Here is a 225,337-nt window from a genome sequence, read left to right as displayed (position 1 = left end):
CGCTGACCAAGGACCTGACCTCGCAGGCGCTGCGCACCGCGCTGGACCCGAGCGGATCGTGGATCCCGTCGGTGCTCGCGGCCGCCGACAAGCGCCTGACCGAGGTACGCCGCCACGTCCCCGACGCGGGTGGGCTGGTCATCGCGACCGACCAGGACTCGGCACGCTCCTACGCCAAGACGATCAAGTCGATCACCGGGGAGTCGGCCACCGTCGTCCTCTCCGACGAGAAGGCCGGCTCGAAGAAGATCGCCAAGTTCTCCGAGTCCGACGACCGCTGGATGGTCGCGGTCCGGATGGTCTCCGAGGGCGTCGACGTACCCCGGCTCGCGGTCGGGGTCTACGCGACCACCACCTCGACGCCGCTCTTCTTCGCGCAGGCGGTGGGGCGTTTCGTACGTGCACGGACGAGGGGTGAGACCGCCTCGGTCTTCCTGCCCTCCGTCCCGAACCTGCTCGGCTTCGCCTCCGAGCTGGAGCTGCAGCGCGACCACGTGCTGGGCAAGAAGGTCACCAGCGAGGACGACATCTTCGCCGCCGAGGACGCCCTGATGGCCGCGGCCAACGCCGAGGAGGGCGCCTCCGAGGAGGAGCTCGGTGCCTGGGAGGCCATGGGCTCGGAGGCCCGCTTCGACCGGGTGCTCTTCGACGGTGGCGAGTTCGGCCACTCGGGCGAGGTGCACGTCGGCTCGGAGGAGGAGATGGACTTCCTCGGCATCCCCGGGCTCCTCGACGCCGACCAGATGAAGACCCTGCTCCAGCAGCGGCAGAGCGACCGGGCGCGCAAGCAGAAGTCGGCCTCGGCGCCGGTCGCTGCCGACGAGCCCGCCGCCGCGGTCGCCGCCCACGAGCAGCTCGCCGTGCTCCGCCGCGAGCTCAACGGCCTGGTCGCCGCCTGGCACCACCGCACCAAGACACCCCACGGCGTCACCCACAACCGGCTCCGCAAGGAGTGCGGCGGCCCGCCCGCCGCGGTCGCCAACGCCGACCAGCTCAAGGCCCGCATCGACACCCTGCGTGACTGGGCGGCGCGAGGCTCCGCCTGATTCCTGTCGAGTCGGCCCGCCCTGACCGAAATTCCTGTCGAGTCGGCTCGTCAAGACGAGCCGACTCGGCGGGAGGGATTCGGGCAGACTGTCTGCCGTGAGGACGCGATGACAGCACTCGAGATCGCGGTGACGTCGGTGGCCGGCGCGCTCGCGGCGCGTGCGGGCGGGGCGACGCGGGTCGAGCTCTGCTCCGCCCTCGAGGTCGGCGGCGTCACTCCGTCGCAGGGACTGGTCGAGGGAGTCCTCGACGAAGTCGGCGGCGTCGATGCCGCCGACGGCTGGCAGGGTGTCCACGTGCTGGTCCGGCCGCGGCCGGGCGGGTTCGAGTACTCCCTCGAGGAGCGCCGCCTCCTGCGGCGCGAGGCCGAGACGGTCCTGGAGGCCGGAGCCGACGGGATCGTGATCGGCGCGCTCACCCCGCACGGGGAGCCCGACGTGGAGCTGGTCCGGGCGCTGGCGGATGCTGCCGCTGCGTACGAGGCGACGGTGACGTTCCACCGGGCCATCGACCTCAGTGCGGACCCGGTCGCGACGATCCGGGCGCTGGACGGCGTGGTCGACCGGGTGCTGACCTCAGGCGGCGCGCCGGCCGCCGCGGCAGGGTCTGCGACGATCGCCGAGATGGTCGCGGTCGGCGGGCCGGACGTGCTGGCCGGCGGTGGCGTGAGCGTCGAGGCGATCGGGGCGCTCGCGGCGCTCGGCGTCGAGGGCGTGCATCTCTCCGCCAAGCGATGGGTCGTCACGGACGGCCGCGTTGCGCTGGGAGTCGCCGACGACGGTGGGCACTGGGTGACCGATCCCGACCTGGTCGCGGCAGCGGCCGCCGCCTTGGCCTAGGCGGGGGAGTCGCCCTCGACCAGGTCGCGGAGCACAGCGACGGCGGCCTCCAGATCGGCCTGGGTGCGTTGACGCGACTCCAGCCGCTCGGCGATGAGGTGGGAGATGCGCTCACGTACGTCGGCCAGGTCGGCACGGCCGGCGTCGGTGAGGGTCACCAGGCTCGCCCGCGCGTCGGCGGGGTTGGGCTCCTTGCTGACCAGGCCGGTCTCCACCAGCTGGGCGATCTGGGCCGACATGGTCGGCTGCGAGCAGCCGTCGGCCCGGGCAAGGTCGGTGATGCCGAGCGGGCCGATGGCGTCGAGGATCGTGAGGACCCGGACGCTGGCCGGAAGGTCGAGCGCGCGGCGGACCAGGCGCATGAGCCGCGCCGCGTAGACGACGAGGTCGCTGGAGAGGTCCAGGGTCTCGGCCGAAGCGGTCGAGGTCGCCGAGGCGGAGCCCGACGCGGTCGGGGCTTCCGAGGGAAGCAGCTGCTGTGAAGGCATCGATCGGAATCCAGAGTTGGGGGTTGCGGCGCGGTGAACGGGTGGAGACTATCTGAGAATGACTACGGAACGGCACACCTGGATCGCGTTCCTGCGCGCCATCAACCTCGGCGCGAACCGGAAGTTCCCGAAGCAGGCTATCTCCGCCGCCGTGGTGAGGGCGGGCGGAACCGACGTCGAGACCTACATCAACACCGGCAACGTACGCTTCGACCACCCGGTCGGCGACCGGGCCGAGATGGAGGCGATCCTGGAGGAGGCCTTCGCGGCCGACCGCTTCTTCGAGGTGCCGACGATCTGTGTGACACCCGCGGAGCTGAAGGTGATCGCCAACGACGCCGCGGCGGTCGGGATGGGGCACGAGGGCAAGCAGTACGTGTTCCTGTGCAAGGAGCTCAGCGACTCCGGTTCCCGGGAGGCGCTGGTGGCTCGGGCGGGGGAGGGCGAGCGGGTCTATGTCATCGGTCGCGCCGTGCACCTGCTCACCGAGGAGGGCTTCCAGCAGACGAAGATCACCAACGCCGTCGTCGAGCGCCACATCGCCACGAGCACCAACCGCAACCTCAACGTGATCCGCACGCTCGCCGACAGGTGGGGATGAGACCTACTGCGCCTCGATGCGGTCGAGGTAGGTCCGGCGTACGTCCGGGTCGACGCGGGTGATCGCGGCATCGTCGTGGACTGCGCGGCGGATCAGCCGCATCACCCGCTCGGGGACGAGCGGGGCGCCCTTGGCGGCGAGGCCGACGTAGGACGGGACGGCGATCTCGGCCGCCCGGCTGCGCACCGATCTCACCACCGCGGCCGCGATGTCCTCGGGGTCCACGGCCGGGAGGATTCCGAGGTCGATGCCGGAGGAGAGCTCGGTGCGTACGGCACTCGACAGCACGGTGGTGAGCGAGACGCCGGTGCCCTCGAGCTCGAGCCGGGTGGCGGCGCCGAGACCGACGACGGCGTACTTGCTGGCGTTGTAGACCGCCAGGCCCTTGAGCGGGAACTTGCCTGCCAGCGAGGCGACGTTGACGACGTGGCCGTGGCCGCGCGCGATCATCGCGGGCAGCGCGAGCCGCATGCCGTGGATGACGCCGTAGACGTTGACGTCCATGGTCAGCCGGTCGATCCGGTCCTCCTGGTCGAGGAAGGGGCCGTTGGGCATCACACCGGCGTTGTTGACCAGGACATCGACGTCTCTGCCGTGCGCCTCCTGCGCGGCGGCGAGGAAGTCGGCGTAGGACTGCTTGTCGGTGACGTCGAGCCGGTGGCCGCTGGCGCCCTCGCCGAGGCCTTTCGCCGCCTCAAGTGCCAGCGCGCCGTCGAGGTCGCCGAGGGCGACCCGCGCTCCGGCGGCGACGAACTCCTTCGCTGTGGCGAGGCCGATGCCGCGGGCGGCGCCGGTGATGACGACGAGGGTGCCGTCGAGGTCGATCTCGGGGTAGCTGGTCATGCGGAAACCTCCACGGTCTCGTCTGATGTGATCTGGAAGTCGGCGGGCTCGAAGTGGCTGATCCGGCGGACCAGCTCACCGGTGGACCATGGCCACGAGAAGCTGTTGCGACCGTTGGCGTCGACGAAGTAGCTGTGGCAGGACGCGCCGCTGTAGGCGGTGCCGGCGAGTGCGGCCTGCACGTCCTCGACGTACGCGGCCTGGGCGTGCGGGCTGACGTCGAGCGAGGCCCAGCCGCGCGCGCGGGCGGTCGTGATGGCCTCGGTGATCATCGCCACCTGCGACTCGGCGACGGCGAAGGCCGAGCCGTGACCGGTGCCGAGGCTCGGGCCGAGCACCACGAACGCGTTGGGGAAGCCGGCGACCGAGGTGCCCTGGTAGGCCTCGGGGGAGCCGGCCCAGTGCTCGGCGAGGGTGCGGCCGTCGGCGCCACGGATCAGGTCGGCGACCGGCATGTCGAGGATGTGGAAGCCGGTGCCGAGGATGATCGCGTCGACCTCCGCCGTGCTGCCGTCGGAGCCGATCACGGTCGCACCCTCGACCCGCTCGACGCCGGTCGCGTGCACCTCCACGTTGGGCTTCGTCAGCGACTGGAGGTAGCTGTTGGAGAAGAGGATCCGCTTGCAGCCGAGAAGGTAGCCGGGCGTCAGCTTCGCGCGTAGCTCCTTGTCCCGGACCACGGCGCGAAGGTAGGCCCGGCCGACCTGCTGCAGGCCCTGCATCAGCGGCTTCGGGCGGCGGAAGGCGACACCGACGGCCTCCATGGCGGCGTACTCGACCGCTCCGAGCGCCTTCTCGAAGAAGGGCACGTGGTGCTTGACCCACTTCTCGGCGTCCGGCACGGGATGGTCGACCTTGGGCAGCACCCAGTGCGCGGTGCGCTGGAAGAGGTGCAGGTCGGAGACCACTTTCTGGACCTCGGGAACGAACTGGACCGCCGAGGCCCCGGTGCCGATCACGGCGACCCGCTTGCCGTCGAGGTCGACGTCGTGGTTCCACCGGGCCGAGTGCCAGACCTCACCGGGGAAGTCGGCCAGGCCGGGCAGGTCCGGGATCTTCGGCTCGTTCCACGGCCCGGCGGCGGCGACCAGGAAGCGGCTGGTGATCTGACCGTCGCTGGTGTCCAGGCGCCAGCCGGCGGTCTCCGCGTTCCAGGCCGCTCCGCGGACCTCGACCCCGAACCGGGTGATGTCCTCGAGGCCGCGATCTCGCGCGACGCTGTCGATGTAGGCGAGGATCTCCGGCTGGTTGCCGTAGACCCGTGACCAGTCGCTGTTGGGCGCGAACGAGAACGAGTAGAGGTTGGACGGTACGTCGCACGCGCAGCCCGGATAGGTGTTGGCCCGCCAGGTGCCGCCGTAGGTGTCGGCCTTCTCGAGGATGACGACGTCCTCGACGCCCGCCTCGCGCAGCTTGATCGCGGCCGCGATGCCGGAGATGCCGGCGCCGATGACGACGACCTCGTGGTGGGTGCTCATGCAGCTGCTCCTTCGAGTGCGGCCGCGACGCGGCCGGGGACGTGTCGGCGGGCCGCGGCGAGGGTGGCCTCGCGGCGGCCGAGGTCCATGAAGTTGGGGCCCATCGCGGCCAGTTCCTCGGCGCCGGGCTCGACCCGGATCACCCGCGTCCCGGCCTCCTCGAGCCGCGCGACCTCGCGGTCGAGCACCGCGGTCATCTGGGAGCGCAGCAGGCGTTCGAGCCGGTCGAGGCCACGCGCGGGAACGCCGCCCTTCGTGGTCATCGGGGCGACCACGACGACCTCGTCGACCGCCCGGGGGAGGAGGTCGGCCGAGACGGAGGAGACCGCACCTCCGTCGACGTGGCGACGGCCGGCGATCTCGACCGGCGGGAACCAGCCGGGGATGGCCCAGGAGGCTGCGATCGCCGCGCCGAGGGTGGTCGCGGGGGCGTTCTCGGAGCCGAACGCCACCCTCTCGCCCGTGGTCGCGTCCGCCGCGACCAGCCAGGTCGCCGGGTGGCCGACCCAGCCGTCGGGTCCGGCCAGGGCATCGCCGTACGCCTTCAGCCAGCTCGCGTCCCCGCGGCCGCGGGGGAGCAGCCCGGCCAGCGCGCTGTAGGGCGAGCGGCGCGCGAGCCCGGGCCGGACCAGGCCGAGCGCGGGCAGCGCGGGCGCCGGCAGCGGCGGCATCGTGCCGGGGTGGGTGGCGACGTGGGCCGCCAGGACGGGGTCTGCGCCCGGTGCGCCGTCGAGAGCGTCGAGCAGGTCCTGCGGCGTACGGCCGGACCCGAGGGCCGCGACGATCTCTGCGCCCGCCGAGGTGCCGACGAGGACATCGGCCGTGCGGACGTCCCAGTCCAGCGCCTCCTCGAGGACGCGGAGGGCGACGGCCGTCCAGGCGAAGCCGAGGGTGCCACCGCAGCCGATGGCGAGTGCACGTCGTGGAGTCATATTCCGGATACTAACGGTATTTGAATACCAGTGGTACCCCGAACTGGTAAGATCTGGCTCGTGAGCCGGATCACCCGCAAGGAGTCGCACGCACAGACGCGGGAGCGTCTCGTCGCGACCGCGCACCAGCTGTTCCTCTCGGACGGCTACAACGCGACCTCCCTCGACAAGGTCGCCGCCACGGCGGGCTTCTCGAAGGGCGCGGTCTACTCGAACTTCGCCACCAAGCACGAGCTCGGTCTCGCCGTGCTCGACGTGATCCACCGGGAGCGGGCGCTGTCCCTGGCGGACGCCGTCAGCGGCGTCGACACGGTCGAGGGCCGCATCGACGCCTTCGCGGCCTGGGCCGAGGCCAACATCGGCGACGTCGGCTGGACCGCGCTCGAGGTCGAGTTCGCGACCAGCACCCGCCGCGTCCCCGGGGTGAGCGAACAGCTCGCCGGCCGGCGCCGCGAGCTCACCGCGGCCGTCGCCGGCCTCATCGAGCAGCAGGCCGCCGACCTCGGTCTCACCCTGGCCTCACCGGCCGAGGACGCCGCCGTCCAGCTGCTCTCGCTCGGCATCGGGCTCGGCGTCCAGCGCGCGTTCGACCCCGATCTCTCGGTCACCAGCCTGGTCGACCTGCTGCGCTCACTGCTGGAGAGCGCGACGCCGGCGTCCTAGAGCCCTAGTGCGCCGGTGCGCCGTTGCGCTCGGGGGCCGGGAAGGTGACCCGGTTCAGGCGGCGTACCGCCGGGCTCAGCAGCGTGGCGAGGGAGATCACCACATAGGCGATGCCGGCGATGGCGAGCATGTTCTCGATCCCGTACGCAGCGGCCAGCGGCCCCATCGCCAGCTGCCCGACGGGGATGGCGACGTAGGTGCCGAGCTGGTCGTAGGAGGACGCGCGGGAGAGCAGGTCGCTGGGGACGTTCTCCTGCATCGAGAGCTGCCAGCCGAGGCTGAAGACCTGGATGCCGGCACCGGAGAGGGCGGCCGCGGGCAGCAGCACGGCGAGGTCGGTGGAGAAGCCGAGAGCGGCGATCGGCAGTCCGAACAGGGCCATGCCGATCATGCCGTAGAACAGGGGCCGCTCGAGCCGGACCTTCATCAGCACGAGCGTCGCGGCGAGCACGCCGATCCCCTGGAAGGTCAGGATCAGGCCCCAGCCGCCCGCGCCCAGCTCCGAGCCCTCGGCCCGCTGCGGGCCGAGGGTGAGCAGCCCGCCCTCGTAGAGGGCGTTGAGCATGGTGGCGGCGCCGACGCAGATCCACAGCCAGGTCGTCGAGCGGAAGTAGTCCCATCCGGTGCGCAGATCGCCGATGACCGAGGCCTTGGCGACCGTACCGCTGAGCTTGACCGGCAGCAACAGCAGCGCCGCGACGATCCAGGTGACGGCGTCGAGCGCGAGCGCCCAGCCCGCGCCGACGCTGAGGACGAGCAGGCCGGCGGTGCCGGGACCGGCGACCGCGACGACCGCCCGGGTCAGCGACATCAGCACGTTGGCCTCCTGCAGCATGGTGCGAGGCACCACGAGCGGGATGATCCCCTGCTGGGCGGGCAGGCCGGCGGCGGAGACGATGCCGTTGAGCGCGGCGAGCGCGATCAGGTGCCACAGCTCGGCGACACCGGTGATGACGAGGACGGCGACGACCGCCTGGCTCAGCCCCGAGACCAGGTTGGAGGCGAACAGGATCCGGGCTCGGCCCATCCGGTCGGCGAGCACGCCGCCGATGAGCATGAAGATGATCATCGGGATGGTGCGGGCCGCGAGGACGGCACCGATCGCGATCGGAGCGTCACTCACCTCCAGGACCGCGAAGGCCAGCGCGACGGGCGCCATGAAGTTGCCGACCAGGTTGACCGATCGGGACGCGAAGAACCAGCGGAAGTGGGGTTCGCGAAGTGGGGCTGTCGCCGAGATCCGAGCCATTCGAGAGAGAATAGACCGTCAGCTGATTTCTATCTGCTGAAAATTCCCAATTCTGTCACGAGACCGTTATCCCGGCCGAGCGCATCTCCGCGATGGCGGCCGAGGTGGACTCCGCAGCCACGCCTGCGGCCAGATCGGCGAGAAGCGTGGTGTGGAAACCGGAGGCGCGGGCGTCGAGCGCGGTGGCCCGCACGCAGTAGTCCGTGGCGAGCCCGCACACGTCGACCTCCTCGACGCCGTGCGCCCGGAGCCAGTCGGTCAGGGTGGTGCCGCTTGTCGCCGCGCCCTCGAAGCCGGAGTAGGCCGCTGCGTACTCACCCTTGCGGAAGATCTCGTCGAAGGTGACCGGGTCGAGGTTGGGGTGGAAGGCCTCGCCGTCGGTGCCGACCACGCAGTGCGCCGGCCAGGAGCTGACGTAGTCCGGCGGGTTGCCGAAGTGGTCGCCCGGGTCGATGTGGTGGTCCTTGGTCGCCACGACCAGCCCGTACGTCTGCTCCGGCTCCTTGCTCGCCGCCCGCTCCCGCAGCAGCTGACCGATGTCGTAGGCCACCCGGGCCCCGCCGTCGACCGGCAGGGACCCGCCCTCGCAGAAGTCGTTCTGTACGTCGACCACGATCAGTGCACGCGTCATGCTCGCCAGAGTAGACGGTGACGGTTCGTCTAGGTATGCAGCTGAACCGTCACATCCCTAGCGGAGTTCCACGTGGGCTGTGAGGGTTGGTCTGCATACCTAGACGAACATCCGGCCGGACGGCGTGCGATCAGATGAACTGGGTGGGGATCGCCGGATCGCCCTTCAGGAGCGAGTGGGCGATGACGGGGAGCTCGGCGACGGAGGCGTGGTGGCGGTCGCGAGCCGCGTCGAGGGGCTCGCGGCCGACGATCTCGCCGCCCTTGACCAGCTGGGTGAGCAGCGGCCGGTCGTTGTTGTCGCCCTGAGGAGCGGTGCCGATGCCGATCACCTCGGCGTCGGCGACGTCTTTGCGGTTGCGGCGGCGCAGGGCGTACTTCCGGCCGCCGATCGAGGTCTTGGCGGCACTCTTCTTGGCGACCGGCTCGAGGTCGCCGGAGGCACCTTCGCGGGCGACCAGCTTGTAGACGAAGCCGGCCGTCGGGTGGCCGGAGCCGGTGACCAGCTGGGTGCCGACGCCGTAGCCGTCGACGGGGGCGGCCGCCAGGCCGGCGATGGCGTACTCGTCCAGGTCGCTGGTGACGATGATCTTCGTCTCGGTGGCGCCGAGGTCGTCGAGCTGACGGCGTACGTCATGGGCGAGCAGCCCCAGGTCGCCGGAGTCGATCCGCACCGCACCGAGCTCGGGACCGGCGATCTCGACCGCCGTGGCCACCGCCTCGGCGATGTCGTAGGTGTCCACCAGCAGCGTGGTGCCCTTGCCGAGGGAGGCGACCTGGGCCTGGAAGGCCTGCTCCTCGGTGTCGTGCAGGAGGGTGAAGGCGTGCGCGGAGGTGCCGGTCGTGGGGACGCCGAAGCGGGCGCGGGCGGCCAGGTTGGAGGTGGCGGTGAAGCCGGCGACGTAGGCCGCGCGGGCGGCGGCGATCGCGGCCGCCTCGTGGGTGCGGCGCGAGCCCATCTCGATGCACGGGCGCTCGCCGGCCGCCATCGTCATCCGGGAGGCCGCGGTGGCGATGGCCGAGTCGTGGTTGTAGATCGAGAGGAGCACCGTCTCCAGGACGACCGCCTCGGCGAAGCTGGCCTCGACCACGAGCAGCGGCGACTGCGGGAAGAAGGTCTCGCCCTCGGCGTACCCCCAGATGTCGCCGGTGAAGCGGTAGCCGGCCAGCCATTCCAGGGTCGGGCCGTCGACGACGCCCTCCAGGATCGCCAGCTGCTCGGAGCCGAAGCGGAACGCCTCCAGGGCGTCGAGGGCTCGCCCGACCCCCGCCACCACGCCGTAGCGACGCCCGCCGGCCAGGCGCCGGGGGAACAGCTCGAAGACGGCACGGCGCTCCGCGGTGCCCGCCTTCAGGGCGGCCTGGAGCATGGTCAGCTCGTAGTGATCTGTCAGGAGCGCGGTCGAGTCCGCTGTCGAGTCCACGAGCACATCGTGGCACGATGGATGCCATGAGCGCGCCAAGCCCTGTGGAGCTCGACGAGCCCGAGATCGATGATCTCGTCGCGCCCGCGACCCCGTGGGTCACCATCGTCTGGAACGACCCGGTCAACCTGATGTCGTACGTCACCTTCGTCTTCCAGAAGTACTTCGGCTACTCCAAGAAGAAGTCGGAGAAGCTGATGATGGAGGTGCACAACGACGGCAAGTCGGCCGTCTCCACCGGGTCGCGCGAGGAGATGGAGCGCGACGTGCAGGCGATGCACGAGTACGGCCTGTGGGCGACGCTGGAGAAGCAGGATTGATGGGCGGGTTCAGCTACCACCGCCGCGGCAAGCAGATCATCGCCACCTTCTCCGGGTTCGAGGCCGACCTGCTCCGCTCGCTGGCCTCCCAGCTCGTCGAGCTGTTGCGCAACGAGGTCGCCGCCCCGGCCGAGAGCGACGACCCGCTCGAGGCGCTGCTCGACTTCTCGGGGCCGACCACGGAGCCCGAGGACCCGGTCCTGAAGCGGCTCTTCCCCTCGGCCTACGGTGACGACGCCGAGGCCGCCGGGGAGTTCCGGCGGTTCACCGAGGGCGGGCTGCGCGACGGCAAGGCGCGGGCCGCCTCCACGATCATCGACTCGCTCGAGGAGGCCGGGCTCCCGCCCGAGCTCGACGAGGACGGGCTGGTCATCGACGTCGAGCTCCCGATCCCCGACGCCGAGGCCTGGATGCGCTCCTTCACCGACATCCGGCTCGCGCTCGCGACCCGGCTCGGGGTCGAGGAGGGCGACGAGGACTTCTGGGACTCGCTGCCCGACGACGACCCCGCCGGCCAGGTCTACGGGATCTACCAGTGGGTCGGGATCCTGCAGGAGACCATCGTCGAGGCGCTGTGGTCAGCGGAGTGAGTCGTCGGTCAGCCTGACCAGGATCGTGCGCAGGCTCTCCCGGTCGCTGTCGGGAAGGACTGCCAGGAACTCGTCGGCCGCCTCCTGACGGGCCCTGTCGATCGTCCGGCCCAGACGTACGCCCTCCTCGGTCGCCACCACGCAGACCGCCCGGCGGTCGGCCGGGTCGGGCTGCCGCGCGACCAGGCCGTGGCCCTCGAGGCCGTCGACGACCTCGGTGGCCGACCTGGGCACGATGTGGAGCCGCTCGGCCAGTGCCGAGAGCCGGATGGGCTCGTCGGCGGCGAGCACGATGCGCAGCGCTCGGCCCTGCGAGGGGGTGATCCCCCAGCGGGCGGTGGCGGCGCCGAAGTGTCGTCGGAGGGTGCGTGCTGCCGCCATCAGCAGGTCGGCGGTCTCGTCCACGGGAATAACTCTAACCCATCATGGGTTAGCCTCATTGTGAGTCAACCTCAGTAATCAGGATCGAGGTGTTCGGATGAGTGACCCGCACCCGTACAAGTCTTCGGGCGAGCCCGGCCGCTCCGGCCGCGACCCCCGCAACAAGCGCGCCGACCGCGCCCAGCTGGAGGCCCAGCCGGTCTCGCTGCGCCGGATCGCGCGTCTCTTCGCGCCCTACCGAGGGCGCCTGCTTCTCGTCGTGGCGCTGATCGTGATCAGCTCGGTGATCGGGCTGGCGCAGCCGTTCCTCGTCAAGCACGTCATCGACACCGCCCTGCCCGAGGGTGACACCTCGCTGCTGATGCTCTGCGTCGCCGCGATGGTGCTCGTCGCGATCGCCTCGGCCGCCCTCGGGGTCGCCCAGACGCTGATCTCCACCGAGGTCGGCCAGCGGGTCATGCACCGGCTGCGTACGGACCTCTTCGGGCACCTGCAGCGCCAGTCGCTCGACTTCTTCACCCGGACGCGCGGTGGGGAGGTCCAGTCGCGGATGGTCAACGACATCGGCTCGATGCAGTCGGTGGTCACCTCCACCGCGACCTCGATCGCGGCCAACGTCACCGTCGTGGCCGGCACCGTGGTCGCGATGATGGCGCTCAACTGGCGCCTCGCGCTGATCTCCCTGGTGGTGCTGCCGCCCGCGGTGTGGACCACCCGCAAGGTGGCGCAGATGCGCTACGCCGTGACCACCCAGAGGCAGGCCAGGATGGCCGACCTGCACGTGCAGGTCGAGGAGGGGCTCTCGGTCAGCGGCATCCTGCTGACCAAGACCCTCGGGGCCGCGCCGGCACTGGCCTCCCGCTTCGAGCAGACCTCCGACGACCTCGTCGGTCTCGAGGTACGCAGCCAGCTCGCCGGCCGGTGGCGGATGGCGACCATGCAGGTGGTCTTCGCCGCGGTTCCCGCCGCGCTCTACCTCGCGGCCGGGTTCCCGGCGACCTCGGGCGCGCTGACGATCGGGACGCTGGTCGCCTTCGTCTCGCTGCAGGGCTCGCTCTTCCGGCCGCTGATGGGGCTGCTCAACGTCGGGGTCGACGTCACCTCCTCGCTGGCGCTCTTCTCCCGGATCTTCGAGTACCTCGACCTGCCGGTCGAGATCGACGACCCGGCCTCCCCGGTGCCTCTGGGTGAGGCTCGTGGCGATGTCGTCTTCGATGCCGTCGGGTTCACCTATGACGGCTCGCGCCCTGTCCTCGAGGACATCTCGCTGCGGGTGCCTGCGGGCGGCTCGCTGGCGCTGGTCGGGGCGACCGGATCGGGCAAGTCGACCCTGGCGGGGATGGTCGCGAGGCTGCACGACCCGACCTCCGGCCGGGTGATGATCGACGGGATCGACCTGCGCGACCTGGACCTGGCCGACCTGGCCGCCAACGTCGGCATGGTCACCCAGGAGACCTATCTGCTCCATGCGAGCGTCCGCGACAACCTGCGCCACGCCCGACCCGAGGCGAGCGACGCCGAGATCGAGGCGGCCGCCCGCGCGGCCCGGATCCACGACCTGATCGTCGAGCTGCCCGAGGGCTACGACACCCTGGTCGGCTCCCGCGGCCACCGCTTCTCGGGCGGCGAGCAGCAGCGGCTGGCGATCGCCCGCACCCTGCTGCGCGACCCCCGTGTGCTCGTGCTCGACGAGGCGACCTCCGCGCTCGACAACACCACCGAGCGGGAGGTGCAGGCGGCCCTGGACCGGCTGGCGCAGGGGCGTACGACGATCACCATCGCCCACCGGCTCTCCACCGTCCGCGACGCCGACCAGATCGCCGTGCTCGACCAGGGCCGGGTCGTCGAGGTCGGCACCCACGAGGAGCTGCTGCTGCGGGGCGGTGCCTATGCCGACCTCGTCCGCGGCGGTCTGTCCGTGGCCGCCTAGCACGGTTGACGGCGCGTGGCCGGGGCGAGTCCGAGGGCCGGTCACGTTCAGGAGCCGGACCAGGTCCGCCTAGGCTGATCCTGTGCTGACCATCGACCAGGCGACGTACGACGCGATCGTCGCCCACGCGAAGCGCGACCATCCCGACGAGGCGTGCGGGATCGTCGCGGGCCCTGAGGGGTCCGACCGGCCGGAGCGGTTCATCGAGATGATCAACGCCGCCGGCTCGCCGACCTTCTACGAGTTCGACTCGACCGATCTGCTCCAGCTCTACAAGGAGATGGACGCGAACGACGAGGAGCCGGTGATCGTCTACCACTCCCACACGGCGACCGAGGCCTACCCCTCGCGCACCGACATCGGGCTGGCGATGGAGCCGAACGCTCACTACGTGCTGGTCAGCACCCGCGAGCACGGAAATGACGCGGGTCCGGTCGAGTTCCGGTCGTACCGGATCGTCGACGGCACCGTCACCGAGGAAGAAATCAACATCGTCGCGACGTTGTCGTGACGCGCACCACCTACATCTAGGAGAACCAACCCATGGCCATCGAGGTCAAGATCCCGACCATCCTCCGCACCTACACCGCCGGTGAGAAGGCAGTCAGCGCCGAGGGCAAGACCCTGAGCGCGCTCATCGACGACCTCGAGGCGAAACACTCCGGCATCAAGGAGCGCCTCATCGACAACGGTGACCTGCGCCGCTTCGTCAACGTCTACATCAACGACGAGGACGTCCGCTTCATCGGCGGTCTCGACGCCGAGCTCAAGGACGGCGACCAGGTCGTCGTCCTCCCCGCCGTCGCAGGCGGCTGCTGAGCGGTGTGGATGCTCACCGAGGTAACTCGGTGAGCGCTCACTGCCCTCGCGGAGTTCCGCGAAGGAAGTGACTCCAGACCGAGGTATCTCGGTCTGCGGGCAACGCTCTCTCAGCCCAGAATGCCGCGGTCGTACGCTCGTGCGACCGCGGCTGCTCTGTCTGTGACCCCGAGCTTGTCGAAGATGTGACCCAGGTGGGTCTTGACCGTGGCCTCGCTGACGAAGAGCTGCGCGGCGATCGCGCGGTTGGTCGTCCCGCGGGCGACCAGGGTGAGCACCTCGCGCTCGCGCGGGCTCAGCTGGGCCGTCGGGCCGGGGGAGCGGAGCCGGGAGGCGAGCCGGGTCGCGACAGCGGGGGAGAGGACGGTCTCGCCGGCCGCGGTCGCGCGGACGGCCTGGACCAGGTCGGGCGTCGGGGCGTCCTTGAGCAGGTAGCCCGTCGCACCCGCCTCGATCGCGGCGACCACGTCGGAGTCGGTGTCGAACGTCGTCAGCACCAGTACGCCGGCCCGTGACTCGCGCGCCCGGAGCCGCTCGATCACCTCGACCCCTCCGGTGCCCGGCATCCGCAGGTCGAGGACGAGGACGTCGGGGTCGAGCTCCTCGACGAGGGCCAGGGCCTGCGCCCCGTCGCCCGCCTGGCCGACGACCTCGAAGCCCTGCGCGCGGAGCACGCCGACCACCCCGTCGCGTACGACGGGGTGGTCGTCGGCGACCACGATCCTGATCTGCGTCATGCGGGTCCTCGGGTGAGTGCGGGAATGCTGGTGGAGACGGCGGTGCCGGCGCCGGGGGCGGACTCGAGCGTGAAGGTGCCGGCCAGGCGCTGGGCCCGCTCCCGCATCACGCCCAGCCCGAACGAGGACGAACGGCGGGGAGCGGCGGGATCGAACCCGGAGCCGTCGTCGCGCACGTCGAGGATGACCTCGGCCTCGTCGAAGGTGAGGGTGACGCCGACCCGGGACGCGCCGGCGTGCTTGGCGACGTTGGCGAGGGCCTCCTGGGCGATCCGCAGCAGGGTCGCCTCGACCTCGGAGTGCAGTGCCGTGGCCTCGCCGACGACGACGAAGGAGGCCTCGACCCCGTGGTCGTCGCGCCAGCCGGCGACCAACGTCGAGAGGGCGTCGGCGAGGCCCGCGTCGGCCAGCTCGGCGGGGGTCAGGTCCTGCACGGAGCGCCGGGCCTCCACCAGTGCGGTGCGGGCCATCTCGGTGGCCCGGGCCACCCGGCCGCGTACGTCCTCGGCGTCGTCGGACCCCTGGGCGGCCTGGAGCTGCGCGACGACACCGGCGAGGGACTGGGCGATGGTGTCGTGGATCTCGCGGGCGAGGCGCTCGCGCTCGTCGCGCACGCCGGCGGAGCGGGACTGGGCCAGGAGCTCCTCCTGGAGCCGGGCGTTCTCGGCGAGGGCCTCCTCGAGGCGGCCGATGGTGTCGGCCCGTTCCTGGCTCACCGCCTCGAGGTGCTCGCTGTAGCGGCCCATCAGCGAGGCGAGCCCGAAGTTCACCACGAACAGCAGCGGCAGCAGGGCTGCTTGCCACGGGTTGTCGTACGGTGGCGGGCCCCCGGTCTGCCCGGTGGCCATGATCAGCGAGGTGACCGCCATCGCCCCCCAGCGCCAGCGGCCGCGGAAGGAGTCGAAGGCATCCAGGAACCCGACCCACGCGACGATGCAGAACAGCGGGTGCATCAGGGTGAGGACGGCGATCAGCAGAGTGCGTCCGATGTAGCCGACCGGGTGCGGGCCCCCGTGGACGTAGGTCCACCACCAGGACCACACCGCGACCGCCACCACCAGCCCGCCGAACGCCGCTCGGGCCTCGAGAGTGCTGGGGCCCAGCTCCGGCAGCGTCGCGATGCAGATGGTCGTGGCGAGCACGATCAGCGCCAAGGGCAGCACCTTGAGGTTGCGCACCCAGCGCTGATCGTGCTCGAGGACGGAGTCCATGCCCAGACCCTCTCACTGCCACTTGAACGCGCGCACGGCAATCACATAGAGCGCGATCGCCCAGCCGCCCATCACCGCGAGGTCCATCAGCTGCGGGAAGGTCCCGGCGCCGGCGTCGTTGAGGGCGTTCGAGGCTGCGCCGTAGGGAGTGAGCGAGATGACGTCACGCACGGTGCCGCCGAAGACCTCGACGGGGAAGTAGACCCCTGCGGTGAACATGCTGGGGACGAAGGCCACCATCGCGACCACCTGTCCGGTCTTGGCGTTGGGGGAGACCGCGGTGATCGCGGTCCCGATCCCGAGCGAGACGGCCAGCGCCAGCAGGTAGGCCGCCGCGTATCCCAGGAGTGATCCCGGCAGCGGCGTCTCGAACACCACCCGGCCGACCACGAGCACGATCACCGACGATGCCGCGACCGCGACCGCGTGCACCAGCACCTGGCCGAGCAGGATCGAGGACGGCCGCGCCGGGGTGGTCCCGAGCCGCCGCAGCACCCCGCTCTCGCGGTATCCGGTCAGCGTCGGCGGCATCGTCATGATCGCCGCCATGATCATCGAGAGCAGCACCGTGGTCGGGACGTAGAGGTCGATCAGCCGGCGGCCGCCGAAGTCCTCGTTGTACTCGCGGAAGGCGGGCACGACCCCGAGCACCACAAGCAGCAAGGTCGGGAACGCGAGGATCCAGAAGAGCGAGAGTCGCTCACGGGCGAAGAGCCGTGTCTCCGTACGGATCATGGCAACGGTCGGGCTTGTCATCGCAGTTCCTCCACGGCGGTGATGGTCTGGGTGAGGTCGAGGTAGGCGGCGTCGAGGCTCCCGGCGGCGACCCGGAGCCGCAGCGGCGCCACCCCCTGCGTACGCAGCGCCTCGATGACTGCGAGGGCGACCCCGTCGGCGCCCTCGACCGTGACGGTGCCGCTCTCGCTGCGCGCGGCGGTGACGCCGTCGAGGTCGCGCAGCGAGGCCAGGTCGATCGCGACCGTGGTCTCGAAGGTGGTGATGGTGGCCGCGGAGGCGGAGTCGATGAGCCCGGCCGGGGTGTCCAGCGCCCGGATCCGGCCGGCGTCGACGATGGCGATCCGGTCGCAGAGCGTCTGGGCCTCCTTCATCGAGTGGGTGACCAGCAGGACGGTCACGCCCCGGTCGCGTACGTCGCGCACCAGGTCCCACACCTCGCGGCGGGCCCGCGGGTCCAGGCCGGTGGTGAGCTCGTCGAGCACGACGACCCGCGGCCGGCCGATCAGCGCCAGCGCGATCGAGAGCCGCTGCTGCTGGCCGCCGGAGAGGTTCTCGAACCGCTGCCGCAGGTGGGTCCCGAGTCCGAGCCGTTCGGCAAGCGGCTCCCACGGCTCCGGGTCGTCATAGAACGCGCTCCACAGCTCCAGCGCCTCCCGGACCGTGATCTTCGGCTGCAGCTTCGCCTCCTGGAGCTGTACGCCGAGCACCTCCGTCACCGCCGCCCGGTCCGTCCAGGGATCGATGCCGTGAACCCGGATCCGGCCCCGGTCGCCGACCCGGAGCCCGGCGATCGACTCGACGGTCGTGCTCTTGCCGGCCCCGTTGGGCCCGAGGATGCCGAAGATCTCGCCCTCGTGGACGATCAGGCTGATCTCGTCGACCGCCACCTTCTCGCCATAGGTCTTGCGCAGGCCGTCCACGACGACCGCTGGTTCTCGCTCCTGATGCATATCTCCAGCCTGGTCGGTGACGCGGTCTCACGGATCGGGCGATCGGCGCGAGTGGGCATCAGACGATCGGTTGATGCGACGATGGACCCCATGCGCTACGACAACCTGCTGGCGTCGGTCGGGGGCACCCCGTTGGTGGGGCTGCCCCGCCTCTCGCCCTCTCCCGACGTACGTCTGTGGGCCAAGCTCGAGGACCGGAACCCCACCGGCTCGATCAAGGACCGCCCGGCTCTTCGCATGGTCGAGGAGGCCGAGAAGGACGGCAGGCTCCGCCCGGGCTGCACGATCCTGGAGCCGACCTCCGGCAACACCGGGATCTCGCTGGCCATGGCGGCCAAGCTCAAGGGCTACCGGATCGTGTGCGTGATGCCCGAGAACACCTCCGAGGAGCGGCGCCAGCTGCTGCGGATGTGGGGCGCCGAGATCGTCTCCTCGCCCGCCGCCGGCGGCTCCAACGAGGCCGTCCGGGTCGCCAAGCGTCTCGCCGCCGAGCACCCCGACTGGGAGATGCTCTACCAGTACGGCAACTCCGCCAACGCGCTCGCCCACGAGGAGGGCACCGGCCCCGAGCTCCTCGCCGACCTGCCCTCGATCACCCACTTCGTCGCTGGGCTCGGCACGACCGGGACGCTGATGGGCGTCGGTCGCTTCTTCCGCTCCGCCAAGCCGGACGTACGCATCGTGGCCGCCGAGCCGCGCTACGGCGAGCTCGTCTACGGCCTGCGTAACCTCGACGAGGGCTTCGTCCCCGAGCTCTACGACGCCTCGTTCATCGACGCCCGCTTCTCGGTCGGCCCCCGTGACGCCGTACGCCGCGTCCGCGAGCTCCTCGAGCTGGAGGGCATCTTCGCCGGCATCTCCACCGGCGCGATCCTCCACGCCGCCCTCGCCCAGGCCGCCAAGTCCCTCCAGGCCGGGGAGAAGGCCGACATCGCCTTCGTCGTCGCCGACGGCGGCTGGAAGTACCTCTCCACCGGGGCGTACGAAGGCACCATCGACGAGGCCGAGGAAGGTCTCGAGGGCCAGCTCTGGGCGTGAGGGTCGGTCAGCGGCAGAAGGCGTAGACGACGAGGCCGTGGTCCTCGCCGGAGAAGACCTGGTCGAGGGCCTTGCCGGTGAGGTGGGCGTCGACGTAGCGCGGGGCGGGGCCGGTGGCGACGATGGCGTGGGCGGGAAGCCTGCCGGTCATGTCGCGGGGGGCCTCGGTGCTCCAGCAGTCGTGCTGCTGGATGAGGGCGGCGGGGCTGCCGGGGGCGAGCGGGCGGTCGGCCTCGGGGGTGGAGCCGAGCTGGGCCAGCGCTACGGCGATGGCTGATGCGTACATCGCCCAGATGCCGAGCGCCATGAAGCCCTGGCGGCCGAGGAAGGCTCTCACACCTGGGCAACGCCGCAGCGGGCTCCGGGGTTACGGGAGGCCGGCGTCGTGGTCGTGGATCCAGGCCAGATGGCGGTCGTACGCATCGGGTGACCCGAGCCGCTTGTTGCGGGCCTGGGCGCGCGGACCGTCGGGGAGGTGGAGCACGTCGGCGGCTGCCAGCGAGGCGATCTGGATCCGGCGGGTGCGGTCGCGGCGGCGTACCTCGTAGGTCGCCAGGGCGCGGTCCGTGTCGTCGTCGGTGGCGAGGCAGTCGGCGAGGACGGTCGCATCCTCGATCGCCTGGGCGGCCCCTTGGCCGTGGTGGGGCGGCATCAGGTGGGCGGCGTCGCCGAGCAGCGTGACGCGGCCGCGTGACCAGGTGGCCAGGGGCGGCCGGTGGAAGAGACCCCAGTGCTCCGAGCACGGTGCCGCGGAGACCATCTGGACCACGGCCGGATGCCAGCCGGCACAGGCGTGCACGTGCGCGTCCGGGTCGTCCGGCCAGGACCACGAGTCCGGCGCCCAGGGGCCGGCCTGACGCTTGACCAGCCAGAACGCGTGGTCGCCGGTGCCGACCGGGTGATGCATCAGGTGGCCGCCGGCGCCCGTCCACAGCTGCACGCGACCGGGGTCGGGGAGCAGCGTGAGCTGCGAGCGCGGGACGATCCCGCGCCAGGCGATGCAGCCGGAGAACTGCGCGTCGTCGTAGCCGACGACGTGCTCGCGCAGCATCGATGCGGCGCCGTCGGCGCCGATGACCAGGTCGGCCTCGACCGTCTCGCCGCCGGCGAACTCCAGGCTCACAGGCCCCTCGCCGGGGTCGGTGAGCCCGACCAGGCGGTGGCCGAGGTGGAGACCGTCGGTGCCGAACGCCCGGCTCAGCAGCGCCTGCAGGGCGGCGCGATCGATGCCGTAGCAGGGCGCCCCGGCGCGGTCCGCGTACGCCGCGGCGGAGAGCACCCGTCCGATCGCGGCGCCGGTGTGGCCGTCGCGCCAGACCAGGCCGTCGACGGTCGCCGCCGCCTCGCCGAGGTCCGGCTCGAGCCCGATGCGCTCCAGGAGCCTGGTCGCGTTGGCGGGAAGCAGCACGGCGTCGCCGGCCGGGAGCGGATCGGTCGTGGCCTCGTACACCTCGACCTCGATGCCCCGGCGGCGCAGCCCGACGGCGAGGGTCAGGCCGCCGAGGCCGGCCCCGACGATCGCGACCCGCCGCACACGACGATCCCTGCGTAAAGCTGCCCGAGCCATCCGGCTGACCGACATCGCACGCTCCTTGGGGAGGTTACGTTCGAAACGTACCTCAGGGTCGTGTGTGCTCGTGGACGGTTACGGCAACGTCACTTGACGTCGAGCGTCTGCGACTTGCCGATGTCGCTGGTCTGGATGGGGCCGAGACCGAGGAGGTCCAGGGCCAGGTTGCCGAGGTCGGCGTTGCGTACGGGCTGAGGGCCCTCGTAGTCGGGGCGGCCCTTTCCGGGGTCGCGGTAGTCGTCGGAGTTGAGCTCGTAGAGGTCCGCGCCGGCGCCGGCGTCCGGGCCCCAGACGATGAACGGGATCCGATAGTTCTCGTAGACCTTCTCGGAGTGGTTGGTGATGCCCGGCTTGAAGCCGTGGTCGGCGGTGAGGATGACGTCGAGATCCTTCGTCAGCCCGGGATCGGCGTCGATGACGTCGAGGAACTCACCGACCTGGGCGTCGGACTCCTCCACCGCGTCGAGGTAGTCCGGCGACATCCCGCCGGAGGCGTGCCCGGCGACGTCGGGAAGCGAGAGATGTACGAAGGTGAGGTCGCGCTGCTCGTCGGCCAGGTCCTTCGCGGCCTCCGGGACCAGCTCGTCGTGGTCGTCCACGGCTTCGAAGACGTCGATGTCGTTCTTCCAGGCCCGCTCCCACAGCTCGAACTTCTGCTTGGTCACGAAGACGCCCGTGCTGAGCCCGGCCTCGTGGGCGACGGTGAAGACCGAGTCCTCGTCCGGGTCGATCGACTTCGACGGGTCGCCGACGTTCCAGGTGACCCCGTGGCCGCCGTCGTCGGCGTTGATCGGGTCGCTGGTGACCATGCCGGTGTGGTTGGGGAGGGTGATGTTCTTCTCGTAGGCCGTGCGGGCGTTGAGCGTCGAGGCGCCCTCGTCGATCAGCCGGTGGATGTGGGGCGTCTTCGCCGGCCCGAGCGTCGTCAGCGCATCCGGGTTGAGCCCGTCGATCGAGATCGCGAGCACCTTCCGGTCGACCTGGGTGGTCTCGCGCTCAGCAGCGTCGCGACCCACGCCGCCGCCACCGCCGCCGTCCCGGTCGGGCAGCGCGGTGAACGCCACGACGAGCACGACCGCGACGAAGATGCCGAGGGAGACGAGAGGGAAGAGGCGACGCACCGGCACACCCTAAGTGAACCCGATGGCACCTCGGGCGAACGCTCAGCGAATGTCTAGTGACTGAGTGGAGTTCAGCGTGCTGCCGGGGATCGGGCCCAGGCCGAGCAGGTCGAGCGCCAGGTTGCCGAGGTCGCCGTTGCGGATCGGCTGCTTGCCGGCGTACGTCGGCCGGGTCGTCCCCGGCGCGCGGTAGTCGGGGTTGAGCCGGTAGAGCGAGGCACCGCGGGCGGCCCCCGGGCCCCACACGACGAACGGGATCCGGTAGTTGGCGTAGAGGTGGGCGCTGTGGTCCCTGGCGGCGGCCTTGAAGCCGTGGTCGGCGGTGAGGATGACGTACGTCGACCGCTTGAGCGTCGCCGAGGAGTCGATCACCTTCAACAGCCTGCCGATGCGGGCGTCGGTGCGGATCACCGAGGCACGGTAGGCCGCGCTCATCCCGCCGTCGCGGTGGCCGTAGTGGTCGGGGGAGCCCAGGTGGACGAAGGTGAAGGCGCGCTTCTTGTCCGCCAGGTCGCGGGCCGCTCGGCCGACCAGGTCGGCGTCGCCGTCGACCACGAACCGGTCGATCGAGGGCCAGGAACGGTCGAAGAGGCCGAACTTCGACTTCGAGGCGAACAGGGCGCTGCTCCGGCCGGCCCGCTCGACCTGGCTGAAGACCGACGAGACCGGGTGCCCGGCAGCCTCCTGCACCGTCATCCACGACCGGTCCTCGTTCCAGATGACCCCGTGGCCGTGGGCGGACCGGGCGATCCGGCGGCTGGTGACCATCGAGGTGTGGTTGGGCAGGGTGACGTTCTGCTCGTACTCGCTGCGGGCCTCGCGGGTCGAGGCGCCGCCGCGCATCAGCCGGTAGATGTTGGGCAGGTTGCCGGGGCCGAGCTTCTCGATCGCGGTCACGCCGAGACCGTCGACCGAGATCGCCAGGACCCGCTTCGCGCTCGCCGCCTGCGCGGGCCGGCCGGGCAGCTCGACGACCGCGAGGATGACGACCATCAGGGCGATCAGGACCGTCAGCACCAGCGACCGCCGAGAAATCGTCATGACCAGACGTTAACAACACTGATCCGACCCGCTCATGAACGTGAGATGGATCTCGGGTATGTCTCGAGTGACCCCCAGCACTGCGAACGTGCGCTGTTTGGGCCTAGCCTTGACGATCGTGCAGTCCGTCTCATCCCTCGGCTCGACCTCGCCCGTCGGTGCAGCCCGGCCCGACCGCGACGCCCCGATCGGGATCTTCGACTCCGGTTTCGGCGGTCTCACCGTGGCGCGGTCGGTGATCGACCAGCTCGCCCACGAGTCGATCCTGTACGTCGGCGACACCGCCCGCGCACCCTACGGGCCCAAGCCGATCGCCGAGGTGCGCGAGTATGCCCTGGAGTGCCTCGACCATCTCGTCGCGCAGGGTGTGAAGGCGCTGGTCATCGCCTGCAACTCGGCCTCGGCCGCGATGCTGCGCGACGCCCGGGAACGCTACAAGCCGCTTCCCGTCGTCGAGGTCATCCTGCCGGCGACCCGGCGCGCCGTCGCGGCGTCCCGCACCGGCCGGATCGGAGTCATCTGCACCCATGCGACGGCCGAGTCGATGGCCTACGACGACGCCTTCGCCGCAGCTCCGCACGTCTCGCTGCACACCCGCGCGTGCCCCCGGTTCGTCCCGTTCGTCGAGGCCGGCATCACCGGCGGCGATGAGCTCCTGGCCGCCGCCCACGAGTATCTGGACCCGCTGACCAGCGCCGGGGTCGACACGCTGATCCTCGGGTGCACCCACTACCCGCTCCTGACTGGTGTGATCTCCTATGTGATGGGCGACAACGTGACGCTGGTCAGCAGTGCCGAGGAGTCGGCGAAGGACGTCTACCGCGTCCTTGCCGAGCACGACCTGATGCGCGAGAGCGGCGAGCCGACCTACACCTTCCTGACCACCGGCAACCCCGCCGAGTTCAAGGCGATCGGCGCCCGGTTCCTCGGACCCGAGCTCGCGGCCGCCCAGCAGTTCGCCGGAGGGCTCGGATGACCTCCGGGATGCGGCTGACCGTCATCGGGTGCTCGGGCTCCTACCCCGGGCCCGACAGCCCCGCCTCCTGCTACCTCGTCGAGGCCGACGACGAGGCCGGACGTACGTGGCGGATCGTGCTCGACATGGGCAACGGGGCGCTCGGGGTCCTGCAGCGCTACATCGACCCGCTGCTGATCGACGCCGTCCTGCTCTCGCACCTGCACGCCGACCACTGCGTCGACATGACCTCCTACTACGTGCTCCGCAAGTGGCACCCGACCGGCCCGCAGCCGCCCATCCCCGTCTACGGCCCCAAGGGCACCGGCCGCCGCCTGGCGAAGGCCTACGACCTGCCCAAGCGTCCCGGGATGCGCGAGGAGTTCGCGTTCTCGACCTACACCGGGCCGATCCATCTCGGCCCGTTCGTGATCACCCCGACGGCCGTGGAGCATCCGGTCGATGCGTACGGGCTCCGGATCGAGGCGCACGGCAAGGTCATCGCCTACAGCGGCGACACCGCCGAGACCGAGGCGCTGCTCGACATCGCCACCAACGCGGACCTGTTCGTGTGCGAGGCCGCCTTCCGCGACGGCGTCGACAACCCGCCCGGGGTCCACATCACCGGCGTCCACGCGGGGGAGTACGCCACCAAGGCGCATGTGAAGAAGCTGGTCGTCACCCACGTCCCGCCGTGGCACGACTCCGCCGACGCGCTCCGCGAGGCGCGCTCGACCTACGACGGCCCGACCGAGCTGGCGACCACGGGCGCTGTCTACGACGTCTGAGCCTGGGACCGCGCGAGGAACGAGCGCGGTCCCAACGCGAAGAGGTCGAGCGAGCGCAGCGGCTGAGCCGGCGAAGCCGCGAAGCGGGTCGAGACCCAGTCGTGATGCGTAACAGTCGAGCGTCGAGGGGACTGTGTTGGTCTCGACACGCCTCCGCCTAGCGGCTCCGGCGGCTCGACCGACGGGAGAGGTCAGACCAGGCCGGCGTCGTGGACGGTGATCGCGATCTGGACGCGGTTGGTGGCGCCGAGCTTGTCGAAGAGGCGCGAGACGTGCGCCTTGACGGTCGGGATCGAGAGGTAGAGCTCCTTGGCGATCTCGGCGTTGCTCAGCCCGCGCCCGACCGCGAGGGCGACCTCGTGCTCACGCTCGGTGAGGGCCTGGAGGCGGCGGTTGGCGGCGGCGGCGCGGTCGCCGGTCGGCTCGGCGCGGAGCCGGGTGATCAGGGTGCGGGTGGCCTTGGGGGAGAGGATCGGCTCGCCGGAGGCGACCGCGCGGATCGCCGCGACGATCTCGGGCGGCGGCGTGTCCTTGAGCAGGAATCCGTCGGCCCCGGCGGCGAGGGCGTCGACGACGTACTCATCGGCACCGAAGGTGGTCAGCACGATCACTCGCGGTGGTCGCTGCGGAGCGCGAGAGGATGCGGACGGCTGGGCCTCCGCCAGCACCCGGCGGGTGGCTTCGAGGCCGTTGATCTTGGGCATCCGGATGTCCATCAGCACCACATCGGGGGCGGAGGTACGCACCAGAGCCAGCGCCTCCTGGCCGTCGGTCGCCTCGCCGACGACCTCGATGTCGGCCTGACCGCCGAGCATCAGCCCGAGGGCAGAACGCACCAGCGGGTCGTCGTCGACGATCCCGACCTTGATCTTGATCGGAGTCTCTGGGCTGGTCCCTGGGCTGCTCACTGGCCCCACGGTAGCCATGCTTCGAGGATGAAGACATCCTTTTCCGTGCGGTGAGCGAGGCGTCCGCCCGCGAGGTCGACGCGCTCGGTGAGCCCGATGAGGCCCAGCCCGGCGCCGGGCGTGTTGGAGTCGAAGCCGAGCCGGTTGCGCAGGACCACGTCGATCCCGTGCTCCTCGGAGCCCTGCAGGGCGACCTGAAGGGCCGCCCCGGGCGCGTGCTTGCGGGCGTTGGTGATGCCCTCCTGCACGACCCGGTAGATCGACCGTCCCACGGCCTCCGGCGGCGAGCCCTCGACGTCGTCGGCGAAGGTGATGTTCATGCCGCCCGAGCGGGCCTCCTCGATGAGGCGCCCGATGTCGGCGTACGTCGGCTGGGGAGCGGTCTCGGGATCCTCGCCGTTGCCGCGCAGCACGCCGAGGACGGTGCGGAGGTCGTCGAGCGCTCGGTGGGCGCCGTCGCGGATGGTGCCGACCTCGCCCCGGACCTGGTCGGCGGAGAGGTCCTCACGGTAGGCGAGCGCGCCGGCCTGCATGGAGATGTGGGAGATGCGGTGGGCGAGCACGTCGTGCATCTCGCGGGCGATCCGCCGGCGCTCGGTCTCGCGGGCCTGGGAGACGCGCAGCGCCTGCTCCGCCTCGGCGGTCTCGGCGCGGAGCCGGAGCGTGGCGATCAGCTCGCGCCGGGAGCCGATGTACATGCCCCAGGCGACCATCGCGGCGACGATCACCACGTTGACGCCGAGGTTGAAGCCCCACAGCGGGATGCCGGGGATCTCCTCGGCCGTGGTGGTCTCCATCACCGCGAACCAGAACATGCCCGCGGCACAGCTGAGCAGGGAGATCGGGATGATCTCGCGCCAGCGGCGCCGGGTCGCCAGCGAGACCAGGGCGAGGCTGGAGGCCCCGGCGGAGAGGATCGAGAGCCCTCCGGCGGCGGTGGTGAAGGTGGCGATCGCCACCGGCCAGCGGCGGCGCCAGAAGACCAGGACCAAGGAGAGGACGCCGAGGCCGAGATCGAGCGCGAAGCGCCACTGCGGCCATCCGTCGGTGCTGGAGATCAACCCGACCGCGCTGATCGCCAGCGCAAGGAGGTACCGCCACACGTGCCCCCACAGGCTCAGGCGTGGCTGATAGTCCTCGGGCGACGGTTGCTGCACGGCGTACACGCTAGTCAACCGGGGTCGGGGACACAGGATCCCGCGGTCGTGCCCGGCCCCATACTTTTGTCGGGTTGCGGGTCATCCGTATGTCCGATGCAGTCCGAGCCGGAGGCACGGCAGGATGTACGCCATGATCAAAGTCGAAGGACTGACGAGGGTCTATGGGACCTTCACCGCGGTCGACGACGTGTCGTTCACCGCCGAGGCCGGCAAAGTCACCGGCTTCCTCGGCCCGAACGGCGCGGGCAAGTCGACCACCATGCGCATCATGGTCGGACTGACCAACCCCAGCAAGGGTCGGGCAACGATCAACGGCAGCCTCTATGCCGACCTCCCCAACCCGGGCCGCCACGTCGGCGTGCTGCTCGACGCCAGCGCCCAGCACGACGGCCGCACCGGCCGCGAGGTGCTGACGCTCGCCGCGATGACGATGGGCCTGCCCAAGTCGCGCGTCGACGAGATGCTCGAGCTGGTCTCGCTGACGCCGTCGGAGGCGAAGCGCCGGATCAAGAACTACTCCCTGGGCATGAAGCAGCGTCTCGGCATCGCGCACGCGCTGATCGGTGACCCGAAGGTGCTGATCCTGGACGAGCCGGCCAACGGCCTGGACCCGGCGGGTATCCGCTGGATGCGTGGCCTGCTGAAGGAGTACGCCGACCGCGGCGGCACCGTCCTGCTCTCCTCCCACCTGCTGCACGAGGTCGAGCAGATCGCCGACGAGCTGATCCTCATCGGGAACGGCCGCATCGTGGCCGAGGGCACCAAGGACGAGATCCTCTCCAGCCAGGGCACCGTCGGGCAGTCGCTGGTCACCTCCCTGGACAACGAGGCACTCACCGTCGCGCTCAAGGCCAAGGGCTACAGCGTCGAGCCGATCGGCACCGGCATGCGGGTCTCCGCCGCACCCGCCGAGGTGGGCAAGGCCGCTCTGGAGTCCAACGTCGTGCTCACCGACCTGCGTGACGGCGGCGCCGGTCTCGAGGATATCTTCCTCCAGCTCACCGCCGAGACGCAGCGCGAGAACGTCGCCCAGATCCACGCCGAAGGAGCCTCCGCATGAGCGCCGTATCCGTAGCGCCGTCGACCCCGTTGCCGACGGCCACCAAGGTTCCTTTCAGCCGTCTCGTGCTGGTCGAGTGGCGCAAGATGACCGACACCCGCGCGGGTCGGGTCATGCTGGTGATCACCGGCGGGCTGATCGCCCTGGTCGCCGGCATCATCCTGCTCGTCACGGCGCTGTCCGACATGTCCGCGCTGCCCGCATCGACCTGGATGAGCGCCCTCTCGTTCCCGGTGTCGCTGCTGGTGCCCGTGCTGGCGATCATGATCGTGACGCAGGAGTGGGGTCAGCGCACCCACATGGTCACCTTCACCCTCGAGCCCAGCCGGCTCAAGGTCGTCTTCGCCAAGCTCCTCGCCGTCTTCGTCCTCGGCATCGTGACGATGGCGATCGCGGTCGGCATCGGTGCGCTCGGCACGGTGCTCGGCGCCGCGATCGCGGGCTCGGACCCGAACTGGAACGTGACCGGTGAGGCGCTCGCGTGGACCCTGGCGACGCAGATCCTCTACCTGCTCATGGGCTTCGGCTTCGCGATGCTACTGCTCAACACCCCGGCGGCGCTGGTCATCTACTACGGCTACACGCTGATCCTGGAGGCGTCCGTCTTCAGTGCGCTCTACTTCATCTTCGACTGGGCGCAGAACGTCTTCCCGTGGATCTCGATGCAGGTCGCGATGATGCCGTTCGTCGCGGGGAACGAGATGCAGGCAGCCGGAGTCGCCGTCGAGGACGGGGCGCTCGGGATCGCCCGCCTGGCCACCTCGATCGCGCTGTGGGTCGGCCTGCCGCTGGTGCTCGGCACCATGCGGGTCCTCAAGTCCGAGCTGAAGTAGCTCGCTGCAGTAGTTCATCGGACTGTTCGCGACACGACACGCGGGGGTGGGTGCTTCGGCACCCACCCCCGTCACCGTTGTCGGACGTGGGCACCTACCTGCGTTACGCGGCGCTGGGCGACAGCGCCACCGTTGGGCTCGGCGACCCGGTCATCGGGGGTTGGCGAGGATGGGCCCGGCTGCTGGCCGAGGCTCTGGGACAGACGTACGACATCTCCTGCTGCAACACCGCGGTGATCGGTGCGACCTCGACCGTGGTGGTCGAGCAGCAGCTCGCCGACGCGGTGGCGCACCGGCCTGACGTGGCCTCGCTGATCGTCGGGGTCAACGACGTGATGCGCTCCGTCTGGGACGTCGCCAGGCTCCGGGACGATCTGATGACCTGCGCCGACGCGCTCGCGGGCCAGGGCGCGCTGCTGATGACCGCGCGTTTCCACGACCACTCGGTGATGTGGCCGATGCCGGGTTGGATGAAGCGGTCGATCCAGCGGCGGACGGCCGATCTCAACGCGATCTGGGACGAGGTGCATGCCACCTACGGGGGTCTGCGGCTCGATCTCGGCGCGGTTCCGGACCTGGCGGAGCGGAGGTTCTGGGCCGCCGACCGGCTCCATCCCTCCGAGCTCGGCCACCGGCGGATGGCTCGGGCGTTCGGCGAGCAGCTGGTGGCGTACGGCTTCTCCTTCGAGCCGCCCTCGCTGGAGCCGTCCGGCGGGCTGCCGACCGGCTGGCGGCAGGATCTGGCCTGGATGGCGGGCGAGGGAGTGCCGTGGATGGGGCGGCGGGCACGGGATCTGGGGCCGTGGGTGGTACGCCGGGCGTGGGAGACCGTTGCATAGGGTGGTCTCGTGACCACACGAGCTGACGGGCGCGCCGACGACGAGCTGCGCCCCATCAAGATCACCCGCAACTGGCTCGACCACGCGGCCGGTTCCGTCCTCATCGAGTTCGGCAAGACCCGTGTCCTGTGCGCCGCCTCGGCCTCCGAGGGCGTGCCGCGCTGGCGCAAGGGCTCCGGGCTGGGTTGGGTGACGGCGGAGTACGCCATGCTCCCCGCCGCCACCCACGAGCGCTCCTCGCGCGAGTCGGTGAAGGGCAGGATCGGCGGACGTACGCACGAGATCTCCCGCCTGGTCGGGCGCTCGCTGCGCGCCGTCATCGACTACAAGGCGCTCGGCGAGAACACCATCAACATCGACTGCGACGTGCTGCAGGCCGACGGTGGGACGCGCACGGCGGCGATCACCGGCGCCTACGTCGCGCTGGCCGACGCGGTCGCCTCGCTGGGTGTCTCGAAGGCGCTCACGGGCTCCGTCGCCGCGATCTCGGTCGGCATCATCGACGGCGTGCCGCGTCTCGACCTGCCCTACGAGGAGGACGTCCGCGCCGAGACCGACATGAACATCGTGATGACCGGCGAGGGCAAGTTCGTCGAGGTGCAGGGCACCGCCGAGGGCGTCGCCTTCGACCGCGCCGAGCTCGACGCCCTGCTGGCGCTGGGCGAGAAGGGCTGCGCCGACCTGACCAAGCTGCAGGAGGCCGCACTTGCCGGCTGAGCCGAAGGTCCACGTCGCCTCGCGCAACGCCAAGAAGCTGGGGGAGATGTTCCGGATCCTCTCTCCGCTGGTGCCGGGGATCTCGGTCGTCGGGCTCGATGACGTCACCCACTACGACGAGCCGGTCGAGGACGCGCCCGACTTCGAGGGCAACGCGCTGATCAAGGCCAGGACCGGCTTCAAGGCCACCGGCCTGCCGACCGTCGCCGACGACTCGGGCCTCTGCGTCGACGCGCTCAACGGCATGCCCGGGGTGCTCTCGGCTCGCTGGGGCGGACCCCCCAAGTCGGACTCCCGCAACAACGAGCTGTTGCTCGCTCAGCTCTCCGACGTCCCCGACGAGCGCCGCGGTGCCCACTTCGCCTGCGCCATCGCCTTCGTCTGGTCCGGCGGCGAGCTGGTGGTGGAGGGCCGCATGGACGGCCGGATCATCCGCGAGGTCCGCGGCGACGGCGGGTTCGGCTACGACGTCCTGTTCGTCGCGGCCGACACCGAGGACGGACGTACGTCGGCCGAGCTGTCGATCGAGGAGAAGGACGCGATCTCGCACCGCGGCCGTGCGCTGCGCGAGATCGCTCCGCAGATGGCCAAGCTGCTCGGCTGATCGTGGGCGCTCGACCGAGGGAGCTCGGTCGGGTGGGTGGATGCTCACCGAGGTGACTCGGTCAGCATCCGCACGCCCTCGCACCGCTGTTCATTAACCTCTGCGCGTGGCCACCTTCGATGAACAGCACCGCCAGCGCGCTCATCGGGTTCGGTTCGAGTGGGGTCCGGTGGGCGCCGAGGCGGTCGGGCCGGTGGACATCGCCGTCGTGGTGGACGTGCTCTCCTTCACCACGACGCTGACGGTCGCCGTCGAGCGCGGGATCGAGGTGTTTCCGTTCCGGTGGCGCGACGAGCGCGCGGAGGCGTACGCACGCGAGCACGACGCGGTTCTCGCGGTCCAGCGTCAGGACGCGGTCCCGGGCCGGCCCTCCCTCTCGCCCGCGTCCCTGCGCGAGGCCGACGGCGTCCGGCGCCTGGTCCTGCCCTCGCCCAACGGCTCGACGATCAGCACCCTGCTCGCGGAGGGCGGTGCCACGGTCGTCGGTGCCTCGCTCCGCAACCGCACCGCGGTCGCCGAATGGCTCGCTCCTCGCTGCGCCGACGGCGCGAGCGTCGCGCTCATCGCGTCGGGGGAGCGCTGGCCGGACGGCACGCTGCGCCCCGCGGTCGAGGACCTCTGGGGCGCCGGCGCGGTCCTGGATGCTCTGGGCCGCCCCGGCGATCTCTCGCCCGAGGCCGCGATGGCGCGCGACGCGTTCGGTGCGGCGGATCTTCCGGACGTACTCCATGCCTGCGCCGGTGGTCGGGAGCTGACCGCGCGGGGCTATGCCGCCGACGTGGTCCTGGCCGCCGAGATGGACGGCTCGTCGGTGGTGCCGCTCCTGCGCGACCGGTCGTTCCGAGCGGTCACCCCGCACTGAGCTGATCCTCCGCCACGATCAGACCGCCGACGAACCCGCCCCGACCTCCTCGCGAGCTCCGCTGCGCTCGCGGTGATCACTGGAGGGCGGCGGTGAGGCGCAGCACGTTGTCGACGTACGCCGCGACCTTCGGCCGCGCGAGCCACTCCTCGAGCAGCAGCTCGCGCGAGATGGCCCGGTAGCTGTCCTCGACCTTCCGCAGCTGTGCGACCGGGTCGCCGTCGAAGAGCATCAGCGAGATCTCGTAGTTGAGGGCGAAGGAGCGCATGTCCATGTTGCTCGAGCCGAGCACGGCGACCTCGTCGTCGATGCTGAAGTGCTTGGAGTGCAGGACAGCGGGCTTGGGGTAGAGGTAGATGCGGACCCCGGCCTCCAGCAGCGCCTCGTAGTAGGAGCGCTGGGCGTGGTAGACCATGAACTGGTCCTTGCCCTCGCTGACGAACAGCTCCACGCTCACTCCGCGCCGGGCGGCGGTCGTCACCGCGTAGAGGAGCGACTCGTCGGGCACGAAGTAGGGGCTGGTGATCGAGATCCGTTCCTTGGCCGCGTAGATCAGCGAGGTGAAGGCGCGCAAATTGTTCTCGGCGTCGACGCCCGGTCCGCTCGGCACGATCTGGCCGGTGACGTCGCCGGCCGCCGCCCCGGCGCGCCAGACCGACGAGGAGACGGCGAGCTCGGACCTGAGCAGCTCACCGGTCTCGGTGTTCCAGTCGCTGGCGAACACGACGTTGAGTGCCGAGACCAGCGGCCCCTCGATGCGGGCGTTGAGCTCGACCCACTCGCGGCCGGCCCGGTGGTTCTTCGGCTTGTCGTAGCCGGGCTCGATGAGGTTCTGCGAGCCGGTGAAGGCGACCTTGCCGTCGACGACGAGGAGCTTGCGGTGGTTGCGCAGGTCGGGGCGGCGGATCTGGCCACGCAGAGGGTTGATCGGCAGCAGGGGGTGCCACTCGATGTCGGAGGCGTCGAGCCGCTTGACGAGCTGGCGCCAGATCGGGATGCCCCGCGAGCCGAGGTGGTCGAGGAGGAGCCGGACGCTCACGCCGCGCGCCGCAGCCCGGTCGAGGGCGTCGAAGAACGGCTCGGTCACGTGGTCGCACGCGGTGATGTAGAACTGCACGTGCACGTGGTGCTCGGCCTGGTCCACCGCTGCGGTCATCGCCTCGACCGAGCCGTGGTAGTCGGCGATCAGGTCGATCCGGTTTCCCGGCGTGGCCGGCAGCGAGCCGAGCCGCTCGTTGAGCTCGATCGTGGTCGCGTCCACCGCCGAGATCGACTTCGGGTGCGCTGGTCTCGGCAGCCCGCTGACATAGCGGGTGACCTCCTCGTTGAGCGTCCGCTGTCGCTCGTGACGGCGCCGGTCGAGCCGCGTCTGGCCGAGCAGCAGGTAGCCGATGAGACCGACTCCCGGGATCAGGAAGATCGCCAGCAGCCACGCCATCGCGCTGCCCGGGCGCCGGTTCTTCGGCACGACGCCGAGCGCGATGACCTTGACGAGCAGGTCGATGATGTAGATCGAGGTCCCCACGACCCCAGCCGCTGTCATGCGCATCAGCATGCACCACCGCCACTCGTGTGGGAATCTTCTGACATGGTCCGTCTCTTCCCTGCCGCCCGCCGAGCCATCGCTGCCGAGGAGGCCTCGCCGCCGGTCTGGGAGGTCGACGTCGCGGCCCAGCGCGACGAGGCCCGCAAGCTGGCCGCGGCCGAGGCGAAGGAGGAGGTCGCGGAGGTCACCGGCATCGACGCCGACGGGGTGCCGTGCCGGCTCTACACCCCCGAGGACGTACGCGAGGGGCTGATCGTCCACCTCCACGGCGGGGGCTTCGTCTTCAACGACGTCGAGGTCCACGACGGCGCGTGCCGGAAGCTGGCCAACCGGAGCAGGCTGCGGGTGCTGTCGGTCGACTACCGGCGCCCGCCTGAGCACCCCTATCCCGCGGCCCCCGACGACGTCGACACGGTGCTCAAGTGGCTGGGCAACGACCCGCTGCTGGGTGCGCTGCCGGCGTACGTCCACGGCGACAGCGCCGGTGGCAACCTCGCCCTTGTCGCGGCGCTGCGCAACCCGGGGGTCTTCGGCGCGATGGTGCTCGTCTACCCGTTCCTCGACCCCTCGATGAGCACCCCGGGCTACACGATGGAGGACGGCTGGAAGGAGGAGGCGGCGTGGTACTGGAGGCAGTACGCCGCGACCGAGGCCGACCTCCGCAAACCTGACCTCGGCCCCTATCTCGCCTCGGACGAGGAGCTGCGCAGCCTGCCGCCGACGCTGATCGTCAGCGCCGAGGGCGACATCCTCACCGACGAGAACGAGGACTTCGCGCTCCGGCTGGCCGACCTCGGCGTCGAGGTGGTCGCCTTCCGAGCCGTCGGCCAGATCCACGGCTTCTGGCGCCACGGCCAGACCTTCCCGGCCGCGGAGTCGGTGATGGCGATGACGGGTGCCTTCTTGAGCGGGCGTTCGTGACGGAGCCCTACGACGTCACCGAGACCCGGGCTGCCTACGACACGGTCTCCAAGGCCTACGCCGAGATCGTCGACCCGACGATCACCGAGACCTCGTTCGACGCCGGCGTCCTGGACACGTTCGTCACCTACGTACGCAAGGACGGCGGCGGGCTCGTCGGCGACATCGGCTGCGGGCCCGGGCGGGTGACGGCCTACCTGGCCGAACGAGGTCTCGACGTCTTCGGGGTCGACCTGTCGACCGGCATGATCGAGCAGGCCAAGCACCGGCATCCGACGCTCCGGTTCGAGGTCGGCGACATGGCCCGTCTTCCGCTCCGCGACGGGGAGCTCGCGGGGGTGCTCGCCTGGTACTCCCTCATCCACACCCCGCCCTCGCGCCGTCCGGAGGTCGTCGCCGAGCTCGCCCGCGTGACCCGCCGCGGCGGCCGGTTCGTGACCGCGTTCCAGGTCGGGGACGAGCACGTACGCCACATCGGCGCCTACGGCCACGACGTCACCTTCGACGGTTATCGGCTCCCGGTCGAGGCGACCAGCGCACTGCTCGAGGAGGCGGGTTTCGAGGTCACCGCGACCGTGGTGCGCTCCGCGGAGAACTGGGAGCGGACACCGCAGGCGTATCTCGTCGCGCGCCGGCGGTGAGGCCGATAGGTTGCGCGCATGACGCAGCAGCCCTACCACGTCCCCCGCTTCTTCCTTCGCCAGAAGGTGACGCCCTTCACCAACAAGTACGTCGCCCAGGCCGCCAACACCGACGGCTCGGAGGGCCAGGTGCTCGCCTTCGCGCAACAGAAGCGGCTGGCGTTCAAGGAGCAGGTGACGTTCTACGCCGACGAGTCGAAGTCGCAGGCCGTCTTCGCGTTCAAGGCGCGGGCGGTGATGGACCTCAACGCCGGCTACGACGTCACCGACGCCGCCGGTGCGGCGCTGGGCTTCTTCCGTAAGGACTTCGGTAAGAGCCTGCTGCGCTCGACCTTCCAGGTCGAGGGCCCCGGTTACACCGGCACCGGCCAGGAGCGCAACCAGGTGGTGGCCATCCTGCGCCGCTTCACCGAGCTCGACTTCCTCCCGATCCACTTCGACTACGTGTCCTCCGAGGGCCGGCCGCTGATCTCGATCGAGCGCCGCTTCGCCTTCCGGGACAAGTACACGGTCACCGTCCACGACCCGCGCGTCGACTTCCGGGTCGCCGCTGCCCTCGCGGTGGCGATGGACGCGCTGATGCAGCGCTGAGAGGTCTCGGCTCAGGGTCCGTCGGCGGCTTCGAGGTGCGGGCGGACCAGGTCGAGCAGCTTGCGGTGGGTGGCCTCGTCGGCCGCGGCGATCATGCCGCGGCCGGTGTGGACCGGGTTGCCGTCGAGGTCGGTGACGACGCAGCCGGCCGCCTGGCACAGCGCGATGCCGGCGGTGAAGTGGACGCTTCCCTCGAGATGGCCGTCGGTGACGTACGCCGCCCGCCGGCCGGCCGCGAGCCAGGCGACCGCGAGGGTCGAGGACATCACGCGTGGGCCGAAGTGGGCGCGTAGGCGCGGGTCGGCGACGAGCTGCCCGCCGACGAACGGCCGGTCGAGCGGGCCGTCGCACTGGATGTCGACGAGCCGGGTCCGCGGGCTCGGGGTGAGGACCGTGTCGCCGCCGCCCTGGCGCAGCCGGGCGACGGTGCCGTCGGTCCAGAAGATCTCCTCGCTGATCGGGTCCGCCGAGACCGCCGCCTGGACGCCCTCGGGCGTCACCAGCGCGACGTTCACCGCGGCGAGCGGCGTCCGCGCGGCGTAGTTGAGGGTCCCGCAGAGCGGGTCGACCAGCCATCTCCGCTCGCTGTCGCCGCTGCGCCCGGACTCCTCGCCCTCGAAGGCGTCCTCGGGCCGGTACGTCGCGATCGTCTCCCGGATCGCCTTCTCCGAGGCGAGGTCCGCCTCGGTCGCGAAGTCGGTCGGGGACTTGTCGAAGTGGCTCAGATCGGTGCCGTACATCTCACGCACGACCACCGCCCCCGCCGTCGCCGCCGCGATCGCGACCGCATGGTCCGGGAACGCTGCCCGGAACGCGTCGATCGCGGGGTCTGGTCTTGTCTCCGGCTCGTCGCCGATGAAGACCGCCACCACCTCGGCCTTGGGATCCTCGGTCAGCGCCGGCAGCAGCCGCTCGCGCCAGCTCCGCACGTTGGGATGGTCATACTCGAGGTAAGCCTCCGCCGGGGAGAGCATCTCGATCGCCCGCTCGAGGTCCTCTCGGGAGAGCCTGTAGGCCGCAGTGCCGCTCGTGTGTCCTACGACCGTCGCGATCACTACCGCCGGGAGGCGGTGGCCGTACGCGTTGACCAGGGGAAAATGTTCTGGTTCGTAGGCGGTCGCCGTCGACGGCCGCAGACCTACGCCGTGGGCCTGTGGGGGAGTCCAGCCGTCGATGGCTGCTTCGAACCTTGATCGTGCCGCGAGGATCTCGTCCATCGTCTTCCACTGGTCCACGGTGGGGGAATCTATCGGTGGGGATGGTGTTCTCGGGAGTGGTTTTCGGCTCGGGGTGTTTCGGTGGTCGAGCTTGTCGAGACCACCCTGTCGCGTGACCGTTCTTCGTGGCTTAGGTGGGCCGCCGACCCGTTCTGGACGGTCTTCTCGACGGACCCCGGAGTCAAGGCGATGTATCGAGCTTTTCGAGATGACGCCCTGCGGGCGCCGGCTTCGCCGGCCGCTTCGCGGGTCTGTGTCGGGGACCGGTGATGCCCGGTGGTCGAGCTTGTCGAGACCACCCTGTGCGTGACCGTTCTTCGTGGCTGGTCTGGGCCGCCGACCCGTTCTTGAGGGTCTTCTCGATCTGGTCCGGCGTCAAGGACGCCCTTCGGGCGCCGGCTTCGCCGGCCGCCTGCGGCGGTCCTGGACTCCGGACCAGATCGAGAAAAGATTTGGCTGGCTATCGGGGCGGCGGCCCGGGTGTGGCGCAGCGCATTCATTCCTGCGACGGATGGTGTCGATGGGAGTGAAGGGGCGGCCCTTCAGGCCACTTACCATCCACAGGAACGACGCCTTTCACTCACCGCGAAAACCTGGTTTGAACAGGGAAAATAGATGGTAAAAAGAGCGGTTCAGGCGTAGAATCAGAGCCATCACAACACCCCTTAAAGGGAAGGAATGGCGATGAGTCTCGGGCGCGACATCGACCACTGGGGAACCAACCCTGGCGACGCGATCGACGCTGCCTTGCAGGCCATCGAGACCGCCCTCCAAGAGCTCCTGGCCACCGACCCTGCCTATTGGCGCACCAGTCAGAAGAAGGACCTGCTCGAACGCCTGGAGAAACTCCAGGCCCAACAGGCCGCACTGAAACTACGGGTCCTGGCATCTGCGGGTGACATTGCGGAGGAGACCGGTGCGAAAGACGTCTCGGGGTGGCTGCGGACCGAACTCCTGGTCGACAACGGGGTGGCCCGCTCGCAGATCAAACTCGCTGCTGGTGTCGCGAAGTACGACCTGGTGGCTGCCGGTCTGGCCGAGGGTGTGGTGTCCCAAGACAAGGCCTGGGTGATCACGAAGGCGCTTGATGCCGTCGAGGCCGACCCTGCCGCCAGTGGTGAGCACCTGGTGTCGGCGGAGAAGATGCTGGTCGACTATGCCGCCTGGATGACCGCCAACGAGCTCAAGAACGCCGGCCGACGGATCCTGGCCGAGATCGACCCCGCATGGTTCGAAGCCGCTGAGGCCAAAGCCCTGCAGCGGGAAGAAGAACACGCCGCCCGACGCACCTTCTACACCGCCCGCGACAACGGTGATGGCACCATCGACCTCCACGCGAGAGTCTCCCGCGCCGTCGGGATGAGGCTGCGCACGATCCTGGACTCGTTGGCGCAGCCGAGGAAGCTGTCGGCGGAGAACCGCGGCCGCAAGGCACCGTATGACCGGCTCCTGGGGCAGGCGTTCGCCCGGGTGATCGAGACCTACGACGTCGACCTGCTGCCGCGTCATGGTGGCCACGGGACCACGGTGTTCATCACGATGAGCGTGGAGGACCTCCGCAAGGACCTCGGCACCGCTGCGTTGGGGTTCGACGGCGAGAAGATCACCGCGGCTGAGGCCCGGCGGATGGCGTGCAACGCCGACCTGGTGCCGGTGGTGTTGGGCACTGACTCCGAGGTCCTGGACCTGGGCAGGACGGCCCGCCTGGCGCACCCGATTCAACACCGAGCATTGCGGTTACGAGATCAAGGTTGCCGGGCCGAGGACTGTGACGCCCCGGCGGCGTGGACCGAGGCTCATCATCTGAAACCGTGGTCCGAAGGTGGCCGAACCAGCCTGGCCAACATGGTGTTGTTGTGTCCAAGTGATCATCATCGGATCCACGACGCCAACTACACCTACGACCGGCTCCCCGACGGTCGGATCCGGTTCACTCGGCGCGCCCAAACCGGCTGATCGGGGCGTGCTGATCCGGCTGCGCTGATCCGGCTTGCTGCCGCGCACCTGCAACGGCCCCGGGCCGAGGCGCAATACTTGCTGTGCTGTGCCCCCGATCAGTGTCGCCCGCGGCTGGGTCCGTGCCTCTGGGCCGGAACACGGCCGCCCTCGGCCTTCTGGCCCCCAGTTGACGGCTGGCCCCCTTCCGTCCACTCGACTCGCCTGAGACAGCCTCTGATCAGCGATCACTCTGGCCAGCGCCGGAGGCCGCATCGTCAGGTACGCCCACGTCGTCGCGGCCCCTTCCCGACGGCCCTGCTTGTGAAGCCGTCACAAGGTGTCATCGTCTTGTAAAAGCACCGCAAACACGCCAGCCTCCAGGACCCATCAACCCAGGATCCCCAGGCCCGTGCCCAACCCAAGGGACTCTGCGCCAAACCCCGCCGCCGACCCGATCACCAGCCAAAATTCTCGACGGGTCCCGGTGTCCAGGACCGCGAAGCGGCCGGCGAAGCCGGCGACCGCAGGCCGTCCTTGACTCCGGGGGCCGGCGAGAACACCCTCCGTAACGGGTCGGCGGCCGCCAGCCCATGAGACACCCCGACTCCGAAAAACGCACGTCACCAACCCAGCGAACCGACTCTCCCGAATGCCCGCGAGAACACCCTCCCCAACCGGTCGGCGGCCACCGACCCACGAGGCATCAACCCACCGAATCCGAAGATGAGTCCAGGGTGAGAGAGGATGGAGGCATGCGCGTCCACATCGGCTGTGACCACGCCGGTCTCGAACTGAAGTCCCACCTGATCAACCGTCTGACGGAGCTCGGCTACGAGCCTGTCGACCATGGCCCGTTCGTCTACGACGCACTCGATGACTACCCGGTCTTCTGCATCCGGGCGGCCGAGGGGGTGGCCCGGGAGCGGGAGCAGGGGCTGGACAGCCTGGGTGTCGTGATCGGCGGGTCGGGCAACGGTGAGCAGATCGCGGCCAACAAGGTGACCGGCATCCGCTGTGCGCTCGCGTGGAGCGAGGAGACCGCCAAGCTCGCCCGTGACCACAATGATGCCCAGGTGGTCGCGGTGGGTGGCCGGATGCACAGCCTCGAGGACATGACGAAGTTCGTCGAGATCTTCCTGGCCGAGCCGTTCAGCGGGGACGAGCGGCACGTACGCCGCATCGACCAGCTCCACGCCTACGACGCGGAGGGCGTACGTCCGCCGCTTCCCGACTCGGCGAAGGGCCTGGGGCCCGCCGAGGACCAGGACTGATCCGGGGATGCCCGAGGGGCACACCCTCCACCGTCTCGCGCTCGACCTGAGCGACGCCTTCGCCGGCCAGCAGGTCCGGGTCAGCAGCCCGCAGGGCCGCTTCGCCGACTCGGCCGCGCTGCTCGACGGCCATGTCCTCACCGGCGCCGAGGCGTGGGGCAAGCAGCTGTTCCTCGAGTTCCCGGGGGAGCAGTACGTCCACATCCACCTCGGCCTCTACGGCAAGCTCGACCTGCGGCCGTACACGGCAGAGCCGCCGCTCCCTGTCGGGCAGGTCCGGCTCCGGCTCACCGGCATCGACACCTACGCCGACCTGCGCGGCGCCAACACCTGCAACCTCGTCACCGCGGCCCAGCGGGATGCGGTGGTCGCGAAGCTCGGCCCGGACCCGCTGCGGGACGACGCCGACCCGAGCCGGGCCTGGCTGCGGATCAGCCGGAGCCGTACGAGCATCGGCGCGCTGCTGATGGACCAGACCGTCCTGGCGGGCGTGGGGAACGTCTACCGGGCCGAGGTGCTCTTCCGGCACCGGATCGACCCGATGCGCCCGGGCAACACCCTGCGCAGACAGCAGTGGGACGCCATCTGGGACGACCTGGTCGAGCTCATGAAGCTCGGCGTCCAGCGAAACCGCATCGACACCGTCCGCGACGAGCACACCCCCGAGGCGATGGGTCGCCCGCCGCGCAAGGACGACCACGGCGGCGAGGTCTACGTCTACCGCCGCAACGGGCAGCCGTGCCTGGTGTGCGGCACGAGCGTACGCACCACCGAGCTGCAGCAGCGCAACCTGTTCTGGTGCCCGAAGTGCCAGCGCACCTACCGGCCCCGGACGACCGTAAAGAAGTAGCCCGCACTACTCTCCGGCCTGCGAGAACGACCACGCAGCCCCCACCTCGAGACCTAGAGTGAGGCCATGTCGAGCCATGCCTTCGCAGACCGCTTGCGGAGCAACGCGATCCGCCGCAGGTTCCGTGACCCGGAGCTGCGAGCGGTGCTGTGGCTCGGGCTGCTCACCATCGTCCTGACGGTCCTCGCAGCGGCTCAGACGGGCTGGCTGCAGGTGGTCCCGGTGGCGGTGCTGACCGTGCCGCTGCTGCTGGGCGCGGTGCTGCTGGGGCCGCGTACGCTCAGCTGGTTCGTCGTCTTCGTGATGGTGATGATCGTGGTCGCGGCCAGCCGGCTCACGCTCTCCGACCGGGATGCCGCCGCCATCGGTGTGCACTTCCTGCTCGGCGCGATCGTGCTGTTCGTCGCGATGCGCCGCACCTACCTCGGGGTGGGTGGGCTGAGCGACGAGCTGATGCTGCTCGACCTGACCCACAAGCTCGACCAGGGTGCGATCCCCCCGATGCCTCACGGCTGGCTCGCCGACTCGGCGGTCCTGCCGGCCGGCGGCACCCGGTTCGCCGGCGACTTCGTGGTGGCCGCGCGCGCGGACGACCGGCTCGAGATCGTCGTCGTCGACGTCTCCGGCAAGGGGGAGCGCGCGGGCACCAGAGCGCTCCAGCTGTCCGGTGCGTTCGGCGGCCTCCTCGGCGCGGTGTCGCCGGCCGAGTTCCTGCCCGCCGCCAACCGTTACCTGCTCCGCCAGGACTGGGCGGAGGGCTTCGCGACGGCCGTCTACCTCTCGATCGACCTCACCAACGGTGCGTACGAGATCCGTACGGCCGGCCACCCGCCCGCGCTGCTGCGCCGGGCCGCGACCGGCCGCTGGGAGGAGGCCGAGAGCAACGGCCCGGTGCTGGGGCTCATCGATGACGTCGAGTTCGACGCCTGCGAGGGAGTGCTCGGGGTGGGCGACATGGTGATGCTCTACACCGACGGCGTCGTGGAGGCGCGAGGCGTCGACCTCGAGCACGGCATCGGCAACCTGGTCGCCACCGCCGACCATCTCGCCGTCACCGGACGAGGTGGGGGAGCGCGCCGCCTGCTCGAGGGGCTGAGCGCCAGCTCCGACGATCGCGCGCTCGTCGCCGTCGGGAGACGCTGACCACCGGTCGAACCGGTCGGTAGGGGAGCCGGTTACAGGTGTGAGCCAGATCTATGGCAGGATTTCGCAGGTCGCACGAGGGCGCTGGCTCTCGCGTGCGCGGATGTAGCTCAATGGTAGAGCCTCAGTCTTCCAAACTGATTACGCGGGTTCGATTCCCGTCATCCGCTCCAAGTGCCATTCCCGCTGATTGGGGAGGGGCCCTTGACGGGGCGTAGCGTAGTGGCTAGCGCGCCTGCTTTGGGAGCAGGAGACCGCAGGTTCGAGTCCTGTCGCCCCGACATCTCCCCCGTAGTTCCAAAGCCCTGCACGCGACATCATTCTCAGAAACAAACGACAGGAGACACCCTGTGAAGAGCGCCGTCGAGACGTTGAGCCCGACCCGGGCCAAGCTGACCGTCGAGGTGCCCTTCGAGGAGCTCAAGCCGAGCCTCGACGCGGCGTACAAGCAGATCGCCAAGCAGATCAACGTCCCCGGCTTCCGCCGGGGCAAGGTCCCGCCCCAGGTGATCGACAAGCAGGTCGGCCGCGGTGCGGTGCTCTCCGAGGCGGTCAACAACGTCCTCCCGCAGATGTACTTCGACGCCCTCCAGGAGAACTCGCTCGAGCCGCTCGCGCAGCCCGAGATCGAGGTCACCAAGCTCGAGGACAACGAGACGCTGGAGTTCACCGCCGAGGTCGACGTCAAGCCCGAGATCACGCTGCCCGACTACGAGGGCATCGAGGCCAAGGTCGACGACATCGAGCTCACCGACGCTGACGTCGAGGAGCAGATCCAGGCGATGCGCGAGCGCTTCGGCACCCTCAAGGACGTCGAGCGCCCCGCCGCCGACGGTGACTTCGTCGTCATCGACCTGAAGGCGACCAAGGACGGCGAGGACGTCGAGGGCGCCGAGGCCGTCGGGATGAGCTATCAGGTCGGCAAGGGCGGCATGCTCGACGGTCTGGACGAGGCCATCACCGGTCTGTCGGCCGGCGAGTCCGCCGACTTCAAGAGCACCCTCGTCGGCGGTGAGCTGATCGGCCAGGAGGTCGACGTCAACGTCACCGTCAACCAGGTGCAGGAGCAGGAGCTCCCGGCTTACGACGACGACTTCGCCCAGCTCGCCAGCGAGTTCGACACCGTCAAGGAGCTCGAGGAGGACGTCCGCGGCCGCCTCGGCAACGGCAAGCGCCTCGAGCAGGCCGCCGCCGCCCGTGACGCCGTCCTCGAGGCGCTCCTGGAGCAGGTCGAGATCCCGCTGCCGGAGAGCATCGTCACCGACGAGCTCAACGCGCGCCGCGAGGGCATCGAGCAGCAGCTCGGCTTCGCCGGTCTCACCTTCGAGAAGTACCTCGAGGACGAGGAGCAGACGATCGAGGAGTTCGAGGCCGACCTCGAGCGCCGCGTTCGTGACGCCGTCGCCGCCCAGCTGATCCTCGACCAGATCGCCAAGGAGAAGGAGATCGGGGTCGAGCAGCAGGAGCTGACCGAGCACATGATGCGCCGTGCGCAGCAGTCCGGTCAGGACCCGCAGGAGTTCGTCAACCACATGCTCGAGCACAACCACGTGCCGGAGCTGGTCCAGGAGATCCTGCGCGGCAAGGCGCTCGCCCAGCTCGTCGAGGCCGCCAAGGTCACCGACGAGTCCGGCAACCACGTCGAGTTGAAGAACCTCCGCCCCGACGGCACCATCGGTGAGGACGAGGCCGAGGTCGAGGCCCCCGAGGAGAGCGAGAAGGCTGAGGCCTGATCACCCTCTGACGTACGTCACAGCGCCCCTGCCTCGCGGCGGGGGCGCTGTCGTTGTCGGGTGAGTCGGCGCTACTGGGCGTCGAAGTTGTCCGTCGGGTCGCCCGAGACCTCCAGGTGCTTGGCCGCACAGTCGGTCTTCGACAGGCCCTGCTCGACGCACCACTCCAGCGCGGGTGTGGAGGTGTCGCCGGGATAGGGCACCACGACGGCGTACATCCCCGGCTTCACGTACGAGCTCGGCCACTCGCCGGTGTCGAGGAGCAGCGCGTCGGGGTGGTCGGTCTTGATCTTCTGGTAGCGGGTCAGCGCCTGGTGCCAGTCGGCGTCACCGCCATCCCCGGCGCCGACCGCCGCCAGCTGCGGGATCCAGGTGCCGATGAGCTTGGTGGCCGCCTCGGTGTCGAGGCGGGAGATGCGGAGCAGCTGGTTCTCCGGCGGGGCGTCCGGGTCGATGGAGGGCTCGCTCGAGGATGCGTTCGCACCGGGGCTGGCCGAGGGCTCCGGCTCCGCCTCGGACTGCAGGGGACGGGTCCCGTCCTTGCCGAAGATGAACCCGAGCACGCCGGCGATGAGGACCAGCACCACGATCATCACCAGGATCGGGGCGGTGCGGCCCTTCCGGCGCGCCTGAGTTGGCGCAGCGGCGTCGTCGAAGAAGTACCCGCGCGTAGCGCGTGGGGTGGCCGCCTCGTCGCCGAGCTCGTCCACGAAGAGCGGCCGGTGTCGCTCCGGGGGAGCCAGGAGCGGGGTGCCGCAGCCGATGCAGTAGATGGCCCCGGGCAGCAGCGCATCGCCGCACGACAGACAGTGTGATTCCTTCTCGTCGCTCACGCGTGAACACCCCCTTCCCCATCCGACGGTAACCCGTGACGGGCGCTGTCGTCACGCAACATCAGTAACAACAGCATCACGGACACCATAAGTGTGAGTGAACGCAAACGTGCCGAATGTGGTCGTCGCGGTGTGATCTGAGACACAGACGGGCCGGACAGTGGTCGCGGGTGATCCGGTCGGCGCGGCGTAGGCCCTACGCTGCCAGCGTGACCCCCAGTCCTGAGACCGTCCGCGCCGTGGTCCTCAACGTCGAGGACGTCCCGGTGGACCCCGACGCCGAGGAGCAGCTCGACCGCGGTCAGGGCAAGGTGGCCGGCCTCGTCGGTCTGGCGAAGCTCGCCTGGCGCATCACCGCCTTCGCGCGCCGGCCGTTCGCGGCCCCGTTCGCCCTCGCGACGCCGATCATCCGCGGTGTCGTCAACACCGACTCCGGACCCGCCGTCGCGGTCCGGCACCAGGGCCGCACGGTCGCGCCGAAGGAGTGGGCCACCGTTCAGCGACAGACCGGGACGAGCCCGCGGATCCTGGTCCTGATCCCGCCTGCGGGCAAGGACGAGACCGTCTGGGACGAGGGCTCCCAGGCGACCGGCGCGACGTACGCCGACCGGCTTGCCGAGCTTCTCGGCTGGATGCCGCTGCACATGCACGTCTCGGCCGGCAGCAGGTCGGTGCCTGCCGCGGTGGCGCTCAGCAGCCGGATCCAGGAGTGCGTCGACGCCCTCGCCGCGGAGTCGGACATCGACGCTTCCGGATCGCCCCGCATCGTCCTGGTCGGCTACGCCGGTGGTGGTCTGATCGCCCGCAACGCGCTCGGGGTGGCCACCTCGGGGGCACGGCCGTGGACGACGTACGTCTCCGAGCTGATCGCCCTCGGCACGACGCCCTATGCGGTCACCTCCGCCCCGATGTCGGGTGGGGTCGGCAAGCAGCTCGACGAGCACCTCGCCGGGATCGCGGTCGTCGGGGCCGACGAGGCGATGCTCCCGCCGCGGCCGGACGTGGACTATCTGCTGGTCACCGACAAGGCGACCTCGCGCCCCAACCGGGTCGGGCGGCTCTTCGGGGAGATGCTGTGGTGGCGGCACAAGACGCCGCTGCGCTCGCGACGGGTGCGCGACCTGTTCCCGACGGCGGAGCGCTTCACGCTCTCGACCGCCGAGACGCCGCTGTCGAACCATCCGGCGGTGCACGACGCCCTGCTGCGCTGGCTGGCGTAGCCGCAGAAATCGTGGTGCCGCCCGGATTGCGTCGCCATCGCCAATAGTTCTGCCGTCGGCGAACAATGGCACACCAGCCGTGGAACAACTGGATGTGGCGGCTAGTGTCGATCCTGTGAACATCGACTCCAGCGCGGCTGACGCTCATGCCGGTGCCCCAGGGCTCTCCCCGAGCCTGGGCGGCAACGGCGGCGGTCTGAGCCTTCTCGACGACAACATCTACAACCGACTGCTGCGGGAGCGCATCGTCTTCCTCGGCTCCGAGGTCCGCGACCAGAACGCCAACGCGATCTGCGCGCAGCTCCTGCTGCTCTCCGCGGAGGACCCCGAGGCCGACATCTTCCTTCACATCAACTCGCCCGGTGGCTCGGTGGATGCCGGTATGGCCATCTACGACACGATGAACTACATCCCCAACGACGTGGCGACCGTCGGCATGGGCCTGGCCGCCTCGATGGGCCAGTTCCTGCTCTGCGCCGGTGCGAAGGGCAAGCGCTACGCGCTGCCGCACGCGCGGATCATGATGCACCAGCCCTCCTCGGGCATGGGCGGCTCGGCCTCCGACATCAAGATCCAGGCCCAGCAGTCCCTGCACATCAAGAAGGTGCTGCTGGAGCTGATCAGCGAGCACACCGGCCAGACCGTCGACCAGGTGACGGTCGACGCCGACCGCGACCGCTGGTTCACCGCTGCCGAGGCCCTCGACTACGGCCTGGTCGACCAGGTCATCAAGAGCGCCAAGGAAGCCTCCGACGAGGGCCGCCCCGCCCACAAGAAGGACTGAGGACATGAACTACTACATCCCGCAGTGGGAGGAGCGTACGTCTTACGGCGTCCGCCGGATCGACCCCTACGCCAAGCTGTTCGAGGACCGGATCATCTACCTCGGCACCCCGATCAGCGACGATGTCGCCAACGCGGTCATCGCTCAGCTGCTCTGCCTGCAGTCGATGAACCCGGACCAGGACATCTCGATCTACATCAACAGCCCCGGTGGCTCGTTCACGGCCTGCACCGCGATCTACGACACGATGCAGTTCATCAAGCCGGACGTCCAGACCGTCTGCATCGGTCAGGCTGCCTCGGCCGCCGCGATCCTGCTCGGCGCGGGTGCGCACGGCAAGCGGATGGCGCTGCCGAACAGCCGCATCCTGATCCACCAGCCCTACACCGAGGGCACCTTCGGCCAGACCTCCGACATCGAGATCCAGGCCAACGAGATCCTGCGGATGCGTGAGCTGCTCGAGAAGATGATCGCCGACCACAGCGGCAAGTCGATGGACGAGGTCAGCCACGACATCGAGCGCGACAAGATCCTCACCGCCGCCCAGGCGGTCGAGTACGGCCTGATCGACTCGGTGCTCGAGTCGCTCAAGACGCCGCAGCTCGTTTGACCCTCGGACCCCGCGCCGCTCCCACATCGAAGGCGCGGCGCGGGGTACCGTCAGTAACTATTCGGACCTAGCAGCACAAGTCGGGGAAGGAAGGCCACTCGTGGCACGCATCGGCGACGGAGGTGACCTGCTGAAGTGCTCCTTCTGCGGGAAGAGCCAGAAGCAGGTCAAGAAGCTCATCGCGGGTCCCGGCGTCTACATCTGCGACGAGTGCATCGACCTCTGCAACGAGATCATCGAGGAGGAGCTCAACGAGGGCTCCGAGGTGGAGATCGCCGACCTCCCCAAGCCGAAGGAGATCTTCGACTTCCTCAACTCCTACGTCATCGGCCAGGAGCAGGCGAAGAAGTCGCTCGCGGTGGCGGTCTACAACCACTACAAGCGCGTCCAGGCTGGCCTGCAGCCCGGCGGCCCGCAGGGCCCCGGCAAGCACGCCAAGGAGGAGCAGGTCGAGGTCGCCAAGTCCAACATCTTGGTGATCGGCCCGACCGGCTGCGGCAAGACCTACCTGGCGCAGACGCTGGCGCGGATGCTCAACGTGCCGTTCGCGATCGCGGACGCCACCGCGCTGACCGAGGCGGGCTACGTCGGTGAGGACGTCGAGAACATCCTCCTCAAGCTGATCCAGGCCGCCGACTACGACGTCAAGAAGGCCGAGACCGGCATCATCTACATCGACGAGATCGACAAGGTGGCCCGCAAGGCGGAGAACCCCTCGATCACGCGCGACGTCTCCGGCGAGGGTGTGCAGCAGGCGCTGCTGAAGATCATCGAGGGCACCACCGCCTCGGTGCCGCCGCAGGGTGGCCGCAAGCACCCGCACCAGGAGTTCATCCAGATCGACACCACCAACATCCTCTTCGTGGTGGGTGGCGCGTTCGCCGGTCTGGAGCACATCATCGAGCAGCGGGTCGGCAAGAAGACCCTTGGGTTCACCGCCGAGGTGCGCGGCAAGGCCGAGAAGGAGTCCGAGGACCTGCTCAAGCTGGTCCGCCCCGAGGACCTCACCAAGTTCGGGCTGATCCCGGAGTTCATCGGCCGGCTGCCGCTGATCGCGAGCGTCGAGAAGCTCGACCAGGCCGCACTGGTCAAGATCCTGACCGAGCCGCGCAACGCACTGGTGAAGCAGTACCAGAAGCTCTTCGACCTCGACGGCGTCGACCTCGAGTTCACCGAGGACGCCGTCACCGCCATCGCCGACAAGGCTCTCGAGCGGGGCACCGGTGCCCGTGGCCTCCGGGCGATCATCGAGGAGGTCCTCCTCTACGTGATGTACGACGTGCCCTCCCGTGGCGACGTCGGCAAGGTGATCGTGACCCGCGAGGTGGTCGACGACGGCGAGATGCCGACCCTCGTTCCTCGCGAGAAGGAAACCAAGAAGAAATCCGCGTAGTCCCTTTGGGTCATTTTCGCCGCCCGGGTCCGTATCGACCCGGGCGGTCCGACACAATACGCACTGATGATCATCTGTACCTTTCCAGCTCCGTCACTCGGTAGGGAAGTGGGCACGTGAGGTTCCAGAGGGGCCCGGTGATGGCCTACGCCGCCGTAGTGCTCATCGGCCTGCTCGTGGTCATCCAGACCCTCAGCCCGGACGTCTCCGCGCTGCACCGGGTGCCGCGTACGCTCTCGGGCCAGGCAGACTTCACCGTGATCCCTCCGGCGCCTTCTCCCGACGTCTCCGGGGTGTCGACGATTCCCAGCGCCACGCCCGACGCCGACCGGGGGAGCGACCGGGACGAGTCCTCCGAACCCGAGGGCCGGGAGGACGAGAAGCCGGACACGGCGCCGTCCGCACCCGCCGAGCAGCCCGAGGCGCCGCAGCCCTCCGAACAGCCGCCGGCGCCCGCCGACCCCGGTGAGGACGAGGGCCACGAGAAACCGCCGACGCTGGTCCCGTCCGTCGGACCGATCCCGGGCATCATGGCGCCCCTGCTGTGGCCGTTCGTGGCCGAGGAGGACGCCCGTCCCGTCGACGAGGCCGTGCCGATGTTCCTGCGGGAGCTGATCGCCGCAGACGCCGGCGTCCCGGTCGAGGATCTTCCGCTCGAAGAGCCGAAGAAGGACCAGGAGAAGGACCAGGCGCGCGAGGGGGCGAAGGAGCCCGACGCGGAGCCGACCAAGCAGGGTTCCGAGGCCGAGCAGGTCATCGAGGACGCCTGTGAGCTCACCGCCGCGATCGCCGAGGACGTGAAGACACTGCCGGGAGCGCACAACGATCCCGATCAGAAGGGCACGCCCGAGTGTGGTGAGGCGTGCGCTGAGTCGAAGACCCCGGTAGGGTCGTCGCCCGCAGCCGAACCCGAGGCCGCCACCGAATCCGCTGAGCCGTCCGACGAAGAGACGACGGAGGCACCGGAGCCGGAGGAGCCGAAGGACGGCAGCAAGGACGACCAGACGTGTGCCGAGAAGTCGGTGCAGTAGGGATCACTCCGATGGCGACCCGCACCACGCCAGAGTGACCGGCCGAGCGAGTCCCCCCGGACGCTTGGCCGGAGTGAGGGACGAAGCAGGCCCCGGACCGCATCGCGGTCCGGGGCCTGCTCCGTCGTTCGGGGTTCGGTCGAGCGAGGCTCAGGCCTCGTCGGAGACCTCTGCCAGCTCGGCGGTGACGGTGATCTCCGTGGCGTTCTCGTCGACGGTGAAGAAGAGATCGCCCACGATGTTGCCGACCCGCTTGAGGTCCGGCGCGGCAGCCTCGGCGTCCTTGACGAGCTTGGCCGGGCCGGTGACCTCGGCCTTGGCCAGCGGGTGACGCATCTTCACCTTCGCGGTCGACTTCGCGCCGCGGATCCCGGTCAGGGTCGCCGCGACGGCGTCGAGCGCCGCGGGGTCGGCGGCGGCAGCGGTGCCGAGCTCGAGCTCACGCGGCCACGAGGAGGTGTGGATGGATCCGGCCTGCCACCACGACCAGACCTCTTCGGTGACGTACGGCAGGAACGGGGCCAGCAGGCGCAGCTGGACGTGGAGAGCCGTGGCCAGCGTCGCGCGCGCGGACTCGGTCGCAAGACCGCCGTCCTCGTCGTAGGCGCGCTCCTTGACCAGCTCGAGGTAGTCGTCGCAGAACTCCCAGAAGAACTTCTCCGAGGTCTCCAGCGCCGTGGAGTAGTCGTAGGCCGCGAAGGCGTCGGTCGACTTGGTGATCGTCTCCTTGAGGCGGGCCATCAGCGCGCAGTCGACCGGCTGGGTGATCGCGACCGGGTTCAGCGTGGTCGCGCCGACGTTGCCGAGGACGAACTTGGAGGCGTTGAGGATCTTCATCGCCAGGCGGCGACCGACCTTCATCTGGGTCTCGTCGAACGGCGAGTCCATGCCCGGGCGGGTCAGCGCCGCACGCCAGCGGACCGCGTCGGCGCCGAACTTCTCGAGGATCTCGGTCGGGACGACGACGTTGCCCTTCGACTTCGACATCTTCTTGCGGTCGGGGTCGAGGATCCAGCCGGCGATCATCGCGTGGCTCCACGGGACGGTGCCGTCCTCGAGGTGGGCGCGGACGATACGGCCGAAGAGCCAGGTGCGGATGATCTCGTGGCTCTGGGTGCACAGGTCCATCGGGTAGACCCGGCTGAACAGGTCGGGGTCGGACTCCCAGCCGCCGGCGATCTGCGGGGTCAGCGACGAGGTCGCCCAGGTGTCCATGACGTCCGGGTCGCCCTGGAAGCCGCCGGGCTTGCCGCGCTGCGCCTCCTCGTAGCCGGCCGGAACATCGGTGGACGGGTCGATCGGGAGCTGGTCCTCGCTCGGCAGCAGCGGCTTGTCGTAGTCGGGGTTGCCCTCGGCGTCGAGTGCGTACCAGACCGGGAACGGGATGCCGAAGAAGCGCTGGCGGGAGATCAGCCAGTCGCCGTTGAGACCGCCGACCCAGTTGTCGTAGCGGTGGCGCATGTGCTCGGGCAGCCAGGTCACGTCGCCGCCGCGCGCCAGCAGCTGCTGACGCAGCTCGGGGTTGCGGCCACCGTTGGTGATGTACCACTGCCGGCTGGCGACGATCTCGAGCGGCTTGTCGCCACGCTCGTAGAAGTTGGCCATCCGCTGGGTCTTCTTCGGCTCGCCCTCGAGGTCGCCGGACTCGCGGATCATCGCGACGACGGCCTCGCGGGCCGAGTGGACGGTCTTGCCCTTCAGGTCCTCGTACGCCGCGACCCCCGCCTCGGTGGTGATCCACTCCGGGGTCTCGCGGGCGAAGCGGCCGTCGCGGCCGATCAGGGCGCGGGCGGGAAGGTTGAGCTCACGCCACCACTGGACGTCGGTGAGGTCACCCCAGGTGCAGCACATCGCGATGCCGGCGCCCTTGTCCATCTCGGCGGCCTCGTGAGGCAGGACGGGGATCTCGACACCGAAGATCGGGCTGGTGACGGTGCTGCCGAACAGGTCCTTGTAGCGGTCGTCGTCGGGGTGCGCGATCAGCGCGACGACGCTCGGGATCAGCTCGGGGCGGGTGGTCTCGATGTGGACCGGGGTGCCGTCAGGGCGGTGGAAGGCGACGCGGTGGAAGAAGCCGGGGTAGTCCTTGGCCTCGAGCTCGGCCTGGGCGACCGCGGTCTGGAAGGTGACGTCCCACAGGGTCGGCGCCTCCTGGAGGTAGGCCTCGCCGCGGGCCAGGTTGCGCAGGAACGCCTTCTGCGAGGCGGTCTGGGAGACCTTGCCGATGGTCGTGTACTGCTGGTCCCAGTCGAAGGAGAGACCCAGGGTGCGCCACAGGTCCTCGAAGACCTTCTCGTCCTCGACGACCAGCTGGTTGCACAGCTCGACGAAGTTGGGCCGGCTGATGGAGATCTGGCGCTTCGGGTCCGGCTTCTCCGGCGGCGTGAAGTCGGGGTCGTACGGCAGGCTCGGGTCGCAGCGGACGCCGAAGTAGTTCTGGACGCGGCGCTCGGTCGGCAGACCGTTGTCGTCCCAGCCGATCGGGTAGAAGACCGACTTGCCGTTCATCCGCTGGAAGCGGGCGATCAGGTCGGGGTGGGTGTAGGAGAAGACGTGGCCGACGTGCAGGCTGCCGGAGACGGTCGGCGGCGGGGTGTCGATCGAGTAGACGTTCTCGCGCGGCTGGGTGCGGTCGAAGGCGTAGGTCTTCTCGTTCTTCCACTGCTCGGCCCACTTGGCCTCCAGGCCCTCGAGGACCGGCTTGTCCGGTACGGCGACTACGCGCTGCTCAGCGGGCGTCGTCGTCTCCGGTGCGGTCTGCGTGGGCGTGGTCTCAGTCATGGGACCAAATCCTATGGGCGCGCGGTTGCTGGCGCGAAACCCGGTTGAGACCCGCGTTGCGCACTCGTCATGCTTCCGTCATGGGCACCATCGACTTCTTCACCGACCCGGCCGAGTTCCTCGCCGTCGCCAAGGACTATCTCGCGGGGGAGCCGGTGATCGCCAACGTGGTCGCCACCAACGCGGAGAAGGCGACCCGGACGGTGCAGCAGGGGCCGTATCGCTGGTTCGCCGTCGCCCGTGAGGGTGACCGGGTCGTGGGGGCGGCGATGCGGACGGCCGACTTCGAGCCGTACCCGCTCTACGTCTGCCCGATGCCCGAGCCGGCGGCGCTCGAGCTCGCGCGGGCGCTGCATGCCAAGGGCGAGTACGCCGGTGGGGCCAACGGCGCGCTCCCGGCAGCCCGGACGGTGGCCGAGGAGACCGCCCGGCTCGCGGGCGGGCGGGTGAGCGTCGCGATGGCGTCGCGGCTGCACGAGCTCGGCACGCTCGTGATGCCCTCCGGTGTGCCTGGGCGCGCCCGCCCGGCGACGTACGACGACCTCGAGCTGTGCCGGGAGTGGCTGGCCGACTTCGGGCATGCGGCCCGGGAGCAGTCCACCAACAAGGCCTACGCCCACGAGCACGCCGCCGTCGGCGAGGACGAGGTGCGGCGCCGGATCGAGGAGTTCCTGCTGCTGTGGGAGGTCGACGGCGAGGTCGTCTCCCTCCTCGGCGCGACCCTGCCCGCGCACGGCGTCGTCCGGATCGCGCCGGTCTACACGCCCAAGGAGCAGCGGGGTCACGGCTACGGCACCGCCGTCACCGCCGAGGCCTCGCGCCTCCTCGGCGCCGACGGCACCCGCCTGTGCCTGTTCACCGACGCCGACAACCCCGTCTCCAACCACGTCTACGCCAAGATCGGCTACCGCCCCGTCGTCGACATGGCCAACCACACGCTCGTCCCCTGACCCCCCCCGACTCGGCTCGTCTTGACGAGATCCCACGCCGAGTCGGCTCGTCTTGACGGGGTTCGGCGTCGAGTCGGCTCGTTATGACGAGCCGTCTTGACGCGGTTCTTGGTCAAGATGAGCCGACTCGGCGGGGGTTTTGGTCAAGATGAGCCGACTCGGCGGGTCAGTCGACGGTGAAGCGGCGACCGAGGTAGTGGTCGACGGCCGGCCAGATCTGGCCTTCCGACTCGGCAGCAGTGGTCCAGTGCAGGGACCAGCCGGTGCCGGTGGCGGTGGTGATGTCGGCGGAGCGGCGGCCGTTGCTGCTCTGCTTGAGGTGGAGGGCGCGGATCTGGTCCCAGGGGACGTAGACGGCGTTGGGCGCGGCCGCCAGCTCGGCGGGCGGCCTGTCCAGGGCGCGCTGGATCAGCTTGCGGCCGGGGGAGCCGGAGGTCACGGAGGCCAGGCCGGTGGCGAGGCGGTCGGTGCCGGAGGGTTTGAGCAGCATCAGGCCGGTGCCGGTCACCAGGAGCGTACGGAACCCGTCGCCGGAGATCGGGGCCAAGGCGCCGATGTAGCCGTCGGGTGTCGCCGGCGTCTCGGTGGCGGGGTGGGCCTGTGCCTCGGTATCGACCTGCGCGTCGAGCTGGTGCACCCAGGCGCGTAGCGCGGCGGCGTAGCCGGGGGAGCCGAGGGCCTCGTAGGCGAGGTCCTCGGGGTCGACCTCCTGGCCGGCGATGTCGACCAGTCGCCACGGGCCGGCCCAGCTGAGCTCGTAGCGTGCCTTGTCCTCGCCGACCAGCTCGTGGGCGATGGCCGCGCCGAGGAGCCGGGCGATGACCTTCCGCTTCGCCTCGGTGGTCTCGACCTCGACCAGGTCCAGGAGCGCGTCGAGGTTGCCGGAGGCGATCAGGTCGAGAGCGCCACGGACGGTGGCGGGCACGATCTGGTTCTCCTGCATCGCGTTCAGGAGCGTCTCGGCGTTGATCGCCGCGGCGCGGGCGCCGGCGACGGTGACGATCTCAGCCATCGGGGCCGGGGTCAGACCGGAGCCGGCGAACGTCTTGTCCTCGAGGGCGAGGAAGTTCTGAGACGGGTAGCGCAGGATGCTGGCGGCGTTGCCGGACTTGTCGGAGTGGTCGTCGGCCTCGTCGGCCGAGCCCATCGCCTCCAGCCGCTCGATCCGCTCGGACAGCGGCGGGTGCGAGTCGTACGCCGACGCCTTCACCTCAGGTGGTGCCGCGCTGATCCGGGCGAGCTCCTCGAGCCGGCTGGGGTCGCTCATCAGGTTGGTGAAGTTGTCGAAGAAGCGCGTGGGCCGCAGGCCGTAATGGGTGCCGGCCTCGACGTACTGCTCCAGGTAGATGTGCCAGGCGGCGTCGAGCGCGGGGAGGGTGCGCAGCGCGATGGCCGCGGTGTGCGGCCCGGCGACCCTCGCGCTGAGCCGGTCGGCCTCGATCTCGTGGGCGTGCGCGAGCGGGCGGGTGAGGGAGAAGAAGAGCCGGGCGTACGTCCGGAACGGCCGCTTCACCAGCGGGTTGGAGAGGCCGGCGGCCACCTCGGCGATCGCAAGCCGGCTCCGGTGGACGAGCGCGCCGAGCCGGTTGCGGGTGGTGCTGTGGTGGCCGAGCTCGTGGGCGAGCACCGCGTGGAGCTGGTTGCGGGAGAGGCCCTGGAGGAGAGGTACGCCGAGGAACATGCGCCGGGTCCCGGTCCGCAGGCCGAGCAGACTGGTCTCCTCGCTGACCGCCGCGTTGACCTCGGGCACCAGGCGGATCTCGTCGGGGGCGCGCGTCCCGGCCGTCGCGGCCAGCGCGCGGACCTCCGCCCACAGCCCGGGCTGGTCGTGCTCGGTGAGGACGAGCCCGCCGGGGTCGCTCGAGTTCCGGGGACGCTGCCGTGGGGCCATCTGCCGGCCGACCAGCACGAAGGCGGCCAGGAGGTAGGCAACGGCCAGGAACGCGACCGCGAGAGCGGCCCGGAGCGTACGCATGAATGGTGGACCTTGTGGGGGGATGGGGTTCAGTCCGAGATCAGTGGGAGGGTAGCCGGTCCGGCGATTCGCTGGGAAGCGACCACACCTTAGACTCGACCCGATGAGTGAGACTCCCGCGCCGCGTCTGGCGGCCACGATCGAGGAGGTCTGGGAAGCGCTGCAGTCGCGCTGGCCCGAGACCCGGCTCGAGCCCTCCCTGGACCGGATCCGTGCCCTGCTCGAGATCCTCGGTGATCCGCAGAACGCGTTCCGGATCATCCAGCTGACCGGCACCAACGGCAAGACCTCCACCTCCCGGATGATCGACACGCTGCTGCGGTCCCTCGACCTGCGCGTGGGGCGGTTCACCTCGCCGCACGTGGAGCGGATCAACGAGCGGATCTCGATCGATGGCGAGCCCCTGACCGACGACGAGTTCGTGGCCGCGTTCAACGACGTGGCCCACTACCTCGGCATGGTCGACGACGACCAGCCGCACCCGCTCTCGTTCTTCGAGTCCATGGTCGCGATGGCCTACGCCAAGTTCGCCGAGGCCCCGGTCGACGTGGCCGTGGTCGAGGTCGGGCTGGGCGGTGGCTGGGACGCGACCAACGTCGCGGATGCCGACGTCGCTGTGGTGACCCCGATCGCGGTCGACCACGCCAAGTACCTCGGTGACACGCCGGTCGCGATCGCCCGCGAGAAGGCCGGGATCATCAAGCCCGGTGCGGTCGCCGTGATCGCCGAGCAGTCCGTCGAGGTCGCCGCCGTGCTCGACGAGCGTGCCGCGGAGGTCGGCGCGCGGCTGCTGTGGGAGGGCACCGACTTCGCGGTGGTGTCCCGCACCCCGGCCGTGGGTGGACAGATCCTCACCCTGCGCGGGCTGCGCGGGACGTACGAGGATCTCTTCCTGCCCCTCTACGGCGCCCACCAGGCGCAGAACGCGGCGGCGGCCCTGGCCGCGGTCGAGGCGTTCCTCGGCGACACCGTGCTGGCTGACGAGCTCGTGCGTGACGCGTTCGCCAAGGTCGACTCGCCGGCGCGGCTGGAGATCGTGCGGTCCTCGCCGACGGTCCTGATCGACGCCGCCCACAACCCGGCCGGTGCCGAGGCGACGGTCGCGGCGCTCGAGGACTCCTTCTCGTTCTCCGGTGTCGTCGGTGTCATCGGGGTGATGGGGGACAAGGACGTCGAGGGCCTGGTCGCCGCCTTCGAGCCCCACCTGGAGCATCTCGTCGTCACCCAGAACTCCACCGAGCGCGCCCTTCCGGCCATCGAGCTCGCGAAGGTCGCCGTCGACCTCTACGGCGAGGACCGGGTCTCGGTGGTCCCGCGTCTGGCCGACGCCATCGACGCCGCGATCGGCCTCTCGGAGTCCGCCGGCAGCGGTTCGATCTCCGAGGGTGCGGTGCTCGTGACCGGCTCGGTGGTGACCGCCGGGGAGGCGCGTACGCTGCTGGGCTCCCGTGGCCCGGCCGCCGGGTCGGCCGCGACCGCGCGGGTCGTGCCGACCTCCGACCCCGAGCTCGAGGCCTACCTGGAGGCGGACGCCGATGGCGAGTGAGCGCGAGAAGTCGCCGCGGCGCGGCATGTGCGCCGCGATCGTGTCGATGGAAGGGCTCGCGGTCGCGCTGGCCACGCCCGTGATGATCTCGATCGGCGGGGTCTCCGCCGGGCTGGCCCTGCCGCTGGGCCTCGGGTTCTTCGTGGCCTGCATCGTGGTGGCCGGGCTGCTGCGCCGCCCCTGGGCCTACTGGCTCGGCTGGGCGCTGCAGGTCGTCGCCATCGCGATGGGGTTCCTGATCCCGATCATGTTCGTCGTCGGCGTGATCTTCGCGGTCCTGTGGGGCATGGCCGACATCCTCGGTCGCAAGATCGAGAGCGAGCGGGCCGCGGCCTTCGAGGCGTTCGACCGGATCGCCGCCGAGGAGGGTGCCGCCGAAGACGCTGAGGACGACGCCGTGGAAGTGGCCGGGGAAGAGGCCGAGCCCAGGTAGGTTGGCTGCCGTGGAGGAGCGCGACGAGCTGCAGATGGCGACGGACGAGACGCCGACCGACTGGGCGCTGTGCCCGGCGTGCGGGAACGCGCTGGTCCTGCGACGGCCGCGGACGCGCACGGCTCACTACGCGCACAAGGCCGGTGAGTCGTGCCGGCTCGTGGGCGCGCAGCTGCGGCGTACCAGCTCCGGGTGGGCCGTCGGCGGTGGCGAGGACGACCCGGACAGCCTGGAGAACCTCTTCGACCTGATCGAGGACGACGCGCCGGGTCGCTAGGTCCCGAGCGCGCCGTTGATCGCGGCGAGCGCCCGGTCGAGCTCTGCGTCGCTCACTCCGCCGAAACCGATCACCAGGCCGGTCAGTCCGCTCGTGCGGGCGTAGGTGGAGAGCAGGTTGATCTCGAAGCCGGCGGCCCTGCCGGCGTCGCGGGCTCTGCGTGCCTCCGGTTCGGGCAGCAGCCAGGTCGAGTACATGCCGGCCAGCGGACCGGCCAGCGTCGCGTGCGGCGCCATCGCCTCGGCCACCCTCGGGGCGCGCTCGGCATAGACCCGACGCGCTGATCGCACCGCCCTGTCCAGCCAGCCGTCGCGGAGCAGCGTCAGGAGCGCGCGCTGGGAGGGCCAGGCGGCGCCGGCGTGGGTGATGGTGCGGCGGTGCAGGATCAGCTCGTGCAGGTCGGGCGGCGCGACCAGCCAGCCCAGACGCAGCGTCGGGACCACCGACTTCGCCGCGGTGCCGAGATAGACCACCCGGCCGCGGTCCAGCGTCGCCATCGCGGGCACCGGCGCGACGTCGTAGCGGAACTCGGAGTCGTAGTCGTCCTCGATCACCACCGCGTCGGCCCTCCGGGCCGCCTCGAGGAGGCTCAGCCGGTCGGCGGCCGGCATGACCCGGCCCAGGGGGTGCTGGTGGGCCGGGGTGACGTACGCGGCCACCGCCGGCCCCAGGTCGGCGACCTGCTCCACGGCGGGAAGGTCGATGACCTCGCGTCCGTAGCTGAGGACCGTCTCGGCCGCGGCCCGATATCCCGGATCCTCTACCGCGACCGGCCCGGGGCGCAGCTCGGGAAGGAGCGCGCGGAGCCCGTCGGTGGTGCCCGCGGTCACGATGATCTCGTCCGGGTGGAGGTCCAGGCCGCGAGTACGTCCGAGTCGCGCCGCCAGTGCCTCGCGCAGCTCCGCCAGGCCCCGCGGGTCGTCGTAGCCGCGTGGGGGAGCGGCCACCGAGACCTCCCGCCACGCCCGCCGCCATCCCGGCTCCAGCCGTGGGTCGAAGAACGGCGTGCCCGTGTCCAGTCGAGACGTCGGCTGCGTCGGTCGAGACGGCGCCTGCGTCGGCCGAGACGTCGACTTCGTCGGCCGAGACGTCGCTCCTGTCGGGTGTGTCGTGGTGACGTACGTCCCGGACCCGCGCCGCGCCTCGAGCCAGCCCTCGGCGGCGAGCTGGTCGTAGGCCTGCTCGGTCACCGCGCGCGAGATGCCCAGGTCTGCCGCGAGCGCGCGGCTCGAGGGCAGCCGGTCGCCGGTCCCGAGGGTGCCGGAGAGCACCAGGGCGCGGACCTGGCCGGCGAGCTGGGCGGGTAGCGGCTCGCCGGAGCTGCGGTCGAGGGTCAGCGGGAGCATCGATCGAATGGCCTGTCAGAGTGGGTCAGAATTGGCCCGTGCAGGCAGGCCACTTTACTCCCAAGATGGTGCCATGAGCACGACGTTGTCACCCACCCCACGCACCCGGGTCAGCCGCGGGAAGAACCGCGCCGTCCCCGATCGCGAACGACTGAACACCTTCCTCGCCGAGGCACTCGTCGCCCACCTGGGCGTCACCGTCGGATCGGGCGAGGACGCCCACCCGGTCGTCCTACCCACGGCGTACGGCTTCGATCTCGACGGTCCGGACGCAGGCGGGTCGCTCTACCTGCACGGCTCGGTGGCCGCCGGGTGGCTCGCGCGAGCGCTTGAGCGCGACGTGTGCGTCACGATCACCGAGCTCGACGGCCTGGTCGCCGCGCGCAGCGGGTTCCACCACTCGATGAACTACCGCTCGGCGGTCGTCATCGGCCGCGCCCGTCTGGTCGAGGATCCTGACGAGCGCGAACGCGCGCTCGCGCTGGTTGTCGACCAGATGATCCCGGGTCGCTGGGCGACCCTGCGCCCGGCGACCCGCAAGGAGCTCGCCGCGACCGCCGTCCTCGCCCTACCGCTCGCCGAGGCGTCGATGAAGGCACGCGCCGAGGGCCCGGTCGACGACCCCGACGACATCGAGTCCGGGACGTGGGCGGGCGTGATCCCGATCCATCGTGTCGCCGGCGCCCCGGTCACCGCCGACGACACGACCGCGCCGGTTCCCGAGGACGTCGTACGTCGCGCCGCCGGGCTCGGGGCCGCGGAATGCTCACCGAGGTAACTCGGTGGGCGCACGCCTCCTTCGTGGAGTTCCACGAAGGAGGCGTCACTCCGCCGAGGTAGCTCGGTGAACGAACGGGCTCAGCGGACCTCGGCGCCGGTGAGCCTTCGCCAAGGAGGTGTCCTGAGCCTGTCGAAGGGTGGGGAGCCGAAGCCTCACATCCCGTGCGGAGGTCCGCCGGGGATGTGAGACTTGGCCTGCATCCCTTGACGAAGGAACCAGCAGACGCTCAGCTGAGCCCGGCGCGCCGCAGCGCGTCGGCCATGGCGCTGTTGGCCGGGGCGGAGGAGCCGCGGCCGCCGCCCTGGCCGCCACGGTTGCCGCCCGGTCGCCCACCGCTCTTGCCGCCACCATTGCCGCCACCGTTGCCGCCGCCCTTGGGGCCGCCCTTGCCCTGGCCGCGCTGGCCGCCGCCGGGGCGACCCGAGCGGTCGCCGGACTCGCCCTTCGCCGGCCCGGAGGGCGCGTCGTCGTTGAGCCGGAGCGTGAGCGAGATCCGCTTGCGGGCGTCGTCGACCTCCAGGACCTTGACGCGCACGACGTCACCGGAGCGGACCACGTCGCGCGGGTCCTCGACGAACTTGTCCGACATCGCGGAGATGTGGACCAGGCCGTCCTGGTGGACGCCGATGTCGACGAAGGCGCCGAAGGCGGCCACGTTGGTGACGGTGCCCTCCAGAACCATGCCGGGGCGCAGGTCGGCGATCACGTGCACCGACTCGGAGAAGGTCGCCGTGCGGAACTCAGGACGCGGGTCGCGGCCGGGCTTCTCGAGCTCGGCGAGGATGTCGGTGACCGTCGGCAGACCGAACTGCTCATCGACGAACGTGGACGCCTTGAGCGACTTGAGCACGCCCGAGTTGCCGATCAGCGACCCGATGTCGGTCGAGGTCGACTCCAGGATCCGGTTGACGACCGGGTAGGACTCCGGGTGCACGCCGGAGAGGTCGAGCGGGTCGTCGCCGCCGCGGATCCGGAGGAACCCGGCAGCCTGCTCGAACGCCTTCGGGCCGAGGCGCGCCACCTTGGTGAGCTCGCGGCGGGTCCGGAAGGGGCCGTTGGCGTCGCGGTGCGCGACGATCGCCGAGGCGAGCGACTCGGTGATCCCCGAGACCCGGCGCAGCAGCGGGGCCGAGGCGGTGTTGAGGTCGACGCCGACGCCGTTCACGCAGTCCTCGACGACCGCATCCAAGGACTTGGAGAGCCCGTACTCGGGCAGGTCGTGCTGGTACTGCCCGACGCCGATCGACTTCGGCTCGATCTTGACCAGCTCGGCCAGCGGGTCCTGAAGGCGGCGCGCGATCGAGACGGCGCCACGCAGCGACACGTCGAGCTCGGGGAGCTCGGAGGAGGCGTAGGCCGAGGCGGAGTAGACCGAGGCGCCCGCTTCGGAGACCATCACCTTGGTCATCTTCAGGTCCGGCAGCAGCTTGAGCAGGTCGGCGGCGAGCTTGTCGGTCTCGCGCGAGGCGGTGCCGTTGCCGATCGCGATCAGGTCGACCGAGTGCTTCTTCGCCAGCTTCGCCAGCGTGGCCAGCGAGCCGTCCCAGTCGCGCCGCGGCTCGTGCGGGTAGACCGTCGAGGTGTCGACCACCTTCCCGGTCGCGTCCACGACGGCCACCTTCACGCCCGTCCGGATGCCCGGGTCGAGGCCCATGGTCGCCCGCGTGCCGGCCGGTGCGGCCAGCAGCAGGTCGCGCAGGTTGTCGGCGAAGACCGCGATCGCGGCCTCCTCGGCAGCGGTGCGGATCCGGGTGCGCATGTCGAGCTCGAGGCGGAAGAGGATCCGCGTACGCCACGCCCACCGCACCGTCTCGGCCAGCCACTTGTCGGCGGGACGGCCGGAGTCGACGATCCCGAAACGCGCCGCGATCGAGCGCTCGTAGTCGGTCACCTCGCCCGGCTCCGGCTCCTCGGCGTAGGGCGACAGGGTGACGTCGAGCACCTCCTCCTTCTCCGCACGCAGGACGGCCAGGGTGCGGTGCGAGGGGAGCGACGCGTACGCCTCCGAGAACTCGAAGTAGTCGGAGAACTTCGCCGCGGCCGGGTCGTTCTCGCGACCCTCGCGGACCCGCGTCACCAGGCGGCCCTGCTTCCACATCCGCTCGCGCAGCGTGCCGATCAGGTCGGCGTCCTCGCCGAACCGCTCGACCAGGATCGCCCGGGCACCGTCCAGCGCGGCCTTGGCATCGGGGACCTGCTCCCCGAGGTACTTCGACGCCTCCACGGCCGGGTCCAGCGACGGGTCGGCCAGCAGCCCGTCGGCCAGCGGCTCGAGCCCGTTCTCGCGGGCGATCATCGCCTTGGTGCGCCGCTTCGGCTTGAACGGCAGGTAGATGTCCTCCAGCCGCGCCTTGGTGTCGGCGGCGAGGATCGAGGCCTGCAGCTCGGGGGTGAGCTTGTCCTGCTTGGCGATCTCGGCGAGCACGGCGGCACGCCGCTCCTCCAGGTCGCGCAGGTAGCCGAGGCGCTCCTCCAGCGTACGCAGCTGGGCGTCGTCGAGGCCGCCGGTCACCTCCTTGCGGTAGCGCGCGATGAACGGCACCGTCGAGCCCTCGTCGAGCAGGGCGACCGCGGCGGTCACCTGCGCCGGGCGCACCCCGAGATCTTCGGCGATGCGGGCCGGGATGGCGGCCATCGAGTCTGCGAGCGTCGGAGCTGATGGGGTTGTCGTCACGGAGCGCCATCCTGCCGCATCCCACCGACATGGTTTCAACAAGGCCGACAAGGCACAGCCGTGACCGGCCCGAACGTGCCGGGACCGGCCCTCCCCGATACGCTCGGCCCCATGACGCAGCGCACGTTCGTGATCCTGAAGCCCGACGCCGTCCGCCGGGGCCTGGTGGGAGAGATCCTGTCCCGCTACGAGGCCAAGGGCCTCTCGATCGTGAAACTGGAGCACCGCACCATCGACGCGGCCATGGCCGACGAGCACTACGCCGAGCACGTCGAGCAGCCGTGGTATCCGCCGCTGCGTGACTTCGTCACCTCCGGCCCGCTCGTCGCCGCCGTCCTCGAGGGCGACGAGGCGATCGAGGTCGTCCGCGCGCTCAACGGCGCCACCGACGGCCGCAAGGCCGCCCCGGGCACCATCCGCGGCGACTTCTCCCTCTCCAACCGGGAGAACCTCGTGCACGGCTCCGACTCGTCCGAGTCGGCCGACCGTGAGATCAAGCTCTGGTTCGGCGCCTGATCCACCTGCTCCTCCTGATCGCGCCGGTAGCCGCTGCTGCCGGCGCGATCTCTCATTTCGGGCCGGCAGGAGATCTGACCGAGGCGTTCGCGACCGATGCCGAGACCCGCGGACGCGACGTCGCGGCGCCTGGCCACGAAGGTTGCTACGGCGACTTTTCCGGCCTTCGGAAGCCGTTCGGCAAACCCCGGGGGACACGGGCATCCCGCGCTCACTCGCCGCGGACATACCCCGTATCGTTGCGGTTTCGGCGAGCCTCTTGGGAATGGGGCTCGTACCTTCGTAGCCTCGTCGGCAGGGCCCGCATCCTGCACCACGGATCCCCGACGCGGCGCCCCGGGAACGCGAGGACGTATGGCGAGCATCATTGGACGTGACATGGCGGTGGACCTCGGCACCGCAAACACACTCGTCTACGTCCGCGGCAAGGGTGTCCTTGTCGATGAGCCGAGTGTGGTCGCGCTCAACAAGAACACCGGCGAGATGGTCGCCGTCGGCCATGAGGCCAAGAAGATGCTGGGACGTACGCCCGACGACATCGTCGCGCTGCGGCCCCTGAAGGACGGCGTGATCGCCGACTTCGAGGCGACCGAGCAGATGCTTCGCTACTTCATCCAGCAGGTCCACCGCCGCCGCTACTTCGCCAAGCCGCGGATGGTCATCTGCGTCCCCTCCGGGATCACCGCGGTCGAGATCCGTGCGGTGAAGGAGGCCGGCTACCAGTCCGGTGCCCGGATGGTGAACATCATCGAGGAGCCGATGGCGGCCGCGATCGGCTCCGGGCTCCCGGTCCACCTGCCGACGGGCAACATGGTCGTCGACATCGGCGGCGGCACCACCGAGGTCGCGGTGATCAGCCTCGGCGGGATCGTGACGAGCCAGTCGATCCGGACCGCCGGCCACCAGCTCGACAACGCGATCATGACCTGGCTGAAGAAGGAGCACGCGCTGCTCCTGGGCGAGCGCACCGCCGAGGAGGTCAAGATGACCCTCGGCTCGGTCTGGCCACTCCCCAACGAGCCCGAGGCCGAGATCAGGGGACGCGACCTGGTCAGCGGCCTGCCGCGCACCGTGACCGTCTCGAGCGCCGAGGTGCGCAAGGCGATCGAGGAGCCGCTGCACGACATCTTCGACGCGGTCCGCTCCACGCTCGACCAGACGCCGCCCGAGCTGGCCGGAGACATCATGGACCGCGGCATCGTGCTCACCGGCGGCGGTGCGCTCCTGCGCGGGCTCGACGAGCGCCTGCGCCACGAGACCGGTATGCCCGTCCACGTCGCCGAGTCCCCGCTGACCTCGGTCGCGATGGGCGCCGGCCGCTGCGTCGAGGACTACGACGTGCTCCGCCCCGTCCTGGTGAACGAGAACAGGAGATGGTGACGTGTCGTTGCTGAGCCCCCGCCCCAGCGAACGTCTGCGCAAAGGGCTGGAACAACGCAAAGGCTCCAAACCGGTGGTCCGTACGCCGCGGGAGAGGCTCAACCGCCGCGGCAGCCTCGAGACCAAGGCCGGCGGCGGCGGTCCGAAGCGCTCCTGGCTGATCGCGCTCATCCTGTGCTGCGCGACGCTGGCCACGCTCGACCAGACGCCCGTCCTGGAGCCGGCGCGTGCCGCGGTCGGCGAGGTGATCTCCCCGCTCGAGACCGGCGCGGCCCTGGTGGCTCGTCCGTTCACCGGCATCCCGGAGTGGTTCGACACCCGCGACGACCTGCGCGACCGGGTCGCGAAGCTCGAGGCCGAGAACTCCACGCTGCGCCGCCAGGTCGAGGTCACCGACTACGGCCGGGCCAAGCTGGCCGAGTACGAGTCGATCACCCGCGCCGCCGAGGACCTCGGCTACGCCCTGGTGCCGGCGCGGGTCACCGCCTTCGGCCCCGCCCAGACCTTCAACCGCACCGTCACCATCGACGCCGGCAGCGCTGCCGGGATCAGGTCCGACATGTCGGTCGTGACCGGCGACGGCCTGGTCGGCCGGGTGCTGCGCGTGACCAAGACCAGCGCCACCGTCCTGCTGATCGTCGACGCCGCCTCGGTCGTCGGCGGCCGCGTCGGCGGTGCCGACCGCAGCGGCAAGAAGTCGGGTCAGGTCGGCATGGTCCGGGGCTCCGGCGTGGTCGCCGGAGGCGCCGACTCAGGTCTGCTGACCCTCGACCTCGTCGACCAGACCGCCGCCCCGCTCAAGGGCGACACGGTCATCACCTGGGGTGACGGCCGGGCCGCGCCCTACGTCTCCGGGCTGCCGATCGGCGAGGTGACCGACACCTTCGCGAGCGTGCGTGACTCCTCGCGCACGGTGCGGATCAAGCCGTACGTCGACTTCGGGTCGCTCGACGTCGTCGGTGTGGTCGTGCCGGGCGACACCATGAGCGACCGCGCCGTCGTCACGCCGGAAGGGGATCTGCGATGAGCGAGATGGATGGCCGTGCCTCGAGCGCCGCTCCGGTGCTGCGCAACGTCCTGGTCGGCATGCTGATCATCATCGCCGTCGTCCTCCAGCTGAGCGTCGCGCCTGCGTTCGCCATCCGCGGGATCACCCCCGACCTGGCGCTCCTGGTCGTGATCGCGGTCGCGCTCACCCGCGGCGGGCAGGCCGGTCTGGTGACCGGGTTCGCCGCCGGCGTACTCCTCGACCTGGCTCCTCCCGCCGACCACACCGCGGGCCGGTGGGCGCTCGCGCTGCTGATCGTGGGCTACGTCGCCGGACGCGTGCGCGAGGGCAGCATCGACGAGGGCCGCAGCCACGGTGGCCAGGGTCGCCCCAACGCGCTGACCGTGATGGCCACGGTGGCCACCTGCGCCTTCATCGGGGTCAGCATCTTCGCGGTCAGCGGCCTGATCCTCGGTGAGGCGCCGCTGACGCTGCTGCCGACCGTGGCGATCAGTGTGGGCTACGACCTCCTGCTCGCGCCGTTGCTGATCCCGGCGCTGCTGTGGCTGATCGGCAAAGGGGACCTCTAGTGCCGAGCCGACTCTCCACCGCGCAGGTCAGCCGGCTGCGGCTGATCGTGATCCAGGCTCTGGTCTTCTCGCTGCTGGCCACGCTCGGGGTCAGGCTCTTCTACCTCCAGGTACGCCACGGCGACGCCTATCAGGCGGCCGCGGCCTCGCAGTCCAAGCGCGAGATCGTGCGCCAGCCGGTGCGCGGCATCATCGTCGACGCCCAGGGCCGTCCGCTGGTGACCAACCGGTCGGCCTGGGTGGTCAGTCTCGACCAGGGTGTGCTCGACGGGCTCGACGACGAGGACAAGGTGACGCTGATGAAGCGCGTCGCCAAGGCCGTCGACGTGTCCCCGAAGAAGCAGAACGAGGCGATCGCCAACTGGTCCGGCACCCGCTACCAGCCGGTGCCGATCGCGACCGACGTCTCCGAGTCGACGGCGCTGCGGATCCTCGAGCAGCCCGAGGACTTCCCGGGCGTGGTCGCGGAGAAGCAGACGCTGCGCTCCTACCCGAGCCCCTACGGCATCAATGCCGCCGGTGTCCTCGGCTATCTCTCCCCGATCACCGAGGACGAGAACGACAACGCCAAGGAGCGCGGCGACGAGTCGCTCAACATCACCTCGATGGTCGGTCGCTCCGGCGTCGAGAAGGAGTACGACCAGTGGCTGCGCGGGATGCCCGGCTACGACACCGTCACCGTCGACTCGATCGGCCGAGAGATCGGGCGCGGCGACTCGGTCGCCTCCCAGCCCGGCGACACGCTGGTGACCAGCATCGACGCCAAGGTGCAGGGCCGTGCCGAGAAGCTGCTCGCCGAGTCGATCGAGACCGCGCGCAACACCTTCGACAAGATCTCCGGCCGCAACTTCGAGGCCGACTCCGGCTCGGTCGTGGTGATGGAGGCGCAGACCGGCCGGCTGGTCGCGATGGCCAACCAGCCGACGTACGACCCCGAGGAGTGGGTCGGCGGGATCACCCAGAAGCAGCTCGACCGGCTCTACTCCGAGAAGGCGGGCTACCCGCTGCTGCCGCGGGCGACGCAGGGTCAGTTCGCGCCGGGTTCGACGTGGAAGCCGTTCATGACGGTCGGCGCGCTCAACAACGGCTACAGCCGTGACACCCTGCTCAACTGTTCCAGCGGGCTCCAGGTGGGCAACCGGGTGTTCAAGAACTACGAGTCGGGCGCCTACGGGTTCATCGACTTCGCCAAGGCGCTCCAGGTCTCCTGCAACACGTTCTTCTACCAGGTCGGGGTCCACTACTGGCAGAAGTACGGCGCGAACCCCGCCGACGTCAACGCCAAGGACCCGCTGGTGGAGACCGCCAAGGCCTTCGGTTTCGGCAAGCGCACCGGCATCGACCTGCCGGGGGAGTCGGCGGGCCGGATCGCGGACCGGAAGTGGAAGGCCGAGTACTACCAGGCCATGAAGGGCTACTACTGCCGGATGGACGAGAAGAAGAACGCCCCCACCGACTTCCTGCAGCTCTTCGCCCACGAGTTCTGCATCGAGGGCAACTACTACCGCACCGGCGACGCGGTGAACTTCTCGATCGGCCAGGGCGACACGATGGTCACCCCGATCCAGCTCGCTCGGGCCTACGCGTCCCTGGCCAACGGCGGCACCCTCTACGAGCCCAGGATCGGGAAGGCGGTCGTCAGCGGCGACGGGACGGTGGTCGAGAAGATCGATCCCAAGGTCGCCAGCAAGGTGAAGATGTCGGCCAAGAGCATCGACTACGTCAACGAGGCGCTGCTCGGCACTCCCCAGTCGGGCTCCCTGGCCTGGAAGTTCGGCGGGTTCCCGCTCGACGAGGTGAAGGTGCGCGGCAAGACCGGCACCGCCGAGGTCACCGGCAAGCAGACGACCGGCTGGGTCGCGACGTACAACAAGAAGTACGTCGTGATCATGACCATCTCCCAGGGCGGCACCGGCTCCGGGGCCGTGGGCGACGCCGTCCGCAAGCTGTGGGAGACGCTCTACGGGATCGAGGAGGGCGGCGCCGAGGTGCGGCCCGACAAGGCCGCGATCAAGGGCATCGACCCGCCCCGCAACCTGCCGGCGTTCGGCGCCGACGGCTCGATCGTCGCTCCGAAGGACTGAGGGTGAGGGGCAGAGCATGAAGAACGACGTGATGGCCTTCGTACGCCGCATCGATCTGGTCCTCCTGGGCGCGGTGCTGGTCCTGGTGTCGCTGTCGGTGCTCCTGGTCTGGTCCGCGACCATCCACCGGGACGCGATCACGGGTGGTGACACCACCGCCTACCTGCGCAAACAGGCGATCAACGTCGCCGCCGGCCTGGTGCTGATGGTGGGCGTGGTCGCGACCAACCACCGCTGGGTCCGGCTCCTGACGCCCGTGGTCTACCTGGCTGCGGTGGTCGGGCTGGTGCTGGTGCTCGTGATGGGCTCGACGGTCAACGGGTCCAAGTCGTGGGTCAACCTCGGCCCGGTGCAGGTCCAGCCCTCGGAGCTGGCCAAGCTGGCCGTGGTCATCGCCATGGCGCTGGTCCTGGCCGAGCGCAGCGAAGGCCGCTGGCGGGCCCGCGTGTCGCTGGGCGACGTGGTCGCGATGATCCTGGTCGCAGCGGTGCCGATCGTCCTGGTCCTGCTCCAGCCCGACCTCGGCACCACGCTGGTGCTCGGCGTGACGGTCTTCTGCGTGCTCGCGGCGGCGGGGACGCCGAGGCGATGGCTGGCGCTGCTGGCGCTGACCGGTCTGGCGGGTGCCACCACGGTGGTCGCGACCGGGGTGCTGAAGCAGTACCAGATCAACCGGTTCATGGCTTTCACGGACCCGTCGCTGGATCCTCGCGGGGCCGGCTACAACGTCCAGCAGGCGCGGATCGCGATCGGCGACGGCGGCATCTTCGGGCAGGGGCTCTTCCAGGGCTCGCAGGCCCGCGCGGGCTTCGTCCCCGAGCAGCACACCGACTTCATCTTCACGGTCGTGGGGGAGGAGCTCGGGCTGGTCGGCTCGCTGGTGGTGATCGGGCTGATCGGTGTCGTGCTGTGGCGCGGACTGCGGATCGCGGCGCGCACCGACGACCTCTTCGGGCGGGTGGCGGCGGCCGGGATCGTGTGCTGGCTCGGCATCCAGAGCTTCCAGAACATCGGGATGTGCCTGGGCATCATGCCGGTCACCGGGGTGCCGCTCCCGCTGATCTCCTACGGCGGTTCCTCGATGATCGCGGCGCTGCTGGCGGTGGGTCTGTTGCTCGGCATCTCGGCCCGCTCGCGGCGCACCGGTCTGGACCGGTCCGGACCACTTCAGGACCTCCGCTCGCGCGACCGCCTGCAGGTTGCTGCAGTGCGAAAAGATGTCGCGTTTCATCGTCAGTAAACTCGATTACGTTCCGTCCCGGTTGCCCTACAGGGCATCTGTGACCCCTTGCAGCCCTCATCCCGAGGCTGCTTGACGACGGGAGCAGTAATCGTGAACCGACCCCACAGAATCCAGCGCCTCGGCGCACTGGCAGCAGCGACGGTCACCGCCGTCGGCGCCGCCGGCACCATCCTGGCCATGTCCGGTCCCGCCGGTGCGGTCGACTCTCCGGCACCGCTGATCGGTGTCGAGAAGTCGACGGCCATCGACAACTCCTACATCGTCGTGATGAAGGGCAACGGTGCGGCGGCCAAGGCCAACGCCGCCGAGGCCCGGGCGCTCGCCAAGGAGAAGGGCGGCTCGGTGAAGTACGCCTACGACAAGGCGGTCACCGGCTTCTCCGCCACGCTCGACGCCGACGCGCTCGACGCGCTCCGCAGCGACCCCGATGTCGACTACATCGAGGCCAACCAGGTCGTGAAGGCCAGCGGCGACCAGGCCAACCCCACCTGGGGGCTCAACCGGATCGACCAGCGCAACCTCCCGCTCAACTCGAACTACCACTACGACTACACCGGCTCGGGTGTGAAGGCGTACATCATCGACACCGGCATCCGCTCCGCACACTCGGAGTTCGGTGGCCGGGTGACCTCCGGCTACACCGCCATCGGGTCCAGCACCGAGGACGAGAACGGCCACGGCACCCACGTCGCCGGCACCGTCGGCGGGACGACGTACGGTGTCGCCAAGAGCGTCACGCTCGTGCCCGTCCGCGTGCTCGACGCCTCCGGGTCCGGCACGACCGCCGGCGTGATCGCGGGGGTGAACTGGGTGACCTCCAACCACACCTCCGGTCCGGCGGTCGCCAACATGTCGCTCGGTGGCGGGGTCTCCTCGACCCTCGACTCCGCGGTCTCCAGCTCGATCGCGGACGGCATCACCTACGCCGTCGCCGCGGGCAACGACTCCGGGGCCGACGCGTGCAACGGCTCGCCCGCCCGGGTGGCCGGGGCCCTGACCGTCGGGTCGACGACCAACACCGACGCCCGGTCGAGCTTCTCCAACATCGGCTCGTGCGTCGACCTGTTCGCCCCGGGCTCCTCGATCACCTCGGCGTGGTACACCTCCAACACAGCGACCAACACGATCTCCGGTACGTCGATGGCGACCCCGCACGTCGCCGGAGTGGCCGCGCTCTACCTGCAGGCGAACCCGACGGCCTCGGCCTCCGCCGTCGCCTCGGCGATCAACTCCAACGCCACCACCGGCGTGGTCACCTCGCCGGGAACCGGCTCGCCCAACCGCCTCCTCTACTCGCTGTGGAGCGGTGGCACCGACCCCACGGACCCGCCGACCACGGGCAACCTGCTGACCAACCCGGGCTTCGAGTCGGGCGCGACCGGCTGGAGCGCCTCCTCCGGCGTGATCGACAGCTCGAGCAGCGCCCCGGCCCGATCGGGCTCCTACAAGGCGTGGCTGAACGGCTACGGCTCGACCCACACCGACACGCTCTCCCAGTCGGTGACCCTGCCGACGACCGGCAAGACGCTGTCGTTCTACCTCCGGGTGATCACCAATGAGACGACCACCTCGACGGCCTACGACAAGCTGACCGTCAAGGTCGGCTCGACGACCCTGGCGACGTACTCCAACCTGAACGCGAGCTCGTCGTACTCGTTGAAGTCGTTCTCGCTCGGGTCCTTCGCCGGCAGCACCGTCACGCTGACGTTCACCGGCACCGAGGACTCCTCGCTCGGGACCAGCTTCCTGATCGACGACACCTCCATCGCCTGATCCGACCGTCATCGGCTCCACCGGGCCGCTCGCGTAACGCGGGCGGCCCGGTGTGCTGTTGAAGGGCCACCTTTCCCGCCCTGTTTATGGACTGTTTACAGGTGTTCACCTTCGCTGTCTGCACGTTGCTGCAATGCGAAGAGTTGGGTCGTTACGCGACCTACGTAACGTGATTACGTGGTTGGCCGAACGCTTCGGGCTGCGGCCACAGGGAGGGCGCAGGGCGTTCGTCGCGGTCCTACAGGGCCGTACGATGACGGGAGTCAGTTCGTGAACCGAACCATGAAGAACCGTGCCATCAAGGCGCCGGCGGTCATCTCCGCCGTCGCTGTCGGAGCAGCAGCATCGGCGATCGCCTTCACCGTCCCGGCGGGAGCCGCGGACAGTCCGGCACCGCTGCGCGGCGCCGACGCCTCGACCGCGATCGAGGGTCAGTACATCGTCGTGATGGAGAAGCAGGGCGGCAGCGACGTGGCCAGGTCCGAGGCCAAGTCGGTCCGCAGCGACGCCCGCGACGCCGGTGGTGACGTACGCGAGGTCTTCAACACGGCGTTCAACGGCTTCTCGGCCTCGCTCGACAAGGACGCGCTCGCCGAGGTCCGCAACAACCCGGACGTCGCCTACGTGCAGGCCAACCACCGCTACACCACCCAGGGCGACCAGGCCGACCCGACCTGGGGCCTGGACCGGGTCGACCAGGCAGCGCTGCCGCTCGACAAGAACTACCACTACGAGCAGACCGGTAAGGGCGTGACCGCCTACATCATCGACACCGGCGTCGCGACCGACCACTCGGAGTTCAGCGGCCGGATCGGTGAGGGCTTCGACGCGGTCGACGGCGACACCGACCCGACCGACGGCAACGGCCACGGCACCCACGTCGCGGGCACCGTCGCGGGCACCACCTACGGTCTGGCCAAGGAGGCCACGATCGTTCCGGTCCGTGTCCTCGACGACCAGGGCTCCGGCACCACCGAGGGTGTCGTCGCCGGCATCGAGTGGGTCACCGAGAACCACACCGACGGCCCGGCCGTCGCCAACATGTCGCTCGGTGGCGGCAACGACGCCGCTCTCGACGCGGCCGTCCAGGCCTCGATCGCCGACGGCGTGACCTACGCCGTCGCGGCCGGCAACGAGAGCTCCGACGCCTGCGGTTCCTCGCCGGCGGCTGTTCCGGAGGCGATCACCGTCGGTGCCACCGACGACACCGACGCCGCCGCGGACTTCTCCAACACCGGTGAGTGCCTCGACATCTTCGCTCCGGGCGTCGACATCACCTCGGCCTGGAACGACGGCTCGACCAACACCATCTCCGGTACGTCGATGGCGACTCCTCACGTCGCCGGTGCCGCCGCGCTCTTCCTCGAGGCGAACCCGACGGCCACCCCGGCCGACGTCGCCACGGGCCTGACCGGCGCCGCCACCCCCGACGTGGTCACCAACCCGGGCACCGGTTCCCCGAACCTGCTGCTCACCACGGTGTTCTGAGCTGACGCTCTGAGCTGATGTCGTTGGGGCCGTCCGGGAGGGGCGGCCCCAACGCCTGTCGCCACCCCGCTACGCCGGCTCGGTCCTGCTGCCTCGACGGCGCGAGGTTTGGTCGGGGAGTCGCGGGGCGGCGTACGCTTGGGGTTGATCGTTCCCGAGCTTTGAGGTGCCCATCGTGACCGTCGCCCAGAGCGACCTCGTTCCTGATTCTGTCTTCCCTCGGCTGGAGCCGCGCCTGGCGCTGGTGTCCAAGCCGATCCAGTACGTCGGTGGGGAGCTCAACTCGACCGTCAAGAAGTGGGACGAGGTCGAGGTGCGGTGGGCGCTGATGTACCCCGACGCCTACGAGGTCGGCCTGCCCAACCAGGGTGTGCAGATCCTCTACGAGGTGCTCAACGAGCGTGACTGGATCGCCGCCGAGCGCACCTACGCAGTCTGGCCCGACCTCGAGAAGATCATGCGCGAGGGCGACGAGCACGGGCCGATCCCGCAGTTCACCGTCGATGCCCACCGTCCGGTGAAGGCGTTCGACGTCTTTGGGCTCTCGTTCTCCACCGAGCTCGGCTACACCAACATGCTCAACGCGCTGTCGCTCGCGCAGATCCCGCTGCACGCGGTCGACCGTGGCGACGACGACCCGATCGTGCTCGCCGGCGGCCACGCCGCGTTCAACCCCGAGCCGATCGCCGACTTCCTCGACGCCGCCGTGCTCGGCGACGGTGAGGAGGTCGTGCTCAAGATCTCCGAGGTCGTGCGCGAGTGGAAGCAGGACGGTCGCCCCGGCGGCCGCGACGAGCTGCTGCGCCGCCTGGCTGTCTCCGGGGCCGTCTACGTCCCGAAGTTCTACGACGTCAACTACGCCGCCGACGGCCAGATCGAGGCCGTCGTCCCCAACCGTCCCGACATCCCGTGGCGGGTGCGCAAGCACACCCTGATGGACCTCGACGCCTGGCCCTACCCGCGCAATCCCCTGGTGCCCCTGGCCGAGACCGTCCACGAGCGGTTCTCGGTGGAGATCTTCCGGGGCTGCACCCGCGGCTGCCGCTTCTGCCAGGCGGGGATGATCACCCGCCCGGTGCGCGAGCGCTCCATCACCACCATCGGCGACATGGTCGAGAACGGCATCCGGAAGTCCGGTTTCGAGGAGGTCGGGCTGCTCTCGCTGTCCTCCGCCGACCACACCGAGATCGGCGACGTCGCGACCGGCCTGGCCGACCGCTACGAGGGCACCAACGTGTCCTTGTCCCTGCCGTCGACGCGCGTGGACGCCTTCAACATCACCCTGGCCAACGAGTTCTCCCGCAACGGCCGTCGCTCCGGGCTGACCTTCGCTCCCGAGGGCGGCTCCGAGCGGATGCGCAAGGTCATCAACAAGATGGTGACCGAGGAGGACCTGATCCGCACCGTCGGTGCCGCCTACTCCCACGGCTGGCGCCAGGTGAAGCTCTACTTCATGTGCGGTCTGCCGACCGAGACCGACGAGGACGTCCTCCAGATCGCCGAGCTGGCCAAGAAGGTCATCGCCAAGGGCCGCGAGGTCTCGGGCCGCAACGACATCCGCTGCACCGTCTCGATCGGTGGCTTCGTACCCAAGCCGCACACCCCCTTCCAGTGGGCCTCCCAGCTCGACCACGAGACCACCGACGAGCGGCTGCAGAAGCTGCGCGACGTGGTCCGCTCCGACAAGAAGTTCGGCCGCGCGATCGGCTTCCGCTACCACGACGGCAAGCCCGGCATCGTCGAGGGCCTGCTCTCTCGCGGCGACCGCCGCGTCGGCGCGATCATCGAGCAGGTCTGGCGCGACGGCGGCCGCTTCGACGGCTGGAGCGAGCACTTCTCCTACGACCGCTGGCTGACCGCCGCCGAGACCGGTCTCGCCGGCACCGGCGTCGACCTCGACTGGTACACCACCCGCGAGCGTGAGTACGACGAGATCCTCCCCTGGGACCACCTCGACTCCGGCCTCGACAAGGACTGGCTCTGGGCCGACTGGGAGGACGCCCTCGCCGCCGCGAACGGGGAGGACATCGAGGTCGAGGACTGCCGCTGGACCCCCTGCTACGACTGTGGCGTGTGTCCCGAGATGAACACCGAGATCCAGATCGGCCCGACCGGTCAGAAGCTGCTGCCGCTCTCGGTCGTGTAGGCGGCCTCCTGTCGGATCAGTCGCTGATCGAACCGCTGGAGGGGAAGACGTTGCCCGCTATGCAGGTCGCGTAGTGGTCGCCGGCGATCCATTCATCCTTCGTGGGCGCGAAGCTGTAGGTGGACAACGAGAGGCCATCGTCGTTGTCGGCCGTGAGGCGGATGAATGCCGCGCGGCACGACGCGTAGGTGCGGTCTTCGATGTCGCTGTACCCGGGCCAGCTCGTTCCCGGGATCGGGGCGAGCTGGTAGACCTCCCATTGGTGCTCCTGGGCACACGGGAGGACGTCGACGATGCCGAGCGCGCCTTTGACGCCGTCCGGCCCCGGGTCGTTGTAGCAGTCCCCGACCTGTAGATCCGTGACCCAACCGGTTCCGTTCGACGTCACCGCTCCGATGCTGTCGCGTTCGATGTTGGCGCCGGACGTGAACCACCAGGCACTGCTCACGAGCCCGACGATGAGGGCAAGGCCGGATGTTCCGATCGCGATTGCGGTGATCGCCTTCTTGGTGCCGTGGTTGCGGCCCCGGCGGGACATGACGAGCACCGCGATCGCGAGGCCGATCCCGACGATCGGAGCCAGCGGGAAGAAGATGAAGCAGCACAGGATGAGGGCGACGATCGCCATCGCCTGAGAGGGCCTCTCGGTTCCCGATGATGATGGCATCGCTGGGTCTGGGCCAGGCGCCGTGGGGTGCGCGTCGTTCGACATGGGCGGATGATGACATGCCCGTCAGGGCATGTGCAGGGTGCCCTGCCGCACCATCCCCGGTGCCGCCCCATGTCCATCGGGGCAGGGGATCGGCGGGTCACCGTCATAAGCCTGCAAGTGCGCGGAAGTGGCACCCGCAGGCACGATGTCAGCTGCCATTTCCCTGCACATGTGGGCTTGTGAATGCCAAGCCGGAACGGTTGGCACCTCGACGGGTTGTCGGCGACTGCTATCCCGCCGGATCGCCCGTCATGATGGCTCGATGGCGGCGGTGGCCTCGATCTCGATGAGCAGGTCGGGGCGGAAGAGGCCGGCGACCTGCACCAGCGAGCTGGCGGGCGGCTGCGTGACGTCGACGAACTTGTCGCGCACCGACCGGATCAGCGGCAGCTCGGTGGTGGAGACGACGAAGTAGGTCAGCTTCACGACGTCCGCCCAGGTCGCGCCGGCCGCGGTCAGGGCGATCCCGAGGTTGACGAAGGTCTGTCGGGTCTGCGCCTCCCAGCCGTCGGCGACGGTGCCGTCGGCGCTGATGCCGATCTGGCCGGAGGTCACGACGAGTCGGGCGCCGGGGTCGGTGATCACCGCGTGGCTGTAGCCGGCCGGTGCGGGAAGGTCTTCGGGGGTCAGGAACTCCACGCGCTGAAGGTAGACCCGACCGCCCGGATGCGCGAACGATTACCGAGTCATCCCGGTCAGGGTCGAGTGGTGCGCATCGTGCCGGTGATGGAGTCGTCGGAGACGGCCCAGCAGGCGACCCTGTGGGGCTCGTCCGCGGAGATCGACATGCTGTAGCGCCAGGCGGCCTCGTCCTCGGGGATGTCGAGGTATCGCGCTACGGCGCTGGTGCAGAGCGAGTCGGCGGCGGCTTCAGCGTCGTCGAACCAGCCGTGGTCGGGGAGGGTGTACGTGCCGGCGACCTCCACCTGATGGGGCTCGTCGCAGGAGGTGAGGGATGGTCGCTCGACGCTGAGCAGACAGTCACCCGTGACGGAATCTTGCGGAGGAACGGGCCACCCGGGGTCCTCCATCGCTTCGAGGGCATCGATCGCGGCGGGGTCATCGACGGCCTCGGTGGTCAGCGCGATGACCAGGCCGAGGGCGAGACTGACGGCCAGATGTGCCGCGGTGCCTGCCAGCGCGATCCACGCCAGCACCCGACCGTGGTCGATGCCGCGGCGTGAGCGTAGGAGCACGACGACCGCGAGGACCGCTCCGGCGACCGAGCACACCGCGCCCAGGACGGCATCCACGATGCCCACGAACAGACCGAGCGGAAGGACCCACACGAACGCGAGCAGAAGCGCGATCCAGGCCAAGGTCGACGACTTCTCTGCTTCTCGTCCGACGGCTGCCGGTGGGACCTTCATGGCGCACAGAGTAAAACCCGCAGGCGGGCTGCGGGCGCGATTCGGGGCGACGTCGCCGCTGCTGGGCTAGGTTCACGACCGTGAATGACGCATCCGACGTACGCCTGGCCGGCCCTCATGACACGCAGGTGCTGGCCCACCTTCGGCGGGCCTGGGTCGAGGAGATGGCGGAGCATCCGATCGACGATCCAGGGTTCGAGGAGCGTTTCGACGAGTGGATGCTGAAGGAGCACGAGCAGCGGGTGACCTGGCTGGGCCACGTCGACGGTGAGCCTGCCGGCATGGTGAACATGCTGGTCTTCACCCGGATGCCGAAGCCCGGGGCCGAACCGTCGCGGTGGGGCTACCTGGCCAACTTCTACGTCAGGCGCGAGCACCGCAGCAGCGGCCTCGGCACCGCGATGCTGACCGCCCTCACTAATCACGCCGATGCCGAAGGATTCGTACGCGTCGTGCTCAGCCCCAGTGACAGGTCGATCCCGTTCTACGAGCGCGGCGGGTTCCGGGAGGCGTACGACCTCATGATCCGGCCTCAGCCGACGGGGCGGACCCAGCGTCGCCACTCGGCCTGCGACTCGTAGCCCGAGCTCGTCCACAGCGACTGCCCCAGGTCGTTGCCCTCCAGGACCATCGCGTCGATCCGGCCGGCGCCCAGGGCCACGAGGCGGGTCTCGGCGTGGGACAGCAGGCGGCGAGCGAGCCCCTGGCGGCGTACGTCGGGGTGGACCGCCAGGCGGTAGAGGTGGGCGCGCCAGCCGTCCCAGCCGGAGATCAGGGAGCCGACGACCCGGCCCTCGGTAGTGACCGCGACGGTGCAGGCCTCAGGGTCGCGCGCGATCAGCGCCTCGACCTTCGCTGCCGAGTCCGTCGGCCGTGAGTCGTTCTCCGCGGCCACCTCCCACAGCTCCATCAGCGTAGGGACGTCAGCAAGAACGGCAGGGCGCAACTCGATCACGACCGGAAGTGTCCCACGCGGTCCACCGGCCCCCGATAGGTTGCGGCCATGACGGACAACAGTGCGTTGGGACGTAGATATCTCGAGCTCCTCGAGGCCAGGGACTGGAACACCTGGGTGACGCTGCTGGACAAGGACGTCGTCTACGACATGCCACAGACGCGCGAGCTGCTCATCGGCCGCGCGTCATTCCTCGAGTTCAACCAGACCTACCCCGGGGAGTGGCACCTCACCCCGAAGGTGGTCATCGCCGACGACGAGCGCGCAGTGGTCTGGTTCGACTGGCGCATGGGGGAGGAGTCGGGAGAGTCGCAGGCGTTCCTCGAGATCGCGGACGGGCGGATCACCCGGGTGACCGACTTCTGGCCGGAGGCGTACGAACCGCCGGAGCGCGCCGTGCCGGTCGAGCGCTACTGACTCAGCAGTCCGCGGCGCCACGCATGGCGAAGTCGATGCTGACCGCGTGGTGGTCGGAGAGGCCGGTCGGGGTGACGTGGCCGTCGCCGGCGGCGAGCCAGGAGTTGGGGAGCAGGTAGTCGACGCGACCGCCGCCGTCGTGGCTGGCGCCCAGCGCGGCACCGGCGTCGGACAACGTGGCCAGGGCGGTGCCGAGGACCCCGGAGCCGTCACCGGCGTTGAGGTCGCCGCCGAGGAGCTTGGCGCCGTCGTAGGCGTCGACCTTGGCCATGACCGCGCCGATCTGGGCCTGCCGCAGCGAGTCGGAGGTGTGGTCGAGGTGGGTGTTGAAGACGACCAGCCGCTGGCCCTCGACGATGATGTTGGCCCGCAGCACGCCGCGCTGCTCCTTGCCGTCACGGTTGGGCAGGTGGGTGTTGTCGTAGCCGTCGATCGGGAAGCGCGACAGGATCGCGGTGCCGTAGCCACCGCGGTCGGTGATGTAGTCGTTGGCCGCGAAGACGGACTGCATCCCCAGGTGCGAGGCGATGATCGCCGCCTGGTCCACGTTGCCGGAGCGGCGGCGGTTCTGGTCGACCTCCTGGAGGAGTACGACGTCCGCGCCGGAGGCCCTGATCACGCTCGCGATGCCGCCGAGCTCGCCGGGGGAGACCCGGCCGCCCTTGATGTTGAAGGTCATCACGGTGAGGTTGCGCGGGACCGCGCACGGGTCGATCTTCGGCTTCTTCGTGGCCTTGTCGATCGCCGGTGGCGCCTCGAGCGTCTTGAACTTCGGCAGCGGCTCCGACGGCGCCGAGGCGGAGGCGGAGGCCGACGGGCTGGTCGCGCCGGGTTCGGGGCTCGGCGAGGAGGAGGCGTCCGCGGAGGCCTGCCTGGAGTCGCTCAGCCGGGGCGCGAGGACGCTCAGGGCGGCGATGACGCCGACCGTGAGGACCACCGCGAAGATCGGCAGCAGCTCTTGGAGGCGTACCGAGAACTTCCTGCTTCTGTGGTGGCTCACCGCGCGAGTCTCCCATTTTTCGTTGGCAGGTCGTTACATTCCGTTGGCTTCCCCTTCGCCGGATGGGTCATCGTGCCCCCGGACCGACATAATCGACCTCGTGCGTCAACAGCCCGAACAGCAGGCCCCTCCGGTCCAGCGTCTTCGCATCCGTTATGCGAAGCGCGGCCGGCTCCGGTTCACCAGCCACCGCGACTTCAGCCGCGCCTTCGAGCGCGCGGTCGCGCGCGCCCGGATCCCGGTGGCCTACTCCTCGGGCTTCAACCCGCACCCGCGGATCTCGTACGCCGGTGCGGCGCCGACCGGCGCGGCGAGCGAGGCCGAGTACGTCGAGCTGGGGCTGCGCGAGACGGTCGACCCGGCCGCGACCAAGGCTGCCCTGGACGAGGTCATGCCCGACGGCCTCGACCTGATCGATGTGGTGGACACCGCCACCTCGCCCAAGGGTGCGCTGGCCGACCTGCTCACCGGCAGCGAGTGGATCATCGACCTCCCGACGGCGCCGGAGGAGGCCGCCGCGGCGGTCGAGGCGTTCCTCGGCGCCGAGGAGGTCATCGTGTCCCGGATGACCAAGAAGGGCCTGCGTGAGTTCGATGCCCGGGGCGCGGTCGTACGCCTCGCCTCGGCGCCCCGCGAGGGTGGCTCCCGGCTGGAGCTCCTGCTCAAGCACGGCACCCCGACCGTACGTCCCGACGACGTCGTCACCGGTCTGGAGCGCACCGGCGGCCTGAAGGTGGGCCCCGAGCACGGCGGGCTGCCGCTGCTGACCCGGCTCAGCCAGGGCATCTTCGACGAGGATTCCGGCACGATCGGCGACCCGCTCCACTAGCGTGCGAGGGATGAGGCTCTGCCGATGAGAACGGTCACCGATCGCGAGCGTCGGGCCAGGCTGGCCCGCAGGCATGGGCTCGCCTCCGCCCACAGGTACGCCGACGTGGCCGCCGCGACGCAGGCGATGACCGCCTGGCATGCGACCGAGGCCGCGACCGTCCACCTCGCGCTGCACGCGCGGGTCCACGACCTCCGGGTCGAGGACGTCGAACGGGCGCTCTACGAGGAGCGCTCGCTGGTCAAGCAGCTGGCGATGCGGCGCACGCTCTTCGCCTTCCCGCGCGAGCTGGTCCCGGCGGCCTGGGGCAGTGCCTCGGCCCGGGTGGCGGCGGGGGAGGAGAAGAACCTTCACAAGTGGCTGACCGCGGGTGGCATCGACGAGGACCAGGACGGCTGGATCGAGAAGGCGTTCACGGCGACGCTGGCGGCGCTCACCGACGGCGAGCCTCGGACGACGACGCAGCTGCGGGAGCTGGTGCCGGAGCTCGACGTCCGGTTCCGGATGGGCGCGCCGGACAAGAAGTGGGGCGGTGAGTTCGCGATCGGCCGCTGGGTGATCGGCACCCTCGCCGCGCAGGGACGCCTGATGCGGGCGACCAACCTCGGGCACTGGCGGCTGAACAAGCCGACCTGGACGCTCACCGAGTCGTGGCTCGGCGAGATGCCGACTCCGCTCCCTGCTGCGGAGGGGTACGCCGCCCTCGTCCGCCGCTGGCTGGGCACCTTCGGTCCGGGCACCGAGGCCGACCTGGTCTGGTGGCTCGGATCCACCAAGTCGGCGGTGCGCGCCGCGCTCGCCACGGTCGGTGCCGTGGAGGTCGGGCTCGAGAGCGGTGGCACCGGCTGGGTGCTCCCCGACGACCCGATCACCACCTCGCCGGAGCCCGAGATCGATCCCTGGGCCGCGCTGCTGCCCACCCTCGACCCCACCGTGATGGGCTGGAAGGAACGCGGGTTCTACCTGGACGCCGAGGACGTGGCGTACCTCTTCGACTCCAACGGCAACGCCGGCAACACCGCCTGGTGGGACGGCCGGATCGTGGGGGCCTGGGCGCAGGACGACGAGGGCCGGGTGCACCCGATCGTGCGCCATGACATCGGTGACGCCGGGCGGAAGGCCCTGGCGGAGGAGGCCGATCGGCTCACCGACTGGCTCGACGGAGTGGTGATCGTGAACGTCTACAAGTCGCGCCAGATGAAGGAAGCCACGCTTCCCTGAATCTCGTTGGTGTCCGGATATCGGTCTGTTGACAGGGTGTATGCGATACTCCGAGACGACTGCTCAAACAATCGGGCCCGGCCCGAGGAATGGACAGTCCGACGACGCCTCGCCGGCGTGGGTCCTTCGGGGCCGCACTCCGGCACACAGGAGGTAGGGCGTCACCAGACCGCGACGCAGGCCTAGCAGGTCAGTGAGAGCGACTCGCCCGGGAAGGTCCCGGACGGCCGAGCGACCGCGGCAGGTGACGAACCGCTGCCTGTGACGCACCGCTGCGGAGGATGCCGCCGCCCTGACAAGCTTTGCGCCGCGACGCGGCTGCTACGTGGAAAAAGTTCGATACTGCGCAGCGCCCGTTTCCCGGCACCTGACTATCCGGCACCTGTGAAGGTCCTGGATGAGGAGAACGGCATGGCCGACGAGACCACTGTCGAGAACACCGAGAACGGCGCTGAAACAGCGCAGGCTCCGGTGACCGACGCCCCCACCACCGACGCCCCCGCGACCGATGCGGAAGCGACCGTCGAGAGCACTCCCGCGAAGAAGACCGCGGCGAAGAAGACCACGCGCAAGCGCACCACCAAGAAGGCCGCCGCCGCGGCCCCGGCCGAGGCCGTCGAGGCCCCCGCCGACGAGACCGCCGAGGCTGCTGAGACCGCCGAGGCCCCCGCCAAGAAGACGGCGGCGAAGAAGACGACCCGGAAGCGTACGACCAAGAAGGCTGCCGCCGCGGCGCCGGCCGAGGTCGAGGGCGCCGAGGTCCCCGCGGCTGCCGAGGCGGCCGCACCTGAGGGCGAGACCCCCGAGACTCCCGCCGAGACCGTCGAGGCCCCGGCCAAGAAGACGGCGGCGAAGAAGACCGCCGCCAAGAGGACCACCGCGAAGAAGGCAGCGGCCAAGAAGGCAGCCGCTCCGGTGGAGCCCGTCGAGACCCCCGCCGAGGAGGTCACCGACGAGACCGACGAGGAGACCGAGGCCGAGCAGGCCGGTCCGGTGGCTCCCGCGGTGCTGTTCCAGGCGCCGACCAAGACCACCACCCGCCGGCGTACGCGCAAGACGGCCGAGCCGAAGCCCGTCGAGGCCGCTGTCGAGACGCCTGCCCAGGACGAGCCGCAGGCCGCCGAGCCCACCGTCGAGCCGACCGCCGAGCCCACCGATGAGCCCGCCGTCGAGGTGGCGAAGGAGGAGGCCCCGACCCGGACCCGCAGGCGCAACGCGCGCAGCGCCGCCCCGGTCGAGGAGAAGGCCGCCGACGAGGAGCAGCCCGAGGACACCACCACCGAGTCCGAGTCCGAGTCCGAGACCGAGTCCGGCAACGAGTCCGACGACAGCTCGGCCGACGACGGTGAGGGCGGCGGCAACGGCCGTCGCCGTCGCCGCCGTGGCGGCCGTCGCCGGCGCAAGGGTGCCAACGGCGAGGCCGACGGCTCCGAGGCGTCCGACGCCGACGACAAGTCGGAGGACAGCGAGACCGAGAGCGACGACGCCGGCAAGGACGCCGACGCCGAGCAGGGCGAGGGCGGCAGCTCCTCGCGCCGCCGCCGTCGCCGCCGCCGGGCGGGCGAGGCCTCCGGCGACGCCGGGGACGACCCGGAGAACACCGTCACCAAGGTCCGCCAGAGCCGCACCGGCGACGACCAGATCACCGCGCTGTCGGGCTCGACCCGCCTGGAGGCCAAGAAGCAGCGCCGCCGCGAGGGCCGCGAGGCGGGCCGTCGCCGGGCCCCGATCGTGAGCGAGGCCGAGTTCCTGGCCCGCCGCGAGTCGGTCGAGCGCGTCATGGTCATCCGCGAGCGTGAGGACCTCACCCAGATCGCCGTGCTCGAGGACAAGGTCCTCGTCGAGCACTACGTCGCCCGGGAGAGCCAGACCAGCCTGATCGGCAACGTCTACCTGGGCCGCGTCCAGAACGTGCTGCCGAGCATGGAGGCCGCGTTCATCGACATCGGCAAGGGCCGCAACGCGGTCCTCTACGCCGGTGAGGTCAACTGGGCCTCGCTCGGCTGGAAGGAGGGCCAGCCCCGCAAGATCGAGTCGGTGCTGACCTCCGGCCAGAAGGTGCTCGTCCAGGTGACGAAGGACCCGATCGGCCACAAGGGCGCCCGCCTGACCTCGCAGATCTCGCTGGCCGGCCGCTTCCTGGTCTACGTGCCCGACGGCACCACCTCCGGCATCTCCCGCAAGCTGCCCGACACCGAGCGCAACCGCCTCAAGACCCTCCTGAAGGAGATCGTCCCCGACACGGCCGGTGTGATCGTACGCACCGCTGCCGAGGGTGCCGCAGAGGACGAGCTCACGCGTGACGTCGAGCGGCTCAAGGCGCGCTGGGAGGACATCGAGAAGAAGGCCAACGGCAACGCCCCGCAGCTGCTCTACGGCGAGCCCGACCTGACCCTCAAGGTCGTCCGCGACCTGTTCACCGAGGACTTCGCCAAGCTGGTCATCTCCGGCGACTCGTCGTGGGAGACCGTCAAGGACTACGTCCAGTCGGTGGCCCCCGACCTGGAGGAGCGGGTGGAGAAGTACGACGGCGAGGCCGACGCCTTCGCCGCCTACCGCATCGACGAGCAGATCGCGAAGGGCCTGGACCGCAAGGTCTGGCTGCCCTCCGGTGGCTCGCTGATCATCGACCGCACCGAGGCGATGACCGTCGTCGACGTCAACACCGGCAAGTTCACCGGCTCCGGGGGCAACCTGGAGGAGACGGTCACCAAGAACAACCTCGAGGCGGCCGAGGAGATCGTGCGCCAGCTCCGGCTGCGCGACATCGGCGGCATCATCGTGGTCGACTTCATCGACATGGTCCTCGAGTCCAACCGTGACCTGGTGCTCCGTCGCCTGGTCGAGTGCCTGGGCCGCGACCGGACGCGTCACCAGGTCGCCGAGGTCACCTCGCTCGGCCTGGTGCAGATGACCCGTAAGCGGATCGGCACCGGCCTGCTCGAGGCCTTCTCCGAGACCTGCGACGCCTGTGGCGGCCGTGGTCTCGTGATCCACGACCACCCGGTCGAGGCCGGCAAGTCCTCCGGCGTCGCCCCCGACGAGCCGCGTTCGCGCCGTCGTGGTGGTCGCGGTGGCAAGGGCAAGGGCAAGGACGAGGTCGGCACCGAGCACCGCGCCGAGCCCGTCGAGGAGTCCGCCAAGACCCCCACGCCCGCCGAGTTCGCCGCCATGGCCGGACAGAGCGAGACGAGCGAGGCAGGGGCCGTCCGCGGCGCGGACCAGGCCGACGAGCAGGCTGCCCAGGTCGTCGAGCCCGTCGAGACGCCCGCCGAGCCCGCCGAGGCTCCGAAGGTCACCACCCGCACGCGTTCGCGTCGCTCCAAGGCGTCGGCACCGGTGGCCGAGCCGGTCGAGACCCCCGCCGAGCCCACGGTCACCGAGCCCACGGTCACCGAGCCCACGGTCGCTGAGCCCGTCGAGTCCGCCTCCGAGGCGGCGCCGGTCGAGGCTCCGAAGGTCACGACCCGCACCCGCTCGCGTCGGTCCAAGGCATCGAGCCCGGCCACGGAGCCGGTCGAGACGCCCGCCGAGACCCCGGCCCCGGCCGCCGAAGCGCCGGTCGCCGAGACCCCGGCCGTCCAGCCCCCGGCCGAGCCGGAGGCTCCGAAGGTCACCACGCGTACGCGCACCCGTCGGTCCGGCACCACCGGCCGCCCGGTCCTGGCCGCCGTCGTCGGCAGCTCGACCGAGTCGAAGCCGGCGCCGGCCGCGACCGAGCCGGCCGCGACCGAGCCGGCCGTCGCGGAGGAGCCCGCTCCCGTGGCCCCGGCCGTCGAGCCCGAGGTGACCGAGCCCGAGGTGCCGCAGGCGACCGAGCCGACCGTGGCCGAGCCGATCGTGGCCGAGCCGGTTGCGGCCGAGCCGGTCGACTCCAAGCCCAAGGTGGTCACCCGGCAGCGCCGCGGCGCCCGCCGCGAGGTCGTGAGCACCGGCGAGGGCGCGGTGATGACTGCGACCAAGTCCGAGGCGCCGACCGTCAGCAACGGCACCGCCTCGACCCCGGCACCGAAGGTCGTGACCCGCACCCGTGGTGGCGCCAGCCGCGACACCACGCCGTCGGGCGACAACTGACCGACGCCACGAAGCCTCGGCTACCGCACCAGCGGTAGCCGAGGCTTCGGCGTTTCCACGGCGCCCATGGCCTGGCCGATCATCATTGCTTGGCCTCGGTGCTGCACCTTGGCAGGTGCCCAGCGGCTATCCGCGCTGGATGGTCTGACGACCGAGGCGTTGGACGACTCGCTCGACCTGGCGACGTACGTAGTCAGGCCTCTGCATCACGTCCTCCCAGACGAAACGGAGGACGGTCCAGCCCAGCGCGACCAGATCGGTGTAGCGGCGGATGTCACGCCGGAACGGCTCCTCGCCGGAGTGGTAAGCCCAGGATTCGCACTCGATGAGAAGCTTCAGGCGCGTATCGACCAGGTCGCCGTACTGCTCCGCGCCCGCTTCGCTGAATCCCAGGTCGCCTTGGGGTTCGACGGAGAGACCCGCGATCGGGAGCACGATGGCCCTGGTCGTCGATTCGAACGCGTTCGCTGCTCGTCGGTCGGCGACGGCGAGCACATCGAGGGCGCGCCGACGCCCGGTGCGCGGTGAGGCCTCGGCTGCGGCGACCAGATCCTCACGGGCCAGCCCGGTGACCAGCCCGTCGCGAAGCGCTGAGTCGGCGATGCACAGCGCCTCGTCGAACGGAAGGTCGCGGGCGCAGTCGACCACGGTCTGCGCCCGCGAGGTGATGACGCCGGTCGGGTCCGCGCCGCCCGGTAGATCCCGACGGCGTACGACCACACCTGGTCGGGCCTTGCGCGAGCTGTTGCGCGGTACGGTCACCTCGATCGACGTGGGCTCGTGCTTCAGCGACCAGCCCCACACGCGCGCGGCGCTGAGCCCGGAGACCACGCCGCCGATTGCGAGGGCCGCCGACTTGTCATCGGGAAGACCGGGAAGTGCCACGCGAGCGCCGGTGAGCCCGACAGCTTTCCCGCTAGACAGAGCCGCGTCGAGTTCGTCGCGGAGCCCCAGGTCGAGCAGCTCTTTGCGGGTAGCCGCCCCGCCGTGTGCGCGGAGGACGGCTGTCAGAGCGGGTGCGGCGCACACAGTTCACCTCGAGGATCGACGTCTGGGCAGGTCGGCTGCCGGATTGGGATCAACCTGGTGCATCGATGCACACGGTTCAATCTCAATTCGGCGCCGACCCGCCCAGGCCGCACCAACTGTGTGTCAGGCCTTCCAGGACTCGAGAGTCTTCCGCGCCCCGACCGCGTGCAGCGACGCCAGCGCCTCGGCGTACGGCTCGGTGAACTCAGCAGAGTCGACGAGGTCGCCGAAGAGGTCAGGGTCGCGGAGGAAGGCGAGCGGGTCCTCGCGCTGCGCGAGAGCGCGTGCCGTCACGTCGGCCCGGCGCCGGTCGACGATGTCGATCGGCGCGCCCTGCTCGTCGACGCCCTCGGCGTAGCGGGCCCAGGAGGCGACGACGAGCGCCGATCGGCGTACCGAGCCCCCACGACCCAGCTGGGCGGTGATCACCGGCACCAGCCACTTGGGGATCCGGTCGGAGCTCTCCGCGCACAGCCGGGCGAGGGTGTCGCGGATGTAGGGGTTGGCGAACCGGGAGATCAGCTCCCGCTGGTAGCGCGGCAGATCCACGCCGGGGACCTGCGGCAGGGTCGGGGCGCCCTCCTGCGACATGTAGCCGAGCAGGAAGTCGACGAACAGCGGGTCCGTGCAGACCTCGTGGGCGTAGCGGTAGCCGGAGAGGTAGCCGAGGTAGCACAGCGCCTGGTGGCTGGCGTTGAGGAGCCGAAGCTTCATCAGCTCGTACGGCTCGACGTCGGGCACCATCTCGACCCCGGCCTGCTCGAACGGTGGCCGACCCTGAGGGAAGCGGTCCTCGAGCACCCACTGGGAGAACGGCTCGCTGACCACCGGCCAGGCATCGCCGATCCCGAACCGCCAGCCGACCTCCTCGACATCGGCGTCGGTGGTGGCCGGGGTGATCCGGTCGACCATCGAGCTCGGGAAGGCCACCTCGGAACCGATCCAGTCGCCCAGGGTGGGGTCGCGCAAAGACGCGAAGGAAGACAGCATCGCGCGGGCGACCTCCCCGTTGCCGGCGATGTTGTCGCACGACATGACCGTGAACGGTGCCACCCCGGCGGCTCGACGGCGAGCCAGTGCCTCCACGACGTAGCCGAACGCCGTCGAGGGCACCGCATCCGGCCGCAGGTCCTCCTGGATCGCGGGGTCGGAGGCGTCGAAGCCGCCGGTCGCCTGGTTGACGTGGTAGCCGCCCTCGGTGATGGTCAGCGACACGATCCGGATCCGCGGGTCGGTGAGCAGGTCCAGCACGTCGGTGGGGGAGTCGGGGGCGAAGAGGTAGTCGATGATGGAGCCGATCACCCGCCCCTGCACGCTCCCGTCCGGGGCCCGCTCGAGGAGCGTGTAGAGATGGTCCTGCGCGGCGAGAGCATCCCGCATGCGTACGTCCTGGGGCATCAGTCCCACCCCGACGATGCCCCAGCCGGTGATGCCGGTGGCGAGCAGATCGTCGACGTAGCGCGCCTGGTGGGCACGGTGGAAGCCGCCGACCCCGAGATGCACGATCCCGGGGGTGACGGCGGAGCGGTCGTAGGCGGGTACGGCGACGGACGCGGAGAGGTCGCCGAGCCGGGCCGTGGTGAGTCGTGGGTAGGTCATCGGTCGGCGCTCGCTCACTTGACCGCCCCGAGGGAGAGTCCCTGCACCAGCTTGTCCTGAGCGGCGAACCCGGCGATGAGCACGGGCAGCGAGATCAGCGTCGCTCCGGCGGCCAGCTCGGCCAGGTAGGCGTGCTCGGTCTGGATCAGGGTGTTCACGAAGACCGGTCCGGTCTGCGCGGCGACCGACGTCAGCACCTTGGCGTAGAGCTGCTCGTTCCACGCGAAGATGAAGCAGATCAGCGACGTGGCCGCGACGCCGGGCATCGAGATCGGCGCCACGATGCGGGTCAGGATCCTGAGCGTGGAAGCGCCGTCGATGGAGGCCGCCTCGATGATCGCGGGCGGCACCTCGGCCAGGAACGAGCGCATCATCCACACCGCGATCGGCAGGTTCATCGCGGTGTAGAGCAGGATCAGGACGATCACGTTGTCGGGCATGTTGATCACCTGGGTCGTGAACAGGTAGATCGGCAGGATCCCCGCGACCATCGGCAGCATCTTCGTGGAGAGGAAGAAGAACATCGCGTCGGACCACTTCTTCACCGGCTTGATCGCCAGGGCGTACGCCGCCGGGATGGCCAGGGCGAGCACGAGCAGGGTCGAGATCACGCTGGTGATCACGGAGTTGATCAGTGCCGGGGTGATCGGGTTCGCGGAGGTGAACAGGCCGCTGTAGTTCTCCAGCGTCAGCGGCGCGCCCCAGCTGGGCGGGTAGGTCTGGGCGTCCTGCGGCGCGTGCAGCGAGGTCAGGATCATGTAGAGGATCGGGATCACGAAGATGATGCCGACCAGCCACGCTGCGATCGGGATGACGATCTTCGCCACCCGTTGTCTGTTCCATGCGTTCATCGAGCAGCCTCCTCGTCGGTCAGCAGGGACGACACCACGCGGAGTGCGAAGGTCGCGATGATCAGTGAGCCGATGACCACGACGACGCCCAGCGCGGAGGCGACCCCGTAGTCCTTGGCCGAGTAGAACGTCTCGTAGACGGCGTAGGGGATGTTGGTGGAGTTCAGCCCACCGGTCATGCCCAGGACCGAGTCGAAGTTCTGGACGATGAAGATCGTGCCGAGCACGATGGAGAGCTCGAGATAGCGGCGTACGTGGGGGAGCGTCATGTGCACGAACGTCTGCCACCCGTTGCAGCCGTCGATGCTCGCCGCCTCCAGCACCTCGGGATCCTGCGACTGCAGGCCGGCGAGCAGGATCAGCATCATGAACGGCGTCCACTGCCAGATCAGCTCGATCTCGATGGCGAGCTTGGGATGGTCGGTGAGGAAGGCGATGTCCTGGGCCCCGGGCACCCCGAGCTGACCGAGCACACCGTCGACCAGGCCGAACCCGGTCATCAGGATGCCGTTCCCCCAGAAGACCGCGGCCGCGATCGGCACGATCAGGAACGGCGCGATCATCATCGTGCGCACCACGCCGCGGCCGATGAAGGCGTGGTTGAGCAGCAGCGCGATCCCGAGGGCGAGCACGGCGCTGACCCCGACGACGACCACGGTCATCTCGATCGTGTTCAGGACGGCCGTACGGTAGGCCGGCGTCGTGAACACGGTCTTGAAGTTGTCGAGGCCGGCGAAGCTGCGCTCGGGTGCGTCGGGCTGGGCGCTCCAGTTCATGAACGACATCACCAGCGTCGCCACGAACGGCAGCTGTGTCACCACGATCAGGAAGATCAGCGCGGGCAGCAGCGGCGCACGCAGCTTCCACGACTCCCGGCCCCATTTCTTGTACGCCGCGGGCGGCCGGGTCGCCGTCGACTCGATCGTCGCGCGCGGTGGTGCGGTCACGGAAGCCATCACTGCTTCTCCTTCTGGACGTCGCCGTACGCCTGGGCGAGCGACTGACAGCGGTCGAGTGCCGCGTCGGTGGTCTTCGAGCCCGAGATGGCGCTGCTGAGCTGCTTGGCGCACTCGGTGCCGAAGTCGGTGAAGCTCGGGACCCCGACGAACTGGATGCCGTTGTAGGGCCGCTTCTGGACGCCGGGGTTGTCGGCCTGGGCGTTCTTGATCGCGTTCATGGTCGGGGTCGCGAAGGAGCCGGCGACCTCGAGGTACTCGGGGTTCTCATAGGTCGAGGCGCGCTTGCCCGCGGGCACGTTGGTCGGCCCGCCGGTGTCGTGCTCGGTGTCGTCCATCACCAGCTGCTCGTACTCCTTGCTGGAGGCCCAGGCGACGAACTCCTTGGCGTCCTCCTGGTGCCGGGACGCCTTCTGGATCGCCCACGCCCAGGTGTAGAGCCAGCCGGCGTTCTCCGTCTGGTCGTGCGGGGCGGCGACGTAGCCGACCTTGCCCTTGACCGGCGACTCCTCGGCCTCGAGCGACCCGGCACCGGAGGTGGCGTCGTACCACATCGCGACCTTGCCCTGCTGCATGGCGTTGAGGCACTGCGGGAAGCTGAAGGTCGCGGCACCGGCCTCGCCGTGCTCGCGGACGAGGTCGACGTAGAAGTTCGCGGCCTTCTTGAAGCCGCCCTTGTCGACCTGGGCGTTCCAGTCCTCGTCGAACCAGGTGCCGCCCATGGTGTTGACCACCGTGGTGATCGAGGCGAGGTTGTCACCCCAGCCGGCCAGGCCACGCAGGCAGATGCCGCGCATGTCGGCCTCGGCCTCGTCGATCTGGGCCGCGAAACCGGCGACCTGCTCCCAGGTCGGGTTGGCCGGCATCTCGATGCCGTGCTTCTCGAACAGGTCCTTGCGGTACATCAGGAACGAGGACTCGCCGTAGAACGGCTGGCCGTAGACCTTGCCGTTGGCCGAGAGCGCCTCGGTCATCGGCGGCAGGATGTCGTCCTGGTCGAACTCGGGGTCGTTCGCGATGCTCTCCATGTCCGAGATCCAGCCGGCCTCGGCGTAGTAGGGGATCTCGAAGTTGGACAGCGTCGCCACGTCGTAGATCCCGGACTGGTTGGCGAACTCGGTGCTCGCGGTGTCGCGCATGTCCTGCTCGACCTTGACCACGAAGTTGACCTCGATCCCGGTCTCCTCGGTGAAATGCTCGGCGGTGAGCTCCTGGAGCTCGAGCATCTGGGGGTTGTTGACCATCAGCACCGTGATGCTGTGCTCACCCGCGCTCGTCCCGCCGGCTCCCAGGCCGCCGGTCCCGCATGCCGTCAACATCACCGTCGCCAGTGATAGCGCTGTCAGCGCTGCGGAGGTCCGTCTCCGTGCCCGCATAGATCTGCCTCCTCGCAGTGTGACTGTCGTCACGGACCACGATGGCGTAATTCGGCCCGGACCCCCTAGCCCGGTCGATGCGCCCGGAGCGCCCGGTTGCTGCCCGTTCTCGGGCCGGTTCTCGGGCCGGTCTTCAGGCCCGTTCTCAGGCCCGGATGACCCGGGGGCCGAGCGCCGAGAAGCGGCGGGCCTCGCTGGCCGGGAGCTCGGTGCCGGTGATGAGCAGCTCGAAGTCGCGTACGCCGGCGAAACGGCACAGGCTGGAGGCCCCGAACTTGGTGTGGGCGCCGAAGAAGACACGCCGTCGGGAGCGCTCGATGGCGGCCTTCTTGACCGCGGCGACCGAGGGGTCCTGGGTGGTCAGGCCCTGTTCGCGGGAGATCCCGTTGGCGCCGATGTAGGCCAGGTCGATGACCAGGTCGGCCAGCATCCGGGTCGCCCACTGGTCCACGACGCCCCGGGTGATGGTGCGTACGCGCCCTCCCAGCACGATCACGGTGAGCTCCGGATCCGCGGAGAGGCGGGTGGCCACCGGGAGCGAGGGCGTGATGACCGTCGCCGGCCCCTGGCCGAAGAGCTCCTCGGCCAGGAACTGCGGCATGGTGCCCTCGTCGATGTAGATCGTCTCCGCCCCGTGCCGGTGCTGGAGCGCGGCTCGGGCGATCCGGTGCTTCTCGTCGACGTCGCGGCCGGCGCGGAACTCGAGCGAGGTCTCGAAGCTGCCGCTCTCCAGAGCGACCGCGCCGCCGTAGACCCGCTCGACGACGCCGCGGTCGGCGAGCACCTTGAGGTCGCGCCGGATCGTCTCGACGCTCACCCCGAGCTCGGGTGCGAGGTCGGTCACCGACACCCGGCCGGTCGTCCGTGCGCGGGCCAGGATCTGCTCCTGCCGGGACTCGTTCGCGAGCGACGGTTCGGTCGACGTCATGGCGTCATCATGCCCGGAATTGTGCCCGGTTCGTAGGGGGTGCGGCCGAACCGGGCGCCCGGTTGGTGTGATCGAGGCGTTCTGGGGCACCATGTCACCGGCACCCTCTGGTGACACTGTCGGGCGGACGGTGCCGCGGCGTTTTGCGGCTACCTCGCCGCGTACGTAAGATTGAATCTCGGCGTGCGCAGTGCGCCGTTCCTGCAGGCATCTGCTGGCACCTATCGCTTCGGGGTCCGGTCTGCCTTGCCGCGGGTCGACACAAGACTTTGAGTTCGGAGCAATGAAGGAGACCGCGGTGTACGCGATCGTGAAGGCTGGCAGCAAGCAGCAGAAGGTCGTTGTCGGCGACGTCATCGAGATCGACCGCCTCGACGGCGAGAACGGCTCGGCCGTCTCGCTGCCCGTGGTCCTCCTGGTCGACGGCGAGAACGTGACCTCGACCGGCCTCGACAAGGCTTCGGTTGCTGCTGAGATCGTCGGTGCCTCCAAGGGCCCGAAGATCATCATCCAGAAGTACAAGAACAAGACCGGCTACAAGAAGCGCCAGGGTCACCGTCAGAAGTACACCCAGGTCAAGGTCACCGCGATCAACGCCTGATTCCGGCGTTCTAGAGATACTTGAAGGACTGAGAAGATGGCACACAAGAAGGGTGCGGCAAGCACCAAGAACGGTCGCGACTCCAACGCCCAGCGCCTCGGCGTGAAGCGCTTCGGCGGCCAGCTCGTCAACGCCGGCGAGATCATCGTCCGCCAGCGTGGGACCCACTTCCACCCCGGCACCAACGTCGGCCGTGGCGGCGACGACACCCTGTTCGCCCTGCAGCCGGGCGCGGTCGAGTTCGGCAAGCGCCGCGGCCGCCGGGTGATCAACATCGTCCCGGGCGACGCCTGAGCAACGCTTTCGAAGGGCCCTCTCCGATTCGGAGAGGGCCCTTCGGCGTTTCGGGTGGGGGTGGCGGCGGTTCGTCTAGGTATGCAGCCGAACACTCACTTCCCACGTGGAACTCCACCCGGGAAGTGGCGGTTGGGCTGCATACCTAGACGAACATTCAGACGTACGCCGCACGAGCAGCGATCGCCTCGAAGGTGTCCCACGGGATCTCCCAGCGGGTCCCGGCGCGGGGCCAGTGGATCGCGATGTCGGTGATCCCGATCTCGGCGTAGGAGCCGACGAGGTCCTCGAACGCGTCGGCCGACTCGGTCCACGGCTCCTCGGTGAAGCCGGACATGAACAGCTTCGGCATCGCGTCGTAGTCACGCCCGCGCTTCTCGCACGCCTCCCGAAGCATCTCGAGCCGCTCCGCGACGTACGCCTTCGGGTTCTCCGCCTTCGGGTTGGCGATCCACCCGTCGCCGACCTCGGCGGCGAGCCGGATGCCGCGCGGGCCGTTGCCGGCCAGCCACAGCGGCGTGCGGGGCTGCTGCACCTGACCGGGGGAGACGGTGACCTCGTGGGTCTGCCAGTGCTCGCCCTCGATCGTCACCGGTGAGTCGCGCAGCAGCCGGTCGACGGTGCGGGTCCACTCCGCGAACCGGTCGGCGCGCTCGCGAGGCGTGAACGTCCGACCGAGCACGTCGCCGTCGGAGGTGTGGTCGTCGCCGCCCGCGCCGATGCCGATGGTGATGCGCCCGCCGGAGATCCGGTCGAGGCTGCGGATCGCGGCGGCGGTCGGGATCGGGGTGCGGAAGTTGGGGGTGGTCACTAGCGTGCCGAGCCTGATCGTGGAGGTGAGGGCCGCCGCGGCGGCCATCGAGGTGAACGCCTCCTCCCACGGGCTGTGCCCGCGCCACGCCAGGTGGTCATAGACCCACGCCGTCTCGAACCCGAGCTGCTCGGCCTGCGCCCAGCGCTCGCCCATCGCCGGCCAGTCCTCGATCGGCCACATCACAGTTCCTACACGCATGCGCACAGTCTGCACCCGAGGCCGCGGCACGTCGCGCGGATAGCAGGTGTGGGGCGTGCCGTCGGTAGGCTGGAGCCATGGCTGTACCCACCTTCGTCGACCGCGTCACCCTCCACGTCGAGGCCGGTCGCGGCGGACACGGGGTGGCGTCGGTGCACCGCGAGAAGTTCAAGCCGCTCGGCGGCCCCGACGGCGGCAACGGCGGCCCGGGCGGATCCATCATCCTGCGCGTCGACCCCGACGTGACCACCCTGATCGACTATCACCACAGTCCCAAGCGCAAGGCCGCCAACGGCGGCCAGGGCGCCGGTGACCACAAGAACGGCGCCCACGGCGAGGACATGGTCCTGTCCGTCCCCGACGGCACCGTGGTGACCGACATGAGCGGCAACGTCCTCGCCGACCTGGTCGGCCCGGGCTCCGAGCTGGTCATCGCCGAGGGTGGCCGCGGCGGGCTCGGCAACGCCGCGCTGGCCTCCTCCAAGCGCAAGGCTCCTGGCTTCGCGCTCCTCGGGGAGCCGGGCGAGGCTCGGGAGATCGGCCTCGAGCTCAAGGTCGTCGCCGACATCGGCCTGGTCGGGTTCCCGAGCGCGGGCAAGTCGTCGCTGATCGCGGCGATCTCGCGCGCCCGGCCGAAGATCGCCGACTACCCGTTCACCACGCTGGTGCCGAACCTCGGCGTCGTGAAGGGCGGCGAGATCACCTTCACCGTCGCCGACGTGCCCGGCCTGATCGAGGGCGCGGCCGACGGTCGCGGCCTCGGCCACGAGTTCCTGCGCCACATCGAGCGCTGCGCCGCGCTGGTCCACGTCATCGACACCGCGAGCATCGAGCCGGGCCGCAACCCGATCGACGACCTCGACGTCATCGAGAACGAGCTCGCCCGCCACGGTGGCCTCGAGGACCGGCCCCGCCTGGTCGCGCTCAACAAGGTCGACGTCCCCGACGGCCGGGAGATCGCCGAGATGACCATCGGCGAGTTCGAGAAGCGCGGGCTGAAGGTCTTCGAGATCTCCGCGGCCTCCGGTGAGGGCACCCAGCAGCTGATCTACGCGATGGCCGAGCTGGTCGCCGCCTCCCGCAAGGACGTCCCGGTGGCGCCGCCGACCCGGATCGTGCTGCGCCCCGAGGGCGCGGAGGGCAAGAACGGCTTCACGGTCAAGGTGTCGAAGAACGGCGAATACCTCGTCCGCGGCCCGCAGCCCGAGCGCTGGGTGCGCCAGACCGACTTCGAGAACGAGGAGGCCGTGGGCTACCTCGCCGACCGTCTCAACCGGCTCGGTGTCGAGATGCGCCTGGTCGAGCTCGGGGCCCAGGAGGGCGACACCGTCATCATCGGCGACCCGGCCAACGCGGTCGTCTTCGACTTCCGCCCCTCGATCGAGACCGGCGCCGAGATGCTCGGCCGCCGCGGCGAGGACCAGCGCTTCTACGAGGAGCGCCCCGCTGCCGCCCGGCGACGCGAGATCGATGCCGGGATGGAGACCAAGGAAGAGTACGAGGCCCGCGCCGACGTCGCCCGCCGGCTGCGCGACGGGGCCGGCCCGGTGGCGTACGAGATCGGCGGCGAGGACGACCCCGACGCCGACTGGGCCGAGGACGACCCGTCGGTGGACTCGGAGCGGTAGCGCCCGCTCGACCAGCGGAAACGTGCGGCTCGACCGGCGCGGGCGCCGGTAGGATCCGGCGCAGCGGAGAGTGCAGGCTGACGTACGAGGGGGATCGGTGCAGCGCGAGGTCGTGACCGGGGCACGCCGGGTGGTGGTCAAGGTCGGGTCGTCGTCACTGACGACGGCCGCGGGAGGCATCGACCCCGACCGGGTCAGCGCGCTGGTCGACGTGCTCGCCAAGACTCGGGCCGCCGGGGCCGAGGTCGTGCTGGTCTCCTCCGGGGCGATCGCGGCCGGGCTCTCGCCGTTGGGTCTGGCCAAGCGTCCCAGGGCGCTGGCCAAGCAGCAGGCGGCGGCGAGCGTCGGGCAGGGCCTGCTCGTTCACCGCTACACCGACGAGCTCGCCCGGCACGGCATCATCGCAGGTCAGGTGCTGCTCACCGTCGATGACCTGAACCGGCGTGCGCACTATCGCAACGCCGACGCGACGCTGTCGAAGCTGCTCGACCTGGGTGTGCTCCCGATCGTCAACGAGAACGACACGGTGGCCACCTCCGAGATCCGGTTCGGCGACAACGACCGGCTCGCGGCGCTGGTGGCCCACCTGGTCAAGGCCGATCTGCTGGTGCTGCTCAGCGATGTCGACGCGCTCTACGACGCACCGCCGTCCCAGCCCGGCTCGCAGCGGATCGACGAGGTCGCCTCGCTGGCCGATCTCGCCGGGGTGACCATCGGCAAAGCCGGGGCCGCCGGAGTGGGCACCGGGGGGATGGTGACCAAGCTGGAGGCCGCCCGGATCGCCGTCGACGACGGTGTTCCGGTCGTGCTGACCTCGGCTGCTCAGGCAGAGGCGGCGCTGGCGGGCGAGGCGGTCGGCACCCTGTTCCATGCCGTCGGCAAGCGGCGCCCGGCGCGACTGCTGTGGCTCCAGCACGCCACCGAGCCGGTCGGCTCGATCACCGTCGACGCCGGTGCCGTCACCGCGATCAGCAAGCGGGGCGCCTCGCTGCTGGCAGCGGGCGTCACCGGCTCCTCCGGGGCGTTCCATGCCGGTGACCCGGTCGACGTCCTCGACCCGTCGGGCGTGGCCGTCGCGCGCGGCCTGGTGAACTACGACGCCGACGAGATCCCGCGGCTGGCCGGGCGCTCCTCCGGCTATCTCGAGGCCAACCTGGGGGCTGCGTACGCCCGCGAGGTCATCCACCGCGACGACCTGGTGGTGCTGTGAGCCGAGCTCGATGGGTGCCGCTGGCACTGGCGTGGGGAGTGCTGGTCGTCTGCGGCCTGCCGGCGCTCGCGATCACGCTCTCCCGGGCCCTGGCGAGCACCGACCTGCGGGCGGTGCGCTTGGCCGCGTTCGCGCCGTTCGGCGTCGGGCTCTACGCGCTGTGCCTGATCGCGGTCCTGGTGCTGGTCTGGTTGGCCGGCGCTGCCGGGCGGATGCGGCTCGCGGTTCTCGCCGGGGTCGTCGCGCTGTTGCTGGCGGTGCACGTGGTCTGGCAGGCGCCGCTCTACGCCGGGTCGCGGGCGACCAGCGCCGGTGAGCCGCTGACCGTGATGACCACCAATCTCTTCGAGGGCAAGGGCGACACCGACGCCGTGGTCGAGGCGGTGCGCGCGCACAAGGTCGACGTGCTCGCCGTCCAGGAGATCACCCCGGAGGCGTTCGTGAAGCTGTCGAAGACGCTGCGCGAGCAGCTGCCCTACCGGATCGGCGAGGCCGCGCCCGGCACCGAGGGCACGATGATCTTCGCCGACCAGCCGATCACCAGGTCCCGCCGGATCGCGACGTCGATGGGGTCGTGGGTGGCCGATGTGGGGGAGTGGCGGGTCCTCGTCGCGCATCCGGCGCCGCCCACGCTCGCATCGTGGCCGGCCGAGCAGGAGCTGATGATCGAGGAGGCGGCCGCGGAGAAGCCCGACCTCGTCCTGGGCGACCTGAACGCCTCGCTCGACCACCACACGGTTCGACGCCTGCTCGACGAGGCAGAGGTGCAGGACGCGGCCCGGGCCAGCAACGCCGGATGGCAGCCCACCTGGCCGACCGAGGGGTTCGCCGGCGTACCGCTTCCGCCGTCGACCGCGATCGACCACGTGCTGATCGGGGACGCGCTGGTCGCGCTCGCGACCGAGACGGTCGAGGTGCCGGGCTCCGACCACCTGGCGCTGGTCGCCTACCTCGGTACCCCTGAGGAGTGAGGCGCCGCCGCGCTAGCCGGTCTTGAGCACGCCGAACCACTGCTCGGCGCCGTAGGCCTCGAACCGCTCGACCTCGACGAACCCCAGCTTCTGGGCCAGGCGCAGGGACCGTTCGTTGGCCACCTGGGTGGTGAGGACGACCGGCTCGCCCGGAAGCGTCCTCTCGATCCAGCCGAGCGCCGCCCGGGTCGCCTCGGTCGCGATACCTCGACCCCAGGTGGTGGGGAGGAACTCATAGCCGATCTCGACCTCGTCGCCCTCCTCGCGTACGTGGTGCGCCCGCGCCCGATCGCGCCGCTGGATCGTGATCCTCCCGATGAACTCGCCTGCGTGCTCGACGGCGAAGATTCCGGGCCTGGTGTTCGGATCCTCCGGGATCAGCTCCTCCAGCTCATCGCGGGTGTACTGCGGGCCGCCGAGGAACGCCTGCACGGTCTCGTCCGAGAGCAGCTCAGCCAGGCCGTCTCTGTCCTCTGTCTTCGTCTCGCGCAGAATCAGGCGGTCGGTGACAATCTCTTCCGGAGGCCAGGGGACGTCACCGAGGGGTTTCATGGCCTTGGACCGTAGCTGAGGTTGTGGGGCTGGTCAGGGATCTTGGTCGTACGTCGGGTTCTGCTGTTGTCTCGGTGGTCGAGCTTGTCGAGACCACCTGTCCCGTAACCGTTCTTCGGGGCTGGCCTGGGCCGCCGACCCGATCACGAGGGTCTTCTCGACGAACCCCGGAGTCAAGGACGGCCTGCGGCCGCCGGCTTCGCCGGCCGCTTCGCGGTCCTGGACACCGGGGCCCGTCGAGAAAAAACTTGGCTGGCTATCGGGGCGGCGGCCCGGGTGTGGCGCAGCGGATTCATTCCTGCGACGGCTGGTGTCGATGGGGGTGGAGGGGCGGCCCTTCGGGCCACTTACCATCCACAGGAACGAGGACGTTCGCTCACCGCGAAAACCGGGTTTGAACAGGGAAAAGAGATCGTAAAGAGAGCGGTTGAGGCGTAGAATCAGACCCATCACAACACACCTCTGAGAGGAGGGCAGACGATGAATCTCGGCCGCGACATCAACCACTGGGGCACCAACCCCGGCGACGCGATCGACGCCGCCTTGCAGGCCATCGAGACCGCCCTCCAAGAGTTGCTGTCCACCGATCCTGCCTACTGGCGCACGAGCCAGAAGAAGGACCTGCTCGAGCGGTTGGAGAAACTCCAAGCGATGCAGGCCGCCCTGAAGCTGCGGGTCCTCGCGTCTGCCGGTGACATTGCGGAGGAGACCGGGGCGAAGGATGTCTCGGGGTGGCTGCGGACCGAGCTGTTGGTCGATAAAGGGGTGGCCCGCTCGCAGATCAAACTCGCTGCTGGTGTCGCCAAGTACGACCTGGTGGCTGCCGGTCTGGCCGAGGGGGTGGTGTCCCAGGACAAGGCCTGGGTGATCACGAAGGCGCTTGACGCCGTCGAGGCCGACCCCGCCGCCAGTGGTGAGCACCTGGTGTCGGCCGAGAAGCTGCTGGTCGACTACGCCGCCTGGATGACCGCCAACGAGCTCAAGAACGCCGGCCGCCGCATCCTCGCCGAGATCGACCCCGAGAGGTTCGAAGCCGCCGAAGCCAAAGCCCTGCAGAGGGAAGAAGAACACGCCGCCCGGCGCACCTTCTACACCGCCCGGGATAACGGTGATGGCACCATCGACCTCCACGCCAGGGTCTCCCGCGCCGTCGGGATCCGGTTGCGCACCATCTTGGACTCGCTGGCCCAGCCCCGAAAGCTGTCGGCCGAGAACAAGGGCCGCAAAGCACCCTACGATCGTCTCCTGGGCCAGGCCTTCGCCCGGGTCATCGAGACCTACGACGTCGACCTGTTGCCCCGCCACGGTGGCCACGGGACGACGGTGTTCATCACGATGAGCGTGGAGGACCTCCGCAAGGACCTCGCCACCGCCGCGCTCGGGTTCGACGGGGAGAAGATCACCGCGGCTGAGGCCCGCCGGATGGCGTGCAACGCTGACCTGGTGCCGGTGGTGTTGGGCACCGACTCCGAGATCCTGGATCTGGGCCGCACCGCCCGCCTCGCGCACCCGATTCAACACCGAGCATTGCGGTTACGAGATCAAGGTTGCCAGGCCGAGGACTGTGACGCCCCGGCGGCCTGGACCGAGGCTCACCATCTGAAACCGTGGTCCGAAGGCGGCCGAACCAATCTGGCCAACATGGTGTTGTTGTGTCCGAGTGATCATCACCGGATCCACGCCGCCAACTACACCTATGAGCGGCTCCCCGACGGTCGGATCCGGTTCACCCGCCGCACGTTGAGCGGCTGATCCGAGCGGGTGGCGCTGTCGCGCCTGCATGCCTCCGAGCCCGTCACGCGACGATCGCTGGGCTGTGTCCACTTGCCCCGTCGGGTTGTGCCGTTCAGTTGGGTGGCCGACCCGTGGCTTGTAGGTATTGCGGGCGGCGCTGATCGGGCTCGTGGTGGTGTTGCTTGCCGGTGCCGCGGTGTGTCAGCACTGCCTGCTGGTGGTGTGGTGCCGACGCGCGGGGTGCCGCTGTCGACTGTTGGGCCTGCCGGCGATCCTGCGCCACCTGACCGCGTCCTGTCTGCCCCTGCGGCTGGTGATCCCGGTCGGTCTGCACTGACGGCTGGTGATCCTGCCCTCGTCCTGTGCCGGCGGCCTGTTTGGGGCCGCGTGGGCAGCAGGGGTGGAGGCAGCGTCGGCTCTCGTGCCGGGGTCATCGCGGCCTGGCCGAGGGCCCTGCTTGTGAAGCCGTCACAAGGTGTCATCGTCTTGTAAAAGCACCGCAAACACCCCAGCCTCCAGGACCCATCGACCAGGATCCCCAGGCCCGTGCCCAACTCAAGGGCATCCGCGCCAAACCCCGCCGCCGACCCGATAACCAGCCAAAATTCTCGACGGGTCCCGGTGTCCAGGACCGCGAAGCGGCCGGCGAAGCCGGCGGCCGCAGGCCGTCCTTGACTCCGGGAGCCGGCGAGAACACCCTCCGTAACGGGTCGGCGGCCACGAGCCCAACAAGCAACCCCGACCCCGAAAACCGCCCCTCACCACCACCCCCCCCCCGACAGCCAGCCACAACCCACCACGGATCCCGCCGCCCAGCACCAGGAAGCAAGCAGCGAACCAAACGGCGCGCCCCGACAACCTCAGGCCATCGCCTGTTTCCGGGAACCGCCCAGAGCACCCTCCCCGAACGGACCGGCGGCCACCAGCCTCGAGACGCAACGTCCGGCACGCAACACACACGACGACCACCGCTCACCTGCTTGACTGCGATCCGTGGCCGAAGCAGAAGACCTGACTACGCCGATCAGCATGCTCTGGGAGTCGGTCGATCCAGACACTGCGCTGACCGAGCGATTCGGCTTTGCGTCTGCGGTGGAGGCGGCGGGCTGGTTGGCCGGGGTGCTGGCCGAACGCTGGGGGCTGCGGATGGCCACGTGCGAGCGGCTCGTGATCAGCGACGCCAACTGTCTGGCGTGGATCACTGTCGATGGCTGCCGGATGATCGCGAAGTGGTCGATGCGGCCTCGCGTGTTCGCGCGCCTGGCGGCGATCGCACAGCTGACGGTGTGGCTGGGGGAGCGGGGGATACCTGTCTCGGCGCCACAGGCGACTCGGGACGGCAGCCTCCAGGTGGAGGTCGACGGGGTCTCGCTCGGGCTTCAGCAGGTGATCGATGGTGAGCTGTTGGATACCGGCGACCCGCGACAGGTCGGATCCGCGGGCGTGATGCTCGCGCGGATGCACGGTGCGCTGGCCGACTATCCGGGAACCATCCCCACCGAGGAACCGCAGGTGCCGGGCACCCAGCTGGTCGGCAACGACTTCAGGTCGGCCAACATCCTCTGGGCGGAGGGGAGGATCGCGGCGGTCCTGGATCTGGAGGAGACCACGTACCGTCGCCGGATGGACGACCTCGCCCAGGCTGCGGTCCTCCTCGGGACGCGCTACCACCACTGGCGCCCGACACCGGCCGATGTGCGCGGGGCGTTCATCGCGGCGTACGCGTCGGTTCTTCCGCTGGGGGAGGACGCTGCCCGCGCCCTCCACGCCAGCATCGAGGCGCAGCTGAGGCGCATCCCGTGGCCGGGTTGACGTGGCAGGGCTGAAGCGGGCGGGCGTCAGTCGCCGACGGCTTCGATGCCGCGCTGGACGATGAGGGGGTCGGGGGTGCCGACTACGGCGGGGTCCTTCTCGTCGTAGTCGTGGTTGGCGAGGAAGTAGCGCATCGCGTTGAGGCGGGCGCGCTTCTTGTCGTTGGAGCGGATCGTGGTCCAGGGCGCCCAGTCGGTGTCGGTGCGGCGGAACATCTCCTCCTTGGCGGCGGTGTAGGAGTCCCACTTGTCCAGCGACTGTACGTCGATCGGGGAGAGCTTCCACTGCCGGACCGGGTCGATCTGGCGGATGATGAAGCGGGTCCGCTGCTCCGAGCGTCCGACCGAGAACCAGAACTTCGTGAGGGTGATGCCGGAGTCGACGAGCATCTGCTCGAAGAGTGGCACCTGGTGCATGAACTGCTCGTACTGGTCGTCGGAGGCGAAGCCCATGACGCGCTCGACGCCGGCGCGGTTGTACCAGGAACGGTCGAAGAGGACCATCTCGCCGGCGGTCGGGAGGTGCTGGACGTAGCGCTGGAAGAACCACTGCTGCGACTCGCGGTCGGACGGCTTGGACAGCGCGACGGTGCGGGCGTAGCGGGGGTTGAGGTGCTCCATGAACCGCTTGATCGTGCCGCCCTTGCCGGCCGCGTCCCGGCCTTCGAAGATCAGTACGTGCTTGCCGCCGACGCGGTCGTTCCAGCGCTGGAACTTCAGCAGCTCGACCTGGAGGAGGTACTTCTGCTCGTCGTAGACCTCCCGGGCGATCCGCTCGGTGTAGGGATAGTTCTCGCGCCAGGTGTCGACGGCCCTGCCGGCCGGGTCCAGGAGCACGGGATCGTCGTCGTGATCCTCGCCGATCGTGTGACCCTCGGTGATCAGGTTGTCGATGTATTCGCGGAATCCCTGGGACATGGCACGAACCTAGGCATCTGAGGTGAACGTCAGGTAGCGCGGCGGCTCGTCCGGACCGTCGGCGGCGGTTCGTGGAGCACGCCCGATGCGCCGTACCCTTGGTAGACGATGAACCCCCGGACCGTCTATCTGGACCACGCCGCCACCACACCCATGGCCTCGGCGGCGATCGAGGCGATGACCGCGGAGCTGGCGCTGGTCGGCAACGCGAGCTCGCTGCACGCATCGGGTCGCCGTGCCCGCCGAGTGCTGGAGGAATCCCGAGAACGGATCGCAGGCGCGCTCGGGTCCCGGCCGGGTGAGGTCGTCTTCACCTCCGGCGGCACCGAGGCCGACAACCTCGCGCTCAAGGGTGCCTTCTGGGCGCGCCGCGGCCAGGACCCGGCGCGCACCCGGATCCTGGCCTCCACCGTCGAGCACCACGCCGTGCTGGACCCGCTGCACTGGCTGGAGTCGACCGAGGGCGCCCAGGTCGAGCTGATCCCGTGCGACGCGACCGGTCGCATCGACCTGGCCGCGATGAAGGAGGCCGTCGAGCGCGACCCCGCCTCGGTCGCGCTCATCTCGGTGATGTGGGCCAACAACGAGGTCGGCACCCTGCAGCCGGTCCCCGAGATCGCCGAGATCGCCTCCGAGCACGGGATCCCGTTCCACACCGACGCCGTCCAGGCGGTCGGCGCGGTGCCGGTCGACTTCGCGGCCAGCGGCGTCGACGCGCTCTCCCTGACCGGTCACAAGCTCGGCGGCCCGGTGGGCGCCGGAGCGCTCGTCGTGCGCCGTGAGCTCGAGCTGACCGCGCTCGTCCACGGCGGCGGCCAGGAGAGGGACGTACGCAGCGGCACCCATGCGACCGCCGCCATCGCCGGCTTCGCGGCGGCCGTCGAGCTCGCGGTCAAGGAGCAGGAGGCGTACGCCATCAGGGTCGGCGCCCTGCGGGACCGGCTGGTCGAGCAGGTGCTGGCGACGGTGCCCGACACCCATCTCAACGGACCGCCGCTGGAGCCGCTGGGCCGCCACCGGCTGCCCAACAACGCCCAGATCGCCTTCCCCAGGTGCGAAGGTGACTCGCTGCTGATGCTGCTCGACGCCGCCGGGATCGAGTGCTCGACCGGCGCGGCCTGCTCGGCCGGCGTACCTCAGGCCTCTCACGTGCTCCTGGCCATGGGCCAGACCGACGAGCAGGCGCGCTCCTCGCTGCGCTTCTCGCTCGGGCACACCACCACGGCCGAGGATGTGGACCGGCTCGTCGCGGCGATCGGTCCGGCCGTCGAGCGCGGCCGCGCGGCAGGGTTGCAGCGCTGATGAGGGTCGTCGCTGCCATGTCCGGCGGAGTGGACTCCGCCGTCGCCGCCGCCCGCGCGAAGGAAGCCGGCCACGACGTCACCGGCGTTCACCTGGCGCTCTCGCGCAACCCGGCGTCCTACCGCACCGGCGCCCGCGGCTGCTGCACCATCGAGGACTCCAACGACGCCCGCCGTGCCGCCGACGTGATCGGGATCCCGTTCTACGTCTGGGACCTCTCCGACCGCTTCCACGAGGACGTGGTCGAGGATTTCATGTCCGAGTACGCCGAGGGGCGCACCCCCAACCCCTGCCTGCGCTGCAACGAGAAGATCAAGTTCGCCGCCGTGCTGGACCGAGCCCTCGCGCTCGGCTTCGACGCCGTCGCGACCGGCCACTACGCCACGCTGCGTGAGGACGCCGACGGGCTGGTCGAGCTGCACCGCGCCGTCGACGGCGGCAAGGACCAGTCCTACGTGCTCGGGGTGCTCGACCAGGACCAGCTGCGCCACTCGCTGTTCCCCCTCGGCGACACTCCGAAGCCGCTGGTGCGCGAGGAGGCCGCTCGCCGTGGCCTGCTCGTCGCCGACAAGCCCGACTCCCACGACATCTGCTTCGTCGCCGACGGCGACAACGCCGGCTGGCTGCGCGAGAAGCTGGGCGAGCGGGCGCCCAACGAGTCCGGTCCGATCGTCGACGAGGCCGGTGAGGTCCTGGGCGAGCACCAGGGGACGTACGCTTACACGATCGGGCAGCGCAAGGGCCTCCGTCTCGGCAAGCCCGCGCCGGACGGGAAGCCTCGGTTCGTGCTCGACATCGAGCCCGTCTCCGGCACCGTCACCGTCGGACCCCGCGAGCACCTGGCCGTCGACGGGCTCTCCGGGATCCGGCCGCGCTGGGCCGGGCGCGCGCCCGAGGGCGTCCTCGAAGGCACCGTCCAGCTGCGTGCGCACGGCGACGAGCACCGGGCGCGGGTGACCGTGGTCCCCGAGGGCGCCGAGATCGAGCTGCTCGACCCCGCCTACGGGATCGCGCCGGGGCAGGCCGCGGTCATCTACGACGGCACCCGGGTCGTCGGCTCGGTCACCATCTCCGCCACCCGCCGGATGGCTCCCGCGTGAAGGCGACCGGCGTCGGGTCGCTGCCGGGTGAGGACTACGCCGAGGCCTGCCGCATCGTCCTCGGTGAGCTCCAGGATCTCCCGCACCTGCCCGAGCTCCCCGCGCGCGGCGCGATCGCGAACATGACCGGCCGCGCCCTGGCGGTCCTTGACGGTCTCGACGCCGACCTGCAGCCCGCGGGCTGGCGGCTGACCGGCACCTCCGGCTCCGCCGGGGTCGACCACCGGCGCGCCCGCAGCCTGCTCGCCCAGGACCTCGACACCGTCGAGGAGCTGGTCCAGGACTCTCCGCTCACCTCCGGCGGCGGCGCCTTCAAGATCCAGGTGGCCGGGCCCTGGACCCTCGCCGCCACCGTCGAGCGGCCGCGCGGCGACAAGCTGCTCGCCGACCACGGCGCCCGGCGGGACCTCGCGCAGGCGCTGGCCGAAGGCGTACGCGCCCACATCCGTGACGTACGCCGCCGCCTCCCCGGCGCGGACACCCTGGTCGTCCAGGTCGACGAGCCCGCGCTGAGCGCCGTGCTCAGCGCCCAGGTGCCGACCGCCTCGGGGTTCGGCAAGCACCGCAGCATCGACCTCCCCGAGGCCTCCCAGTCGCTGGAGTGGGTGCTCGGCGCGATCGCCGAGGAGGGCGCGATCCCGTGGGTGCACTCGTGTGCGCCCGGGACGCCGCTGAGCCTGCTGCGCAAGGCCGGGGCGAAGGGGATCGGCGTCGACCTGACGCAGCTGACTGCCGCCGATCACGACGAGCTGGCCACCGCCCTGGAGGCCGGCGACACGGTCGCGCTCGGCGTGGTCCCGTCCGTCGCGCCGGCGGGTGCCACGCCCACCGACAAGACGGTCACCGAGACCGTGGAGCGCTGGCTCGACATGCTCGGGCTCGATGCTGCGTACGACATCGTGCTGACGCCCGCGTGCGGTCTCGCCGGTGCCGACGGGCGATGGGCCCGCACCGTGCTGCGCATCCTCACCGAAAGCGCCCGCCACCTGGCGTAGATTCCCCTCATGGGACGACGGGGGATGGCACTGCCGGCTGCGACGCTGCTGCTCGCCGCGACGCTGGCCGGCTGCGGCAGCGGCGCGTCCGAGGCGGACGACAGGGCCAGCGAGGAGCCCACGGACGCACCGTCGGCGAGCATCGACCCGGCCGACCTGAAGCCGGGGAACGAGCCCGCGACCCCGGAGGCGCTCGCGGCGATCACGCTGCAGCACGTACGCGTCGTGCCGGAGGCGTTCGAGGGCGGCGACCTCTACTTCGATCAGGACGAGGTCGGCACCGTGCTCCTGTGGGGAGCCGACCACTCGCTGGAGGTCAAGGCCGGTGCGGTCGACGACGACCTGCTCTCGACCTGGTGCCGCGACGGGATGTCGGGCTGTGTCGAGGTGGAGGCCGAGACCGGCACGGCCACCGTCGCCTGGGACCTCGCCACCGACGACGGCACCCCCGGTCAGGTGATGGTCTCCCACACGTCCGGGGGAGAGGAGCGCCGGGCCGCCTACGTCGGCGAGAAGATCACCGAGGACCCCCGCGAGCTCGATCTCGAGGTGAGCGTCGACGACCTGGTCGCCCTGGTCACCGACCCGCGCCTCGGCACGAAGACGACCACCAAGATGACGAAGGCGCAGGTCAGCGGCTTCCCCTCCGCGGGTGCCAACGGCGCCGGCGAGGTCGCGCTGACCGCCGGGGCGATCGCGGCAGGGCTGCTCGAGACCAAGGCGTACGCCGACATCGGCTCCTTCGAGAAGGCCGACGTCTCGGGCTACGGCAAGGGTGCCTTCGGCGTCGTCGGCACCACCCCGGGCGGCGGCACCGTGACCGCGGTCCACGCGCCGAACCTGCCCGCCGGGAAGCGAAAGTGCCCCACGACGCTCACCTGCTCCAAGGGCGACACCGACGGCTACGACGGCTGGACCGACGGGTTCGCCGAGACCGTTCGCTGTCATCAGGCGGAGGGCGACCGCCCCGCCTTCTGCGCGGTCGTACGCGAGCAGGCGCCCGCACCGTTCCCCGGCGACGACCTCGACCCGGTCCTGTCCGGGCTCGAGGTGGCGATCGAGACGCTCTGGCCGACGGTTGCGGCCGAGACCGCCCGACGAGGTGAGTCGCTGGTCGGCTGAGCGCGCTCAGCGTCCGGCGATCCGCTGTCCCTCGTAGACCTGGCCCCGCTGGCTCGGCGGTGCGAACGACTCGGGCGGGCGCGGCTGGCGGTGGCTGGGCTGCGGGGGAGCCGCGTGCTGCGGCTCCGCGTGCAGGGGACCCGGCTGACGGTGGCTCGGCTGACGGGGAACCGGCTGACGGGGAACCGGCTGGCGCAGATCCGGCTGGCGCGGACCTGGCTGGCGCGGACCCGGCTGACGCCGGACCGGCTCCTGGCCCTCGGGCAGCCGGCGCGGAAGCGGCGGCTCGGGCCGGGACTGCTGACGCGGGTGGGCCGGATAGGGCCCCGACGCCTGTCGCGGGTCCGGGGGATACCGCGGGTCCGAGGGGTAGCGCGGCGCCTGGGCGTAGCTCGGCTCGTCCCACTCCTGGTCGTGCTTGCGGCGTCCGGAGAGCACGGCGACGGCACCTGCCACCAGGGCGAGGACGATCATCGAGGCGATGATGATCCAGGTGAGCGGGCCGACGCCGCCCTCGTCGGCCGACGCCGTCCGCTTGACGGCCGTAGTCGGCGGGGCGCAGCCGCTCTGGACACACTCGCCGTCGCTCGGGGTGCCGGTCACGACGAAGGAGATCCCGCGGTTCACCGAGCCCTGGAAGGTGAGGGTGTGCTTGCCGAGGCCGATGTCCTTGGGCAGCCGGCCGGACCACTTCGCGACGCCTTCGCCGTTGGCCTTGACGCTGGTCGAGAGGACCAGCGGGGTCGAGTAGACGACGACCCTGATGCCCGTCTCGTGGGGCCTGAAGCCGGAGGCCTGGGCGTGGATCACGTCCTCGGCGTCGACGGAGGCGTTGTCGATCCCGGTCAGGCTCAGACCCTTGGCCGTCGGCGGCTCCTCGGGTGCGGTCCAGGGCTTCTTGGACGCCTTCTTCTTCGGCTTCTCGCCGGAGCCGTCGCCGGCTCCGTCGCCGGAGTCACCTCCTGCGGGCCGACCCGACGTACCGCCGCCGGAGGAGCCCGTGCCCGAGTCCGTGCCGGAGCCCGTGCCGGAACCGTCCGAGGACCCGGTGTCGTCCGCGGGCCCGTCCGGGGTCGGTGAGCTGCTGGGTTCGGCGAGCGCGGCGAAGTCGAAGGGGACCTTCGCGGTCCTGGTCTCGGAGGAGTCGTAGACGTCGCGCCCCTCGCCTCGCATCGTCATGATCTGGTAGCTCGTGTCGGGGTCGAGCTGGGCGACCTGGGCGGCGTCGAGGGTGAACCGATAGGTCCACTCGTCGGGGTTCTCCGGGTCGTACAGCACCGACTTGATGAACGTGTTCCGCGTGCCCGAGCCGATGTAGCCGTTGGGGTTGAGCGCGATCTCGATGCCCGGCCGCTCACCGCTGTAGTCGGTGCCGTGGACGCTGAGGACCACACCGTCCTTGGACTGCTCGACGATCGAGACCTCGACCTCGGCGTCGGAGAAGATGCTCCCCAGTCCGAGCGCGTGGGTAGCGCCGACCGGGGCCAGCAGGAGGGCGAGCGCCGCCATCAGCGTCACCGCGAGCCGAGAAACCACTGCAGACCTCACAAGGCGGTCATCTGGGGATTGGTGTCGGCCCCGCCTTGCCCGACGCGGGAGGAAGGTAGCCCGATTTACCCTCTTCTGGTGACCCCCGTCACCCAGGTGTTGATCGGTTGCGTCGATATTGAGGGAGTCGAGTGTCGTTCGGGCTGGTGAAACGCCGAAAACGCCCGGGTGGGTATGCGGTCGGAAATTGTCGGCGGGACCAGGCAAGATGGTGCCCGTGAACGATGACGTGACCGCCGACGCGAGCCCTGAGCACAAGACCGAGCACCAGGAGCTCGCCGAGCAGATCGAGGACGCTCGCTACCGCTACTTCGTGCTCGACGACCCGACGCTCTCCGACGCCGACTACGACCAGAAGTGGCGCCGGATCAACGAGCTCGAGGAGCAGTTCCCCGAGCTGCGCACGCCCGACTCGCCGACCCAGAAGGTCGGCGGCACGTTCTCGACGGAGTTCACCGCGGTCGACCACCTGCAGCGGATGGAGTCGCTCGACAACGTCTTCTCGTTCGAAGAGCTGGCCGGCTGGCACGCCCGGATCGCCAAGGACGGTGCCGGCCAGGCCGAGCTGCTGTGCGAGCTGAAGGTCGACGGCCTGGCGATCAACCTGCTCTACGAGAAGGGCCGCCTGGTCCGGGCGCTGACCCGCGGCGACGGCCGCACGGGTGAGGACGTCACGCCGAACGTGCGCACCATCAAGTCCATCCCGCACCGGCTCACCGGCACCGAGGAGTTCCCGGTGCCCGACCTGGTCGAGGTGCGCGGCGAGGTCTTCCTGTCCATCGAGGCCTTCGACAAGCTCAACGCCTCCCTGGTCGACGCGGGCAAGCCGATGTTCGCCAACCCGCGCAACTCCGCCGCCGGCTCGCTGCGCCAGAAGGACCCGCGGGTGACCGCGACCCGCGAGCTCGGGATGGTCTGCCACGGCATCGGCGCCCGCGAGGGCTTCCAGCCGGTCGCCCAGTCGCATGCGTACGACGCCCTGAAGGCGTGGGGGCTGCCCACCTCCAAGCGGGTCAAGGTGCTCAAGACCCTCGAGGAGGTCGAGGAGTTCATCAGCTACTTCGGCGAGCACCGCCACGACGTCACCGAGCACGAGATCGACGGTGTGGTGATCAAGGTCGACGACATCTCGCTCCAGCGCCGCCTCGGCTCGACCAGCCGCGCGCCGCGGTGGGCGATCGCCTACAAATACCCGCCGGAGGAGGTCAACGCCAAGCTGCTCGCGATCGACGTCGGCGTGGGCCGCACCGGCCGGGTCACGCCCTTCGGGGTCATGGAGCCGACCAAGGTCGCCGGCTCGACCGTCGAGCGGGCGACGCTGCACAACGCCCACGAGGTGAAGCGGAAGGACGTACGCCCCGGCGACACCGTCATCCTCCGCAAGGCCGGCGACGTCATCCCCGAGATCCTCGGCCCGGTGCTGCCGCTGCGACCCGAGGGGCTGCCGGAGTGGGTGATGCCGACCGAGTGCCCCGCGTGCGGCACCACGCTCGCCGAGCAGAAGGAGGGCGACAAGGACCTGCGCTGCCCCAACCACCGCGGCTGTCCGGCACAGGTGCGGGAGCGGGTCTTCTTCGCCTCCGGGCGAGGTGCCTTCGACATCGAGGGGATGGGCTACGAGGCGGCGGACGCGCTGCTGGCCGCCGAGGTGATCACCAACGAGGGCGACATCTTCTCCCTCGACGAGGCCAAGCTCGCCACCACGGCCTTCTTCACCCGCGCCGCGAAGAAGGCCGAGAAGGAGGCCGGTGCCGGCGACCGGGTGCTCAACGCCAACGCCCTCGGCCTGCTGCGCAACCTGGAGGAGCGCAAGCAGGTCCCGCTGTGGCGGGTGCTGGTCGCGCTCTCCATCCGCCACGTCGGCCCCTCCGCGGCCCGGGCGCTGGCCACCGAGTTCGGCTCGCTGGACGCCATCTGGGCCGCATCCCAGGAGGAGCTCGCCGGCACCGAGGGCGTCGGCGGGATCATCGCCGAGGCCATCGTCGAGTGGCGCCAGGTCGACTGGCACCAGGAGATCGTGGACAAGTGGCGCGCGGCTGGGGTCTCGCTCGCCGATGAGCGCGACGAGTCGGTGGTCCGCACGCTCGAGGGCCTGACCATCGTGGTCACCGGGTCGCTGGAGGACTTCTCCCGTGACGGCGCCAAGGAGGCGATCATCAGCCGTGGCGGCAAGGCCGCGGGGTCGGTCTCCAAGAAGACCGACTACGTGGTCGTCGGGGAGAGCGCCGGCTCCAAGGCGGCCAAGGCCGAGGAGCTCGGCCTCCCGATTCTCGACGAGGCGGCGTTCAAAGTCCTGCTGGAGTCGGGCCCGACTGGACTCGCCTAGGAAATACCCCCCATAGTGTGGGGCCGTGCTCGACGCCCTTCCCCCACTCCTCACGGTCGCCGCGGTCCTGCTGGTCCCGGCGACCGTGCTGCTGTTCACGATCCGTACGCCACGTGCGGGTTCGCTCTCGGCGGTCACGGCGATCCTGGCGGCGGTCCTCACCGCGGTGGTCGCCCTCGGGGTCGGCCTGCTGCTCGGCCAGGACGCCACCCGGGCCGCGATCGGGGGCGCCGTCCTCGGTGCCTCGCTGCTGGCCTGGCTGCCCGCGGCCCGGGACTGGGACGTACGCGGCTTGGTCGCCTGGGCGCTCACCATCGACGTGGGCATGCTCTACCTGAGCTATGTGGGGCTGTGGACGGTCACCGTCCACCCCGGCGCGTGGACGACGACGCTGTCCGGGGTGCTGTGGCTGCTGGAGGTCTTCGTCTTCCTGATCGGCGTGGGCTACCTGTGGGAGATGGTCGACGTGCTCGCCCGGCGCCGCTGGCGTGGGTGGCCGACGAGAGGTGAGCACCACCCGGGCTGGCGGCGTCCGTTCGTGAGCCTGCACGTCCCGACCCACAACGAGCCGCCGGAGATGGTCATCGAGACCCTCCAGCGGATGTTCGAGCTGGACTACGACGCGTACGAGATCCTGGTCATCGACAACAACACCGACGATCAGTCGCTGTGGCGGCCGGTGCAGGACTTCTGCGAGCAGTACGACGGGGTCACCTTCATCCACCTCGCCAACTGGCCGGGGTTCAAGTCCGGGGCGCTCAACTACGCGCTGGCCCGGATGAACCCGCTCACCGAGGTCGTGGGGATCGTCGACGCCGACTACCACGTCGCCCCCGACTTCCTGGCCCACAACGCCCCGCTCTTCACCGACGAGTCGGTGGCCTTCGTGCAGACGCCCCAGGACTACCGGGACTGGGACGTCTCGCCCTACTTCCGCCGTCTCTATCACTCCTACGGCTACTTCTTCGACGTCAGCCAGGTCTCGCGCAACGAGCGCAACGGCGCCATCTTCGGCGGCACCATGGGACTGATCCGGGCCTCGGCCCTGATCCGGTCCGGCGGCTGGGACGAGTGGTGCATCACCGAGGACGCCGAGCTGTCGCTGCGGCTGCTCAAGATGGGCTACAACGGCATGCACGTCGACCGCTCCTACGGGAAGGGCGTCATGCCGCTGACCTTCGAGACGCTCAAGAAGCAGCGGTTCCGGTGGTGCTTCGGCGGTATCCAGATCCTGCGCATGCACTGGCGCTCGCTGCTGCCCGGCCGTCGCACCGAGGACAACCAGATGAACCTGGCGCAGCGCTGGGCCTACCTCGTCGGCGGTCTGCAGTGGTTCGGCGACCTCGCCGGGGCGCTGTTCACCTTCTTCCTGGTCACGGGCGCCCTCGACCTGATGCTGGGTGGGGGACTGGTCGTACGCCGCCTCTCCGGGCTCCTCCTCTTCGCCACCGTCGCGCTGGTGCTCTTCGGTGCGGCCCGCTCGATCGCGCTGGTCCGGCTCCGTGGCGGCGCCTCGTGGGCGGACGCGCTCGGTGCCTTCGGGCTGTGGCTGGCGCTGGGGGTCACCGTCGCACGGGCCTCCTGGCTCGGGCTGGTCTCGCGCGAGGGCACGTTCCTGCGTACGCCGAAGATCAAGGGGCAGCCGCGGGTGCGTGACGTGGTGCGGGGCAACCTGGTGGAGACGGTCGCGGCCGTGGTCTGCCTGGTGATGGCGCTCGTGGTCGGCGTGAGCGGTGGGGCGAGCGGGGTCGCCATCGCGGCGCTGCTCGGCTTCCAGGGGATCGGGTACGCACTGGCGCCGATCAACAGTTGGGCGGCGATCCGCAGCGACCTGCCCGCCGACCTGCGGCGCCGCCGCGAGCGGATCTGGGCCTGGAGCGCGGCCGCTCCGGCTGCCCGGCGCGGTGGGCTGGTGCTGGCCTTCTCCTCGGTGATGCTCGCCGGGCTCGTCGCGCTCGCGGCGCCGGTGGGCAGTCCGGAGGTACCCCAGGTCGGGGACGTCCACGGTGCGCTGGAGGAGAAGACGCGCGCCGAGAAGGAGAAGCCCTCGACCGAGCAGGGCCCGGCCCCGGAGACGACCGTCGACCCGACCCCGGCTCCGGAGAGCACGCCCAGCCGGGCCGCCGCCACGGCCAGCACCCGGCCGACCCAGACCGCCGAACCGACTCCGTCGGCCGACCCCACACGTGGGGCCGGTCCGACGCAGGCGGCGGGCCAGCCCGGCTCGACGGGCAGGCCCACCGACAAGCCGTCCAACGGCGGCGGCCCGAACAAGACGCAGTAGACGAACGGTCAGGACTGGTTCATCGTGCCGCTGATCGTGTCGGCGCGCTTCTTCAAGGTGACCGGCGCATCGGCGCACTCGCGACCGATCTCGTCGCAGGTCTCCACCTGTGTCCCGGACGCCCTGATCAGCTGCCCCTCCGGGGTCCAGCCGAGGTGGTCGCCGAGCTCGACGGCGGTCTCGGTGCCGTCGCCGAGGTCGTGCATCGGCGCGGTGGCGGTGTCATAGCTGCAGTTGTCGTTCTCGTCGCACATCGCGTACGGAGCCGCCAACGCATGGTTGCCGTCGGGCGAGAGCCTGAGCCTGATCAGGTCGTCGGGGAAGTCGGTGGAGCGAGTGGTCAGGAGCACCTGGCCGGTGGCCACCTCGACGACTCGTTGGGTCTCGCCGGTTGCATCCTGGGTCACCGCGCGACCGTTGATCACCTCGGTGGTGTAGCCGCCCGGGAGCCCCTTCGAGGTGGAGACCTGCCCGGAGCGCCAGTCGACGTCGAGGGTGCGGTCGTCGAGGGCCACGTAGGCGTGCTCTCCGTCGACGGCGACCGGCGGCGTCTTCCAGCCGGCCCAGGTGTACGTACCGGAGATCGGTACGTCGGCGACCTTCTCGCCCGTGCCGAGGTCGACGACGCGCACCAGCCAGCCGTCACCGTCCTCGACGGTCCAGGAGACGTAGGGCGAGTCCAGGTCGGTGCCGATCAGCCGGTCGCTCACGTCACCGAGATCGAGCGGCTGTACGCCGGCGGTGGTGATCAGCGAGAGGCGTGCGTTGGACTGCGTGCTCCGGGCCAGCAGGCCGACCGAGGTGTAGCGCAGGTCGTTCACGGTGCCGCCGTACGTCACCACGCTCCCGTCGCCGAAGTGGACGCTGCCGCCCTCGGCGACCGCCCATCCCCGGGGGTCTCCCGCGGCTGCGGCGAGGTGCGGCTCGTCGCCGCGGAGCGTCCCGGTCAGGGCGTACGTCCCGAGCACGCAGGCCATCGCCAGGGCCGCCGTCCCGGCGACCCAGCGGGCGCGCCGGCGCCGGCGGACGGTGCGGGTGCGGAGGTGGAGCTCGTCGGTGGCCAGGCGAGGAACGGTCACCTCGTCGGCGGCGTCGCGGAGCAGGGTACGCAGGTCGTTGTCGGTCACTGGGTCACCTCCAGGGTGAGGGTCGGGTCGCCGAGGATGGTGCGGAGCTTGTCGAGGGCGAAGGAGGTCTGGCTCTTCACCGTGCCCTCCGAGCAGCCGAGGAGGGCCGCGGTGCGGCGTACGTCGAGGTCCTCGTAGAAGCGGAGGACCACGACGGCCCGCTGGCGTGGCGGCAGCGCGGCGACCGCGTCAAGCAGCACCGAGCGGGTGGTCGGGTCGTTCTCGTGCCCGAGGTCGGGCAGCACCTCGGTGGGGTGCTCGCGGTTCCACGACGCCTTCCGGAACCAGCTCATCGCGGTGTTGAACAGCACCTGCCGGGCGTAGGCGGGGGCGGCCTCGAGGGTGCGCACCCGGCCCCAGCTGCCGAAGGTCTTCGCCAGCGCCGTCTGGACCAGGTCCTCCGCGCTGGCGTGGTCCCCGACGAGCAGGTAGGCAGAACGATAGAGCCGCGGCCAGGCGACCTGCGCGAACTCGTCGAACTGCTCCTGGGTGGGGGGTCTCGCCATCGATCCATCCGATCTCTCGAGCCGATTGTCAGGGTTGAGGACGCGGTGGAGCCACCGATCGGTTGTATGTGCGTCGAACTCCTCTCGGGCACGGGTCCGGCCGAGGTGAGAGTTGGGCGTTGTGCCGCCTAGGATGTGCGGCATGCCAGAAATCACCCGCGACGAGGTCGCGCACCTGGCCGACCTCGCCCGCATCGACCTCAGCGACGCCGAGCTCGATCACCTTGCCCCGCAGCTGCAGGTGATCCTCGAGTCCGTCGCCTCGATCCAGGGGCTTGCCGGCGATGACGTGCCTGCCACCTCCCACCCGCTCCCGATGACCAACGTCTTCCGTGAGGACGTCGTCGTGCCCGGCCTGACGCCGGAGCAGGCGCTCTCCGGTGCGCCGAGCGTCGAGGAGCAGCGCTTCGCCGTGCCGAGGATCCTGGGGGACGAGCAGTGAGCAACGACCTGATCCTGAAGACGGCCGCCGAGCTGGCCGATGCCCTGGCCGCGGGCGAGACCACCTCGGTCGAGCTGACCCAGGCCCACCTCGACCGCATCGCCGCGGTCGACGGCGACGTCCACGCCTTCCTGCACATCGACGCCGAGGGTGCGCTGTCCCAGGCCGCCGCCTCCGACGCGCGCCGCGCCAACGGTGACGCGCTGCATGCTCTCGACGGCGTACCGATCGCGGTCAAGGACGTGCTGACCACCACCGGCCTGCCGACGACCTGCGGTTCCAAGATCCTCGAAGGCTGGGTGCCGCCCTACGACGCGACCGTGGTCAAGAAGATCAAGGCGGCGGGTCTGCCGATCCTGGGCAAGACCAACATGGACGAGTTCGCGATGGGTTCCTCCACCGAGCACTCCGCCTACGGCCCGACGAAGAACCCGTGGAAGCTCGACCGGATCCCCGGCGGCTCCGGTGGTGGCTCGGCCGCGGCCGTCGCCGCCTTCGAGGCGCCGCTCGCGCTCGGCACCGACACCGGTGGCTCGATCCGCCAGCCGGGTGCGGTCACCGGCACCGTCGGCGTGAAGCCGACCTACGGCTCGGTCTCCCGCTACGGCCTGGTCGCGCTGGCCAACTCGCTGGACCAGGTCGGTCCGGTGACCCGCACCGTCCTCGACAGCGCTCTGCTGCACGAGCTCATCGGTGGTCACGACCCGCTCGACTCGACCTCCATCACGACCCCGGTGACCGGGCTCGTCGACGCCGCCCGCGCGGGCGCGACCGGCGACCTCAAGGGCGTCAAGGTCGGTGTCATCAAGGAGCTGGCCGGCGAGGGCTGGGCGCCCGACGTGATGCGCAAGTTCAACGAGTCGGTCGACATCCTCACCAAGCTCGGTGCCGACGTCGTCGAGGTCTCCACGCCGAGCTTCGAGCACGCGATGGCGGCCTACTACCTGATCCTGCCGGCGGAGTGCTCCTCCAACCTGGCCAAGTTCGACGCGATGCGCTACGGCCTGCGGGTCACCCCCGACGGCGACCCGAGCGCCGAGGACGTCATGAAGGCGTCGCGCGACGCCGGCTTCGGTGACGAGGTCAAGCGCCGCATCATCCTCGGCACCTACGCGCTGAGCAGCGGCTACTACGACGCCTACTACGGCCAGGCGCAGAAGATCCGCACGCTGATCATCGAGGACTTCAAGAAGGCCTTCGAGCAGGTCGACGTGCTGGTCTCGCCGACCTCACCGTCCACGGCGTTCCCGCTGGGTGCCAAGCTCGACGACCCGCTGGCCATGTACATGCAGGACCTGGCCACCATCCCGGCCAACCTGGCAGGCACGCCCGGCATCTCCATCCCGGCCGGGGTCTCCGACGTGGACGGGCTGCCCGTCGGCGTACAGCTCCTGGCTCCGGTCCTGGAGGACGCCCGTCTCTACCGTGTCGGTGCCGCGCTCGAGGGCGCCATCGGTCCGGTGCTCTCGATCGACAAGCTGGAGGTGGCCCGATGACCGAGACATTGGTTCCGTTCGACGAGGTGCTGGAGCGCTACGACCCGGCCTTCGGGCTCGAGGTGCACGTCGAGCTCAACACCAACACCAAGATGTTCTGCGGCTGCCCGGCGACCTTCGGCGGCGAGCCCAACTCCCAGGTCTGCCCGACCTGCCTCGGCCTGCCCGGCTCGATGCCGGTGGTCAACGCCAAGGCCGTGGAGTCGGCGATCCGGATCGGGCTCGCGCTCAACGGCTCGATCGCGGAGTGGTGCCGGTTCGCCCGGAAGAACTACTTCTACCCGGACATGCCGAAGAACTTCCAGACCAGCCAGTACGACGAGCCGATCGTCTACGACGGCTACCTCGACGTCGAGGTCGAGGGGGAGACCTTCCGGGTCGACATCGAGCGCGCCCACATGGAGGAGGACACCGGCAAGACCACCCACATCGGTGGCGCGACCGGCCGCATCCACGGCGCCGACTACTCGCTCGTCGACTACAACCGCGCGGGCATCCCCCTGATCGAGATCGTCACCCGTCCGATCCTCGGCGCCGGTGCCAAGGCGCCGCTGGTGGCGAAGGCCTACGTCGCCGCGCTGCGCGAGATCCTGCTGGGTCTGGGTGTCTCCGACGTACGCATGGACCAGGGCTCGATGCGCTGCGACGTGAACCTGTCGCTGTCCCCGAAGGGGTCGGACAAGCTCGGCACCCGCACCGAGACGAAGAACGTGAACTCGCTGCGCTCGGTCGAGCGGGCCGTACGTTTCGAGATGTCGCGCCACGCCGCGATCCTCGACGCGGGTGAGGCGATCTTCCAGGAGACTCGCCACTTCCACGAGGACACCGGCACCACCTCCGCCGGCCGGCCGAAGTCGGACGCCGACGACTACCGCTACTTCCCCGAGCCCGACCTCGTCCCGGTCGCGCCGAGCCGCGAGTGGGTCGAGGAGCTGCGCGGCACGCTGCCCGAGCCGCCGGCCGAGAAGCGGGCGCGACTGCAGGCCGAGTGGGGCTACTCCGACCTGGAGATGCGTGATGTCTGGGCCGCCGGTGCGATGGTGCTGATCGAGGAGACGGTCGCGGCCGGCGCCTCCGCCCAGGCCGCGCGCAAGTGGTGGATGGCTGAGCTCTCCCGGGCCGCCAACGACCGTGGTGTCGAGCTGGCCGAGGTCGGCGTGACGCCTGTCCAGGTGGCCGAGGTGCAGAAGCTGGTCGACGGCGGTTCGCTGACCGACAAGCTCGCCCGCCAGGTCTTCGAGGGGCTCCTCGCCGGTGAGGGCACGGTCGCCGAGATCATCGACGCCCGCGGCCTCGCGGTCGTCTCCGACGACGGCGCCCTCGGTGCCGCCGTCGACGAGGCCATCGCCGCCCAGCCCGCGGTCGCGGAGAAGATCCGCGGCGGCAACCAGGCCGCGGCGGGTGCGCTCATCGGCGCGGTGATGAAGTCGACCGGTGGCAAGGCGGACGCCAAGCGTGTCCGCGAGCTGATCCTGGAGAAGCTCGCCTGACCTGCCGAGTCGGCTCGTCCTGACAACAGAATCCGCCGAGTCGGCGCGTTATGACGCGCCGACTCGGCGGCGGTTTTGGTCAAGATGAGCCGACTCGGCGGTGGGGTTGCCTGGCAGACTGTCCGGCGTGACCGAGCCCTTCCGCATTGCCCTGCTCATCGACGCGGACAACGCTCCCGCGACCAAGATCGACGCGATCCTCAACGACCTGGCCGAGTACGGCGAGGTCACGATCCGGCGGGCCTACGGCAACTGGACCAAGCCCGAGCTCAAGGGGTGGATCGAGGAGCTGCACGACGCCGCGATCCGGCCGATGCAGCAGTTCGACCTGACCGCCCACAAGAACGCCTCCGACATGGCGCTCGCCATCGACGCCGTGGAGCTGCTGCACGCGGCGATCCCGGACGCGTTCGCACTGGTCTCCTCCGACTCCGACTTCACGCCGCTGGTGCACTACCTGCGGGAGAAGGGGCGCGCGGTCTACGGCTACGGCCGGGAGAAGACCCCGGCGCCGTTCAAGAGCGCCTGCACCCGGTTCACCGTGGTCGAGAAGCTCGGCGACTCCGAGGAGGAGACCGACACCGAGACCGGGGCCACGCCCGCCCGCAAGCCGTCCTCCTCGGCGACCTCGGGTCAGCTGCTCAAGCGCAACGCCCGGCTGATCCAGCTGCTGCGCAACTCGATCGCCGCGGCCGCCGACGACGACGGCTGGGCCTTGGTCGGCACGGTCGTCTCCCGCATCCGCAACCAGTCCTCCGAGGACCCCCGCAACTACGGGTACGCCACCTGGACCAAGCTCATCAAGGCGATCGACCTCTTCGAGCTCAAGGACGAGGGCACCTCGGCGATCGCGGTCAGCGACAAGCGCACCAAGAAGTGACGTACGCCGGCTAGGACGCGTCCGCGGTGCGGTCCTGGTCGTTGGCCGTCTTCGGGCGGGCGCAGGTGATCCCCCGGGGCACCGACCCGTTGAGGTGCTTCAGCGCGGCCTTGAAGTCGCGGCAGCGCTCGGCGTCCTCCTTCTTGTTGGACGGATAGCCGATCGCCGCGTTGACCCTGCCCATGTCGAGGGCGTCGGCGAGCGGGTTGATGTCGCGGGCGACGGTCCAGTACCACCGCGAGATCGGCGCGCTGTGGTCCAGCGACCGGGCCAGCTCGGGGCGGCGGCGCAGGTCGATGTCGAAGTAGGCGCCGGCGTCGGTGTAGTTGGCCTCGCCGGTCAGCTGGATGTAGCCGCGGCCGGCGTACTTCCGCTTGTCGTGGGGGCCCTTGGCGTCGTGGTGGAAGGAGCTCTCGTTGGCGAGCGTGGCCAGGTAGGCCGCCTGCCGGTAGGGGGTCGTGATCCGGGCATCGGACATGGCGCGGTTGAGGGTCGGCAGCCCGGTCTCGACGGTCTGCCGGTTGCCGACCTTGTCGCCGAACATGGCGACCAGGTCGGCGTAGGTGACCGATGTCCGAGCCGGCGCCGCGACCGCCGTCGTGGCTGGGCAGAGGGCGAGGAGGGTGGCCGAGATCGACGCTGCGACAAGGCCGAGAATCCTGTGGCGCATGGGGACAGAGTGACTGCTCGGCGGCGATCGCGCAAGCAGCCTCGGCCCGGCATAAGATTGCCCCCGAATCAAGCAGAGCCTCAATCAACACACGCCGTGGTGGGGGAAGCCGGTCGAATCCCGGCGCTGACCCGCAACCGTAGGCTCAGGCCCGAGTGTCCTGAGCGAGCCGGAGCACCTGCCGACGGACGCGTACTGACCTGACGCTGTCGTGGAACGCAGCGGGTCGGCCCTGGGCCTTCCCGACGAACAGCGTGGAAGGAACCATGAAGAAGACCGTCCTCGGCGGCATCGCCGCCGCCCTCGCCCTCACTTCCCTCGCCGCCTGCGGCGAGAAGACCGTGGAGGAGGGGGAGAAGCCCACCTACGACGCGAAGGTGTCGACGTCGGTGGCCGACTGGCTCGTCGCCCAGGCGCCGGAGGGCGTGGCTCACAACGCGCAGTACGGCACCGACGACTTCGGGCTCAGCGCCGACATCGGGATCGCACTGGCCGAGGTCGGCGGCTACGACGACGAGATCGCCACGATCGCGGCGGCCGTGATGGAGAACAAGAAGGCGTACACCTCGCCCGGGTTCGGCACCGTCACCTCGGCCGGCGCCACCGCCAAGGCGCTCGTGCTCCAGCAGAACGTCGACGCCTCCGACCCCGGGCTGCTGAAGCAGCTCGAGGGCACCGTCGCCGAGAACGGCCGCATCGCCGACGAGCTCGACCCCAAGGACAAGAAGGCGGCCGACTACTCCAACACCATCGGACAGTCGTACGCCGTGTGGGCGCTCAACAACGCCGAGAGCAAGGAGGCCGCGGCCGCGACGGAGTTCCTGGCCGGGCAGCAGTGCGAGGAGGGCTGGTTCCGGGTCACCTTCACGGCCGACCCCGCCGCCGACGACCAGACCTGCGACGCCGACCCGAAGGCCACCCCCGACGCCGACGCGACCGCGTTCGCGCTGATCGCCCTCTCCACGGCGGCCTCTCCGGAGGCGGAGAAGGCCGTCAAGGCAGGCGTGGAGTGGCTGAAGGAGACCCAGGCCGAGGACGGCTCGTTCAAGGCCGCGACCGGCAACATCGCCAACTCCAACACCACCGGCCTGGCCGGGTGGGCGTTCGGGCGCGCCGGTGAGACCGAGGCCGCGGAGAAGGCGGCGGCCTGGGTCGCCGACCACGTCGTCACCTGCGGCGACGACGCCGGCGCGGTCGCCTACGACGACGCCGCGCTGACCGAGGGCAACACCAAGGGCCTGACCAAGGAGTCCGAGGGGATGTACCGCCTCGCCGCCGCGCAGGCGCTGCCGTCGCTGGTCTTCCTGCCCAAGGACGCGACCACGAAGAGCTCGTGCTGATCCTGCGCGATCTCCTGGTGGCCCTGGCGTTCCTCGCCGGGGCCACCGCACCCATCTCCTCGGCAGCCGCATCGCCTGCTGCATCGACGGCTGCATCGACGGCCGAGGCGTGTGACGGCGTCACCGTCGTCGTCGAGCCCAACGCGCTGGGTGGCGCGCCCGAGGTCACCTGTGTCCGGCCCGACGAGGGCGACACCGGCGCGGACCTCTTCGAGAAGGCGGGACATCCGCTCACCTACGTGACCTCGATGCCCAGCGTCGTGTGCCGCATCGACGAGCGCCCGAAGGCCGCCGGGTGCGCCCAGATGCCGCCTGCCGACGCCTACTGGTCGCTGTGGATCACCGACGATTCGGGGGCCTGGAGCTACGCCTCCAGAAATGTTACCGAAATCAGCGTGACCTCCGGGCAGGGTGTTGCGTTCACGTGGATAGACGACGATGTCGTTACCGCTCCGGCGACGGAGCTTGGGGATGCTGTGGGGGCGCCCTCAAGCCCGTCGCCGGAGTTATTTCCGCAGGACTCGGCTTCTCGACCCTCCTCCGAGCCCGCGCGGCTGCCCGGATGGGTCGCGCCGGCAGGGATCCTCGCCCTCTTCACCGTCGCGGGTGCCGTGTGGTGGCGCCGACGATGACCACGTTGCTCCGTGAGGCCGTGGTCGCGCACCTGCCCCGCGACCTGCACCCCGTCGCCTGGTGGGTGTGGGCGATCGGCCTGGCCGCGTACGCCTCCTTCACCACCAACCCGCTGCTGCTCCTGCTCGTGGTGGGGGTGGTGTCGGTCGTGGTCGCCGCGCGCCGCGGCGAGCAGCCGTGGGCGAAGGCGTTCCGGCTCTACGTCGGCCTCGCGGTCTTCATCGTCGTGACCCGGGTGCTCTTCCGGGTGCTCCTGGGTGCGGTGCCGGGTCACGTGCTCATCGATCTTCCCGAGATCCCGCTCCCAGAGTGGGTGCTGGGGATCCGGCTGCTCGGGCCGCTCACCCGGGAGGCGCTGCTGGCCGGCCTCTACGACGGGATGCGGCTGGGGGTCATCGTGATCTGCGTCGGCGCGGCCAACGCGCTGGCGAACCCGAAGCGGCTGCTGCGCTCGCTGCCGCCGGCGCTCTACGAGATCGGCACCGCTGTCGTGGTCGCCGTGACGGTGCTGCCGCAGCTGGCCGAGTCGGTGCAGCGGGTGCGGGCCGCGCAACGGCTGCGCGCCGGCGCGACCGGCAACGTCAAGCGGCTGCGCCGCTTCCTGGTGCCGGTGCTCGAGGACGCCCTGGAGCGGTCGATGGCGCTGGCGGCGGGGATGGACACGCGTGGCTACGGACGTACGGCCGGCGTCGCCGTAGGCACCCGGCGGATCACCTCGGTGCTCATGCTGGTCTCGCTCGTCGGGCTCTGCGCCGGCGTCTACGCGGTGCTGGACGGCACCACGCCCGGCTGGCTCGCCGCCACCATGCTGAGCCTCGGCGCCGGCACCGCGGCCGGAGGGCTGGCACTCGCCGGTCGCCGGGTGACGCGGACCGTCTACCGACCCGACCGGTGGCGCTGGCCGGAGGTCGTGGTGGCGCTGAGCGGGATCGTGGTGGCCATCGTGGGCTGGTGGGTCGCCCGTGATCAGGTCCCGGTCGCCTTTCCCGGGGTGAGCACCGTCCCGGACGTCACGCTGAGCGCCATGCTGGGTGTGCTCGTCGGCCTGGTCCCGGCGGTCGCCGCCCCACTACCGGCATCATCGCTCGTTCACGAGGAGGCAGTCGCATGATCGAGCTGCGAGGCATCACGTTCACCCCGCCCGACTCCTCCGAGCACGTGCTCAAGGACGTCGACCTCACCATCGAGGAGGGCGAGCTGCTCCTCGTCTCCGGTCCGACCGGCTCGGGGAAGTCGACGTTGCTCGGTGTGCTCGCGGGTCTGGTGCCGCGCTTCTCCGGCGGTGTGCTCGACGGTGACGTGCTGCTGGACGGGGCCTCGATCGTTCGTACGCCGCCGCGCGAGCGCGCCGGGATCATCGGCTGGGTCGGGCAGGACCCGGTGGCCGGGTTCGTCACCGACACGGTCGAGGAGGAGCTCGCCTACGGGATGGAGCAGCTCGGCCTCCCGCCGGCGACCATGCGGCGCCGGGTGGAGGAGACCCTCGACCTGCTCGGCATCGCCGAGCTGCGACAGCGGTCGCTGCGGGAGCTCTCCGGCGGTCAGCAGCAGCGCGTGGCGATCGGCTCGGTGCTCACCACCCACCCCCGGGTCGTCGTGCTCGACGAGCCGACCTCCGCCCTCGACCCCACCGCCGCCGAGGACGTGCTCGCCACCATCACCCGGCTGGTCCACGACCTCGGCACCTCCGTCGTGCTCGCCGAGCACCGCCTCGAGCGCGTGGTGCCGTTCGCCGACCGGATCGCGCTCCTCGTCGGCGACGGCTCCGTCGCCGTCGGCGAACCGGCCGAGATCCTCGCGTCCTCGCCCATCGTGCCGCCGCTCGTCGAGCTCGGCCGCGAGCTGGGGTGGTCGCCGCTGCCGTTGACCGTGCGGGATGCCAAGCGGAAGGCGAGAGGTGTGGCGCTCGTTGACCGTGTCGGTCATCTCGACAGGCTCGCCAGCACTCGCGGCTCGGCCGACGAAACCGCTGGTCGAGCCGCCGGAGCCGCTGGGCGAAGGCGTGTCGAGACCAACACAGTCGGCTTGAGCACCCGCTCTCTCACCGTCACCCGCGGACGTACGCCGGTCCTGCACGACGTCTCGATCGAGCTGCCCGCGGGGCGGGTGACGGCGCTGATGGGGCGCAACGGCTCGGGCAAGTCGACGCTGCTGTGGACGCTGCAGGGGACCCAGAAGCGGCTGGCCGGCTCGGTGGACGTGGCCGGCAAGGACCCGGCGACCCTCGACCCCGACCGACGCCGTGCCCTCGTCGGGCTGCTGCCGCAGACCGCGGCCGACCTGCTCTACCTGGAGACGGTCGCCGAGGAGTGCGACGCCGGTGGCCCGCGGACCCGGGAGATCCTGGACAGCCTCGTCCCCGGCATCCCCGACGGCCAGCACCCTCGCGACCTCTCCGAGGGCCAGCGGCTCGCGCTGGCGCTGTCGCTGATCCTGAGCGCCGACCCGCCGGTCGTGCTCCTCGACGAGCCCACCCGCGGCCTCGACTACGCCGCCAAGCAGGCACTGTCCGAGATCCTGCGCGAGCTCACCGAAGCCGGCAAGGCGATCCTGGTGGCGACCCACGACGTCGAGTTCGTCGCCGAGGCCGCCGACGACGTGGTGGTGCTCGCCGACGGCGAGGTGGTCTCCGCCGGTGACGTACGCAGCGTCACGGCCGAGTCGCCCGCGTTCGCGCCCCAGGTGAGCAAGGTGTTCGGCCCGGGCTGGCTGAACGTGCGCGAGGTCGTCGCGGCGGTGGGCGAGGGATGATCCGGTTCTCGCCCCGCACGGCCATCCTGCTCGCGATCATCTCCGTGGCCGGGCTGATGATGTTCTGCTGGCCGCTGCTGCTCCACGGTTACGAGCGGGTGCAGCCGCCGTTCATCTTCCTGGCGCTGCTGCCGCTGATGCTGGTGGTGCTGCTGAGCGAGCTCGCCACGGGCGGGATCGACACCCGGATGATCGCGGTCCTCGGCGTGCTCAGCGCGATCGAGGCCGTCCTGCGCGCCGTCTCCGCCGGCACCGGAGGGGTGGAGCTGGTCTTCTTCATGCTCATCCTCGGCGGCCGGGTCTTCGGCCCCGCCTTCGGGTTCGTCCTCGGCTGCACCAGCCTGTTCGTCGCCGCGCTCGTGACGGCCGGCGTCGGGCCGTGGCTGCCCTACCAGATGCTCGGCGCCGCCTGGGTGGCGATGGGAGCCGGGCTCCTGCCACGCGCGAGCGGCCGCCGCGAGATCGGGCTGCTGGCGGCGTACGGGATCTTCGCCTCCTACGCCTACGGTCTCCTCCTCAACCTGCAGGGCTGGCCGCTGCTCACCGGCGTCACGGTGCCGGGCGCGAGCGGCAACCTCTCCTACGAACCGGGCGCGGAGTTCAGCGAGAACCTGGCGACGTTCCTGCGCTACACCCTGGTCACCTCGACCAGCAGCTGGGACACCGTGCGCGCGATCACCACCGCGGTCGCCATCGCCCTGCTCGGCCCCGCCGTCCTCGCCACCCTGCGCCGCGTCGCCCGTCGGGCCACCGTCACCGGGGTCGTGACCTCGACAGGCTCGACAGGCGCGACCGCCGGCTAGGTCAGGCGCGCTGGTGCTCGGCGACCCGGGCGAGAAAGGCCAGCAGCAGCTGGTGGACCCGGTCGGGCTGCTCCATCTGCACGAAGTGGGTGCCGTCGAGCTCGACGAAGGTGCCGTCCTTGACCCCGGCGGCGACCCGCGACATGTGGCGCGCACCGGCGATGAGGTCGCGGGTGCCCGCGACCAGCACGACCGGCACCTTGATCCGGCGCAGCGAGACCGAGCGGCGCTGGGAGGTGCGCAGCGCGAGGTGGAAGTACCACTCGACCGGGGTGGTCAGGAACTCGGCCAGGGCCGCCGCGGCGAGCTCGGGATCGGGGACCTTGCCGATCAGGCCCGCCTTGGAGAACACCTCGATCGCCCGCGGGCCGAGGTCGAGACGCGCCGCCAGGGGAGTGATCAGGGAGCCGGTGCGACACAGCACCCGCGAGGCGGTGCGGGTCATGATCGCGGCGGCCGGGGCGGGCAGCCGCAGCGGCCCCAGCATCGACTTGAACGTGTCCCCGGGCACCCCGGCGACACCGAAGACGCCGGAGACCCGCTCGGGGTGGTCCGCGGCCAGCTCGAAGGCGGTGTTGACCCCGATCGACCAGCCCATCACCACCGGCCGGGAGAGCGCGAAGGCGTCCATCACCGACAGGGCGTCCTCGGCGAAGTGCCTCGAGGTGGTCTGCTCCGGGTCCTTCGGCCGCGCCGAGCCGGAGGTGCCGCGGTGCTGCCAGGAGACCACGCGTACGCCGCACGAGGTGTGCAGCAGCGCCGGCCAGTTCCACGGGCTGGTGCCGAGGCCGTTGCACAGCAGCACCGTCGGCCCCTCGATGACACCCTCGGGGTCGTTGGTCCAGGCGCGGATCAGGGTGCCGTCGTCGGAGAGCACGTCACGGAACGCGACCGTCGACTCGGCCATCGCCCGCGGTGGATTCATGCCGACATTCTCTCCGAAGCGAGCAGTTGGAGATAGTGCTGGACATCCTCACGCTCGGCACGCCGCAGCAAGAGCGCCTCCTCGGCGGCCTTGGCGTTGTGCCGGGCGACGAGCTGGGAGGCCACCGGCCAGGCGAGCAGCAGCTGGATCGGTCGGAGGAACGGGCCGACCATCCGACCCGCGGTGCGCGCGGCGAGGAGGGCGGCGACCTGGGCGACGGCGGTGGTGTGTACGGGTGCGGTGATGGTCGACAACGGAGCAACTCCAAGGACAGGCGGCGGACCGGGCGGCGGAGGGGGAGTTGTCACCGAACTGTAGTGACCTCAACGTTCGGAGTCAGTGACGTTCCGATGTCGCTTGTGTGAAACACCCCACTACGCCGGGGTCGACTCGGCCGGCACGTGGTGCGCAGGCTTCCCGGTCGTGGTCGCGCCCGCGGAGGCGACCACGACACAGGCGATCGCCAGCCACTGCAGGACCGAGAGTCCCTCGTGGAGGATCAGGATCGCGGCCAGGGCGCCGGCGGCCGGCTCCAGCGACATCAGGATCGCGTAGAGCCCCGACTTGATCGAGCGCAGGGCGACGAGGTCGAGGGAGTAGGGGATCACCGAGGACATCAGCCCCACCATCAGCCCGACCAGCCACACGTGCGGAGACCCGAGCCCCTCGGCGTACGCCATCGCCGCAGGCGTCAGCGCCAACGCCGCGACCGTGGAGGCCAGGGCGAGCCCGTCGAGCCCCTCCCACCGCGCTCCGGTCGCCTTCGACAGCAGGATGTACGCCGCCCAGCAGACCCCCGCGAGCAGCGCGAAGAGCACGCCCACGATCGAGATCCGGCCGGGTTCGAGGCCGAGCAGCACGACCCCCGCAGCGGCCAGGGCGACCCAGACCAGGTCGCGGGCCCGCCGCGAGGTGACCAGCGCGATCGTGAGCGGACCGATGAACTCGATGGTCACCGCGATGCCGATCGGGAGCCGGGCGAACGACTGGTAGATGGCCCAGTTCATCAGCCCGAGCGAGGCCCCGAAGGCGACCACGACCAGCCAGTCCCGCCGCGAGAGGCCGCGGACCCGGGGCCGGGTGATCGCCAGCAGGATCAGCGCGGACAGCGACAGCCGCAGCCACACCATGGCGGTCGGGGAGACCTCGTCGAAGAGCGACTTCGCGAAGGTCGCGCCGACCTGCACCGACGCGATCCCGATCAGGACCAGGACGACCGGGTGGGCCAGCTTCGCCCGGAAAGAGGAGGCTCTACCGGTTGAGAAGCGTGGGACCACCCGGTCAGTCTAGGTCCACGTAAAGACCCGCTACTGCGCCGAGTCCGTCTGCGAGATGTTGGAGAGGTTGGTGGCCTTGTTGGCCTCCTCAGCGAGCCGCTCGGACCCGCGCACGGAGTCGTGCGGGATCGTGGCGTGCTCGATGTGGTCCTGCTCGTAGATCTCCGGCGGGATCGGCGGGGGCACGGTGGCGGTGATGCGTGATCCGTCGGGGCGGATGCCGCGGTGCGGTTCCTCGTCGATGTGGGCGCCGATCCGCGGTCCCTGGTCGGCGAGCGGCACGATGACCGGCGATCCCTTCGAGACCACGAACTCCTCCCCGCGGACGCTGATCGGGATGTCGAACTCCTCGCCCGGCGTGTCCACGACGGTGAAGACGATCTGGTCCCGGGTCAGCGCGACCTGCATCCGGGTCGAGTGCCACTGGACCCGGAAGACCAGCGAGTCCCACTGGACGGGAAGGCGCGGGTCGAAGGAGAGCTTGCCGTCGTAGTCGCGCATCCCGCCGAAGCCGAACGCCAGCCCGCTCCACACGCCGCCGGTCGAGGCGATGTGCATCCCGTCGACGGTGTTGCCGTGCATGTTGTGGAGGTCGACGTAGAGCGCGTCGTAGAAGTAGCGCAGCGCGTCGTCCTGGTAGCCCACCTCGGCCGCCACGATCGACTGCACGACCGCCGAGAGCGTCGAGTCGCCGGTGGTGATCGGGTCGTAGTACTCGAAGTCGGCCCGCTTCTCCTCGGGGGTGAACCTGTTGCCCTGCTGGAAGAGGGCGAGCACCACGTCGGTCTGCTTGAGCACCTGGAACCGGTAGATCACCAGCGGGTGGTAGTGCAGGAGCAGGGGACGTACGTCGTCGGGGGTGTTGGGCAGGTCCCACACCTCGCGGTCGAGGAAGTTGTCGTCCTGCGGGTGGATGCCGAGCCCCTCCTCGTAGGGGATGTGCATCGCGGCGGCGCAGCGACCCCACTCCTCGACCTCGTCGGGGGAGATGTCGAGGCGGCCCATGACCTGCGCGTACTCGCGCGGATAGTCCCTGCGCAGCATCTCGATGGTCTCGACGGCCTTCTCCAGGTTGTAGCGGGCCATCACGTTGGTGAACAGGTTGTTGTTGACCACCGTGGTGTACTCGTCCGGCCCGGTCACCCCGTGGATGTGGAAGGACGGCTCGCCGTTGTGGCGCCAGAAGCCGAGGTCGGCCCACATCCGCGAGGTCTCGACCAGGATGTCGACGCCCTCGCGGATGAGATAGCCGATGTCACCGGTCGCGTAGACGTACTTCATCAGCGCGAAAGCGATGTCGGCATCGATGTGCACCTGCGCCGTGCCGGCCGCGTAGTAGGCCGAGGCCTCCTGCCCGTTGATGGTGCGCCAGGCGAACAGCGCACCCTTCGCGGCCATCTCCAGCGCCCGCTGCCGGGCCGCGGGAAGCATCACCGAGCGGGCGTGCATCACGTTGCGGGCGACCTCGGGCTGGGTGTAGCAGAGGAAGGGGACGACGTAGCACTCCGTGTCCCAGAAGTAGTGGCCCTCGTAGCCGGAGCCGGTGACCCCCTTCGCCGGGACGCCGAGCCCGTCGGTGCGGGCGGTCGCCTGGGCCAGCGAGAACAGGTTGAACCGGATCGCCTGCTGAGCCGCCGCGATGTCCTCGGCGTCGCCCTCGTCGGCCGCGGAGATCTCCACGTCGGCGGCGGACCAGAACTCGTCGTACCAGTTGCGCTGGTCGCGCTCGAAGTGGCCGACGCCGAGACGGATCGCCCGGTCGAGCGTACGTCCGCAGCGGTCGGCCAGCTCGCGCACCGGCACCCCGCGGGAGGTGTGGTACGCCACCGTCTTCTGCATCCGCAGCGTGCTGCCCTCGGTCGCGTCGACTCGGAAGACCGTCTTGGCCAGGTCGTCCTCGGCACGGACGACCGTCTCGACCGGGTCCGGGGTGTCGAGCTGGTGGGCGGCACTGACCGCGATCGTCATGCCCGAGTTGGCGCACCGGTAGCCGAGCATCATCTGCTCCTCGTCGGCGACCGAGAGCTGCGGGAGCAGGACGCGGGTGTCGAACGCGGAGGCCTTGCGCGGGTCCATGCCCTCGCCCAGCGCCGCCGACGGCACGTGGTACTCGTCCTTGCCGTCTTGCCGGTTGAGCAGCTGGGAGGAGATCACGATCGGCGCGGCGCCGCTCAGCATCGTGATCTCCAGGGTCTGGATGGAGAGGTGGCGCTGCGTCATCGACACCATCCGGGTCGACTTGATCGCGACCCGCTTGCCCGAGGGCGTACGCCACACCAGATGCCGTCGCAGCACGCCCTCGCGGAAGTCGAGCACCCGCTCGTACTCCTCCAGGTCCGAGGTGCCGAAGGTCAGCGGCTCGTCGTCGACGTAGATCTTCATGATCTTGGCGTCGGGGGCGTTGACGATGGTCTGGCCGGTCTTGGCGAAGCCGTAGGCGTTCTCGGCGTGGCGGATCGGCCAGGTCTCGTGGAACCCGTTGATGAAGGTGCCGTGCGCGTAGGTCGGGCGACCCTCCTCAGGGGTGCCGCGCATGCCGAGATAGCCGTTGGCGACGCTGAAGATCGTCTCGGTCAGGCCGAGGTCGTCGGGGGAGTAGCTGGTCTCCACCAGCCGCCACGGGTCGATGGGGTAACGGGCCCGGTCCAGGGGGTTCGGGCCGACGTTGGTCTTCACTGCTGTGCTCCTCGAGCAAGTGGATCGGGGATGAGTTCCGCAAGGTCGGATACGACGAGACTGGCGCCGGCGGCCGTGAGGGTGTCGTGGCCTGCACCACGGTCCACCCCGACGACGAGCGCGAACTCTCCTGCCTTGCCGGCGCGCACCCCGGAGACGGCGTCCTCGAGCACGACGGCCTCGCTCGGGGTGGCTCCGAGGACCTTACCGGCGTAGACAAACGTGTCCGGTGCAGGCTTGCCGGGCAGGCCCAGCTCTTCTGCGACGGCTCCCGAGACGACCGTCTCGAACCGGTCCAGCAGCCCCGCCGCCTTCAGCACGGTCGGTGCGTTGACCGACGACGACACCACGCCGAGCCGGACGTCGAGGGTGGCGAGATAGTCCAGGAACTGCACCGAGCCGGGGTAGGCCTCCACGCCGTCGCGCTCGAGCACCATGTTGAACGCGAGGTTCTTGCGGTTGCCGAGACCGCAGACGGTCTCGAGCTCGGGGGCGTCCTCCGGGGTGCCCTCGGGAAGCCGGATGCCGCGGGAGGCGAGGAAGTCACGGACGCCGTCGTAGCGCGGCTTGCCGTCGACGTACGCGAAGTAGTCCTGGTCGGTGTAGGCCGGCGCGCCCGGGGTCTTCTCCTGCAGGTAGGCGTTGAACATCTCCTCCCACGCACGCATGTGCACGACCGCGGTCGGCGTGATCACGCCGTCGAGATCGAAGAGGATCGCGGTGAACGTCTCCCAGGCAACAGGTCTGGTCATGACTTCAGGCTAGGGGCTGGGCCGCCCAGGCCGAAGAACCCGGCCCTCCCGGTGTCGCCGGCGCGGGATGTTTTCCCTCCGCGTTCTGTCCCCGAAATCTCCTGGCCACGAACGGCGACCGGGTGGATGCTGGAAGGCATGGGTACGCAGCTGCTGGTCGGGACCCGGAAGGGTCTGTGGATAGGGCGCTCTGACGACGCCCGCCAGGACTGGGACTTCACCGGTCCGCACCATGACATGGAGGAGATCTACTCCGCCATGATCGAGCCCGGGACCGGGCGAGTCCTTGCCGGATGCTCCTCGCTGTGGCTGGGCGCGCTGGTGCGCGCCTCCGCCGACGGCGGCGAGACCTGGACCGAGACCTCGATGTCGTTCCCCGAGGACGTCGACGCGAGCCTGGCCCGCGTCTGGCAGCTCCAGCCCGGGCTGCCGGAGGGCACGATCTGGGCCGGCGTCGAGCCCGGCGCGATCTTCCGGTCGGGTGACGGCGGCGCTTCCTTCTCGCTGGTGCGGGGGCTGTGGGACCACCCGCACCGCACCGAGTGGAACGAGGGGTTCGGCGGTCAGGCGTTCCACACGATCCTGCCGCACCCGACGGACCCGGACTCGGTGACCGCGGCGATCTCGACCGGCGGCGTCTACCACACCTCCGACGGTGGGGAGACGTGGGAGGCACGCAACAACGGCATCATCGCGGTCTTCCTGCCCGAGGGGCAGCAGTACCCCGAGTTCGGCCAGTGCGTCCACAAGGTCGCCCGCCACGCCTCCCGCCCCGAGCGGCTCTACCTGCAGAACCACGGTGGCGTCTACCGCTCCGACGACGAGGGCCGGTCGTGGAAGTCCATCGCCGACGGGCTCCCCACCGACTTCGGCTTCGCGGTGGTCGTCCACCCGCAGGAGCCCGACACGATCTTCACCTTCCCGATCGGCGCCGGCGAGTCCCGCTACCCACCGGAGGCCAAGCCGATCGTGTGGCGCTCGCGCGACGCCGGCGACCACTGGGAGGCGCTCGACAAGGGCCTGCCCGACCACTTCTACGTCGGGGTCATGCGCGACGCGATGTGCGCCGACGACCATGAGACGGCCGGCGTCTACTTCGGCGCCCGCAACGGCTCGGTCTGGGCCTCCGCCGACGCCGGCGAGACCTGGCGCGAGATCCTCCGCGACATCCCCGACGTGATGGTGGTCCGAGCCGCCAAGGTGTGAATGCGCTGGTGGTTCGGTGGTCAATCGCCGCGGAGTTGATCCATCAGTTCGTCCGTGGACCGTCCGGTGGTGGAGGTGCCGCGCATTCGGTTCACCACCTCCTCGCCCTTCGACGACGGCGGTGGCTTCGAGGTGCGCAGAGGCAGGGGACGTACGCGGAGGTGATTGCCGCCCAACGAGACGACGGCGCCGGCCTCGAGGTCCTTGGCGACGGTCGGGAGGTTGGCGAGAAGGATCGACACCTGTGCACTCGGCGTCAGGGGGTCGGCCGACCTCAGCAGGACGAGTGATGGCGCCGTCCGTCCTGTCAGAGCGAGGATCTGAGCAAAGTCGCTGTCCGAGGAGATGACGGTGCGGCGCTCCTCGGCTGCCACAAGCGAAATGGCCTCATCTGTTGCCGAGTGCATGTCGATGTCGTAGACGTGCACCGCATCGTGCCCGCCGGCATGAAGGCCGGCCGCTACCTTCGGGGAGAGATTCGCGTCGATCAAGAGCCTCATGCGGCCACGAACGGTCGCTCGCTCTGGACCGACTCGGCTGCGAACGCCAACACGGCCAGGATGTCTTCGCGCTCGAGGTAGGGGTAGTCGTCGAGGATCTGGTCGACCGACTGCCCCGCAGCGAGCTGCCCGAGGACCGCGGTGACGGTGACCCGGGTGTCCCGAACCGTCGGAAGACCGCCCATGCGGGCAGGGTCGACGGTGATGCGCTGGTTGGTCATGCATTGATGGTACGTCCCAGGAATGGTTGACGCAGTGCGTATCTCGGTCGCCAACGTCGCGATGCCGCTTTCTGCACGTGGTCGATCTGCAACCAGATCGGAGCGGACGTATCCGCGAAGGTGTGAATGATCCGTGCAGCGACGCAGCGTCGGTCAGTGCGCCGATCGTGGTCGCCCGCCGGCCCCTGAGCGATCGGCATGCGTCCACCGCGTGGCGCTGTGTGCAAAGACGTACGCCACCGGGTCTAGCCTTCTGGTATGCCCACTCTTCGCTCCGCAACCTCGACCTCGGGCCGCAACATGGCGGGTGCGCGCGCACTCTGGCGCGCGACCGGGATGACCGATGACGACTTCGGCAAGCCGATCATCGCGATCGCCAACTCGTTCACCGAGTTCGTACCCGGCCATGTCCACCTCCGTGACCTCGGCAAGATCGTCGCCGAGAAGATCCAGGAGGCCGGCGGAGTGGCCAAGGAGTTCAACACGATCGCCGTCGACGACGGGATCGCGATGGGCCACGCCGGGATGCTCTACTCGCTGCCGAGCCGCGAGCTGATCGCGGACGCGGTGGAGTACATGGTCGAGGCGCACCGCGCCGACGCGATCGTGTGCATCTCCAACTGCGACAAGATCACCCCCGGCATGCTGCTGGCCAGCCTGCGCCTCAACATCCCCGTCGTCTTCGTCTCCGGCGGCCCGATGGAGGCCGGCAAGACGACCGCCATCGAGGGGATCGTGCATGACAAGCTCGACCTGGTCGACGCGATGGTGCTCTCGGTCAACGAGGCGGTCAGTGACGAGCAGCTCGACGTCATCGAGCGTGCCGCCTGCCCGACCTGCGGCTCCTGCAGCGGCATGTTCACCGCCAACTCGATGAACTGCCTCACCGAGGCCATCGGTCTCAGCCTGCCCGGCAACGGGTCGACCCTGGCCACCCACGCCAAGCGCCGCGCGCTCTTCGAGGAGGCGGGACGTACGGTCGTCGAGCTGTGCCGCCGCTACTACGAGGAGGGCGACCAGTCGGTCCTGCCGCGCTCCATCGCCAGCCGCAGCGCGTTCGAGAACGCGGTCGCGCTCGATGTCGCCATGGGCGGCTCGACCAACACGGTGCTGCACCTGCTCGCGGCCGCGCGCGAGGCCGAGCTCGACTTCAACGTCCACGACATCGACGCGATCTCGCGTCGGGTGCCGTGCCTGAGCAAGGTCGCCCCCAACAGTCCGAAGTACCACATGGAGGACGTCCACCGTGCCGGCGGCATCCCCGCCCTGCTCGGCGAGCTGCTCCGCGGCGGCGCGCTCAACACCGACGTCCACACCATCCACTCCGACACCGTCGAGGAGTGGCTGGGCGCCTGGGACATCCGCGCCGAGAACCCCAGCCAGGAGGCGCTCGACCTCTTCCTCGCCGCACCCGGCGGGGTGCGTACGACCGAGGCGTTCTCCACCGAGAACCTCTGGGCGAGCCTGGACACCGACGCCGCCGAGGGCTGCATCCGCGACTTCGAGCACGCCTACTCCGAGGACGGCGGGCTGGCGATCCTGTCGGGCAACATCGCCCCCGACGGCTGTGTCGTGAAGACCGCCGGAGTCCCCGACGAGTGCCTGACCTTCACCGGCACCGCGATCGTCTTCGAGTCCCAGGACGACGCGGTCGACGGCATCCTCGCCAAGAAGGTCGAGGCCGGCCACGTCGTGGTGATCCGCTACGAGGGCCCGAAGGGTGGGCCGGGCATGCAGGAGATGCTCTACCCGACCTCATTCCTCAAGGGCCGCGGTCTGGGCCAGAAGTGCGCGCTGATCACCGACGGCCGCTTCTCCGGCGGCACCTCGGGGCTCTCGATCGGCCACGTCTCCCCGGAGGCGGCCGGCGGCGGCCTGATCGCCCTGATCGAGGACGGCGACCAGATCTCCATCGACATCCCGAACCGCTCGATCTCCCTCGACGTCGACGACATCGTCCTCGACGAGCGTCGCGTGGCCCAGGAGAAGCGCGAGAAGCCCTACACCCCGGCCAACCGCGACCGGAAGGTCTCCGCGGCCCTGCGGGCGTACGCCTCGATGGCCACCTCGGCCTCCGACGGCGCCTACCGCAACGTGCCGGAGTAGCCAGGAGGACCCGAGGTCCGCCCGCTGGATATCGCGGGCGGACCCGGCGTCGGTGCTGGCACCATCTGCCGCATGGGAAAGGTTCATGCGCGCGTCGAGGGGCGGCTGCGGGAGTTCGTCGACCGTCAGGTCGTCTTCTTCGTCGCCACCGCACCGCTCTCCGGTGAGGGTCACGTCAACCTGTCGCCGCGGGGCATCCCGGGCACCTTCGGGATGCTCGACGAGCTCACCTTCGCGTGGGTCGACGGCACCGGGAGCGGCAGCGAGACGATCGCGCACCTACGGGAGAACGGCCGGATCACCGTGATGTTCTGCGCCTTCGACGGGGCGCCGAACATCGTCCGCTTCCACGGACGTGGCCGGGTCGTGACCCGCTACGAGGAGGAGTACGCCGAGCTCGCCGGCCGCTTCACGGACCTTCCCGGTGCCCGGGCGGTCGTCGTCGTGGACATCGAGCGGGTCTCCGACTCCTGCGGCTTCGCCGTGCCGCTGATGTCGTACGTCGGCGAGCGCGACCTGCTCCCGGCGTACTTCGAGCGCAAGGGGGTCGACGGGTCGGCCGAGTATCGGCACCGGAAGAACCTCACCAGTCTCGACGGGCTCCCGGCGTTCGACTTCGACCCGGTGGCCGAATAGCCGTCTGCGCGACTGTCGAAACCGGCGGCGACCGTTCGTGGCATGGGTGAGGGGCCGGCACGGCGGCCCACTTGATGCGGGAGTGGTTGCGATGTCGGATCGATGGAAGCGGAACCTGCTGGTCTTCCTCGGCGGCCAGACGGTGTCGTCCTTGGGATCGATGATCGTCGGGTACGCGGTGATGTGGCACCTCACCGTCGAGACCGGGTCGGCCGCGGTGCTGACCCTGAGCGTCGCGGCCGGGATGCTGCCGCAGGCGGTGGTCTCGGTCTTCGGCGGGGTGTGGGCCGACCGGCACTCGCGCAAGCTGTTGATCATCGGGGCCGACTCGACGATCGCGGTCGCCACCTTGGTCCTCGCGCTGCTGATGCTGAGCGGGGTCGGCGACCTGTGGATGATCTTCGTCGCGATGGCGGTCCGCTCGGCGCTGGCCGGTGTCCAGGGGCCGGCGGTCAACGCCATGCTCCCGCAGATCGTCCCGGCCGAGCACCTGATGCGGGTCAACGGCGTCCAGCAGACCATCCAGTCGGGGATGATGCTGTTCGCGCCCGCTGTGGCCGCCGCGGTCTACGCGAGCACCGGCATCGTCGCGGTCTTCTTCATCGACGTGGTGACGGCCGTGGCCGGCGTACTCCTGCTGCTGGCGGTGCCGGTGGCGCGGACGGTCCGCTCGACGGAGCCCGTGAGCTACTTCGGTGATCTCCTCGCCGGGGTGAGGTACGTCAAGGCGAACCCCTCGGTGCGCTGGGTGATGGGGCTCGTGGCGGTCGTGATGTTCATGGCCGGCGCCCCGGCGCATCTGACGCCGCTGATGATCACCCGCAGCTTCGGTGACGAGGTCTGGATGCTGAGCGTCAACGAGCTGTTCTGGAGCGTCGGGATGGTCCTCGGCGGCGCGCTGATGGCCGTCTTCGGGCCCCGGGTGAAGCGCCGGGTGCGGCTGATGGTGGCTGCCTCGGTCGGTGTCGGGGTGCTCGTCGTCGGGCTGGGCGTCTCGACCGACTTCTGGGTGTTCTCCGTCGCCGGCCTGGTGATCTGCATCCTCTTCCAGACGCTGCTGGTGCCCGCCGCGACCGTCCTGCAGGAGCAGGTCGAGGACTCGATGCGCGGCCGGGTGTTCGGGTTCTACGGGATCGTGATGTCGGTGGCGATGCCGGTCTCGATGATCGTCTTCGGGCCGCTCGCGGACCGGTTCGCGGTGGAGTCGGTGATGGTCCTCGCCGGGGTGCTCCTCCTGGTCTGCCTGGTCGGGATGCTCGCCCTCGGCGCCGCCCGGCGCTCGCTCGCGACGGTCGGCGAGAATGAGGACCGTGACGAACTTCTTGTATCCCGTGGGTGATGTCGTCGAGGGCTGGGAGCCGCGGCCGTGGCCCGAGACGGTGACCCTCGAGGGGAGCTACGTCCGGGTCGCGCCGCTCTCCTCGGCGCAGTACTCCGACCTCTACGCCGCGGTCTGCGGCCCCGGCGACGCCGACCTGTGGACCTACCGGCCGATCGCGATGCCGACCTCGCTGCAGGACCTGTGGATGCATCTGGCGGGCCTCGTCGACGCGGCCGACGTCGTGCCGTTCGCCTTCGTCCCGAAGGAGGGGGAGCGGGAGGGCCGGGCGAGCGGGGTCGCGGGCTTCCACGCGATCAACCCCGCGAACGGGAGCATCGAGGTCGGTGGGGTGCTCTTCGGCCCAGCGCTGGCCCGCACCCGGGCGGCGACGGAGGCGGTCCACCTGCTCATGCGGCACGCCTTCGACACGCTGGGCTACCGGCGCTTCGAGTGGAAGCTCGACGCGCTCAACGAGCCGTCCCGGCGGGCCGCGGAGCGGCTCGGGTTCAGCTATGAGGGCCGGTTCCGCAACCACATGGTCGTGAAGGGCCGCAACCGGGACACCGACTGGTTCTCGGTGACGGCGCAGGAGTGGCCGAGCGTGCGGGACGCGCACGAGCGCTGGCTCGACCCGGCCAACTTCGACGAGCAGGGGCGCCAGCGCAGCCGGCTCCGGCCCCCGACCGAGTAGGGGCTGCGTACGCACGATTGCGTACGCGGCCCCCGCTCCTGAGCCGATGTCCCGATGGCTCACACGCATCAGTCTGAGGGCATAGGCAAGCCCGACAGATTGGACACGAGCAATGAGCATCAACGAGACGGTGGCCACGGTGGTGGCCGACGACCACTGGGGTCCGTGGCGCGAGAGCGGACCGTGGCAGGACGGGGGAGGGCCGCCGGCGTTCTGGCCTATCTTCCCGATCCTGTGGTTCCTGGTGATCGCGGCGATCATCACCGCGATCGTCCTCCTCAACCGCAAGCGGGTGGCCGAGGCACCGCGGCGCGCGGGCGAGGCGAGGCTGGCCGAGAGGTACGCCGCGGGCGAGATCGAGGAGGACGAGTACCGGGCGCGTCGCGAGGTCCTGCGCGAGAAGCCGAACCGGGCGACAGAGGCCTGACACCCCTGCTGGTCCATGGCAGGGTGGCTGCCATGGACCAGCGCATCAGCTTCATCACCGTGGCCGTCGCCGACGTCGCGGCCAGCCGGTCGTTCTACGTCGACGGTCTCGGCTGGACCCCCGAGATGGAGGCCGACGGCGTGCTCATGATCCGCGTCGGTGAGCACGTGATCCTCTCGCTGTGGGACCGCAGCGAGTTCGAGGAGGAGGTCGGCACGATCGCCGTCGCCGACGGCGTGGCGCCGTTCACCCTCGCCCACAACGTCGCCACCCGCGAGGAGGTCGACGACGTCCTGGACCTCGCCCGGTCGCTGGGGCGTGAGGCCTCGGCCGCCGAGGAGCGGGTCTGGGGCGGCTACACCGGCTACTTCGCCGACCCCGACGGCGTGCGCTGGGAGATCGCCTACAACCCGGGACCGGTGGGGCAGACCGTGCTGCCCTGACGCCTCAGTCCGCGAACCCGGGCAGGTGCTCCTCGAGGATCTCCCGGAACGGCGCCTCCGCGTTGAGCTGCGCCAGCACCCCGAGACCACCGAGCCAGACCCGGTGGATGAGCAGGTAGGACGGCGGCAGGTTGAGCTTGAGCCCGACCGTGTAGGCGGGGTCCTTGGGATCGTTGATCCGCTTGAACTCCTCCCGCATCCACTCCCGGGTGAACCGGAAGCGCTCCTCCAGCGCCGGGGTCACGAACGGCGCGAGGTAGTCGAGCACGTGCTGCGGCTCGACCTTGATGCCCTCGCGGATGAAGCCCTCGTGGCGCAGGCCCGCGACCAGCGCGTCGGCGTCGCCGGTCGAGGCGATCCGGATCAGCCGCCCCATCGGCTCGGGGAAGCCCCGTTCCGGCAGCCGCGCGGCGAGACCGAAGTCGAGCACAGCCAGCCGGCCGTCGGGAAGGACGCGGAAGTTGCCCGGATGAGGGTCGGCGTGGAGCATCCCGGTCAGCTCCGGTGCGGAGAACCAGAACCGCACGAGCAGCTCGCCGTAGTGGTCGCGCTCCTCGGGTGTGCCCTCGGCGATCACCTTCGCGATCGAGCCCTCCGACTCCACCCACTCGGTGACGAGCACGCTCGGTCCCACCGCGACGACATCGGGGACGTCGATCAGGGGATGGTCCGCGTACGCCTCGGCGAAGACGTGCTGGGCCTCGGCCTCCTTCGGGTAGTCGAGCTCCTCGACGACCCGCTCCTGCAGCTCGGCGACCAGCGCCTTGACGTCCATCCCGGGCACGACCGCGTTGCCGATCGCGGCGACCCGGCCGATCTGGCGCAGGTCGGCCCGCAGCGCATCGTCGGCGCCCGGGTACTGCACCTTCACCGCGACCTCGCGGCCGTCGGCCCACCGGCCCCGGTGGACCTGCCCGATCGAGGCCGAGGCGGCCGGCTCCTCGGAGAGCTCGACCAGCTGCGAGGCCCAGTCGGGGCCGAGGTCGCGGGCCAGCAGGCCGCGGACGATGCCGGTCGGCATCGGGGGAGCGGAGTCCTGGAGCCGGGTGAGCTGGGCGCGGTAGTGGGCCGCCTGCGACTCCGGCAGCGCCGCCTCCATGATCGAGAGCATCTGGCCGAACTTCATCGCGCCGCCCTTGAGCTCACCCAGGGTGCGGAACAGCTGGTCGGCCGTACGCTGGTGGACGTCGGCCAGCACCGCCTCGGCGGGCTTGCCGCCGATCCGCTTGCCGAGCCCGAGCGCCTTGCGCCCGGCGTACCCCATCGGCAGCGCGGCCAGCTTCGCCGTCCGTGTCGCCGCTCGCCGCGGCAGACCTTTCGACGACCCCTCCGCATCACTCATGTCCCAATTGTGCCGGTCTGCTGCAACTTGCACACCGCGAAGTAGCCTTCCGGCATGAGCTCTGACCCGACGATCGTGACCCCGCTCGACCCCGCCGCAGAGGATCCGTTCGGCTGGCTGGAGGACGTCGAAGGGGTCGAGGCGCTGGCCTGGGTGCGGGCGCGCAACGAGGAGGCCCACGCGAGCGTCGGCGCCGATCCGGTGTTCGCGAAGATCGAGGCCCAGATCCTCGAGGTGCTCGACTCCGACGACCGGGTGCCCGAGGTCTCGCGCCTCGGTGAGCACCTCTACAACTTCTGGCGCGACGCCGACCACGAGCGTGGCATCTGGCGGCGCACCACCCCGGAGTCCTACCGCACCGACGACCCCGAGTGGGAGATCCTGCTCGACCTCGATGCGCTCGCCGCCGACGAGGGCGAGAGCTGGGTCTGGCACGGCGCCTCGGTGCTCCGGCCCGAGCCCGGCGAGCCGTGGCGCAAGGTGCTCGTCGACCTCTCCCCGGGCGGCTCGGACGCCGATGTGACGCGGGAGTTCGACCTGGTCACCAGGGCCTTCGTGAGCCCGGCCGAGGGCGGCTTCACCCGCGCCGTCGAGCAGGGCGGCGCCAAGGGCGCGCTCTCCTGGTGCGGCCCCGACGCGGTCTACGTCTACACCGACTTCGGCCCCGGTTCGCTGACCCCGAGCGGCTACCCGCGCATCGTGAAGCTGTGGCGCCGCGGCACCCCGTTCGAGGACGCGGCCGTGGTCTACGAGGGCACCGACGAGGACATGTACATCTCCGCCCGCCACATCCACACCCCCGGCTTCGAGCGCGACCTGGTCAGCCGCTCGATCGCCTTCTACAAGTCCGAGACCTACGTCGCCACCGACCCCGGCACCCCCGAGCAGACCCTCACCAAGCTCGACATCCCCGACTCCGCCGAGGCCGGCTTCCACCGCGAGTGGCTGGTCATCGAGCTCCGCGACGAGTGGACCCCGAAACAGGAGACGTACGCCGCCGGCTCGCTGCTCGCGATCGAGGCAGACCGGTTCCTGGCCGGGGAGCGCGACCTCACCGTGCTCTTCGAGCCCACCGCGAGGACCTCCCTCGCCGGGGCGACCTGGACCCGCAACCATCTCGTCGTGAACGTGTTCGAGGACGTCAAGAACCAGCTCCATGTGCTCACCCCGTCCGCCTCGGGCGAGTGGATACGATCCGAGTTCCCCGTGACCGACCCGGTGGCCGCGGTCGGCACCCGTGCCGTCGACGCGGTCGAGTCCGACGAGGTCTGGGTCGTCACCAGCGGCTACCTGACTCCGACGACGTACGGCCTGACCACCATCGGTGCCGAGACGATCGAGCCGCTCAAGTCGGCGCCGGCGTGGTTCGACACCGCGGGGCTCCGCGCCGAGCAGCGCTTCGCCACCTCGGCCGACGGCACCCGGATCCCCTACTTCATCGTCGGCTCCGAGGCCGCGCTCGACGGCAGCAGCCCGGCCCCGACGCTGCTCTACGGCTACGGCGGCTTCGAGATCCCGATGACGCCGGGCTACTCCGCCGGAGTCGGCCGGTCCTGGCTCAGCGAGGGCGGCGTCTACGTCGTCGCCAACATCCGCGGGGGAGGGGAGTACGGCCCGGCCTGGCACCAGGCGGCGCTGAAGGAGAACCGGCACAAGGCCTACGAGGACTTCGCCGCCGTCGCCCGCCACCTCGTCGAGACCGGCGTGACCGACGCGGGCCACCTCGGGATCCAGGGCGGCTCCAACGGCGGGCTGCTGACCGGCAACATGCTCACGCTCTACCCCGAGCTGTTCGGCGCCGTCGTGATCCAGGTGCCGCTGCTGGACATGAAGCGCTACTCGCACCTCCTCGCCGGGGCGAGCTGGATGGCCGAGTACGGCGACCCGGACGTGCCGGAGGAGTGGGAGTACATCAAGACGTTCTCGCCCTACCACCTGCTCGACGGCTCCAGGACCTACCCGCCGGTCCTGCTCACCACCTCCACCAAGGACGACCGCGTCCACCCCGGTCACGCCCGCAAGATGGCCGCGCTCCTGGCCGCCACCGGCAAGGACGTCACCTACTACGAGAACATCGAGGGCGGCCACGGCGGTGCTGCCAACAACGCCCAGTCGGCCCATCTCTCGGCGTTCGCCTGGACCTTCCTGCGCGAGCGGCTCGGCCACGGTCAGGAGCGGCCCGCGGAGGTCACGCCGACGGCTCGGTGACCTCCAGGACCACCACGGGCGTCTGGTGCGAGCGCCGGGCGGCGAAGTCGTCGAGCTCGCCCCAGCCGTCGTCGGCGGCCGCGAGCAGCGCCCACAGCCGCTCGCGCTCGGGTCCGGTGGCCTCGTGGGCGCGCACCTGCCGTGGCCCGTCGACGGTCTCGGCCAGGGCTTCGGGCCGGGCCTGCAGGTTGAGCCACCAGGCGGGCGGTGGGTCGGCCCAGCCGTTCATCGCCAGGGTCACGTAGGCCGACCCGTCGGGGACGTAGGACAGGATGACCGAGCGTTCCTGTCCGGTGCGGCGGCCGACCGTGGTCAGCCGGAGCATGCCGGCCCGGTCCGGGCGCGGGCGGCGCAGGAAGCGCGCTCCGCCCGCGGCGTACAGCCGGCGGTGGAACCACCACGCGGCGCGGATGAACCAGCGTGGCGGCAGCCACGCGGATCCGTGCTTCTCGTCGGTCGACATCGTTGCCTCCACGGGGCAGAGAGACCCGAGATCCACAGGTACGTCCAGGCTAGCGATCCGCTGGCGCCGGTCGCCTCGGTGAGAACCCTGAGATCCGACCCAGCCGAACGACTGACAGATACTGGGACGGTGATCTCAGATCATGGGACGCGCGATAGGGTGAGGTGACACGGCGCGACACATGGGGTTAACGTGTGGGCATGCTGAACAGCATTCTCGTACTTATCAGGCGCGTCGCCTAGGAGCCACTGGCCCCAGACGACGCGTCTCCCTCCGTTGCCCGCCGGGCCGGAGGGTTTTTTGTTGCACGAACCAGATGTACGAGACAGCCCATGAGTAGACAGCTCTGATGAGTAGGACGGCGGACATGAGCGAGCAGATGACAGGCGCGCAGAGCCTGATCAAGTCGCTGGAAGCAGCGGGGGCCGAGAACATCTTCGGCATTCCGGGGGGAGCGATCCTCCCGGCGTACGACCCGCTGATGGACTCGAAGATCCGCCACATCCTCGTACGTCACGAGCAGGGCGCCGGCCACGCCGCCCAGGGCTACGCCGCCGCGACCGGCAAGGTCGGGGTCTGCATGGCCACCAGCGGCCCGGGCGCGACCAACCTGGTCACCCCGCTCGCCGACGCCAACATGGACTCCGTGCCGATGGTGGCCATCACCGGCCAGGTCGGCGCGGCGATGATCGGCACCGACGCCTTCCAGGAGGCGGACATCCGCGGCATCACGATGCCGGTCACCAAGCACAGCTTCCTCATCACCGACCCGGCGGAGATCCCGCTGCGGGTCGCTGAGGCCTTCCACCTGGCGTCCTCGGGACGTCCGGGTCCGGTCCTCGTCGACGTCACCAAGTCGGCGTTGCAGGCCACCACCACCTACCGGTGGCCGACCGAGCTCCACCTGCCGGGCTACCGCCCGGTGACCAGGCCGCACGCCAAGCAGATCCGCGAGGCGGCGCGCCTGATGCTGGAGGCCAAGAAGCCGGTCCTGTACGTCGGTGGCGGCACGATCCGCTCCGGTGCCCACCGCGAGCTCCTGGCGCTGGCCACGCTCACCGGGATCCCGGTCGTGACCACCCTGATGGCACGCGGCGCCTTCCCCGACTCCCACCCGCAGCACCTCGGGATGCCGGGCATGCACGGCACCGTCGCCGCGAACGCCGGCCTGCAGAAGTCCGACCTGCTCATCAGCCTCGGTGCCCGCTTCGACGACCGCGTCACCGGCAACCTGGACTCCTTCGCCCCGGGGGCCAAGGTGATCCACGCCGACATCGACCCGGCCGAGATCGGCAAGAACCGCTACGCCGACGTCCCGATCGTGGGCGACGTGCGTGAGGTCCTCACCGACCTGATCGCGGTGCTCACCGCGGAGAAGGAGGCTGGCAAGGAGGGCGACTACGAGGGCTGGATCGCCTTCGTGGCGGGGATCAAGAAGAAGTATCCGCTCGGGTACGACCTTCCTGCCGAGGGCCTCTCGCCGCAGTACGTCATCGAGCGGCTCGGCAAGATCTCCGGCGAGGACACGATCTTCACCGCCGGCGTGGGCCAGCACCAGATGTGGGCCGCGCAGTTCATCGGCTACGAGCACCCCAACACCTGGATCAACTCCGGTGGCCTCGGCACGATGGGGTACTCCGTCCCGGCGGCGATGGGCGCGAAGGTCGGCTGCCCGGACTCGACCGTGTGGTCGATCGACGGCGACGGCTGCTTCCAGATGACCAACCAGGAGCTCGCCACCTGCGCGATCGAGGGCATCCCGATCAAGGTCGCGATCATCAACAACGACAACCTCGGCATGGTGCGCCAGTGGCAGACGCTCTTCTACGGCGAGCGCTACTCCAACACCAATCTGCAGTCCCACGGTCAGCCCAAGCGGATCCCGGACTTCCCGAAGCTCGCCGAGGCGATGGGCTGCGTCGGCCTGGCGTGTGACTCCGCCGACGACGTCGACGCGACCATCGAGAAGGCCATGGAGATCAACGACATGCCCGTCGTCGTCGACTTCCGGGTCAACAAGGACGCCATGGTGTGGCCGATGGTCCCCTCGGGCTCCTCCAACGATGACATCCAGTACGCGCGCGACCTCGCGCCCGAGTTCGACGAGGACGACCTCTGATGAGCATCCAGCCCGTGAAGACCGGCGGCAAGCACACGCTGAGCGTCCTGGTCGAGAACAAGCCCGGCGTCCTGGCCCGCGTGGCCGCGCTCTTCTCGCGCCGTGGCTTCAACATCGAATCTCTCGCGGTGGGACCGACCGAGCACGACGAGGTCTCCCGCATGACGGTCGTGGTCAATCTCGAGAACACCCCCCTCGAGCAGGTCACCAAGCAGCTCAACAAGCTGGTCGAGGTGATCAAGATCGTCGAGCTCGAGCCTGAGTCGCGCGTCCAGCGCGCCCTCATGCTGGTCAAGATCACCGCCACCACGGAGACCCGCAGCCAGGTGCTCGACACCATCCAGCTCTTCCGGGCCAAGGTCGTCGACGTGTCCACCGACACCGTCATCGTCCAGCTCGCCGGCAACACCGGCAAGCTCAACGACTTCCTCCGGGTCATCGAGCCCTTCGGCATCCGTGAGCTCTCCCAGTCCGGCATGGTCGGCATGGGTCGCGGTTCCCGGTCGATCTCCGAGCGCAGCCTGCGATCCGTGGCTGTGCCCGCTCCGCCTTCCGCGGTCTGAACCCCTATCAAACACAACTAAAGGAGAAGCCCTCGTGGCTGAGATTTTCTACGACGACGACGCCGACCTCGCGCTGATCCAGGCGAAGAAGGTTGCCGTCATCGGCTACGGCAGCCAGGGCCACGCCCACGCGCTCAACCTGCGTGACTCCGGTGTGGACGTCCGCATCGGCCTGCAGCCCGGGTCGAAGTCGACCCCGAAGGCGGAGGAGGAGGGCTTCAAGGTCCTCGCGCCCGCCGACGCCGCCGCCGAGGCCGACGTGATCGTCATCCTCGCCCCCGACCAGCACCAGCGCGGTCTCTACAACGACCAGCTCGCGCCCCACGTGACCGCCGGCAAGACCCTCGTCTTCGGCCACGGCTTCAACGTGCGCTTCGGCTACATCAAGGCGCCCGAGGGCGTCGACGTGATCCTGGTCGCCCCGAAGGCCCCGGGCCACACGGTGCGTCGTGAGTACGTCGCCGGCCGCGGCATCCCGGACATCATCGCCGTCGAGCAGGACGCCTCCGGCTCCGCGTGGGACCTCGCGAAGTCGTACGCCAAGGGCATCGGTGGCACCCGCGCCGGTGTCATCAAGACGACCTTCACCGAGGAGACCGAGACCGACCTCTTCGGCGAGCAGGCCGTGCTCTGCGGCGGCGTTTCCCACCTGGTGCAGGCTGGGTTCGAGACGCTGACCGAGGCCGGCTACCAGCCCGAGATCGCCTACTTCGAGGTGCTCCACGAGCTCAAGCTCATCGTGGACCTGATGTGGGAGGGCGGCATCGCCAAGCAGCGCTGGTCGATCTCCGACACCGCTGAGTACGGCGACTACGTCTCCGGCCCGCGCGTCATCGCCCCCGCCGTCAAGGAGACGATGCAGCAGATCCTCGCCGAGATCCAGGACGGCTCCTTCGCCGCCCGCTTCATCGCCGACCAGGACAACGGTGCGGCCGAGTTCAAGAAGCTGCGCGAGGAGGAGGCCGGTCACCCGATCGAGGCCACCGGCAAGGCCCTGCGCGCCCACTTCTCGTGGAGCCAGTCCGACGACGACTACACCGAGGGTTCGGCTGCCCGCTGACCCGAAGTTCGCCGAGTCGGCGCGACTGTCCCAGAAAACGGGCCCGAGTCGGCGCGTATGTCCCAGAGTCTTGGGACAGACGCGCCGACTCGGCGGTTTTGAGCGGGACAGTTGCGCCGACTCGGCGGGTTACTTGACCTCGGACCTGAGGACCAGGCGGAGGCCGATCAGCATCGGGACCACGAGCCAGATCAGGCCGGCGACCGCCAGCTGGGCCCACATCTTGTCGGTCATCTCGGAGTAGAGGTTCATGGTCGCCCAGTTGAGGTCGAACCAGGTGGCGTGCTCGGCCCACCAGGTGTTCGTCGAGGCGAGCGCCGAGGAGACGCCGGGGAGGACGAGGGCGTAGACGAAGTACGCCACGATCGCGGCCGGAGAGTTGCGGAAGATCGTGCCGAGCATGAAGCCCATGAACATGCCGATCTCGCTGGCCAGGGTCACCTGGGCGAGCTCGGTGAAGGAGATGTTCCACACCGGGTCGAGGTCCATGACGGCCGCCACGCCGAGGTAGCCGAGCGCACCGACGGCGGCTGCGACGGCGATGGCGACGACGCCCACGACGGCAGTGACCAGCGCCTTCGCGGCGATGACGCGGCCGCGGCCCGGCACCAGGGTGAAGGTGGTCAGGGCGCTGCGGGCGCTCCACTCGCTGGTGACCGCGAGTACCGCGATCATCGGCAGGACCACCGACATCGGCATACCCCAGGCACTGGCGAAGCCCTCGTAGTCGAGGTTGTCGGCGTCGACGAAGATGATCGTCACCGCGGTCGCGGCCAGGGAGAGCACGACCAGGCTGGCCATCAGCCAGAACCCCGAGCGGGTGTCGAACATCTTGCGCAGCTCGACGCCGGCGATCCGGCCGAAGGGGATCGGGGCCGGCACGGCCCGTTCGTGGCGGCGTACGGCAGCCGGGTGGACCGGCTCCGGGGCGATGGTCGTGGTGGTCATGCTGCTTCCCTTTCCGGGGTCTGGAGGTGGTCACGCTGGGTCTCGGCGGTGAGCTGGAGGAACATCTCCTCCAGGCCGGCGCCGTCGGCGGCGCGGAGCTCGCTCAGCACGAGCCCGGTGTCGAAGGCGATCTGGCCGACGGTGGCGAGGTCGGCGTCGCTGCGGACGGCGCCCTCGGTGGTGATCTCGGCGGTGTGGCCGGCCCGCTGGAGCGCCCGGCCGAGCGAGGTGGGATCGCTGGAACGGGCGTACGTCTCGCCGCTGGCGAGCAGCTCCTGTTTGGTGCCCTGCGCCACGATGCGGCCGTTGCCGATCACCACGATGTCGTCGGCGATCACCTCGATCTCGTGCAGCAGGTGCGAGGAGAGCAGGACGGTGCCGCCGTCGTCGGCGAAACCCCGCAGCAGGTCGCGCATCCAGCGGATGCCGGCCGGGTCGAGGCCGTTGGCCGGCTCGTCGAGGATCAGCACCTCGGGGTCGCCGATCAGGGCGGTCGCGATCCCGAGCCGCTGCCGCATCCCGAGGGAGTAGTTGCGTACGCGACGCCCGGCCTCCTCCTCGGTCAGGCTTACCCGGTCGAGGGTCTCGGCGACGCTGGACCTCGACAGCCCCATGGTGCGGGCCGCAAGGGTGAGGATCTCGCGGCCGGTGCGCCCGCCGTGCTGGGCGGAGGCGTCCAGCAGCACGCCGACCTCGCGGCCGGGGTTGGGCAGCTGGGAGAAGTGGCGGCCGAGGAGGTGCGCGCTGCCGGAGGACGGATCGGTGAGTCCGACCAGGATCCGCATGGTCGTGGACTTACCGGCGCCGTTGGGGCCTAGGAAGCCGGTCACCCGGCCGGGCTCGGCGGTGAAGGTCACGTTGTCGACGGCCGTGAACCTGCCGTACCTCTTGGAGAGGGCATCGATCTGGATCATGCTCCGAGCCTCGCCCGAGACGGCCCCCGCGCGCGTCCGGCAGACCCCTGGCAGATCCCTGGTGGGTTCCTGGCGCTTCCCCTGACCTCCCCTGAGACCATCTCGGGGTAGATCGGTCCGTTGCGGAATGTTTCGTACCGAACCAAACGTTCTGACGGCATGCGTATTGATGTCTGGTCCGACGTTGTCTGCCCCTGGTGCTACATCGGCAAGCGCCACCTGGAGGAAGCCCTGGAGCGCTTCGAGCACAGCGACGACGTCGAGATCGTCTACCACTCCTTCGAGCTCGACCCGAGCGCGCCGCAGGTGCCGGTCGAGACCACGGTCGAGGCTCTGGCGAAGAAGTTCGGCGCCTCCGTCGACCAGGCCCGCGAGCTGATGAAGCAGGCCAACGTCCCCGCCGCCGCGGCCGGGCTCGAGTTCCGTCACGAGGACACCCCGCACGCGCGCACCATCGACGCCCACCGGCTGCTCCACCTGGCCAAGGCCGAGGGCAAGCAGGCCGCGCTCAAGGAGGAGCTGCTCGCGGCGTACTTCACCCGCGGTGAGTCGATGGGCGACCACGCCGTGCTGAAGCAGGCCGCGGTGAACGTCGGTCTCGACGCCGGCCGGGTCGACGAGGTGCTCGCGAGCGACGAGTTCGCCGGCGACGTGCAGGCCGACATCGACCAGGCGCGCGCCTACGGCGCGACCGGTGTGCCGTTCTACGTCGTCGAGGGGAAGTACGGCGTCTCGGGCGCTCAGCCGACCGACCTGTTCAGCCAGCTCCTGGAGAAGGTGCACGCCGAGACCAGGCCGGCGCTCACGCTCCTCGGCGACGGCGACGCCTGCGGTCCCGACGGCTGCGCGATCTGATCTCCTCCTGAGCAGGAGGCCCGGGCGCCCGCCAGGGCAAAGTTCTGGGTCCCGGGCTACAAGGTGAGGCTTGCCTAACGTTACGCTGCGGTAATGCTTCCAACGTTCGTCATCGGCCTGCGCGAGGGACTCGAGGCCGCGCTGATCGTGTCGATCATCGCCACCTTCCTGCGCCGCAACGGCGCCCCGCTGCGCGGGCTGTGGGTCGGCGTCGGAGCCGGCATCGGTCTGAGCATCGCCGTCGGGGTCGCGCTGCGACTCCTCGAGCAGGCGCTGCCGCAGCGGCAGCAGGAGATGCTCGAGTGCGTGATCGGCGTGATCGCCATCGTCTTCGTGACGGGGATGATCCGCTGGATGCACTCCCACGCGCGCACGCTGAAGGGCGAGCTCGAGCAGGCGGCCGCCGCGGCGCTGGGCGCGGGCACGATGACCGCGATGGCGCTGATGGGCTTCCTGGCGGTGCTGCGTGAGGGCTTCGAGACCTCGGTGTTCCTGCTCGCCACGATCCAGAACGCCACCAGCGCGCCCGCCGCGATCGTCGGTGCCCTGCTCGGGCTGGCGATCGCGATCGGGCTCGGCTGGGGGATCTACGCCGGTGGCCTGCGCCTCAACCTGAAGATGTTCTTCCAGGTCACAGGCGTTTTCCTGGTCTTCGTCGCGGCCGGACTGGTGATGTTCGCGCTGCGCACCGGACACGAGGCGGGCTGGGTCACCGTCGGCCAGGGCCGCACCGTCGACCTGTCCTGGCTCATCCCCAACGGCTCGGTGCGCTCGGCGGTGATCACCGGGATCCTCGGCGTCCCCGCCGACCCGCGGGTGATCGAGGTGCTCGGCTGGCTCGCCTACCTGGTGCCGATGCTCGCGATGCTCCTCCTGCCCGCCCGCCTGCGTCCGGGCGCCGTGCTCGCGCGGCGGCTGCGGATCGGCGGCGCGGTCGCAGCCGTGGCCCTCGCCGCCGCGCTCTTCGTCCTCGTCCCGCTGCCGAGCGTCGACGTGCCCCGCGAGGCCCCGCTGGCGGACGGACGTACGGCAGTGCTGGCCGTCTCCGGCGACCGAGCGACCTTGACCGCGGACAGCGAGAAGATCGAGCTCGGCGACCCCACCGGTCACACCGGCACCGCCGACACGGCCTGGCACGCGAAGGGTTCCGGCGACCTGCCGGCCACCCTCACCGCGCAGGATCTGCTGACCTACACCGACAACCGGGTCCCGGTCGGCCTCAACCTCACCACCGCTCCGGGCCCCTACCAGGCGCGCTGGACCGACACCACCCGGCACACGGTGCTGAGCCGTGACGGCGGTCTGGTCGACGTACGCACCACCGGCCGGCTCCTGCTCACGATCGAAGGCGGCGGGCTGACCTCGCCGCGCACCTTCACCGTCGACGGCGCCGCGCTGCAGGTCGAGGAGACCTACGCGACGGACCTCTCCGCAGAGATCGCCGAGGCGGACCGGGCCGCCCACGACCGGCTGCTGTGGAAGCACTGGGTGCCGATCGCCCTCATCGTCCTCGCCGGACTGCTGCTGTGGCAGTCCCGGCGCAGGCCCGGCCGCGCCACAGAGCCGCGTGCCGTCAACGACTCCGGCCGCGAAGAGCGCCAGGAGCCATCAGTGAAAGGTTCAACCCATGTCGCGTAAGGCGATCTCCGTTGCCGCACTCACCGCGCTGTGCCTGACCGGCCTCGCCGCCTGCGGCAGCGACTCCGAGGACTCGGCGGCGCCGACGAAGAAGGGCGCGAGCCAGGTCGCGGTGACCCTGGTCAGTGGCTCCGACGGTGATGTCTGCGAGCTCGACACCGACACCGCCGCGGCGGGACCGGTGACCTTCACGATCACCAACGAGTCGGCGGCCGGCGTCACCGAGGTCGAGCTGATGGACGGCCAGAAGATCCTCGGCGAGAAGGAGAATCTCGCCCCGGGCCTTCCCGGCACCTCCTTCACGCTCACCCTCGGCGGTGGCGACTACGAGATCTACTGCCCGGGTGCCTCCGCGGAGCGGGTTCCCTTCGAGGTCACCGGTGAGGCCGCGGCCGAGCCGACCGGCGACGCCGCCGAGCTGCTCGCCTCCGGGGCCGAGGACTACACCACCTACGTGCGCACCCAGATCGACGCGATGGTCGTCGGTGTCCAGGAGCTGCAGAAGGCCGTCGACTCCGGCGACGTCGCCGCCGCGCAGAAGGCCTACGCCGACGCCCGCCCCTTCTACGAGAAGATCGAGTCCGACGTCGAGGGGTTCGTGATGGAGGGCTTCGACCCGACCGACAACAAGGGCAACCTCGACTACCTGATCGACATGCGCGCCTCCAACCTCGACGAGGCGGTCGGCTGGAGCGGCTTCCACGCCGTCGAGCGCGACCTGTTCGAGGCGAAGAAGATCACCGACCAGACCAAGAAGTACGCCGCTGACCTGGTCACCAACGTCACCAAGCTCGCCGAGGTCGGCAAGAGCCTGGAGTTCAAGCCCGAGGACCTCGCCAACGGCGCCGCCGCGCTGCTCGAGGAGGTCCAGTCGGGCAAGATCACCGGCGAGGAGGAGGCCTACAGCCACATCGACCTGGTCGACTTCGCCAACAACGTCGAGGGCGCCCAGCAGGCCTACGCCGCGCTCCGCCCGGGGCTGGAGAAGATCGACGCCGAGCTGGTCAAGACGATCGACGAGCGGTTCACCGCGGTGACCGACGACCTCGAGGGCTACAAGGACCCGCAGGCCCTGGGCGGCTACCAGGCCTACACCGCCGAGCTGAAGGCCTCCGACGGCAAGAAGCTGTCGGCGACCGTGCAGTCCCTCCAGGACGTGCTCGGCCGGCTCGCGGAGAAGGCAGCGACGGCCTGATGGCCACCGAGGGCAAGGGTCTCTCCCGCCGCCGGCTCCTCGCCGGCGCCGGGGGAGGAGCCGCGGCCGGGGCTGCGGTCGGCTTCCTCGGCGGCCGCGCCGTCTCGCCCGCCGAGGCGTCGGCCTCCGATGGGCTCGACCTCTCCCAGGCGTACGACTTCTACACCGGCGACCACCAGGTCGGCATCGCCACGCCGCCCCAGCGGCACCTGGTCTTCATGTCGCTCGACGTCGTCGAGGGCACCACCGCCGATGAGCTGAAGGTGCTCTTCGCGCGCTGGTCGGCGGCGATGGCGACGATGATGAAGGGCAACCCGGTCGGCTCCGTCGAGCCGACGCGGAGCAACGGCGTACCTCAGGACACGGGGGAGGCGTACGACCTCTCGCCGGCCTCGCTCACGGTCACCCTCGGTCTCGGACCCGGGCTCTTCGACGACCGTTTCGGGCTGGCCGGACGTGGGCCGAAGCTGCTCGCCGAGATCCCGCGGCTGCCCGCCGACGAGCTCAAGCCCGAGCTGTGCGGCGGCGATCTCGCCCTGCAGGCCTGCGCCGACGACCCGCAGGTGGCCTACCATGCCGTCCGCGACCTGATCCGGATCGGACGCGGCCTGGTCACCACCCGCTGGACGGTGCTCGGCTTCGGTCGCGCCTCCGCGGGCAAGGGCCAGAAGACGCCGCGCAACCTGATGGGCCTCAAGGACGGCACCCGCAACATCAAGTCCGAGGAGGACCTCGACGAGTTCGTCTGGGTCACCGACGAGGACGAGCCGGCGTGGATGCGGGGTGGCAGCTACCTGGTCACCCGCAAGATCAACATGGACATCGAGGTCTGGGACGGCACGACCATCGACACCCAGCACGTCACCATCGGCCGCGACAAGGCCGAGGGTGCGCCGCTGGGCGGCACGAAGGAGTTCGACACCCCGGACTTCAAGGCCGTACGCGACGGCAAGCCGGTCATCGACCCCACCTCCCACGTCGCGCTGGCGGCCTCGGAGAACAACGGGGGCGCCAAGATCCTGCGCCGCGGCTACAACTTCACCGACGGGCTCAACGCGCTCGGCCAGCTCGACGCCGGGCTCTTCTTCATCGCCTTCATGAAGGACCCGGCGACCTTCGTCGACCTGCAGCGCAAGCTGGGCCGCGTCGACCTGCTCAACGAGTACATCGCCCACGTCGGGTCGGCGATCTTCGCCGTCCCGCGCGCGCCGAAGTCGGGCCACTTCCTGGCTCAGGAGCTCTTCGGCTGACGTACGGGGTGCATGTTCGTCTAGGTATGCAGCCGAACCCTCACTTCCGTAGTGGAGCTCCGCACGGGAAGTGAGGGTTGACCTGCATACCTAGACGAACATCCCGACAGGCTCAGCGCTTGGTGGCGAGCAGGACGCTGGTGTCGGGGGCGACCATGACCTCGACGGTGGTGAAGCGCTCGTCGGTGAGCCAGGACTCGCGCAGGCTGTCGACGCGGCCGTAGACGATCGGTGGCCACAGGTCGGTGGGGATGAGGTCGTCGATGACGACGATGCCGCCCTCCTCGACGAGGTCGGAGAGCTGGTCGGGGGAGACCCCGCCGGGGGTCTCGGCGTCCAGGAAGAGCAGCGCGAACGGGCCGCGGTCGCGGAGGATGCCCCAGTCGGCGGCGATGACCTCGACCTGCCCGTCGTCGGCGAAGATCTCGGCCGCCTCCTTGGCGAGATGCTCGTCGAGCTCGGCGGAGACGATGTGCGCGGCCTCGCCGCGTACGCCGCTGCGCAGCCAGGCGGTGCCGACCCCGCATCCGGTGCCGAACTCGGCCATGGTGCCGCTTCGGGTCGCAGCCAGGGTCGCCAGCAGCCGTCCGGTCTCGTTGCGGCAGAACGACACATAGCCCGCGCGACGGGAGACGTCGAAGGCGCGGGTCACGATGTCTGGCAGCTCTGGAGGTGCGCTCACAGGACCAGTCTTCCCGATGTCCGGGCGACTTACCCGCATCTGTGTCTCGGATGTCGGACCTTTGGTCCAGATTCGATGACGCGAGGGACATCTCGGGTTACCGTCAGTTCACCATGCGGAGCATTTTTCTCGTACTCGAGTGCCGCGACGGGGCCCGGCGGTAACGACCGCAGGAGAAGCCACCTCGTCGCGGTGGCTTCCGTCTTCCCAAAGACCCCGGCTTCTCTCCCACACCCTCTGATTCCCTGACGTGTGAAGGAAGAAGCCATGTACGCGATGTACCCCGAGAGCCCCGCCGAGTTCAACAAGTGGAGCCGTGAGTGGGGCCCGGCGAGCCACGACCCCGACAACCCGCACAGTGTCGAGAACACCATCGCCGCGGTCCAGCAGGCGCTCGACCTGCGGGACAACGGCGGCCAGCTGCCCGACGACAACTAGTCTCGCCGTATGTCTACGACCAACCTCGCAGTGATCCCCGGCGACGGCATCGGGCCGGAGGTGACCGCCGAGGCGCTGAAGGTGCTCGAGGTCGCTTCCCCGGTGAAGTTCGAGCAGACCCGATACGACCTCGGCGCCGAGCGCTATCTCGCCACCGGCGAGGTGCTTCCGGAGTCCGTTCTCGCCGAGATCAAGGAGCAGGACGCGATCCTGCTCGGCGCGGTCGGCGGCAAGCCCAACGACCCGAACCTGCCTCCCGGCATCCTCGAGCGCGGACTGCTGCTCAAGCTCCGTTTCGAGCTCGACCACTACGTCAACCTCCGTCCGAGCCGGCTCTTCCCGGGGGCGACCTCCCCGCTGTCGGCCGACGTGCTGGGCAAGGGCGAGATCGACTTCGTCGTCGTGCGCGAGGGCACCGAGGGTCTCTACACCGGCAACGGTGGCGCGATGCGGGTCGGAACCCCGCACGAGGTCGCCACCGAGACCTCGGTCAACACCGCCTACGGCGTGGAGCGGGTCGTCCGCGACGCCTTCGCCCGCGCGCAGGCGCGTCCGCGCAAGAAGCTGACGCTGGTCCACAAGACCAACGTGCTCGTCAACGCCGGCTCGCTGTGGTGGCGGATCACCCAGCAGGTCGCCGAGGAGTTCCCCGACGTCACCGTGGACTACCTCCACATCGACGCCGTGATGATCTTCCTCGCCACCGACCCGGCGCGTTTCGACGTGATCGTCACCGACAACATCTTCGGCGACATCATCACCGACCTCGCCGCTGCCATCACCGGCGGCATCGGCCTGGCCGCCTCCGGCAACATCAACTCCTCCCGTGAGTTCCCCTCGATGTTCGAGCCCGTCCACGGCTCCGCCCCCGACATCGCCGGCCAGCAGAAGGCGGACCCCACCGCGGCCATCCTGTCCGGGGCCCTTCTGCTCGAGCACCTCGGCCACCCCGAGGCTGCCGCCGTCATCGACGCCGCCGTGCTCGCCGACCTCTCCGAGCGCGGCACCGAGCCACGTACGACCTCCGAGGTCGGCGACGCGATCGCCGCCCGCGTAACCGGCTAGCCGCTCATCCCCGAAGGGGCCGGGCGCAGAGATTCTGCGCCCGGCCCTTCGTCTGTCCTCATCACTTACCCGCCCGCATTAGCACGGCACTCGCAGAACAGGACTAATCTCATGGTCATGGAGATCAGCACCACATTGTCGACCCAACCGGCCACCGACAAGCAGCTCGCGGAGGTCCTGGCGAACCCAGGCTTCGGCAACTATTTCACCGATCACATGCTCACCGTCGAGTGGACGCCCGAACAGGGCTGGCACAACGGTCGCATCGAGGCGTACGCACCGCTCAGCCTGGACCCGTCGGCAGCCGTGCTGCACTACGCCCAGGAGATCTTCGAGGGGATGAAGGCCTATCGTCACGCCGACGGCTCGATCTGGTCGTTCCGTCCGGAGGCCAACGCCGCCCGGATGGCCCGCTCCAGCGAGCGGCTCGCGCTGCCCGTCCTCGAGATCGAGGACTTCGTTCAGACCGTCTTCGACCTGGTCAAGGTCGACCAGCGCTGGGTGCCGGAGGCATCCGAGACCGACGAGAAGAGCCTCTACCTGCGGCCCTTCATGTTCGCCTCGGAGTCGTTCCTCGGCGTGCGCCCGGCCCAGCACGTGACCTACATGGTCATCGCCTCGCCCGCCGGCTCCTACTTCAAGGGTGGCGTGAAGCCGGTGCGGATCTGGCTCACCGAGGACTACACCCGCGCCGGCCGCGGCGGCATGGGCGCGGCCAAGACCGGCGGCAACTACGCCTCCTCCCTGGTCGCCCAGGCCGAGGCTTCGGCCAACGGCTGCGACCAGGTGGTGTTCCTCGACGCCCAGGAGGGCAAGTACGTCGAGGAGCTCGGCGGCATGAACCTCTACTTCGTCCACGCCGACGGCCGGATCGTCACCCCCGAGACCGGCACGATCCTCGAGGGGATCACCCGCGCCTCCATCATCGAGCTCGCCGGCAAGCTCGGCTACACCGTCGAGGAGCGCAAGTTCGCCATCGACGAGTGGAAGGCCGGCGTCGAGTCCGGCGAGATCACCGAGGTCTTCGCCTGCGGCACCGCCGCCGTCGTCACCCCCGTCGGTGAGCTCGTCCACAGCGGCGGCTCCATCGCCTCCGCCGGCGAGGGCGAGGTCTGGAAGACCATCCGCAAGCAGCTCGTCGACATCCAGTTCGGCCGCGCCGAGGACACCTTCGGCTGGATGCGCAAGATCGTCTGACCCCGTCCCGGAGGCCGAGGCGTCACTCGCGTCGGCCGAGGCGTCAGGTACGCAGGTCGAGGCGTCGCTCCGGTCGGCCGAGGTGGCACGGTGGTGCCACCTCGGTCGACGTACGTGACGTGTCGGTCGACGTACGTGACGTGTCGGTCGACGTAGGTGACGTGTCGGTCGACGTACGTGACGTGTCGGTCGACGGGGGTGACGTCTCGGCTGGGTGTCGGCTGTGGCCGATAAGGTTTGTCACGTGACGACAGCCCCTCGCCGTCTCCCGGCGAACCAACGGGAGACCGTTGGTGACTACGACCTGCTCTCCCTGCTGGGACAGGGCGGGATGGGGCGGGTCCACCTGGCCAGCCACCGTACGAGTGGTGAGCGGGTGGCGCTGAAGGTGCTGCGCACCCAGTTCGTGGGCGACGAGGAGGGCCGCCAGCGGCTCGCGCGCGAGGTCTCCTCGCTGCAGCGGGTGCGGAGCAGGTGGGTGGCCGGCGTGGTCGGTGCCGACCCGTGGGGGGAGGTGCCGTGGCTGGCGACCCGCTATGTCCCGGGGCCGACGCTGCACGACAAGATCATCAACGAGGGCGTGTTCTCGCGCGGCGATGTCGAGCAGCTGGCCAGCGACCTGGCCGAGGGCATCGCCGACTGCCACGCCGTCGGCGTCCTCCACCGCGACATCAAGCCCGCCAACATCATCATGGAGGGCCGCACCCCGATCCTGATCGACTTCGGCCTGGCCCGCGTCGCCGACGATCCGAAGATCACCGTGACCGGTCTGCTGATCGGCACCCCGGGCTACCTCCCGCCCGAGATCGCGGTGGGCGACCCGGCCACCCCGGCCTCGGACGTGCACTCGTGGGCCTCCGTGGTGGCGTACGCAGCGACCGGCCGCCCGCCCTTCGGCGAGGGCAACCCGATGAAGCTGATGGACCGCGCCCGCCGCGGTGAGCACGACCTGGAGGGGGTGCCGCAGCCGCTGCGCGGGCTGCTCGGCCAGGCGCTCTCACCCGACCCCGCCGACCGCCCGACGCTGGAGGAGATCCGCGAGTGGCTGCGTACGCCGCGCCGGCCGTTCGTGCACAAGCCGGTCGAGCAGCTCTCGCTGAGCGACCGGGCCGAGCGGGAGAAGGCCACGACACCGGTCGCCCCGGTCGTCCCAGTCGTCCCGGTCATCGCGGCAGGCCAGGGCCGCGACAGCGGGCTGGAGAAGCTGCGCCGCGCGGCGATCTGGCTCGGGCTGCTCGCCTTCGCCGTCGGCGTGATCGCCGCGTTCCCGAGCGTCGGGTTCCTGACCGTGCTCGGCGCGGCGTGGCTGATCCGTGCCGGCACGCTGGCGGCCGGTGACCTGCGTCGCTGGCGGTGGTATCGCGGTCGCAAGTGGCATGACGCGCCCCGGCTCCTGATCGGCGCCCCCTGGCGACTGGTCCGATCGCTCCCGAAGACGTTCGTCGTCGGGGTGTGGGGCTTCGGGTTCGTGGTGGCGGCGGTGCTGATCGGCTTCGCCCTGCAGCTCTCCCTCGAGGCGGCGCTGGGGCTGGCCGGCCTGGCGTTCGTCGTCGCGCTGTGGACCGGCTCCGGACGCGACCGGCTGCGCGACCCGGTGACCAGGGCGGTCCACCGGATCTCGGCGCGCTGGGTGCCGTGGATCCTCGGGTTCGCCGTGGTCCTCACCCTGGCGCTCTTCCCGGTCCAGACCCTCGCCGAGGAGGGTTCGCAGTTCTCCGGCGGCGACGAGCCGTGGTGGGTCGAGCTCCTCGGCTGGTGAGACGCTCGTCCCACGGGAGGAGATTTCGTGGCAGTATCGGGGACATGACGACCCACGTCATCATCATTCGCTAGCGCGTCGAGCACCTGCCCGACGCGCCACCCTCTCGTTCCCGAGAGGGTTTTTTGTTGCCCAGCCCCAGATCCAGCCCCAGATCCAGCCCCAGATCCAGCCCCAGACCCAGCCCGAGGACACAGCGCCATGGAATTCCACGTCTACGACACCACTCTGCGCGACGGTGCGCAGCAGGAGGGCCTCAACCTCAGCGTCGCCGACAAGCTCGCGATCGCGCGGCACCTCGACGGTCTGGGCGTCGGATTCATCGAGGGCGGCTGGCCCGGTGCGAACCCCAAGGACACCGAGTTCTTCCGCCGCGCGGTCGAGGAGCTCGATCTCAAGCACGCTCGCCTGGCCGCCTTCGGGTCGACGAGGCGCGCGGGCGTGCGAGCAGCCGACGACCCCCAGGTGGCCGCGCTTCGCGACTCCGGCGCGGGCGTCGTCACCCTCGTCGCCAAGTCCCACGACCGTCACGTCGAGCTCGCGCTGCGCACCACGCTCGAGGAGAACCTCGCGATGATCCGCGACACCGTCTCCCACCTGCGCCAGGAGGGCCAGCAGGTCTTCCTCGACGCCGAGCACTTCTTCGACGGCTACCGGGCCAACCGCGACTACGCGCTGGAGGTCCTCAAGACCGCCTACGAGGCGGGCGCCGAGGTGGTCGCGCTGTGCGACACCAACGGCGGGATGCTCCCGACATGGGTGGCCGATGTCGTCCACGACGTCCGCGAGCACACCCACGGCGCGGTGGGGATCCACTGCCACAACGACACCGGGTGCGCCGTCGCCAACTCGCTGGCCGCCGTGGACGCCGGCGCGATGCACGTGCAGGGCTGCATCAACGGCTATGGGGAGCGTACGGGGAATGCCGACCTCGTCTCGGTCGTCGCCAACCTGCAGCTGAAGCTGGGCCGCGAGGTGCTGCCGACGGGCCTGCTGGGTGAGGCGACCCGGGTCGCCCACGCGGTCGCCGAGGTGACCAACGTGCCGCCCGCCGGCCGGCAGCCGTACGTGGGCGCCTCCGCGTTCACCCACAAGGCCGGGCTGCACGCCTCGGCGATCAAGGTGGATCCCGACCTCTACCAGCACATGGATCCCGCGGGGGTCGGCAACGACATGAGGCTGCTGGTCTCGGACATGGCCGGACGGGCCTCGATCGAGCTGAAGGGGCGCGAGCTCGGCTACGACCTCTCCGACGACCGCGACCTGGTGACCCGGGTGACCGAGCGGGTCAAGGAGGCCGAGCAGCGTGGCTACACGTTCGAGGCGGCCGACGCCTCCTTCGAGCTGCTCCTGATCGAGGAGGTCGAGGGCGTACGTCCCTCCTTCTTCGACGTCGAGTCCTGGCGGGTCATCTCCGAGGCCCGCGGTGGCGGCCCGGAGACCACCGCGACCACCGAGGCGATCGTGAAGATCCATGCCGACGGCGTACGTCACGTCGAGACGGGGGAGGGCAACGGCCCCGTCAACGCGCTCGACCAGGCGCTGCGGGCCGCGATCACCCGAGCCTTCCCGGTGGTCGCCGACTTCGACCTGATCGACTTCAAGGTGCGGCTCTTCGACCAGGGGCACGGCACCGACGCGCGGACACGGGTGCTGATCGAGACCTCCGACGGCGTGACGTCGTGGACGACCGTCGGCGTCGGGTCCAACGTGATCGAGGCATCCTGGGAGGCGCTCGTCGACGGGCTCACCTTCGGACTGCGCCGGCATGTGGGCGAGACCACAGGCCTGGAGGCCGCCGTCACGGAATGAATCCCCGAGCCACGGGCGTTCAACACTTCAACATTGAACTTTCCGTGTCCTACGAGGAGAACCGTGACCGACACCCGTATCGCCGTACTCGTTGGCAGCCTGCGCGCCGACTCCATCAACCGCAAGCTCGCCGAGAAGCTCGTCGCCGAGGCGCCTGAGGGTGTCGTCCTGGAGATCGTCGACGGGCTGGCGGAGGTGCCGTTCTTCAACGAGGACCTCGAGGCCGACCCGGGCGAGGCCGTGAGCCAGCTCCGCAAGGTGGTCGACGAGGCCGACCGCGTCCTCATCGTGACCCCCGAGTACAACGGCACCATGCCGGCCGTGATCAACAACGCTATCGACTGGCTCTCGCGCCCCTACGCCGCCGGCGTGCTCAAGGGCAAGATCCTCTCGGTCGTCGGCGTCGCGCCGACCCCCTACGGCGCCAAGTGGTCCCACGCCGACGCCGCCCGCTCGGCCGGCATCGGTGGCGCCATCGTCGTCGAGGACGCCATCGTCTCCCAGCCGGTCCACGAGATCGACGTCTTCACCGACGCCGAGGCCCAGGCCCGCTTCCGGGAGGCCGTCGAGAAGCTCGCGGGCTTCGAGCCCGCAGCCGTCTGAACCCCAACCAGTCGGCACCACGAGGTCAGGTCTCTGCGGGGGGAGACCTGACCTTCGTCATTTATCGCGTGCGCATCGGGCGATTCGGCCGTACGTTGCCCGCATGAGTGGACCCGTGAAGCAGCTCCGTCTGGTGGTCGAGGCGAAGGACTACGAGCAGGCGGTGGCCTTCTACCGCGACACCCTCGGACTTCGTGAGCAGGCCGCGATCTCGGGCCCCGACGGGGCCCACGTGACGATCCTCGACGCCGGCCGGGCGACCCTCGAGCTCGCCAACCCCGCCCAGCACGCCTACATCGACGAGGTCGAGGTCGGGCGCCCGGTGGCCGGGCACGTACGAGTGGCGTTCGAGGTCGAGGACTCCGCCGGAGTCGCGTCCCGGCTGGTGGAGGGTGGCGCCGCGCTGGTCGCGCCACCGACGCGCACCCCGTGGGAGTCGCTCAACGCGCGCCTCGACGGCCCCGCCGACCTGCACCTGAGCGTCTTCCAGGAGCTGGGCGAGCCCGTGCTGGCGCCGGACTACCCGATCACCACCGAGCGGCTCCTGCTTCGTCCGATCGACGTCGAGCGCGACCTGGAGGACCTGCACGCCTATCTGTCGCGGGAGGATGTGTGCCGTTACATCCCGCCGGTGCCGAAAGACCGCGATGCGCTGCGCGAGTCCTATGCGGCGTGGAAGCGGCCGTCGGTCCTGCGCCGGGAGGGTAAGGTGCTCTGCCTCGGCGTCGAGCACCGGGACAGCGGGCGGCTGATCGGTGATGTCGTGCTCTTCTGGCACAGCAAGGAGCAGCGGTCGGGGGAGATCGGGTACGCCTTCAACCCGGAGTTCCACGGTCAGGGGTTCGCCACCGAGACCGCTCGGGCGCTGCTGGGGCTGGCCTTCGACGGGCTCGGCCTGCACCGGGTCGTTGCCAGGGTCGACGAGCGCAACGAGGCCTCGGCGCGGGTGATCGAGCGGCTCGGGATGCGCAAGGAGGCGGTCGAGCGTGAGGCCGAGTGGTTCAAGGGCGAATGGACGACATTGGTGCACTACGCGATGCTCGAGGGCGAGTGGGGCTAGCCTGCAGGGGTGGCCGAGCTTCATGATCTGACCGCCCTGGAACAGGGAGAGCTGCTGCATCGATGCGAGGTGTCCCCGGGAGAGCTCGCCGAGCACTACCTCGACCGGATCGCCCGGCTCGACGACGTCGGTGCCTTCGTCACCGTGGCCGAGGAGCGGATCTCGACCTGCGCACGTGAGCTCGCGGTCAAACCGGTCGGCGCCTCACCGCTGTGGGGCGTACCCACCGCGATCAAGGACCTCAACCTCACCCGCGGGGTGCGCACGACCTTCGGGTCGGCGGCCTTCGCCGACTTCGTGCCCGACGTCTCCGACAACGTCACATTGTCCATCGAGGCGGCCGGGATGATCTCGCTCGGGAAGACCAACACCCCCGAGTTCGGCTCGCCCTGCTACACCGAGCCCGATGTGGCGCCGCCCGCCGTCACCCCCTGGGACCGTACGCGGATCGCCGGTGGCTCCTCCGGAGGTGCCGCCGCGGCGGTCGCCGCCGGGCTCGTGCCGGTTGCGCAGGGCTCCGACGGCGGCGGCTCGATCCGGATCCCGGCCTCGTGCTGCGGCCTCGTCGGTCTGAAGCCGACCCGTGGCCGGATCTCCCCGTCGCCGATGTACGGCGACGCCGCCGGGCTCGCCACCGCCGGGCCGATCGCCCGGTCGGTGCGCGACGCGGCGGCCTTCCTCGACGTGCTCGCGGGGCGGCGTACGGGTGATCCCTTCTGGGCTCCCGAGGAGCCTTCTCCGTTCCTCGAGGCGTGCGAGCGGCCGCCGGGGCGGCTGCGTATCGCCCGGTTCATCGAGCCGCTGATCGCCCCGACCGCGGTCGACGCCGAGTGCGTCGCCGCCTGGGAGAACGCCTCGTCGCTGCTGGAGTCGCTGGGTCACGAGATCGTCGACATCCCGCGGCCGCTGCCCGTCGAGGCGGTCGCGGTCTTCGAGACGGTCTGGGCCGTCGGGACCGCCATGTCGGTCGTCAATCTGTCCCCCGACCAGCGAGCCCAGATCCGGCCGCTGACCCGCTGGCTCACCGAGCAGGGGGAGGCGGTCAGTGGTCCGGCCTTCGGACTGGCGATCGCGGAGCTGCGTCGCTTCGCCGCCGGGGCGCTGGAGGCACTGGCCCCCTACGACGCGGTGCTCACCCCGACCCTCGCCACCCCGCCCCCGAAGGTCGGCGAGATCCGCGACGATGCCGACCCCGCGCGCGACTTCCAGGCCCAGAAGGAGTTCACCCCCTGGACCTCCGCCTGGAACGTCACCGGCATGCCCGCCATCTCCCTGCCCCTCCACTGGACCCCCTCCGGCCTTCCCGTCGGCGTCATGCTCGCCGCCCGCCCCGCCGAGGAGTCCCTCCTGCTCTCCCTCTCCGCCCAGATCGAAGAGGCCGCCCTCTGGGACCACCGCCTCCCTCCCGGCTGGTAGACCCAGCACCGAAACCGCAGAATCGGCGAGCCGAATCCGCAGAAGTTGCGGCCGAACCTGCCGAGGCGTCTGTTAGGTCGGTCGAGACGTCGCTTATCTCGGACGACGCGTCACCGATGTGCCGACTCGACCGACGGCAGTGACGCCTCGGCAGGGGTAGTCGCCGAGGTCGTAGGTAGACCGCAACCGAGCGTTCCTGGTGCCACCCAGTGGGTCCGGGCCTCCCGCGTCTCTCGCTAGCATCCTCGGCCATGAGGTGGACGAGGGCGGGGCGTACGTACGAGGTCGACGGAGTCGCGATCCTCGTTGCGGCAATCGTGACCCCGTTTGTGTGGCTCTTGGGGATTGGGCTGCTCATCGAGGCGATCATCGGCTTCCGCGCCACCCATGGCGGAACGGTCGGCACCTTTACCGCGACCGAACTCAACTGCAGCAAGGGTGGGTGCCAGTGGCACGGCACCTTCATCAGCGACGACCGGAGCGTTGTCGTCTTCGGCACCCGGTTCCCGGATGCGGATCAGCCGAAGCCGGGGGACCACTTGCTGCCGCCCGTACACCCCGTGCTCTTCGGCGGTGAGGCGCTGTTCCTGGCGACCGTGCATGAGCCGGGTTCGTTGAGATGGGTCGGGTACGCGCTCGGAGGCAGCCTGGCGATCGCTGCGGGCGCAGGTTACGCCTGGTGGATGGTGGCGAGCAGTGCCGAGATTTCACCGCGGCCGAAGGTTTTGAGGACACCTCGGCAAAAAGACCGACAAGTTCGCGACGTGCAGCGCAAACGGCGCGCGGCCCGGCGGACGAGGCGAAGCTAGCTCAGTCGCCGAGGCCGCGGGCTTTGAGGGCGTCGCCGGTCTCGTGGGCGCGGGCGACGACGCGGATGACGAAGGGCGTGAGGTACGCCCTGGGGGACCGGCCGAGACCGCGGGCTCGGGCGGCGTCGCGGGTCTCGAGGCCCAGGGCGAGGGTGCCGGGGAGGGCCTGGATGGCCATCGCGATTGTGAGCGCGACCCGCTCGGGGTCGATCCCGATGCGGCGGAGCGGGCGGATCCATCGGACCACGGCGTCGAGGGTCTCGGTGGTCGGCGTGGTCACGGTCAGGGTGAGCGCCAGCAGCGCGAGCGAGATGAGGTCGAGGAGGGACTCCAGCGCCCGGTCGAAGGTGAACAACCACCACTGCAGGAGGGCGACGAGCACGGCGATGACCAGCACCGCTCGCAGCGCCCGGGCGGTGGCCGACAGGTCGAGCCGGCCGACGAGGGCGAGCGCGACGGCGAGCCCCAGGAAGCCGGCCGCGATCAGCGGCCCGCGCAGCGCCACGATGGCCACGCTGAGGACGGCCAGGCCGAACAGCTTGGCGCCCACCGGAAGCCGGTGGAGCACGGTGTCGCCCGGGCGGTAGAGCCCGACGGTCATGCTCATCCCTCGCTCACCGTCTTCATGTAGTGCTTGACGGCCGCGTCGGCGTCGCCGTCGTAGCAGACTCGGCCGTCCTCGACGACGAGGACGCGGTCGCAGCGGCGTACGAGGTCGAGGTCGTGGGTGACGAGGACCAGCTGTTGGGGCAGCGAGAAGAGCAGGTCGCCGACCATCCGGGTGTTGCGCAGGTCGAGCAGAGTGGTCGGCTCGTCGGTGACGAGCACCTCGGGTTCGGTGGCGAGCACTCCGGCGAGGGCGAGCAGCTGACGTTGGCCGCCGGAGAGCGCATGGACGCTGACCTCGGCTCGCTCGGCGAGCCCGAATCGGGCCAGCGTCTCGAGGGCGAGCTGCCTGCGGCGTACGCGATCCTTCACGGTCCTGCGCAACGACAGCTCGACGTCCTCGACACAGGTCGGCATCACCAGCTGGGCGGCGGGATCGGTGAAGGTGAAGCCGACGCGGCGGCGCACGGCCGCTCCGCGCCGGGCCACGTCGAGGCCGTCGACGGTGACGCTCCCGGCGCTCGGCAGCACCAGTCCGTTGATGAGACGGGCGAGGGTCGACTTGCCGGAGCCGTTGCTCCCGACGATGCCGATCCGCTGCTCGGTCAGGGTGAGGGTGGTCGGCTGCAGGATGGTGCGTGAGCCGCCGAGGTCCGGGGACTCAACCCGGACCTCGGCGGCCTCGAAGCGGATCTCAGGCACGTCGGCCGAGCAGCTTCGGGAAGGCACGGTGGACCTGGGAGGCGACGACCGCGGCGACGGCGGCCTTGATGAAGTCACCGAGCCAGTAGGGCGCGTCGAAGACCGCAGCCTTCGCCAGGTCGACGTGGAGCACGATGGCCATCCCGATGATGCCGCCGACGTGGTTGATGACGACGCCGACGACGCATGCGGCGAAGACAAGGACGGGGTTGGTGCGGCGGGCCCGCAGGACGTACTTCACCAGAAGGCCGACCGCGAGCACCATGACGGGGAACGACCACAGGTAGCCACCGGTGACGCCGACGAAGACACCCGGTCCGGAGGCGTGGCCGGCGAAGACGGGGAGGCCAGCGACCCCGAGGAGCAGGTAGAGCACCACCGCGGCGGTGCCGCGCAGCGGGCCGAGCAGGGCGCCGGTCAGCAGCAGCGCGAATCCTTGCAGCGTGAGCGGGACCCCGGCGCCGCCGATCGGGATGGCGGCGAGGTAGGAGCAGACCGCGATCAGGGCCGCGAACGCGGCGATCAGTGCGAGGTCGGTGGTGTCGAGCCGCGACGACTTGGCTGCCGGGGTCTCGTCGATGGTCGTGGGGGACTCGGTCATACTCGCTCCTGCGTACTCAGACCTGAACCTTGGTCAGGTGAACGGTGTTCAGGTTAAGGTCGACGTACGTCCACGTCCACTTCGTCCCACCACCCGGCCCCTGGGAGCAACATGCGATACCGCCGTGAGGACGTCGTCGCCCGCGCGCTGCAGGTCCTCGACGACTACGGTCTCGCCGACCTGACCATGCGCCGCCTCGGCACCGAGCTCGGCGTACGTCCCAGCGCGCTCTACCACCATTTCGCCAACAAGCAGTCCCTGCTGGCGGCCGTGGCCGACGAGATCCTGCTCCGCGGCCGGCTTGAGCCGTCGGGGGCGTGGGACGTACGCGTCACCGGCATCTGCACCGACCTGCGCGACTCGCTGCTGGCCTACCGCGACGGTGCCGAGGTCGTCGCCACCGTCTGGGCCTTCGGGCTCGGCGCGACCCAGCCCTATGACGACCTCGTCGCGGCGCTGAGCGACGGCGGCCTCGGCGACCTTGCCCCGACCGCCGCCCGCACCCTGCTCCACTTCGTCTACGGCCACGCCGTCGACGAGCAGACCCACCTCCAGGCCGCCGCCGCGGGCGCCATCGAGGACGACGTACGCGACACCGACGACTTCGTCACCGGTCTGGGCCTGATCGCCGCCGGCATCTCGATGGCCAAGGCCGTCCGCGAGGCTTCTGTCGACCGCTGAGTTGCGCTCAGGTCGTCTCGACCACCGCCCCGTGCAGCTCGGCCAGCATCACGGCGCCGGCGAGGTCGAGCTTCGTGTCGCGCAGCGATGCGGCGGTGAGGTCGACACGGTCGAGCCCGGCCCCGCGCAGGTCGGCCCCGTGCAGCGTCGCCTCCTGCAGCGTGGCTCCATCGAGCTGAGCGTCTCGCAGGACCGCGGCGCTGAGGTCGGCCAGCGACAGGTCGGCGTCGCGCAGGTCCAGCCCGGACAGGTCGAGCCGGGCGAGGTTCGCGCCGCGCAGCGAGACCCCGCGCCAGACGCCGCCGATCACCTTCAGCGGCCGCAGTGTGCACCCGGAGAACTCGCTCCCGCTGAGCTTGCAGCCCTCGAACGTCGAGTCGAAGAAGTTCGTACGCCGGAAGTCGCAGCCGACGAACGCCGAGCCGACATGGGTCGAGGCGTTGAACCGGCCGCCGTGGAACGTGCAGTTCTCGAAGAGCGCCGCCGACGTCGTCGCCTCGGTGAGGTCGACGTCGGTGAAGACGCAGTCGACGAACCGGGCTCCGGTGAGGTCGGCGGCGTACCAGTCCTCGTTGCGGAAGTGCTCGTCGGTCGCCTCGGCGGGTGAGTTCGGCATGGCGCACACCCTGCCATCAGCCACCGACAGTTCAGACGTGCTGGCTGATCAGTCGTGCCGGCTGAACCACTCGTCGAGGAGCGGCCAGGTGCTGTCCCGGGCGGCGCGGCCGGTGAGCAGGCCGAGATGGCCGCCGGGGACGACCTCGAAGCCGAGCTCCTCGGCGCCGGTGAGCAGGTCGACCAGCGGCCGGACGGAGGCGACGGGACCGATGCCGTCGTTGGCGCCGGCGACGACGAGGGTGGGCTGCTTCACGTCGCGCAGGTAGACGGAGTGGTCACCGAGGTCGATCTGCCCGCTGAAGAGCGCGTTGGTGCGGAAGAAGTGGTGGTAGAGCTGCCCGAACGTACGCCCCGGGTAGGCGATGATGTTGTCGGTGAACCGGTCGACGGCCTCGAGCTGGGCGAGGAACTCCCGGTCGGCCAGGTTGGAGAGCTTCGCGACCGGCTTGGTGAACATCTTGTCGACCGACGAGATCTGAAAAGCCCACCTGACCAGCGGCTTCGGGGCTCCGCCGAAGGCCTGGTAGGCCGTGGTGACCAGGTTGCCCGGCGGCAGGTTGAGCAGCGGTCGCAGCGGCGCGATCAACGGCACCTGACGTACGTCGCAGGGCGCGCCGAGCACCGCCAGCGAGGCGATCGGGAGGTCGGGGGCATCGGCGGCGGCGAGCATCGTGAAGATCCCGCCCAGCGACCAGCCGACCACGTGCACCGGGCGCCCGCCCGCGTGCTCGGAGACCGACCGGATCGCCTCTGGCACGACGTGCGCGATCCAGTGCTCGATGCCGAGGCTGCGGTCGGCGAAGTTCACCTCGCCGTACTCGACCAGATAGGTCGGCCGGTTGGTCTCCACCAGGTGCTCCACGACCGAGCAGCCGCGCCGCAGGTCGTAGCAGATCGCCGGCGCCGCCAGCGGCGTCACCAGCAGCACCGGATCGCCCTCCGCGGTCGTCCCCGTCGCCGGCCGGTAGTGGTAGAGCTCGCGCCGGTTGCCGTCGTCGATCAACGTCCGCGGCATCGGCCGCAGGTCGGCGAGCCCGCCGTAGAGCAGCGAGTGCGCGACGTTCCCCGCCGCGGCACCGACCGTGGTGGCGATCGAGGCGGCGGCTTTTCGGGGGTGGGGAAGGATGGCCATTGTGGGATCAACGTATCCCGCCGATCGGGGTCACGGCGGGAGCAGCGCACAGCGCGTGTGACGTCCGTTACCTCGCCGCCGGGGCGGTCAGGTCGAGGGTCCAGGTCTGGCCGACGAGGTCGTGACCGAAGCTGTGGTGCTTCTCCTCGTCGGTGAGGACGAAGCCGTACGCCTCGTAGATCCGCCGCGCCGAGGTCAGGATGTCGTTGGTCCACAGGGTCACCTGGTCGTATCCCGCGCCTCGGGCGAAGTCGAGGCACTCCTCGACAAGGCGGGAGCCGACGCCGAGACCGCGTGCCTGCGCGGTGACCAGCAGGATCCGCAGCTGGGCGACCCCGGGCTGGTCGCCGCCGACCAGGAGGATGCAGCCGGCGCGAGCGCCGTCGACCTCGGCGATCCAGGCAGCCTCCCTCGCCGGATCGTGATCGGCGGCGTAGTCGGCCACGATCCGCGCGACCAGCGCCTCGAACTCGATGGTCCAGCCGAACTGCTCGGCATAGATCTCGCCGTGGGTCATCACCATCCAGCCCAGGTCGCCCGGGCTGTCGGCACGTCGGATCCTCACCCGGGCGCCTCCTTCATGCTCTGCCATCTGACCTCCTACTGACACGACTGTTTCAGTAGGAGTTATGCTAGGCCCATGAGCACACCGGAGCCAACTCCCTCGGCCCGCAAGACCGAGCTGCTCGAGGCGGCGTACGCCTATGCCCTCGAGCACGGTCTCGCCGATCTCTCGCTGCGTCCGGTGGCCGCCGCGATCGGCTCCAGCCCGCGCGTGCTGATGTTCCTGTTCGGCAACAAGGACGGGCTGGTCAAGGCGCTGCTGGCCCGCGCACGCGTCGACGAGCTGGCGCTGATCGACCCCCTGCGCTCCTCGGCCACGGGCCTGCCCGAGGCGCTCACCCACGTCTGGACCTGGCTCGCCGCCGAGGAGCACCGCCCGCTCCTACGCCTGTGGGCCGAGGCGTACGCCCGCTCCCTGGTCGAGCCCGACGGCCCCTGGGCCGGCTTCGCCGAGTCGACCGTCAACGACTGGCTGGGTGTGCTGGCCTCGTGTCAGCCCGAACCGGAGCGGACCACCGACCGCGGACTCACCCTCCGCACCCTCGCCCTCGCCACCCTCCGCGGAGCCCTCCTCGACCTCCTCGCCACCGGCGACGTCGAGCGCGTCACCGCCGCCGTCGAGCTCCAGGCAGGGATCCTCGGCGGCTCAGTCGAGCGCTGAGACGAGCCGCTCGCACTCGGCGATCAGCCGCTCCCGGAGCGGGGCGGCGCGCTCGGCGAAGGCGCGCTGGGCGGCGGCGTACTCCTGCTTCCCGGCGGCCGTCTCGATGCGGATCGGGTCGAGACCGAGCTCGGCGAGGTCGTAGGGGGCGGCCTTCATGTCCATCGTGCGGATGTCCCAGGCGAGCTCGAAGCAGTCGGCGACGAGGTCGGAGGAGACCAGCGGGGAGAGCCGGAAGGCGTGCTTGTAGAGGTCCATGTTGCCGTGCAGGCACCCCGGCTGCTCGTACGCCGCCCGGTCGTCGGATCGCGGCGAGAGCGTGTTGAGCGGCGCCGCCGGGGGAGTGAAGAAGCGGTACGCATCGAAGTGGCTGCAGGCGATGCGGTGCGACTCCACCACACGGTCGGTCCCCGCGGCTCCCAACCGCAAGGACCAGTCGGCGTGGCGTACCTGCTCCGGGGTCAGGCGGTAGACCATCGCCCACTCGTGGAGGCCGAAGCAGCCGAAGTTGCCCTCACGCCCGGCGGTGGCGCGCAGCAGCTTCAGGAGGGTCTCGATCAGCAGCCGCTTGTCGGCGAGGAAGTCCGCGGTGACGGTGCCGTCGGCATACCCGCGCAACGAGGAATACTCCGCAGCGTCCGACAGCCCCACCCCGAACCCCGGGTGCCAGCGCAGCAGCTGGGCCGGCCGGTAGGAGTAGTAGGTGAAGAGGAAGTCGTTGACCGGGTGCTTGACCCGGGCCCCGCGACGGGTGAGATGCGGCTCGACATAGGGCGCCAGGCGCGCACGGTGGGCGTCCGCGCGAGCGGTCCACTCCGAACGCGACAGCACCTCCACGACTACAAGCCTACGAAGGCGGCGCATAGTGAAGTGAATCGTGGCGACGGGTCCGGATAGGCTCAGCACGTGCGTATCGCCAGATTCACGACCAAGGGTGGCGAGCCCCAGTTCGGCGTCGTCATGGGGGACCTCGACGGCTACGGCCAGCTCAGCGAGGACGCGACCGTCGTCGCGCTCCAGGGCGACCCGCTGTTCTCGGGTGTCAACATCACCGATCAGGTCCACAAGTTCGAAGACGTCAAGCTGCTCGCGCCGGTGATCCCGCGCAGCAAGGTGGTCGCGGTCGCCCGCAACTACGCCAAGCACGCGGCCGAGCTGGGCAACGAGGTGCCGGAGGAGCCGCTCTTCTTCATCAAGCCCAACACCGCGGTCTGCGGGCCCGACGACGCGATCCAGCGCCCTGCAGGCGTCGAAGACCTCCACTACGAGGGTGAGCTCGCGATCGTGATCGGCCGGATCTGCCGCGACGTCCCGGTGGAGAAGGTGAAGGACGTCATCTACGGGATGACGGTCGCCAACGACGTCACCGCGCGCGACATCCAGCGCCGGCTCAAGCACTTCTCCCAGGCCAAGGGCTACGACACCTTCTGCCCGCTCGGTCCCTGGATCGAGACCGAGGTCGAGCCGGAACAGCTCGCCGCCGGCGTACGCATCCAGACCTTCCTCAACGGTGACGTCGTCCAGGACGGGTCCACGAAGGACCTCGTCCACGACATCCCGAAGCTGATCGCCCACATCAGCAGCGTCATGACGCTGCTGCCCGGCGATGTGATCCTCACCGGCACCCCCGAGGGTGTCGGTCCCATGGAGCCCGGCGACGAGATCGAGATCTTCGTCGAGGGGCTCGGAGCTCTGACCAACAAGGTGGCACAGCGTTGAACACGACAATCGAGCCGAAGGACTACCGGGTCCGGATGGCACCCTCGCCGACCGGCTCGCCCCACGTCGGCCTGGTCCGCACGGCCCTGTTCAACTGGGCCTTCGCGCGACACCACGGCGGCACCTTCGTGTTCCGCATCGAGGACACCGACAAGGCACGCAACACCCAGGAGTCCTACGACGGGCTCATCGACCTGATGCGCTGGCTCGGCCTCGACTGGGACGAGGGCGTCGAGGTCGGCGGCCCCTACGGCCCCTACCGCCAGTCGGAGCGCTCGGAGATCTACGCCGACGCGCTCGCCCGGCTGCGCGCCTCCTCCTACGTCTATGAGTGCTACTGCACCGGCGAGGAGACCACCGCCCGCTACGAGGAGCGGCTCGCCGCCTACAAGGCCGCGAAGGCCGAGGGCATCAAGGGCGAGGCCCCGACCCAGGGCTACGACAACCACTGTCGCGACCTGAGCGAGGACCAGATCAAGGCGTACGAGGCGGAGGGCCGCACCTCGGTGCCGAGGTTCCGCATGCCCGACGGCTCGATCACCTTCGACGACCTCGTCCGTGGCGAGGTGACGTTCGAGACCAAGCACGTCCCCGACTACGCGCTCGCGCGCGCCAACGGCGACCCGCTCTACACGCTCACCGCGCCGGTCGACGACGCCACCATGAACATCACCCACGTCTTCCGTGGCGAGGACCTGCTCTCCTCGACCCCTCGTCAGATCGCGCTCTTCGACGCGTTCGTCGAGGTCGGCCTGGCCGAGCGTGCCCCGGAGTTCGGTCACCTGCCCTACGTCATGGGCCAGGGCAACAAGAAGCTCTCCAAGCGCGACCCGGAGGCGCACGCGTTGAAGTACCGCGAGGAGGGCTTCCTGCCCGAGGGGCTGCTCAACTACGTCGCGCTGCTCGGCTGGGCGATCGCCGCCGACCGCGACATCTTCACGATGGAGGAGATGGTCGAGGCCTTCGAGATCTCCGACGTGGTCAAGAACCCGGCCCGCTTCGACATCAAGAAGGCGGAGGCGATCAACGCCTCCCACATGCGGCTGCTGCCGGTCGAGGAGATCACCCACCGGGTGATTCCCTACCTCAAGGCCGACGGGATCATCAGCGACCCGGTCAACGATGCCGACGCGCAGATGCTCGAGGCCGCGATGCCGCTGGTCGCCGAGCGGATCAACAAGCTCGGCGAGGCCTCCGACATGCTGCGGTTCCTCTTCGTCCCGGAGGCCGACTTCGCGCTCGACGAGGAGGATGCCGCCAAGCTCCTCGACGAGGAGGGCCTGGGTGTCGTCAAGGCTTCCTACACTGCGCTGACCGGTCTCCACACGTGGTCGACGGCCGAGATCCAGGACGCGCTGACCGCGGCCCTGATCGACGGCCTCGGGCTCAAGCCGCGCAAGGCGTACGGCCCGGTGCGGGTTGCGGTGACCGGCAAACGGATCAGCCCGCCACTGTTCGAATCCATGGAGCTGCTCGGTCGGGAGCGTACGCTGGGCCGTCTGAAGGCGGTTCTCGGGAAGTAGGTCGGACAGGATGAGCACGGTCATGGAGCCGCCTTCGGGACTGGCGTACTACCAGGTGCAGCGCAGCGGGCGCAGCGGCTGGGGGCGGCCCCTGATCGGACTCATCCTGATCGGACTGTGCGTCTTCTTCGTCTCGCCGGCGGTGGTGCTGGCCGGGTTCGAGCTCTTCTTCATGCTCGCCGGTGACAACGTTGCCACGGGGATGGCCAATGTCGCCGACGTGGAGAACGTCACCCCGGAGTCGCTGGCCTTCCTGCTGCTCTCGCTGGCCGGGGCGATCCCGGCGGCGATGCTGCTGTGCTGGGCGCTGCACGGGCTGCGGCCGGGATGGCTGGCCTCGGTCGAGCGGAGGATCCGCTGGCCGTGGCTGCTCCAGTGCCTCGGGATCGCGGCGATCACGATGGTCGTCACGATCATCATCGCCTCCCGGCTGCCGATCCCGGGCGACGACCTCGGGCCCAGCACGCTCAACCCCTACACGAGCACGATGCGCGACTTCGTGCTCGTGATCGTTCTCCTCACACCGTTGCAGGCAGCGGGGGAGGAGTATCTCTTCCGCGGCTACATCTTCCAGACCTTCGGGTCCTTGTTCGGGGGGATGGCCTGGGCGCGCACCGTCTCGGTGACGATCACCGCGCTGCTCTTCGCCTTCGCCCACGGCTCCCAGGACCTGCCGCTGTTCCTGGACCGGTTCGCCTTCGGCATCGTCGCCGGAATCTGTGTGATCGCCACCGGTGGCATCGAGGCGGGCATCGCGATGCATGTCCTCAACAACTTCGTCAGCCTCGGCATGGCGGTCGCCTTCGGCGACATCTCGACGGTGCTCAACACCAGTGAAGGATCGTGGTGGCGGATTCCGGTCACGCTGGTCCAGTCGGGCGTCTTCCTGGCGCTGACCGTGTGGGCCGCGCGATCAGCGGGCCTCTCCACCACGACGAAGAGCCCCTGAGCTGACGCAGATGGGCGTGCCGATTTCGTCGCCGGGGGACCTCGCCGGTAATGTTTCCTCTCGGTTCGAGGGAGAAATCCTGAAGGCCGAATCGTTCTTGTGAGGCATAGTCCAGCAAGGCGATGGGCTATGGTGTAATTGGCAACACGACTGGTTCTGGTCCAGTTATTCTAGGTTCGAGTCCTAGTAGCCCAGCGGATCCTCTCCGGAGGATTTGGGAGTCACCGAAGCGGTTCGCTAAGGTTTCACCCGCTGCAAGCCCCCGTCGTCTAGCGGCCTAGGACGTCGCCCTCTCACGGCGGTAACGCCGGTTCAAATCCGGTCGGGGGTACCACGCAGGAAGAGCCCCGAGTCACTGACTCGGGGCTCTTCTCCATTTCCGCTCCGTCTCCGCTGCAGGTGCGGATGTGGTCGCCGCGTGGAGGGGTCCCGATGTGGGGGATCGCCGGGTCATCCGGTAATGTTTCTCCTGCCCGCGAGGCCGAAAGGTTCATCGCGGGAGGTGCAAGCCCCCGTCGTCTAGCGGCCTAGGACGTCGCCCTCTCACGGCGGTAACGCCGGTTCAAATCCGGTCGGGGGTACCACGCACGGGAAGCCCCGAGTCATCGACTCGGGGCTTCTTGGTTCTCCGGGTCCAGGTCCAGCTGCATCCAGGTGACGTCGTGCCAGGCGTCGAACTTCCAGCCGATCCGGCGGTACGTCCCCACCTCGGTGAAGCCGAAGGAACGGTGGATCCCGAGGCTGGCCTCGTTCGGGATGGCGATCCCGGCCAGTGCGCGGTGGAAGCCGCGCTCCTTGAGGTGTGGGAACAGGGCTGCGTACAGGGCCTTGCCGGCGCCGTTGCCGCGCCGGTCGCGATCGAGGTAGATCGACACGTCGCAGGCCCAGCGGTAGGCGGCGCGGGTGCGGTGCTGGGTGGCGTACGCGTAGCCGAGGACCTGCGGGCCGGTCTCGGTCTCGATCTCCAGGACGAGCCAGGCGTGCTCCTTCTGGGCCGCCTGGATGCGGTCGGCCATCTCCTCGGGGGACGGCGGTTCGGTCTCGAAGGAGATGACGGTGCTGCGGACGTACGGCTCATAGATCGCCGCGCAGGCGGCCGCATCCGCGGGCGTGGCGTGGCGGATGGTCCAGGCAGGAGGCATGTCTCCTATAGTAGTCACGTGGCTGACGATAGTGACAAGTTCGGTGAAGCCCTGGCGTTCAACATCAGGTCGGCGCGGGAGTCGCTCGGGATGACCGTCGCGGGCCTCGCCGAGGCGTCCGGGGTGTCCCGGGCGATGATCTCGAAGATCGAGCGGGGCGAGGCCCAGCCGACCGCGGTCCTGCTCACCCGGCTCTCCGGGGCGCTGGAGCTGACCCTGTCGGAGCTCATCGCTCGGGCCGAGGGCGACGCTGTTCGGGTGGCTCGCAGATCGGAGCAGACCGAGTGGAGGGACCCCGAGACCGGCTATGTACGCCGGGCCGTCTCGCCGCCCGCGCGCGGGATCCTGGAGCTGGTCGAGGTGGAGTTCCCGGCGGGGGCGTCGGTGGCCGCGCCGGCCTCGGCGTACGCCTTCAAGGAGCAGCAGATCTGGGTGCTCTCGGGGCACCTGCGGTTCGTCGAGGGCGACCTCGTCCACGAGCTCGACGCGGGGGACTGCCTGCAGCTGGGTCCACCGGCCGACTGCGTCTTCGTCAACCCGACCGACGAGCCGTGCCGCTATCTGGTGGTGCTCGGCAAGCGGCGCGGGTGAGTCCGACGAGCCGACTCGGCAAGGTTGTGGTCAGGAGTCCAGCATCGGGATGGTGAGGCCGCGCTCGCGGGCGACCTCGCGCGCGTGCTCGTAGCCGGCGTCCACATGACGCATGACGCCCGAGCCGGGGTCGTTGGTCAGGACCCGCTCGATCTTCTCCGCAGCCAGAGGTGTGCCGTCGGCGACACAGACCTGGCCGGCGTGGATGGAGCGGCCGATGCCGACGCCGCCGCCGTGGTGGATGGAGACCCACGAGGCGCCCGAGGCGGTGTTGAGGAGAGCGTTGAGCAGCGGCCAGTCGGCGATCGCGTCGGAGCCGTCCTTCATGGCCTCGGTCTCACGGTAGGGCGAGGCCACCGAGCCGGAGTCGAGATGGTCGCGGCCGATGACGACCGGCGCCGAGAGCTCCCCGGAGGCGACCATCTCGTTGAACTTCAGCCCGGCGAGGTGACGCTCCTGGTAGCCCAGCCAGCAGATCCGCGCCGGCAGGCCCTCGAAGTGCACCTTCTCGCCGGCCTGGGTGATCCAGCGCTTGAGCCCCTCGTTCTCGGGGAACAGCTCGACGATGGCTCGGTCGGTCTTGGCGATGTCCTCGGGGTCGCCCGAGAGCGCCGCCCAGCGGAACGGGCCGAGGCCCTCCTCGAAGAGCGGCCGGATGTAGGCGGGGACGAAGCCGGGGAAGGCGAAGGCGTTGGCGAAGCCGCCCAGGCGCGCGCCCTCGCGTAGCGAGTTGCCGTAGTCGAAGACCTCGGCGCCGTGGTCCAGGAAGCCGACCATCGCCTCGACGTGCTTGGCCATCGAGGCCTGCGCCTTCTCGGTGAAGTCGTCGGGGTCCTCCTGGGCGCGCTCAGCCCACTCCGCGACCGTGTAGTCCAGCGGGAGGTAGGAGAGCGGGTCGTGCGCCGAGGTCTGGTCGGTGACGATGTCGACCTCGACACCACGCGCCAGGACCTCCGGGAAGACCGCGGCGCAGTTGCCGAGGAGACCGATGGAGCGCGGCGTACGCGCCTTCTTGGCCTCCTCGGCCTGGGCGAGCGCGTCCTCGAGGGAGGACGCGACCGTGTCCATGTAGCCGTGGTCGACCCGGCGCTTGAGGCGGGCCGCGTCGACGTCGACCACGATCACGACGCCCTCATTGAGCGTGACCGCGAGCGGCTGGGCGCCACCCATGCCGCCGCAGCCGCCGGTCAGCGTCAGCGTGCCGGCCAAGGTCCCGCCGAAGCGTTTGCGCGCGATGGCAGCGAAGCACTCGTAGGTGCCCTGCAGGATGCCCTGGGTGCCGATGTAGATCCACGAGCCGGCGGTCATCTGGCCGTACATGGTCAGGCCCAGCGACTCCAGCCGCCGGAACTCCGGCCATGTCGCCCAGTCGCCGACGAGGTTGGAGTTGGCGATCAGGACCCGGGGCGCCCACTCGTGGGTGCGGAAGACGCCGACCGGCTTGCCCGACTGCACCAGCAGCGTCTCGTCGGCCTCGAGCTCGTCGAGGGCGCGGACGATGGCGTCGTACGCCTCCCAGGACCGCGCGGCGCGGCCGGTGCCGCCGTAGACGACCAGGTCGTCGGGGCGCTCGGCCACCTCCGGGTCGAGGTTGTTCATCAGCATGCGCTTGGCGGCCTCGGTCTGCCAGGTCTTGGCGGTGATCTCGGAGCCGCGGGCCGCGCGGACAGTGCGTGGTTCGCTCATGTGGTCCATCTCACCGCATCTGGGCGGGGTTGGCGGCCGCATTTCCCGCCATCACGGGAAATGCGGCCGCCGGCCGGCCTGCAGCGGTCAGACGATCCGCGTCAGGTCCCGCGCCGTCGCCAGCAGCTCACCGGTCTCGACCAGGTTCACGACCGCCTTGATGTCGGGAGCGAGGAAGCGGTCGGGGCCGGGGGCCGGGACGAACCCACGGATCAGCTCGACGACCGCGGCCGCCACGGGGCTGGGCTGCTCCGGCGCACGCATGTCGATCGCCCGGGCGGCGGTGAGGATCTCGATGGCCACGACCTGGCGCGCCCCGGAGATCGCGCGACGGAGCTTGCGGGCGGCGTTCCAGCCCATCGAGACGTGGTCCTCCTGCATCGCAGAGGTGGGGATGGAGTCGACGCTCGCCGGCACGGCGAGGCGCTTGAGGTCGGAGACGATCCCGGCCTGGGTGTACTGCGCGATCATGTGCCCCGAGTCGACCCCGGGGTCGTGAGCCAGGAACGGCGGCAGCCCGTGGTTGCGGGCCTTGTCGAGGAAGCGGTCGGTGCGGCGCTCGGAGATGGAGGCGAGGTCGGCGGTGGCGATCGCCAGGAAGTCGAGTACGTAGCCGACCGGTGCGCCGTGGAAGTTGCCGTTGGACTCGACCCGGCCGTCGAGCGTGACCACCGGGTTGTCCACCGCGCTGGCGAGCTCGGTCTCGGCGACCCGGGCGGCGTGGGCCATGGTGTCGCGCACCGCGCCGTGGACCTGGGGCGCGCAGCGCAGCGAGTAGGCGTCCTGCACCCGGGTGAACCCGGTGCCGCGGTGGTCGGCGACGATGCCGCTGCCCGCGAGAACCGCGCGGATGTTGGCGGCCGAGGTCGCCTGGCCGGCGTGCGGACGCAGGGCCTGGAGGTCCTCGGCGAAGACGCTGTCGGTGCCCTGGAGGCCTTCGATGCTCAGCGCTCCGGCGACGTCGGCGGTGGCGACCAGGTCGTCGAGATCGGCGAGGGCCAGGACGAGCATCGCCAGCATCCCGTCGGTGCCGTTGATCAGCGCCAGCCCTTCCTTCTCGCGCAGCCGCACCGGGGTGATTTCGGCGGCTGCCAGGGCGTCGGCCGCGGGGACGAGGTCGCCGGCGGCGTTGCGTACCTCGCCCTCACCCATCGCCGCGAGCGCGCAGTGGGCCAGCGGGGCCAGGTCGCCGGAGCAGCCGAGCGAGCCGTACTCACCGATCACCGGGGTGATCTGGGCGTTCAGGAGGGCGGCGTAGGTCTGGGCGACCTCGGGGCGCACCCCGGTCCGCCCCGTGGCGAGGGTCGAGAGGCGCAGCAGCATGAGGCCGCGTACGACCTCCGTCTCGATCTCCGCGCCGGAGGAGGCCGCGTGCGAGCGGACCAGCGAGGCCTGCAGCTGGGCGCGGTGCTCGGGCGGGATCGAGGTGTTGGCCAGGGCGCCGAAACCGGTCGAGATGCCGTAGTGGGGCCGGGTGTCGTGAGCCAGCGACTCGATGAGCTCGCGGCTCTTCGCCATCGCGGCCAGCGACTCGTCGGTCAAGGTGATGGGGGCATGATGACGGGCGACGGCGACGACCTGATCGAAGGTGAGGGCGCCGACCCCGACGGGAACCGTGGTGTTGGTCATGAGGTGAGTGGATCACATCACATTCAGGCGGGCGAGCACAGGCCGTTGTCGGCGGCGTCCTTCTCCAGGTCCTCGGGGGTCACCGTGTCGGCCGGGACCTCGTCCGGTGAGGCGCTGACCTCAGGATTTCCGGGCGTGGCGGAGGTCGTCGGTGAGGTCGTCGGGGCGGCTGTCGGGGAGGGGGTGGGCGAGGCCGTCGCGCCGTGGAGAGGACGGTCCTCGAGCATCCGCTCCCACAGCTCCTCGGCCTGGGGGAGGATCTGCAGGCGGCCCCAGTTGGGGTCGCCGGCAGGGTAGGCCCGGTTGGGCACGGTCTCGAACTCGATGGTCGAGGGATCCAGCTCCCGCATCTCGCCGGCCAGGTCGGCCAGCCCGGCGACGGAGCCGATGTCGGTGGTGATCGACCGGGAGAGCTCGGTGGCGAAGGTGGCCAGCCGGCGCGGGCGGGTCAGGGTGCCGGCGGAGAGGACCTTGGTGGCCAGGGCGGTGAGGAAGTACTGCTGCCGTCGCATCCGGCCCAGGTCGGCGTTGGGGGTCGAGGAGCGGTTGCGTACGTAGTCGAGGGCCTGCTTGCCGCGCAGGTTGTGGGTGCCGGCGGGCAGGAAGATGTTGTGCTCCTCGTCGTCGATCGCCTCGGGGATGCAGATCGTGACCCCGCCGACGGCGTCGACCATCCCGCGGAACCCGGCGAAGTCGAGCGCGATGTAGTGGTCGACCGGGATCCCGGTGAGCAGCTCGGTCTGGCGGGCGGTGCAGATCGGGCCGGCCAGGGAGTAGGCCTCGTTCCACATCACGCCACTCGCCTCGGGGATCGTGGTGCCGTCCGCGGCGGTGCACTCCGGCCGGTCGACGAGCGCGTCGCGCGGGATCGAGACGCCGTAGGCCGACTTACGGTCCGCGGCGACGTGCAGCAGGATCGTGCTGTCGGAGCCGCCGGAGCCACCCTCGCCGTCGATCGAGCAGCCGTCGCAGTCGCGTCCGTCGGTGCCCAGGATCAAGATGTTGAGCGGCTGCTTGGGGCCCTCGTCCTCGTTCTCGGGCTCGTCGACGAGGTGGCGGATGTCGCCGCCGGAGCCGAGGTTGCGGTTGAGATGGTCATAGAACGCCCAGGTGCCGATGCCGGTGCCGACGGCCAGGAACAGCATCGTGACCACGACGGTGAGCACGACCGTACGTGTCCCCGACCTCGCTTCGGTCTTCATCACCCTCCCTCACCGTCTGCCTGAGCAGACCGTCTCCGTGCGCAGCCCACACAGGTTGTACGCGCCAATGAGCCGAGAGGTTGCTGCTTCAGGTAACGGCATTGTGAAACCATGAGGAAGGCACTGTCCGAAAACCGCGCGTAATTTCTTTCCGAACGCGGCAACATGGTGGACATGGATGGGACGACGAGCGTGAACGGACTCGACTTCGAATCGTGCTATCGCGCCGTTCGTTCGCGCGACCGGCGCTTCGACGGCATCTTCTACACGGCGGTGGCCTCCACCGGGATCTACTGCCGGCCCTCGTGCCCGGCCCGGACCCCGGCGCTGACCAACGTCTCCTTCCACCGGACCGCGGCGGCGGCTCAGGCCGCCGGCTACCGGGCCTGCAAGCGCTGCCGGCCCGACGCCACTCCGGGCAGCCCGGAGTGGGACGTGGCCGCCACGCTGGCCGGGCGCGCGATGCGCCTGATCGCCGATGGCGTCGTCGACCGGGAAGGGGTCGAGGGGCTGGCTCGCCGAGTCGGCTACTCGCCTCGCCACCTGACCCGGCTGCTGACCACCGAGCTCGGCGCGGGGCCTCTGGCGCTGGCCAGGGCGCGCCGCGCGCAGACCGCCCGGACGCTGGTCGAGACCACCGAGCTCGGCTTCGCGGACATCGCCTTCGCGGCCGGCTTCTCGAGCGTACGTCAGTTCAACGACACCGTCCGCGAGGTCTATGCGGCCTCGCCGACCGAGCTCCGCGGCCGCCGTGGCTCGCGGCGCCGGGCCGACGGGACGATCGCGTTGCGGCTCGCCGTCCGCACCCCGTTCGCCGGCCGAGCCCTGCACGCCTTCCTGCGCGACCACGTGGTGCCGGGCGTCGAGGTCGCCGGGGTCGAGGACGGGCGGCGCTGGTTCGCCCGGACGCTCGACCTGCCCAACGGGCCGGGCACGCTGCGCCTCGAGCTCGCCGACATCCCCGAGGGCGAGACCGGCTTCGTCCACGCGACCTTCAAGCTCGCCGACCTGCGCGACACCACCGCCGCCGTCGAGCGGGCCCGCCGGCTGCTCGACGCCGACTGCGACCCGCGTGCGGTCGGCGACGTCTTCGTCGGGAACGAGGTGATCGGTGCGCTGGCTCGGGCGCTACCGGGGCTGCGGGTGCCGGGCACCGTCGACGGGGGCGAGCTGGCGCTGCGTACCATCGTGGGACAGCAGGTCTCCGTCGCCGGAGCGCGCACGGTGCTGGCCGGGATCGTCGCCGAGCACGGCCGCCCGATCGCGACCGACATCGACGGCCTCACGCATCTGTTCCCCTCCGCCGACGCGCTTGCCGCCGCCGACCCGGCCGGCATGCCGATGCCTCGTTCGCGGGGGCGTGCGGTCATCGGTCTGGCCGCGGCGCTCGCCTCCGGCGAGCTCCAGCTGGACCGTGGCACCGACCGCGACGTCGTGCACGAGCAGCTGATCGGCCTGCCCGGTGTCGGCCCCTGGACCGCCGACTACGTCGCGCTGCGCGCACTCGGCCATCCCGATGTCTTCCTGCCGACCGACGTCGGCATCAAACGAGCGCTGGAAGTGCTCGGTGCGCCCGCGGCGGACGTCGCCGCGTGGCGGCCGTGGCGCTCGTACGCCCTGCTCTATCTGTGGACCTCACTGACTGCCTTGGAGAAACTGTGATGTGGACTCTCATCGACTCGCCCGTCGGCGAGCTCCGGCTGGTCGCGCACGACGGCGCGATCACCGCGATCGACTTCATGCCGGCCGACTATGCCAACGGCCGGGTGCTCGGCGACCGCTCCGACTCGGATCCGCTGCTGGTGGAGTGTGCCCGACAGCTCGCCGAGTACTTCGCCGGTGACCGGACGACCTTCGACCTCCCGCTGGCGCCCGCCGGCACGGCGTTCCAGGAGCGGGTCTGGGAGCAGCTGCGGCAGATCGAGTACGGCACGACCTGCTCCTACGGCCAGATCGCCGGCCGTCTGTCGCTGACCGGCCACGGCGCGCGCGCCGTCGGGCTCGCCAACGGCCGGAACCCGATCCCGATCGTCATCCCGTGTCACCGCGTCGTCGGCGCCGACGGCTCCCTGACCGGCTACGCCGGTGGCCTGGACCGCAAGACGACGCTGCTGGGCCTGGAGAGCGGTGCGCTCTTCTGATGCCGAGACTGTGGTGGCGTACGCCGCTGGCGGCCGCCGTGCTCGCGGCTGCCCTCGCCGGGTGCGGCGGGGAGGCCGCGGCCCCCGCCTCACCCACCGAGCCTGCCGAGCCGGTGACGAGGGAGAGCCGGGGCGAGATCGAGAGCGAGCTGCTCGTCAACGGCCACGTGAGGTGCGATCAGGACGTGTCGAGCGACGAGGCGAAGAACACCATCGAACGCGTCGGTGGGCTCCAGCAGCCGACCTGGTCGGTGCGGTTCGCCGAGAGCACCGCGGCCGGCGTGATCGTGCTGGTCGTCGGTGACCTCGAGGAGGCCCGGCCCCGGCTCTTCGACGACTACCGCGTGGCGGTGATCGTCGCGTCCTCTGAGGCCCAGACGCGTGCGGACGACTTCAAGGCCGTGCGCGAGGCGGTGCGGGAGATCTGCGGCTGAATGCTCACCGAGCTACCTCGGTGAGCATCCGGCGCCGCTACTCAGCAGCCGCGCGCCGCAGCGACTCCGAGAGCCGGTCGGCAGCAGCCAGGACAGCAGGAGCGTGCATCTTGCCCGGCTGGCGGGTGAGACGCTCGAGGGGGCCGGAGACAGAGACGGCGGCGATGACCTTGCCGCCGGGGGAGCGGACCGGGGCGGAGACCGACGCGACGCCGGCCTCGCGCTCGCCGATCGACTGCGCCCAGCCGCGGCGGCGGATGCCGGAGAGGGCGGCCGCCGAGAAGGCGGCGTTCTGCAGCCCGCGGTGGAGGCGCTCGGGGTCCTCCCACGCGATCAGTATCTGAGCGGCCGACCCGGCGCGCATCGTCAGCTGCGAGCCGACAGGGATGGTGTCGCGCAGGCCGGAGGGACGCTCGGCGGCTGCCACGCAGACGCGGAAGTCGCCCTGGCGCCGCCACAGCTGGGCCGACTCACCGGTGATGTCGCGCAGGCGGGCCAGGACGGGGCCGGCGGTGGCCAGCAGCCGGTCCTCGCCGGCAGCGGCGGAGAGCTCGGCCAGACGCGGGCCGAGGACGAAGCGGCCCTGCATGTCGCGGGCGACCAGACGGTGGTGCTCGAGCGCGACCGCCAGACGGTGTGCGGTCGGGCGGGCGAGACCCGTCCCGGCCACCAGGCCGGCCAGGGTCGCCGGGCCGGATTCGAGAGCTGTGAGCACAAGGGCGGCCTTGTCGAGCACGCCCACACCGCTGGAACTGTCCATATCGCAAGACTAACTTCTCAGAACCTGAGATGCAACGTTAGGCTCGGAGAAGCAGACTGGAAGTGGCGGATCTGACATTGCGAATCGACGCTCGAACCGCCACCGGCCACTACAGACCAAAGATGCCAGATGGAGAACGTGTCATGGGCAGGACCTTGTCGGAGAAGGTGTGGGACGAGCATGTCGTCCGGTCGACCGCGGGAGAGCCCGATCTTCTCTACATCGACCTTCACCTCATTCACGAGGTGACCAGTCCCCAGGCCTTCGAGGGCCTGCGCCTGGCCAACCGTAAGGTGCGCCGCCCCGATCTCACCATCGCCACCGAGGACCACAACGTCCCGACCCTCGACTGGGACAAGCCGATCGCCGACCCGGTCAGCCGCACCCAGGTCGAGACGCTGCGCAAGAACGCCGAGGAGTTCGGCGTACGTCTCCACCCGCTCGGCGACGCCGAGCAGGGGATCGTGCACGTGGTCGGGCCGCAGCTGGGGCTCACCCAGCCGGGCATGACCATCGTGTGCGGTGACTCGCACACCTCCACGCACGGTGCGTTCGGCGCGATCGCGTTCGGCATCGGCACCTCCGAGGTCGAGCACGTGCTGGCGACCCAGACGCTGATGCAGGACAAGCCGAAGACCATGGCCGTCACGGTCAACGGCGCGCTGCCCGATGGCGTGAGCGCCAAGGACCTGATCCTCACCCTGATCTCCAAGACCGGCACCGGCGGTGGCCAGGGCTACATCGTGGAGTATCGCGGCGAAGCCATCCGTGAGCTCTCCATGGAGGCCCGGATGACGATCTGCAACATGTCGATCGAGTGGGGCGCCAAGGCCGGCATGATCGCCCCCGACGAGACCACCTTCGCCTACATCAAGGACAAGCCCGAGGCCCCGAAGGGCGCCGAGTGGGACCAGGCCGTCGCGCACTGGAAGTCCCTGGTCACCGACGAGGACGCGACCTTCGACAAGGAGATCGTCCTCGACGCCGCCGAGGTCACCCCGTTCGTCACCTGGGGCACCAACCCGGGCCAGGGCGTCCCGCTGGGCGCGGCCGTCCCGAGCCCCGACGACTTCGAGGACGCCGACGCGAAGATCGCGGCGGAGAAGGCCCTGACCTACATGGGTCTCGAGGCCGGCACCCCGATGCGCGAGGTGCACATCGACACCGTCTTCCTCGGCTCCTGCACCAACGGGCGCATGGAGGACCTGCGTACGGCTGCCGACATCATCCAGGGCCACCATGTCGCCGAGGGGACCCGTTTCCTGGTCGTCCCCGGCTCGGCCAAGGTGCGTCTCCAGGCCGAGGAGGAGGGTCTGCACAAGATCTTCCTCGACGCCGGTGCCGAGTGGCGCGGCGCGGGCTGCTCGATGTGCCTGGGCATGAACCCCGACACCCTCGCCCCCGGCGAGCGCTCGGCCTCCACCTCAAACCGGAACTTCGAGGGACGCCAGGGCAAGGGCGGTCGCACCCACCTGGTCTCGCCGGAGGTGGCCGCCGCCACCGCCGTACGCGGCACCCTCTCCTCGCCCGCCGACCTGACTCTCGCCAAAGCCTGATTTTCGGAGCGCCTGACATGGACAAGTTCACCACCCACACCGGCGTAGGCGTGCCGCTGCGCCGCAGCAACGTCGACACCGACCAGATCATCCCCGCGGTCTACCTCAAGCGCGTCACCCGCACCGGTTTCGAGGACGGCCTCTTCGCCGCCTGGCGCAACGACCCGACCTTCGTGCTCAATAACGAGGCGTACGCCGGGGCCTCCGTCCTCGTCGCCGGCCCCGACTTCGGCACCGGCTCCTCGCGTGAGCACGCCGTCTGGGCGCTGATGGACTACGGCTTCCGGGTCGTCATCTCGTCTCGTTTCGGGGACATCTTCCGCGGCAACTCCGGCAAGGCCGGCCTGCTGGCCGCGAAGGTCGACGAGAAGGTCGTCCAGAAGCTGTGGGACTACCTCGACGACAACCCCGGCGCCCAGATCACCGTCGACCTCGAGTCGCGCACCGTCCGCGCTGGCGAGGGCCCCGACGCCATCGAGGACTCCTTCGACATCGACGACTACACCCGCTGGCGCCTCCTCGAGGGCCTCGACGACATCGGCATCACGCTGTCCCACGACGACGACATCGCCACGTACGAGGCGACCAGGCCCTCCTTCAAGCCGGTCACCCAGCACGCCTGACCCTCCCGAGGCGTCAGCCAGGTCGGCCGAGGCGTCGGCTAGGTCGGCCGAGGCGTCGGCTAGGTCGGGCGAGGCGTCGGCTAGGTCGGGCGAGGCGTCAGCCAGGTCGGGCGAGGCGTCAACTGTGGGCGACGAGAGTGCATTCTCGTCGCCCACACTTGCGTTCTCGGACGACGTGCCTGACGCTTCGGCCGACCTAGTTGACGCTTCGGGCAGGACCCTGCCTGACGTGTCGGCCGGCGTAGGTGACGTCTCGCCCGGCGTAGGTGACGTGTCGCCCGGCGTAGGTGACGCCTCGACCGATGTGACGTGTCGACCGACGTACGTGACGTGTCGCCCGACGTACGTGACGTGTCGCCCGACGTACGTGACGTGTCGCCCGACGTAGGTGGCGTCTCGGCCGGCGTACGTGACGTCTCGGCCGACCTCGTTGACGCTTCGGCCCGACCCTGCCTGACGCGTCGCCCGGCGTAGCTGACGTTTCGGCCGGCGTACGTGACGCTTCGGCTGACCTGGCTGACGTCTGGGCCGACGTACCTGACGTCTCGGGGTCAGGGGAGGGTGGGCAGGCGGATCTGGTGGCCGTCGGGGCCGCGCTGGGAGTCGGTGATGCGGTCGCAGGAGCCGGTGTCGACCCAGCAGCGGAGGTACCAGGAATCGGTGGCGGTCGCGGTGTAGAGGACGACGCTGCGGTCGGACTCGAAGCCGGCGACGTAGACCTTCTCGACGGAGTCGGGTACGCGCAGGTCGATGTGCTCGGAGGTGCTCATGTTGACCGCGATGCCGCGCTCGGCGCCGTAGCTGATCATCCCGGGATCGCTGGGGTTGCGGGCGATGGCGACGATCGAGCCGTCGGGGGAGTCGGCGACCGACCCGGGCAGGGGCGCGTGCACGCCGGGCTGGGTGAGGCTGCCGTCGGCCTCGATGGCGGCGAAGCGGACCTCCCACTCGCTGGGGTTGTGGAGGAGTACGCCGCGCCGCAGCGGGATCAGCTGCTGGTAACCGAGCGGCAGCGAGATCCGCTGTGTGGCCCCGCCCGGGTCCCAGGCGGTCACCGGCGGGCGAGAGACGGTCAGCTCCCCGTAGTTGCCGGGCACCGCCGGCGGCGCCGGCACGATGCCAGTGCGGAAGTAGGCGCGGGTGCGGTCGGTGCCGAGCACCGCGGTGGCGGCAGGGGTGCCCTCGAGCGCGAGCCGGTCGGCCTCCTCGCCCGTCGTGGTGTCGACGGCGACGAGTGCGGAGGCCGCGTCGCCGGTCTGCTGGAGCGCGAAGAGCAGGGTGCCGTCCTTGCTCAGGACCGGCTGGGTCCACAGGCCCGGCACCTGGATGGTCGACCCTCGCCGTGCGACCCACACCGGACCGGGCTTGTCGGCGCGCTCGTACATCAGCACCGTCCAACCGGCCACGCTCATCTGGGAGCCGTAGACCTTCTGCGGCTTCGCGCCGAGCTGGAGCCGGCCGGCCCGGTCCACGAACGGCAGGGTCGTCGCGGGGCCGACGGGCAGATCGGCGTACGTCGCCGGGATCGCCGGCTCGCTGTTGCGGACCGTCGGAGCGGGCGGTGCCGGTGTCGGTACGTCGGCGCCGGTGCGGCCCTCGGCGAGCCGGGTCGTGTGGACGGCGAGCCAGGCCACGGAGGCGATCAGGGCGAGGATGATGCAGACCGAGAATAGGATCCCGGCGCGGCTGGGCCTCACCGTGGTCTGCGGCTCCTCGAGCACCACGGTGGGCTGCTCCTCGTCGATGTGCACGTCGGTGATGGCCGTACCTTCCTCGTCCTGTCTCCCGATGGCTGAGATGTCGAAGCGGTGCTGCCGACGTGCCCCGAGTCTCTCCACGGTAACCACGTCGAGGCGACGGAATCAGGAGAGATCAGGTGAACAATCCGTTTTCACATGCCATCGGTATGTCCCGAACGTGCGGGCATGGCCTAAGGTCGATCGGGTGGTGAGAAAACGAGTAGCTGATGCAAGCAAACAGGCCGGAAGAGTAGTCGGCGTGGTGAAGGAGACGGCGGGCAAGCTGGTCGCCGATGTGGTGACCGGCAAGGTCAAGATCCCCTCCGTTCCCAAGGTCAAGGTGCCGAGGCCCGGCCGCAAGGCTCCGGCCAAGCCCACCGAGCCGGTCGTCGAGCCGGTCGTCGAGCCTGTCGAGGCAGCCCCGGCGGCGGCCGTCACCCCGGCCGAGAAGCCCGCGCCGGCGAAGACGACGACCGAGACGGGCGCTGCCACGACCACCGCGGCCAAGAAGAGCGCTGCGAAGAAGACGACGACGGCGGCGAAGAAGACGACGACGGCCAAGAAGGCCCCGGCGGCCACGAAGGCCACGGCAGCCACGACGAGCGGCACCGCCAAGAAGACCGCTGCCAAGAAGACGACCGCCAAGAAGGCCTCCGCGGCGAAGAAGACCTCCACCGCGGCAAGCCCTGCGACGGAGACCCCTGCGACAGAGACCTCCGCGCCGGAGACCTCCGCGACGGAGGCCCCGGCCAAGACGACGCCGGCGAAGACGGCCCCTGCGAAGCCGACGGCCGCGAAGAAGTCGACGGCCGCGAAGAAGTCGACGGCTGCGAAGAAGACGACGGCCGCGAAGAAGACGACCGCAGCCAAGAAGACGACCACAGCCAAGAAGACGACCACAGCCAAGAAGAGCCCTGCGAAGAAGACGTCGGCGACGAAGGAGGCTCCCGCGAACGGGACCCCGGCGACCCCGGCGACCGGGACCGAGAAGCCGTCGGCCGACTCCTAGCCGAGGCTCCCGACCCGCACCGACGCGAGCGCCGTACGCGGCCCGAGCCCCAGCCTGCGTACGTTCTCGAGGTCCTCGAGGGTGTCGACGTCGTGGCGCAGCGAGTGGAGGTCGCCGGCCAGCGGATGGGCGCCGCCGTCGCGATGGGCGGCGGCCGACCCGGGCCCGAACGCGGGCCGGAACCGGTCGTGGCGCGCGGTGTAGAGGGTGGTGCCGCCGCCCGCCGCGTCCTCGACGTACGCAGCCTCGAACCCGCCCGCAGCGCTAAGCGCCGCGTCCAGGTCGGCGGAGCGGAGCGCGGGCAGGTCCCCGCACAGCGCAGCGGGTCGAAGCTCCGGCCAGCGGCGGCGGGCCTCGAGCGCGCCCTGGACGAGGGTCTCGTTGAGGTCACCGCTGACCCCGTCGGGGATGACGGCGGCGCCGAGACGGGCGACGTCGGCGGCGAAGAAGGAGTCGTCGGTGATCACCAGCACGGCACCGACGCCGGAAGCGGCCAGGCACGACTCGGCGGTGTCGAGCGCGAACGAGCGAGCCAGATCGGCCCGCTCGTGCGACTCGATCCCGACCAGCCGGGACTTGCCGCGCGCCGGAGGCTTGACGGGCAGCAGGACGACGTAACCGGGTGCAGGTGCAGGCACAGGGTAGATCCTGACAGGTATCTCACAACCTCGAGGTGACGGCCCGGTAGCCTGCCCTGCGTGGGAAAGTACCGGAAGTTCCAGGAGGGCAGGCTCGGCTGGCCGTGGGTCGTGGCCGTCGGCATCGTGAAGCCCGTCCTGCTCGCAACCACCAAGCACCAGTGGGAGGGCGGCGAGAAGATCCCGCAGAGCGGGGGAGCGGTGTTCGCGCTCAACCATGTCTCCGAGATCGACCCGTTCACCGCCGCGCACATCGTGTGGGACTACGGGCGTAGGCCGAGCTACCTGGCCAAGGCCGCCTTGTTCAAGGGCCCGTTGGGCAAGTTCCTGCGGGCGGCCCGGCAGATCCCCGTCGACCGGACCGCCGGCGCGTCGGCGTTCGACGCGGCCGTCAAGGCGGTCAACGAGGGCAGCATCGTGGTCGTCTACGTCGAGGGTTCCATCACCAAGGACCCGACCGGCTGGCCGATGCGCGGCAAGTCCGGTGCGGCTCGGATCGCGCTCGCGACCGGTGCCCCGGTCTACCCGGTGGGGCAGTGGGGAGCCCAGGAGCTGCTTCCGGCGTACTCTCTCAAGCCGCATCTGATCGGTCGCAAGATGATCCAGATGAAGATCGGTGACCCGGTGGACCTGAAGGATCTCGAGGTCAAGGAGCACACCCCGGCGGTCGTCAACGAGGCGACCGACAGGATCATGAAGGCGATCGTCGGCCTGGTGGCCGACATCCGGGAGGAGGAGCCGCCCAGCGAGCTCTTCGACCCGAAGAAGGCCGGCGTCAACGCGACCGGCGACCCCCGCAAGACGAAGAAGGACAGCAATTGAGTGGGCTTGGCAAGGTAGCGGTCTTCGGAGCGGGCTCATGGGGCACCGCGTTCTCGGTCATCCTCGCTGACGCGGGCAACGAGGTGACGATGTGGGCGCGCCGCGAGGAGGTCGCGGCGGCGATCAACGACACCCACGAGAACCCCGACTACCACCCGGGCACCGAGCTGCCGCACAACATCAGCGCCACCCACGACATCGAGAAGGCCGCCCACGGAGCCGAGCTGGTCGTCCTCGCGGCGCCGTCGCAGACGCTTCGCGGCAATCTCACCGACTGGGCACCGTTCCTGCCCCAGGACGTACCGCTGGTCTCGCTGATGAAGGGTGTCGAGCTCGGCACCCTCGAGCGGATGAGCGAGGTGATCGCCCATGTCACCGGGGCGGGGCCGGAGCGGATCGCGGTCGTCAGCGGCCCCAACCTCTCCAAGGAGATCATCCGTCGCGAGCCTGCTGCCGGTGTGGTGGCGTGTGCCGACGAGGAGGTCGCCAAGGCGATCCAGGCGCGGGTGCACTCGCCCGCGTTCCGCCCCTACACCTCGACCGACGTGGTCGGCTGCGAGATCGGCGGGGCCTACAAGAACGTGGTCGCCATCTCCACCGGGATGGCCGCCGGGATGGGCTTCGGCGACAACACCCAGGCGTCCCTCATCACCCGTGGCCTCGCCGAGACCGCGCGGCTGGCGATGAAGCTGGGCGCCAACCCGATGACCCTCATGGGTCTGGCCGGCCTCGGCGACCTGGCCGCGACCTGCTCCTCGCCGCTCTCCCGCAACCGTACGTTCGGGGAGAAGCTCGGCAAGGGCATGACCACCGCCGACATCCTCGCCTCCAGCCACCAGGTCGCCGAGGGTGCCAAGTCGTCCCACTCGCTGCGCGAGCTGGCCGCGAAGGTCGGGGTGGACGTCCCGTTGGCGCAGTACGTCGACGACGTCGTCTCCGGCGCCAAGACCGTCAGCGAGATCATGGACGAGATGCTCGAGCGGCCGACGAAGGCGGAGACCGAGTAGGTCCCTTCGCCAGGGTATGCAGCCGAAGGCCCGCTTCCCGTGCGGAGTTCCGCACGGGAAGCGGGCCTTGGTCTGCATACCCTGATGAAGGCTCAGCGGCTCACGCGGTGCCGAGGTCCTTCCACGGGCCCCACTCCTCGGTGCCGGGGGTGTTGCCCTGGGTCCACCACTTGGCCTCCCACAGGTGACCGCCGTACGTCACGCGGTCACCGGCGACGTACACCGCCGTGGCCGACCACGCCTGAGCCCCGGTCGGCGGGTCGGTGGGCGGGTCCGTCGGCGGGTCGGTGGGCTCCTCGGTCGGCGGGTCGGTCGGGTCCGGCTCCTCGACCGGTCCGCCGGTGCCGTTGCGCATGGCGTCGGCGAAGGTGCCGATCAGCTCGCCCTGCCGGTCGCCGGACAGCTCCCACCACATGCCTCCACCGAGTCGCTTGGAGATGGCGTAGGAGGCCTTCTGGGCGATCGTGCGCGTGTTGTCGTAGCTCCACCACTGGTTGCCGTCGTAGCGCCACGCGGCGCCGGTCGCGGCGTCGTAGTGGTCGGTGCCGCGGGTCTTGAGCTTGTCGTAGTCCTCGTTGCCGGCCTCGTACGTCCCGGGAGCCGCGGCGGTCGCCGGGCCCCACGGGTCGGCCGACGTCGCACCCTGCCAGCCGCGGCCGTACGCCGCCATGCCCAGGCCGAGCTGGGCCGGTGAGACGCCGGCGTCGAGGTACTCCCGGACCGACTCGTCCACGCTGAACCGCTTGCCGTCGGGGCGCGGGTCGGCGGGGTCGGCGTAGAGGTTGCCCTGGTGGCCGGTCAGCGTCGGGTCCCAGGCGCCCCACAGGTCATAGCCCTGGATGTTGCCGAAGTCGAGCGAGTCGAAGATCGCCGGGTCGTTCCAGCCGCCGGCCTCGATGTCCTGCGGGTTGGCCGGGAGGAACGCTGAGAGCTGGTAGTCCTTGCCGTTGGTCGAACCCAGGGCGTCCAGCTGCGAGCGGAACTCGGCCAGCAGCGCCTTGAAGTTGGCGCGGTCGTTGACCGGGTCGACGTGGTTGCCGGTGTTGCCGTTGGGCGAGCCCGGCCACTCCCAGTCGATGTCGAAGCCGTCGAAGACACCCGCGGCGGCTCCGGCGCCGCCGCGGCCGTCGATCACGGGCAGGTTGCCCTTGATGTAGAGGTCGATGCAGGAGGAGACGAACTTCCGCCGTGACTCCGGCGTGGCCGCCGCGAGAGAGAAGTTCTTCGACCAGGTCCAGCCACCCAGCGAGAGCAGGACCTTCAGGTCGGGGTGCTTCGCCTTGAGCTGCTTGAGCTGGTTGAAGGAGCCGGCCAGCGGCTGGTCCCAGGTGTCGGCCGTGCCGGAGACGGAGGCGTCGGCTGCGTACGACATCCCGTAGTCGGCGTAGGCGTCGCCGGCGCCGTCGGAGCCGTTGGGTCCCTCGCCCTGGGCCTTGTTGGCCTCGAAGCAGGTCAGCGTCTGGTGGTGGATGTTGCCGAAGGCGTAGTTGAGGTGGGTGAGGTCGTCGGCGACCCCGGACGTCTCCAGCTGCTTGAGCTTGAAGGCCCGGCCGTACACGCCCCACTGCACGAAGTAGCCGACGTTGCGGTAGCCGTTGATGGCGGTCGGCTCCGCGGCGGCCGTCTTCAGCGATGCGCTGGACGGGGTGCTGGTGAGGGCGAGTGTGCCGGCGAGGGCGAGCGCTCCGGCGAGGGCGCCGATGAGCGGGGCGAGGATCCGGCGTGATCTTCGAGGGGGCAAGGCGACATGCATGGTGACACCTCCGAGGTGATGGCTGGCTCGGGCACCAGGCGCCCGAATCGCCATTCGATGGTGGCAGTCGGTTTGTTTGTAAGCAACCCTTACTAATTAAGGAATTTCAGAACATAATTCGAGGTGGGCGCCGAAGTAGTACGTTCGACGAGCCGCCAATCTCTGGGAGATCGCCATGCTCGGATGCCGCTCTGCAGTTCTCGCCACGCTGACCGGAGGCGCGCTCGCGCTGGCCACCCTGGTCCCGTACGCCGGGCCGACCGCCGCCGCCGAGGACAGGCCGGCGCCACCACCGAAGGTGCCCACCGCGGTCGGCTACGGCGGCGCGGTGGCGAGCGTCGACGCCGACGCGAGCCGGATCGGGCTCGAGGTGCTGCGCAAGGGTGGCAACGCCACCGACGCGGCCGTCGCGACGGCCGCCGCGCTGGGGGTGACCGAGCCCTACTCGGCCGGGATCGGCGGGGGCGGCTTCTTCGTGCACTACTCCGCGCGCACCGGCGAGGTCGAGACGATCGACGGTCGGGAGAAGGCCCCGGCCGCGATGCCGCACGACGCGTTCATCGACCCCGAGACCGGGAAGGAGTATCCGTTCTTCCCGGACATGGTCACCAGCGGCGCCTCGGTCGGGGTGCCCGGCACCCCGCTGACCTGGGACAAGGCGCTACGGAAGTGGGGTACGCGCTCGCTCGCCCAGTCGCTCCAGCCGGCCGCGCGGCTGGCCCGCCGGGGCTTCGTCGTCGACCAGACCTTCCGCCAGCAGACCGTCGACAACGCGGAACGTTTCGCAGCGATCGATTCCACGGCCGAACTATTTCTTCCGGGAGGATCCGCGCCCGAGGTCGGCAGCCGGTTCCGCAACCCCGACATCGCCGCGACCTACGACCTGCTCGCCCGCCAGGGCGTGCGGGCCTTCTACCGCGGCAAGCTGGCCGCGGAGATCGCCGCGACGGTGGCCGAGCCGCCCACGAGCGACGACACCGACCTGCCGGTCCCGGCCGGCTGGGTGACCACCGAGGACCTCGCCGCCTACACCGCCCCCGACCGCGCGCCGACCCACTCGACCTACCGGGACCTGGACGTCTACGGGATGGCGCCGCCGTCCTCGGGCGGCACCTCGGTGGGTGAGGCCCTCAACATCCTGGAGCGCTACGAGCTGGCCGGGATGAGCGTCACCGAGGCCTACCACCATCTGATCGAGGCGAGTGCGATCGCCTTCGCCGACCGGGGCGCCTACCTGGGCGACGCCGACCACGTCGACGTACCCGTCGAGGCGCTCCTCGACGACACCTTCGCCGCCGAACGGGCCTGTGGGATCGACCCCGCAGCCGCGCAGCCGAAGCCGGTGGCAGCCGGGAACGCGTACGACTTCGACGGCGTCTGCGACGAACCGGCCGGCGTCGGTGAGACCGCCCGGGACACCGAGAACCTGGAGACCACCAACCTGACCGTGGTCGACCGTTGGGGCGACGTCGTCGAATACACCCTGACCATCGAGCAGACCGGAGGGTCCGGCATCACCGTGCCCGGTCGCGGCTTCCTCCTCAACAACGAGCTGACCGACTTCTCGACCACCTACCGCGCCGACGACCCCAACCGGATCGAGCCCCACAAGCGTCCGCGCAGCTCGATGTCACCCACGATCGTCCTCTCCGAGGGCCGGCCGGTCCTGGCGGTCGGCTCGCCGGGCGGGTCGACGATCATCACCACGGTGCTCCAGATCCTCGTCGAGCGGTACGCGCGCGACCGCACCCTGCCCGAGGCGATGGCCGCACCGCGGGTCTCCCAGCGCAACGCGGCGAGCACGGGTGCCGAGCCGGCGTTCATCGAGGCGTACGGAGGGCCGCTGACGTCGCTGGGGCACAGCTTCGCCTCGACCGCCGAGCTCGGCGCGGCCACCGCGATCGAGATCGGTCCCGACGGGCTGCTGACCTCGACGGCCGAGCCGTGGCGCCGCGGTGGCGGGTCGGCGCTGGTGGTGAGCCCGGAGTCGCCGACCCACTAGCGCTCGGGCCACTAGGCCTCGGGCCGCTAGCCCTCGATGCGGTCCAGTCCCTGGAGGAGGTCGGCCCACAGATCATCGACGTCCTCGATCCCGACCGACATCCGCACGAGCCCGTCGGGCACCGTCGCCGACTCGGTCTTCCAGCGCCGACGGCGCTCGAAGGTGGACTCGACGCCGCCTAGGGAGGTCGCGTGGACCCACAGCGAGGTGGAGTGGGTCAGCAGGTCGGCCTGCTCCGCGGTGGGGAGGACGACCGCCAGCATGCCACCGAACCCGGGGTAGCGGACCTCCGCGACCGCCGGGTGCGCGGCCAGGCGCTCGGCCAGGGTCGCCGCGTTGGCGGCGGACCGCTCGACGCGCAGGTGCAGCGTACGAAGGCCGCGAAGCGCCAGCCACGCCTCGAACGGACCGGGGATGGCGCCGAGCAGGTCGCGACGGGCCTTGAGCACGTCCCACAGCGTGTCGTCGGAGACGACGACCGCGCCCATGACGACGTCGGAGTGGCCGGCGATGAACTTCGTGGCCGAGTGGACGACGATGTCCGCGCCGAGCGCGAGCGGCTGCTGGAGCAGGGGAGTGGCGAAGGTGTTGTCGACCACGACCCGCGCGCCGGCCTTGTGGGCGGCGTCGATGACGGCCGGCAGGTCGGCGAGCTGCATCCCCGGGTTGGTCGGCGTCTCGACCCAGACGAGCGCGACCTCGCCGTCGAGCTTCTCCAGCAGCTTCACCACCGCGGCGGTGTCGGAGAAGTCCGCGAGGCGTGCGGTCAGCCGGCCGCGCCCCTCGAGGTCGGCCAGCTGACCGATGGTCCCCAGATAGCTCTGCTCGGTCGCCACGACCACCGAGTCGTTGACCAGGTCGAGCAGCGTCGCGATCGCCGCGAGCCCGGAGGCGAACGACAGCGCCCGCCCGCCCTCGAGCCTCCCGAGCGCCTCCTCGAAGGCCACCCACGCGTCGTTGGTGTAGCGCCCGTACTCCTTGTCGCCGCCGGCCACATAGGTCGAGGCCATCGTGATCGGTACGTTGAGCGGCTGGTCGGGCTCGTGGGCCGGCCGCCCGGCGTGGACGGCGATCGTGGCGGGCTTGTGATCCATGATTCGACCCTATTGCCCACTCGACGACAGCGCCTCACGCGCCGCGCGGTTACGGGTCCGGGCATGGTCCCGGATAAGGTTGCGGCCGTGTTGACGACCCTGCTGGATGGACGTGCCTTCGGTGAGAAGCACGGCAAAGATGCTGCCACCGTCGTGGCCCTGCACGGCTGGGCACGCAACCGCAGCGACTGGGGCTCGACGCTCGAGGGCCTGGACGCGCTCGCGCTCGACCAGCCCGGATTCGGTGCCACGCCGGCGCCGGAGGAGGTCTGGGGGTCCGAGGACTACGCCGCCTGGCTCGCCCAGATCCTCGAGGGCCTCGACCGGCCGGTGCTCGTCGGCCACAGCTTCGGCGGCCGGGTGGCCGTCCAGCTCGCCGCGACCCGCCCGGAGCTCGTCCGGGGCGTGATCCTCACCGGCGTACCGCTGTTCCGCCCCAAGACCGGCGGCAAGCCCAAGCTCGCCTACCGGGTCGGCCGCTGGCTCCACTCCAAGGGGCTGATCCCCGAGGCCAGGATGGAGGCGCTGCGGGAGAAGTACGGCTCGACCGACTACCGCAACGCCAAGGGCATCATCCGCGACATCTTCGTCAAGGTCGTCAACGAGTCCTACGCCGACCAGCTCGCGGCCATCCCGAAGGACCTCCCGGTCCGCCTGATCTGGGGCGAGAACGACACCGCCGCCCCGGTCTGGATGCCCGGCGAGGCCATGGAGATCCTGGGGGACAACGCGACCCTGGAGATCGTCCCGGGCTCCGCGCACCTGCTCGACGCCGGGCTGGTCAAGAGCCTTCGAGGCGCCATCGACGAACTTCGTACGAACTGAATCTGAGGGGCTGAAGAAGAAGCATGTGGATCGTCCTGGTCACCTCCGCGCTGACCCTGGTCTCCTACTACCGCTGGCTGCGGGTCGCGCAGCGTGAGCACTACGAGCCGACGCGGCTGTTCGCGATCGAGTGGATCTGGATCAAGGCACGCCCGGTCGAGGCGATCCTGCTCGGCGCGGTCGTCGTGGTCTGCCTGGCCGCGTTCGTGCTGCCCTACGGCGCGCTCGTCGGCGCGCTGCTGTTCATCGGCTGGCCCGTGGGCATGTCGTTCAGCGGCGCGAAACGGCTGGTGTGGACCGACCGGGTCAAGCGCCTGGCCGGTGTGCTCTTCGTGCTGCACGCCATCGTCACCGTCGTGATCGCGCTGGTCGTCCCGGCCGCTGCGGGCCTGCTCCCGATCCTCGCGGTCCCGCTGGCCGAGGCGGCGCTGGCGATCATGTGGCCGGTCGAGAAGGCGATGGCGAAGAAGTGGCAGGTCCAGGCGGCCGCCACGATCCAGAAGGTCAGCCCGCGGATCGTCGCGATCACCGGCTCCTACGGGAAGACCTCCACCAAGAACTACGCCACCCACCTGATGCAGGGCCGCTGGTCGACGCTGGCCTCGCCGGCGAGCTTCAACAACGCGATGGGCCTCTCCCGTGCGGTCAACGACCGCCTCCAGCCCGGCACCGACATCTTCGTGGCCGAGATGGGCACCTACGGCCCCGGCGAGATCGCCGAGCTGACCGAGATCTTCCCGCCGGAGGTCGCCGCCATCACCACGATCGGCGAGGCCCACCTGGAGCGGATGAAGTCGCGCGAGACGATCGTGAAGGCCAAGTCGGAGATCCTTCCGAAGGCCTCGACCGTGGTGCTCAACATCGACGTACCCGAGCTCGCCCTCATCGCCGAGAACCTCCGCGCCAGCAAGCGCGTCATCGCCTGCTCCGCGGTCCCGGGCACCACCGCCGAGGTCGTGGTGGCGGGCTCTGCTCTGCAGATCAACGGCGAGACGTACGCCGTCCAGCTGCCCGACGAGGTCGGGCACCCGATCAACGTGGCGATCGCCGTCGGCCTCGCCCTCGCGGTCGAGGTCCCGATCGAGACGATCACCCAGCGGCTGGCCTCGATCCCCGGCACGCCCCACCGCGCCGAGGCCAACAAGACGCCCGGCGGCGTCTGGGTCATCGACGACACCTTCAACTCCAACCCGACCGGCGCCGCCGCCGCCCTCGCCAAGGCCAAGCGGCTGGCAGGGGAGTCGGGCACGGTGTGGACCATCACGCCCGGTATGGTCGAGCTGGGCACCGAGCAGGCCGCGCGCAACATCGAGTTCGCGCAGGCTGCCACGGCCTCCGACAAGATGCGCCTGTGCATCGTCGGTCGCACCAACCGAAAAGCGCTGCAGGCGGGGGAGCCTGCGCGAACCACTGCGTTCGAGAGCCGTAAGGCGGCAGCGGATCATGCGTTGACCGCGGCCAAGGAGGGCGACGTGGTGCTGTACGAGAACGACCTCCCCGACCACTACGCGTAGGACCCCCAGGAGCTTTCACCATGAGCGTAACCAAGGCCACCATCGTCTTCGGCGGTCCCAGCGCCGAGCACGACATCAGCATCCTCACCGGCCTGCAGGCCGAGCGGGTCCTCTCCGGTGCCGGCGTCGAGGTGACGTGCCTCTACTGGGCGCGCTCCGACAAGTGGTTCCTGGTGCCCGCCAAGCAGGAGGCGCGCGACTTCCTCGGCGGCGAGCCGAAGGGTTCCAAGGCCGTCGAGTTCCGCCTCGGTGCCGAGAAGGGCGACGGCTTCTACACCACCGGCGGCTTCGGTGGGGGCAAGCGCCTGGAGACCGGCCCGATCCTCTCCGCCTTCCACGGCGGCGCGGGCGAGGCCGGCGGCATCCAGTGGCTCTTCGAGCTCGCCGGCCTCAAGGCGACCGGCGCCACGCCGGCCGCGGCCGCGCTCGGCATGGACAAGCTCGCCTTCGGCGCGGTCATGCTCAACGCCGGCCTGCCGTCGCTGCAGCGCGAGCTGCTCTCGCGCTACGCCGCCCCGACCTTCGAGGGCCCCTACATCGTCAAGCCGCGCTTCGGTGGCTCTTCGATCGGCATCGAGGTCGTCGACGACTACGAGACCGGCCTGGCGCTCCTCAACACCTCGCCGCACCTGCGTGCCGGCGCGGTCGTCGAGCCGTACCGTCCCGACCTCTTCGACCTCAACGCCTCGGTGCGCACCGCGCCCGAGATCGCCGTGAGCGACGTCGAGCGCCCGCTGCGCTCGGAGGAGGCGAAGATGTACGACTACTCCGCCAAGTACGTCCACACCGACGGTCTCTCCTCCTCCCCGCGTGAGTTCCCGGCCCAGGTCGAGGAGTCGGTCACCAAGCAGATCAAGGACCTGGCCGTACGCGTCGTGGAGCTCACCGGCCTGACCGGCATCCTCCGCATCGACTTCCTCTCCGACGGCAAGGGCGAGGTCTACATCAACGAGGTCAACTCGATCCCCGGCGCCCTCTCGCTCTACCTGTGGCCCGACACCCCGGCCTCCGAGGTCCTCACCAGCGCCATCGCCGAGGCCGAGAAGCACGTCCCCCAGGTCACCCGGAACTTCGAGGAGGGCGTCGCCCTCAAGGCCGCGGGCGGTATCGCCGGCAAGCTCACCGGCCTCAGCTGAGGCCGAGTCGGCGCACGCTGACAAGAAAACGCCGAGTCGGCGCGTCATGACGCGCCGACTCGGCGTTGTTTTCGGTCAGGATGAGCCGACTCGGCAGGGGGTCAGCGGGCGAGAGCGCGCTTGAGGAGGGCGAGGGTGACCTCGCCCATCGAGGTGCCGTCGTGCTTGGCGGCGAAGGGGAAGACGCTGGTCTCGGTGGCGCCGGGGGTGATGGCGACCTCGAGGACGACGAAGCTGCCGTCGGGGGTGACCATGAAGTCGGTGCGGGAGATGTCGCGCATGCCGAGCAGCTCATGGGCGCGAACGGCGGTCTCGCCGAGCTCGGCGATCAGCGCGCCGGGGAGGTCGGGGCGGCCGAAGCCGACGAACTCGGCGGTGTAGCGCGCCGCGAAGTCGAACTCGTGGCCCTTGCTGAAGTCGATGGCCACCGGCGACAGGTACGACGGGCCCGCATCCTGCTCGTGGACGACCACGGAGACGTCGATGCCGCCGTAGAAGCGCTCGATGAGCGCCTCGTCGCAGTAGGCGTAGGTCTTGACCAGGGCGGCGGGGAGGGCGGAGAGGCCATCGACGCCGGTGACGCCGAGCGCCGAGCCGCCGCGCGAGGGCTTGACCACGACCCGCTCACCGAGCCGCGAGATGACGTGCTCCATCAGCACCGGCGCGCCGACGTCGCGGAACGTCGTGGACGACAGCGAGACCGAGTCCGGCACGGGGATCCCGCCACGGCGCAGGAGCTCGCGGGCGGCGGTCTTGTCGAACGCGACGCGGCAGGAGGTGGAGACGGTGCCGACGTACGGGATCCCGATCAGCTCCAGGAGCGTCTGGATCTCGCCGTCCTCACCGAACTGGCCGTGCAGAGCCGGCAGCGCCACGACCGCCTTGTCGCGTTCGAGGTTGTGCAGCAGCGCCCGGTCGAAGTCGTACGCAGCCACCTCCACGCCCAGCGCCGACAGCTCGCGTACGAGGTTGCGGCCAGAGGCCAGCGACACGTCGCGCTCGTGGCTCAACCCGCCGGCGATGACGGCGACAGGTCCGGGAAGAGGAGGTGTGCTCATGACTTCGTTCTAACAGACGGTGAAAGAGTTACTGGAAACGCGGGTCTCGACCCGCAGTCGCGGCTTCGCAAGCTCAGCCGCGCGCTCGCTCGACCTCCTCGCGTTTGTCCGGAGCAAGCTCCGGACAAGGCTCGGAATCAGATGTGGACGACCGGGCAGGTCAAGGTGCGGGTGATGCCTTCGAGGCTCTGGACGCGAGCCACGACGAGCTTGCCGAGCTCGTCGACGTTGCGCGCCTCGGCGCGGACGATCACGTCGTACGGACCGGTGACGTCCTCAGCCAGGGTCACGCCCTGGATCTTGCCGATCTCGGTGGCGACCTCCGCGGCCTTGCCGACGTCGGTCTGGATGAGGATGTACGCCTGTACGACCATGGTGCTGCTCCTGTTCTCCGTGCCTTCCTTGGCACAACGTCAGGCAAGTAACCTATCGCGTTATCTATCGATCGACCTACACCGACCCTGGTGATAAGACGAACGCCGCGATGACCGCGCGAAGGGCGAAGACGCGGTGATGCGTGTCCCGGTATCTCCGCGGGTCGCGAGGAGGGTTGGATGGAGCCATGGCTTTTCCGAGGGACACGACGCTCGCCGACATCGGTGAGTTCGGGCTGATCACCGAGATGACCAAGCACTTCGCCCAGGGGGAGCAGGTGCTGGTCGGTCCCGGCGACGACGCCGCGCTGGTGCGGGTCAAGCAGGGTCATGTGGTGGTCTCGACCGATCTGCTCGTCGAGGGCCGCCACTTCCGGCGGGACTGGGCCGAGGCGTCCCACATCGGCCACCGGGCGGCGGGCCAGAACCTCGCCGACATCGCCGCGATGGGTGGCGTCGCCCACTCGATGACCCTCGGTCTCGCCGTTCCATCGGATCTCCCGGCGGAGTGGGCGGTCGACTTCGCGGAGGGCTTCGCCGCGGAGTGTGCGCTGGTCGGGGCCTCCGTCGTCGGCGGTGACGTCACCGGCGCCGACCAGATCGTCATCTCCGTGACCGCCATCGGTGCGGTCGCCCAGGCACCGGTCCTGCGCTCGGGAGCGGAGCCCGGCGACGTACTCGCGCTGTGCGGCCGTCAGGGATGGGCCGCTGCCGGCCTGGCGATCCTCAAGCGAGGCTTCCGGTCACCACGCGTGCTGGTCGACGCCTACCGCCGCCCACAACCGCCGTACGCAGCCGGCCCCGCCGCCGCGGCGGCCGGTGCCTCGGCCCTGATCGACGTCTCCGACGGTCTCCTCGCCGAGGCCAGGCACATCGCCGATGCTTCCGAGGTCTCCATCGACGTGCACACCGCCGCGCTGACCGTCCCCGACGAGCTCAACGCGGTCGCCTCGGCGACCGGTGCCGACGCGCTCGCGTTCGTGCTGGGCGGGGGAGAGGACCACTCGCTGCTCGCCGCGTTCCCGCCCGATGTCGAGCTGCCGTCGGGGTGGACCGTGATCGGGACGATCGGCGAACCCGGTGGTGAGCCGGTCACGGTCGACGGCGAGGTCTACGAGGGCCCGACGGGGTGGACGCACTTCTGAGGATCGCGCGACGGTTCGTCTAGGTATGCAGCCGAACCGTCACTTCCCTGGTGGAACTCCACCAGGGAAGTGACGGCTTCCCTGCATACCTAGACGAACCAACGCCACGACCCGCCGACGACAAAGGCCGCCACCCCGAGGGGTAGCGGCCTTCGACGAAGAATCAGCTCAGCGAGCGACCTTGCCGGCCTTGATGCAGGTCGTGCAGACATTCATGCGCTTCGGGGTGCCGTTGATGACGGCGCGGACGCGCTGGATGTTGGGGTCGAAGCGGCGCCTGGTCGCCTTCTTGGACCACGGCCGGTTGTTGCCGAAGCCCGGCTTCTTGTCGCAGATGTCGCAGACGGCAGCCACCGTGAACTCCTGAGGTTGAATAGATGATCGAGGTCGATTGGATAGTGTCGGCGGGCGCGATGAACGGCTGCCCTGCCGAGACAACCGAACAAGCGTAGCCCGTCCGGCTGTGCCCGGCGAAATCGTCACTCCTCCGAGCGCCGATCCCGCCACCTGTCCAACGGTGCGGCCAGCGCGGTGGCCAGCTTCCACCGCTTCGACCCGCGCAGATCGTCGATCTCGGCGCGCCGGCCCGCGAGCTGTCGGCGCTGCGACTCCAGCCGCCGCCGCTGGTCGGCGACCACCTCGCGGAGCCGGGCGAGCTCGTCGCGCAGCTCGAGGCCCTGCTCGACCCAGTCGGGGATGGCGGGCACCGCGGGGAGGTCGGGGGAGAGGCCGCGGCGCAGCACGACGTAGAACTCGATGTCGTTCTCCGGCACGGGCAGAAGCGACTCGACCGACCAGCCGGTCAGCCCCAGGCGGCGCAGCTCGGCGATGATCTCGGGGAACGAGCGGTCGGTGTAGGTCCACACGTGGCAGTCGACGTACTCGCCGCGGCGGGCGCGCTCGACCTGGGCCCGGGTGTAGCCGAGGTCGTGGATGCAGGTCTCGGCCTCGCTCGGCCCACGGAGGTGGAGGCGCTTGGGGTCGCCGTTGACCGCACAGCGGTGGTGGTCGTAGACGGCTCGCACGGACGGGACGGTGTCGCCGGCCTCGTGGGCCTGCAGGATCTGGCCCATCGTGGTCGGCGGGCGGTGCGCGTCGAAGGTGTAGCGCCGGTCGGGGACGACCAGGACCAGGGCCCCGTCGGGAGCGAGGACGGCCTCGACCTGCGCCAGCCAGCCGACCAGGTCGGGCACGTGCTCGACGACGTGGCTGGCCAGTGCCCAGTCGAACGGAGCCCCCTTCGCCGCGGCCTCCTCGAGCGTACGCATCCGGGTGCCGTCCCACATCGGGTAGTCGATCTCGGGGATGGCCTCGCGGCTCACGTTGGGATTGTCGGTGTTGGTCTCGTAGAGCCGGTCGCGGTCGTAGAGGTCGAGATAGGAGACGTCCGCGGCATCACGAGGGACGAGCGGTCTGTGCAGGGGCCCGATCTCCAGGCCGCGGCCGGTGGAGAAGTCGAAGATTTCGGCGACGCGACGGGCGCGCGGGGTCGTGGTCGGGATCGACATCCGGAGGTCCTTCGGCGTAGGGAGGTCTCCACACTAGGGATGGATCGTCACTGCGCGGGGCATGACTCGGCAGAACCTGTTACTCGTTCGTGTCTTTGCTGCAGCCTCGGATTTGTTCACCCGTCGTTTACCCCGTACCCGGACACCGCCTACCCTGGGTGCCGCGATACCGGGATGTGTGTCCGGCGTCACGGTGTCTGGTGCAAGGTCGAGGAGTAGGGAGGGCAGCGTGGCCGAGGTCAAGCTCGATCTGTTCCGCCGGTTCGGTGACCTGGCGACCGATGCGCTCGCGTCGCACCGCGAGGAGATCGACGCGCTCAACGTCTTCCCGGTGCCCGACAGCGACACCGGCACGAATCTCTATCTCACGATCGCCGCGGCCCGTGACGGGCTGCGCGAGTTCACCGGCACCGACTGGCGCGAGGGCCTGCGCGCCTTCTCGCGGGGCGCGCTGCTGAACGCCCGCGGCAACTCGGGCGTGATCCTGGCCGAGATGATCGGCGCCCTGCTGCGCCGGCTGATCCAGGCCACCGAGGACGAGCGCACCGCCTCGGTCTTCGCCGACGCGCTGCGCAACGCCGGCAACGCCGCCTACGCCGCGGTGGGGGAGCCCCAGGAGGGCACCATGCTCAGCGTGCTCCGGGCCGCTGCGGACGCGGCTGAGGCATGCGTCGAGATCGACGAGACCGCGCGCACCCGCGACGTGATGTCGGTCGCCGCCAGTGCCGCCCGCGCCGCCCTCGCCCGTACGCAGGAGCAGCTGCCCACGCTCGCCGCCGCCGGGGTCGTCGATGCCGGTGGCCGCGGCATCTGCGTGCTCCTCGACGCCTTCGAGACCGCCCTCACCGGGCGCCGTCCCAGTCCACAGGCACCCACCCCGCACATCCCGATCCCGATCCCGGCGGACCTGGGCGGCGCCGACGGACATGCGCTGGAGCCGGGTGGCCCGGCGTACGAGGTGATGTACCTGCTCGACGCCGAGGACGCCGCGATCCCCGACCTCCGCAAGCGGCTCCAGCCGCTGGGCGACTCGCTGGTCGTGGTCGGTGGCGAGGGCATCTGGAACGTGCACGTCCACGTCGACGACGTCGGTGCCGCGATCGAGGCCGGGATCAACGCCGGGCGCCCCCACCGGATCCATGTGACCCACTTCGCCGAGCAGATCGCCGGCCAGGCCCACCGCCACGCCACCCGTAGCGGCCGGGCCGTGATCGCGTTCGCTGCCGGGCCGGGGCTGGCCGAGCTCTTCCGCGGGGCCGGTGCGATCGTGATCGAGGGCGGGCCACATCGGCGCCCGACGACCTCCGAGCTGCTCGAGGCGATCACCGCCTCCGGTGCCGACGAGGTGATCGTGCTGCCCAACGACGCCCCGACCCGGCAGTCGGCCGAGGCCGCTGCCCGCACCGCGGAGGACGACCTCGACATCAGCGTCGCGGTGATCTCGACCCGCAGCCAGGTGCAGGGACTGGCGGCGATCGCGGTCCACGAGCCCGGCCGGAAGTTCGACAAGGACGTGCTGGAGATGACCGCCACCGCGCGACACGCGCGGCACGGTGCGGTCACGATCTCGAACACCCGAGCGATTACGATGGCTGGGCCGTGCATGCCGGGTGACGCGCTCGGGGTGCTCGACGGAGACTTCGTCAAGGTCGGCCAGGACCTGGAGAGATGTGCGACCTACGTGCTCGCCCGGCTCATCGGGGGTGGTGGCGAGCTGGTGACGCTGGTCTCCGGCCTCGAGGACCCCAACGGCGAGCTCGCCCGAGGGGTCGCGGCGTGGCTGGCTGCCAACCATCCGGCCGTTGATGTGATGGTGTACGACGGAGGCCAGGAGCGCTACCCCCTCCTGATGTCGGTCGAGTAGAGGAGAAGAGACGGTGCCGATCACCCTCGAGTCCCCGATCGAGGCCGTGCTGGGCAACAGCAAGCACGCCACGAAGTTCACCAAGGGTCTCGGGCTGCGCACCGTGGGCGACCTGCTCCACCACTTCCCGCGGCGCTACCTGCGCACCGCCGATCTCAGCCAGACGCCGCAGCTGCACGAGGGCGAGATGCTCACCGTGCTCGGCGAGGTGGTCCGCAGCGTGGTCCGCCAGCACACCGACCGCCGTACCGGCCGGCCCGCCTACCGCGTCGAGACCCAGCTCAAGGCCGGCACCGCCGACCTGCAGCTCACCTTCTTCTCCAAGTCCCAGCGGATCGCCGAGTGGCGCCGCGGCGTGCTCGCCCCGGGCGTCCGCGGCGTCTTCGTCGGCAAGGCCGGGTCCTTCCGTGGCGAGTGGCAGCTGGCCAACCCGCAGATGGTCGTCTTCGGCGACGACGACGCCGAGAACGCCGCCGAGGCCGCCGACAACCAGATGGCGGTCGAGGAGCTGACCGAGCTCTTCCCGATCTACCCGCTCACCGCCGGTCTCCAGCACTGGGACGTGATGCGCGCCGTGCGGTTCGCCCGGCAGGTCGTCGAGGACGTGACCGACGTGCTCCCCGAGCAGCTCCGGGAGACGTACGCCGTCCCGGGGCTGCGCGACGCGCTGGACCTCATCCACGCGCCCCATGAGCTCAAGGACGTCCAGCGTGCCCAGCGCCGGTTCCGGTTCGAGGAGGCGCTCGGGCTGCAGCTGGTCCTCGGCCGCCGGCGAAGGGCTCTGCAGGCGCTGGGCACCACCGCCCGCACCGGCGGGGTCCATCACCTGCTCGAGGCCTTCGACGAGCGGCTGCCGTTCACCCTCACCAAGGGGCAGGAGACGATCGGGGAGGAGCTCGAGGCCGCGCTGGCCCAGCCCCACCCGATGAACCGGCTGCTCCAGGGTGAGGTCGGCTCCGGCAAGACGCTGGTCGCGCTGCGCGCGATGCTGCGGGTCGTCGACTCCGGGGGACAGGCCGCGCTGCTGGCGCCGACCGAGGTGCTCGCCCAGCAGCACTACCGCTCGATCACCACGATGCTCGGCGACCTGGCCGCGAGCGGCTTGGCCGGCGGGCTCTTCGCCGGCGACCAGGAGCAGACCCATGTCGAGCTGCTGACCGGCTCGATGACCAAGACCCAGCGCAAGGGGCCGCTGAGCCGGATCGCCACCGGCGAGGCCGGGATCGTCGTCGGCACCCACGCCCTGCTGCAGGACCAGGTGATGTTCGACGACCTCGGCCTGGTCGTCGTCGACGAGCAGCACCGCTTCGGCGTCGAGCAGCGCGCCGCCCTGACCGACAAGGCCGGCACCCCGCCGCACCTGCTGGTGATGACCGCGACGCCGATCCCGCGCACGGTCGCGATGACGGTCTTCGGCGACCTCGAGGTCTCCACGCTCACCGAGCTCCCGGCCGGCCGCGCCGAGATCCAGACCAACCTGGTCTCGCTCGTCGACCACCCGGCCTGGATCCAACGGGTGTGGGAGCGCGTCAAGGAAGAGGTCGAGAAGGGCCACCAGGTCTACGTCGTCGCCCCGCGGATCAGCGGCGACGAGTCCGAGCAGGGGGAGAGCGACCAGCGCGACTTCGATGCCGACGGCAACGAGGTCGCCTCCGCGCCGGGTCGGCTCTCCGCCGTCGACGAGGTCACCGAGGAGCTGACCACCGGTCCGCTGCAGGGGCTGAGCGTCGCCAAGCTCCACGGCAAGCTCCCCGCCGAGGAGAAGGAGCGCACGATGAGCGCCTTCGCCGCCGGTGACATCGATGTGCTGATCGCCACCACCGTGATCGAGGTCGGCGTGGACGTACCCAACGCCACCACCATGGTCATCCTCGACGCCGACCGCTTCGGGGTCTCCCAGCTCCACCAGCTGCGCGGCCGGGTCGGCCGTGGCGGGCTGCACGGGCTGTGCCTGCTGGTCTCCCACGCCGAGGCCGGCACCCCGGCCAGGACCCGCCTCGACGCGGTCGCCCAGACCACCGACGGCTTCGAGCTGTCCCGGGTCGACCTCGACCAGCGCCGCGAGGGCGACGTGCTCGGCGCCTCCCAGTCGGGCCGGCGCTCGAGCCTGGAGAGCCTGCGTGTGCTCCGTGACGAGGAGACCATCCTGGAGGCGCGCGAGGCGGCCGAGGCACTGCTCGAGGCCGACCCTGATCTCACGACCGCACCGCTCCTGGCCGAGCGGGTCACCGAGATCGAGGAGTCCGCTTCCGCTGACTACTTGGAAAAGTCCTAAGGTGTCCCAATGACTCGGATCATCGGTGGCGTCGCAGGAGGGCGACGCCTACTCGCTCCCAAGGGGGTGCGGACCCGTCCGACCACCGATCGGGTCCGTGAGGCGCTCTTCTCGGCGATCGAGTCCTCCTACGGCTCCCTGGCCGGCCTGCGCTTCCTCGACCTCTACGCCGGCACCGGCGCGGTCGGGCTGGAGGCATGGTCCCGCGGGGCCGGGGTGGTGACCCTGGTCGAGTCGGACCGGCGTACGGCCGGGGTGATCCGTTCGAACGCGAAGGAGCTCGGCTTCCCGCGGGCCAACGTGGTCGCGGCCACCGTGGCGAGCACCTTGGTGACGCCGCCGACGGCTCCCTACGACATGGTCTTCCTAGACCCGCCCTACCCGCTCTCCGACGACGCCGTCGCCGAGGACATCGCGCTGCTGGTCAAGCACGGCTGGCTGGTGCCGGGCGCCCTGGTCGTCGTCGAGCGGTCGGCGCGGAGCCCCGAGCCGGTCTGGCCCGACGGGTTCACCGACCAGAGGTCGAAGAAGTACGGCGAGACCACGCTCTGGTACGGCATCGCGCCGGATTGATCCCAGGGACGGACCGACCGAAAGAGAGAGAATGACAATGACGCGTCGTGCGGTGTGCCCCGGGTCGTTCGACCCGCCCACGTTGGGCCACCTCGACATCTTCACCCGTGCCTCGGCGATCTTCGACGAGGTCGTCGTCGCCGTCGGGGTCAACCCGTCGAAGTCGAAGCGCCTGTTCACCGCCGAGGAGCGGATGGAGATGATCGCCGAGGTGACCGCTCCGCTGGGCAACGTACGGGTCCAGGGGTTCACCGGGCTGGTCACCGACTTCTGTGTCGAGATCGACGCCCAGGCGATCGTGAAGGGGCTGCGTGGCGCACCCGACCTGGAGTACGAGGCGCCGATGGCGCAGATGAACGCCCACATGACCGGCGTCGAGACCGTCTTCCTGCTCAACGACCCGCGCTGGGCGGCGGTCTCCTCCTCGCTGGTCAAGGAGATGGCCCATTTCGGTGGGGATGTGTCGGCTTTCCTGCCGCCGGATGTTCTTGCACGACTCACCAAGCGTTTGGCAGAACGTTCCGAGTAAGGGGCACCGTTCGCCGGTATCGTTCACTGGGCAGTCCTTCCCAGGGCTCCCCGACAATCCCTTCTCTGGAGATCAATGTCCACCTCAGGCCGTTCGCCGCTTTCCTTGGCCAAGCAGTCCTACGCCGCCTCCCTCAAGGCCGTCGGTCGCGGGCTGACGAAGACCGGACTCGCGAAGGAGACCGCACCGCCGGTCGAGCAGCGCTGGCGCCACTGGGCCCACTCGCTCACCAAGGTCTACGACTCCCTGGCGATGGCGAAGCTCGACGTACCGTGGTGGACCTACGACGCGATCACCGCCGTCGACGCCTGGCTGAGCGAGCGTGAGCGCCCGATCCGGGTCTATGAGTACGGCTCCGGTGCCTCCACCATCTGGCTCTCGCGTCGCGTCGACGAGATCCACTCCGTCGAGCACCACCGGGGCTTCGGCGAGATGATGCAGGCCGAGCTCGCCGGCGAGGAGAGGGTCTCGCTGCGGATCATCGAGCCGGTCGAGTCCTCGAACCCGGTCGTTCCCTCGCAGAAGGAGGGCCACGCCGGCCTCGACTTCGAGGCGTACGTCAACTCCATCGACGACGTCGACGGCGAGTTCGACCTCGTGGTGATCGACGGGCGTGCCCGTGAGGCATGCCTGGAGAAGGCCAAGGACCGGCTCGCTCCCGGCGGGATCATCGTCTTCGACAACAGCCGCCGCAAGCGCTACGTCGAGGCCATCGCCGCCTCGGGGATGAAGGAGACCATCCACGCCGGTCTCACCCCGACCCTGCCCTACCCCGAGCGCACCTCGGTCCTGACGAAGGGCTGAGACCCAGGTCATCCCGGGCGCCCGGCGTGGATCATCCACGCCGGGCGCCCGCTCTCATAGGGTCGCCGTCATGGCGTCACCTGGGGACTCGAGAACTGATCACACGGAGCCGGTCGGGGTGATCAGGTGGGCGACGTTCGCCGGCGTCTGCGTCGCGGCGCTGGTCTGGGCGGCCTACTCGGTCGGTGCCCAGAACGGCTCGTTCCTGACCCAGGACTTCGGTGCGCAGTACCACCTGGCCGAGATCACCGCCCATGGCGCGATCCCGCTGGTCGACTTCGAGCACGGCTGGAACGCAGGCTCGTTCTGGGTCAACGCGGCGCTCTACGCGATCGCGAGCGGCAGCCCGACGATCTGGTACTTCCTCTGGGGCCGTCTCCTCGGCGCCGGCCTCGGCGCGGTGCTCGCCGCCGCCATCGGGCTCCGGCTGCGGCTGCACCCGGCCGTGATGATCGCGGTCGCACTCGGGGTGCTCCTGCTCGCGACCCCGCTGCACATCAAGTACACGATCTGCCTGCTGTGGGTCTTCGTCCTCCTCCCGGTGGGGCCGCTGGAGTCACGTCCGCGCCTGGCCGCGGCCGCACGCGTGCTCCTCCCGGCCGTCGTCTTCTGGCAGTACGTCGAGCTGGCGGTGCTTCTCACCGGTGCTTCGGGGCTCTTCGAGCTGTTCGCGCGGAGGTCGGTGCCGTGGCGCACCCGGATCCTCCACTGTGTGCAGCTGGCCGGTGGGTTCGTGCTCGGGCTGGTCGTCGAGGCGGTGGCGTACAAGGTCCTGTGGGGGCTCTCCTTCGCCGACTTCAACCGCCAGGTGATCCTCGGGCAGACCGAGACGCACGAAGGTGCGCAGTACGCCGTCTGGAACTTCTTCGACCTGCCGACCGAGTCGGGACGCTTCTTCATCCTGGCGCTCTACCCGTTCGCGCTGCTGATTCCCTTCGTGCCGCTGGTGTGGCAGCGGATCTCGGACTCCACCCGGTTGATCGCGCTGGCCGGGCTCGTCCTCGTCGTCGTCCCGATCCGGCGCGTCGACAACCCGCACACCACCACCGTCTCCGCCCTCGTCCTCCTCGCCGTCGTCCTCGCGGTCGCCGAGCTCTACGAGCGCCGTACGTCCTCGTCGGTTGAGCCGCGAGCGTCAGCGAGCGTGTCGAAACCAACACAGTCCGTTGCCGCGCTACCGCTCGCCGCAGCCGGAGCTGCCTGGGCAGCCGTCACCCTCTGGATCGGCTTCGGCCTCCAGAGCATGGCCGGCGCCGTGCTCCTCGTGACTCTGGCGGTCGCCGGAGCGGTCCTCGGCGCGGCCTTCCTCCGCGGGGCTGTCGCGGCGGTCTCGGCCGGTGCTCTGGTGGTGCTCGGCTGCGTACCCGCTCTCGCCTCCGTCGACCACCTCGACGACATGCGCCGCGACGCGAAGTCCTTCGTCGTCAGCGACGCCATCGCCCGCTGGGCAGGCCCCGAGTACGAGCGCTGCAGCGGCGGCAGCCGCGAGGCCCTGGTGATGCCCAACTATCTCGAGCTCTACGACGCCCTCGACATCACCAACCCGACGCCCTACTACCTGTTCCACTACGACTTCGCGCAGTACGAGGACGTGCTGGTGCCTCAGCTCGAGGACGGCTCGATCCCGGTCATCATCGAGACCATGCCCCTGCACACGCCGCAGCCCTGGCTCACCGACGCGATCCGCGCGAACTATGTGCCGTGCTCGGTCGTGAGGATCGAGAAGCAGGCCACCACCGTCACTGTCTGGACCCACAAGTCTCGCGGCGAGGTCGCTCAGCGCGATCTCACCATTCGCCAGGGCCAGGCGATGGCGACCCCCTAGGGCCTGGCCAACTTGTTATCGGATTTGATAATGCGCCAGTGATACGATGGTCCTGTGCAGCCACAGAATCTGGATCGTGACACCCAGGAGGTCATCGACGACCTGGGGCGGTCGGTCGCGATCAGCGGGCTCTCGCAGGCCGCGTTCGCCCGTGCGGTCGGGACGTCGGCGCCGCGGATGTCCACCTACCTGAGCGGATCGACGCGGCCCTCCGCCTGGTTCTGTGTCCGGGCGCGCCGATTGGCGAACGCCCTCGCGGAGGCGCGTGAGCGTAGGTTGATGTCCGCTCCCGAGACCGCGGCGGAGATTCGTCGCGCTCTCAGGACCGGGGAGAGAGCCTGGGCCTGGCGGATGCTGCTCCAGGGCCGAGACCACCTGCGTCTCATGTTGACCGACCCTGGCTACGGTGACCTCGACATGACGGGTTCCTGGGAGGCCGGCCCTGGATCGACCGGTGACGTCGGGTTCGACGCCCTGCTGGCCGCGCTCGCGTTCCACGAGTTCGACGATGTGGGTGTTTCTGCGCCTGAGTGGACCCGGATCGAACCTCTCGAAGAGCACTGGCAGCCAGCCCACCCCTTCCTCAGTCCTGAGCGGGTTGTCGCACGAACCCCACCGTGGCTTCGCCGCCTCCACATCTACGTCCCAGAGCGTGACCTGGCCACGGCATGAGTGTTGATCGGCGGCACGAGTTCACCGCAACCGAGATCGAGGAGCTGCTGTCGGTGCTCGATGGGCGGCTTCGGGAACAAGGCGTCGCTGCCTCTGTCTTCGTCGTTGGGGGCGCCGCCATCGCCGCGACCGGGATCCGCGTGGACCGGGTGACCGTCGACGTCGACGGGATCACCCGCCAGCCGGTGGTGATCGAGGCTGCCCGCGCGCTGGCGGCTGAACGTGGGCTACCGATGAACTGGCTGAACTCGAACGCCAACATGTGGATGCCGCCGCTCCCGCCGGCGATGTTCGAGCCTCCAGATGCTCCTGGGCTCCGAGTCACCTATGCCTCGGATGACCTCTTGCTCGCGACGAAGCTCGTCGCTCAGCGCTCAAAGGATGCCGACGACATCGTTGCGCTGGCGGTCAGGCTGGGCCTGAGCGAGGCGGAGGAGCTGGAGGCACTCGTACGCCGCTTCTACACCGATGAGGGCGCGCTCGAGTTCATCGTGGACGGCAACGACGTGGATCGGGAGATCAGGCTCGGGGCAGAGGACGCCTCGCGGCTGATCAAGCATCGCGCCGAGCGGATCTGACGCCGACCCAGATCCGACGGGGATGGTTCCTCGGATGTCTGGGCGCGAGAAGTGCTTGTTGGGTGCTCTTGTTCACGCCGTCGATGGCCCCTGCCTGAGCATTGCCTCATGACGTAGGTCGCAGCGTTCCGCCCCCGGTTGCCTGCCGCAGCGCGTACTTTCGGAGCATGCTCGATGCGGCGGCCACGCCGGCGACCCCCTCGCCCGCACGCCGAGTGCGGGAACCCATCGGCCGGGTCCGATGGGCGACCTTCGCTGTGATCGTCGTGGTCGCCGTCGTCTGCGCCGCCTACACCCTCACCGCACAGATGGAGCCGTTGACCGGGGACAGAGGCGCGCAGTACTACCTCGGTAAGCTCACGGCCGAGGGTGCGGTCCCGCTGATCGACTTCCAGCACGGCTGGAACGCCGGCTCATGGTGGGTGAACGCCCTGGTCTATCGCCTCGCCGGTGGCGATCCGCTGTGGTGGGAGTTCTTGCTGGGCCGCTTCTTTGCCGTCACGCTGTCTGCGATCCTCGTGGCCGCGATGGGACTGCGCAGACGCCTGCATCCGGCTGCCATGGTCGCCATGGCGCTGGCCGTCCTGACACTCGCATCGCCCGCGCAGGTGAAGTACGTCCTGCCTGTCCTCTTCGCGTTCATCCTTCTGCCCGGAGGTCGGCTCGACGCCGGACGCTGGTTACTGGTCGTGCGGTTGCTGGTGCCGGCGGCCCTCTTCTGGCAACATGTCGAGCTGGCGATCCTGCTGACCGGTGCGGCGGGACTGTACGAGCTCATCGGGCGGCGCGAGGCAACGGCGCGGGAGAGACTGACACGCTGTGCCGCCCTCGCCGCCGGGATCCTGGCAGGGTTCGTGTCGGAGGTGCTGTTCTACCGCATCGGCTACGGAATGAGCCTCGCCGAGCTCAACCGCCAGGTCGTCTTCGGTCAGGCTCAGCAGTTTCCGAACCACTTCGGCTGGCCCTTCTTCGATGTGCCGTCCGACGGGGAGGGCTACCTCATCGTCGCTGTCTATCCCTTCCTGCTGCTGCTGATGTTCGTACCGGTCATCTGGCGTCTGGCGAGCGACCCGACGCGATTCCTCGCTTTGTGTGCGCTGCTTCTCGCGACCGTCCCCATCCGACGCCCCGGGCCTGGACACGCCGAGACCGTGAGTGCGCTGGTTTTCGCAGCGCTGATCTTCGCCCTCTGCGACGTGTATGACCGCCGGGACCAGATCTCGGTGCCGAGTCGGACGAGGTCCATGTCCGGGCAGCAGTGGGTGACGGCGGTCGTGGGGTTCGCAACCGGGGCGGCGTGGGTGGGAGCAGCTCTGGCGTTCGGCTTCGGTGCCCACAGCCTTGTCGGCCCGGTGATCCTCGTGCTGGTGGTGAGCGTCATGATGATCGGCACGAGGCTGCGGGCGAGGCTGGTCGCGGTCTCCGCGGGTGCCTGCCTCGTCCTGGGGGTGATTCCCCTGGCCTCAGCGGTCGAGCACGTCGACGACCTGAGCCGGGACAGTCGTCAGCTCGAGGCCGCCGATGTCTGGGGAGACGCGATACGACCCGAGATGACACGGTGCTTGAAGGGAGGCCGTACCGCTTTCGTGTTGGGCAACCAGCTGTCGTTGTACGACGCCCTCGATGTCGAGAACCCGACGCCGTTCTACCTGTTCCACTACGACTTCGGTCGCAACGAGAAGCAGCTGAGGGCGATGATGGCTGGCGGCGAGGTGCCGGTGGTGCTGCAGACGGCCGCGATGGCCCGCGGCGGCTGGGTGGAGGCCGCGATCGAGAAGGACTACGAGCCCTGCGCCGAGGTCTGGATCGCGGAGGAGCACCGGCGCTTCCGCATCTGGGTGCACCGATCGCTCGAGCCGTTCGAGAAGCGGGCGGTCGAGGTTCACCCCGACGGCACCAGAACCTTCAGCAAACTGACCTAGTCGGAGTCAAATCGAGGGACACGCAACCAGAGCACGAGAGCACGGGAGAACCTGGCATAGGGTCGCCATCAGCCCGCAAGCCCACCCGAAGGTCCTGAATGCTCCGCTCCACCCACGAGGACCGCGTCGACGTACGACCCCCGAGGCGGCTGCTGGCGGCGATGGTGCTGATCGCGTTCTTCGCGATGAGCTTGAGCAGCTACGTGGCGCTGACCCGGGCGCTGCAGTACCAGACCCGGGACGAGGGGCCGAACGCCGGCTACGCGGTGGAGCTTGCCTCGGGGCGGCTGCCGACGATCGACACGCCCGTGACGACGGACGCCGGCCGTTATCCCCAGGTCGTCGAGGGGCTGGGGACCATGGTCGATGAGCCGCACCGCCACATCTGGACCGCGAACCATCCTCCGCTCTACTACCTGATGTCGCTGCCGTTCGTGGCCGCGGCGGGGGCGCTCGACGCGCCGCAGGTGATGATCGTCGGGATGCGGCTCATCAATGCCGTCGGCTCCGCGCTGTGCGTGCTGCTGGTGGGCCTGATCGCCTTCGAGGTGACGAAGCGGGCCGCGGTCGGGTTCCTGGCCACGGGCATCAGCGCGTCGTGCGCCGTGCTGGTGAGCGCGGGTGGGCACATCGCCAACGACGGGGTCGCGGTCGCGGCGTCGTCGCTGACCCTGCTGGCCACGATCCGGATCCTGAACCGTGGCCCGTCCCCGGGGCGACTGACGCTGGTCGCGCTGGCCGGGGCCGCCGCGGCAGGGGCGAAGGCGCCAGGGGTTCTGACCGTCGTCCTGTGCGGTGCGGCCATCGCGCTGGCTCTGCTCCTCAAGGACCACTCCCGCCGCGGCGTGATCCGCGCGCTGGCGGCCTCGGCCGTGGCCACCGGTGTCCCGGCGCTCGCCACCGGCTGGTTCTACGTCCGCAACATCGTCCTCTACGACGACCCGACCGCCACCGCTGCGCTGCTGGACAAGTTCGACCGGGAGCCGAACGGGACCTGGTGGCAGATCGTGACGGACGGCTCGCTCTGGGTGGACTGGTACGAACGCCTGTGGGTGCCGCTGCTGGCGGAGGGGTACGTCGTGGTCGTCGATGTGCTGGCCGTCGTCGCGGCGGCAGGACTTCTCGTGCTGGTCGTCCGTCGGAGGATCGCCGGGCCGGCGGATGAGCCCTCCTCGGGGGCGGGATGGCTGCTGCTCACCGTCCACGCGGCGCTCGTCCTGGCGAACCTGGTCGGGTTCGTCGCGGGTGGCGGGAACCCGAACGACCGCTACCTGATGCCGCTGATGCCCCTGCTGGCAACCGCGCTCGCCGTCGGTCTCATGGCGCTCGTCGACCTGATCCCGGTCGGCTCCCGTGAGCCGCGGGCGCAGCTGGTCGCGGCTTCAATCACCCTCATGCTGGGTGCGTACGCGTTGCTGATCTTCGACTGGTTCGTCAGTTCGGCGATCTACGCCGGCCGGCTGCCCAACTCCGAGTCGCGCGGCGCCGAGCTCGTCGTCGCCGCGGGTGTGGTGTGCGGCGTGCTCGCCGTCTGCCTCGCGGCCTGGCCGGTCAGGACGTACGCCGCCCGAGGAGCGCTCCGAGACCGGCCAGCACCACATCGGCAAGGAGCAGGAGGACGCGCGAGGCGAGCGCGACGGTGAGCGCCTCGGGGACCCCGATGATCGGGCCGAGGGTGAGGGCGAGCAGCGCCTCCCGGATCCCGGCGCCGGCCGGGGCGGGGATGAACGCGATCCCCGCGGCCCAGGCCAGGGCCATCCCACCGGTCGCGGCCGCGACCTCGAGCAGCCCCACCGAGGCGTACGACTGCATCATCACGGCCAGGTGGAGGCCGAAGGCGACCCAGGCGAGCACCGCCCAGCCGATGGCAGTGAAGAGCCCCCGCGCGGTGAGGCGTACGCCGAGGGGTTCCTTCCCGAGCCGGGCGAAGAGCCAGTCGAGCACGCCCGGGACGACGCGCGGGTGCAGGCAGACGGCCAGCGGCACCAGCAGGAGCAGCAGCCACCAGTAGCGGCTGAGCCCCTCGGACGAGGACCAGGGGAGCAGGAGCGCGCCGACGCCGATGCCGCTGGCGACGACGATCCCCATGAAGAGGATGTTGACGCCGAGCATGGTCCGGCGCGCGACGCCCCAGCGCAGCCCGAACTGCATCTGCGCGACGACCGGCCACACCGAGCCGGGCAGGTACTTGCCCAGCTGGGAGACGTAGAAGACCGAGTGGGACTCGCGCAGCGAGGGCCGGATGCCCATGCCGTGCAGGAGCGCGACCCAGATCTGGCCGATCAGCATGGTGCCGACGATCGCCAGGACGCCGGCGATCGCGACGCGGCCCAGGCTCAGCTCCTGGACCGCGGTGGCCAGGTCGGCGCGCTGGCGCCAGACCAGGTAGGCGCCGCCGAGCACGACGACGAGCGCGAGACCGATCTTCAGCAGCCGCTTGGCAGGGCTGGGCGTAGCCGACGACCCGGCCTCCGTGGCGGAGACCGGGTCGGAGTGGGTCGTCGTCACAGGCTGGTCGTCCACGTCTCGCCGGTGGCACGTGTCTGGGTGTGCGGCAGGTCGAACTCGGCGACCGAGGTCTGGTCGCGCAGCATCTCGGTGCCGGACTTGCCGAAGCGAGCCTTCTTGGTGTGCTCCAGGTCGTCCTCGATGAGCACCCGGTTGGTGCGGATCAGGTCGGAGATCACGCCGAGCATCGCGGACATGAAGGCCAGGTTGATCAGCACGCCGCCGAGCAGCAGCGACTGGATGTGGTTGCCGTTGTCGCCGCTCAGCCACAGGACCAGGTAGCGCACGAACGGGATGGCGCCGAGCACGAAGAAGGCGGCGGTGAGCCAGACGAAGATGGCGTAGGGCTTGTACATCATGTAGGAGCGCACGATCGCCGCGCCCGACTTCATGATGTGCTCCGGCATCGACTTGAACAGCCGCGACTCACGGGTCTTGGCGTTGGTCTCGATCGGCACCGAGGCGATCTTCATCCGCTTGTTGCCCGCCTGGATGATCGTCTCCATGCAGTAGGAGAAGCGGGTCACCGTGTTGAGCAGCATCAGCGACTCGCGCGAGTAGGCACGGAAGCCGCTGGCCGCGTCGGGCAGGTCGGTCTCGGCGGCCATGTTGACCACCTTGGAGCCGACCTTCTGCAGCTTCTTCTTCAGCCCGGAGAAGTGCTCGATCCGGTCGACCTGCCGGTCGCCGATGACGATGTCGGCCTGACCGTTGATGATCGGCTGGACCAGGTCGGTGATCCGATCCTGCGGGTATTGGTTGTCGCCGTCGGTGTTGACCACGATGTCGGCGCCCAGCTCGAGCGCGCGGACCACACCGTCGTGGAAGCTGCGGCCGAGACCCTGGTTGCGGGAGTGGTGCACGAACTCGCGCACGCCGTGCTCCTTGGCGACCTCGACCGTCCGGTCGGTGCACCCGTCATCGACGATCAGGATGACGATCTCGTCGATGCCGGGGATCTGCTTCGGGATCGACTCCAGGACGGACGGGAGCGTCTCCTCCTCGTTGAGGCAGGGGACTTGAACGACAAGCTTCACAGGGACCTCAGGGCAAGTAGTGGGACCGAACACAGGTTTCGGGGGTTTGGTGAAGGGCTTCTGAGCCGCCACATTACCGCGTGGAATCCGCGGCCCCACGCCCCCTCGCGGGTGTCATCCGGCGTATGTGCTAAGGAAACCTGGCGTTCAGGACGGGGCCACGCCGCGTCTGCCACGACGTCGGTCCAGGACCCGGGGGACGAGCAGCAGACCCAGCGTCACCAGGGCGCCGAGGAGCGAGACCACGGCCCCCGTACGCAGCCCCGGGGCCTCGTAGCGCAGCGTGACCGTGTGGGTTCCCTCGGGGACGGGCACGGCGGCGAAGGCGTGGTTGCCGGCGACCAGGTCCACCGAGCGGCCGTCGACCGTCGCCGACCAGCCCGGGCGGGCGATCGAGTCGGCGACGACGAGGTAGCCGGCCCCGTCCGCGGTGACCTCGGCCGAGATCGTCTCGGCCTCGTCGCGGCGTACGTCGACCCGGGCGGTCGAGCCGGACGCGGCCGGTGTCGAGTCGTCGTCGAGCAGCACCGTGCCGGGCGCGACGCCGTCGGTCAGCCGGCGAACCCGGGTCGGGCCGTCGGTGACGACCTCGCTGGTGCCCGCCCAGCGGATCCGCGGCAGCGCGCTCGCGCGCTCGTAGACGACCGCGCCGGCCGAGGTGTGCACCACCCGGAGGCCGTCTCCCGGCTCCGGCCGGACCGCGGCGCAGACGGCGGACCCGTCGGTGCGGCCGGCGAGACGGACAGGCTTCCGCTTCCCCGAGAACGAGATGGTGACCGGCACCGGCCCGGTGGTGAAGCGATGGTCGGGCACCGCGACGCGCAGCTTCTCCCCGCGCCCGAGCGGCCGGTTGACGGCGATGGCCCGTTCGGAGGTGGCCTTCTCGGCGCCGGCCCCGACGCTGACCCGGACGACCGTCGGCGTCTGCGCCCGCGGCTTCAGGCCGTCGGGCACCGTGACCTCGATCCCGCGCAGGTCGCCCTTCGGGACCAGGCACGTCGCTTGCCCGCCGGGCGGCACGGTCAGCGGCTGCCGCTGGTCGACGGGCACCGGCGTCGGCTCCGAGGTGCCGATGACCTCGAGCGGCTGGGTCGCCCAGTAGCGGACCGAGAGCTGGTCGAGCACCGGCTGACGTCCCGGCGTGGGGATGTTGGCGGGGAAGTCGCTGTAGGTCCGGGACAGCTGCGCGTCCGGGCTGACCGCCGCGATCAGCGCCTTCCACTCCGGCGCGGTGAACTCATGGCCCGTCGGCGTACGCAGCCGGTAGTGGTCGGCGACGCCCGAGTGCTCCCAGCCCGAGGCGCCGTAGCGCTCCTCGCCGAGGTTCTTCTGCAAGAACTCGTGGGCCGGCGTGACCGGGTAGAAGTCGTCGCGATCGGTGAGCGGCAGCACCTCGCGCGCGAACATGGTGCTCTGCGCGAGCACCGCCAGCACGAGCACCAGCGGGCCCAGCAGCCGCAGCCGGCCCCGCAGCAGCAGCGTCGCGGCCACCGCGAGGACCGAGACCACGCCCAGCAGCGCCGGCACCCGCAGCTTCTCGGCGACGTCCGGTATCGGCCGCGGGGCGCCGTCGATGAAGGCGTAGGCCGCGTACAGGAAGTACGCCGCCACCCCGACGGCCGCCACCAGCACGACCAGCGCCACCATCACCCGCGGACGCCACGACCGACCCTCCCCATCGGCGGACGGCGAGCTCTCGGCCCGCTGGAGGAGGCGCTCCAGCCCGATCCCGGCCAGGACCGCACACAGGAACCCGAAGATCGAGTTCGCCCGCCCGAAGCTGTTGGAGCTGTAGCCGGGCAGCTTCTGCAGCAGCTCGAGCGGCAGCCCGCCGATCCACAGCAGCCAGACGATCGCGGCCAGCACGACCGCGAGCAGGGTGGGCGTCGAGGGGCGGCGACCGCCGGGGAGCCTGAGGACCAGGGCGCACAGGACCAGGATCAGCGCCGCGACACCGACGAACGAGATCGACTCGATCGGGTTGTCCTCGCCGGCCCACAGCCCGTCGACACAGGTGCCGTAGACGTCGGGGGCGACGGCCGTCAGCGCGAGGCTGGCGGGCTTGACCTGGTTGGGGACCCGCTCGTCGAGCCCGAGAGCGCTCATGTTGAGCGCGAAGGGGAGCACCTGGACCGCGGAGAGCGCGACCCCGAGCCCGACGCCGCCGGCGGCGATGCCGCCCGCGAGGAGCGTGCGGCGCACGTCGCGGAGCGCGAGCGCACGCACGACCACGTAGATGCCGCCCAGGGTCAGCGCGAACATCGTCACCGCCGGGAACCCGCCGAGCAGCATCGCGGCGACGACCAGGCCGACGGCGGCGAGGTCGCGAGCGCCTCGCTCCCGCACCGCACGGTCGAGGGCCCACAGCAGCAACGGGACCAGGCAGGCGACCTTGGTGTGCGGCCAGTTGGTCCACATCATCATGAAGCCGGAGGTGAAGAAGACCGTCCCGGCGACCAGCGCGATGCTGCGCCGCACCCCGAGACGGCCGAGGAACAGCACCATCCCGGCCAGCACCAGGACCAGCTCGGTCAGCTTCACCCAGGCCGGTGCCAGCCACATCGGCATCACCCAGTAGGGCCACGAGACCGGGCTCAGCACGGCGTGGTTCGGCAGCGAGGCCAGCGGTGCGCCGCCCACCTCGTAGGGCGCCCACGTCTGCCAGTTGCCGTGGCGTACGCCCTCGACGATGTTCTCCACGCCGGGCAGGTAGTAGTCCCAGGTGTCGCCGCGACACCAGAGCGTCCCCTGCGGGATCGGGCCGTCGGCGGCGTACGGCATCATCGCGTGCAGCCATCCGGTGTCCAGCAGCATCCCGTGACCCACCAGCGCGGGACCGAAGGTCACCGCGACGAGGAGGACGAGAAGCGCCAGGACGACGCCCGCGCGCCACCGATCTGATGAGAACACAAGCCGAAAATCTATGAGTAGTCAGTACCGGGCGCCGGTAGCGCACGCGGCAGTTCGGTCAAGTCTTCGACGCCGGCCGGGTCAGTCACGCCGGGTCGCGACGGCCACCAGACCGGTGCCGGTGTCGGGGCGGAGCCGCTGCAGGGCCATGAACGGGCTGGTCGCGAGCGCGATGACGGCCCCCTTGAGCCGGCCGCTGGGCTGGAACGTACGCCCGGTCGCCCGGGTGAGCTCCTCGGGCGTGAGGTCGCCCACCTGCTCCAGCTTCCTGGCGTCGATCCGGTTGCGGACCGCCTCCAGCGCGTAGCCGAGCGGCCAGCCGTAGACGGTGACGTCGACCTCGTCCAGACCGGCCTCCTCCAGCCGGTGGGTGAGCTCCTCGGGGCTGTAGCGACGGAAGTGCCCGGCATGCCGGTCCATCGGCCCGAACCGCTCCTGGAAGGCGGGCACCGAGAGCACCAGGTGCCCGCCGGGGCGGACATGGCTGACCCACTCGGCCAGCGCCCCCTTGTCGTCCTCGATGTGCTCGAGCACCTCGAAGGCACAGACCATGTCGTACGCCACCCCGGTCTCCAGCTCCGAGGACATCGCGTTGAGCACGCTGCCGCCCAGGCACGTGATCCGCTCGTACGCCACCGCGAACGAGTCCGCGTCGGGCTCGATCCCTAGGTAGTCGGCGCGGGTGGCCAGACGGGCGCCGAAAGCGCCCTGGCCGCAGCCGATCTCCAACGCCGTGGACGGAGCCAGCCGGTCGACGATGCGGCTGACGACGTCGTAGCGGAGCCAGGCGCGCGGTGCGAGCGGGGGTAGCGGGCGGTCGGTGGCGGTGAGCGGCATCTGGTTCCTGGGGCGAGATCGGGGTCGGGGTCGGGTCAGTGGAGACATTCGAGGATGGGGGAGGCGACGGCCTGCGGCGTGTAGTGCTCCCGCGCCTGCTCGTAGGCCGCCTCGCGCAGGCGCTGGGCCTCGTCGGGGTCGTCGGCGAGCTTGGCCAGGGCCGCGGCGAGCTCCTCCGGGCTGCCCGGGGAGACGAGCAGGGCCGAGCTCTCCAGCATCCGCCGCTGGGGCGCGGTGTCGGAGGTGACGACGACCGCGCCGGCGGCGGCGCCCTGGAACGCCTTGTTGGGCACCACCCGGCGTGCCTGCGGGACGGTGCCGAATATGCCGAGGCTCACGTCGAACCCGGCGACGAAGTCGGGCAGGTCCTCGGCGTCGACCCAGTCGACCCAGGAGACGCGCGGGTTGCCGGCGGCGAGGCGCCGGGCCTCGGCGTACTGCTGGCCCTGGCCCACCATCGTCACCTCGATCCGCTCGTCGTCGGCGAGGAGGTCGAGCGCGTCGGCGATCACGGGGGCGCCGTGGGTGGGGGAGAAGAGGCCGACGAAGACGGCCTGCAGCGGTGCCTCGGTCGGCCGCGCGAGCGCCCGGGCGCCCGCGTCGAACCACTCCGTGGTGGCACCCACCGGGCACACCACCGAGTGCCGGCGTACGTCCTCGGGCAGTGCCTGCTGCTGCTCGACCGTGTCCACGATGACCACGTCGGCCCGCTTCAGCGCCAGCGCGTCGATCGCCTTCAGCAGGCGCAGCTTGAGGCCGCCGGAGCCGGCCAGCCGCCGGTTGGTGGCGACCCCGGCCGCCGAGACCATGTGGTCGAGCAGGATGGTCGAGCGGGGGTGGAGGAGGCGGGCCAGGTGCACGTCGAAGTGGCCCAGATAGCCGACCAGGACGGCGTCAGGACGCCCGTCCCGGCGCCGGCGCAGCGACTCCATGACCAGGCCGCCCCAGCAGGTCAGCAGGCGCAGCACGAGCAGCGGCAGCCGCCACGGTTGTCGCAGGATCGCCACCCTCGCGGCGGTGTCGAGACCGAGCGGCCGGTTGACCTCGGTGACCTCCGCGCCACAGGCGCGTAAGCCCTCGATGAGTACCGCGACCCGCGGATGGGAGGCCACGTCGTAGGTGCCGAAGGCGACGATGTGCATCACCTCAACGTTAGGGTCGAGGGCAAGGAGAGATCGAGCAGCACACCCCGCATCCGAGATGTCGGCACCGAAAAGTGCTGCCAGGGAGGACCTGTGGGCCGAGGCTGGACGAAGGCGGTGCCGCTCGAGGCGGTGGTCGTCGGGATCGTCGTCCTGGTGGCGGCGTACGCGGTCCACCGCAACTGGCACGCGCTCGTGCGCGGCTTCGAGGAGCTGCCCCTGTGGGTGCTCGGCGTCGCCTTCGTGCTGACCGTGCTCGCCCAGGGCGTGGCGCTGCTCATGTGGCGGGTGGTGCTCGCCGATCTCGGCGCGCCGCTGCCGCTGGTGCCCGCGGCCAGGATCTTCTACGTCAGCCAGCTGGGGAAGTACCTGCCCGGCTCGGTGTGGACGATCGTCGGGCAGATGGAGCTCGCCCGTGCCGAGCGGGTGCCGCGGCGTACGTCCCTGACCCAGGGTGTGCTCGTGCTGGCGATCGCCGTCGGTGCCGGGGTGATGGTCTCGGTGCTGCTGATGCCGTTCCTGGGGCAGGAGACGTTCGCGCGCTACTGGTGGGCGGTCCTGCTCCTGCCGCTGATCCTGGTCGCGCTGCATCCGCCGGTCTTCGCGAAGGCCGTCGACACCGTGCTGGGGATGCTGCGACGTGAGCCGCTCGAGGTGCTGCCGACCTGGCGGGGGATCGGCACGGCGCTCGCGCTGCAGAGCCTGGTCTGGCTCCTGCTGGGCCTCCAGATCTGGGTGGTCGTGGTCGGCCTGGGCGGCGACCCGCTGCCCTCGCTGCTGGCCGGCGTCGGCGGCTACGCGCTCGGGTTCAGCCTGGGCATGGCCGCGATCGGGCTCCCGGCCGGCGCCGGGCTGCGCGAGGCCGTGCTGGTGGTCGCCCTCTCCGGCGTCCTCTCGCCCGGGCGGGCGCTGCTGGTCGCCCTGCTGGCCCGGGGCATCGCCGTCCTGACCGATGTCGTCGTCGCCCTGGTCGCCGCCTTCCTGACCCGTCGCGCCGGCGACCTTCCCCCACCCGCCCCTGCCTCAGCCCTGTCAGAAGCCACCGAACCACTCGGGAGATCCCTGTGCCCACCGCACGGCCCACCGCACCGCAGCTCTGGACCGCCGGCCTGATCGCCAACCTCATCACCTGCGCCGGCGTGTGCGCCGGCTACGCGCTCTCCTCGCCGCTCTACGGCACCAAGGACGAGGTGGCCCACGTCGACCACGCCTACCAGCTCTGGCACGGCACCCTGATCAGCGTCGGCGACCCGATGCGGATGCCGCAGGTCTGGGGCTACACGCTGCCCTTCGACTGGACCGGACAGCATCCACCGCTCTTCTACCTGCTGCTCGCCCCCGTGGTCGGACCGCTCACCGACGCCGGCCACCTGCTCGCCGCCGGGATGGCCGCCCGCGGCATCTCCCTCGTGATCACCTGCCTGGTCGTGGCCGCGGTGATGTGGACGACGCGCCTGATCGTCCCCAGCCGTCCGGAGGTCTCCATCGCGGCCGGCCTCGTCACCGCGCTCAGCCCGGCGCTGACCAGGCTCGGCGGCGTCGTCTTCAACGACAACCTGTTCGTGCTGTGGGCCACCCTCCTGGTGGGGCAGACCGTCTGGCTTCTCCGTCACGGGCCCCGGACCCGCGGGCTGGTCCTCTTCGGTCTGTACGCCGCGGCCGCCCTCGGCACCCGGCTCCCCGGTGTCGTCTTCATCGGCCTGTGCGCGACGACCCTCGGCCTGGTCTGGCTCTTCGGCCCGCGCCGCGACCTGGCGGGCATCGTGCGGCTGGGGTTCGCGGTGCTCCTCGCCGTCGGCGCCAACGCGTGGTTCTACCTCCGCAACTTCCGCGCCACCGGCAGCTGGTCCGGCATGCAGACCGACCTCGTCGGCAAGCCCGGCGGCCCGCTGCACGACCGGGAGGTACGTCCCGTGCTCGACGTGGCCGCCGACCCGGACATCTGGCGCCAGCTCCTGATCCCGCCGGCGCTCCAAGAGCACGTCACCATCGGCGCGGTGCTCACCATCGCCCCGCTCGTGCTCGGCCTGGTGGTCGGCCTCCGCGCGTTCGCCCGGACGCGCCGGGAGCCCGTCCGGGTGGCGACGGCGCTGCTGCTGCTCGCCCTGACCGTGGTCATCGTCGGGATCCAGCTCAACTATGCGGCGGGTGGCGGGGGAGCGTACTGGCGCTATCTGATCCCGCTCACCGTCGTGACCAGCCTGCTCACCGCGCTCGGGCTCGCCGTCACGCCCCGCCTGGCGGGGCCGTTGGTCGGCGTCTGGGCGGCGGCCACGTACGCCGTCTTCGTCGCCCACATCGCCCCGCCGAACCCCTCCGGGGGCGACCTGGCGACGGCGCCGGTCTTCCAGCCGGCGGCCTGGGCCGCGGCGGGCGTCGCCGGGGTCGCGTGCGTGGTCGCGGTGGCGAGCGTCCTTTTGGTCGCCGTCGCCCGGTCCCGGTAAGATCTCATCTGATCTGTCGTGCCCTCTCCGGAAGTGAAACATGACTGCCCTGGACCCGAGAGCGCCGCTCGTGCTCGATACACGCGAGCTCGGCCGCCGCCCGGGGTCCGAGCGTCACGTCGAGCTGACGGCGCCGGCGCCGGCGGATCTTGGTATCGAAGTCCTCTCTGTCCCCGAGGGTTCGCCGGTCGAGTTCGACCTGCGGCTCGAGGCGGTCATGGAGGGTGTGCTGGTCACGGGGACTGCTTCTGCGGTCCTCGAGGGCGAGTGCGTGCGGTGCCTGGAGCCGATCGAGGACGAAGCCGAGGTCGACATCCAGGAGCTGTACGTCTACAACGACTCTCGTGACGGCCAGGACCCTGATGAGGACGACGAGACCAGCCGGACCGAGGGCGACCTGATCGACCTCGAGCCGGTGCTCAGGGATGCGGTGGTGCTCGCGCTGCCGTTCCAGCCGATGTGCCAGGACGACTGTCCGGGACTGTGCCCCGAGTGTGGGGCGCGGCTCGCGGACGACCCCGGGCACGACCACGGCGACAAGGTCGACCCGCGCTGGGCGGGGCTGGCTTCGTTGAAAGACGACTCCAGCAACTAAGGTAATCCAGCACAACAGGCTTCAGTAGCCGGTCGAGATCCGGCCGGTCGAATTATGAGGAGATAACAGTGGCTGTTCCGAAGCGGAAGATGTCGCGCAGCAACACCCGCCACCGCCGCTCGGCCTGGAAGGCCGTTGCGCCGACCCTGGTGACGTGCGCGAACCCCGCCTGCGGCGCC

The 225,337-nt window shown here is 70.2% G+C and carries 210 protein-coding genes, 5 tRNA genes and 1 riboswitch (2 of these 216 only partly in view); of the genes, 135 read left to right on the top strand and 80 right to left on the bottom strand.

What is annotated here, in order from left to right; genetic code table 11:
• Together ACZ6WN_RS20115 and ACZ6WN_RS20110 are read left to right on the top strand one after the other, a co-directional pair.
• Positions 1–1,046: the 3' portion of a DEAD/DEAH box helicase gene (locus ACZ6WN_RS20115; protein ID WP_465867043.1), read on the top strand. It extends 736 nt beyond the left edge of the window; only the last 1,046 of its 1,782 coding nucleotides appear in the window; its start codon lies beyond the left edge, outside the window; the stop codon is at positions 1,044–1,046.
• Positions 1,047–1,154: 108 nt separating this feature from the next.
• Positions 1,155–1,886, top strand: coding sequence for a copper homeostasis protein CutC (locus ACZ6WN_RS20110; protein WP_465867041.1), 732 nt, complete (start codon positions 1,155–1,157; stop codon positions 1,884–1,886).
• On the opposite strand, the gene ACZ6WN_RS20105 is transcribed toward ACZ6WN_RS20110, so the two are convergent.
• Complete coding sequence (locus ACZ6WN_RS20105) at positions 1,883–2,374, bottom strand: MarR family winged helix-turn-helix transcriptional regulator (RefSeq protein ID WP_465867039.1); 492 nt, start codon at positions 2,372–2,374, stop codon at positions 1,883–1,885. The two genes, ACZ6WN_RS20110 and ACZ6WN_RS20105, sit on opposite strands and share 4 nt — an antisense overlap.
• Positions 2,375–2,432: 58 nt before the next feature.
• On the opposite strand from ACZ6WN_RS20105, the gene ACZ6WN_RS20100 reads away from it, so the two are divergent.
• Entirely contained in the window at positions 2,433–2,975 is a 543-nt protein-coding gene (locus ACZ6WN_RS20100; protein ID WP_465867038.1) for a DUF1697 domain-containing protein, read from the top strand.
• Positions 2,976–2,978: 3 nt separating this feature from the next.
• Here ACZ6WN_RS20100 and ACZ6WN_RS20095 read toward each other — a convergent pair whose 3' ends face one another.
• Genes ACZ6WN_RS20095 through ACZ6WN_RS20085 form a run of 3 tightly spaced genes read right to left on the bottom strand, consistent with a single transcriptional unit; the run spans position 2,979 to position 6,228 of the window.
• The gene (locus ACZ6WN_RS20095; protein WP_465867036.1) at positions 2,979–3,818 is read right to left on the bottom strand and encodes an SDR family oxidoreductase; all 840 of its coding nucleotides are present in this window, start codon (positions 3,816–3,818) and stop codon (positions 2,979–2,981) included.
• Positions 3,815–5,296 (bottom strand): flavin-containing monooxygenase, encoded by a 1,482-nt coding sequence (locus tag ACZ6WN_RS20090; protein WP_465867034.1) that lies wholly within the window; start codon positions 5,294–5,296, stop codon positions 3,815–3,817. The genes ACZ6WN_RS20095 and ACZ6WN_RS20090 overlap by 4 nt, the downstream gene beginning before the upstream one ends.
• Positions 5,293–6,228: a patatin-like phospholipase family protein gene (locus tag ACZ6WN_RS20085; RefSeq protein ID WP_465867033.1), complete on the bottom strand. Its 936-nt coding sequence runs from the start codon at positions 6,226–6,228 to the stop codon at positions 5,293–5,295. The genes ACZ6WN_RS20090 and ACZ6WN_RS20085 overlap by 4 nt, the downstream gene beginning before the upstream one ends.
• Positions 6,229–6,288: 60 nt before the next feature.
• Here ACZ6WN_RS20085 and ACZ6WN_RS20080 point away from each other — a divergent pair, with 60 nt between their 5' ends.
• Positions 6,289–6,891, top strand: coding sequence for a TetR/AcrR family transcriptional regulator (locus ACZ6WN_RS20080; protein WP_465867031.1), 603 nt, complete (start codon positions 6,289–6,291; stop codon positions 6,889–6,891).
• A 4-nt stretch (positions 6,892–6,895) separates the two neighbouring features.
• Here the strand turns inward: ACZ6WN_RS20080 and ACZ6WN_RS20075 are convergent, their stop codons facing one another.
• From ACZ6WN_RS20075 to ACZ6WN_RS20065, 3 genes are all read right to left on the bottom strand, one after another.
• Entirely contained in the window at positions 6,896–8,140 is a 1,245-nt protein-coding gene (locus ACZ6WN_RS20075; RefSeq protein WP_465867030.1) for an MFS transporter, read from the bottom strand.
• Positions 8,141–8,195: 55 nt separating this feature from the next.
• The gene (locus ACZ6WN_RS20070) at positions 8,196–8,780 is read right to left on the bottom strand and encodes a nicotinamidase (RefSeq protein ID WP_465867246.1); all 585 of its coding nucleotides are present in this window, start codon (positions 8,778–8,780) and stop codon (positions 8,196–8,198) included.
• 121 nt (positions 8,781–8,901) lie between these two features.
• The gene (locus ACZ6WN_RS20065) at positions 8,902–10,194 is read right to left on the bottom strand and encodes a nicotinate phosphoribosyltransferase (protein ID WP_465867029.1); all 1,293 of its coding nucleotides are present in this window, start codon (positions 10,192–10,194) and stop codon (positions 8,902–8,904) included.
• Positions 10,195–10,220: 26 nt separating this feature from the next.
• Here ACZ6WN_RS20065 and clpS point away from each other — a divergent pair, with 26 nt between their 5' ends.
• Both clpS and ACZ6WN_RS20055 read left to right on the top strand, forming a co-directional pair.
• On the top strand, positions 10,221–10,514 hold the full coding sequence (gene clpS, locus ACZ6WN_RS20060) for an ATP-dependent Clp protease adapter ClpS (RefSeq protein ID WP_465867027.1): 294 nt from the start codon (positions 10,221–10,223) through the stop codon (positions 10,512–10,514).
• On the top strand, positions 10,514–11,104 hold the full coding sequence (locus ACZ6WN_RS20055; RefSeq protein ID WP_465867026.1) for a DUF2017 domain-containing protein: 591 nt from the start codon (positions 10,514–10,516) through the stop codon (positions 11,102–11,104). Before clpS ends, ACZ6WN_RS20055 begins: the two co-directional genes overlap by 1 nt.
• On the opposite strand, the gene ACZ6WN_RS20050 is transcribed toward ACZ6WN_RS20055, so the two are convergent.
• Positions 11,093–11,509 (bottom strand): MarR family winged helix-turn-helix transcriptional regulator, encoded by a 417-nt coding sequence (locus tag ACZ6WN_RS20050; protein WP_465867024.1) that lies wholly within the window; start codon positions 11,507–11,509, stop codon positions 11,093–11,095. The genes ACZ6WN_RS20055 and ACZ6WN_RS20050 overlap by 12 nt on opposite strands.
• Before the next feature lie 73 nt (positions 11,510–11,582).
• On the opposite strand from ACZ6WN_RS20050, the gene ACZ6WN_RS20045 reads away from it, so the two are divergent.
• The 3 genes from ACZ6WN_RS20045 (at position 11,583) to ACZ6WN_RS20035 (ending at position 14,234) form a co-directional block, all read left to right on the top strand.
• A complete protein-coding gene (locus tag ACZ6WN_RS20045; protein ID WP_465867022.1) occupies positions 11,583–13,415 on the top strand; it encodes an ABC transporter ATP-binding protein in 1,833 nt (610 codons plus the stop codon).
• Positions 13,416–13,497: 82 nt separating this feature from the next.
• The gene (locus tag ACZ6WN_RS20040) at positions 13,498–13,926 is read left to right on the top strand and encodes a M67 family metallopeptidase (RefSeq protein ID WP_465867021.1); all 429 of its coding nucleotides are present in this window, start codon (positions 13,498–13,500) and stop codon (positions 13,924–13,926) included.
• A 32-nt stretch (positions 13,927–13,958) separates the two neighbouring features.
• Positions 13,959–14,234: a MoaD family protein gene (locus tag ACZ6WN_RS20035; RefSeq protein ID WP_465867020.1), complete on the top strand. Its 276-nt coding sequence runs from the start codon at positions 13,959–13,961 to the stop codon at positions 14,232–14,234.
• A 110-nt stretch (positions 14,235–14,344) separates the two neighbouring features.
• On the opposite strand, the gene ACZ6WN_RS20030 is transcribed toward ACZ6WN_RS20035, so the two are convergent.
• From ACZ6WN_RS20030 to ACZ6WN_RS20015, 4 genes are read right to left on the bottom strand one after another with little or no spacing between them, the layout of a single operon-like run.
• Positions 14,345–14,971: a response regulator gene (locus ACZ6WN_RS20030; protein ID WP_465867018.1), complete on the bottom strand. Its 627-nt coding sequence runs from the start codon at positions 14,969–14,971 to the stop codon at positions 14,345–14,347.
• Positions 14,968–16,182, bottom strand: a complete 1,215-nt coding sequence (locus ACZ6WN_RS20025) for a sensor histidine kinase (protein ID WP_465867016.1) — start codon at positions 16,180–16,182, stop codon at positions 14,968–14,970. Before ACZ6WN_RS20025 ends, ACZ6WN_RS20030 begins: the two co-directional genes overlap by 4 nt.
• A 12-nt stretch (positions 16,183–16,194) precedes the next feature.
• A complete protein-coding gene (locus ACZ6WN_RS20020) occupies positions 16,195–16,938 on the bottom strand; it encodes an ABC transporter permease (RefSeq protein WP_465867015.1) in 744 nt (247 codons plus the stop codon).
• On the bottom strand, positions 16,935–17,870 hold the full coding sequence (locus ACZ6WN_RS20015) for an ABC transporter ATP-binding protein (RefSeq protein ID WP_465867014.1): 936 nt from the start codon (positions 17,868–17,870) through the stop codon (positions 16,935–16,937). Before ACZ6WN_RS20015 ends, ACZ6WN_RS20020 begins: the two co-directional genes overlap by 4 nt.
• Before the next feature lie 90 nt (positions 17,871–17,960).
• Between ACZ6WN_RS20015 and ACZ6WN_RS20010 the strand changes: the two genes are divergently transcribed.
• The gene (locus ACZ6WN_RS20010) at positions 17,961–18,908 is read left to right on the top strand and encodes a PLP-dependent cysteine synthase family protein (RefSeq protein ID WP_465867013.1); all 948 of its coding nucleotides are present in this window, start codon (positions 17,961–17,963) and stop codon (positions 18,906–18,908) included.
• A gap of 7 nt (positions 18,909–18,915) precedes the next feature.
• Here the strand turns inward: ACZ6WN_RS20010 and ACZ6WN_RS20005 are convergent, their stop codons facing one another.
• The 4 genes from ACZ6WN_RS20005 to ACZ6WN_RS19990 all read right to left on the bottom strand — a co-directional run bounded on the left by ACZ6WN_RS20005 (position 18,916) and on the right by ACZ6WN_RS19990 (position 22,640).
• Complete coding sequence (locus tag ACZ6WN_RS20005; protein ID WP_465867011.1) at positions 18,916–19,245, bottom strand: hypothetical protein; 330 nt, start codon at positions 19,243–19,245, stop codon at positions 18,916–18,918.
• Between the two features lie 30 nt (positions 19,246–19,275).
• Complete coding sequence (locus ACZ6WN_RS20000) at positions 19,276–20,442, bottom strand: FAD-dependent oxidoreductase (protein WP_465867010.1); 1,167 nt, start codon at positions 20,440–20,442, stop codon at positions 19,276–19,278.
• 122 nt (positions 20,443–20,564) lie between these two features.
• Complete coding sequence (locus ACZ6WN_RS19995) at positions 20,565–21,599, bottom strand: alkaline phosphatase family protein (protein ID WP_465867009.1); 1,035 nt, start codon at positions 21,597–21,599, stop codon at positions 20,565–20,567.
• Between the two features lie 42 nt (positions 21,600–21,641).
• On the bottom strand, positions 21,642–22,640 hold the full coding sequence (locus ACZ6WN_RS19990; RefSeq protein ID WP_465867008.1) for an alkaline phosphatase family protein: 999 nt from the start codon (positions 22,638–22,640) through the stop codon (positions 21,642–21,644).
• Positions 22,641–22,758: 118 nt separating this feature from the next.
• Between ACZ6WN_RS19990 and murI the strand changes: the two genes are divergently transcribed.
• Complete coding sequence (gene murI / locus ACZ6WN_RS19985; protein WP_465867007.1) at positions 22,759–23,616, top strand: glutamate racemase; 858 nt, start codon at positions 22,759–22,761, stop codon at positions 23,614–23,616.
• Positions 23,613–24,383: an MBL fold metallo-hydrolase gene (locus ACZ6WN_RS19980; RefSeq protein ID WP_465867006.1), complete on the top strand. Its 771-nt coding sequence runs from the start codon at positions 23,613–23,615 to the stop codon at positions 24,381–24,383. The genes murI and ACZ6WN_RS19980 overlap by 4 nt, the downstream gene beginning before the upstream one ends.
• 191 nt (positions 24,384–24,574) lie before the next feature.
• Here the strand turns inward: ACZ6WN_RS19980 and ACZ6WN_RS19975 are convergent, their stop codons facing one another.
• Together ACZ6WN_RS19975 and ACZ6WN_RS19970 are read right to left on the bottom strand one after the other, a co-directional pair.
• On the bottom strand, positions 24,575–25,291 hold the full coding sequence (locus ACZ6WN_RS19975) for a response regulator (protein ID WP_465867005.1): 717 nt from the start codon (positions 25,289–25,291) through the stop codon (positions 24,575–24,577).
• A complete protein-coding gene (locus ACZ6WN_RS19970) occupies positions 25,288–26,448 on the bottom strand; it encodes a sensor histidine kinase (RefSeq protein WP_465867004.1) in 1,161 nt (386 codons plus the stop codon). The genes ACZ6WN_RS19975 and ACZ6WN_RS19970 overlap by 4 nt, the downstream gene beginning before the upstream one ends.
• Positions 26,449–26,581: 133 nt before the next feature.
• On the opposite strand from ACZ6WN_RS19970, the gene ACZ6WN_RS19965 reads away from it, so the two are divergent.
• The 6 genes from ACZ6WN_RS19965 (at position 26,582) to ACZ6WN_RS19940 (ending at position 31,366) form a co-directional block, all read left to right on the top strand.
• Positions 26,582–27,511: an ABC transporter ATP-binding protein gene (locus ACZ6WN_RS19965; RefSeq protein ID WP_465867003.1), complete on the top strand. Its 930-nt coding sequence runs from the start codon at positions 26,582–26,584 to the stop codon at positions 27,509–27,511.
• Positions 27,508–28,344, top strand: a complete 837-nt coding sequence (locus tag ACZ6WN_RS19960; protein ID WP_465867002.1) for an ABC-2 transporter permease — start codon at positions 27,508–27,510, stop codon at positions 28,342–28,344. Before ACZ6WN_RS19965 ends, ACZ6WN_RS19960 begins: the two co-directional genes overlap by 4 nt.
• Before the next feature lie 86 nt (positions 28,345–28,430).
• Entirely contained in the window at positions 28,431–29,183 is a 753-nt protein-coding gene (locus ACZ6WN_RS19955) for an SGNH/GDSL hydrolase family protein (protein WP_465867001.1), read from the top strand.
• Positions 29,184–29,192: 9 nt separating this feature from the next.
• Positions 29,193–29,900: a ribonuclease PH gene (rph, locus tag ACZ6WN_RS19950; RefSeq protein ID WP_465867000.1), complete on the top strand. Its 708-nt coding sequence runs from the start codon at positions 29,193–29,195 to the stop codon at positions 29,898–29,900.
• Positions 29,890–30,504, top strand: coding sequence for an RdgB/HAM1 family non-canonical purine NTP pyrophosphatase (gene rdgB / locus ACZ6WN_RS19945; protein ID WP_465866999.1), 615 nt, complete (start codon positions 29,890–29,892; stop codon positions 30,502–30,504). Before rph ends, rdgB begins: the two co-directional genes overlap by 11 nt.
• A gap of 106 nt (positions 30,505–30,610) precedes the next feature.
• A complete protein-coding gene (locus ACZ6WN_RS19940; RefSeq protein ID WP_465866998.1) occupies positions 30,611–31,366 on the top strand; it encodes a 2-phosphosulfolactate phosphatase in 756 nt (251 codons plus the stop codon).
• 76 nt (positions 31,367–31,442) lie between these two features.
• On the opposite strand, the gene cls is transcribed toward ACZ6WN_RS19940, so the two are convergent.
• Complete coding sequence (cls, locus tag ACZ6WN_RS19935; protein ID WP_465866997.1) at positions 31,443–32,909, bottom strand: cardiolipin synthase; 1,467 nt, start codon at positions 32,907–32,909, stop codon at positions 31,443–31,445.
• Positions 32,910–32,954: 45 nt separating this feature from the next.
• Between cls and ACZ6WN_RS19930 the strand changes: the two genes are divergently transcribed.
• The 3 genes from ACZ6WN_RS19930 to ACZ6WN_RS19920 are packed head-to-tail and all read left to right on the top strand — an operon-like array spanning position 32,955 to position 35,065.
• Entirely contained in the window at positions 32,955–33,833 is an 879-nt protein-coding gene (locus ACZ6WN_RS19930) for an alpha/beta hydrolase (protein ID WP_465866996.1), read from the top strand.
• Positions 33,830–34,474: a class I SAM-dependent methyltransferase gene (locus ACZ6WN_RS19925; RefSeq protein WP_465866995.1), complete on the top strand. Its 645-nt coding sequence runs from the start codon at positions 33,830–33,832 to the stop codon at positions 34,472–34,474. Before ACZ6WN_RS19930 ends, ACZ6WN_RS19925 begins: the two co-directional genes overlap by 4 nt.
• An 18-nt stretch (positions 34,475–34,492) precedes the next feature.
• Positions 34,493–35,065, top strand: coding sequence for an LURP-one-related family protein (locus tag ACZ6WN_RS19920; RefSeq protein ID WP_465866994.1), 573 nt, complete (start codon positions 34,493–34,495; stop codon positions 35,063–35,065).
• An 11-nt stretch (positions 35,066–35,076) separates the two neighbouring features.
• Here ACZ6WN_RS19920 and ACZ6WN_RS19915 read toward each other — a convergent pair whose 3' ends face one another.
• Entirely contained in the window at positions 35,077–36,300 is a 1,224-nt protein-coding gene (locus ACZ6WN_RS19915; RefSeq protein ID WP_465866993.1) for an inositol monophosphatase family protein, read from the bottom strand.
• Between the two features lie 666 nt (positions 36,301–36,966).
• Here ACZ6WN_RS19915 and ACZ6WN_RS19910 point away from each other — a divergent pair.
• The 7 genes from ACZ6WN_RS19910 to tig all read left to right on the top strand — a co-directional run bounded on the left by ACZ6WN_RS19910 (position 36,967) and on the right by tig (position 43,217).
• Positions 36,967–38,238 (top strand): HNH endonuclease signature motif containing protein, encoded by a 1,272-nt coding sequence (locus ACZ6WN_RS19910; RefSeq protein ID WP_465866992.1) that lies wholly within the window; start codon positions 36,967–36,969, stop codon positions 38,236–38,238.
• A 734-nt stretch (positions 38,239–38,972) separates the two neighbouring features.
• On the top strand, positions 38,973–39,491 hold the full coding sequence (locus ACZ6WN_RS19905) for a ribose-5-phosphate isomerase (RefSeq protein ID WP_465866991.1): 519 nt from the start codon (positions 38,973–38,975) through the stop codon (positions 39,489–39,491).
• Positions 39,492–39,498: 7 nt separating this feature from the next.
• A complete protein-coding gene (locus ACZ6WN_RS19900) occupies positions 39,499–40,341 on the top strand; it encodes an Fpg/Nei family DNA glycosylase (RefSeq protein ID WP_465866990.1) in 843 nt (280 codons plus the stop codon).
• A 66-nt stretch (positions 40,342–40,407) separates the two neighbouring features.
• The gene (locus tag ACZ6WN_RS19895; protein WP_465866989.1) at positions 40,408–41,484 is read left to right on the top strand and encodes a PP2C family protein-serine/threonine phosphatase; all 1,077 of its coding nucleotides are present in this window, start codon (positions 40,408–40,410) and stop codon (positions 41,482–41,484) included.
• Positions 41,485–41,583: 99 nt separating this feature from the next.
• Positions 41,584–41,657, top strand: a tRNA-Gly gene (locus tag ACZ6WN_RS19890).
• 35 nt (positions 41,658–41,692) lie between these two features.
• Positions 41,693–41,765 (top strand) — tRNA-Pro (locus tag ACZ6WN_RS19885).
• A gap of 69 nt (positions 41,766–41,834) precedes the next feature.
• Positions 41,835–43,217, top strand: coding sequence for a trigger factor (gene tig / locus ACZ6WN_RS19880; RefSeq protein ID WP_465866988.1), 1,383 nt, complete (start codon positions 41,835–41,837; stop codon positions 43,215–43,217).
• A 71-nt stretch (positions 43,218–43,288) separates the two neighbouring features.
• Here the strand turns inward: tig and ACZ6WN_RS19875 are convergent, their stop codons facing one another.
• The gene (locus tag ACZ6WN_RS19875; protein WP_465866986.1) at positions 43,289–44,050 is read right to left on the bottom strand and encodes a hypothetical protein; all 762 of its coding nucleotides are present in this window, start codon (positions 44,048–44,050) and stop codon (positions 43,289–43,291) included.
• Positions 44,051–44,259: 209 nt separating this feature from the next.
• Between ACZ6WN_RS19875 and ACZ6WN_RS19870 the strand changes: the two genes are divergently transcribed.
• The 5 genes from ACZ6WN_RS19870 (at position 44,260) to ACZ6WN_RS19850 (ending at position 49,088) form a co-directional block, all read left to right on the top strand.
• Positions 44,260–45,270, top strand: a complete 1,011-nt coding sequence (locus tag ACZ6WN_RS19870) for a lipase family protein (protein ID WP_465866985.1) — start codon at positions 44,260–44,262, stop codon at positions 45,268–45,270.
• A gap of 175 nt (positions 45,271–45,445) precedes the next feature.
• Positions 45,446–46,054 carry an ATP-dependent Clp protease proteolytic subunit gene (locus ACZ6WN_RS19865; RefSeq protein WP_350716455.1) on the top strand — a complete coding sequence of 203 codons (609 nt, stop codon included), beginning with the start codon at positions 45,446–45,448 and terminating at the stop codon, positions 46,052–46,054.
• Positions 46,055–46,058: 4 nt separating this feature from the next.
• Positions 46,059–46,664 carry an ATP-dependent Clp protease proteolytic subunit gene (locus ACZ6WN_RS19860; protein ID WP_355231559.1) on the top strand — a complete coding sequence of 202 codons (606 nt, stop codon included), beginning with the start codon at positions 46,059–46,061 and terminating at the stop codon, positions 46,662–46,664.
• Positions 46,665–46,764: 100 nt separating this feature from the next.
• A complete protein-coding gene (gene clpX / locus ACZ6WN_RS19855) occupies positions 46,765–48,057 on the top strand; it encodes an ATP-dependent Clp protease ATP-binding subunit ClpX (RefSeq protein ID WP_357340754.1) in 1,293 nt (430 codons plus the stop codon).
• A 116-nt stretch (positions 48,058–48,173) separates the two neighbouring features.
• Entirely contained in the window at positions 48,174–49,088 is a 915-nt protein-coding gene (locus ACZ6WN_RS19850) for a hypothetical protein (RefSeq protein WP_465866982.1), read from the top strand.
• Positions 49,089–49,238: 150 nt separating this feature from the next.
• On the opposite strand, the gene valS is transcribed toward ACZ6WN_RS19850, so the two are convergent.
• The gene (gene valS, locus ACZ6WN_RS19845) at positions 49,239–51,869 is read right to left on the bottom strand and encodes a valine--tRNA ligase (protein WP_465866980.1); all 2,631 of its coding nucleotides are present in this window, start codon (positions 51,867–51,869) and stop codon (positions 49,239–49,241) included.
• An 80-nt stretch (positions 51,870–51,949) separates the two neighbouring features.
• On the opposite strand from valS, the gene ACZ6WN_RS19840 reads away from it, so the two are divergent.
• On the top strand, positions 51,950–52,819 hold the full coding sequence (locus ACZ6WN_RS19840) for a GNAT family N-acetyltransferase (RefSeq protein ID WP_465866979.1): 870 nt from the start codon (positions 51,950–51,952) through the stop codon (positions 52,817–52,819).
• 166 nt (positions 52,820–52,985) lie between these two features.
• Here ACZ6WN_RS19840 and ACZ6WN_RS19835 read toward each other — a convergent pair whose 3' ends face one another.
• Positions 52,986–54,794, bottom strand: coding sequence for a M48 family metallopeptidase (locus ACZ6WN_RS19835; RefSeq protein ID WP_465866977.1), 1,809 nt, complete (start codon positions 54,792–54,794; stop codon positions 52,986–52,988).
• Between the two features lie 103 nt (positions 54,795–54,897).
• Between ACZ6WN_RS19835 and ACZ6WN_RS19830 the strand changes: the two genes are divergently transcribed.
• The 3 genes from ACZ6WN_RS19830 to ACZ6WN_RS19820 are packed head-to-tail and all read left to right on the top strand — an operon-like array spanning position 54,898 to position 57,050.
• Positions 54,898–56,340, top strand: a complete 1,443-nt coding sequence (locus ACZ6WN_RS19830; protein WP_465866975.1) for a bifunctional folylpolyglutamate synthase/dihydrofolate synthase — start codon at positions 54,898–54,900, stop codon at positions 56,338–56,340.
• On the top strand, positions 56,330–56,773 hold the full coding sequence (locus tag ACZ6WN_RS19825; protein WP_465866973.1) for a DUF4233 domain-containing protein: 444 nt from the start codon (positions 56,330–56,332) through the stop codon (positions 56,771–56,773). The genes ACZ6WN_RS19830 and ACZ6WN_RS19825 overlap by 11 nt, the downstream gene beginning before the upstream one ends.
• A 10-nt stretch (positions 56,774–56,783) precedes the next feature.
• A complete protein-coding gene (locus ACZ6WN_RS19820; RefSeq protein ID WP_141803570.1) occupies positions 56,784–57,050 on the top strand; it encodes a competence protein CoiA family protein in 267 nt (88 codons plus the stop codon).
• On the opposite strand, the gene pdxR is transcribed toward ACZ6WN_RS19820, so the two are convergent.
• A complete protein-coding gene (gene pdxR, locus ACZ6WN_RS19815; protein WP_465866971.1) occupies positions 57,047–58,396 on the bottom strand; it encodes a MocR-like pyridoxine biosynthesis transcription factor PdxR in 1,350 nt (449 codons plus the stop codon). The genes ACZ6WN_RS19820 and pdxR overlap by 4 nt on opposite strands.
• A gap of 73 nt (positions 58,397–58,469) precedes the next feature.
• On the opposite strand from pdxR, the gene ACZ6WN_RS19810 reads away from it, so the two are divergent.
• On the top strand, positions 58,470–59,174 hold the full coding sequence (locus ACZ6WN_RS19810; RefSeq protein ID WP_465866970.1) for a pyridoxamine 5'-phosphate oxidase family protein: 705 nt from the start codon (positions 58,470–58,472) through the stop codon (positions 59,172–59,174).
• A 229-nt stretch (positions 59,175–59,403) separates the two neighbouring features.
• On the opposite strand, the gene ACZ6WN_RS19805 is transcribed toward ACZ6WN_RS19810, so the two are convergent.
• Entirely contained in the window at positions 59,404–61,851 is a 2,448-nt protein-coding gene (locus tag ACZ6WN_RS19805) for a Tex family protein (protein WP_465866968.1), read from the bottom strand.
• A 111-nt stretch (positions 61,852–61,962) separates the two neighbouring features.
• On the opposite strand from ACZ6WN_RS19805, the gene ndk reads away from it, so the two are divergent.
• The 9 genes from ndk (at position 61,963) to ACZ6WN_RS19760 (ending at position 74,059) form a co-directional block, all read left to right on the top strand.
• Complete coding sequence (gene ndk, locus ACZ6WN_RS19800) at positions 61,963–62,367, top strand: nucleoside-diphosphate kinase (RefSeq protein ID WP_465866967.1); 405 nt, start codon at positions 61,963–61,965, stop codon at positions 62,365–62,367.
• Positions 62,368–62,721: 354 nt separating this feature from the next.
• On the top strand, positions 62,722–63,747 hold the full coding sequence (gene mreB, locus ACZ6WN_RS19795) for a rod shape-determining protein MreB (protein ID WP_465866966.1): 1,026 nt from the start codon (positions 62,722–62,724) through the stop codon (positions 63,745–63,747).
• 73 nt (positions 63,748–63,820) lie between these two features.
• Positions 63,821–64,774, top strand: a complete 954-nt coding sequence (gene mreC, locus ACZ6WN_RS19790) for a rod shape-determining protein MreC (protein ID WP_465866965.1) — start codon at positions 63,821–63,823, stop codon at positions 64,772–64,774.
• On the top strand, positions 64,771–65,325 hold the full coding sequence (gene mreD / locus ACZ6WN_RS19785) for a rod shape-determining protein MreD (protein WP_465866963.1): 555 nt from the start codon (positions 64,771–64,773) through the stop codon (positions 65,323–65,325). Before mreC ends, mreD begins: the two co-directional genes overlap by 4 nt.
• Positions 65,325–67,409 (top strand): penicillin-binding protein 2, encoded by a 2,085-nt coding sequence (gene mrdA, locus ACZ6WN_RS19780; protein WP_465866962.1) that lies wholly within the window; start codon positions 65,325–65,327, stop codon positions 67,407–67,409. The genes mreD and mrdA overlap by 1 nt, the downstream gene beginning before the upstream one ends.
• Positions 67,410–67,425: 16 nt before the next feature.
• Positions 67,426–68,649 carry a rod shape-determining protein RodA gene (rodA, locus tag ACZ6WN_RS19775; RefSeq protein WP_465866961.1) on the top strand — a complete coding sequence of 408 codons (1,224 nt, stop codon included), beginning with the start codon at positions 67,426–67,428 and terminating at the stop codon, positions 68,647–68,649.
• A gap of 93 nt (positions 68,650–68,742) precedes the next feature.
• The gene (locus tag ACZ6WN_RS19770) at positions 68,743–70,425 is read left to right on the top strand and encodes a S8 family peptidase (protein WP_465866959.1); all 1,683 of its coding nucleotides are present in this window, start codon (positions 68,743–68,745) and stop codon (positions 70,423–70,425) included.
• A gap of 282 nt (positions 70,426–70,707) precedes the next feature.
• The gene (locus ACZ6WN_RS19765) at positions 70,708–71,913 is read left to right on the top strand and encodes a S8 family peptidase (protein WP_465866957.1); all 1,206 of its coding nucleotides are present in this window, start codon (positions 70,708–70,710) and stop codon (positions 71,911–71,913) included.
• Between the two features lie 175 nt (positions 71,914–72,088).
• Positions 72,089–74,059 (top strand): TIGR03960 family B12-binding radical SAM protein, encoded by a 1,971-nt coding sequence (locus ACZ6WN_RS19760; RefSeq protein ID WP_465866956.1) that lies wholly within the window; start codon positions 72,089–72,091, stop codon positions 74,057–74,059.
• A 16-nt stretch (positions 74,060–74,075) separates the two neighbouring features.
• Here ACZ6WN_RS19760 and ACZ6WN_RS19755 read toward each other — a convergent pair whose 3' ends face one another.
• From ACZ6WN_RS19755 to ACZ6WN_RS19745, 3 genes are all read right to left on the bottom strand, one after another.
• Positions 74,076–74,687, bottom strand: coding sequence for a DUF4190 domain-containing protein (locus tag ACZ6WN_RS19755; RefSeq protein WP_465866955.1), 612 nt, complete (start codon positions 74,685–74,687; stop codon positions 74,076–74,078).
• 333 nt (positions 74,688–75,020) lie between these two features.
• Positions 75,021–75,410 carry a RidA family protein gene (locus ACZ6WN_RS19750; protein WP_465866954.1) on the bottom strand — a complete coding sequence of 130 codons (390 nt, stop codon included), beginning with the start codon at positions 75,408–75,410 and terminating at the stop codon, positions 75,021–75,023.
• A gap of 56 nt (positions 75,411–75,466) precedes the next feature.
• Positions 75,467–76,141 (bottom strand): hypothetical protein, encoded by a 675-nt coding sequence (locus ACZ6WN_RS19745; RefSeq protein ID WP_465866952.1) that lies wholly within the window; start codon positions 76,139–76,141, stop codon positions 75,467–75,469.
• Between the two features lie 80 nt (positions 76,142–76,221).
• Between ACZ6WN_RS19745 and ACZ6WN_RS19740 the strand changes: the two genes are divergently transcribed.
• On the top strand, positions 76,222–76,722 hold the full coding sequence (locus ACZ6WN_RS19740; protein ID WP_465866950.1) for a GNAT family N-acetyltransferase: 501 nt from the start codon (positions 76,222–76,224) through the stop codon (positions 76,720–76,722).
• On the opposite strand, the gene ACZ6WN_RS19735 is transcribed toward ACZ6WN_RS19740, so the two are convergent.
• A complete protein-coding gene (locus ACZ6WN_RS19735; RefSeq protein ID WP_465866948.1) occupies positions 76,674–77,096 on the bottom strand; it encodes a GNAT family N-acetyltransferase in 423 nt (140 codons plus the stop codon). The genes ACZ6WN_RS19740 and ACZ6WN_RS19735 overlap by 49 nt on opposite strands.
• 48 nt (positions 77,097–77,144) lie before the next feature.
• On the opposite strand from ACZ6WN_RS19735, the gene ACZ6WN_RS19730 reads away from it, so the two are divergent.
• On the top strand, positions 77,145–77,513 hold the full coding sequence (locus ACZ6WN_RS19730) for a nuclear transport factor 2 family protein (RefSeq protein ID WP_465866946.1): 369 nt from the start codon (positions 77,145–77,147) through the stop codon (positions 77,511–77,513).
• Between the two features lies 1 nt (position 77,514).
• Here ACZ6WN_RS19730 and ACZ6WN_RS19725 read toward each other — a convergent pair whose 3' ends face one another.
• Positions 77,515–78,513, bottom strand: a complete 999-nt coding sequence (locus ACZ6WN_RS19725; RefSeq protein WP_465866945.1) for an endonuclease/exonuclease/phosphatase family protein — start codon at positions 78,511–78,513, stop codon at positions 77,515–77,517.
• Positions 78,514–78,613: 100 nt separating this feature from the next.
• Here ACZ6WN_RS19725 and ACZ6WN_RS19720 point away from each other — a divergent pair, with 100 nt between their 5' ends.
• The 3 genes from ACZ6WN_RS19720 to ACZ6WN_RS19710 all read left to right on the top strand — a co-directional run bounded on the left by ACZ6WN_RS19720 (position 78,614) and on the right by ACZ6WN_RS19710 (position 84,637).
• Positions 78,614–79,342: a TIGR03936 family radical SAM-associated protein gene (locus tag ACZ6WN_RS19720; RefSeq protein WP_465866943.1), complete on the top strand. Its 729-nt coding sequence runs from the start codon at positions 78,614–78,616 to the stop codon at positions 79,340–79,342.
• Between the two features lie 24 nt (positions 79,343–79,366).
• Positions 79,367–80,563 (top strand): winged helix DNA-binding domain-containing protein, encoded by a 1,197-nt coding sequence (locus tag ACZ6WN_RS19715; RefSeq protein ID WP_465866942.1) that lies wholly within the window; start codon positions 79,367–79,369, stop codon positions 80,561–80,563.
• 411 nt (positions 80,564–80,974) lie between these two features.
• A complete protein-coding gene (locus ACZ6WN_RS19710) occupies positions 80,975–84,637 on the top strand; it encodes an Rne/Rng family ribonuclease (protein ID WP_465866940.1) in 3,663 nt (1,220 codons plus the stop codon).
• A 126-nt stretch (positions 84,638–84,763) separates the two neighbouring features.
• On the opposite strand, the gene ACZ6WN_RS19705 is transcribed toward ACZ6WN_RS19710, so the two are convergent.
• The 6 genes from ACZ6WN_RS19705 to ACZ6WN_RS19680 all read right to left on the bottom strand — a co-directional run bounded on the left by ACZ6WN_RS19705 (position 84,764) and on the right by ACZ6WN_RS19680 (position 91,376).
• Entirely contained in the window at positions 84,764–85,522 is a 759-nt protein-coding gene (locus tag ACZ6WN_RS19705) for a DUF559 domain-containing protein (RefSeq protein ID WP_465866939.1), read from the bottom strand.
• A 267-nt stretch (positions 85,523–85,789) separates the two neighbouring features.
• Positions 85,790–87,265 (bottom strand): mannitol dehydrogenase family protein, encoded by a 1,476-nt coding sequence (locus ACZ6WN_RS19700; RefSeq protein ID WP_465866937.1) that lies wholly within the window; start codon positions 87,263–87,265, stop codon positions 85,790–85,792.
• Positions 87,266–87,279: 14 nt separating this feature from the next.
• Positions 87,280–88,116 carry a carbohydrate ABC transporter permease gene (locus tag ACZ6WN_RS19695; RefSeq protein ID WP_465866935.1) on the bottom strand — a complete coding sequence of 279 codons (837 nt, stop codon included), beginning with the start codon at positions 88,114–88,116 and terminating at the stop codon, positions 87,280–87,282.
• Positions 88,113–89,072: a carbohydrate ABC transporter permease gene (locus ACZ6WN_RS19690; protein ID WP_465866934.1), complete on the bottom strand. Its 960-nt coding sequence runs from the start codon at positions 89,070–89,072 to the stop codon at positions 88,113–88,115. The genes ACZ6WN_RS19695 and ACZ6WN_RS19690 overlap by 4 nt, the downstream gene beginning before the upstream one ends.
• Positions 89,072–90,391 (bottom strand): ABC transporter substrate-binding protein, encoded by a 1,320-nt coding sequence (locus ACZ6WN_RS19685; protein ID WP_465866933.1) that lies wholly within the window; start codon positions 90,389–90,391, stop codon positions 89,072–89,074. The genes ACZ6WN_RS19690 and ACZ6WN_RS19685 overlap by 1 nt, the downstream gene beginning before the upstream one ends.
• A gap of 202 nt (positions 90,392–90,593) precedes the next feature.
• On the bottom strand, positions 90,594–91,376 hold the full coding sequence (locus ACZ6WN_RS19680; protein WP_465866932.1) for a DeoR/GlpR family DNA-binding transcription regulator: 783 nt from the start codon (positions 91,374–91,376) through the stop codon (positions 90,594–90,596).
• A gap of 298 nt (positions 91,377–91,674) precedes the next feature.
• Between ACZ6WN_RS19680 and rplU the strand changes: the two genes are divergently transcribed.
• Together rplU and rpmA are read left to right on the top strand one after the other, a co-directional pair.
• Positions 91,675–91,977 (top strand): 50S ribosomal protein L21, encoded by a 303-nt coding sequence (gene rplU / locus ACZ6WN_RS19675; protein WP_160024636.1) that lies wholly within the window; start codon positions 91,675–91,677, stop codon positions 91,975–91,977.
• Between the two features lie 36 nt (positions 91,978–92,013).
• Positions 92,014–92,271, top strand: a complete 258-nt coding sequence (gene rpmA, locus ACZ6WN_RS19670; RefSeq protein ID WP_008358497.1) for a 50S ribosomal protein L27 — start codon at positions 92,014–92,016, stop codon at positions 92,269–92,271.
• A 157-nt stretch (positions 92,272–92,428) separates the two neighbouring features.
• Here rpmA and ACZ6WN_RS19665 read toward each other — a convergent pair whose 3' ends face one another.
• Entirely contained in the window at positions 92,429–93,283 is an 855-nt protein-coding gene (locus ACZ6WN_RS19665) for an LLM class flavin-dependent oxidoreductase (protein WP_465866930.1), read from the bottom strand.
• A 77-nt stretch (positions 93,284–93,360) separates the two neighbouring features.
• On the opposite strand from ACZ6WN_RS19665, the gene obgE reads away from it, so the two are divergent.
• From obgE to ACZ6WN_RS19650, 3 genes are all read left to right on the top strand, one after another.
• Positions 93,361–94,911: a GTPase ObgE gene (obgE, locus tag ACZ6WN_RS19660; RefSeq protein WP_465866928.1), complete on the top strand. Its 1,551-nt coding sequence runs from the start codon at positions 93,361–93,363 to the stop codon at positions 94,909–94,911.
• 97 nt (positions 94,912–95,008) lie between these two features.
• On the top strand, positions 95,009–96,121 hold the full coding sequence (proB, locus tag ACZ6WN_RS19655; RefSeq protein WP_465866927.1) for a glutamate 5-kinase: 1,113 nt from the start codon (positions 95,009–95,011) through the stop codon (positions 96,119–96,121).
• Positions 96,118–97,092 (top strand): endonuclease/exonuclease/phosphatase family protein, encoded by a 975-nt coding sequence (locus tag ACZ6WN_RS19650; RefSeq protein WP_465866926.1) that lies wholly within the window; start codon positions 96,118–96,120, stop codon positions 97,090–97,092. Before proB ends, ACZ6WN_RS19650 begins: the two co-directional genes overlap by 4 nt.
• 12 nt (positions 97,093–97,104) lie before the next feature.
• On the opposite strand, the gene ACZ6WN_RS19645 is transcribed toward ACZ6WN_RS19650, so the two are convergent.
• Positions 97,105–97,644 carry a GNAT family N-acetyltransferase gene (locus tag ACZ6WN_RS19645; protein WP_465866924.1) on the bottom strand — a complete coding sequence of 180 codons (540 nt, stop codon included), beginning with the start codon at positions 97,642–97,644 and terminating at the stop codon, positions 97,105–97,107.
• Positions 97,645–98,124: 480 nt separating this feature from the next.
• On the opposite strand from ACZ6WN_RS19645, the gene ACZ6WN_RS19640 reads away from it, so the two are divergent.
• Together ACZ6WN_RS19640 and ACZ6WN_RS19635 are read left to right on the top strand one after the other, a co-directional pair.
• Positions 98,125–99,396 (top strand): HNH endonuclease signature motif containing protein, encoded by a 1,272-nt coding sequence (locus ACZ6WN_RS19640; protein ID WP_465866922.1) that lies wholly within the window; start codon positions 98,125–98,127, stop codon positions 99,394–99,396.
• Between the two features lie 975 nt (positions 99,397–100,371).
• Positions 100,372–101,190 carry a phosphotransferase gene (locus tag ACZ6WN_RS19635; protein ID WP_465866921.1) on the top strand — a complete coding sequence of 273 codons (819 nt, stop codon included), beginning with the start codon at positions 100,372–100,374 and terminating at the stop codon, positions 101,188–101,190.
• A gap of 26 nt (positions 101,191–101,216) precedes the next feature.
• Here ACZ6WN_RS19635 and ppk2 read toward each other — a convergent pair whose 3' ends face one another.
• Positions 101,217–102,107, bottom strand: a complete 891-nt coding sequence (gene ppk2, locus ACZ6WN_RS19630; RefSeq protein WP_465866919.1) for a polyphosphate kinase 2 — start codon at positions 102,105–102,107, stop codon at positions 101,217–101,219.
• 108 nt (positions 102,108–102,215) lie between these two features.
• Between ppk2 and ACZ6WN_RS19625 the strand changes: the two genes are divergently transcribed.
• The 4 genes from ACZ6WN_RS19625 to ACZ6WN_RS19610 are packed head-to-tail and all read left to right on the top strand — an operon-like array spanning position 102,216 to position 106,626.
• Positions 102,216–103,409, top strand: a complete 1,194-nt coding sequence (locus ACZ6WN_RS19625) for a cysteine desulfurase family protein (RefSeq protein WP_465866917.1) — start codon at positions 102,216–102,218, stop codon at positions 103,407–103,409.
• A complete protein-coding gene (gene mnmA, locus ACZ6WN_RS19620; protein WP_465866915.1) occupies positions 103,409–104,509 on the top strand; it encodes a tRNA 2-thiouridine(34) synthase MnmA in 1,101 nt (366 codons plus the stop codon). The genes ACZ6WN_RS19625 and mnmA overlap by 1 nt, the downstream gene beginning before the upstream one ends.
• Entirely contained in the window at positions 104,506–105,504 is a 999-nt protein-coding gene (locus ACZ6WN_RS19615; RefSeq protein ID WP_465866914.1) for a uroporphyrinogen decarboxylase/cobalamine-independent methonine synthase family protein, read from the top strand. Before mnmA ends, ACZ6WN_RS19615 begins: the two co-directional genes overlap by 4 nt.
• A gap of 9 nt (positions 105,505–105,513) precedes the next feature.
• Complete coding sequence (locus tag ACZ6WN_RS19610) at positions 105,514–106,626, top strand: hypothetical protein (protein WP_465866913.1); 1,113 nt, start codon at positions 105,514–105,516, stop codon at positions 106,624–106,626.
• A gap of 6 nt (positions 106,627–106,632) precedes the next feature.
• Here ACZ6WN_RS19610 and ACZ6WN_RS19605 read toward each other — a convergent pair whose 3' ends face one another.
• Positions 106,633–108,162: a hypothetical protein gene (locus ACZ6WN_RS19605; protein WP_465866911.1), complete on the bottom strand. Its 1,530-nt coding sequence runs from the start codon at positions 108,160–108,162 to the stop codon at positions 106,633–106,635.
• A 220-nt stretch (positions 108,163–108,382) separates the two neighbouring features.
• Here ACZ6WN_RS19605 and ligA point away from each other — a divergent pair, with 220 nt between their 5' ends.
• Both ligA and ACZ6WN_RS19595 read left to right on the top strand, forming a co-directional pair.
• The gene (gene ligA / locus ACZ6WN_RS19600) at positions 108,383–110,500 is read left to right on the top strand and encodes an NAD-dependent DNA ligase LigA (RefSeq protein WP_465866909.1); all 2,118 of its coding nucleotides are present in this window, start codon (positions 108,383–108,385) and stop codon (positions 110,498–110,500) included.
• 25 nt (positions 110,501–110,525) lie between these two features.
• Positions 110,526–112,784 carry a glycosyltransferase family 2 protein gene (locus ACZ6WN_RS19595; RefSeq protein WP_465866907.1) on the top strand — a complete coding sequence of 753 codons (2,259 nt, stop codon included), beginning with the start codon at positions 110,526–110,528 and terminating at the stop codon, positions 112,782–112,784.
• Between the two features lie 8 nt (positions 112,785–112,792).
• Here ACZ6WN_RS19595 and ACZ6WN_RS19590 read toward each other — a convergent pair whose 3' ends face one another.
• Together ACZ6WN_RS19590 and ACZ6WN_RS19585 are read right to left on the bottom strand one after the other, a co-directional pair.
• Positions 112,793–113,911 carry a hypothetical protein gene (locus ACZ6WN_RS19590; RefSeq protein WP_465866905.1) on the bottom strand — a complete coding sequence of 373 codons (1,119 nt, stop codon included), beginning with the start codon at positions 113,909–113,911 and terminating at the stop codon, positions 112,793–112,795.
• Positions 113,908–114,417 (bottom strand): SigE family RNA polymerase sigma factor, encoded by a 510-nt coding sequence (locus ACZ6WN_RS19585; protein WP_465866904.1) that lies wholly within the window; start codon positions 114,415–114,417, stop codon positions 113,908–113,910. Before ACZ6WN_RS19585 ends, ACZ6WN_RS19590 begins: the two co-directional genes overlap by 4 nt.
• 142 nt (positions 114,418–114,559) lie before the next feature.
• On the opposite strand from ACZ6WN_RS19585, the gene gatC reads away from it, so the two are divergent.
• From gatC to ACZ6WN_RS19565, 4 genes are all read left to right on the top strand, one after another.
• Entirely contained in the window at positions 114,560–114,859 is a 300-nt protein-coding gene (gatC, locus tag ACZ6WN_RS19580; RefSeq protein ID WP_141792516.1) for an Asp-tRNA(Asn)/Glu-tRNA(Gln) amidotransferase subunit GatC, read from the top strand.
• Positions 114,856–116,355, top strand: a complete 1,500-nt coding sequence (gene gatA, locus ACZ6WN_RS19575; protein WP_465866903.1) for an Asp-tRNA(Asn)/Glu-tRNA(Gln) amidotransferase subunit GatA — start codon at positions 114,856–114,858, stop codon at positions 116,353–116,355. The genes gatC and gatA overlap by 4 nt, the downstream gene beginning before the upstream one ends.
• Positions 116,352–117,845: an Asp-tRNA(Asn)/Glu-tRNA(Gln) amidotransferase subunit GatB gene (gatB, locus tag ACZ6WN_RS19570; RefSeq protein WP_465866902.1), complete on the top strand. Its 1,494-nt coding sequence runs from the start codon at positions 116,352–116,354 to the stop codon at positions 117,843–117,845. Before gatA ends, gatB begins: the two co-directional genes overlap by 4 nt.
• A gap of 127 nt (positions 117,846–117,972) precedes the next feature.
• Positions 117,973–118,725: an NYN domain-containing protein gene (locus tag ACZ6WN_RS19565; RefSeq protein ID WP_465866900.1), complete on the top strand. Its 753-nt coding sequence runs from the start codon at positions 117,973–117,975 to the stop codon at positions 118,723–118,725.
• Between the two features lie 10 nt (positions 118,726–118,735).
• Here ACZ6WN_RS19565 and ACZ6WN_RS19560 read toward each other — a convergent pair whose 3' ends face one another.
• Positions 118,736–119,395, bottom strand: coding sequence for a glycoside hydrolase family 19 protein (locus tag ACZ6WN_RS19560; protein ID WP_465866898.1), 660 nt, complete (start codon positions 119,393–119,395; stop codon positions 118,736–118,738).
• An 80-nt stretch (positions 119,396–119,475) separates the two neighbouring features.
• Positions 119,476–119,595, top strand: a riboswitch (cobalamin riboswitch).
• Positions 119,596–119,661: 66 nt separating this feature from the next.
• On the opposite strand from ACZ6WN_RS19560, the gene ACZ6WN_RS19555 reads away from it, so the two are divergent.
• The 5 genes from ACZ6WN_RS19555 to ACZ6WN_RS19535 are packed head-to-tail and all read left to right on the top strand — an operon-like array spanning position 119,662 to position 124,922.
• A complete protein-coding gene (locus tag ACZ6WN_RS19555; RefSeq protein ID WP_465866897.1) occupies positions 119,662–120,735 on the top strand; it encodes a prenyltransferase/squalene oxidase repeat-containing protein in 1,074 nt (357 codons plus the stop codon).
• Positions 120,729–121,367, top strand: a complete 639-nt coding sequence (locus ACZ6WN_RS19550) for a hypothetical protein (protein ID WP_465866896.1) — start codon at positions 120,729–120,731, stop codon at positions 121,365–121,367. Before ACZ6WN_RS19555 ends, ACZ6WN_RS19550 begins: the two co-directional genes overlap by 7 nt.
• Positions 121,364–122,479 carry a CbiQ family ECF transporter T component gene (locus ACZ6WN_RS19545; protein ID WP_465866894.1) on the top strand — a complete coding sequence of 372 codons (1,116 nt, stop codon included), beginning with the start codon at positions 121,364–121,366 and terminating at the stop codon, positions 122,477–122,479. The genes ACZ6WN_RS19550 and ACZ6WN_RS19545 overlap by 4 nt, the downstream gene beginning before the upstream one ends.
• On the top strand, positions 122,476–124,119 hold the full coding sequence (locus ACZ6WN_RS19540) for an ABC transporter ATP-binding protein (protein ID WP_465866893.1): 1,644 nt from the start codon (positions 122,476–122,478) through the stop codon (positions 124,117–124,119). Before ACZ6WN_RS19545 ends, ACZ6WN_RS19540 begins: the two co-directional genes overlap by 4 nt.
• Positions 124,116–124,922, top strand: coding sequence for an ECF transporter S component (locus ACZ6WN_RS19535; RefSeq protein ID WP_465866891.1), 807 nt, complete (start codon positions 124,116–124,118; stop codon positions 124,920–124,922). The genes ACZ6WN_RS19540 and ACZ6WN_RS19535 overlap by 4 nt, the downstream gene beginning before the upstream one ends.
• A gap of 1 nt (position 124,923) precedes the next feature.
• Here ACZ6WN_RS19535 and ACZ6WN_RS19530 read toward each other — a convergent pair whose 3' ends face one another.
• The 5 genes from ACZ6WN_RS19530 to ACZ6WN_RS19510 form a co-directional block, all read right to left on the bottom strand.
• A complete protein-coding gene (locus ACZ6WN_RS19530; protein WP_465866889.1) occupies positions 124,924–125,847 on the bottom strand; it encodes an alpha/beta fold hydrolase in 924 nt (307 codons plus the stop codon).
• A complete protein-coding gene (locus ACZ6WN_RS19525) occupies positions 125,844–126,101 on the bottom strand; it encodes a hypothetical protein (protein WP_465866887.1) in 258 nt (85 codons plus the stop codon). The genes ACZ6WN_RS19530 and ACZ6WN_RS19525 overlap by 4 nt, the downstream gene beginning before the upstream one ends.
• 120 nt (positions 126,102–126,221) lie before the next feature.
• Positions 126,222–127,124: an EamA family transporter gene (locus ACZ6WN_RS19520; RefSeq protein ID WP_465866885.1), complete on the bottom strand. Its 903-nt coding sequence runs from the start codon at positions 127,122–127,124 to the stop codon at positions 126,222–126,224.
• 30 nt (positions 127,125–127,154) lie between these two features.
• Positions 127,155–129,800 (bottom strand): glycoside hydrolase family 65 protein, encoded by a 2,646-nt coding sequence (locus tag ACZ6WN_RS19515; RefSeq protein WP_465866883.1) that lies wholly within the window; start codon positions 129,798–129,800, stop codon positions 127,155–127,157.
• Positions 129,797–130,552 (bottom strand): HAD family hydrolase, encoded by a 756-nt coding sequence (locus ACZ6WN_RS19510; RefSeq protein WP_465866881.1) that lies wholly within the window; start codon positions 130,550–130,552, stop codon positions 129,797–129,799. Before ACZ6WN_RS19510 ends, ACZ6WN_RS19515 begins: the two co-directional genes overlap by 4 nt.
• A gap of 138 nt (positions 130,553–130,690) precedes the next feature.
• Between ACZ6WN_RS19510 and ACZ6WN_RS19505 the strand changes: the two genes are divergently transcribed.
• The gene (locus ACZ6WN_RS19505) at positions 130,691–131,758 is read left to right on the top strand and encodes a WD40/YVTN/BNR-like repeat-containing protein (protein ID WP_465866880.1); all 1,068 of its coding nucleotides are present in this window, start codon (positions 130,691–130,693) and stop codon (positions 131,756–131,758) included.
• 20 nt (positions 131,759–131,778) lie between these two features.
• Here ACZ6WN_RS19505 and ACZ6WN_RS19500 read toward each other — a convergent pair whose 3' ends face one another.
• Positions 131,779–132,258 carry a DUF5615 family PIN-like protein gene (locus tag ACZ6WN_RS19500; protein ID WP_465866878.1) on the bottom strand — a complete coding sequence of 160 codons (480 nt, stop codon included), beginning with the start codon at positions 132,256–132,258 and terminating at the stop codon, positions 131,779–131,781.
• On the bottom strand, positions 132,255–132,479 hold the full coding sequence (locus tag ACZ6WN_RS19495; protein WP_465866877.1) for a DUF433 domain-containing protein: 225 nt from the start codon (positions 132,477–132,479) through the stop codon (positions 132,255–132,257). The genes ACZ6WN_RS19500 and ACZ6WN_RS19495 overlap by 4 nt, the downstream gene beginning before the upstream one ends.
• 258 nt (positions 132,480–132,737) lie before the next feature.
• Here ACZ6WN_RS19495 and ilvD point away from each other — a divergent pair, with 258 nt between their 5' ends.
• The 6 genes from ilvD to ACZ6WN_RS19465 all read left to right on the top strand — a co-directional run bounded on the left by ilvD (position 132,738) and on the right by ACZ6WN_RS19465 (position 138,103).
• Positions 132,738–134,585, top strand: a complete 1,848-nt coding sequence (ilvD, locus tag ACZ6WN_RS19490) for a dihydroxy-acid dehydratase (RefSeq protein WP_465866876.1) — start codon at positions 132,738–132,740, stop codon at positions 134,583–134,585.
• Between the two features lie 72 nt (positions 134,586–134,657).
• Entirely contained in the window at positions 134,658–135,221 is a 564-nt protein-coding gene (locus ACZ6WN_RS19485) for a pyridoxamine 5'-phosphate oxidase family protein (protein ID WP_465866875.1), read from the top strand.
• 91 nt (positions 135,222–135,312) lie between these two features.
• A complete protein-coding gene (locus tag ACZ6WN_RS19480; protein WP_465866873.1) occupies positions 135,313–136,560 on the top strand; it encodes an MFS transporter in 1,248 nt (415 codons plus the stop codon).
• On the top strand, positions 136,532–137,233 hold the full coding sequence (locus ACZ6WN_RS19475; RefSeq protein WP_465866871.1) for a GNAT family N-acetyltransferase: 702 nt from the start codon (positions 136,532–136,534) through the stop codon (positions 137,231–137,233). Before ACZ6WN_RS19480 ends, ACZ6WN_RS19475 begins: the two co-directional genes overlap by 29 nt.
• A 112-nt stretch (positions 137,234–137,345) precedes the next feature.
• Complete coding sequence (locus ACZ6WN_RS19470; RefSeq protein WP_465866869.1) at positions 137,346–137,660, top strand: SHOCT domain-containing protein; 315 nt, start codon at positions 137,346–137,348, stop codon at positions 137,658–137,660.
• Between the two features lie 32 nt (positions 137,661–137,692).
• On the top strand, positions 137,693–138,103 hold the full coding sequence (locus tag ACZ6WN_RS19465) for a VOC family protein (protein WP_465866867.1): 411 nt from the start codon (positions 137,693–137,695) through the stop codon (positions 138,101–138,103).
• A 4-nt stretch (positions 138,104–138,107) separates the two neighbouring features.
• Here ACZ6WN_RS19465 and ACZ6WN_RS19460 read toward each other — a convergent pair whose 3' ends face one another.
• The gene (locus ACZ6WN_RS19460; RefSeq protein WP_465866865.1) at positions 138,108–139,445 is read right to left on the bottom strand and encodes an ABC1 kinase family protein; all 1,338 of its coding nucleotides are present in this window, start codon (positions 139,443–139,445) and stop codon (positions 138,108–138,110) included.
• 54 nt (positions 139,446–139,499) lie between these two features.
• On the opposite strand from ACZ6WN_RS19460, the gene ACZ6WN_RS19455 reads away from it, so the two are divergent.
• Positions 139,500–141,653: a prolyl oligopeptidase family serine peptidase gene (locus tag ACZ6WN_RS19455; RefSeq protein WP_465866863.1), complete on the top strand. Its 2,154-nt coding sequence runs from the start codon at positions 139,500–139,502 to the stop codon at positions 141,651–141,653.
• Here ACZ6WN_RS19455 and ACZ6WN_RS19450 read toward each other — a convergent pair.
• Positions 141,634–142,116, bottom strand: a complete 483-nt coding sequence (locus ACZ6WN_RS19450; RefSeq protein ID WP_465866861.1) for a nitroreductase/quinone reductase family protein — start codon at positions 142,114–142,116, stop codon at positions 141,634–141,636. The two genes, ACZ6WN_RS19455 and ACZ6WN_RS19450, sit on opposite strands and share 20 nt — an antisense overlap.
• 367 nt (positions 142,117–142,483) lie before the next feature.
• On the opposite strand from ACZ6WN_RS19450, the gene ACZ6WN_RS19445 reads away from it, so the two are divergent.
• The 3 genes from ACZ6WN_RS19445 to ilvC are packed head-to-tail and all read left to right on the top strand — an operon-like array spanning position 142,484 to position 145,858.
• Positions 142,484–144,235, top strand: coding sequence for an acetolactate synthase large subunit (locus tag ACZ6WN_RS19445; RefSeq protein ID WP_465866860.1), 1,752 nt, complete (start codon positions 142,484–142,486; stop codon positions 144,233–144,235).
• Complete coding sequence (gene ilvN / locus ACZ6WN_RS19440) at positions 144,235–144,798, top strand: acetolactate synthase small subunit (RefSeq protein WP_091049441.1); 564 nt, start codon at positions 144,235–144,237, stop codon at positions 144,796–144,798. Before ACZ6WN_RS19445 ends, ilvN begins: the two co-directional genes overlap by 1 nt.
• A gap of 34 nt (positions 144,799–144,832) precedes the next feature.
• Positions 144,833–145,858 carry a ketol-acid reductoisomerase gene (gene ilvC, locus ACZ6WN_RS19435; RefSeq protein ID WP_465866858.1) on the top strand — a complete coding sequence of 342 codons (1,026 nt, stop codon included), beginning with the start codon at positions 144,833–144,835 and terminating at the stop codon, positions 145,856–145,858.
• A 129-nt stretch (positions 145,859–145,987) separates the two neighbouring features.
• Here ilvC and ACZ6WN_RS19430 read toward each other — a convergent pair whose 3' ends face one another.
• Positions 145,988–146,806, bottom strand: coding sequence for an ABC transporter permease (locus tag ACZ6WN_RS19430; protein ID WP_465866857.1), 819 nt, complete (start codon positions 146,804–146,806; stop codon positions 145,988–145,990).
• Positions 146,803–147,720 carry an ABC transporter ATP-binding protein gene (locus ACZ6WN_RS19425; RefSeq protein WP_465866856.1) on the bottom strand — a complete coding sequence of 306 codons (918 nt, stop codon included), beginning with the start codon at positions 147,718–147,720 and terminating at the stop codon, positions 146,803–146,805. The genes ACZ6WN_RS19430 and ACZ6WN_RS19425 overlap by 4 nt, the downstream gene beginning before the upstream one ends.
• Positions 147,721–147,879: 159 nt before the next feature.
• Here ACZ6WN_RS19425 and ACZ6WN_RS19420 point away from each other — a divergent pair, with 159 nt between their 5' ends.
• The 4 genes from ACZ6WN_RS19420 to efeB all read left to right on the top strand — a co-directional run bounded on the left by ACZ6WN_RS19420 (position 147,880) and on the right by efeB (position 152,658).
• Entirely contained in the window at positions 147,880–148,575 is a 696-nt protein-coding gene (locus tag ACZ6WN_RS19420) for a DsbA family oxidoreductase (protein ID WP_465866855.1), read from the top strand.
• Between the two features lie 93 nt (positions 148,576–148,668).
• The gene (gene efeU / locus ACZ6WN_RS19415; RefSeq protein ID WP_465866853.1) at positions 148,669–150,213 is read left to right on the top strand and encodes an iron uptake transporter permease EfeU; all 1,545 of its coding nucleotides are present in this window, start codon (positions 148,669–148,671) and stop codon (positions 150,211–150,213) included.
• Positions 150,203–151,408, top strand: coding sequence for an iron uptake system protein EfeO (gene efeO / locus ACZ6WN_RS19410; protein ID WP_465866851.1), 1,206 nt, complete (start codon positions 150,203–150,205; stop codon positions 151,406–151,408). The genes efeU and efeO overlap by 11 nt, the downstream gene beginning before the upstream one ends.
• Positions 151,408–152,658, top strand: coding sequence for an iron uptake transporter deferrochelatase/peroxidase subunit (efeB, locus tag ACZ6WN_RS19405; RefSeq protein WP_465866849.1), 1,251 nt, complete (start codon positions 151,408–151,410; stop codon positions 152,656–152,658). Before efeO ends, efeB begins: the two co-directional genes overlap by 1 nt.
• 112 nt (positions 152,659–152,770) lie before the next feature.
• Here efeB and ACZ6WN_RS19400 read toward each other — a convergent pair whose 3' ends face one another.
• Positions 152,771–153,340 (bottom strand): O-methyltransferase, encoded by a 570-nt coding sequence (locus ACZ6WN_RS19400; protein ID WP_465866847.1) that lies wholly within the window; start codon positions 153,338–153,340, stop codon positions 152,771–152,773.
• Positions 153,341–153,607: 267 nt separating this feature from the next.
• Between ACZ6WN_RS19400 and ACZ6WN_RS19395 the strand changes: the two genes are divergently transcribed.
• The 9 genes from ACZ6WN_RS19395 to ACZ6WN_RS19355 all read left to right on the top strand — a co-directional run bounded on the left by ACZ6WN_RS19395 (position 153,608) and on the right by ACZ6WN_RS19355 (position 163,499).
• Positions 153,608–153,778, top strand: coding sequence for a hypothetical protein (locus tag ACZ6WN_RS19395; RefSeq protein ID WP_465866845.1), 171 nt, complete (start codon positions 153,608–153,610; stop codon positions 153,776–153,778).
• 9 nt (positions 153,779–153,787) lie between these two features.
• The gene (locus ACZ6WN_RS19390; RefSeq protein WP_465866844.1) at positions 153,788–154,843 is read left to right on the top strand and encodes a 3-isopropylmalate dehydrogenase; all 1,056 of its coding nucleotides are present in this window, start codon (positions 153,788–153,790) and stop codon (positions 154,841–154,843) included.
• 117 nt (positions 154,844–154,960) lie between these two features.
• A complete protein-coding gene (locus ACZ6WN_RS19385; protein WP_465866842.1) occupies positions 154,961–156,040 on the top strand; it encodes a branched-chain amino acid aminotransferase in 1,080 nt (359 codons plus the stop codon).
• A gap of 244 nt (positions 156,041–156,284) precedes the next feature.
• Positions 156,285–157,799: a serine/threonine-protein kinase gene (locus ACZ6WN_RS19380; protein ID WP_465866841.1), complete on the top strand. Its 1,515-nt coding sequence runs from the start codon at positions 156,285–156,287 to the stop codon at positions 157,797–157,799.
• A 201-nt stretch (positions 157,800–158,000) separates the two neighbouring features.
• Positions 158,001–159,611 (top strand): citramalate synthase, encoded by a 1,611-nt coding sequence (gene cimA, locus ACZ6WN_RS19375; RefSeq protein WP_465866839.1) that lies wholly within the window; start codon positions 158,001–158,003, stop codon positions 159,609–159,611.
• Positions 159,612–159,674: 63 nt separating this feature from the next.
• Positions 159,675–160,214 carry an NADPH-dependent FMN reductase gene (locus ACZ6WN_RS19370; RefSeq protein ID WP_465866838.1) on the top strand — a complete coding sequence of 180 codons (540 nt, stop codon included), beginning with the start codon at positions 159,675–159,677 and terminating at the stop codon, positions 160,212–160,214.
• Between the two features lie 103 nt (positions 160,215–160,317).
• Positions 160,318–161,274 carry a GNAT family N-acetyltransferase gene (locus tag ACZ6WN_RS19365; protein WP_465866836.1) on the top strand — a complete coding sequence of 319 codons (957 nt, stop codon included), beginning with the start codon at positions 160,318–160,320 and terminating at the stop codon, positions 161,272–161,274.
• 9 nt (positions 161,275–161,283) lie between these two features.
• Positions 161,284–162,690 carry an amidase gene (locus ACZ6WN_RS19360; RefSeq protein ID WP_465866834.1) on the top strand — a complete coding sequence of 469 codons (1,407 nt, stop codon included), beginning with the start codon at positions 161,284–161,286 and terminating at the stop codon, positions 162,688–162,690.
• A gap of 251 nt (positions 162,691–162,941) precedes the next feature.
• Positions 162,942–163,499: a hypothetical protein gene (locus ACZ6WN_RS19355; protein WP_465866833.1), complete on the top strand. Its 558-nt coding sequence runs from the start codon at positions 162,942–162,944 to the stop codon at positions 163,497–163,499.
• A gap of 1 nt (position 163,500) precedes the next feature.
• Here ACZ6WN_RS19355 and ACZ6WN_RS19350 read toward each other — a convergent pair whose 3' ends face one another.
• The 3 genes from ACZ6WN_RS19350 to ACZ6WN_RS19340 are packed head-to-tail and all read right to left on the bottom strand — an operon-like array spanning position 163,501 to position 165,408.
• Positions 163,501–164,106: an energy-coupling factor transporter transmembrane component T family protein gene (locus ACZ6WN_RS19350; protein ID WP_465866832.1), complete on the bottom strand. Its 606-nt coding sequence runs from the start codon at positions 164,104–164,106 to the stop codon at positions 163,501–163,503.
• Complete coding sequence (locus tag ACZ6WN_RS19345) at positions 164,103–164,807, bottom strand: energy-coupling factor ABC transporter ATP-binding protein (RefSeq protein WP_465866830.1); 705 nt, start codon at positions 164,805–164,807, stop codon at positions 164,103–164,105. The genes ACZ6WN_RS19350 and ACZ6WN_RS19345 overlap by 4 nt, the downstream gene beginning before the upstream one ends.
• A complete protein-coding gene (locus ACZ6WN_RS19340) occupies positions 164,800–165,408 on the bottom strand; it encodes a biotin transporter BioY (protein WP_465866828.1) in 609 nt (202 codons plus the stop codon). The genes ACZ6WN_RS19345 and ACZ6WN_RS19340 overlap by 8 nt, the downstream gene beginning before the upstream one ends.
• Before the next feature lie 111 nt (positions 165,409–165,519).
• Here ACZ6WN_RS19340 and ACZ6WN_RS19335 point away from each other — a divergent pair, with 111 nt between their 5' ends.
• Positions 165,520–166,089: a TetR/AcrR family transcriptional regulator C-terminal domain-containing protein gene (locus ACZ6WN_RS19335; RefSeq protein ID WP_465866827.1), complete on the top strand. Its 570-nt coding sequence runs from the start codon at positions 165,520–165,522 to the stop codon at positions 166,087–166,089.
• A 7-nt stretch (positions 166,090–166,096) separates the two neighbouring features.
• Here ACZ6WN_RS19335 and ACZ6WN_RS19330 read toward each other — a convergent pair whose 3' ends face one another.
• The 3 genes from ACZ6WN_RS19330 to ACZ6WN_RS19320 all read right to left on the bottom strand — a co-directional run bounded on the left by ACZ6WN_RS19330 (position 166,097) and on the right by ACZ6WN_RS19320 (position 168,431).
• Positions 166,097–166,705, bottom strand: coding sequence for a pentapeptide repeat-containing protein (locus ACZ6WN_RS19330; RefSeq protein WP_465866826.1), 609 nt, complete (start codon positions 166,703–166,705; stop codon positions 166,097–166,099).
• Between the two features lie 48 nt (positions 166,706–166,753).
• On the bottom strand, positions 166,754–167,839 hold the full coding sequence (locus ACZ6WN_RS19325; protein WP_465866825.1) for an alpha/beta fold hydrolase: 1,086 nt from the start codon (positions 167,837–167,839) through the stop codon (positions 166,754–166,756).
• Positions 167,840–167,906: 67 nt separating this feature from the next.
• Positions 167,907–168,431, bottom strand: coding sequence for a GNAT family N-acetyltransferase (locus ACZ6WN_RS19320; RefSeq protein WP_465866824.1), 525 nt, complete (start codon positions 168,429–168,431; stop codon positions 167,907–167,909).
• Between the two features lie 48 nt (positions 168,432–168,479).
• Here ACZ6WN_RS19320 and ACZ6WN_RS19315 point away from each other — a divergent pair, with 48 nt between their 5' ends.
• The gene (locus ACZ6WN_RS19315; protein WP_465866822.1) at positions 168,480–169,064 is read left to right on the top strand and encodes a TetR/AcrR family transcriptional regulator; all 585 of its coding nucleotides are present in this window, start codon (positions 168,480–168,482) and stop codon (positions 169,062–169,064) included.
• Here ACZ6WN_RS19315 and ACZ6WN_RS19310 read toward each other — a convergent pair.
• The gene (locus ACZ6WN_RS19310) at positions 169,050–169,901 is read right to left on the bottom strand and encodes a 3-methyladenine DNA glycosylase (protein WP_465866820.1); all 852 of its coding nucleotides are present in this window, start codon (positions 169,899–169,901) and stop codon (positions 169,050–169,052) included. The two genes, ACZ6WN_RS19315 and ACZ6WN_RS19310, sit on opposite strands and share 15 nt — an antisense overlap.
• Positions 169,902–169,970: 69 nt before the next feature.
• Between ACZ6WN_RS19310 and ACZ6WN_RS19305 the strand changes: the two genes are divergently transcribed.
• The 6 genes from ACZ6WN_RS19305 to ACZ6WN_RS19280 all read left to right on the top strand — a co-directional run bounded on the left by ACZ6WN_RS19305 (position 169,971) and on the right by ACZ6WN_RS19280 (position 173,839).
• Positions 169,971–170,783, top strand: a complete 813-nt coding sequence (locus ACZ6WN_RS19305; RefSeq protein ID WP_465866818.1) for a fumarylacetoacetate hydrolase family protein — start codon at positions 169,971–169,973, stop codon at positions 170,781–170,783.
• A gap of 35 nt (positions 170,784–170,818) precedes the next feature.
• The gene (gene gltX, locus ACZ6WN_RS19300) at positions 170,819–172,306 is read left to right on the top strand and encodes a glutamate--tRNA ligase (protein WP_465867245.1); all 1,488 of its coding nucleotides are present in this window, start codon (positions 170,819–170,821) and stop codon (positions 172,304–172,306) included.
• A gap of 10 nt (positions 172,307–172,316) precedes the next feature.
• Positions 172,317–173,255: a lysostaphin resistance A-like protein gene (locus tag ACZ6WN_RS19295; protein WP_465866817.1), complete on the top strand. Its 939-nt coding sequence runs from the start codon at positions 172,317–172,319 to the stop codon at positions 173,253–173,255.
• Between the two features lie 123 nt (positions 173,256–173,378).
• Positions 173,379–173,450: transfer RNA gene (locus ACZ6WN_RS19290), tRNA-Gln, on the top strand.
• A 63-nt stretch (positions 173,451–173,513) separates the two neighbouring features.
• Positions 173,514–173,589 (top strand) — tRNA-Glu (locus ACZ6WN_RS19285).
• 174 nt (positions 173,590–173,763) lie between these two features.
• Positions 173,764–173,839: transfer RNA gene (locus ACZ6WN_RS19280), tRNA-Glu, on the top strand.
• Between the two features lie 18 nt (positions 173,840–173,857).
• Here the strand turns inward: ACZ6WN_RS19280 and ACZ6WN_RS19275 are convergent.
• Positions 173,858–174,397 carry an arsinothricin resistance N-acetyltransferase ArsN1 family B gene (locus ACZ6WN_RS19275; protein ID WP_465866816.1) on the bottom strand — a complete coding sequence of 180 codons (540 nt, stop codon included), beginning with the start codon at positions 174,395–174,397 and terminating at the stop codon, positions 173,858–173,860.
• A gap of 18 nt (positions 174,398–174,415) precedes the next feature.
• On the opposite strand from ACZ6WN_RS19275, the gene ACZ6WN_RS19270 reads away from it, so the two are divergent.
• Positions 174,416–174,988: a helix-turn-helix domain-containing protein gene (locus ACZ6WN_RS19270; protein ID WP_465866815.1), complete on the top strand. Its 573-nt coding sequence runs from the start codon at positions 174,416–174,418 to the stop codon at positions 174,986–174,988.
• Between the two features lie 30 nt (positions 174,989–175,018).
• Here the strand turns inward: ACZ6WN_RS19270 and hutU are convergent, their stop codons facing one another.
• The 3 genes from hutU to ACZ6WN_RS19255 all read right to left on the bottom strand — a co-directional run bounded on the left by hutU (position 175,019) and on the right by ACZ6WN_RS19255 (position 179,505).
• Positions 175,019–176,674: a urocanate hydratase gene (gene hutU / locus ACZ6WN_RS19265; RefSeq protein WP_465866814.1), complete on the bottom strand. Its 1,656-nt coding sequence runs from the start codon at positions 176,672–176,674 to the stop codon at positions 175,019–175,021.
• Between the two features lie 87 nt (positions 176,675–176,761).
• Positions 176,762–178,303: a histidine ammonia-lyase gene (gene hutH / locus ACZ6WN_RS19260; protein WP_465866813.1), complete on the bottom strand. Its 1,542-nt coding sequence runs from the start codon at positions 178,301–178,303 to the stop codon at positions 176,762–176,764.
• Between the two features lie 23 nt (positions 178,304–178,326).
• The gene (locus tag ACZ6WN_RS19255) at positions 178,327–179,505 is read right to left on the bottom strand and encodes an LCP family protein (protein ID WP_465866811.1); all 1,179 of its coding nucleotides are present in this window, start codon (positions 179,503–179,505) and stop codon (positions 178,327–178,329) included.
• Between the two features lie 174 nt (positions 179,506–179,679).
• On the opposite strand from ACZ6WN_RS19255, the gene ACZ6WN_RS19250 reads away from it, so the two are divergent.
• From ACZ6WN_RS19250 to ACZ6WN_RS19240, 3 genes are read left to right on the top strand one after another with little or no spacing between them, the layout of a single operon-like run.
• Complete coding sequence (locus tag ACZ6WN_RS19250) at positions 179,680–181,167, top strand: DNA-3-methyladenine glycosylase 2 family protein (RefSeq protein ID WP_465866809.1); 1,488 nt, start codon at positions 179,680–179,682, stop codon at positions 181,165–181,167.
• Positions 181,167–181,646 (top strand): methylated-DNA--[protein]-cysteine S-methyltransferase, encoded by a 480-nt coding sequence (locus ACZ6WN_RS19245; RefSeq protein WP_357336633.1) that lies wholly within the window; start codon positions 181,167–181,169, stop codon positions 181,644–181,646. The genes ACZ6WN_RS19250 and ACZ6WN_RS19245 overlap by 1 nt, the downstream gene beginning before the upstream one ends.
• Positions 181,646–182,080: a hypothetical protein gene (locus tag ACZ6WN_RS19240; RefSeq protein ID WP_465866807.1), complete on the top strand. Its 435-nt coding sequence runs from the start codon at positions 181,646–181,648 to the stop codon at positions 182,078–182,080. The genes ACZ6WN_RS19245 and ACZ6WN_RS19240 overlap by 1 nt, the downstream gene beginning before the upstream one ends.
• A 37-nt stretch (positions 182,081–182,117) precedes the next feature.
• On the opposite strand, the gene ACZ6WN_RS19235 is transcribed toward ACZ6WN_RS19240, so the two are convergent.
• Positions 182,118–182,840: an IclR family transcriptional regulator gene (locus ACZ6WN_RS19235; protein ID WP_008358359.1), complete on the bottom strand. Its 723-nt coding sequence runs from the start codon at positions 182,838–182,840 to the stop codon at positions 182,118–182,120.
• 143 nt (positions 182,841–182,983) lie between these two features.
• On the opposite strand from ACZ6WN_RS19235, the gene leuC reads away from it, so the two are divergent.
• The 3 genes from leuC (at position 182,984) to ACZ6WN_RS19220 (ending at position 185,493) form a co-directional block, all read left to right on the top strand.
• Positions 182,984–184,396: a 3-isopropylmalate dehydratase large subunit gene (gene leuC, locus ACZ6WN_RS19230; protein ID WP_465866805.1), complete on the top strand. Its 1,413-nt coding sequence runs from the start codon at positions 182,984–182,986 to the stop codon at positions 184,394–184,396.
• Positions 184,397–184,413: 17 nt separating this feature from the next.
• Positions 184,414–185,019, top strand: a complete 606-nt coding sequence (leuD, locus tag ACZ6WN_RS19225; RefSeq protein ID WP_465866804.1) for a 3-isopropylmalate dehydratase small subunit — start codon at positions 184,414–184,416, stop codon at positions 185,017–185,019.
• Between the two features lie 309 nt (positions 185,020–185,328).
• Entirely contained in the window at positions 185,329–185,493 is a 165-nt protein-coding gene (locus ACZ6WN_RS19220) for a hypothetical protein (RefSeq protein WP_465866802.1), read from the top strand.
• A 77-nt stretch (positions 185,494–185,570) separates the two neighbouring features.
• On the opposite strand, the gene ACZ6WN_RS19215 is transcribed toward ACZ6WN_RS19220, so the two are convergent.
• Positions 185,571–186,857: a hypothetical protein gene (locus ACZ6WN_RS19215; RefSeq protein ID WP_465866800.1), complete on the bottom strand. Its 1,287-nt coding sequence runs from the start codon at positions 186,855–186,857 to the stop codon at positions 185,571–185,573.
• 160 nt (positions 186,858–187,017) lie between these two features.
• On the opposite strand from ACZ6WN_RS19215, the gene ACZ6WN_RS19210 reads away from it, so the two are divergent.
• Positions 187,018–187,767 (top strand): hypothetical protein, encoded by a 750-nt coding sequence (locus tag ACZ6WN_RS19210; RefSeq protein WP_465866799.1) that lies wholly within the window; start codon positions 187,018–187,020, stop codon positions 187,765–187,767.
• On the opposite strand, the gene cofC is transcribed toward ACZ6WN_RS19210, so the two are convergent.
• Positions 187,764–188,405: a 2-phospho-L-lactate guanylyltransferase gene (gene cofC, locus ACZ6WN_RS19205; RefSeq protein ID WP_465866797.1), complete on the bottom strand. Its 642-nt coding sequence runs from the start codon at positions 188,403–188,405 to the stop codon at positions 187,764–187,766. The two genes, ACZ6WN_RS19210 and cofC, sit on opposite strands and share 4 nt — an antisense overlap.
• 60 nt (positions 188,406–188,465) lie before the next feature.
• On the opposite strand from cofC, the gene ACZ6WN_RS19200 reads away from it, so the two are divergent.
• Together ACZ6WN_RS19200 and ACZ6WN_RS19195 are read left to right on the top strand one after the other, a co-directional pair.
• A complete protein-coding gene (locus tag ACZ6WN_RS19200) occupies positions 188,466–189,227 on the top strand; it encodes a lysophospholipid acyltransferase family protein (protein WP_465866795.1) in 762 nt (253 codons plus the stop codon).
• The gene (locus tag ACZ6WN_RS19195) at positions 189,224–190,234 is read left to right on the top strand and encodes an NAD(P)H-dependent glycerol-3-phosphate dehydrogenase (RefSeq protein ID WP_465866793.1); all 1,011 of its coding nucleotides are present in this window, start codon (positions 189,224–189,226) and stop codon (positions 190,232–190,234) included. Before ACZ6WN_RS19200 ends, ACZ6WN_RS19195 begins: the two co-directional genes overlap by 4 nt.
• A gap of 100 nt (positions 190,235–190,334) precedes the next feature.
• On the opposite strand, the gene ACZ6WN_RS19190 is transcribed toward ACZ6WN_RS19195, so the two are convergent.
• Entirely contained in the window at positions 190,335–191,987 is a 1,653-nt protein-coding gene (locus tag ACZ6WN_RS19190) for a glycosyl hydrolase family 18 protein (RefSeq protein WP_465866792.1), read from the bottom strand.
• Positions 191,988–192,162: 175 nt separating this feature from the next.
• On the opposite strand from ACZ6WN_RS19190, the gene ggt reads away from it, so the two are divergent.
• Positions 192,163–193,989: a gamma-glutamyltransferase gene (gene ggt / locus ACZ6WN_RS19185; protein WP_465866791.1), complete on the top strand. Its 1,827-nt coding sequence runs from the start codon at positions 192,163–192,165 to the stop codon at positions 193,987–193,989.
• A gap of 26 nt (positions 193,990–194,015) precedes the next feature.
• Here ggt and ACZ6WN_RS19180 read toward each other — a convergent pair whose 3' ends face one another.
• The gene (locus tag ACZ6WN_RS19180; RefSeq protein WP_465866789.1) at positions 194,016–195,083 is read right to left on the bottom strand and encodes a trans-sulfuration enzyme family protein; all 1,068 of its coding nucleotides are present in this window, start codon (positions 195,081–195,083) and stop codon (positions 194,016–194,018) included.
• Between the two features lie 87 nt (positions 195,084–195,170).
• Here ACZ6WN_RS19180 and ACZ6WN_RS19175 point away from each other — a divergent pair, with 87 nt between their 5' ends.
• The 3 genes from ACZ6WN_RS19175 to ACZ6WN_RS19165 are packed head-to-tail and all read left to right on the top strand — an operon-like array spanning position 195,171 to position 198,558.
• Positions 195,171–195,908 carry an alpha/beta fold hydrolase gene (locus tag ACZ6WN_RS19175; protein ID WP_465866788.1) on the top strand — a complete coding sequence of 246 codons (738 nt, stop codon included), beginning with the start codon at positions 195,171–195,173 and terminating at the stop codon, positions 195,906–195,908.
• A 23-nt stretch (positions 195,909–195,931) separates the two neighbouring features.
• Positions 195,932–197,422: a Mur ligase family protein gene (locus tag ACZ6WN_RS19170; RefSeq protein WP_465866786.1), complete on the top strand. Its 1,491-nt coding sequence runs from the start codon at positions 195,932–195,934 to the stop codon at positions 197,420–197,422.
• Positions 197,423–197,442: 20 nt separating this feature from the next.
• On the top strand, positions 197,443–198,558 hold the full coding sequence (locus ACZ6WN_RS19165; RefSeq protein WP_465866784.1) for a D-alanine--D-alanine ligase family protein: 1,116 nt from the start codon (positions 197,443–197,445) through the stop codon (positions 198,556–198,558).
• Positions 198,559–198,659: 101 nt separating this feature from the next.
• Here ACZ6WN_RS19165 and ACZ6WN_RS19160 read toward each other — a convergent pair whose 3' ends face one another.
• Both ACZ6WN_RS19160 and ACZ6WN_RS19155 read right to left on the bottom strand, forming a co-directional pair.
• The gene (locus ACZ6WN_RS19160; protein WP_465866783.1) at positions 198,660–199,616 is read right to left on the bottom strand and encodes a D-alanine--D-alanine ligase family protein; all 957 of its coding nucleotides are present in this window, start codon (positions 199,614–199,616) and stop codon (positions 198,660–198,662) included.
• Positions 199,617–199,753: 137 nt separating this feature from the next.
• Positions 199,754–199,990, bottom strand: a complete 237-nt coding sequence (locus ACZ6WN_RS19155; RefSeq protein WP_091049571.1) for an Lrp/AsnC family transcriptional regulator — start codon at positions 199,988–199,990, stop codon at positions 199,754–199,756.
• Between the two features lie 188 nt (positions 199,991–200,178).
• Here ACZ6WN_RS19155 and ACZ6WN_RS19150 point away from each other — a divergent pair, with 188 nt between their 5' ends.
• Positions 200,179–201,135 carry a thiamine-phosphate kinase gene (locus tag ACZ6WN_RS19150; protein ID WP_465866781.1) on the top strand — a complete coding sequence of 319 codons (957 nt, stop codon included), beginning with the start codon at positions 200,179–200,181 and terminating at the stop codon, positions 201,133–201,135.
• A 168-nt stretch (positions 201,136–201,303) separates the two neighbouring features.
• Here the strand turns inward: ACZ6WN_RS19150 and rpmB are convergent, their stop codons facing one another.
• Both rpmB and ACZ6WN_RS19140 read right to left on the bottom strand, forming a co-directional pair.
• Positions 201,304–201,489 carry a 50S ribosomal protein L28 gene (rpmB, locus tag ACZ6WN_RS19145; protein ID WP_141803692.1) on the bottom strand — a complete coding sequence of 62 codons (186 nt, stop codon included), beginning with the start codon at positions 201,487–201,489 and terminating at the stop codon, positions 201,304–201,306.
• Positions 201,490–201,614: 125 nt separating this feature from the next.
• Entirely contained in the window at positions 201,615–202,643 is a 1,029-nt protein-coding gene (locus ACZ6WN_RS19140) for a class I SAM-dependent methyltransferase (RefSeq protein WP_465866780.1), read from the bottom strand.
• 229 nt (positions 202,644–202,872) lie between these two features.
• Here ACZ6WN_RS19140 and ACZ6WN_RS19135 point away from each other — a divergent pair, with 229 nt between their 5' ends.
• The 10 genes from ACZ6WN_RS19135 (at position 202,873) to ACZ6WN_RS19090 (ending at position 215,328) form a co-directional block, all read left to right on the top strand.
• Positions 202,873–204,507 (top strand): DAK2 domain-containing protein, encoded by a 1,635-nt coding sequence (locus ACZ6WN_RS19135; protein WP_465866779.1) that lies wholly within the window; start codon positions 202,873–202,875, stop codon positions 204,505–204,507.
• Positions 204,508–204,520: 13 nt separating this feature from the next.
• Positions 204,521–206,782, top strand: a complete 2,262-nt coding sequence (locus ACZ6WN_RS19130; protein ID WP_465866778.1) for an ATP-dependent DNA helicase RecG — start codon at positions 204,521–204,523, stop codon at positions 206,780–206,782.
• Positions 206,783–206,791: 9 nt separating this feature from the next.
• Positions 206,792–207,355: a 16S rRNA (guanine(966)-N(2))-methyltransferase RsmD gene (gene rsmD / locus ACZ6WN_RS19125; protein ID WP_465866776.1), complete on the top strand. Its 564-nt coding sequence runs from the start codon at positions 206,792–206,794 to the stop codon at positions 207,353–207,355.
• A 37-nt stretch (positions 207,356–207,392) separates the two neighbouring features.
• Positions 207,393–207,884, top strand: coding sequence for a pantetheine-phosphate adenylyltransferase (gene coaD, locus ACZ6WN_RS19120; RefSeq protein WP_465866774.1), 492 nt, complete (start codon positions 207,393–207,395; stop codon positions 207,882–207,884).
• 75 nt (positions 207,885–207,959) lie between these two features.
• Positions 207,960–208,688, top strand: a complete 729-nt coding sequence (locus ACZ6WN_RS19115) for a class I SAM-dependent methyltransferase (protein ID WP_465866772.1) — start codon at positions 207,960–207,962, stop codon at positions 208,686–208,688.
• 70 nt (positions 208,689–208,758) lie between these two features.
• Positions 208,759–210,513 carry a hypothetical protein gene (locus ACZ6WN_RS19110; RefSeq protein WP_465866771.1) on the top strand — a complete coding sequence of 585 codons (1,755 nt, stop codon included), beginning with the start codon at positions 208,759–208,761 and terminating at the stop codon, positions 210,511–210,513.
• Between the two features lie 54 nt (positions 210,514–210,567).
• Complete coding sequence (locus ACZ6WN_RS19105) at positions 210,568–211,185, top strand: helix-turn-helix domain-containing protein (RefSeq protein ID WP_465866770.1); 618 nt, start codon at positions 210,568–210,570, stop codon at positions 211,183–211,185.
• On the top strand, positions 211,182–211,763 hold the full coding sequence (locus ACZ6WN_RS19100) for a hypothetical protein (RefSeq protein ID WP_465866769.1): 582 nt from the start codon (positions 211,182–211,184) through the stop codon (positions 211,761–211,763). Before ACZ6WN_RS19105 ends, ACZ6WN_RS19100 begins: the two co-directional genes overlap by 4 nt.
• A 167-nt stretch (positions 211,764–211,930) precedes the next feature.
• A complete protein-coding gene (locus ACZ6WN_RS19095; RefSeq protein WP_465866767.1) occupies positions 211,931–213,685 on the top strand; it encodes a hypothetical protein in 1,755 nt (584 codons plus the stop codon).
• 98 nt (positions 213,686–213,783) lie between these two features.
• Positions 213,784–215,328 (top strand): phospholipid carrier-dependent glycosyltransferase, encoded by a 1,545-nt coding sequence (locus ACZ6WN_RS19090; protein ID WP_465866765.1) that lies wholly within the window; start codon positions 213,784–213,786, stop codon positions 215,326–215,328.
• On the opposite strand, the gene ACZ6WN_RS19085 is transcribed toward ACZ6WN_RS19090, so the two are convergent.
• From ACZ6WN_RS19085 to ACZ6WN_RS19065, 5 genes are all read right to left on the bottom strand, one after another.
• Positions 215,237–216,193: a lysylphosphatidylglycerol synthase domain-containing protein gene (locus tag ACZ6WN_RS19085; protein ID WP_465866763.1), complete on the bottom strand. Its 957-nt coding sequence runs from the start codon at positions 216,191–216,193 to the stop codon at positions 215,237–215,239. The two genes, ACZ6WN_RS19090 and ACZ6WN_RS19085, sit on opposite strands and share 92 nt — an antisense overlap.
• Positions 216,190–217,230 carry a glycosyltransferase family 2 protein gene (locus ACZ6WN_RS19080; RefSeq protein WP_465866761.1) on the bottom strand — a complete coding sequence of 347 codons (1,041 nt, stop codon included), beginning with the start codon at positions 217,228–217,230 and terminating at the stop codon, positions 216,190–216,192. The genes ACZ6WN_RS19085 and ACZ6WN_RS19080 overlap by 4 nt, the downstream gene beginning before the upstream one ends.
• 147 nt (positions 217,231–217,377) lie before the next feature.
• On the bottom strand, positions 217,378–220,140 hold the full coding sequence (locus ACZ6WN_RS19075) for a YfhO family protein (RefSeq protein ID WP_465866760.1): 2,763 nt from the start codon (positions 220,138–220,140) through the stop codon (positions 217,378–217,380).
• 81 nt (positions 220,141–220,221) lie between these two features.
• Positions 220,222–220,977, bottom strand: coding sequence for a class I SAM-dependent methyltransferase (locus ACZ6WN_RS19070; RefSeq protein ID WP_465866758.1), 756 nt, complete (start codon positions 220,975–220,977; stop codon positions 220,222–220,224).
• A gap of 35 nt (positions 220,978–221,012) precedes the next feature.
• Positions 221,013–222,119, bottom strand: a complete 1,107-nt coding sequence (locus tag ACZ6WN_RS19065; RefSeq protein WP_465866757.1) for a glycosyltransferase — start codon at positions 222,117–222,119, stop codon at positions 221,013–221,015.
• Between the two features lie 93 nt (positions 222,120–222,212).
• Between ACZ6WN_RS19065 and ACZ6WN_RS19060 the strand changes: the two genes are divergently transcribed.
• From ACZ6WN_RS19060 to rpmF, 4 genes are all read left to right on the top strand, one after another.
• Positions 222,213–223,232, top strand: coding sequence for a lysylphosphatidylglycerol synthase domain-containing protein (locus ACZ6WN_RS19060; protein WP_465866756.1), 1,020 nt, complete (start codon positions 222,213–222,215; stop codon positions 223,230–223,232).
• Positions 223,184–224,563, top strand: a complete 1,380-nt coding sequence (locus tag ACZ6WN_RS19055; RefSeq protein ID WP_465866754.1) for a hypothetical protein — start codon at positions 223,184–223,186, stop codon at positions 224,561–224,563. Before ACZ6WN_RS19060 ends, ACZ6WN_RS19055 begins: the two co-directional genes overlap by 49 nt.
• Before the next feature lie 40 nt (positions 224,564–224,603).
• The gene (locus tag ACZ6WN_RS19050) at positions 224,604–225,158 is read left to right on the top strand and encodes a YceD family protein (protein WP_465866753.1); all 555 of its coding nucleotides are present in this window, start codon (positions 224,604–224,606) and stop codon (positions 225,156–225,158) included.
• Between the two features lie 68 nt (positions 225,159–225,226).
• Positions 225,227–225,337 carry the 5' portion of a 50S ribosomal protein L32 gene (gene rpmF / locus ACZ6WN_RS19045; RefSeq protein ID WP_008358292.1) on the top strand. The gene runs 75 nt beyond the window's last position, so only the first 111 of its 186 coding nucleotides appear in the window; it begins with the start codon at positions 225,227–225,229; its stop codon lies beyond the right edge, outside the window.

Source organism: Nocardioides sp. NPDC054178 (assembly GCF_055585005.1).
The sequence above is the reverse complement of the archived record's forward strand: the minus strand, read 5'-3'. Positions and strand labels throughout refer to the sequence as shown.

Excerpts from the sequence above, each read along its gene's own strand:
- ACZ6WN_RS19825 (WP_465866973.1), top strand. The coding sequence starts at position 56,330 with ATGGCGAGTGAGCGCGAGAAGTCGCCGCGGCGCGGCATGTGCGCCGCG.
- ACZ6WN_RS19065 (WP_465866757.1), bottom strand. The coding sequence starts at position 222,119 with ATGCACATCGTCGCCTTCGGCACCTACGACGTGGCCTCCCATCCGCGG.
- ACZ6WN_RS19395 (WP_465866845.1), top strand. The coding sequence starts at position 153,608 with ATGTACGCGATGTACCCCGAGAGCCCCGCCGAGTTCAACAAGTGGAGC.
- ACZ6WN_RS19810 (WP_465866970.1), top strand. The coding sequence starts at position 58,470 with ATGAGCACGACGTTGTCACCCACCCCACGCACCCGGGTCAGCCGCGGG.
- ACZ6WN_RS19840 (WP_465866979.1), top strand. The coding sequence starts at position 51,950 with ATGGGCACCATCGACTTCTTCACCGACCCGGCCGAGTTCCTCGCCGTC.
- ACZ6WN_RS20010 (WP_465867013.1), top strand. The coding sequence starts at position 17,961 with ATGCGCTACGACAACCTGCTGGCGTCGGTCGGGGGCACCCCGTTGGTG.
- ACZ6WN_RS19470 (WP_465866869.1), top strand. The coding sequence starts at position 137,346 with ATGAGCATCAACGAGACGGTGGCCACGGTGGTGGCCGACGACCACTGG.
- ACZ6WN_RS20095 (WP_465867036.1), bottom strand. The coding sequence starts at position 3,818 with ATGACCAGCTACCCCGAGATCGACCTCGACGGCACCCTCGTCGTCATC.
- ACZ6WN_RS19255 (WP_465866811.1), bottom strand. The coding sequence starts at position 179,505 with ATGAAGACCGAAGCGAGGTCGGGGACACGTACGGTCGTGCTCACCGTC.
- ACZ6WN_RS19110 (WP_465866771.1), top strand. The coding sequence starts at position 208,759 with ATGGCGTCACCTGGGGACTCGAGAACTGATCACACGGAGCCGGTCGGG.
- ACZ6WN_RS19555 (WP_465866897.1), top strand. The coding sequence starts at position 119,662 with ATGAAGAAGACCGTCCTCGGCGGCATCGCCGCCGCCCTCGCCCTCACT.
- ACZ6WN_RS19510 (WP_465866881.1), bottom strand. The coding sequence starts at position 130,552 with ATGACCAGACCTGTTGCCTGGGAGACGTTCACCGCGATCCTCTTCGAT.
- ACZ6WN_RS19420 (WP_465866855.1), top strand. The coding sequence starts at position 147,880 with ATGCGTATTGATGTCTGGTCCGACGTTGTCTGCCCCTGGTGCTACATC.
- ACZ6WN_RS20045 (WP_465867022.1), top strand. The coding sequence starts at position 11,583 with ATGAGTGACCCGCACCCGTACAAGTCTTCGGGCGAGCCCGGCCGCTCC.
- ACZ6WN_RS19645 (WP_465866924.1), bottom strand. The coding sequence starts at position 97,644 with ATGAAACCCCTCGGTGACGTCCCCTGGCCTCCGGAAGAGATTGTCACC.
- ACZ6WN_RS19700 (WP_465866937.1), bottom strand. The coding sequence starts at position 87,265 with ATGACCTACCCACGACTCACCACGGCCCGGCTCGGCGACCTCTCCGCG.
- ACZ6WN_RS19685 (WP_465866933.1), bottom strand. The coding sequence starts at position 90,391 with ATGTTGACGGCATGCGGGACCGGCGGCCTGGGAGCCGGCGGGACGAGC.
- ACZ6WN_RS19960 (WP_465867002.1), top strand. The coding sequence starts at position 27,508 with ATGAGCGCCGTATCCGTAGCGCCGTCGACCCCGTTGCCGACGGCCACC.
- ACZ6WN_RS19160 (WP_465866783.1), bottom strand. The coding sequence starts at position 199,616 with ATGAGCACACCTCCTCTTCCCGGACCTGTCGCCGTCATCGCCGGCGGG.
- ACZ6WN_RS19165 (WP_465866784.1), top strand. The coding sequence starts at position 197,443 with ATGAGCGTAACCAAGGCCACCATCGTCTTCGGCGGTCCCAGCGCCGAG.
- ACZ6WN_RS20105 (WP_465867039.1), bottom strand. The coding sequence starts at position 2,374 with ATGCCTTCACAGCAGCTGCTTCCCTCGGAAGCCCCGACCGCGTCGGGC.
- ACZ6WN_RS19860 (WP_355231559.1), top strand. The coding sequence starts at position 46,059 with ATGAACTACTACATCCCGCAGTGGGAGGAGCGTACGTCTTACGGCGTC.
- ACZ6WN_RS19100 (WP_465866769.1), top strand. The coding sequence starts at position 211,182 with ATGAGTGTTGATCGGCGGCACGAGTTCACCGCAACCGAGATCGAGGAG.
- pdxR (WP_465866971.1), bottom strand. The coding sequence starts at position 58,396 with ATGCTCCCGCTGACCCTCGACCGCAGCTCCGGCGAGCCGCTACCCGCC.
- ACZ6WN_RS19665 (WP_465866930.1), bottom strand. The coding sequence starts at position 93,283 with ATGCGTGTAGGAACTGTGATGTGGCCGATCGAGGACTGGCCGGCGATG.
- ACZ6WN_RS20035 (WP_465867020.1), top strand. The coding sequence starts at position 13,959 with ATGGCCATCGAGGTCAAGATCCCGACCATCCTCCGCACCTACACCGCC.
- ACZ6WN_RS19190 (WP_465866792.1), bottom strand. The coding sequence starts at position 191,987 with ATGCATGTCGCCTTGCCCCCTCGAAGATCACGCCGGATCCTCGCCCCG.
- ACZ6WN_RS20030 (WP_465867018.1), bottom strand. The coding sequence starts at position 14,971 with ATGACGCAGATCAGGATCGTGGTCGCCGACGACCACCCCGTCGTACGC.
- ACZ6WN_RS19430 (WP_465866857.1), bottom strand. The coding sequence starts at position 146,806 with ATGACCACCACGACCATCGCCCCGGAGCCGGTCCACCCGGCTGCCGTA.
- ACZ6WN_RS19240 (WP_465866807.1), top strand. The coding sequence starts at position 181,646 with ATGCCGAGACTGTGGTGGCGTACGCCGCTGGCGGCCGCCGTGCTCGCG.
- ACZ6WN_RS19315 (WP_465866822.1), top strand. The coding sequence starts at position 168,480 with ATGAGCACACCGGAGCCAACTCCCTCGGCCCGCAAGACCGAGCTGCTC.
- ggt (WP_465866791.1), top strand. The coding sequence starts at position 192,163 with ATGCTCGGATGCCGCTCTGCAGTTCTCGCCACGCTGACCGGAGGCGCG.
- ACZ6WN_RS19560 (WP_465866898.1), bottom strand. The coding sequence starts at position 119,395 with ATGCGCCACAGGATTCTCGGCCTTGTCGCAGCGTCGATCTCGGCCACC.
- ACZ6WN_RS19585 (WP_465866904.1), bottom strand. The coding sequence starts at position 114,417 with ATGGCGAGACCCCCCACCCAGGAGCAGTTCGACGAGTTCGCGCAGGTC.
- ACZ6WN_RS19355 (WP_465866833.1), top strand. The coding sequence starts at position 162,942 with ATGAGGTGGACGAGGGCGGGGCGTACGTACGAGGTCGACGGAGTCGCG.
- ACZ6WN_RS19235 (WP_008358359.1), bottom strand. The coding sequence starts at position 182,840 with ATGGACAGTTCCAGCGGTGTGGGCGTGCTCGACAAGGCCGCCCTTGTG.
- mreD (WP_465866963.1), top strand. The coding sequence starts at position 64,771 with ATGAGCGAGATGGATGGCCGTGCCTCGAGCGCCGCTCCGGTGCTGCGC.
- ACZ6WN_RS20075 (WP_465867030.1), bottom strand. The coding sequence starts at position 8,140 with ATGGCTCGGATCTCGGCGACAGCCCCACTTCGCGAACCCCACTTCCGC.
- ACZ6WN_RS20100 (WP_465867038.1), top strand. The coding sequence starts at position 2,433 with ATGACTACGGAACGGCACACCTGGATCGCGTTCCTGCGCGCCATCAAC.
- ACZ6WN_RS19180 (WP_465866789.1), bottom strand. The coding sequence starts at position 195,083 with ATGGATCACAAGCCCGCCACGATCGCCGTCCACGCCGGGCGGCCGGCC.
- ACZ6WN_RS19610 (WP_465866913.1), top strand. The coding sequence starts at position 105,514 with ATGGGACGACGGGGGATGGCACTGCCGGCTGCGACGCTGCTGCTCGCC.
- ACZ6WN_RS19905 (WP_465866991.1), top strand. The coding sequence starts at position 38,973 with ATGCGCGTCCACATCGGCTGTGACCACGCCGGTCTCGAACTGAAGTCC.
- coaD (WP_465866774.1), top strand. The coding sequence starts at position 207,393 with ATGACGCGTCGTGCGGTGTGCCCCGGGTCGTTCGACCCGCCCACGTTG.
- ilvD (WP_465866876.1), top strand. The coding sequence starts at position 132,738 with ATGCCCACTCTTCGCTCCGCAACCTCGACCTCGGGCCGCAACATGGCG.
- ACZ6WN_RS19050 (WP_465866753.1), top strand. The coding sequence starts at position 224,604 with ATGACTGCCCTGGACCCGAGAGCGCCGCTCGTGCTCGATACACGCGAG.
- ACZ6WN_RS19540 (WP_465866893.1), top strand. The coding sequence starts at position 122,476 with ATGATCGAGCTGCGAGGCATCACGTTCACCCCGCCCGACTCCTCCGAG.
- gltX (WP_465867245.1), top strand. The coding sequence starts at position 170,819 with ATGGCACCCTCGCCGACCGGCTCGCCCCACGTCGGCCTGGTCCGCACG.
- ACZ6WN_RS19330 (WP_465866826.1), bottom strand. The coding sequence starts at position 166,705 with ATGCCGAACTCACCCGCCGAGGCGACCGACGAGCACTTCCGCAACGAG.
- ACZ6WN_RS19295 (WP_465866817.1), top strand. The coding sequence starts at position 172,317 with ATGAGCACGGTCATGGAGCCGCCTTCGGGACTGGCGTACTACCAGGTG.
- ACZ6WN_RS19625 (WP_465866917.1), top strand. The coding sequence starts at position 102,216 with ATGAACCCCCGGACCGTCTATCTGGACCACGCCGCCACCACACCCATG.
- ACZ6WN_RS19325 (WP_465866825.1), bottom strand. The coding sequence starts at position 167,839 with ATGGCCATCCTTCCCCACCCCCGAAAAGCCGCCGCCTCGATCGCCACC.
- ACZ6WN_RS19755 (WP_465866955.1), bottom strand. The coding sequence starts at position 74,687 with ATGGCGATCGTCGCCCTCATCCTGTGCTGCTTCATCTTCTTCCCGCTG.
- ACZ6WN_RS19335 (WP_465866827.1), top strand. The coding sequence starts at position 165,520 with ATGCGATACCGCCGTGAGGACGTCGTCGCCCGCGCGCTGCAGGTCCTC.
- ilvN (WP_091049441.1), top strand. The coding sequence starts at position 144,235 with ATGAGCATCCAGCCCGTGAAGACCGGCGGCAAGCACACGCTGAGCGTC.
- ACZ6WN_RS19505 (WP_465866880.1), top strand. The coding sequence starts at position 130,691 with ATGGGTACGCAGCTGCTGGTCGGGACCCGGAAGGGTCTGTGGATAGGG.
- ACZ6WN_RS19350 (WP_465866832.1), bottom strand. The coding sequence starts at position 164,106 with ATGAGCATGACCGTCGGGCTCTACCGCCCGGGCGACACCGTGCTCCAC.
- ACZ6WN_RS19320 (WP_465866824.1), bottom strand. The coding sequence starts at position 168,431 with ATGGCAGAGCATGAAGGAGGCGCCCGGGTGAGGATCCGACGTGCCGAC.
- ACZ6WN_RS19485 (WP_465866875.1), top strand. The coding sequence starts at position 134,658 with ATGGGAAAGGTTCATGCGCGCGTCGAGGGGCGGCTGCGGGAGTTCGTC.
- ACZ6WN_RS19095 (WP_465866767.1), top strand. The coding sequence starts at position 211,931 with ATGCTCGATGCGGCGGCCACGCCGGCGACCCCCTCGCCCGCACGCCGA.
- ACZ6WN_RS19900 (WP_465866990.1), top strand. The coding sequence starts at position 39,499 with ATGCCCGAGGGGCACACCCTCCACCGTCTCGCGCTCGACCTGAGCGAC.
- ACZ6WN_RS19640 (WP_465866922.1), top strand. The coding sequence starts at position 98,125 with ATGAATCTCGGCCGCGACATCAACCACTGGGGCACCAACCCCGGCGAC.
- hutH (WP_465866813.1), bottom strand. The coding sequence starts at position 178,303 with ATGACCAACACCACGGTTCCCGTCGGGGTCGGCGCCCTCACCTTCGAT.
- hutU (WP_465866814.1), bottom strand. The coding sequence starts at position 176,674 with ATGAGCGAACCACGCACTGTCCGCGCGGCCCGCGGCTCCGAGATCACC.
- ACZ6WN_RS19365 (WP_465866836.1), top strand. The coding sequence starts at position 160,318 with ATGAGTGGACCCGTGAAGCAGCTCCGTCTGGTGGTCGAGGCGAAGGAC.
- ACZ6WN_RS19680 (WP_465866932.1), bottom strand. The coding sequence starts at position 91,376 with ATGACGTCGACCGAACCGTCGCTCGCGAACGAGTCCCGGCAGGAGCAG.
- ACZ6WN_RS19445 (WP_465866860.1), top strand. The coding sequence starts at position 142,484 with ATGAGCGAGCAGATGACAGGCGCGCAGAGCCTGATCAAGTCGCTGGAA.
- ACZ6WN_RS19835 (WP_465866977.1), bottom strand. The coding sequence starts at position 54,794 with ATGCGTACGCTCCGGGCCGCTCTCGCGGTCGCGTTCCTGGCCGTTGCC.
- ACZ6WN_RS19710 (WP_465866940.1), top strand. The coding sequence starts at position 80,975 with ATGGCCGACGAGACCACTGTCGAGAACACCGAGAACGGCGCTGAAACA.
- efeU (WP_465866853.1), top strand. The coding sequence starts at position 148,669 with ATGCTTCCAACGTTCGTCATCGGCCTGCGCGAGGGACTCGAGGCCGCG.
- rsmD (WP_465866776.1), top strand. The coding sequence starts at position 206,792 with ATGACTCGGATCATCGGTGGCGTCGCAGGAGGGCGACGCCTACTCGCT.
- ACZ6WN_RS19765 (WP_465866957.1), top strand. The coding sequence starts at position 70,708 with ATGAAGAACCGTGCCATCAAGGCGCCGGCGGTCATCTCCGCCGTCGCT.
- ligA (WP_465866909.1), top strand. The coding sequence starts at position 108,383 with ATGGTGCCCGTGAACGATGACGTGACCGCCGACGCGAGCCCTGAGCAC.
- ACZ6WN_RS20020 (WP_465867015.1), bottom strand. The coding sequence starts at position 16,938 with ATGACAAGCCCGACCGTTGCCATGATCCGTACGGAGACACGGCTCTTC.
- ACZ6WN_RS19965 (WP_465867003.1), top strand. The coding sequence starts at position 26,582 with ATGATCAAAGTCGAAGGACTGACGAGGGTCTATGGGACCTTCACCGCG.
- valS (WP_465866980.1), bottom strand. The coding sequence starts at position 51,869 with ATGACTGAGACCACGCCCACGCAGACCGCACCGGAGACGACGACGCCC.
- ACZ6WN_RS19495 (WP_465866877.1), bottom strand. The coding sequence starts at position 132,479 with ATGACCAACCAGCGCATCACCGTCGACCCTGCCCGCATGGGCGGTCTT.
- efeO (WP_465866851.1), top strand. The coding sequence starts at position 150,203 with ATGTCGCGTAAGGCGATCTCCGTTGCCGCACTCACCGCGCTGTGCCTG.
- ACZ6WN_RS19690 (WP_465866934.1), bottom strand. The coding sequence starts at position 89,072 with ATGGCTTCCGTGACCGCACCACCGCGCGCGACGATCGAGTCGACGGCG.
- ACZ6WN_RS19275 (WP_465866816.1), bottom strand. The coding sequence starts at position 174,397 with ATGCCTCCTGCCTGGACCATCCGCCACGCCACGCCCGCGGATGCGGCC.
- ACZ6WN_RS19920 (WP_465866994.1), top strand. The coding sequence starts at position 34,493 with ATGACGCAGCAGCCCTACCACGTCCCCCGCTTCTTCCTTCGCCAGAAG.
- ACZ6WN_RS19140 (WP_465866780.1), bottom strand. The coding sequence starts at position 202,643 with ATGTCGATCCCGACCACGACCCCGCGCGCCCGTCGCGTCGCCGAAATC.
- rpmA (WP_008358497.1), top strand. The coding sequence starts at position 92,014 with ATGGCACACAAGAAGGGTGCGGCAAGCACCAAGAACGGTCGCGACTCC.
- ndk (WP_465866967.1), top strand. The coding sequence starts at position 61,963 with ATGACGCAGCGCACGTTCGTGATCCTGAAGCCCGACGCCGTCCGCCGG.
- mnmA (WP_465866915.1), top strand. The coding sequence starts at position 103,409 with ATGAGGGTCGTCGCTGCCATGTCCGGCGGAGTGGACTCCGCCGTCGCC.
- ACZ6WN_RS19930 (WP_465866996.1), top strand. The coding sequence starts at position 32,955 with ATGGTCCGTCTCTTCCCTGCCGCCCGCCGAGCCATCGCTGCCGAGGAG.
- ACZ6WN_RS19090 (WP_465866765.1), top strand. The coding sequence starts at position 213,784 with ATGCTCCGCTCCACCCACGAGGACCGCGTCGACGTACGACCCCCGAGG.
- clpS (WP_465867027.1), top strand. The coding sequence starts at position 10,221 with ATGAGCGCGCCAAGCCCTGTGGAGCTCGACGAGCCCGAGATCGATGAT.
- ACZ6WN_RS19830 (WP_465866975.1), top strand. The coding sequence starts at position 54,898 with ATGAGTGAGACTCCCGCGCCGCGTCTGGCGGCCACGATCGAGGAGGTC.
- cimA (WP_465866839.1), top strand. The coding sequence starts at position 158,001 with ATGGAATTCCACGTCTACGACACCACTCTGCGCGACGGTGCGCAGCAG.
- efeB (WP_465866849.1), top strand. The coding sequence starts at position 151,408 with ATGGCCACCGAGGGCAAGGGTCTCTCCCGCCGCCGGCTCCTCGCCGGC.
- ACZ6WN_RS19250 (WP_465866809.1), top strand. The coding sequence starts at position 179,680 with ATGGATGGGACGACGAGCGTGAACGGACTCGACTTCGAATCGTGCTAT.
- cls (WP_465866997.1), bottom strand. The coding sequence starts at position 32,909 with ATGACAGCGGCTGGGGTCGTGGGGACCTCGATCTACATCATCGACCTG.
- ACZ6WN_RS19245 (WP_357336633.1), top strand. The coding sequence starts at position 181,167 with ATGTGGACTCTCATCGACTCGCCCGTCGGCGAGCTCCGGCTGGTCGCG.
- ACZ6WN_RS19500 (WP_465866878.1), bottom strand. The coding sequence starts at position 132,258 with ATGAGGCTCTTGATCGACGCGAATCTCTCCCCGAAGGTAGCGGCCGGC.
- ACZ6WN_RS20090 (WP_465867034.1), bottom strand. The coding sequence starts at position 5,296 with ATGAGCACCCACCACGAGGTCGTCGTCATCGGCGCCGGCATCTCCGGC.
- ACZ6WN_RS19450 (WP_465866861.1), bottom strand. The coding sequence starts at position 142,116 with ATGTCGACCGACGAGAAGCACGGATCCGCGTGGCTGCCGCCACGCTGG.
- obgE (WP_465866928.1), top strand. The coding sequence starts at position 93,361 with ATGGCTGTACCCACCTTCGTCGACCGCGTCACCCTCCACGTCGAGGCC.
- ACZ6WN_RS19895 (WP_465866989.1), top strand. The coding sequence starts at position 40,408 with ATGTCGAGCCATGCCTTCGCAGACCGCTTGCGGAGCAACGCGATCCGC.
- leuC (WP_465866805.1), top strand. The coding sequence starts at position 182,984 with ATGGGCAGGACCTTGTCGGAGAAGGTGTGGGACGAGCATGTCGTCCGG.
- ACZ6WN_RS19465 (WP_465866867.1), top strand. The coding sequence starts at position 137,693 with ATGGACCAGCGCATCAGCTTCATCACCGTGGCCGTCGCCGACGTCGCG.
- ACZ6WN_RS19715 (WP_465866942.1), top strand. The coding sequence starts at position 79,367 with ATGAGAACGGTCACCGATCGCGAGCGTCGGGCCAGGCTGGCCCGCAGG.
- leuD (WP_465866804.1), top strand. The coding sequence starts at position 184,414 with ATGGACAAGTTCACCACCCACACCGGCGTAGGCGTGCCGCTGCGCCGC.
- ACZ6WN_RS19480 (WP_465866873.1), top strand. The coding sequence starts at position 135,313 with ATGTCGGATCGATGGAAGCGGAACCTGCTGGTCTTCCTCGGCGGCCAG.
- ACZ6WN_RS19730 (WP_465866946.1), top strand. The coding sequence starts at position 77,145 with ATGACGGACAACAGTGCGTTGGGACGTAGATATCTCGAGCTCCTCGAG.
- ACZ6WN_RS19425 (WP_465866856.1), bottom strand. The coding sequence starts at position 147,720 with ATGATCCAGATCGATGCCCTCTCCAAGAGGTACGGCAGGTTCACGGCC.
- ACZ6WN_RS19745 (WP_465866952.1), bottom strand. The coding sequence starts at position 76,141 with ATGAAGGTCCCACCGGCAGCCGTCGGACGAGAAGCAGAGAAGTCGTCG.
- gatB (WP_465866902.1), top strand. The coding sequence starts at position 116,352 with ATGACCGAGACATTGGTTCCGTTCGACGAGGTGCTGGAGCGCTACGAC.
- ACZ6WN_RS20110 (WP_465867041.1), top strand. The coding sequence starts at position 1,155 with ATGACAGCACTCGAGATCGCGGTGACGTCGGTGGCCGGCGCGCTCGCG.
- ACZ6WN_RS19695 (WP_465866935.1), bottom strand. The coding sequence starts at position 88,116 with ATGAACGCATGGAACAGACAACGGGTGGCGAAGATCGTCATCCCGATC.
- ACZ6WN_RS19155 (WP_091049571.1), bottom strand. The coding sequence starts at position 199,990 with ATGGTCGTACAGGCGTACATCCTCATCCAGACCGACGTCGGCAAGGCC.
- ACZ6WN_RS19070 (WP_465866758.1), bottom strand. The coding sequence starts at position 220,977 with ATGCCGCTCACCGCCACCGACCGCCCGCTACCCCCGCTCGCACCGCGC.
- ACZ6WN_RS20055 (WP_465867026.1), top strand. The coding sequence starts at position 10,514 with ATGGGCGGGTTCAGCTACCACCGCCGCGGCAAGCAGATCATCGCCACC.
- ACZ6WN_RS19385 (WP_465866842.1), top strand. The coding sequence starts at position 154,961 with ATGGAGATCAGCACCACATTGTCGACCCAACCGGCCACCGACAAGCAG.
- ACZ6WN_RS19390 (WP_465866844.1), top strand. The coding sequence starts at position 153,788 with ATGTCTACGACCAACCTCGCAGTGATCCCCGGCGACGGCATCGGGCCG.
- ACZ6WN_RS19460 (WP_465866865.1), bottom strand. The coding sequence starts at position 139,445 with ATGAGTGATGCGGAGGGGTCGTCGAAAGGTCTGCCGCGGCGAGCGGCG.
- ACZ6WN_RS20025 (WP_465867016.1), bottom strand. The coding sequence starts at position 16,182 with ATGGACTCCGTCCTCGAGCACGATCAGCGCTGGGTGCGCAACCTCAAG.
- ACZ6WN_RS19545 (WP_465866894.1), top strand. The coding sequence starts at position 121,364 with ATGACCACGTTGCTCCGTGAGGCCGTGGTCGCGCACCTGCCCCGCGAC.
- ACZ6WN_RS20085 (WP_465867033.1), bottom strand. The coding sequence starts at position 6,228 with ATGACTCCACGACGTGCACTCGCCATCGGCTGCGGTGGCACCCTCGGC.
- ACZ6WN_RS19990 (WP_465867008.1), bottom strand. The coding sequence starts at position 22,640 with ATGACGATTTCTCGGCGGTCGCTGGTGCTGACGGTCCTGATCGCCCTG.
- ppk2 (WP_465866919.1), bottom strand. The coding sequence starts at position 102,107 with ATGTCCCAGGGATTCCGCGAATACATCGACAACCTGATCACCGAGGGT.
- gatC (WP_141792516.1), top strand. The coding sequence starts at position 114,560 with ATGCCAGAAATCACCCGCGACGAGGTCGCGCACCTGGCCGACCTCGCC.
- ACZ6WN_RS19980 (WP_465867006.1), top strand. The coding sequence starts at position 23,613 with ATGACCTCCGGGATGCGGCTGACCGTCATCGGGTGCTCGGGCTCCTAC.
- ACZ6WN_RS19170 (WP_465866786.1), top strand. The coding sequence starts at position 195,932 with ATGTGGATCGTCCTGGTCACCTCCGCGCTGACCCTGGTCTCCTACTAC.
- ACZ6WN_RS19150 (WP_465866781.1), top strand. The coding sequence starts at position 200,179 with ATGGCTTTTCCGAGGGACACGACGCTCGCCGACATCGGTGAGTTCGGG.
- ACZ6WN_RS20015 (WP_465867014.1), bottom strand. The coding sequence starts at position 17,870 with ATGCATCAGGAGCGAGAACCAGCGGTCGTCGTGGACGGCCTGCGCAAG.
- ACZ6WN_RS19115 (WP_465866772.1), top strand. The coding sequence starts at position 207,960 with ATGTCCACCTCAGGCCGTTCGCCGCTTTCCTTGGCCAAGCAGTCCTAC.
- ACZ6WN_RS19910 (WP_465866992.1), top strand. The coding sequence starts at position 36,967 with ATGAGTCTCGGGCGCGACATCGACCACTGGGGAACCAACCCTGGCGAC.
- rodA (WP_465866961.1), top strand. The coding sequence starts at position 67,426 with ATGAAGAACGACGTGATGGCCTTCGTACGCCGCATCGATCTGGTCCTC.
- ACZ6WN_RS19530 (WP_465866889.1), bottom strand. The coding sequence starts at position 125,847 with ATGAATCCACCGCGGGCGATGGCCGAGTCGACGGTCGCGTTCCGTGAC.
- mreB (WP_465866966.1), top strand. The coding sequence starts at position 62,722 with ATGGCGAGCATCATTGGACGTGACATGGCGGTGGACCTCGGCACCGCA.
- ACZ6WN_RS19455 (WP_465866863.1), top strand. The coding sequence starts at position 139,500 with ATGAGCTCTGACCCGACGATCGTGACCCCGCTCGACCCCGCCGCAGAG.
- ACZ6WN_RS19340 (WP_465866828.1), bottom strand. The coding sequence starts at position 165,408 with ATGACCGAGTCCCCCACGACCATCGACGAGACCCCGGCAGCCAAGTCG.
- ACZ6WN_RS19535 (WP_465866891.1), top strand. The coding sequence starts at position 124,116 with ATGATCCGGTTCTCGCCCCGCACGGCCATCCTGCTCGCGATCATCTCC.